General features: G+C 75.0%; 203 protein-coding genes, 4 tRNA genes, 1 other RNA gene, 1 pseudogene and 1 riboswitch (2 of these 210 running past the window's edge). Of the genes and pseudogenes, 94 read left to right on the forward strand and 115 right to left on the reverse strand.

The annotated features are described in order from the left end of the window. A protein-coding gene (locus GY42_RS19325) for a zinc ribbon domain-containing protein (protein ID WP_160309394.1) crosses the window boundary here: on the forward strand, positions 1 to 2,613 show its 3' portion. The gene continues 1,923 nt to the left of window position 1, outside the view; the window shows 2,613 of its 4,536 coding nt (coding positions 1,924-4,536); its start codon lies beyond the left edge, outside the window; its stop codon occupies positions 2,611 to 2,613. A 133-nt stretch (positions 2,614 to 2,746) separates the two neighbouring features. On the opposite strand, the gene dop is transcribed toward GY42_RS19325, so the two are convergent. The 4 genes from dop to GY42_RS05150 all read right to left on the reverse strand — a co-directional run bounded on the left by dop (position 2,747) and on the right by GY42_RS05150 (position 8,461). Continuing rightward, positions 2,747 to 4,357, reverse strand: a complete 1,611-nt coding sequence (gene dop / locus GY42_RS05135; protein WP_046530570.1) for a depupylase/deamidase Dop — start codon at positions 4,355 to 4,357, stop codon at positions 2,747 to 2,749. Positions 4,358 to 4,444: 87 nt separating this feature from the next. Beyond that, on the reverse strand, positions 4,445 to 6,079 hold the full coding sequence (gene arc, locus GY42_RS05140) for a proteasome ATPase (RefSeq protein WP_046528515.1): 1,635 nt from the start codon (positions 6,077 to 6,079) through the stop codon (positions 4,445 to 4,447). Positions 6,080 to 6,233: 154 nt separating this feature from the next. Beyond that, a complete protein-coding gene (locus tag GY42_RS05145; RefSeq protein WP_082131358.1) occupies positions 6,234 to 7,307 on the reverse strand; it encodes a tRNA (adenine-N1)-methyltransferase in 1,074 nt (357 codons plus the stop codon). Between the two features lie 23 nt (positions 7,308 to 7,330). Further along, positions 7,331 to 8,461: a site-2 protease family protein gene (locus GY42_RS05150; RefSeq protein ID WP_046528516.1), complete on the reverse strand. Its 1,131-nt coding sequence runs from the start codon at positions 8,459 to 8,461 to the stop codon at positions 7,331 to 7,333. Between the two features lie 200 nt (positions 8,462 to 8,661). Here GY42_RS05150 and GY42_RS05155 point away from each other — a divergent pair, with 200 nt between their 5' ends. The 3 genes from GY42_RS05155 to GY42_RS05170 all read left to right on the forward strand — a co-directional run bounded on the left by GY42_RS05155 (position 8,662) and on the right by GY42_RS05170 (position 11,117). Beyond that, the gene (locus GY42_RS05155; RefSeq protein ID WP_046530572.1) at positions 8,662 to 9,519 is read left to right on the forward strand and encodes a RecB family exonuclease; all 858 of its coding nucleotides are present in this window, start codon (positions 8,662 to 8,664) and stop codon (positions 9,517 to 9,519) included. A 279-nt stretch (positions 9,520 to 9,798) separates the two neighbouring features. After that, positions 9,799 to 10,374 carry an ECF RNA polymerase sigma factor SigK gene (sigK, locus tag GY42_RS05165; RefSeq protein WP_046528518.1) on the forward strand — a complete coding sequence of 192 codons (576 nt, stop codon included), beginning with the start codon at positions 9,799 to 9,801 and terminating at the stop codon, positions 10,372 to 10,374. Further along, the gene (locus tag GY42_RS05170; RefSeq protein WP_052748214.1) at positions 10,371 to 11,117 is read left to right on the forward strand and encodes an anti-sigma factor; all 747 of its coding nucleotides are present in this window, start codon (positions 10,371 to 10,373) and stop codon (positions 11,115 to 11,117) included. The genes sigK and GY42_RS05170 overlap by 4 nt, the downstream gene beginning before the upstream one ends. A 19-nt stretch (positions 11,118 to 11,136) precedes the next feature. Here GY42_RS05170 and GY42_RS05175 read toward each other — a convergent pair whose 3' ends face one another. Beyond that, positions 11,137 to 11,778 carry an HAD family hydrolase gene (locus tag GY42_RS05175; protein WP_046530574.1) on the reverse strand — a complete coding sequence of 214 codons (642 nt, stop codon included), beginning with the start codon at positions 11,776 to 11,778 and terminating at the stop codon, positions 11,137 to 11,139. Positions 11,779 to 12,050: 272 nt separating this feature from the next. Here GY42_RS05175 and GY42_RS05180 point away from each other — a divergent pair, with 272 nt between their 5' ends. After that, the gene (locus GY42_RS05180) at positions 12,051 to 12,908 is read left to right on the forward strand and encodes a PAC2 family protein (RefSeq protein WP_046528519.1); all 858 of its coding nucleotides are present in this window, start codon (positions 12,051 to 12,053) and stop codon (positions 12,906 to 12,908) included. A gap of 34 nt (positions 12,909 to 12,942) precedes the next feature. Here the strand turns inward: GY42_RS05180 and mshC are convergent, their stop codons facing one another. Then, positions 12,943 to 14,187 carry a cysteine--1-D-myo-inosityl 2-amino-2-deoxy-alpha-D-glucopyranoside ligase gene (gene mshC / locus GY42_RS05185; protein ID WP_046528520.1) on the reverse strand — a complete coding sequence of 415 codons (1,245 nt, stop codon included), beginning with the start codon at positions 14,185 to 14,187 and terminating at the stop codon, positions 12,943 to 12,945. Positions 14,188 to 14,241: 54 nt separating this feature from the next. Here mshC and GY42_RS05190 point away from each other — a divergent pair, with 54 nt between their 5' ends. Further along, positions 14,242 to 15,309 carry a CorA family divalent cation transporter gene (locus tag GY42_RS05190; RefSeq protein WP_052748215.1) on the forward strand — a complete coding sequence of 356 codons (1,068 nt, stop codon included), beginning with the start codon at positions 14,242 to 14,244 and terminating at the stop codon, positions 15,307 to 15,309. Positions 15,310 to 15,327: 18 nt separating this feature from the next. On the opposite strand, the gene GY42_RS05195 is transcribed toward GY42_RS05190, so the two are convergent. After that, positions 15,328 to 16,230, reverse strand: a complete 903-nt coding sequence (locus GY42_RS05195) for an undecaprenyl-diphosphate phosphatase (RefSeq protein ID WP_046528521.1) — start codon at positions 16,228 to 16,230, stop codon at positions 15,328 to 15,330. 78 nt (positions 16,231 to 16,308) lie between these two features. Here GY42_RS05195 and GY42_RS05200 point away from each other — a divergent pair, with 78 nt between their 5' ends. Then, a complete protein-coding gene (locus tag GY42_RS05200) occupies positions 16,309 to 17,274 on the forward strand; it encodes an aldo/keto reductase (RefSeq protein WP_046528522.1) in 966 nt (321 codons plus the stop codon). A 120-nt stretch (positions 17,275 to 17,394) separates the two neighbouring features. On the opposite strand, the gene GY42_RS05205 is transcribed toward GY42_RS05200, so the two are convergent. Further along, positions 17,395 to 17,706, reverse strand: coding sequence for a hypothetical protein (locus GY42_RS05205; protein ID WP_046528523.1), 312 nt, complete (start codon positions 17,704 to 17,706; stop codon positions 17,395 to 17,397). A gap of 113 nt (positions 17,707 to 17,819) precedes the next feature. Between GY42_RS05205 and GY42_RS05210 the strand changes: the two genes are divergently transcribed. Next, positions 17,820 to 18,056: a DUF5703 family protein gene (locus tag GY42_RS05210; protein ID WP_046528524.1), complete on the forward strand. Its 237-nt coding sequence runs from the start codon at positions 17,820 to 17,822 to the stop codon at positions 18,054 to 18,056. A 61-nt stretch (positions 18,057 to 18,117) separates the two neighbouring features. On the opposite strand, the gene GY42_RS05215 is transcribed toward GY42_RS05210, so the two are convergent. The 3 genes from GY42_RS05215 to ald all read right to left on the reverse strand — a co-directional run bounded on the left by GY42_RS05215 (position 18,118) and on the right by ald (position 22,764). Beyond that, positions 18,118 to 19,449 carry a M20/M25/M40 family metallo-hydrolase gene (locus GY42_RS05215; protein ID WP_046528525.1) on the reverse strand — a complete coding sequence of 444 codons (1,332 nt, stop codon included), beginning with the start codon at positions 19,447 to 19,449 and terminating at the stop codon, positions 18,118 to 18,120. Continuing rightward, on the reverse strand, positions 19,446 to 21,533 hold the full coding sequence (locus GY42_RS05220) for a M3 family metallopeptidase (protein WP_046528526.1): 2,088 nt from the start codon (positions 21,531 to 21,533) through the stop codon (positions 19,446 to 19,448). Before GY42_RS05220 ends, GY42_RS05215 begins: the two co-directional genes overlap by 4 nt. Positions 21,534 to 21,630: 97 nt before the next feature. Next, a complete protein-coding gene (gene ald / locus GY42_RS05225) occupies positions 21,631 to 22,764 on the reverse strand; it encodes an alanine dehydrogenase (protein ID WP_046528527.1) in 1,134 nt (377 codons plus the stop codon). Positions 22,765 to 22,921: 157 nt separating this feature from the next. On the opposite strand from ald, the gene GY42_RS05230 reads away from it, so the two are divergent. From GY42_RS05230 to GY42_RS05255, 6 genes are all read left to right on the forward strand, one after another. Next, positions 22,922 to 23,437 (forward strand): Lrp/AsnC family transcriptional regulator, encoded by a 516-nt coding sequence (locus GY42_RS05230; RefSeq protein WP_052748216.1) that lies wholly within the window; start codon positions 22,922 to 22,924, stop codon positions 23,435 to 23,437. 2 nt (positions 23,438 to 23,439) lie between these two features. Further along, positions 23,440 to 24,216 carry a fructosamine kinase family protein gene (locus tag GY42_RS05235; protein WP_046530576.1) on the forward strand — a complete coding sequence of 259 codons (777 nt, stop codon included), beginning with the start codon at positions 23,440 to 23,442 and terminating at the stop codon, positions 24,214 to 24,216. Positions 24,217 to 24,320: 104 nt separating this feature from the next. After that, positions 24,321 to 25,154: a matrixin family metalloprotease gene (locus GY42_RS05240; RefSeq protein WP_052748217.1), complete on the forward strand. Its 834-nt coding sequence runs from the start codon at positions 24,321 to 24,323 to the stop codon at positions 25,152 to 25,154. A 158-nt stretch (positions 25,155 to 25,312) separates the two neighbouring features. Then, a complete protein-coding gene (locus tag GY42_RS05245) occupies positions 25,313 to 25,954 on the forward strand; it encodes an alpha/beta fold hydrolase (protein WP_046528529.1) in 642 nt (213 codons plus the stop codon). 112 nt (positions 25,955 to 26,066) lie between these two features. Next, positions 26,067 to 26,696, forward strand: a complete 630-nt coding sequence (locus GY42_RS05250) for a ClpP family protease (RefSeq protein ID WP_046528530.1) — start codon at positions 26,067 to 26,069, stop codon at positions 26,694 to 26,696. Continuing rightward, positions 26,693 to 27,286, forward strand: a complete 594-nt coding sequence (locus GY42_RS05255) for a ClpP family protease (RefSeq protein ID WP_046528531.1) — start codon at positions 26,693 to 26,695, stop codon at positions 27,284 to 27,286. Before GY42_RS05250 ends, GY42_RS05255 begins: the two co-directional genes overlap by 4 nt. An 89-nt stretch (positions 27,287 to 27,375) precedes the next feature. On the opposite strand, the gene GY42_RS18080 is transcribed toward GY42_RS05255, so the two are convergent. The 3 genes from GY42_RS18080 to GY42_RS05270 all read right to left on the reverse strand — a co-directional run bounded on the left by GY42_RS18080 (position 27,376) and on the right by GY42_RS05270 (position 30,851). Next, a complete protein-coding gene (locus tag GY42_RS18080; protein WP_052748218.1) occupies positions 27,376 to 27,978 on the reverse strand; it encodes a helix-turn-helix domain-containing protein in 603 nt (200 codons plus the stop codon). A 125-nt stretch (positions 27,979 to 28,103) separates the two neighbouring features. Next, a complete protein-coding gene (gene dinB / locus GY42_RS05265; RefSeq protein WP_046528532.1) occupies positions 28,104 to 29,360 on the reverse strand; it encodes a DNA polymerase IV in 1,257 nt (418 codons plus the stop codon). A 171-nt stretch (positions 29,361 to 29,531) separates the two neighbouring features. Then, positions 29,532 to 30,851 (reverse strand): AI-2E family transporter, encoded by a 1,320-nt coding sequence (locus GY42_RS05270; RefSeq protein WP_082131361.1) that lies wholly within the window; start codon positions 30,849 to 30,851, stop codon positions 29,532 to 29,534. Between the two features lie 180 nt (positions 30,852 to 31,031). Between GY42_RS05270 and GY42_RS05275 the strand changes: the two genes are divergently transcribed. Further along, positions 31,032 to 31,114, forward strand: a tRNA-Leu gene (locus tag GY42_RS05275). Positions 31,115 to 31,222: 108 nt separating this feature from the next. Here GY42_RS05275 and GY42_RS05280 read toward each other — a convergent pair. Next, positions 31,223 to 31,591, reverse strand: a complete 369-nt coding sequence (locus GY42_RS05280) for a DUF2200 domain-containing protein (RefSeq protein WP_046528533.1) — start codon at positions 31,589 to 31,591, stop codon at positions 31,223 to 31,225. An 85-nt stretch (positions 31,592 to 31,676) separates the two neighbouring features. On the opposite strand from GY42_RS05280, the gene GY42_RS05285 reads away from it, so the two are divergent. From GY42_RS05285 to GY42_RS05300, 4 genes are read left to right on the forward strand one after another with little or no spacing between them, the layout of a single operon-like run. Beyond that, positions 31,677 to 33,149 carry a DUF3375 domain-containing protein gene (locus tag GY42_RS05285; RefSeq protein ID WP_046528534.1) on the forward strand — a complete coding sequence of 491 codons (1,473 nt, stop codon included), beginning with the start codon at positions 31,677 to 31,679 and terminating at the stop codon, positions 33,147 to 33,149. Then, on the forward strand, positions 33,142 to 34,128 hold the full coding sequence (locus GY42_RS05290) for a DUF4194 domain-containing protein (RefSeq protein ID WP_082131362.1): 987 nt from the start codon (positions 33,142 to 33,144) through the stop codon (positions 34,126 to 34,128). The genes GY42_RS05285 and GY42_RS05290 overlap by 8 nt, the downstream gene beginning before the upstream one ends. Next, positions 34,125 to 37,502, forward strand: a complete 3,378-nt coding sequence (locus GY42_RS05295; protein WP_046528535.1) for an ATP-binding protein — start codon at positions 34,125 to 34,127, stop codon at positions 37,500 to 37,502. Before GY42_RS05290 ends, GY42_RS05295 begins: the two co-directional genes overlap by 4 nt. Next, complete coding sequence (locus tag GY42_RS05300) at positions 37,499 to 37,849, forward strand: MazG nucleotide pyrophosphohydrolase domain-containing protein (RefSeq protein ID WP_236686717.1); 351 nt, start codon at positions 37,499 to 37,501, stop codon at positions 37,847 to 37,849. Before GY42_RS05295 ends, GY42_RS05300 begins: the two co-directional genes overlap by 4 nt. Before the next feature lie 40 nt (positions 37,850 to 37,889). Here the strand turns inward: GY42_RS05300 and GY42_RS19330 are convergent, their stop codons facing one another. Further along, complete coding sequence (locus GY42_RS19330; RefSeq protein ID WP_046528536.1) at positions 37,890 to 38,768, reverse strand: CPBP family intramembrane glutamic endopeptidase; 879 nt, start codon at positions 38,766 to 38,768, stop codon at positions 37,890 to 37,892. A gap of 595 nt (positions 38,769 to 39,363) precedes the next feature. Here GY42_RS19330 and GY42_RS05310 point away from each other — a divergent pair. The 4 genes from GY42_RS05310 to GY42_RS18940 all read left to right on the forward strand — a co-directional run bounded on the left by GY42_RS05310 (position 39,364) and on the right by GY42_RS18940 (position 45,518). Then, complete coding sequence (locus tag GY42_RS05310; RefSeq protein WP_052748219.1) at positions 39,364 to 39,801, forward strand: hypothetical protein; 438 nt, start codon at positions 39,364 to 39,366, stop codon at positions 39,799 to 39,801. A 4-nt stretch (positions 39,802 to 39,805) separates the two neighbouring features. Next, entirely contained in the window at positions 39,806 to 40,237 is a 432-nt protein-coding gene (locus GY42_RS05315; RefSeq protein WP_046528537.1) for a hypothetical protein, read from the forward strand. After that, a complete protein-coding gene (locus GY42_RS05320) occupies positions 40,234 to 43,023 on the forward strand; it encodes a lanthionine synthetase LanC family protein (RefSeq protein ID WP_046528538.1) in 2,790 nt (929 codons plus the stop codon). The genes GY42_RS05315 and GY42_RS05320 overlap by 4 nt, the downstream gene beginning before the upstream one ends. Positions 43,024 to 44,819: 1,796 nt before the next feature. Then, positions 44,820 to 45,518 (forward strand): hypothetical protein, encoded by a 699-nt coding sequence (locus GY42_RS18940; protein WP_152667217.1) that lies wholly within the window; start codon positions 44,820 to 44,822, stop codon positions 45,516 to 45,518. A 377-nt stretch (positions 45,519 to 45,895) separates the two neighbouring features. Here the strand turns inward: GY42_RS18940 and dnaE are convergent, their stop codons facing one another. The 3 genes from dnaE to GY42_RS18085 are packed head-to-tail and all read right to left on the reverse strand — an operon-like array spanning position 45,896 to position 52,333. Then, a complete protein-coding gene (gene dnaE / locus GY42_RS05325) occupies positions 45,896 to 49,447 on the reverse strand; it encodes a DNA polymerase III subunit alpha (protein WP_236686719.1) in 3,552 nt (1,183 codons plus the stop codon). Then, a complete protein-coding gene (locus tag GY42_RS05330) occupies positions 49,440 to 51,257 on the reverse strand; it encodes a DNA polymerase Y family protein (protein ID WP_046528539.1) in 1,818 nt (605 codons plus the stop codon). The genes dnaE and GY42_RS05330 overlap by 8 nt, the downstream gene beginning before the upstream one ends. Next, a complete protein-coding gene (locus tag GY42_RS18085; protein WP_052748220.1) occupies positions 51,254 to 52,333 on the reverse strand; it encodes a hypothetical protein in 1,080 nt (359 codons plus the stop codon). The genes GY42_RS05330 and GY42_RS18085 overlap by 4 nt, the downstream gene beginning before the upstream one ends. Positions 52,334 to 52,606: 273 nt before the next feature. Here GY42_RS18085 and GY42_RS05340 point away from each other — a divergent pair, with 273 nt between their 5' ends. The 3 genes from GY42_RS05340 (at position 52,607) to GY42_RS05350 (ending at position 55,401) form a co-directional block, all read left to right on the forward strand. Next, positions 52,607 to 53,035 (forward strand): ArsR/SmtB family transcription factor, encoded by a 429-nt coding sequence (locus tag GY42_RS05340; RefSeq protein ID WP_046528540.1) that lies wholly within the window; start codon positions 52,607 to 52,609, stop codon positions 53,033 to 53,035. 3 nt (positions 53,036 to 53,038) lie between these two features. Further along, positions 53,039 to 54,766 (forward strand): SulP family inorganic anion transporter, encoded by a 1,728-nt coding sequence (locus GY42_RS05345; protein ID WP_046528541.1) that lies wholly within the window; start codon positions 53,039 to 53,041, stop codon positions 54,764 to 54,766. A gap of 77 nt (positions 54,767 to 54,843) precedes the next feature. Further along, complete coding sequence (locus GY42_RS05350) at positions 54,844 to 55,401, forward strand: YbaK/EbsC family protein (RefSeq protein ID WP_046528542.1); 558 nt, start codon at positions 54,844 to 54,846, stop codon at positions 55,399 to 55,401. A 21-nt stretch (positions 55,402 to 55,422) separates the two neighbouring features. Here GY42_RS05350 and GY42_RS05355 read toward each other — a convergent pair whose 3' ends face one another. The 12 genes from GY42_RS05355 to GY42_RS05410 all read right to left on the reverse strand — a co-directional run bounded on the left by GY42_RS05355 (position 55,423) and on the right by GY42_RS05410 (position 71,469). Beyond that, complete coding sequence (locus GY42_RS05355) at positions 55,423 to 56,262, reverse strand: TrmH family RNA methyltransferase (protein WP_046528543.1); 840 nt, start codon at positions 56,260 to 56,262, stop codon at positions 55,423 to 55,425. Between the two features lie 75 nt (positions 56,263 to 56,337). After that, on the reverse strand, positions 56,338 to 57,630 hold the full coding sequence (locus GY42_RS05360) for an MFS transporter (protein WP_046528544.1): 1,293 nt from the start codon (positions 57,628 to 57,630) through the stop codon (positions 56,338 to 56,340). Between the two features lie 107 nt (positions 57,631 to 57,737). After that, a complete protein-coding gene (locus tag GY42_RS05365; protein ID WP_082131363.1) occupies positions 57,738 to 59,060 on the reverse strand; it encodes an endo-1,4-beta-xylanase in 1,323 nt (440 codons plus the stop codon). 52 nt (positions 59,061 to 59,112) lie between these two features. Beyond that, positions 59,113 to 60,543, reverse strand: a complete 1,431-nt coding sequence (locus GY42_RS05370) for an SLC13 family permease (RefSeq protein ID WP_152667219.1) — start codon at positions 60,541 to 60,543, stop codon at positions 59,113 to 59,115. A 350-nt stretch (positions 60,544 to 60,893) separates the two neighbouring features. Further along, on the reverse strand, positions 60,894 to 62,885 hold the full coding sequence (locus GY42_RS05375) for an ABC transporter ATP-binding protein (protein WP_046528546.1): 1,992 nt from the start codon (positions 62,883 to 62,885) through the stop codon (positions 60,894 to 60,896). Then, the gene (locus GY42_RS05380) at positions 62,882 to 64,627 is read right to left on the reverse strand and encodes an ABC transporter ATP-binding protein (protein WP_046528547.1); all 1,746 of its coding nucleotides are present in this window, start codon (positions 64,625 to 64,627) and stop codon (positions 62,882 to 62,884) included. The genes GY42_RS05375 and GY42_RS05380 overlap by 4 nt, the downstream gene beginning before the upstream one ends. Beyond that, positions 64,576 to 65,337 carry a TetR/AcrR family transcriptional regulator gene (locus tag GY42_RS05385; protein WP_152667220.1) on the reverse strand — a complete coding sequence of 254 codons (762 nt, stop codon included), beginning with the start codon at positions 65,335 to 65,337 and terminating at the stop codon, positions 64,576 to 64,578. Before GY42_RS05385 ends, GY42_RS05380 begins: the two co-directional genes overlap by 52 nt. 41 nt (positions 65,338 to 65,378) lie before the next feature. After that, complete coding sequence (locus tag GY42_RS05390) at positions 65,379 to 66,734, reverse strand: SPFH domain-containing protein (RefSeq protein WP_201775255.1); 1,356 nt, start codon at positions 66,732 to 66,734, stop codon at positions 65,379 to 65,381. Between the two features lie 84 nt (positions 66,735 to 66,818). Further along, complete coding sequence (locus GY42_RS05395; protein WP_046528548.1) at positions 66,819 to 67,289, reverse strand: NfeD family protein; 471 nt, start codon at positions 67,287 to 67,289, stop codon at positions 66,819 to 66,821. Between the two features lie 75 nt (positions 67,290 to 67,364). Continuing rightward, positions 67,365 to 68,162: an ABC transporter ATP-binding protein gene (locus tag GY42_RS05400; protein WP_046530588.1), complete on the reverse strand. Its 798-nt coding sequence runs from the start codon at positions 68,160 to 68,162 to the stop codon at positions 67,365 to 67,367. Between the two features lie 70 nt (positions 68,163 to 68,232). After that, positions 68,233 to 69,258 carry a GNAT family N-acetyltransferase gene (locus GY42_RS05405; RefSeq protein WP_046528549.1) on the reverse strand — a complete coding sequence of 342 codons (1,026 nt, stop codon included), beginning with the start codon at positions 69,256 to 69,258 and terminating at the stop codon, positions 68,233 to 68,235. A 69-nt stretch (positions 69,259 to 69,327) separates the two neighbouring features. Beyond that, complete coding sequence (locus GY42_RS05410; protein WP_046528550.1) at positions 69,328 to 71,469, reverse strand: DNA gyrase/topoisomerase IV subunit B; 2,142 nt, start codon at positions 71,467 to 71,469, stop codon at positions 69,328 to 69,330. Between the two features lie 174 nt (positions 71,470 to 71,643). Here GY42_RS05410 and GY42_RS05415 point away from each other — a divergent pair, with 174 nt between their 5' ends. Further along, entirely contained in the window at positions 71,644 to 71,907 is a 264-nt protein-coding gene (locus GY42_RS05415) for a DUF7455 domain-containing protein (protein WP_046528551.1), read from the forward strand. Between the two features lie 96 nt (positions 71,908 to 72,003). Further along, a complete protein-coding gene (locus GY42_RS05420) occupies positions 72,004 to 72,786 on the forward strand; it encodes a response regulator transcription factor (RefSeq protein ID WP_046528552.1) in 783 nt (260 codons plus the stop codon). On the opposite strand, the gene GY42_RS18090 is transcribed toward GY42_RS05420, so the two are convergent. Then, positions 72,727 to 73,128 carry a hypothetical protein gene (locus tag GY42_RS18090; protein ID WP_052748223.1) on the reverse strand — a complete coding sequence of 134 codons (402 nt, stop codon included), beginning with the start codon at positions 73,126 to 73,128 and terminating at the stop codon, positions 72,727 to 72,729. The two genes, GY42_RS05420 and GY42_RS18090, sit on opposite strands and share 60 nt — an antisense overlap. Next, on the reverse strand, positions 73,125 to 74,585 hold the full coding sequence (locus GY42_RS05430) for a glycosyltransferase family 2 protein (protein ID WP_046528553.1): 1,461 nt from the start codon (positions 74,583 to 74,585) through the stop codon (positions 73,125 to 73,127). The genes GY42_RS18090 and GY42_RS05430 overlap by 4 nt, the downstream gene beginning before the upstream one ends. Positions 74,586 to 74,763: 178 nt before the next feature. On the opposite strand from GY42_RS05430, the gene GY42_RS05435 reads away from it, so the two are divergent. Continuing rightward, positions 74,764 to 75,363, forward strand: a complete 600-nt coding sequence (locus GY42_RS05435) for a hypothetical protein (RefSeq protein WP_160309395.1) — start codon at positions 74,764 to 74,766, stop codon at positions 75,361 to 75,363. An 87-nt stretch (positions 75,364 to 75,450) separates the two neighbouring features. On the opposite strand, the gene GY42_RS05440 is transcribed toward GY42_RS05435, so the two are convergent. From GY42_RS05440 to GY42_RS05450, 3 genes are all read right to left on the reverse strand, one after another. After that, positions 75,451 to 76,995 carry an RNA polymerase sigma factor gene (locus GY42_RS05440; protein WP_046528555.1) on the reverse strand — a complete coding sequence of 515 codons (1,545 nt, stop codon included), beginning with the start codon at positions 76,993 to 76,995 and terminating at the stop codon, positions 75,451 to 75,453. Positions 76,996 to 77,226: 231 nt separating this feature from the next. Further along, positions 77,227 to 77,619, reverse strand: a complete 393-nt coding sequence (locus GY42_RS05445) for a universal stress protein (RefSeq protein WP_046528556.1) — start codon at positions 77,617 to 77,619, stop codon at positions 77,227 to 77,229. A 132-nt stretch (positions 77,620 to 77,751) separates the two neighbouring features. Continuing rightward, the gene (locus GY42_RS05450) at positions 77,752 to 78,852 is read right to left on the reverse strand and encodes a DUF4192 domain-containing protein (RefSeq protein ID WP_046528557.1); all 1,101 of its coding nucleotides are present in this window, start codon (positions 78,850 to 78,852) and stop codon (positions 77,752 to 77,754) included. 128 nt (positions 78,853 to 78,980) lie between these two features. Here GY42_RS05450 and GY42_RS05455 point away from each other — a divergent pair, with 128 nt between their 5' ends. Continuing rightward, positions 78,981 to 79,484 carry a hypothetical protein gene (locus GY42_RS05455; RefSeq protein ID WP_046530590.1) on the forward strand — a complete coding sequence of 168 codons (504 nt, stop codon included), beginning with the start codon at positions 78,981 to 78,983 and terminating at the stop codon, positions 79,482 to 79,484. Positions 79,485 to 79,512: 28 nt separating this feature from the next. Next, a complete protein-coding gene (locus GY42_RS05460; RefSeq protein WP_046528558.1) occupies positions 79,513 to 80,631 on the forward strand; it encodes a polyprenyl synthetase family protein in 1,119 nt (372 codons plus the stop codon). Positions 80,632 to 80,686: 55 nt separating this feature from the next. Here GY42_RS05460 and GY42_RS05465 read toward each other — a convergent pair whose 3' ends face one another. Next, a complete protein-coding gene (locus tag GY42_RS05465) occupies positions 80,687 to 81,097 on the reverse strand; it encodes an Rv2175c family DNA-binding protein (RefSeq protein WP_046528559.1) in 411 nt (136 codons plus the stop codon). A 188-nt stretch (positions 81,098 to 81,285) separates the two neighbouring features. Here GY42_RS05465 and GY42_RS05470 point away from each other — a divergent pair, with 188 nt between their 5' ends. Continuing rightward, positions 81,286 to 82,638 carry a LysM peptidoglycan-binding domain-containing protein gene (locus tag GY42_RS05470; protein ID WP_052748225.1) on the forward strand — a complete coding sequence of 451 codons (1,353 nt, stop codon included), beginning with the start codon at positions 81,286 to 81,288 and terminating at the stop codon, positions 82,636 to 82,638. A gap of 50 nt (positions 82,639 to 82,688) precedes the next feature. Beyond that, a complete protein-coding gene (gene pknB, locus GY42_RS05475; RefSeq protein ID WP_046528560.1) occupies positions 82,689 to 84,671 on the forward strand; it encodes a Stk1 family PASTA domain-containing Ser/Thr kinase in 1,983 nt (660 codons plus the stop codon). Positions 84,672 to 84,834: 163 nt separating this feature from the next. On the opposite strand, the gene GY42_RS05480 is transcribed toward pknB, so the two are convergent. The 3 genes from GY42_RS05480 to GY42_RS05490 all read right to left on the reverse strand — a co-directional run bounded on the left by GY42_RS05480 (position 84,835) and on the right by GY42_RS05490 (position 88,398). Continuing rightward, positions 84,835 to 86,187, reverse strand: coding sequence for a class II 3-deoxy-7-phosphoheptulonate synthase (locus GY42_RS05480; protein ID WP_046528561.1), 1,353 nt, complete (start codon positions 86,185 to 86,187; stop codon positions 84,835 to 84,837). After that, on the reverse strand, positions 86,187 to 87,404 hold the full coding sequence (locus GY42_RS05485; protein WP_046528562.1) for a pyrophosphate--fructose-6-phosphate 1-phosphotransferase: 1,218 nt from the start codon (positions 87,402 to 87,404) through the stop codon (positions 86,187 to 86,189). The genes GY42_RS05480 and GY42_RS05485 overlap by 1 nt, the downstream gene beginning before the upstream one ends. Positions 87,405 to 87,600: 196 nt before the next feature. Then, on the reverse strand, positions 87,601 to 88,398 hold the full coding sequence (locus GY42_RS05490; protein ID WP_046528563.1) for a lysophospholipid acyltransferase family protein: 798 nt from the start codon (positions 88,396 to 88,398) through the stop codon (positions 87,601 to 87,603). 73 nt (positions 88,399 to 88,471) lie between these two features. Here GY42_RS05490 and GY42_RS18095 point away from each other — a divergent pair, with 73 nt between their 5' ends. Beyond that, the gene (locus GY42_RS18095) at positions 88,472 to 89,065 is read left to right on the forward strand and encodes a hypothetical protein (RefSeq protein WP_052748226.1); all 594 of its coding nucleotides are present in this window, start codon (positions 88,472 to 88,474) and stop codon (positions 89,063 to 89,065) included. A gap of 28 nt (positions 89,066 to 89,093) precedes the next feature. Here GY42_RS18095 and GY42_RS05500 read toward each other — a convergent pair whose 3' ends face one another. Then, positions 89,094 to 90,041, reverse strand: coding sequence for an ROK family glucokinase (locus tag GY42_RS05500; protein ID WP_046528564.1), 948 nt, complete (start codon positions 90,039 to 90,041; stop codon positions 89,094 to 89,096). 234 nt (positions 90,042 to 90,275) lie between these two features. On the opposite strand from GY42_RS05500, the gene GY42_RS05505 reads away from it, so the two are divergent. The 3 genes from GY42_RS05505 (at position 90,276) to GY42_RS05515 (ending at position 94,345) form a co-directional block, all read left to right on the forward strand. Then, positions 90,276 to 92,084 carry an AMP-dependent synthetase/ligase gene (locus tag GY42_RS05505; RefSeq protein ID WP_046528565.1) on the forward strand — a complete coding sequence of 603 codons (1,809 nt, stop codon included), beginning with the start codon at positions 90,276 to 90,278 and terminating at the stop codon, positions 92,082 to 92,084. Positions 92,085 to 92,231: 147 nt separating this feature from the next. Further along, positions 92,232 to 94,055 (forward strand): DEDD exonuclease domain-containing protein, encoded by a 1,824-nt coding sequence (locus GY42_RS05510; protein ID WP_046530593.1) that lies wholly within the window; start codon positions 92,232 to 92,234, stop codon positions 94,053 to 94,055. An 8-nt stretch (positions 94,056 to 94,063) separates the two neighbouring features. Then, entirely contained in the window at positions 94,064 to 94,345 is a 282-nt protein-coding gene (locus GY42_RS05515; protein ID WP_046528566.1) for an Lrp/AsnC family transcriptional regulator, read from the forward strand. 59 nt (positions 94,346 to 94,404) lie between these two features. Here the strand turns inward: GY42_RS05515 and trpD are convergent, their stop codons facing one another. Then, positions 94,405 to 95,454: an anthranilate phosphoribosyltransferase gene (trpD, locus tag GY42_RS05520; RefSeq protein WP_046528567.1), complete on the reverse strand. Its 1,050-nt coding sequence runs from the start codon at positions 95,452 to 95,454 to the stop codon at positions 94,405 to 94,407. Further along, positions 95,451 to 95,867: a response regulator gene (locus GY42_RS05525; protein WP_046528568.1), complete on the reverse strand. Its 417-nt coding sequence runs from the start codon at positions 95,865 to 95,867 to the stop codon at positions 95,451 to 95,453. Before GY42_RS05525 ends, trpD begins: the two co-directional genes overlap by 4 nt. Before the next feature lie 183 nt (positions 95,868 to 96,050). Between GY42_RS05525 and ctaE the strand changes: the two genes are divergently transcribed. From ctaE to GY42_RS05550, 5 genes are all read left to right on the forward strand, one after another. Continuing rightward, the gene (gene ctaE, locus GY42_RS05530) at positions 96,051 to 96,698 is read left to right on the forward strand and encodes an aa3-type cytochrome oxidase subunit III (RefSeq protein ID WP_046528569.1); all 648 of its coding nucleotides are present in this window, start codon (positions 96,051 to 96,053) and stop codon (positions 96,696 to 96,698) included. A gap of 72 nt (positions 96,699 to 96,770) precedes the next feature. Next, a complete protein-coding gene (qcrC, locus tag GY42_RS05535) occupies positions 96,771 to 97,556 on the forward strand; it encodes a cytochrome bc1 complex diheme cytochrome c subunit (protein WP_046528570.1) in 786 nt (261 codons plus the stop codon). After that, positions 97,553 to 98,611, forward strand: a complete 1,059-nt coding sequence (gene qcrA, locus GY42_RS05540; protein ID WP_052748227.1) for a cytochrome bc1 complex Rieske iron-sulfur subunit — start codon at positions 97,553 to 97,555, stop codon at positions 98,609 to 98,611. The genes qcrC and qcrA overlap by 4 nt, the downstream gene beginning before the upstream one ends. Beyond that, entirely contained in the window at positions 98,608 to 100,362 is a 1,755-nt protein-coding gene (qcrB, locus tag GY42_RS05545; protein WP_046528571.1) for a cytochrome bc1 complex cytochrome b subunit, read from the forward strand. The genes qcrA and qcrB overlap by 4 nt, the downstream gene beginning before the upstream one ends. A gap of 122 nt (positions 100,363 to 100,484) precedes the next feature. Beyond that, entirely contained in the window at positions 100,485 to 101,114 is a 630-nt protein-coding gene (locus GY42_RS05550) for a superoxide dismutase (RefSeq protein WP_046528572.1), read from the forward strand. Positions 101,115 to 101,193: 79 nt separating this feature from the next. Here GY42_RS05550 and GY42_RS19335 read toward each other — a convergent pair whose 3' ends face one another. The 4 genes from GY42_RS19335 to ctaC form a co-directional block, all read right to left on the reverse strand. Further along, positions 101,194 to 101,946 carry a VOC family protein gene (locus GY42_RS19335; protein WP_160309396.1) on the reverse strand — a complete coding sequence of 251 codons (753 nt, stop codon included), beginning with the start codon at positions 101,944 to 101,946 and terminating at the stop codon, positions 101,194 to 101,196. Positions 101,947 to 102,107: 161 nt separating this feature from the next. After that, entirely contained in the window at positions 102,108 to 102,506 is a 399-nt protein-coding gene (locus GY42_RS05560; protein ID WP_046528573.1) for a cytochrome c oxidase subunit 4, read from the reverse strand. Beyond that, positions 102,503 to 104,326, reverse strand: coding sequence for an aa3-type cytochrome oxidase subunit I (ctaD, locus tag GY42_RS05565; protein WP_046528574.1), 1,824 nt, complete (start codon positions 104,324 to 104,326; stop codon positions 102,503 to 102,505). Before ctaD ends, GY42_RS05560 begins: the two co-directional genes overlap by 4 nt. Further along, complete coding sequence (ctaC, locus tag GY42_RS05570; protein WP_046528575.1) at positions 104,326 to 105,195, reverse strand: aa3-type cytochrome oxidase subunit II; 870 nt, start codon at positions 105,193 to 105,195, stop codon at positions 104,326 to 104,328. The genes ctaD and ctaC overlap by 1 nt, the downstream gene beginning before the upstream one ends. 207 nt (positions 105,196 to 105,402) lie before the next feature. On the opposite strand from ctaC, the gene GY42_RS05575 reads away from it, so the two are divergent. Then, the gene (locus GY42_RS05575) at positions 105,403 to 106,551 is read left to right on the forward strand and encodes an aminotransferase class V-fold PLP-dependent enzyme (protein ID WP_442856786.1); all 1,149 of its coding nucleotides are present in this window, start codon (positions 105,403 to 105,405) and stop codon (positions 106,549 to 106,551) included. Between the two features lie 106 nt (positions 106,552 to 106,657). On the opposite strand, the gene erpA is transcribed toward GY42_RS05575, so the two are convergent. Both erpA and GY42_RS05585 read right to left on the reverse strand, forming a co-directional pair. Then, a complete protein-coding gene (erpA, locus tag GY42_RS05580) occupies positions 106,658 to 107,008 on the reverse strand; it encodes an iron-sulfur cluster insertion protein ErpA (protein ID WP_046528576.1) in 351 nt (116 codons plus the stop codon). A gap of 129 nt (positions 107,009 to 107,137) precedes the next feature. Continuing rightward, the gene (locus tag GY42_RS05585; protein WP_046528577.1) at positions 107,138 to 108,349 is read right to left on the reverse strand and encodes a glycerate kinase family protein; all 1,212 of its coding nucleotides are present in this window, start codon (positions 108,347 to 108,349) and stop codon (positions 107,138 to 107,140) included. An 85-nt stretch (positions 108,350 to 108,434) separates the two neighbouring features. Between GY42_RS05585 and nadA the strand changes: the two genes are divergently transcribed. From nadA to GY42_RS05600, 3 genes are all read left to right on the forward strand, one after another. Continuing rightward, complete coding sequence (gene nadA, locus GY42_RS05590; RefSeq protein ID WP_046530597.1) at positions 108,435 to 109,631, forward strand: quinolinate synthase NadA; 1,197 nt, start codon at positions 108,435 to 108,437, stop codon at positions 109,629 to 109,631. Positions 109,632 to 109,678: 47 nt separating this feature from the next. Continuing rightward, positions 109,679 to 110,278, forward strand: coding sequence for a DJ-1/PfpI family protein (locus GY42_RS05595; RefSeq protein WP_046528578.1), 600 nt, complete (start codon positions 109,679 to 109,681; stop codon positions 110,276 to 110,278). A 63-nt stretch (positions 110,279 to 110,341) separates the two neighbouring features. Continuing rightward, positions 110,342 to 110,860 (forward strand): acyl-CoA thioesterase, encoded by a 519-nt coding sequence (locus GY42_RS05600; RefSeq protein ID WP_046528579.1) that lies wholly within the window; start codon positions 110,342 to 110,344, stop codon positions 110,858 to 110,860. 27 nt (positions 110,861 to 110,887) lie between these two features. Here GY42_RS05600 and GY42_RS05605 read toward each other — a convergent pair. Further along, a pseudogene (locus GY42_RS05605) lies at positions 110,888 to 112,281 on the reverse strand (dipeptidase). A 32-nt stretch (positions 112,282 to 112,313) separates the two neighbouring features. Between GY42_RS05605 and GY42_RS05610 the strand changes: the two are divergent. Then, complete coding sequence (locus GY42_RS05610; RefSeq protein ID WP_046528580.1) at positions 112,314 to 112,916, forward strand: DUF3043 domain-containing protein; 603 nt, start codon at positions 112,314 to 112,316, stop codon at positions 112,914 to 112,916. Between the two features lie 58 nt (positions 112,917 to 112,974). Here GY42_RS05610 and GY42_RS18100 read toward each other — a convergent pair whose 3' ends face one another. The 3 genes from GY42_RS18100 to GY42_RS20000 are packed head-to-tail and all read right to left on the reverse strand — an operon-like array spanning position 112,975 to position 114,535. Then, the gene (locus tag GY42_RS18100; protein WP_052748228.1) at positions 112,975 to 113,721 is read right to left on the reverse strand and encodes a hypothetical protein; all 747 of its coding nucleotides are present in this window, start codon (positions 113,719 to 113,721) and stop codon (positions 112,975 to 112,977) included. 41 nt (positions 113,722 to 113,762) lie between these two features. Then, a complete protein-coding gene (gene yczE, locus GY42_RS05620) occupies positions 113,763 to 114,404 on the reverse strand; it encodes a membrane protein YczE (protein WP_046528581.1) in 642 nt (213 codons plus the stop codon). Next, positions 114,401 to 114,535 (reverse strand): hypothetical protein, encoded by a 135-nt coding sequence (locus GY42_RS20000; protein WP_269082301.1) that lies wholly within the window; start codon positions 114,533 to 114,535, stop codon positions 114,401 to 114,403. Before GY42_RS20000 ends, yczE begins: the two co-directional genes overlap by 4 nt. A 61-nt stretch (positions 114,536 to 114,596) precedes the next feature. Here GY42_RS20000 and yczR point away from each other — a divergent pair, with 61 nt between their 5' ends. Continuing rightward, a complete protein-coding gene (gene yczR, locus GY42_RS05625) occupies positions 114,597 to 116,045 on the forward strand; it encodes a MocR-like transcription factor YczR (protein WP_236686720.1) in 1,449 nt (482 codons plus the stop codon). A 27-nt stretch (positions 116,046 to 116,072) separates the two neighbouring features. Here yczR and GY42_RS05630 read toward each other — a convergent pair whose 3' ends face one another. Genes GY42_RS05630 through GY42_RS05645 form a run of 4 tightly spaced genes read right to left on the reverse strand, consistent with a single transcriptional unit; the run spans position 116,073 to position 118,148 of the window. Beyond that, complete coding sequence (locus tag GY42_RS05630) at positions 116,073 to 116,288, reverse strand: hypothetical protein (protein ID WP_046528582.1); 216 nt, start codon at positions 116,286 to 116,288, stop codon at positions 116,073 to 116,075. Beyond that, on the reverse strand, positions 116,285 to 117,337 hold the full coding sequence (locus GY42_RS05635) for a quinone-dependent dihydroorotate dehydrogenase (protein WP_046530600.1): 1,053 nt from the start codon (positions 117,335 to 117,337) through the stop codon (positions 116,285 to 116,287). Before GY42_RS05635 ends, GY42_RS05630 begins: the two co-directional genes overlap by 4 nt. Positions 117,338 to 117,342: 5 nt before the next feature. Beyond that, complete coding sequence (locus tag GY42_RS05640; protein ID WP_082131367.1) at positions 117,343 to 117,792, reverse strand: hypothetical protein; 450 nt, start codon at positions 117,790 to 117,792, stop codon at positions 117,343 to 117,345. Then, complete coding sequence (locus GY42_RS05645; protein ID WP_046528583.1) at positions 117,789 to 118,148, reverse strand: hypothetical protein; 360 nt, start codon at positions 118,146 to 118,148, stop codon at positions 117,789 to 117,791. Before GY42_RS05645 ends, GY42_RS05640 begins: the two co-directional genes overlap by 4 nt. Before the next feature lie 145 nt (positions 118,149 to 118,293). Here GY42_RS05645 and GY42_RS05650 point away from each other — a divergent pair, with 145 nt between their 5' ends. Beyond that, positions 118,294 to 119,775 carry a leucyl aminopeptidase gene (locus tag GY42_RS05650; protein ID WP_046530602.1) on the forward strand — a complete coding sequence of 494 codons (1,482 nt, stop codon included), beginning with the start codon at positions 118,294 to 118,296 and terminating at the stop codon, positions 119,773 to 119,775. 46 nt (positions 119,776 to 119,821) lie between these two features. Here the strand turns inward: GY42_RS05650 and GY42_RS05655 are convergent, their stop codons facing one another. Further along, positions 119,822 to 120,169: a hypothetical protein gene (locus tag GY42_RS05655; RefSeq protein ID WP_046528584.1), complete on the reverse strand. Its 348-nt coding sequence runs from the start codon at positions 120,167 to 120,169 to the stop codon at positions 119,822 to 119,824. A 198-nt stretch (positions 120,170 to 120,367) separates the two neighbouring features. Here GY42_RS05655 and lpdA point away from each other — a divergent pair, with 198 nt between their 5' ends. The 3 genes from lpdA (at position 120,368) to GY42_RS05670 (ending at position 124,640) form a co-directional block, all read left to right on the forward strand. Then, positions 120,368 to 121,750, forward strand: a complete 1,383-nt coding sequence (lpdA, locus tag GY42_RS05660) for a dihydrolipoyl dehydrogenase (RefSeq protein WP_046528585.1) — start codon at positions 120,368 to 120,370, stop codon at positions 121,748 to 121,750. A gap of 27 nt (positions 121,751 to 121,777) precedes the next feature. After that, positions 121,778 to 123,586: a 2-oxoglutarate dehydrogenase, E2 component, dihydrolipoamide succinyltransferase gene (gene sucB / locus GY42_RS05665; RefSeq protein WP_046528586.1), complete on the forward strand. Its 1,809-nt coding sequence runs from the start codon at positions 121,778 to 121,780 to the stop codon at positions 123,584 to 123,586. 136 nt (positions 123,587 to 123,722) lie between these two features. Next, positions 123,723 to 124,640, forward strand: a complete 918-nt coding sequence (locus tag GY42_RS05670) for a TIGR01777 family oxidoreductase (RefSeq protein WP_046528587.1) — start codon at positions 123,723 to 123,725, stop codon at positions 124,638 to 124,640. On the opposite strand, the gene GY42_RS05675 is transcribed toward GY42_RS05670, so the two are convergent. The 3 genes from GY42_RS05675 to GY42_RS05685 form a co-directional block, all read right to left on the reverse strand. Beyond that, complete coding sequence (locus GY42_RS05675) at positions 124,612 to 126,018, reverse strand: hypothetical protein (protein WP_152667221.1); 1,407 nt, start codon at positions 126,016 to 126,018, stop codon at positions 124,612 to 124,614. The two genes, GY42_RS05670 and GY42_RS05675, sit on opposite strands and share 29 nt — an antisense overlap. Before the next feature lie 80 nt (positions 126,019 to 126,098). After that, the gene (locus GY42_RS05680) at positions 126,099 to 127,145 is read right to left on the reverse strand and encodes a Gfo/Idh/MocA family protein (protein ID WP_046530603.1); all 1,047 of its coding nucleotides are present in this window, start codon (positions 127,143 to 127,145) and stop codon (positions 126,099 to 126,101) included. A gap of 10 nt (positions 127,146 to 127,155) precedes the next feature. Further along, positions 127,156 to 129,468, reverse strand: a complete 2,313-nt coding sequence (locus tag GY42_RS05685) for an MMPL family transporter (RefSeq protein WP_236686721.1) — start codon at positions 129,466 to 129,468, stop codon at positions 127,156 to 127,158. Between the two features lie 48 nt (positions 129,469 to 129,516). Here GY42_RS05685 and GY42_RS05690 point away from each other — a divergent pair, with 48 nt between their 5' ends. Next, positions 129,517 to 130,014 (forward strand): MarR family winged helix-turn-helix transcriptional regulator, encoded by a 498-nt coding sequence (locus GY42_RS05690; protein ID WP_152667222.1) that lies wholly within the window; start codon positions 129,517 to 129,519, stop codon positions 130,012 to 130,014. A 5-nt stretch (positions 130,015 to 130,019) separates the two neighbouring features. Then, a complete protein-coding gene (lipB, locus tag GY42_RS05695) occupies positions 130,020 to 130,703 on the forward strand; it encodes a lipoyl(octanoyl) transferase LipB (protein WP_046528590.1) in 684 nt (227 codons plus the stop codon). 24 nt (positions 130,704 to 130,727) lie between these two features. Here lipB and GY42_RS05700 read toward each other — a convergent pair whose 3' ends face one another. Beyond that, complete coding sequence (locus tag GY42_RS05700) at positions 130,728 to 131,231, reverse strand: flavodoxin domain-containing protein (RefSeq protein ID WP_052748229.1); 504 nt, start codon at positions 131,229 to 131,231, stop codon at positions 130,728 to 130,730. 165 nt (positions 131,232 to 131,396) lie between these two features. Here GY42_RS05700 and lipA point away from each other — a divergent pair, with 165 nt between their 5' ends. Both lipA and GY42_RS05710 read left to right on the forward strand, forming a co-directional pair. Next, complete coding sequence (gene lipA, locus GY42_RS05705; protein ID WP_046528591.1) at positions 131,397 to 132,410, forward strand: lipoyl synthase; 1,014 nt, start codon at positions 131,397 to 131,399, stop codon at positions 132,408 to 132,410. 29 nt (positions 132,411 to 132,439) lie between these two features. Next, positions 132,440 to 133,165, forward strand: coding sequence for a DUF4191 domain-containing protein (locus GY42_RS05710; protein WP_046528592.1), 726 nt, complete (start codon positions 132,440 to 132,442; stop codon positions 133,163 to 133,165). An 18-nt stretch (positions 133,166 to 133,183) separates the two neighbouring features. On the opposite strand, the gene GY42_RS05715 is transcribed toward GY42_RS05710, so the two are convergent. Next, the gene (locus GY42_RS05715; RefSeq protein ID WP_046528593.1) at positions 133,184 to 133,678 is read right to left on the reverse strand and encodes an RDD family protein; all 495 of its coding nucleotides are present in this window, start codon (positions 133,676 to 133,678) and stop codon (positions 133,184 to 133,186) included. Between the two features lie 177 nt (positions 133,679 to 133,855). On the opposite strand from GY42_RS05715, the gene glnA reads away from it, so the two are divergent. Beyond that, a complete protein-coding gene (gene glnA / locus GY42_RS05720; RefSeq protein ID WP_046528594.1) occupies positions 133,856 to 135,280 on the forward strand; it encodes a type I glutamate--ammonia ligase in 1,425 nt (474 codons plus the stop codon). 110 nt (positions 135,281 to 135,390) lie between these two features. On the opposite strand, the gene GY42_RS05725 is transcribed toward glnA, so the two are convergent. The 3 genes from GY42_RS05725 to GY42_RS05735 form a co-directional block, all read right to left on the reverse strand. Beyond that, on the reverse strand, positions 135,391 to 136,995 hold the full coding sequence (locus GY42_RS05725; protein ID WP_046528595.1) for a methyl-accepting chemotaxis protein: 1,605 nt from the start codon (positions 136,993 to 136,995) through the stop codon (positions 135,391 to 135,393). Positions 136,996 to 137,142: 147 nt separating this feature from the next. Further along, positions 137,143 to 140,184 (reverse strand): bifunctional [glutamine synthetase] adenylyltransferase/[glutamine synthetase]-adenylyl-L-tyrosine phosphorylase, encoded by a 3,042-nt coding sequence (locus GY42_RS05730; protein WP_046528596.1) that lies wholly within the window; start codon positions 140,182 to 140,184, stop codon positions 137,143 to 137,145. 2 nt (positions 140,185 to 140,186) lie between these two features. Continuing rightward, on the reverse strand, positions 140,187 to 141,524 hold the full coding sequence (locus GY42_RS05735; protein WP_046528597.1) for a glutamine synthetase family protein: 1,338 nt from the start codon (positions 141,522 to 141,524) through the stop codon (positions 140,187 to 140,189). 163 nt (positions 141,525 to 141,687) lie between these two features. Between GY42_RS05735 and panB the strand changes: the two genes are divergently transcribed. Then, positions 141,688 to 142,509: a 3-methyl-2-oxobutanoate hydroxymethyltransferase gene (gene panB / locus GY42_RS05740; protein WP_046528598.1), complete on the forward strand. Its 822-nt coding sequence runs from the start codon at positions 141,688 to 141,690 to the stop codon at positions 142,507 to 142,509. Between the two features lie 30 nt (positions 142,510 to 142,539). Here panB and GY42_RS05745 read toward each other — a convergent pair whose 3' ends face one another. Continuing rightward, positions 142,540 to 142,722, reverse strand: a complete 183-nt coding sequence (locus GY42_RS05745; protein WP_046528599.1) for a hypothetical protein — start codon at positions 142,720 to 142,722, stop codon at positions 142,540 to 142,542. 58 nt (positions 142,723 to 142,780) lie between these two features. Between GY42_RS05745 and map the strand changes: the two genes are divergently transcribed. The 5 genes from map (at position 142,781) to GY42_RS05770 (ending at position 146,949) form a co-directional block, all read left to right on the forward strand. Beyond that, entirely contained in the window at positions 142,781 to 143,650 is an 870-nt protein-coding gene (map, locus tag GY42_RS05750) for a type I methionyl aminopeptidase (RefSeq protein ID WP_046528600.1), read from the forward strand. After that, positions 143,647 to 144,441 (forward strand): polyphosphate--glucose phosphotransferase, encoded by a 795-nt coding sequence (ppgK, locus tag GY42_RS05755; protein ID WP_046528601.1) that lies wholly within the window; start codon positions 143,647 to 143,649, stop codon positions 144,439 to 144,441. The genes map and ppgK overlap by 4 nt, the downstream gene beginning before the upstream one ends. A 1-nt stretch (position 144,442) precedes the next feature. Next, positions 144,443 to 144,748: a DUF6191 domain-containing protein gene (locus GY42_RS05760; RefSeq protein WP_046528602.1), complete on the forward strand. Its 306-nt coding sequence runs from the start codon at positions 144,443 to 144,445 to the stop codon at positions 144,746 to 144,748. Between the two features lie 74 nt (positions 144,749 to 144,822). Next, positions 144,823 to 145,914, forward strand: coding sequence for a fatty acid desaturase family protein (locus tag GY42_RS05765; RefSeq protein WP_046528603.1), 1,092 nt, complete (start codon positions 144,823 to 144,825; stop codon positions 145,912 to 145,914). 111 nt (positions 145,915 to 146,025) lie between these two features. Then, positions 146,026 to 146,949 carry a DUF817 domain-containing protein gene (locus GY42_RS05770; RefSeq protein ID WP_420888431.1) on the forward strand — a complete coding sequence of 308 codons (924 nt, stop codon included), beginning with the start codon at positions 146,026 to 146,028 and terminating at the stop codon, positions 146,947 to 146,949. A 12-nt stretch (positions 146,950 to 146,961) separates the two neighbouring features. On the opposite strand, the gene GY42_RS05775 is transcribed toward GY42_RS05770, so the two are convergent. The 4 genes from GY42_RS05775 to GY42_RS05785 all read right to left on the reverse strand — a co-directional run bounded on the left by GY42_RS05775 (position 146,962) and on the right by GY42_RS05785 (position 148,876). Further along, on the reverse strand, positions 146,962 to 147,558 hold the full coding sequence (locus GY42_RS05775; protein ID WP_046528604.1) for a PilZ domain-containing protein: 597 nt from the start codon (positions 147,556 to 147,558) through the stop codon (positions 146,962 to 146,964). 120 nt (positions 147,559 to 147,678) lie between these two features. Beyond that, positions 147,679 to 147,960, reverse strand: coding sequence for a hypothetical protein (locus GY42_RS05780; protein WP_143320427.1), 282 nt, complete (start codon positions 147,958 to 147,960; stop codon positions 147,679 to 147,681). A 125-nt stretch (positions 147,961 to 148,085) separates the two neighbouring features. Continuing rightward, positions 148,086 to 148,468, reverse strand: an RNA gene (gene rnpB / locus GY42_RS18500) — RNase P RNA component class A. Positions 148,469 to 148,492: 24 nt separating this feature from the next. Beyond that, complete coding sequence (locus GY42_RS05785) at positions 148,493 to 148,876, reverse strand: tautomerase family protein (protein WP_046528606.1); 384 nt, start codon at positions 148,874 to 148,876, stop codon at positions 148,493 to 148,495. A gap of 52 nt (positions 148,877 to 148,928) precedes the next feature. On the opposite strand from GY42_RS05785, the gene GY42_RS05790 reads away from it, so the two are divergent. Further along, entirely contained in the window at positions 148,929 to 149,711 is a 783-nt protein-coding gene (locus GY42_RS05790) for a YaaA family protein (RefSeq protein ID WP_046528607.1), read from the forward strand. A 144-nt stretch (positions 149,712 to 149,855) separates the two neighbouring features. On the opposite strand, the gene GY42_RS18945 is transcribed toward GY42_RS05790, so the two are convergent. The 4 genes from GY42_RS18945 to GY42_RS05810 all read right to left on the reverse strand — a co-directional run bounded on the left by GY42_RS18945 (position 149,856) and on the right by GY42_RS05810 (position 153,734). After that, positions 149,856 to 150,659, reverse strand: a complete 804-nt coding sequence (locus GY42_RS18945) for a histidine phosphatase family protein (RefSeq protein WP_046528608.1) — start codon at positions 150,657 to 150,659, stop codon at positions 149,856 to 149,858. A 107-nt stretch (positions 150,660 to 150,766) separates the two neighbouring features. Then, positions 150,767 to 151,504 (reverse strand): zinc ribbon domain-containing protein, encoded by a 738-nt coding sequence (locus GY42_RS05800; RefSeq protein WP_046528609.1) that lies wholly within the window; start codon positions 151,502 to 151,504, stop codon positions 150,767 to 150,769. Further along, positions 151,501 to 152,688: a Nif3-like dinuclear metal center hexameric protein gene (locus GY42_RS05805; protein WP_046528610.1), complete on the reverse strand. Its 1,188-nt coding sequence runs from the start codon at positions 152,686 to 152,688 to the stop codon at positions 151,501 to 151,503. The genes GY42_RS05800 and GY42_RS05805 overlap by 4 nt, the downstream gene beginning before the upstream one ends. Next, positions 152,685 to 153,734 (reverse strand): zinc-dependent alcohol dehydrogenase family protein, encoded by a 1,050-nt coding sequence (locus tag GY42_RS05810; protein WP_046528611.1) that lies wholly within the window; start codon positions 153,732 to 153,734, stop codon positions 152,685 to 152,687. The genes GY42_RS05805 and GY42_RS05810 overlap by 4 nt, the downstream gene beginning before the upstream one ends. Before the next feature lie 88 nt (positions 153,735 to 153,822). On the opposite strand from GY42_RS05810, the gene GY42_RS05815 reads away from it, so the two are divergent. Then, positions 153,823 to 153,899: transfer RNA gene (locus GY42_RS05815), tRNA-Val, on the forward strand. Between the two features lie 66 nt (positions 153,900 to 153,965). Here the strand turns inward: GY42_RS05815 and GY42_RS05820 are convergent. Together GY42_RS05820 and GY42_RS05825 are read right to left on the reverse strand one after the other, a co-directional pair. Next, positions 153,966 to 154,433, reverse strand: a complete 468-nt coding sequence (locus tag GY42_RS05820) for a peroxiredoxin (RefSeq protein WP_046528612.1) — start codon at positions 154,431 to 154,433, stop codon at positions 153,966 to 153,968. Then, positions 154,430 to 154,852, reverse strand: coding sequence for a DUF3052 domain-containing protein (locus GY42_RS05825; RefSeq protein WP_046528613.1), 423 nt, complete (start codon positions 154,850 to 154,852; stop codon positions 154,430 to 154,432). The genes GY42_RS05820 and GY42_RS05825 overlap by 4 nt, the downstream gene beginning before the upstream one ends. A 298-nt stretch (positions 154,853 to 155,150) precedes the next feature. Between GY42_RS05825 and aceE the strand changes: the two genes are divergently transcribed. After that, positions 155,151 to 157,898 carry a pyruvate dehydrogenase (acetyl-transferring), homodimeric type gene (aceE, locus tag GY42_RS05830; protein ID WP_046528614.1) on the forward strand — a complete coding sequence of 916 codons (2,748 nt, stop codon included), beginning with the start codon at positions 155,151 to 155,153 and terminating at the stop codon, positions 157,896 to 157,898. A 106-nt stretch (positions 157,899 to 158,004) separates the two neighbouring features. Here the strand turns inward: aceE and GY42_RS05835 are convergent, their stop codons facing one another. Further along, on the reverse strand, positions 158,005 to 158,691 hold the full coding sequence (locus GY42_RS05835; RefSeq protein ID WP_046528615.1) for a hypothetical protein: 687 nt from the start codon (positions 158,689 to 158,691) through the stop codon (positions 158,005 to 158,007). Positions 158,692 to 158,807: 116 nt separating this feature from the next. On the opposite strand from GY42_RS05835, the gene GY42_RS05840 reads away from it, so the two are divergent. From GY42_RS05840 to GY42_RS05860, 5 genes are all read left to right on the forward strand, one after another. Continuing rightward, positions 158,808 to 160,061, forward strand: coding sequence for a PucR family transcriptional regulator (locus GY42_RS05840; protein ID WP_046530607.1), 1,254 nt, complete (start codon positions 158,808 to 158,810; stop codon positions 160,059 to 160,061). A 121-nt stretch (positions 160,062 to 160,182) separates the two neighbouring features. Further along, positions 160,183 to 161,154: an ACP S-malonyltransferase gene (locus tag GY42_RS05845; RefSeq protein WP_046528616.1), complete on the forward strand. Its 972-nt coding sequence runs from the start codon at positions 160,183 to 160,185 to the stop codon at positions 161,152 to 161,154. After that, positions 161,151 to 162,155: a beta-ketoacyl-ACP synthase III gene (locus tag GY42_RS05850; RefSeq protein ID WP_046528617.1), complete on the forward strand. Its 1,005-nt coding sequence runs from the start codon at positions 161,151 to 161,153 to the stop codon at positions 162,153 to 162,155. Before GY42_RS05845 ends, GY42_RS05850 begins: the two co-directional genes overlap by 4 nt. Before the next feature lie 81 nt (positions 162,156 to 162,236). Then, the gene (locus GY42_RS05855) at positions 162,237 to 162,485 is read left to right on the forward strand and encodes an acyl carrier protein (protein WP_046528618.1); all 249 of its coding nucleotides are present in this window, start codon (positions 162,237 to 162,239) and stop codon (positions 162,483 to 162,485) included. Positions 162,486 to 162,569: 84 nt separating this feature from the next. After that, positions 162,570 to 163,814, forward strand: a complete 1,245-nt coding sequence (locus tag GY42_RS05860) for a beta-ketoacyl-[acyl-carrier-protein] synthase family protein (protein ID WP_046528619.1) — start codon at positions 162,570 to 162,572, stop codon at positions 163,812 to 163,814. Positions 163,815 to 163,901: 87 nt separating this feature from the next. On the opposite strand, the gene GY42_RS05865 is transcribed toward GY42_RS05860, so the two are convergent. The 4 genes from GY42_RS05865 to GY42_RS05880 form a co-directional block, all read right to left on the reverse strand. Next, positions 163,902 to 164,402: a DUF3145 domain-containing protein gene (locus GY42_RS05865; protein ID WP_046528620.1), complete on the reverse strand. Its 501-nt coding sequence runs from the start codon at positions 164,400 to 164,402 to the stop codon at positions 163,902 to 163,904. Positions 164,403 to 164,545: 143 nt separating this feature from the next. Further along, entirely contained in the window at positions 164,546 to 165,034 is a 489-nt protein-coding gene (gene def, locus GY42_RS05870; RefSeq protein ID WP_046528621.1) for a peptide deformylase, read from the reverse strand. 156 nt (positions 165,035 to 165,190) lie between these two features. Continuing rightward, a complete protein-coding gene (locus GY42_RS05875) occupies positions 165,191 to 165,415 on the reverse strand; it encodes a BldC family transcriptional regulator (RefSeq protein WP_046528622.1) in 225 nt (74 codons plus the stop codon). A 19-nt stretch (positions 165,416 to 165,434) separates the two neighbouring features. Next, a riboswitch (cyclic di-GMP riboswitch) is annotated at positions 165,435 to 165,509 on the reverse strand. A gap of 81 nt (positions 165,510 to 165,590) precedes the next feature. Continuing rightward, on the reverse strand, positions 165,591 to 166,373 hold the full coding sequence (locus tag GY42_RS05880) for a DUF1206 domain-containing protein (RefSeq protein ID WP_046528623.1): 783 nt from the start codon (positions 166,371 to 166,373) through the stop codon (positions 165,591 to 165,593). Positions 166,374 to 166,515: 142 nt separating this feature from the next. Here GY42_RS05880 and GY42_RS05885 point away from each other — a divergent pair. The 6 genes from GY42_RS05885 to GY42_RS05915 all read left to right on the forward strand — a co-directional run bounded on the left by GY42_RS05885 (position 166,516) and on the right by GY42_RS05915 (position 171,310). After that, positions 166,516 to 166,589 (forward strand) — tRNA-Ile (locus GY42_RS05885). A gap of 117 nt (positions 166,590 to 166,706) precedes the next feature. Then, positions 166,707 to 166,898 (forward strand): hypothetical protein, encoded by a 192-nt coding sequence (locus tag GY42_RS05890; protein ID WP_152667223.1) that lies wholly within the window; start codon positions 166,707 to 166,709, stop codon positions 166,896 to 166,898. A gap of 364 nt (positions 166,899 to 167,262) precedes the next feature. Further along, positions 167,263 to 169,647, forward strand: a complete 2,385-nt coding sequence (locus GY42_RS05900) for a protease PrsW (protein WP_046528626.1) — start codon at positions 167,263 to 167,265, stop codon at positions 169,645 to 169,647. Continuing rightward, positions 169,647 to 170,081: a hypothetical protein gene (locus GY42_RS05905; RefSeq protein ID WP_046528627.1), complete on the forward strand. Its 435-nt coding sequence runs from the start codon at positions 169,647 to 169,649 to the stop codon at positions 170,079 to 170,081. The genes GY42_RS05900 and GY42_RS05905 overlap by 1 nt, the downstream gene beginning before the upstream one ends. A gap of 174 nt (positions 170,082 to 170,255) precedes the next feature. Next, positions 170,256 to 170,612, forward strand: coding sequence for a hypothetical protein (locus tag GY42_RS19340; RefSeq protein WP_160309397.1), 357 nt, complete (start codon positions 170,256 to 170,258; stop codon positions 170,610 to 170,612). Further along, positions 170,597 to 171,310 carry a tyrosine-type recombinase/integrase gene (locus GY42_RS05915; protein WP_160309398.1) on the forward strand — a complete coding sequence of 238 codons (714 nt, stop codon included), beginning with the start codon at positions 170,597 to 170,599 and terminating at the stop codon, positions 171,308 to 171,310. Before GY42_RS19340 ends, GY42_RS05915 begins: the two co-directional genes overlap by 16 nt. On the opposite strand, the gene GY42_RS05920 is transcribed toward GY42_RS05915, so the two are convergent. After that, complete coding sequence (locus tag GY42_RS05920) at positions 171,267 to 172,487, reverse strand: MFS transporter (protein ID WP_152667224.1); 1,221 nt, start codon at positions 172,485 to 172,487, stop codon at positions 171,267 to 171,269. The two genes, GY42_RS05915 and GY42_RS05920, sit on opposite strands and share 44 nt — an antisense overlap. An 80-nt stretch (positions 172,488 to 172,567) precedes the next feature. On the opposite strand from GY42_RS05920, the gene GY42_RS05925 reads away from it, so the two are divergent. The 5 genes from GY42_RS05925 (at position 172,568) to GY42_RS05945 (ending at position 175,278) form a co-directional block, all read left to right on the forward strand. After that, positions 172,568 to 173,026, forward strand: coding sequence for a winged helix-turn-helix transcriptional regulator (locus tag GY42_RS05925; RefSeq protein ID WP_046528630.1), 459 nt, complete (start codon positions 172,568 to 172,570; stop codon positions 173,024 to 173,026). Between the two features lie 68 nt (positions 173,027 to 173,094). Beyond that, a complete protein-coding gene (locus GY42_RS05930) occupies positions 173,095 to 173,799 on the forward strand; it encodes a phosphatase PAP2 family protein (RefSeq protein WP_046528631.1) in 705 nt (234 codons plus the stop codon). After that, positions 173,796 to 174,548 (forward strand): phosphatase PAP2 family protein, encoded by a 753-nt coding sequence (locus tag GY42_RS05935; protein WP_082131369.1) that lies wholly within the window; start codon positions 173,796 to 173,798, stop codon positions 174,546 to 174,548. Before GY42_RS05930 ends, GY42_RS05935 begins: the two co-directional genes overlap by 4 nt. A gap of 55 nt (positions 174,549 to 174,603) precedes the next feature. Then, a complete protein-coding gene (locus tag GY42_RS05940) occupies positions 174,604 to 175,116 on the forward strand; it encodes a hypothetical protein (RefSeq protein WP_052748230.1) in 513 nt (170 codons plus the stop codon). Positions 175,117 to 175,205: 89 nt separating this feature from the next. Then, positions 175,206 to 175,278, forward strand: a tRNA-Asn gene (locus GY42_RS05945). A 24-nt stretch (positions 175,279 to 175,302) separates the two neighbouring features. Here the strand turns inward: GY42_RS05945 and GY42_RS05950 are convergent. Next, complete coding sequence (locus GY42_RS05950; protein ID WP_201775256.1) at positions 175,303 to 175,875, reverse strand: metallophosphoesterase family protein; 573 nt, start codon at positions 175,873 to 175,875, stop codon at positions 175,303 to 175,305. Positions 175,876 to 176,106: 231 nt separating this feature from the next. Between GY42_RS05950 and GY42_RS05955 the strand changes: the two genes are divergently transcribed. Together GY42_RS05955 and GY42_RS05960 are read left to right on the forward strand one after the other, a co-directional pair. Next, positions 176,107 to 176,529, forward strand: coding sequence for a phage holin family protein (locus tag GY42_RS05955; RefSeq protein ID WP_046528632.1), 423 nt, complete (start codon positions 176,107 to 176,109; stop codon positions 176,527 to 176,529). Positions 176,530 to 176,891: 362 nt separating this feature from the next. After that, positions 176,892 to 177,686 (forward strand): transglutaminase-like domain-containing protein, encoded by a 795-nt coding sequence (locus GY42_RS05960; protein ID WP_046528633.1) that lies wholly within the window; start codon positions 176,892 to 176,894, stop codon positions 177,684 to 177,686. A gap of 45 nt (positions 177,687 to 177,731) precedes the next feature. On the opposite strand, the gene dnaG is transcribed toward GY42_RS05960, so the two are convergent. Further along, complete coding sequence (gene dnaG, locus GY42_RS05965; RefSeq protein WP_046528634.1) at positions 177,732 to 179,687, reverse strand: DNA primase; 1,956 nt, start codon at positions 179,685 to 179,687, stop codon at positions 177,732 to 177,734. A 129-nt stretch (positions 179,688 to 179,816) separates the two neighbouring features. Between dnaG and GY42_RS05970 the strand changes: the two genes are divergently transcribed. Beyond that, positions 179,817 to 180,158 carry a YciI family protein gene (locus GY42_RS05970; RefSeq protein WP_046528635.1) on the forward strand — a complete coding sequence of 114 codons (342 nt, stop codon included), beginning with the start codon at positions 179,817 to 179,819 and terminating at the stop codon, positions 180,156 to 180,158. A gap of 25 nt (positions 180,159 to 180,183) precedes the next feature. Here the strand turns inward: GY42_RS05970 and GY42_RS05975 are convergent, their stop codons facing one another. The 4 genes from GY42_RS05975 to GY42_RS05990 all read right to left on the reverse strand — a co-directional run bounded on the left by GY42_RS05975 (position 180,184) and on the right by GY42_RS05990 (position 185,484). Beyond that, on the reverse strand, positions 180,184 to 181,473 hold the full coding sequence (locus GY42_RS05975; RefSeq protein WP_046528636.1) for a deoxyguanosinetriphosphate triphosphohydrolase: 1,290 nt from the start codon (positions 181,471 to 181,473) through the stop codon (positions 180,184 to 180,186). 123 nt (positions 181,474 to 181,596) lie between these two features. Then, positions 181,597 to 182,505, reverse strand: a complete 909-nt coding sequence (locus tag GY42_RS05980) for a sugar ABC transporter permease (protein WP_046528637.1) — start codon at positions 182,503 to 182,505, stop codon at positions 181,597 to 181,599. Continuing rightward, complete coding sequence (locus GY42_RS05985) at positions 182,505 to 184,139, reverse strand: ABC transporter permease subunit (protein WP_046528638.1); 1,635 nt, start codon at positions 184,137 to 184,139, stop codon at positions 182,505 to 182,507. The genes GY42_RS05980 and GY42_RS05985 overlap by 1 nt, the downstream gene beginning before the upstream one ends. A 109-nt stretch (positions 184,140 to 184,248) precedes the next feature. Further along, positions 184,249 to 185,484, reverse strand: a complete 1,236-nt coding sequence (locus GY42_RS05990; protein ID WP_046528639.1) for a sugar ABC transporter substrate-binding protein — start codon at positions 185,482 to 185,484, stop codon at positions 184,249 to 184,251. A 171-nt stretch (positions 185,485 to 185,655) separates the two neighbouring features. On the opposite strand from GY42_RS05990, the gene GY42_RS05995 reads away from it, so the two are divergent. Continuing rightward, complete coding sequence (locus GY42_RS05995; protein ID WP_046528640.1) at positions 185,656 to 186,735, forward strand: LacI family DNA-binding transcriptional regulator; 1,080 nt, start codon at positions 185,656 to 185,658, stop codon at positions 186,733 to 186,735. Positions 186,736 to 186,832: 97 nt separating this feature from the next. Continuing rightward, positions 186,833 to 188,548 carry a glycoside hydrolase family 13 protein gene (locus tag GY42_RS06000; RefSeq protein ID WP_046528641.1) on the forward strand — a complete coding sequence of 572 codons (1,716 nt, stop codon included), beginning with the start codon at positions 186,833 to 186,835 and terminating at the stop codon, positions 188,546 to 188,548. Between the two features lie 57 nt (positions 188,549 to 188,605). Here GY42_RS06000 and GY42_RS06005 read toward each other — a convergent pair whose 3' ends face one another. After that, positions 188,606 to 189,703 carry a carboxylate-amine ligase gene (locus GY42_RS06005; protein ID WP_046528642.1) on the reverse strand — a complete coding sequence of 366 codons (1,098 nt, stop codon included), beginning with the start codon at positions 189,701 to 189,703 and terminating at the stop codon, positions 188,606 to 188,608. A gap of 62 nt (positions 189,704 to 189,765) precedes the next feature. Here GY42_RS06005 and GY42_RS06010 point away from each other — a divergent pair, with 62 nt between their 5' ends. After that, on the forward strand, positions 189,766 to 190,434 hold the full coding sequence (locus GY42_RS06010) for a class I SAM-dependent methyltransferase (protein ID WP_046528643.1): 669 nt from the start codon (positions 189,766 to 189,768) through the stop codon (positions 190,432 to 190,434). Between the two features lie 46 nt (positions 190,435 to 190,480). Here GY42_RS06010 and dusB read toward each other — a convergent pair whose 3' ends face one another. Further along, positions 190,481 to 191,674, reverse strand: a complete 1,194-nt coding sequence (gene dusB, locus GY42_RS06015) for a tRNA dihydrouridine synthase DusB (RefSeq protein WP_046528644.1) — start codon at positions 191,672 to 191,674, stop codon at positions 190,481 to 190,483. A 90-nt stretch (positions 191,675 to 191,764) separates the two neighbouring features. On the opposite strand from dusB, the gene GY42_RS06020 reads away from it, so the two are divergent. Then, positions 191,765 to 192,427, forward strand: coding sequence for a hypothetical protein (locus GY42_RS06020; protein WP_046528645.1), 663 nt, complete (start codon positions 191,765 to 191,767; stop codon positions 192,425 to 192,427). Positions 192,428 to 192,494: 67 nt separating this feature from the next. Here GY42_RS06020 and GY42_RS06025 read toward each other — a convergent pair whose 3' ends face one another. Then, positions 192,495 to 193,349, reverse strand: a complete 855-nt coding sequence (locus tag GY42_RS06025) for a nucleotidyltransferase domain-containing protein (protein WP_236686723.1) — start codon at positions 193,347 to 193,349, stop codon at positions 192,495 to 192,497. Positions 193,350 to 193,353: 4 nt separating this feature from the next. Beyond that, on the reverse strand, positions 193,354 to 194,742 hold the full coding sequence (locus GY42_RS06030) for a glycine--tRNA ligase (RefSeq protein WP_046528646.1): 1,389 nt from the start codon (positions 194,740 to 194,742) through the stop codon (positions 193,354 to 193,356). 163 nt (positions 194,743 to 194,905) lie between these two features. Between GY42_RS06030 and GY42_RS06035 the strand changes: the two genes are divergently transcribed. Genes GY42_RS06035 through GY42_RS06050 form a run of 4 tightly spaced genes read left to right on the forward strand, consistent with a single transcriptional unit; the run spans position 194,906 to position 198,235 of the window. Further along, positions 194,906 to 195,886 (forward strand): metal ABC transporter substrate-binding protein, encoded by a 981-nt coding sequence (locus GY42_RS06035; RefSeq protein WP_046530613.1) that lies wholly within the window; start codon positions 194,906 to 194,908, stop codon positions 195,884 to 195,886. After that, positions 195,883 to 196,653, forward strand: a complete 771-nt coding sequence (locus GY42_RS06040; RefSeq protein ID WP_052748231.1) for a metal ABC transporter ATP-binding protein — start codon at positions 195,883 to 195,885, stop codon at positions 196,651 to 196,653. The genes GY42_RS06035 and GY42_RS06040 overlap by 4 nt, the downstream gene beginning before the upstream one ends. Before the next feature lie 41 nt (positions 196,654 to 196,694). Continuing rightward, positions 196,695 to 197,618 (forward strand): metal ABC transporter permease, encoded by a 924-nt coding sequence (locus GY42_RS06045; RefSeq protein WP_163275799.1) that lies wholly within the window; start codon positions 196,695 to 196,697, stop codon positions 197,616 to 197,618. Between the two features lie 32 nt (positions 197,619 to 197,650). Beyond that, positions 197,651 to 198,235 (forward strand): DedA family protein, encoded by a 585-nt coding sequence (locus tag GY42_RS06050; protein WP_236686724.1) that lies wholly within the window; start codon positions 197,651 to 197,653, stop codon positions 198,233 to 198,235. 22 nt (positions 198,236 to 198,257) lie between these two features. Here the strand turns inward: GY42_RS06050 and GY42_RS06055 are convergent, their stop codons facing one another. The 19 genes from GY42_RS06055 to GY42_RS06145 form a co-directional block, all read right to left on the reverse strand. Further along, on the reverse strand, positions 198,258 to 198,614 hold the full coding sequence (locus tag GY42_RS06055; protein ID WP_046528648.1) for a VOC family protein: 357 nt from the start codon (positions 198,612 to 198,614) through the stop codon (positions 198,258 to 198,260). A 34-nt stretch (positions 198,615 to 198,648) separates the two neighbouring features. After that, positions 198,649 to 199,434 (reverse strand): isoprenyl transferase, encoded by a 786-nt coding sequence (locus GY42_RS06060; RefSeq protein WP_046528649.1) that lies wholly within the window; start codon positions 199,432 to 199,434, stop codon positions 198,649 to 198,651. A gap of 48 nt (positions 199,435 to 199,482) precedes the next feature. Beyond that, positions 199,483 to 200,214 (reverse strand): DNA repair protein RecO, encoded by a 732-nt coding sequence (gene recO, locus GY42_RS06065; protein ID WP_046528650.1) that lies wholly within the window; start codon positions 200,212 to 200,214, stop codon positions 199,483 to 199,485. Between the two features lie 210 nt (positions 200,215 to 200,424). Then, the gene (leuA, locus tag GY42_RS06070) at positions 200,425 to 202,197 is read right to left on the reverse strand and encodes a 2-isopropylmalate synthase (RefSeq protein ID WP_046528651.1); all 1,773 of its coding nucleotides are present in this window, start codon (positions 202,195 to 202,197) and stop codon (positions 200,425 to 200,427) included. Positions 202,198 to 202,402: 205 nt separating this feature from the next. Beyond that, on the reverse strand, positions 202,403 to 203,878 hold the full coding sequence (locus GY42_RS06075) for an outer membrane protein assembly factor BamB family protein (protein ID WP_046528652.1): 1,476 nt from the start codon (positions 203,876 to 203,878) through the stop codon (positions 202,403 to 202,405). A gap of 78 nt (positions 203,879 to 203,956) precedes the next feature. Next, on the reverse strand, positions 203,957 to 204,475 hold the full coding sequence (locus GY42_RS18950; protein WP_052748232.1) for an FHA domain-containing protein: 519 nt from the start codon (positions 204,473 to 204,475) through the stop codon (positions 203,957 to 203,959). Next, entirely contained in the window at positions 204,388 to 205,185 is a 798-nt protein-coding gene (locus GY42_RS06085) for an RDD family protein (protein WP_046528653.1), read from the reverse strand. The genes GY42_RS18950 and GY42_RS06085 overlap by 88 nt, the downstream gene beginning before the upstream one ends. Further along, entirely contained in the window at positions 205,182 to 207,572 is a 2,391-nt protein-coding gene (locus GY42_RS06090; protein WP_082131373.1) for a transglutaminase family protein, read from the reverse strand. The genes GY42_RS06085 and GY42_RS06090 overlap by 4 nt, the downstream gene beginning before the upstream one ends. Further along, a complete protein-coding gene (locus GY42_RS06095; RefSeq protein ID WP_236686725.1) occupies positions 207,569 to 208,675 on the reverse strand; it encodes a DUF58 domain-containing protein in 1,107 nt (368 codons plus the stop codon). The genes GY42_RS06090 and GY42_RS06095 overlap by 4 nt, the downstream gene beginning before the upstream one ends. Before the next feature lie 46 nt (positions 208,676 to 208,721). Then, entirely contained in the window at positions 208,722 to 209,678 is a 957-nt protein-coding gene (locus tag GY42_RS06100) for an AAA family ATPase (protein WP_046528656.1), read from the reverse strand. Positions 209,679 to 209,733: 55 nt separating this feature from the next. Further along, entirely contained in the window at positions 209,734 to 215,877 is a 6,144-nt protein-coding gene (locus GY42_RS06105; RefSeq protein WP_052748525.1) for an Ig-like domain-containing protein, read from the reverse strand. Beyond that, positions 215,874 to 217,391, reverse strand: coding sequence for a serine/threonine-protein kinase (locus tag GY42_RS06110; RefSeq protein WP_046528657.1), 1,518 nt, complete (start codon positions 217,389 to 217,391; stop codon positions 215,874 to 215,876). Before GY42_RS06110 ends, GY42_RS06105 begins: the two co-directional genes overlap by 4 nt. Next, entirely contained in the window at positions 217,388 to 218,830 is a 1,443-nt protein-coding gene (locus GY42_RS18105; RefSeq protein ID WP_052748233.1) for an FHA domain-containing protein, read from the reverse strand. The genes GY42_RS06110 and GY42_RS18105 overlap by 4 nt, the downstream gene beginning before the upstream one ends. Then, entirely contained in the window at positions 218,827 to 219,672 is an 846-nt protein-coding gene (locus GY42_RS06120; protein WP_236686726.1) for a PP2C family protein-serine/threonine phosphatase, read from the reverse strand. The genes GY42_RS18105 and GY42_RS06120 overlap by 4 nt, the downstream gene beginning before the upstream one ends. Before the next feature lie 139 nt (positions 219,673 to 219,811). Further along, positions 219,812 to 221,440, reverse strand: a complete 1,629-nt coding sequence (locus GY42_RS06125) for an alpha/beta hydrolase family protein (protein ID WP_236686728.1) — start codon at positions 221,438 to 221,440, stop codon at positions 219,812 to 219,814. A gap of 18 nt (positions 221,441 to 221,458) precedes the next feature. Then, the gene (gene era / locus GY42_RS06130; RefSeq protein WP_046528659.1) at positions 221,459 to 222,379 is read right to left on the reverse strand and encodes a GTPase Era; all 921 of its coding nucleotides are present in this window, start codon (positions 222,377 to 222,379) and stop codon (positions 221,459 to 221,461) included. Further along, the gene (locus tag GY42_RS06135; protein WP_046528660.1) at positions 222,376 to 223,704 is read right to left on the reverse strand and encodes a hemolysin family protein; all 1,329 of its coding nucleotides are present in this window, start codon (positions 223,702 to 223,704) and stop codon (positions 222,376 to 222,378) included. The genes era and GY42_RS06135 overlap by 4 nt, the downstream gene beginning before the upstream one ends. After that, positions 223,701 to 224,153 (reverse strand): rRNA maturation RNase YbeY, encoded by a 453-nt coding sequence (ybeY, locus tag GY42_RS06140; RefSeq protein WP_046528661.1) that lies wholly within the window; start codon positions 224,151 to 224,153, stop codon positions 223,701 to 223,703. Before ybeY ends, GY42_RS06135 begins: the two co-directional genes overlap by 4 nt. After that, positions 224,150 to 225,151: a PhoH family protein gene (locus GY42_RS06145; protein ID WP_046528662.1), complete on the reverse strand. Its 1,002-nt coding sequence runs from the start codon at positions 225,149 to 225,151 to the stop codon at positions 224,150 to 224,152. The genes ybeY and GY42_RS06145 overlap by 4 nt, the downstream gene beginning before the upstream one ends. 209 nt (positions 225,152 to 225,360) lie before the next feature. Between GY42_RS06145 and ppdK the strand changes: the two genes are divergently transcribed. Continuing rightward, a complete protein-coding gene (gene ppdK, locus GY42_RS06150; RefSeq protein WP_046528663.1) occupies positions 225,361 to 228,081 on the forward strand; it encodes a pyruvate, phosphate dikinase in 2,721 nt (906 codons plus the stop codon). Positions 228,082 to 228,314: 233 nt separating this feature from the next. Here the strand turns inward: ppdK and GY42_RS06155 are convergent, their stop codons facing one another. From GY42_RS06155 to hrcA, 3 genes are all read right to left on the reverse strand, one after another. Then, positions 228,315 to 229,073, reverse strand: coding sequence for a 16S rRNA (uracil(1498)-N(3))-methyltransferase (locus GY42_RS06155; RefSeq protein ID WP_046528664.1), 759 nt, complete (start codon positions 229,071 to 229,073; stop codon positions 228,315 to 228,317). Next, on the reverse strand, positions 229,070 to 230,194 hold the full coding sequence (gene dnaJ, locus GY42_RS06160; RefSeq protein ID WP_046528665.1) for a molecular chaperone DnaJ: 1,125 nt from the start codon (positions 230,192 to 230,194) through the stop codon (positions 229,070 to 229,072). The genes GY42_RS06155 and dnaJ overlap by 4 nt, the downstream gene beginning before the upstream one ends. Positions 230,195 to 230,276: 82 nt before the next feature. Next, a protein-coding gene (hrcA, locus tag GY42_RS06165; RefSeq protein ID WP_046528666.1) for a heat-inducible transcriptional repressor HrcA crosses the window boundary here: on the reverse strand, positions 230,277 to 230,686 show its end. The gene runs 613 nt beyond the window's last position; 410 of the gene's 1,023 nt are visible here — the last part of the coding sequence; the start codon falls outside the window, past its right edge; it ends in the stop codon at positions 230,277 to 230,279.

Here is a 230,686-nt window from a genome sequence, read left to right on the forward strand (position 1 = left end):
GTCCTCGCGGTGCTGGCCCGTCGGTGGTCGCGCGCACCTGGCTCGGCCGGCTCGTCGACCCTGGTCGCGGCCACGCTGCTGCTCGTCGCCGGCACGTGCACCGGCGTCGCCGCCGCGACGGCCGCCGTCGTGGCAGCCGCCCTGACGGTCGCCCCGGTGGGTGCCGCGCTCCTCGCGCGCGCCGGGGCGCGGCGCACGGGGGCGGCGGAACGGGACTGCGCCCTGACGGGCGTCGCGCTCGCCGGCGCCGCGACGTGGGCCGCGGCGGCCCACCACGCCGCGACGACGCCCGGACCGGCGGCGCTCGCGGTCGCAGCACCCCTCGTGGCGGCCGCCACGTGCGCCGGGCTCGTGGTCGCGCTGCTCGCGGGCTCCCGGCGGTGGGGGTCGCCCCACGCGGTCGTCGGCTCCGCGGCGGTCGCCCCCGTGCTCGCGCTCGCGGTCCTCACCGTGCACCGGTCGGCGGGCGTGCCGCCCGTCGACGCGACCGCTCTCGCGGCCGTCGCGGTCGGCGGCCTGACCGCCGCCGCAGCGGTGCTGCTGGCCCGCACCGGCACGCCCGTCGCGCGGTACGCGGCCGAGGTGAGCGGGTGGCTCGTCGCAGCCGCGGGCGTGGGCGCCGCGGCCGCGACCGGCGCACCCGGGCCTGCACTGGTCGTCGCCGCCGCGTGCGCCGCCGCCTGGGCGCTCGCCCCCGGCCGCGCGCAGGCGTGGTGGCTCACGCTCGCGCTCGGCACCGGCGCCTGGTGGTCGCTGCTGGGCACGCGCGAGGTCGGCGTCGTCGAGCCGTACACGGCGGTCCCCGGTCTCGTCGTCGCGGCCGTCGCGGCGTGGCGCCTGGTGCGCGCACGCCCGCGCGCGTCGCGGCTGCTCGCCGCGGGGCTCGCGGTCGCGACGCTGCCCACGTCGGTGCTGCCGGGCGCGCTCGCCGTCGGCCCCGTGGTCGTCGACCGAGCCCCGCTCGCCGCCGCGCTCGCGGCCGCCGTGGTCGTCGCCGCGCTGCTGCTGCGCCGGCGCCCCGCGGCCGCCGAGCTGCTGGCCGGGCTCGGTGGGGCGCTCGTCGTCCTCGGACCCGTGGCCCGCGCCACGGCCGCCGCGGTCGGGCTGCCCGGGGCGGTCCCGGGTCCGGAGCTGCCCGACGGCACCGTGCTCGTCGAGGTCTGGACGTGGCCCGCGGCCGTCGCGCTCGCCGCGTGCGCGGTGCGCGCCCGCACCGCGGCGTCCCGGCGTGCCGTCGACACCGGGACCCCGTGGCTCCTGCTGACGGTCGGCGCGCTGCCGACGCTCGTGGCCGCACTCGCCGCACCGGCGGGCGGTGCGGCAGCCGTCCGCGTGACGGCGCTCGCCGCCGTCGCCGCGACCCTGGCCCTCCTGGGCGGCGCGACGGGACACCGGCTGCGCGCGCCCGGCGCGCGCGGCGCGGGTCACCCCGGGACGCCGCTCGCGCACCTCGGGCTCGCGCTGACGCTCGCGCTCGTCCCGGTCGCCACCGTCGTGCTCGTCGCGCACCACCCCGCACGCGCGGCCGCGCTGGGCGAGGCCGCGGACGTGCCGGCGACCCTCGCCGCGCTGCTGGTGCTCGCGACGGTCGCGCTCACGGCACGGCGCGCGGCAGCGCCGCGCCCGTGGCTCACGGTGGGGTCCGCGTTGCTCGTGCCCCTCGTGCTCGTCCGTGCCGGCGACGCGCGCCCCGTGCTCTGGGCGTGCGTGACCGCGACGCTGCTCGGGCTCGCGTGGCTCGCGGGCGGCCGCCGACGCTCCTCGGGCGGCCCGACCGACCGCGACGCGCGGCGCCCCCTCACGGCCGCGGCCGCCGGCGTCGCCCTCGCGGGCCCCTGGTGCGCCGGCGTCGCCGCCGCCGTCGCACCGGGCACCGCGACGCCGTGGCGCGTCGAGCTCGTCGCGGTCCTCACGGCGGTCGTCGTGGCGGTCGCCGCGCGTGCGTGGTCGCCCGTCTTGGACCGTCGCGTGACGCGCGCCGCGCTGACCGTGGTCCTCGCGCTGCCCGTCGTGCTGGCCGTCGACGCGACCGGGCTCGGGACGGTCCGTGCGCTCGCCCTGCTCGCCGGCGCGGCCGCGTTCGCGTGGTGGCGGCCGTTCCGGGGCGACGTCACGCTCGGCCTCGCGGTCGCGACCGCGACCGTGGTCGCCGTCGCGCTGCGCGGCGGACCCGAGCCCGTCGACCTCCCGTGGGCCGTCCTCGGGCTGCTCGCGTGCACGCTCGGCGCCCGGCACCTGCACGAGCAGCCTGCCGCCCGCTCGTGGTCGGCCCTCGGCGCGCCCGTCGCGCTCGCGGTCGGCGCGCCGCTCGCCGCGCTCTGGCTCACCGGCCCGGGGGCCGTGCGCCTGGCGGTCCTGCTGGCGCTGGCGCTGGCGGCGACGTCCGTCGGCGCCGCGCAGCGCTGGCAGGCACCGTTCGTGCTGGGTGTCGCCGCGACGCTCACGACCCTCGCGGTCGTGCTCAGCCCGCTCACGGTGCGCGCGCTGGCCGACGTCGACGGGTGGGTGCTCCTCGCCGTCGGCGGTGCGGTCGTGCTCGGGCTGGGCCTCACCTACGAACGACGCGTCCGGGAGGCGAAGGAGGCCGTGCGCTTCGTCGGCGACATGCGCTGACCGCGCGCACGGGGCACGGGGCCGCGCACGGTCCGCCCGGTGCGGGCGCACCGGCACGGTCCTCCCGAGCGTGCTGCCGCGGTCCGCACCGCCCCGCACGCCTGACCGGGCAGCGGGGGTCGGCGCCGCGTCGTCAACCGCCCAGGGCGGCCAGCAGCGCGCGGGCGTCGGGGCTGGTGTCCAGCAGGTCGCCCACGTGCGCCCGCGTCCCCCGCAGCGGGTCGCGCATGGGGACGCGCTGCAGCGCCCGCGCCCCGGGCACGTCGAACACCACCGAGTCCCAACTGGCCGCCGAGATCTGCGTGCCGTAGCGCGCGACCGCCTCGCCGCGGAAGTACGCACGCGTGTCCTGCGGGGCGTGCACCACGGCGTCCTGCACCTCCTCCGGCGTCACCAGCCGCTCGACGGCGTCCGCCGCCACCAGCCGGTGGTACAGCCCACGCTCGGGGCGCACGTCCGACCACTGCAGGTCGACGGCCGCCAGGCGCGGGTGGTCCCACGCGAGGTGGTCGCGCCGGCGCATGCCGTCGAGCAGCCGCAGCTTGGCGACCCACTCGACCTCCCGCGCGCACGACGCGGGCTCGTCGGCGAGCCGGTGCAGCAACGACTCCCACCGGTCCAGCACGTCGAGAGTCTGGGCGTCGGACGCGCCCTCCGTCCCGTCGAGCGCGGCGCGCACGGCGGCGACGTACTCGCCCTGCACCTCGAGCGCCGTCAGCCGTCGACCGTCCGCGAGCTCGAGGCGCTCGGTCAGCGTGAGGTCGTGGCTCACGGCGTGCACGGCGCCGACCGGGTCGCGCAGCGCGAGCCGGTCCACCGCCCGCACCGCACGGCACGCCGCGGGGACCCCCGCCTCGGCCTGCTCGACGAGCCACAGCACGAGCGCCGCCGTCCCGAGGCGCAGGTAGGTCGCGACCTCGAGCATGGTCGCGTCACCGATGATGACGTGCAGGCGCCGCCAGCGCGTCGGGTCGGCGTGCGGCTCGTCGCGCGTGTTGACGATCGGACGGCGCAGGGTCGTCTCGAGGCCGACCTCGGCCTCCATGTAGTCGGCGCGCTGGGACAGCTGGAAGCCCGGGTGCTCACCGCGCTGACCGAGCCCGACGCGCCCGGCACCCGTGAACACCTGGCGGGTCACGAGGAACGGCGTGAGCCGCGCGACGAGGTCGCCGAACGGCACCGCGCGGTCCACGAGGTAGTTCTCGTGCGTCCCGTACGTGGCGCCCTTGCCGTCGACGTTGTTCTTGTACAGCGACACGTCGGGCAGCGCCGGGTTGCTCGCGAGCATCCGGACCGAGTCGAGCATGACGAGCTCCCCCGCCCGGTCCCAGCGCACCGCGTCCAGGGGGTTCGTCACCTCGGGCGAGGAGTACTCGGGGTGGGCGTGGTCGACGTACAGGCGCGCGCCGTTGGTGAGGATGACGTTCGCGGCACCCGGGTCCTCGTACTCCTCGACGTCGGAGCGCGGGAGCTCCTGCGGCGCGTCGCCCGAGGGCGCGGGCACGGTCGGCGAGTCGGTGAGCAGCGACGGGTGCGCCGACGCGCGCTGCAGGTGGAACCCGCGGGCGTCGTGCAGCGGGTCCTCGTCGTCGTAGTCCCACCGCGCGCGCCCGCGGCCCGCCTCGCGCGCCGCGGCGTGGACGGCCACGACGTGGCTCGACAGCAGCATCGGGTTGGCCATGGGCCTGCCCGGCTGCAGGACGCCGTACTCGGTCTCGATCCCCATCACGCGGCGCACGGTCACGCCGACCACCCTAGGTGAGCACGCCGACGGCGGCGGGGGGCGTCCGCGGCCCGCGCACCGCCGCCGCGCGCGGCGGCGGTGCGACCGTCAGAGGTACTGGCCGGTGCTCGTGACGTTCTCGATGGTCCGCGACGCCTCGACGCCCTTCTTGCCCTGCACGATGGTCCGGATGAAGACGATGCGCTCGCCCTTCTTGCCGGAGATGCGCGCCCAGTCGTCGGGGTTCGTGGTGTTGGGCAGGTCCTCGTTCTCCTTGAACTCGTCGACGCACGCCGCGAGCAGGTGGTCCACCCGGATGCCGCGCTGACCGGTCGCCAGCAGGTCCTTGATCGCGGTCTTCTTGGCGCGGTCGACGACGTTCTGGATCATCGCGCCCGAGTTGAAGTCCTTGAAGTACAGGACCTCCTTGTCCCCGCTCGCGTACGTGACCTCGAGGAACCGGTTCTCGTCGGCCTCGGAGTACATGCGCTCGACGACGCGCGCGATCATCGCCTCGACGGCCGCGGCGGCCGACCCGCCGTGCTCGGCGAGGTCCTCGGCGTGGATCGGCAGCGCGGGCGTGAGGTACTTCGCGAAGATCTCGCGCGCACCCTCGGCGTCGGGGCGCTCGATCTTGATCTTCACGTCCAGGCGCCCGGGCCGCAGGATCGCGGGGTCGATCATGTCCTCGCGGTTCGACGCGCCGATGACGATGACGTTGTCGAGCCGCTCGACGCCGTCGATCTCGGCGAGCAGCTGCGGCACGATCGTCGTCTCGACGTCGCTCGACACGCCCGTGCCACGCGTGCGGAACAGCGACTCCATCTCGTCGAAGAACACCACGACGGGATGGCCCTGCGACGCCTTCTCGCGCGCGCGGGCGAAGATGAGACGGATGTGCCGCTCGGTCTCGCCGACGTACTTGTTGAGCAGCTCGGGGCCCTTGACGTTGAGGAAGTACGAGCGCGCGTCGGCCACGTCCTCGCCGCGGGCCGCGGCCGCGGTCGCGGCGAGCGAGTGCGCGACCGCCTTGGCGATGAGCGTCTTCCCGCAGCCCGGCGGGCCGTACAGCAGGACGCCCTTGGGCGGCTTGAGCCCGTGCTCGCGGAACAGCTCGGGGTGCAGGAACGGCAGCTCGACGGCGTCGCGGATCGCCTCGATCTGCGGGCCGAGGCCGCCGATGTCGCCGTAGTCGATGTCGGGGACCTCCTCGAGCACGAGGTCCTCGACCTCGGCGCGCGGGATCACCTCGAACACGAAGCCGCTGCGCGAGTCGATCGTGAGCGCGTCGCCCACGCGCACGCCCGCGTCCGCCACCTGCCCGGCGAACCGCACGACGCGCTCCTCGTCGCCTCGGCCGACCACGAGCGCGCGGCCCTCGCCGAGCATCTCCTTGACGGTGACGAGCTCGCCGACCTGCTCGTAGCCGCCGGCCTCGACGACCGTGAGGGCCTCGTTGAGCATGACCTCCTGCCCGGGGCGCAGGCGGTGCACGTCGAGCGTGGGGCTCGCGCCGACGTGCATCTTGCGCCCCGCGGAGACGATGTCGACCGTGCCGTCGTCACGCGCCCGCAGGAACGTCGCGTACGTGCCGGGCGGCTTGGCGAGGTCGTCGACCTGACGCTTGAGCTCGAGGATCTGCTCGCGCGCGGCCACGAGCGCCTCGCTCAGGCGCTCGTTCTTGGCGGCGAGGACCGTGAGCTCGCGTTGCAGGTCACGCCCGCCGGCAGCAGGTTCCGTCATGGTGATCGGCCTCCGTTCCGCGTCGCGGTGCGCCCTTCCTCCGGTCCACCGAGCACCACGCTGTGCCTGCTGGTCCGTCGACCCTAGCCGCCCGTGTCAACGGTGACGCCGCGACGACCCCGTGTCTCGCGACCGTCCCGAGGCGTGGACGCGCTCAGTCGTCCTCGGGCGGCGTGCCGTCCTCGCGCGCGGCGAGGTCGTCGGGCGCGACGTGCAGCTCACGGCGCACGCGGCGGATCTTCTTGGCCGACGTCTCGCGCTCGCCCATCGCCTCGGGCGACCACAGCTCGGCGTCCGGCGCGGGCGTGCCGTCGGGGGCCAGGGGGTACGAGCCCTTCGCGGGCCGGCGCTTGCGCTGCGGCGGCTGCACGCCGTCGGCCAGCCGACGCGTCGTCAGGAGGAACCCGGTGTGCCCGATCATGCGGTGCTGCGGGCGGACCGCGAGCCCCTCGAGGTGCCAGCCGCGCACCATCGACTCCCACGCCTCGGGCTCGGTGTACCGACCGTCGGCGCGCAGGTCCTCGGTGAGGCGCGACAGCTGGGTCGTCGTCGCGACGTAGCAGACCAGCACGCCGCCGGGTGCGAGCGCGGTGGCGACCGCGTCGAGGTTCTCCCACGGCGCGAGCATGTCGAGCACGACGCGGTCGACAGTGCCGGGTGCGGCGGCGTGCGGCAGCTCGTCGGCGAGGTCGCCCAGCCGCAGGTCCCACGCGGGGTGCTCGCCGCCGAAGAACTGCTCGACGTTGCCGCGCGCGATCGCCGCGAAGTCCTCACGCCGCTCGATCGACACGAGCCGGCCCGCGTCGCCGACGGCCCGCAGCAGCGACAGCGTGAGACCGCCCGACCCCACGCCCGCCTCGACGACCGTCGCGCCGGGGAACACGTCGCCCATCGTGACGATCTGGCCCGCGTCCTTCGGGTAGACGACCGCCGCACCGCGCGGCATGGACAGCACGTGGTCGGACAGCAGGGGCCGCAGCGCCAGGTACTCGATGCCCGACGTGTTCTGGACCACGACCCCCTGCGACGCACCGATGAGCTCGTCGTGGCGCAGGTAGCCGCGGTGCGTGTGGAACGTCGCCCCGGGCTGCAGCGTGATGGTGTGCAGGCGTCCGCGCGGGTCGGTCAGCTGGACGCGCTCGCCGACGCGGAACGGGCCGCGGCGCACGTCCGCCCCGGTCGGTGCGGCGGCGGGCACGCGGTCGTCCGCGGTCTGGTCGGTGGTCACGTGCGCCGAGTCTAGGGGCGGCGTCAGCCGCGCAGCGCCGCGACGACGTCCGCCGTGCGCACCAGCGCGACGACGCGACCCTCGACCAGGGCCGCGATCACGGGCCCGTGCCGCGACGCGTCGCTGAGCGCGCGCAGCAGCGCGTCGCCCTCGAGCGCGCCGTCGACGGTCGCGCCGACGGGCAGCGGCGTCGCGACCGCGACGACGTTCGTCGTCCCGGCCAGCTCGGCCGGCACGCGCGCGGCCGCGTCGGTGTCGACGTACGCCGCGGGGCGGCCGTCGGGTGCGAGCACGACGACCTCGGCGGCCTGCGCCGCGGCGGCGGTCGCCCGGGCGTGCGCGAGCGACGCCTGCGCGCCGACGACGACGGCGGGCCGCCCGACGGTCCGCAGCGTGAGCGTCTGCACGACCCTGCCGGTGCGTCCGCCCCGGATCGCCGCGGTCGCGCCGGACCACAGGAACGCGCCGATGAGCGCCGCCCACGCGACGGTCACGAGGTCGGGCGTCAGGCCGAGCACGAACGGGCGGCCCAGCACGACGAGCACGAGCCCGACCGCGACGGCACGACCGGCCCACCCCGCGACCACGGCGCCGCGGTGCCGGTCGCGCGTGACGGCCCACACGCCGGCCTCGAGCACGCGTCCGCCGTCGAGCGGCAGGCCCGGCACGAGGTTGAACAGCCCGACGAACCCGTTGGCCGCGGCGCCGGCCCACAGCAGGGTCTGCAGCAGCGACCCGGCGGGTGCGAGGTGGTTCGACACGAGCAGGAAGACGCCCGCGAGCGCGATGCTCGCGACGGGCCCGACGACCGCGACGAGCGCGCTCGTGCCGGGCGTGGCCGCGGCGCTGCGGAACGTGGTGTGCCCGCCCCACAGCGTGAGGACGAACGCGTCGGGCTGCTCGCCGCGGGCCTTGCCGACGAGCCCGTGCGCGAGCTCGTGCACCAGCACGGACGCGAAGAGCAGCACGACGAACGCGAACGCCACGACGTAGGGCAGCGCGCCGCCGCCGGTGGTCCAGGTGGCCGCGGCGGGCGCGAAGACGAACGTGAGGACGACGGCGGCGAGCGGCCAGCTGCGCGCGACGACGACGGGCGCGCCCGCGACGTGGCCGAGCAGCCAGCCGGCGGGGCGGTCCTGCCGGGGTGCGTTCACGCACGCCAGCCTACGGTCGTGGGCACGCCACGACCGTCGCCCGGCGCCCGCGGTCGCGACCGGTGCGACCCGTGCGGCAGGAGCGACCCGTGCGACCGGGCGCGGGACGTCCTGGCGGCGTTGTGGGCGGCGGCGCCTACCCTCGTCGCGTGAGCGTGGACACCGACCGCCCGACCGACCTCGCCGAGCCGCAGCACCCCGTGCCGACGGACGGCTCGGGCCCGGCTGCCGAGCCGCGCGTGCCGGGGCTGTCGCCGTCGCGCGCGAACGACTTCCTGCAGTGCCCGCTGCTGTTCCGGTTCCGCGTGGTCGACCGGCTGCCCGAGCCGGCGTCGCCCGCCGCCGCGCGGGGCACGCTCGTGCACGCCGTGCTGGAGCACCTGTTCGACCTGCCCGCGGCGGAGCGGACCCTGGAGGCCGCGAGCGCGACGCTCCCGGCGCGCTGGGACGCGCTGCTCGACGAGGAGCCGCGCTACCGCGAGCTGCACGCCGACGGCGCCGCCCGCGAGGAGTTCCTCGCGGGAGCACGACGCCTGCTGGAGACGTACTTCACGCTCGAGGACCCGACGCGCCTGGAGCCGCGGGCACGGGAGCTGCACGTGCGCCACGACCTCGAGGACGGGCCGCGGCTGCGCGGGGTCGTCGACCGGGTCGACGTCGCGCCGAACGGCTGGGTCCGCGTCGTCGACTACAAGACCGGTCGGTCGCCGCGCCCGGGCTTCGAGAGCTCGGCGCTGTTCCAGATGCGGTTCTACGCGTACGTCGTGTGGCGCACGCGCGGCGTGCTGCCCAAGCGGCTGCAGCTCGCGTACCTGGGCGACGGCGTGGTGGTGAGCCACGAGCCCACCGAGTCCGAGATGCACACGCTCGAGGCGCGCGTGCGGTCGATCTGGGCGGGCATCGAGGACACCGCGCGCAGCGGCGACTGGCGTCCGCGCACGTCGCGGCTGTGCGACTGGTGCTCGTTCCGCGACCGCTGCCCGTCGTTCGGGGGCACCCCGCCGCCCGTGCCGCCCGGTGCGGTCGAACGGGCGATCGGCGTCACACCCGTCTCCTGAACGCCCGCCCATCCGTCGGGCCGTCGGCTCCGAACCCTCCACGACAGGCGAGCGACGAGGAGCGACCCTAAGATGCCCGGCCCCCACCCGACGGACCTCCGCGACGGCGGTGCGGTGCGCACGCGCCGCGCCGGTGACGTGCGGCGTCCGTGCGCGTCGGTGCCGGGCGTGCACCGGCGCCGGGCGGCGCCCGCGCACCGGCCCGGTCCGCACCGCGCGCGCTGCGTCCGCCGCACGTCCGCCGCGCCGGGCCCGGCCGGGTGGGGCACACTGGCGCCCGTGCCTGCACCTTCCACCCCGCCACCCGCGGTCGGCTCGGTCGAGGAGCACCTCCTGCGCGTCGCGGGGGGCGACCAGGACGCGTTCGCGCACGTCTACGACACGCTGTCGCCGCTCGTGCACGGCACGGCCTTCGCGGTGCTGCGCGACCCGCACCACGCCGCCGAGGTGACCCAGGAGGTCATGGTCGAGGTGTGGCGCACCGCGGCGCGGTTCGAGCCGGCCAAGGGCTCCGCCCGCACGTGGGCCGCGACCCTCGCGCACCGGCGCGCGGTGGACCGCGTGCGCTCGGTGCAGGCGCAGCGCCGGCGCGACCAGGCGGCGCTGGACGCCGACGTGCCGCGCCCGTACGACGAGGTCGCCGAGGAGGCCGAGGGCAACCTCGAGGCGGCCCGCGTGCGGCACTGCCTCGGCGGCCTGACGGACACGCAGCGCACCGCGGTCGAGCTCGCCTACTACGGGGGCCTGAGCTACCGCGAGGTCGCGGCGCGCCTCGACGCCGCGCTGCCCACGGTCAAGAGCCGGATCCGCGACGGCCTGCTGCGGCTGCGCGACTGCCTGGGGGTGGTCGCGTGAGCGAGCGACCGACCGACGACGCGACGCGCGACCTGCTCGGCGCGTGGGCGCTCGACGCGGTCTCGGACGACGAGCGGGCAGCCGTCGAGGCGCTGCTCGCGCGCGACCCGGACGCCGCGCGCGAGGCCCGCGAGCTGCGGGCCGTCGCGGCGACGCTCGCCGCCGCGACCGCGCGGCCCGCGCCGGAGCACGTCCGGGCGGCGACGCTCGCGGCGGTCGCGGCGACCCCGCAGGTCGGCACCGGCGCTGCGGCCGCCGGTGCCGTCGACCTCGCGGCGGAGCGCGTGCGGCGACGGCGCGCCCCCGTGCGCACGGCCCTCGTCGCGGCCGTGGCCGCCGCGGTGCTCGCGGTGCCGGTGACGGTGGCGTGGCGGCAGGCCGACCGTGCCGCGGTGGCCGAGCAGCGGCTCGCGGCGGTCGAGCGCCTGCTCGGCGCACCCGACGCCCGGCTCGTCGCGGCCGACGTCGCGGGCGGCGGGCGCGCCGTGGCGGTCGTGACGGACGACGTCGCGCTCGTGACGGCGTCCGGCGTGAGCGACCCCGGGTCCGACCGTGTCTACCAGCTGTGGCTGCTGCGCGACGGCGCGGCGCTGCCGTCGAGCACGTCGCCCGTGACGGCGGGCGGCTTCGACGTCACCACCGCCGAGTTCCGGCCGGGCGACGCGCTGGCCGTGACCGTCGAGCCGCGGGGCGGGTCGACGGCCCCGACCACGGACCCCGTGGTGGTCCTCGAACCGGCCTGACGTCCGCGCGCGGCGCGCCTCAGACCGAGCGGCGCAGGTCGAGCGTCTCCCCCGCGGCCACGCGCTCGATCGTCGGCAGGTCGACGCGCGCGAGCGAGCCGACGCGCGAGACACCCGCGGGCGGGTCGATCGTCACGTGCGAGTCGACGGCGACGACGCGCGCACCGCTCGCGACCGCGGACGCGAGGCCCGTCGCGGAGTCCTCGAACGCGACGCACGCGCGCACGTCGACGCCCAGCAGCCGCGCCGCCGTGAGGTAGGGCTCGGGGTCGGGCTTCGGGCGCGTCACGTCGTCGCCCGCGACGACCACGTCGAACAGCCCGACGGTCTGCGCGAACGGTGCGGCCAGCACGCCGAACGACGAGGTCACGAGCGCCTGCGGCACACCGGCCGCGTGCAGCGCGCGCAGCAGCTCGAGCGCCCCGGGGCGCCACGGGACACCGGCCGCGACCGCGGCACCCACCGCGGTGTTGAGCTGGTGCGCGATCTGGTCGACCTCGAGCCGCACGCCGCGCGACTGCAGCAGCGCGGCCGACACCGACATCGAGCTGCCGACCATCGCGGCCGCGTCGGACGGCGTCCACACGCCGCCGTGCTCCTCGACGAGCGCGATCTCGGCCGCCATCCAGTGCGGCTCGGTGTCGATGAGCGTGCCGTCCATGTCCCACAGCACGGCGGCGGGCGACGCGCTGCGCTGGGGGGCGGACGGGCGGTGGGCGGGCGACGACAGCGTGCTCAGGACGGCCTCCGATGCCGGGACGGGTGGGTGCGGACCACGGGGGTCGTCCCCCATCATCCCCGCTCGCCGCACGTCCGCCACCGCCGTGCGGCCGGACGTGAGGCGCGCCACGTCCGGCCGCGCGGGGACGCCGCGCGCGCGCCGAACGGCACGGTCGCACGCCTCGTCGGCCGCCCCAGCCCTACGCTGGGACCGTGAGCGAGCACGCAGCACCCGACCTCCCGGCCCGCGAGACCGTCCTGCTCGCGGCCTTCGAGGGCTGGAACGACGCGGGCAGCGCCGCGACGGCCGCGCTCGAGCACCTGCACGACGTGTGGGGCGCCGAGCAGGTCGACGAGCTCGACCCCGAGGAGTACCACGACTTCCAGGTGAACCGTCCGGTGGTCGGCCCGGGGCCGGACGGCACGCGTGAGATCACGTGGCCGACGACCGCCGTGGCCGTCGCGACCACGCCGCGCTCGGGCCGGCAGGTCGTGCTGGTGCACGGCATCGAGCCGTCGATGCGCTGGCGCCGGTACTGCAGCGAGCTCCTCGACATCGCCGCGGGCCTCGGCGTGCGCACGATCGTCACGGTCGGCGCGCTGCTCGCGGACGTGCCGCACACGCGTCCGATCCCCGTGAACGCGACGAGCGAGGACGAGGAGGTCCGCGAGCTGCTGGGTCTCGAGCCCAACACGTACGAGGGCCCGACGGGCATCGTCGGCGTGCTGCAGCACGAGGCCGGCGTGCGGGGCCTGCAGGCGCTGTCGCTGTGGGCGGCGGTGCCGCACTACGTGGCCGCTCCCCCGTCGCCCAAGGCGACGCTCGCGATCCTGCACCGCCTCGAGGGCCTGCTGGGCGAGCCCGTGCCGCTCGGCGACCTGCCGGACGACGCCGAGGCCTGGCAGCACGGCGTCGACGAGCTCGCGGGCGACGACTCGGAGATCGGCGAGTACGTGCGCCAGCTCGAGGAGGCCAAGGACACCGCGGAGCTGCCCGAGGCGAGCGGCGAGGCGATCGCGCAGGAGTTCGAGCGCTACCTGCGGCGGCGCGACAAGGGCACGGGGGGCTGAGCCCGGCGGGTGCCGTCGCGGCCGGCGGCCGGTCCTAGAGCCGGACGCCCAGCAGCGCGTCGACGGTGCGCGCGACGACGCCCGGTGCGCCCTCGTGCGTGGGCCCCTGCCCCGCGAGCGCCTCGGCGGCCCACGCGTCGACCACGGCGATCGCGCGCGGCGTGTCGAGGTCGTCGGCCACGGCGGCGCGCACGCCCGCGAGCACGGGCGTCGCGTCGGGGCCGCCGTTGCCCGACATCGCCCGGCGCCACGTCGCGAGCCGCTCGCGCGCCTGCGCGAGGCCGGCGTCCGTCCACTCCCAGTCGTCGCGGTACCGGTGCGCGAGCACCGCGAGCCGCACGGCCATCGGCTCGACGCCGTCGGCGAGCAGCCGCGACACGAGCACGAGGTTGCCGCGCGACTTGCTCATCTTGTGGCCCTCGTAGCCGACCATGCCGCCGTGCGCGTGCACGCGGGCCGCCTGCCCGTCCTCGAGCAGGCGCAGGTGCGACGCGCTGCACTCGTGGTGCGGGAACACCAGGTCGGAGCCGCCGCCCTGCACGTCGTACGGCACGCCGAGCCCGTCAGCGGCGATGACGGCGCACTCGACGTGCCAGCCGGGCCGGCCGCGCCCCACACCCGGGGCGTCCCACGCCGGCTCGCCCGCGCGCTCGGCGCGCCACAGCAGCGGGTCGAGCGGGGACCGCTTGCCGGGGCGGTCGGGGTCGCCGCCGCGCTCGGCGCTCAGCGCGAGCATGGTGGCCTCGTCGAGGCGCGCGACCGTGCCGAACGCGGGGTCGGCCGCGAGGTCGGCGTAGACGTCGTCGCCGCCGTCCGGGGCGGGCACGCGGTAGGCCGCCCCGCGGTCGAGCAGCGTGCGCACGGCGGCGGCGACGCGGTCGACGGACTCGACGACGCCGCGGTACACGTCGGGCGGCACGACGCCCAGCGCGGTCATGTCCGCGGCGAACAGGGCGGTCTGGTCCGCCGCGAGGTCGCGCCAGTCCACGCCCGTCGCGGTCGCGCGCTCGAGCAGCGGGTCGTCGACGTCCGTGACGTTCGACGCGTAGGTGACCTCCTGGCCCGCGTCGCGCCAGGCGCGCCCGAGCACGTCGAACGCGACGTACGTCGCGGCGTGGCCCATGTGGGTCGCGTCGTAGGGCGTGATCCCGCACACGTACAGGCGCGCGGTCGGACCGGGGGCCGCGACGACGACCTCGCCGGTCGACGTGTCGAGCAGGCGGACCGGCTCACCGGTCCCCGGCAGCCGCGGGATCTGAGGGGCGGGCCAGGTCAGCACGTCGGGAAGCCTAACCGCCGTGCCGGGGAGCGGCGGACGCACAATGGGCGGGTGATGGAGCACGGTGCGGCCCGCGGGGTCGACGACGAGGCCGACGACGGGACGCCGCGCGCGGCGCCGACCCGACCCGTGCGGGTCCGCGGGCGCGCGTGGGTCGAGCGCACGGGGACGTGGCTCCGTGTCGAGCCCGACGGCGACGGCATGCTCGACCTGGCCGCGCTGCCGACCGACGTGCGGACCACGTGGGTCGTCACCGACGACGAGGCGGGGCTGCTCACGGCCACGCGCGCGCTGGCCCCCGACGACCGCACGGTGCACCTGCTGGGGCGGCACCTGCACCGCGAGGGGCGGCCGCGCGCCAAGGTCGTGCGCGGCCACGACGACGCGATCGTGCTGACCGCGCCCACGGTGTCGTTCGTCGACCGCACGGCCGACGTGCACACCGGCTGGATCACGGGCGTCGTGCACCCGGGGCTCGTGCTCATGACGGAGCAGGGCGACGCGGGCGTGCTGGCCGCCGCGGCCGAGCGGCTCGAGGACGACCTGCCGGACCCCGACGACTGCGAGCACGCGGTGCTCGCGACCGTGCTGCTGACGCTCACGCAGGCCGCGGGGGACGTCGAGGCGGAGATCGGCGACGCGGTCGCGCGCGTCGAGCGCACGGTGTTCTCGCAGCACGCGCACCGCGACGTGCTGGCCGACCTGTACGACCTCAAGCGCGAGATCGCGGAGGCGCGGCGCGCGCTCGGCCCGGTCGCGACCGCGCTGCCCGAGCTCGTGGGCGCCGCCGAGGCGCACGCACGGCGTCCCGAGTGGCTGCGGCGCGTGGAGGCGGCGGTGGACCGCATCGACCGGCACCTGGACGCGCACGACGCGCTGCTGGGCGACATGCTCGCGGTGCACCTCGCGCAGGTGTCGGTCCAGCAGAACGAGGACATGCGCAAGATCTCGGCGTGGGCCGCGATGATCACGGTGCCCACGCTGGTCGCCGGCATCTACGGCATGAACTTCCGCCACATGCCCGAGCTGGGGTGGACGTTCGGGTACCCGCTGGTGCTGCTGGCGATGGCCGGGGCGTGCGTCGCGCTGTGGCGCGCCTTCCGCCGCTCCGGGTGGCTGTGACGCGGTGGCCGTGACGCGTCAGACGCTCGTCAGCTCGGAGACCGGCTCGAGCACGCCCGTGAGCAGCAGCAGCACGACGAGCGCCGCGAGCCCCAGGCGGTAGTACACGAACGGCTTGTAGCTGAACGTCGACACGATCTTGAGGAACGCGATGATCACGACGTACCCGACGACGAACGCGACGAGCGTGGCGACGAGGGTCGCGCCGGCACCGGGCGTGCCCGCGGTGCCGAAGTCGCCGAGGCTCTTCACGAGCTGGAACAGGCCGGACCCGAAGACGGCGGGGATCGCGAGCAGGAACGAGTAGCGCGCCGCCGCCTCCCGCGTGTAGCCCATGAGCAGGCCGCCCGTGATCGTGCCGCCCGAGCGCGAGACGCCGGGCACGAGCGCGAGCGCCTGCCAGAACCCGAACGCGAGCGCGTGCCGGGGCGTCAGCTCGTCGAGCGCGCGCCGCTTCTCCCCCACCTTGTCCGCCCAGCCGAGCACGAGCGCGAACACCGCGAGCGTCAGCGCGACCAGCCACAGGTTGCGGAACGGCCGCTCGATCGCGTCCTGGAACGCCAGGCCCAGCACGACGATCGGCAGCGTGCCGAGCGTGATGAACCACGCCATGAGCGCGTCGTGGTCGACCGGTCCGCCCGCGGGCATGCCGAGCCGCGAGCGCCAGTCCGTGCCGTGGGCGCCGCGCACGGCCGCCCACCACGCCAGGACGATCCGCTTGATGTCGCGGCGGAAGTACAGCAGCACCGCGGTCTCGGTGCCGAGCTGCGTGATCGCGGTGAACGCCGCGCCGGGGTCGCCGGACCCGACCAGCTCCCCCACGATCCGCAGGTGCGCGCTCGAGGACACCGGCAGGAACTCGGTGAGCCCCTGGACCAGCCCGAGCAGGATCGACTCACCCGTACCGATGCCCGTCGTCACGAGGCGCAACGATAGCGCCGCGACCCCGCGGCACGTCACGGGTGGGACGCACGGCCCGCGCGGCTAGGGTGGCGCCCCATGGAGCACCGTCGTCTGGGCCGCACCGGTCTGCGCGTGTCGTCGCTGGCCCTGGGCACGCTGACGTGGAGCCGCGACACCGACGACCACGAGGCCACCGACCAGCTGCGCGACTTCACGGAGGCGGGCGGGACGCTCGTCGACACGTCCGCCGCGTACGCCGACGGCGGCGCCGAGGAGCTGCTCGGCACGCTGCTGGGCGACGTGGTGGACCGCGACGACGTCGTGATCTGCACCAAGGCCGGCGTGCGCCGCACCGCCACGGGCGGCGTGGTCGACGCGTCGCGCGGCGCGCTGCTCGACTCGCTCGACGCGTCGCTGCGACGGCTGCGCACCGACCGCGTCGACCTGTGGCTCGCGACGCCCGACCCCCGCACGCCGCTCGAGGAGACCGTCTCGGCGCTGCGTCACGCGGTGCAGGCGGGCAAGGCGCGCTACGTCGGGCTGTCCAACCACGCGGGCTGGCAGGTGGCACGCGCCGCGACGCTGCTCGAGCCGGACCCGGGGCTCGCGGCCGTCGAGGCCGAGTACTCGCTGCTGCAGCGCGGCGTCGAGCGCGAGGTGCTGCCGGCGTGCGCCGCGCTCGGCGCGGGCCTGGTCGCGTGGTCGCCGCTGGGCCGCGGCGTGCTCACCGGCAAGTACCGCCGCACCATCCCGTCGGACTCGCGCGCCGCGTCGGCGCACCTGGCCGGGTTCGTGCAGCCGTACCTCACGGCGGACGCCGCGGGCGTGGTCGACGCGGTCGTCACCGCGGCCGCGGGGCTCGAGCGTTCGCCGCTCGAGGTCGCGCTCGCGTGGGTGACGTCGCGGCCGGGCGTCGCGTCCGCCGTGGTCGGCGCACGCACCGCCGCGCAGCTGCGCGGCGCGCTCGCGGTCGAGGACCTGCGCCTGCCGCCGGAGATCACGGTCGCGCTGGACGAGATCACGGCGCCGCCCGCGGGCTACCCGGAGCGCCCCGGGCGCTGACCGCACGTCGCGCGACCCCCGGGCGCGGAGCTCACCCGGCCGGGCGCTCACCTCGCCGGGAGCCGGCCCCGGGCGCTGACCGCACGTCGCGCGACGCGCGGGGTCCCGGCGGGCGCGGCGTCAGGCCCGCGCGTGCGCCGGGTCGTCGTCGAGGTCGAGCTCGTCGTCCTCGTCGTCGTCGTCCTCGTCCTCGAGGTCGTCGTCGTCCTCGTCGAGGTCGTCCTCGTCGTCCTCCTCGGCCAGGTAGAACGGCGTCGCCTCGCCGTGCACCGTGCCGAGCGCGTCGTCGTAGACCTCGAACGCGTCGGCGAGCACGTCGTACGCGTCGTCGACGGCGGGGTCGTCGTCGTCGTGCTTGGCGGCGACGGCGGCGTAGTGCGCCTCGAGGGCGGCCACCAGACGGTCGAGGGCGGCACGCGGGTCCACGGTCATGGCACGACCGTAGCGCCGCGCGGGGCACAATGGCACCGCATCTGCACCGACGGGGCGGCCACCGCGACGGCTGGTCGTGCCGTCGTCACGACGCGACGGGACGAGGTGGGGCGATGACGGCACGCAGGCGCAGCGACTGGGCGACGCAGGGCGGGCAGTGGGAGTACCGCATGCTGACGATCCCGCGCAGCACGTCGCGCAACGACGCCCGGCGCATGCTCACCGACGAGGCCGAGTACGGCCGGTGGGAGCTCGCCCGCACACGCCTGTACGCGGGCGGCGAGCGGCGCGTGTGGCTGCGGCGCAAGATCATCCGGGTGCGCTCGACGCTGCCCGAGACCGTCGGCTGACCTGCACCGACAGCCCCGGGGGTGCGCCGACGGCCCCGGGCCCGGGGCCGTCGGCGCCGGCTCAGCAGGTCGCGAGCAGCCGGTCCAGCACGCGCGTGCCGAACACGAGCGCGTCGGCGGGGACACGCTCGTCGACGCCGTGGAACATGCCCGCGAAGTCGAGGTCGGCGGGCAGGCGCAGCGGCGCGAAGCCGTAGCCCGTGATGCCCAGGCGGGACAGCGACTTGTTGTCCGTGCCGCCCGAGAGCATGTACGGCAGCACGGTGGCGCCCGGGTCCTCCGCGACGACCGCCGCGACCATCGCGTCGACCAACGCACCCTCGAAGGGCACCTCGAGCCCGGTGTCGCGGACGAGGTCCTCGGCGCGCACGTGCGGGCCGAGCAGCGTCGCGAGGGTCGCGTCGAACTCCTCGGAGCGCCCGGGCAGGAACCGGCCGTCGATCGACGCGGTCGCGCCGCCGGGGATCACGTTCTCCTTGTACCCGGCTGCGAGGCGCGTCGGGTTGGTGGTGTGCCGCAGCGTGGCGCCGACGAAGCGCGACGCCGGCCCGAGGGCGTCGACGAGCGCGTCGACGCCCTCCGGGTCCTCGGGGTCGAACGGCAGGCCCGTGAGGTCCGCGACGCCCTCGAGCAGCGCGCGCACGGTCGGAGTGAGCTCGAGCGGCCACGCGTGCTCGCCGATGCGCGCGACCGCCGCGGCGAGGTGCGTCACGGCGTTGTCGGTGTTGACCTGGCTGCCGTGGCCCGCACGCCCCTGCGCGACGAGCCGCAGCCACGCCAGGCCCTTCTCGGCGGTCTGCAGCAGGTAGACGCGCCGCCCGGCGACGTCGACCGAGAACCCGCCGACCTCGCTGACGGCCTCGGTCGCGCCCGCGAACAGCTCGGGCCGGTGCTCGACCGCCCAGTGCGCGCCGTACCGGCCGCCGGCCTCCTCGTCGGCGAACATCGCCAGCACGACGTCGCGCGCGGGCCTGCGCCCCTCGCGGACCATCTGCCGCACGACCGCCAGGACCATCGCGTCCATGTCCTTCATGTCGACGGCGCCGCGGCCCCACACCAGGCCGTCGCGCAGCTCGCCCGCGAACGGGTCGACCGACCAGTCCGGCGCGTGCGCCGGCACGACGTCGAGGTGCCCGTGCACCACCAGCGCGGGGCGCGACGCGTCGGCGCCCTCGAGGCGCACGACCACGTTCGCGCGGCCCGGTGCGCTCTCGAACAGCTCGGGCTCGAGGCCGACGTCCTGCAGCAGGCCGACGACGTACTCCGCGGCCGCGCGCTCCCCCGGGCCCGTGCCGTCGCCCGGGTTGGTGGTGTCGAAACGGATCAGCTCGCGGCACAGGTCGACGACCTCGTCCGCGGCGGTGGGCACGGCCCCCGGCGCAGCGGCGGTCACGCCGACGCCCCCGTCAGGCCGCGACGCGCGAGCAGCGGCGCGATGTCGGGCGCGCGGCCCCGCAGGTCGGCGAACGACCGCAGCGGGTCGATCGACCCGCCGCGCGCGAGCAGCCGGGTGCGGAACGTGTCGCCGTTCTCGCGGCGCAGGCCGCCGTTCTCGGCGAACCACTCGACGGTGTCGGCGTCGAGCACCTCGGACCAGATGTACGCGTAGTACCCGGCCGAGTAGCCCGACCCGAAGACGTGGTTGAAGTACGTCGTGCGGTACCGCGGCGGCACCGGCGCGTACGCCAGGCCGACGGCCTCGAGCGCGGCGGCCTCGAACGGCTCGACGTCGTCGACGTCCGTCGGCACCTGCTCGGGCGTCAGGCGGTACCACGCCTGGTCCAGCAGCGCAGCGGCCAGGTACTCGGTCGTCGCGAAGCCCTCGCCGTCCTGGCGCGCCGCGAGCAGCGTCTCGACCCACTCCTCCGGCATCGGCTCACCGGTCTCGTGGTGCACCGCGAACGACCGCAGCACCTGCGGGTCCCACGCCCACATCTCGTTGACCTGCGACGGGTACTCCACGAAGTCGCGCGGCACGTTCGTGCCCGACTGCGACGGGTACCGCACGTGCGACAGCAGCCCGTGCAGCGCGTGCCCGAACTCGTGGAACACCGTGATGACCTCGTCCCACGTGAGCAGCGTCGGCTGGCCCGGCGGCGGCTTCGGCACGTTGAGGTTGTTGACGACGACCGGCGCGTCGCCCAGCAGCGTGGACTGCTCGACGAACGAGTTCATCCACGCGCCGCCGCGCTTGGCGGGGCGCGTCCACCAGTCGCCGAGGAAGAGGCCGAGGCCGCTGCCGTCGGCGTCGAACACCTCGAACACGCGCACGTCGGGGTGGTAGCCGACGAGGTCGTGCCGCTCGGAGAACGTCAGCCCGTACAGCAGGTTCGCGGCGTGGAACACGCCGTCGGCGATGACGTGCTCGAGCTCGAGGTACGGCCGCAGCGCGGACTCGTCGAGCGAGCGGCGCTCCTGCCGGACGCGCTCGGCGTAGTACGCCCAGTCCCAGGGCTCGAGCGTCGCGCCCGGGTGGTCGGCCCGCAGCGCGGCCTCGAGCTCCGCGCCCTCGGCGCGCGCGTTCGCGACGGCCGCGGGTGCGAGCCGCGCGAGCATCTGCGCGACCGCGTCGGACGAGCCGGCGGTCGCGTCGGCCGCGACGTACGCGGCGTGGTGCTCGAAGCCCAGCAGACGCGCGCGCTCAGCCCGCAGCCGCACGAGCCCGAGCAGCGTCGCGCGCGTGTCGTGCTCGCCGCCCGCGCCGCGCGTGAGCGACGCGGCCATGACGCGCTCGCGCAGGCCGCGGTCGCGCAGCGACGACAGCACCGACTGCTGCGTGGGGAGCTGCAGCTCGAGCAGCCACGCGCCCTGGTGGCCGCGCGCGGTCGCGGCCTGCGCCGCGGCGTCGCGCGCGTCCTGCGGGAGCCCGTCGAGCTCGGCCTCGTCGGTCACGAGGACCGCGGCGGCGTTGGCCCCCGCGAGCAGCAGGCGCCCGAACGCCGCGTCGAGCGACGTGATCTCGGTGTTGATGGCGCGCAGGCGCTCCTGGTCGACCTCGGGCAGGCCGACGCCGGCGCGCGCGAACCGGCGACGCGTGCGGTCCAGCAGCCAGGCCGTGTCGGGCTCGAGCGCGGTGCCGTCGGCCTCGAGCCGGGCCGCGAGCGCCTCGACGCGCGCGTGCAGCCGCGCGTCGAGCCAGATCGCGTCGGCGTGCGCCGCGAGCTCGGGGGCGAGCTGCTCCTCGATCTCCTGCAGCCCGGGGGTGGACTCGGCGCCCGACTGCACGTAGAACGCCGACACCGCGCGCGTCAGCAGACGACCGGTGCGCTCGAGCGCCTCGAGCGTGTTCTCGACCGTCGGCTCCGTCGGGTCGCTGGCGATCGCCTCGACCTCGGCGAGCTGCTGGGCCATGCCGGCGCGCACGGCGGGCAGGTAGTGCTCCTCGCGCAGCACGCGGAAGTCCGGCAGGCCGTACGGCAGGTCGGACTCGCGGGCGAACGGGTTGGCGGGGTCGAGCGGCAGCGCGTCGGAGGTCATGGCCCCATCGTCACAGATCGCGGGCACGGTCCGGGGCGGTCGGGCGCCGCGCGTCGTGCGGCGCGCGCGGCCCCGGACCGGAGCCGTGGGGCGACGGTCAGCGCGCACCCGAGGCCGCGGCGGGCAGGACGTCGGCCGGCGGCGTCCACACGTACCCGTGCGCGTGCGCGACGGGCGCGTGCAGCAGCGCGCCGGCGTGCGTCGTCAGCCCGCCCGCGAGCGCGGCGTCGGCCGTGACGGCGGCGCGCCAGCCGCGGTCCGCGAGCGCCGCGAGGTACGGCAGGGTCGCGTTGGTGAGCGCGTGCGTCGAGGTGACGGGCACGGCGCCGGGCATGTTCGCGACGCAGTACAGCACGGAGCCGTGGACGCGGAACGTGGGGTCGTCGTGCGTCGTGGGGCGCGTGTCCTCGAAGCAGCCGCCCTGGTCGACCGCGACGTCGACGAGCACGGAACCGGCGCGCATGCGGGACACGAGGTCGTTGCTCACGAGACGCGGCGCACGGGCACCGGGGAGCAGGACCGCGCCGACCACGAGGTCCGCGTCGAGCAGCTCGCGCTCGATCGCCCAGGCGGACGACGCCACGGTCCGGACGCGTCCGCCGAACAGGTCGTCGAGCTCGCGCAGCCGCGGCACCGACAGGTCGAGGACCGTGACGTCGGCACGCATGCCGACGGCGATCTGCGCGGCGTGCGTGCCGACCACCCCGCCGCCGAGCACGACGACCTTGGCGCCGTCGACGCCGGGCACGCCGCCGAGCAGCACGCCCCTGCCGCCCTCGTTGCGCATGAGGTGGTACGCGCCGACCTGCGTCGCGAGGCGCCCGGCGACCTCGCTCATGGGCGCGAGGAGCGGCAGCGAGCCGTCGGGGAGCTGCACGGTCTCGTACGCGACGGCCGTGGTGCCGGCGGCGAGCAGCGCGTCGGTGCCGGCACGGTCGGCGGCCAGGTGCAGGTATGTGAACAGCGTGAGGTCGTCGCGCAGGTACCCGTACTCCGCCGCGACGGGCTCCTTGACCTTGCAGACGAGCTCCGCGGCCCACGCGTCGGCGGCGGTGGGGACGATGCGCGCCCCCGCGGCGGCGTAGTCGGCGTCGTCGATCGCGGAGCCGGCGCCGGCGCCGGTCTCGACGAGGACCTCGTGCCCGGCCGCGACGAGGTGCTGCGCACCGGCGGGCGTGAGGGCGACGCGGTACTCGCGGTTCTTGGTCTCGCGCGGGATGCCGACCTGCATGGGGCTGCTCCTGTCGGTGACGTCCCGCGGGCGGGACGGGCGGGTGGCGACGCGGGGGCGCCGCCGCTGGGGCGGGCGTGATCCCCGTCACGTTCGAGTGTGAAGTTCGTCTGTTGCCGACGCATGACGACGGGATGATCTTCGGTAACGTCGCCTCATGAGTGCCGAGGATTCGTCGGTGGTGCCCGGCGGCGCGCGTGAGCGCCGAACACCGTTCGGCGTCCTCGACGACCTCGACCGTGCGCTGCTGCGCGAACTCGAGCGCGACGGCCGCATCTCCAACAAGGACCTCGCCGCCCGCGTCGGCGTCGCCCCCTCGACGTGCCACGCGCGGGTCGCCGCGCTGCGGACCCGGGGCGTGCTGCGCGGGTTCCACGCGGACGTCGACCCCGACGCGGTCGGCCGCGGCCTGCAGGCGATCATCGCGGTGCGCCTGCAGGCCGCGGCCCGCGCGCGGCTCGGCGCGTTCGCGCGCACCCTGGCGGCCCGCCCCGAGGTGCGCGACGTGTACCTGCTCGGCGGCACCGAGGACGTCATGCTGCACGTGGCGGTGCACGACTCGCGCGCGCTGCGTGCGTTCGTCGTCGAGCACCTCAGCACGCGCCCCGAGGTCGCGCACACGCAGACGAGCCTGGTGTTCGAGCACCTCCACGCCCCCACGACGGCGGTGTGAGCGTGCCGCGCGCGGTCCACCGCAAGCAGCGCGCCGACGCGCCCGCCGGGTTCTTCGCGTGCGAGGCGGCGGGACTGCGGTGGCTCGCCGCCGCGGGCGGCGCACGCGTCGTCGAGGTGCTCGACGTCGGCGAGCACCACCTCGACCTCGTGCGCCTCGACCCGGTGGCGCCCACCGCCGCGGCCGCGCACGCGTTCGGCGCCGCCCTCGCGCGCACGCACGACGCCGGCGCGCGGGCGTTCGGCGCCCCGCCCGACGGCTGGTCGGGCGACGCGTGGTTCGGCCCGCTCGACCAGCCCCTCACGATGACGACCGGCGAGCACGCGACGTGGGGCGCGTTCCTCGCCACGGAGCGCCTGGACCCGGTCGCCGCGACGCTGCGCGACCGGGGGCTCACGACACGCGCGGACGACGCGGCGTTCGCGCGGCTCGCTGACGCGCTGCGCGACGGCCGCTGGGACGACGACGAACCGCCCGCGCGCGTGCACGGCGACCTGTGGCAGGGCAACCTCGTGTGGACCGCCGACGGGGCGACGCTCGTCGACCCCGCGGCGCACGGCGGCCACCGCGAGAGCGACCTCGCGATGCTCGCGCTGTTCGGGCTGCCGCACCTCGACGCCGTGCTCGACGGCTACCGCGGCGCGCACCCGTTGCGCCGCGGCTGGCAGCACCGCGTCGGGCTGCACCAGCTCTACCCCGTCGCGGTCCACGCCGTGCTGTTCGGCGGCGGGTACGTCGAGCACACCCGACGCCTGCTGCACGCCGCGGCGGAGCGTTGACCGTCCCGCCGCACCACCCGTCCGGTCCTGTCGCCGGGTCGACGCGCGTGCCACGCTCGGGCACGACCCCCGCCCCGGGGACGTCCGCGCCGGGAGGTCGCCAGGTGTCGTTCGGAGCCGTGCCGCCCACCGCGGACGAGATCCGGCGCGCCCTGGGCCCCGCGCCCGTGCGCCGGTCCCGCGTGCCGGCCCTGCTGACGACCGGCGCGCTGCTCGTCGCCGTCGCGCTCGGGATGTCCTGGTGGGCGCGCACGTACGGCCCGGCCGCGCGGCCGCCGGCCGGTGTCGAGGAGAGCCGCACGCCCCTCTCGGCTCCCCCGCTGGTCCCGGCCGACTCGGGCGCGTACGCGTTCCTGCAGACGCAGGACGACGGCTCGTCCCCCGTCGCGTGGAGCCCGTGCCGGCCGATCCACTGGGTGCTGCGCCCGTCCGGTGCGCCGGACGGCGGCGACGCGCTGCTCGCCGCCGCGTTCGCGGACGTCGCCGCCGCGACGGGCCTGACGTTCGTCGCCGACGGCCCGACCGACGAGGCCCCGGCCGACGAGCGCGACGTGTACCAGCCCGACCGGTACGGGCGGCGGTGGGCACCCGTGCTCGTCGCGTGGTCCGACCCCGGCGAGCACGCCGCGCTCGCCGGGACGGTGGCCGGCAGCGCGGGCGGCACGTCGGTCACCGCCGACGGGTACGCCGTGTACGTGAGCGGTCAGCTCGTGCTCGACGCCCCGCAGATCGCCGACCTGCTGACGTCGCCGAACGGCAGCGCGGTGGCGCGCGCGGTCGTCACGCACGAGCTGGCGCACGTCGTGGGCCTGGCGCACGTCGACGACCCCGGCCAGCTCATGCACCCGACCGCGGACGTCCGGCAGGTCGCGCTGGGACCGGGCGACCGCGAGGGGCTCGCCCTGCTCGGCGCGGGCCGGTGCGCCCCGCACCTGTGAGGCGCGCCCTGCGAGGACCCCCGCACCCTTCGACCCGCGCCCTGTGAGGACACCGTGCAGGAACCGTGACGCGCACCACCTTCCCAGGTTCGCCGCGTAGCCTCCCTCGCGGACACCGACCCCGACCTCCGCAGGAGCCCGTCATCGCCAGGCCCATCGTGCTCGTCCACGGCACCCGCACGTCGTCGGCGATCTGGTCCCCGCAGGTCGACGCGCTGCGCGCCTCCGGGCACCCGACCCTGGCGATCGACCTGCCCGGGCACGGCACGCGGACCGCCGAGCGCTTCACGCTGGAGGGTGCGCTGCGCGCGATCGACGACGCCGTGTCGAGCTGCGGCGAGCCGCCGCTGCTCGTCGGGCTCTCGCTCGGCGGGTACACCGCGCTCGCGTACGCGGGCCGGTACGAGCAGCGCATCGCGGGCGTCGTGCTTGCGGGCTGCTCGACCGAGATCCGGGGCAAGCCGGTCTCGCTGTACCGCCGGGGCGCGCACCACGTGACGCGCTGGTTCGGCCTCGGCCAGGGCACGTGGCACGTCGTGACCGACATGCTCACCGCGATGGCCGGGTACTCGCCGCTGCGCGACCTGCGCCGCCTGCTGCTGCCGGTGTGGCTCGTCAACGGGGCCCGCGACCCGCTGCGACTCGACGAGCGCCGCTACCTGCGGGCCCTGCCCGGCGCCCGGCTCACGGTCGTGCCGCGCGCCGGTCACGACGTGAACTCGCACGCCCCCGCCGCGTTCAACCGCGTCCTGCTGGACGCGCTGCGCGAGCTCACGCACCGCACGCCGCAGCCCGTCTGACGCACCCGCCGCCGGCCCCGTGGTGAGGGCGCGGCGACGACGCTGCCGACGGCGGATCCGCCCACGGCAGCGCCGACCCCCACGGCGTGCGCGGCGCGCGCAGGGTGGGGACATGACCACGCAGACCCGATCCAGCGCCTTCGACGACGAGCTGCTCGCGCGGCTCGCCCACGACCGCGTCCTCGTCCTGGGCACCGCGCTCGACGAGCACGTCGGCAACCGCCTGTGCCACCAGCTCGTGCTGCTCGCGACCGAGGACCCCACCGCGGACATCACGCTGTGGATCAGCTCGCCCGGCGGGTCCGTCGCGGCGATGCTCGCGATCCACGACGTCATGCGGCTCGTCCCCAACGACGTGCGCACCGTCGCGGTCGGCACGGCCGCGAGCGCGGGGCAGTTCCTGCTCTCGGCGGGCACGCCCGGCAAGCGGTTCGCGCTGCCCCACGCGCGCGTGCTGCTGCACCAGGGCTCCGCCGGGATCGGCGGCTCGGCCGTCGACGTCGAGCTGCAGGCCGACGAGCTGCGGCACACGCGCGACACCGTGCTCGGCCTGATCGCGGAGCACACCGGCCAGAGCGTCGAGCGCGTGCGTGAGGACTCGCTGCGCGACCGGTGGTTCACGGCGCAGGAGGCGCTCGCGTACGGGTTCGTCGACGCGGTCGCGGAGCGGCTCACGGACGTCCGGCCGTCGGGCACGCTGCGCGGCGTCGTCGGCATCGGCGGGACGGGGTTCGGCGCGTGAGCGGCTACCTGGTGCCGAACGTGCTGGAGCGGCACGGCGCAGTCGAGCGGTCCGTCGACGTGTTCAGCCGCCTGCTGTCCGAGCGGATCGTCTACCTCGGCACCGAGATCGACGACGGGGTCGCGAACGTGCTGGTCGCGCAGCTCATCCACCTCGAGGCCGAGTCGGCGGAGCAGCCGATCCGGCTGTACGTGAACTCGCCCGGCGGGTCGCCGTCGGCGATGCTCGCGGTGTACGACGCGATGCAGTACGTGCGCCCCGCGGTCGAGACGATCTGCGTCGGTCAGGCCGCGTCGACCGCGGCGGTGCTGCTGGCGGGCGGCGCGCCGGGGCGGCGCGCGGTCCTGGCGCACGGCCGCGTGGTGCTGCACCAGCCGTCGACGCGCGGCGAGGGCACGATCCCCGACCTCATCCTCGCGGCGGACGAGGTGGTGCGCGTGCGCGGCCAGCTCGAGGAGGTGCTCGCGCGGCACACCGGCAAGGACGTGGCGACGCTGCGCCGCGACACCGACCGTGACCTGGTGCTCACGGCCGAGCAGGCGGTCGCGTACGGCATCGCGGACCACGTGCTCGCGTCGCGCGACGCGTGAGGGCGTCAGCATCCGGGGCCGCCGGGGGTCCCGGACGCCGACGTGCGGCCTCGCCGCGGCGGGCGGCGCGTCAGGCGGCAAGCAGCGCGTCAGGCGGCAAGCAGCACCGCGGCGGCGGGCGCCGCCGGTCCGGCGCAGCCGAGCACGTCCACGGTGGGGCCGCCGGTGAGGACGACGTGCAGGTCCCGGAGCGACGCGTCCCCGGACGACGCGGCCCCCGACCGCGCGTCCCCGGAGGGCGCGGGGGCCGTGGCGTCGACGACGGCCCCGTGGAGCACGAGCGCGCCCGGCTGGACGTCCCTGCGGTCGTCGAGCGGCTGACGGTCGAACGCGCGGCCGGCGTCGTCGCGGGCGCCGTGCCCGCGGCCGTCGTGATCCCGCTCCGTCCTGCTCGGTGCACGGTCGCGCGCGGTGCGTGCGTCGGCGTCGAGCGCGGTGGCGATGCCGTGCGCGAGGTCGACGAGGGTCAGCCCGAGCGCGTCGGTCAGCGCGGCGAGCACCTCGGAGGACGGCTCCTTGCGTCCGCGCTCGACCTCGGACAGGTACTGGGGCGAGAGCCGCGCACGGGCGGCGACGTCGACGAGACGCAGCGCACGCTCCTCGCGGGCGGCCCGCAGGAGCGCGCCGATCGTGCGCCGCCACGACGACGGGTGGCGGTGCACGGGCGTGAGCGTCACGGCACGGGGCTCCATGGCCCGAACCTAGCGACGCCCGCCGCCGCGCGCGGGCCGATCCGCTGACGGCAGAACGCCGTCAGCGGGACGCCGGGGGCGACGCCTCGCCGCCGCGGTCGGCCGTCGTCCGCGGCGGCGGTGGATCACCGGTCCTTCTCGGCGAGCTCGCGGAACTCGTCCGGCACCGTGTGCAGGCGCGGCATCGCGGCGGGCAGGTAGCCGACGGCGTGGGCGCCGAACCGCGCGCGCACGGCGTCGACGGAGCGGTCGACGGCCCAGCGCGCCGCGCCGTGCTCGGACCCGGGGCGGCGCGGGTCGTCGGGGTGCAGCGCGAGCTCGAGCTGCAGCGCCTCCTGCTCGACGATGCCGGTGACCGACACCGCGAGCAGCGTGATCTCGACGTCGCGGCCGGGCTGGTCACGGATCGCCTGCCACGCGAGCTGCTCGGCGACCTCGGTGAGGGTGAGCGTCGTCGCGACCGGGCCCGGCAGGGTCAGCGAGCGCGTGACGGACCGCATGCCGGGGAACCGCACCCGGACGGTCACGGTGCGCCCGGCGCGGCCCTTCGCGCGCAGCCGCCCGGCGACCCGGTCCGCGAGGTGGCTGAGCACCTCGCGCACGAGCGCGGGCGTCGCGACCTGCCGCCCGAGCGCCGACTGCGCACCCACCGACCGCGCGCGTCCGACCCCCGCGACGCGGCGCGGGTCGTCGTTGTGCGCGAGGGCCGACATGCGTGCGCCGGTCGCGTGGCCGAGGATCCGCTCGACGGCGTCCGACGGGGTGCGCGCGAGCTCGCCGATGGTCGTGATGCCGCGCTCCGCGAGCCGCTCGCGCGCGACGGGCCCGACGCCCCACATGAGCCCGACGGGCAGCGGGTCGAGGAACGCGCGCTCACGCTCGGGCTCGACGACCACGAGGCCGTCGGGCTTGGCGACCTGCGACGCGATCTTGGCGAGGTGCTTGGTGCGCGCGACGCCCACCGAGATCGGCAGGCCGACCTCGGCGCGGACGCGGCGGCGCAGCAGCGCCGCGATCTGCGCGGGCGGCCCGAACAGGTGCGTCGAGCCGGAGACGTCGAGGAACGCCTCGTCGATCGAGATCCGCTCGACCGCCGGCGTGACGTCGCCGAGGATCTCCATGACGCGGTCGGCGAGCGGCTGGTACTCGCGGAACCGCCCGGGCACGAACCGCAGCGCCGGGCACAGCCGCGCAGCCCGCCACCCCTGCATGCCGCCCGCGACGCCGTAGGCCTTGGCCTCGTACGACGCGGCGAGCACCACACCGCCCTGCGCGCTGCCGCCGACGGCGATGGGGCGGCCGCGCAGCGTCGGGTCCAGCAGCTGCTCGACCGACGCGTAGAACGCGTCGAGGTCGGCGTGCAGGATCGTGGCCCCGGACATGACCCGATGCTAGTCGAACACCTGTTCGATCGACAACGCCCCGACGCACCCGCCCCCACCCCCGCCCACCTGCCGAGCGCGGGGTTCAGCCGGTCACGGGATGCGAGAAGCGGCCGAACCCCGCGGTCGACCGGTGCGACAAGGTCGAGGCCGAGGGGGTACCGGGCGGGGTCAGGTCGACGAGGCGGCGGGTCCGCCGTCGGGCGTCCGGGAGTCGGCGGGACCGGCGGGCGCCGGCTCGCCGTCGGCCTGCGTGGCGACGACCCGCTCGCCGCGAGAGTCGTTCGTGGAGTCGCCGCGGACGCCCTCGTCGCGCGCGTCGTCGGCGTCGTCCTCGCCCTCGTCCATCGGTGGGTCGAGCGTGCGCAGGTGCGAGTAGACCGCCCACGCCACGGCGACCAGCGGCACCGAGATCACGGCGCCGAGGATGCCCGCGGTGAGCGTGCCGGCGGTCACCGCGAGCGCGACGACCACGGGGTGCAGGGACACCTGCTTGCCCATGATGAGCGGCTGCAGCACGTGCCCCTCGAGCTGCCCGATCAGCGCGATCCCGACGCCCACGAAGACCGCCGACCACAGCCCGTTCGCGGCGAGCGCGACGATCATCGCGACGACCATGGCGGCCGGTGCGCCGATGAGCGGGATGAACGCGCCGATGAACACGAGCACCGCGAGCGGCGCGGCGAGCGGCACGCCCATGATCGTGAGCAGCGTGAACGCGAGGATCCCGTCGGTGAACGCGATGATCACGGTGCCGCGCGTGTAGCCGGAGAACGTGTACCAGCCGGCCGCTCCCGCGGTCATCCAGGTCTCGCGGTTGCGGGCGGGGAGCTGGTTGAGGAACCACGTCCACATCGACGACCCGCGCGCCAGGAAGAAGATCGTGCAGAAGATCGCGAGCGCGAGCGCGGTGAACCCGACGGCCACGGAGCCGGCGCTGGCCGCGGCCTGGCTCGCGAGGTCGCCCGCGTGCTCCTGGACCCACTTGAGCCCGTTGTCGATCCACTCGGCGATCTGCTCGTTCGTGATCGTGAACGGCAGCGAGCCGCTCTCGAGGTAGTCGGTGATCTGGTTGATGCCGGTCGCGAACTGCTTGCTGAGGTTGTCCCACTGCGTCGCGATCGAGTACCCGACGTACGTGAGCATGCCGAGGAAGAACAGGATCCCGGTGAGCAGCGACAGGGCCGTGGCCAGCCCGCGCGGCATCACCTTGTCCATGACGTCGACGAGCGGCCGCAGCACGGCCGTGAAGACGAGCGCGAGGAACACGGCGACGAACAGCAGCGTGACGCGCGACGTGGCGTAGAACACGACGACCACGGCCGCGAGCACCACGAGCAGGCGCCACGAGACCCCCGCCGAGCGGCGCAGCCACCGCGGGGCGGTCTCCTCGTGGCCCGTCACGGCCGCGTTGCGCCGCCCGCCCGCCACCTTGCGGGCCGCGGGACTGATGGCCCCGGCCGCCGAACGGGCCCCTGCCGCCTCGCCCATGCCCTGGACCTCCCGCCCGTCGTGAACGCCGTCACGTGCAGTCTGCCCCCGGCGGCGACCTGCGGCCCGACGACCCGCCCACGTGGCGCGGGCCTCACGCCCCCGTGCGAGGACCACCCCCGCACCGTGGTATGTTTTCTGCCGCGCCGAGGCGCCCGGAAGGGCACTCGACGACCACCTGTCCGGGTGGCGGAATGGCAGACGCGCTAGCTTGAGGTGCTAGTGCCCGCAAGGGCGTGGGGGTTCAAGTCCCCCTCCGGACACTCGTTGAGACAGCGACCTGAAGGCCCCTGCACCGCGGAGACGTGGAGCGGGGGCCTTCGTGGTTCCCGGGAGCGGCGCGCCACCGTTCGTCCCGGGTGTGCCGGCCGTCACGCCACGCCGGCGCTGCTCCCCCGCAGGATCGACGACATCTTCTTGCCGCGCGCGACCTCGTCGACGAGCTTGTCGAGGTACCGGATGCGCTGCATGAGCGGGTCCTCGACGTCCTCGACGCGGATCCCGCAGATCAGCCCGGTGATGAGCGACGCGTCGGGGTTCATGCGCGGCGCGGCGGCGAAGAACTCCTCGAACGTGACCTCGTCGGCGAGGGCCCGGGCCAGGCCGTCGGCGTCGTAGCCGGTGAGCCACGTGATGACGCGGTCGACGTCGGCCGCGTCGCGGCCCTTGCGCTCGACCTTCGCGACGTACAGCGGGTAGACGCTCGCGACGCTCGTGCCGAAGATGCGGTGACCGGCCATGGTGGTCCTCCCTCGTCGTGCACGATCGTACGGACGGTGGTGTCGTGTCCCGAGCACCCCCGCCACCCACCTACGCTGTCCCGCGATGATCTCTCGTGCCGAAGGGGCGTTCCTGGGTGCCGTCCGGGCGTTCCAGAACCCCATGCTGGACCTGCTCCACAAGCGGCACGCCCCGCTCGTCGTCGCGCTGCTCTCGCTCGTGTTCACGGCGGAGCGCCCGACCGTGCCCGTCGCCGACGCGCACACCGAGGTCGGCGACGCGCTCGACCAGCTGCGCGCGGCGGGGCACGGCGACGCGCTGCCGGTGGGCAGCGCGCGCGACCTGTGCCGGCAGTGGGCGGACGCGGGGTGGCTCGTGCGGCAGGTGCTCGACGACGACGTCGAGGTGTACCGGCTCTCGGCGCACGCCGTGGGCGCGCTCGAGGTCGCAGGCCGCGCGGGCGGGGCGCGGGCGCGCGTGTCGCAGTCGCGCGTGCGGACGCTGCTGGACGCGGTCGAGCGGCTCGCGGCCGACGCGGACCCGGACGTCATGGTGCGCATCGCGCGGCTCGACGCCGAGGTGAAGCGGCTGCAGGCGGAGATCGCGCGGCTCGAGCGCACGGGCGTGGTCGAGGAGGTCGACGACGACGAGCTGCTCGAGGAGGCCGAGAACGTCCTGCACCTCGTGCGCGAGCTGCCCGCGGACTTCGCGCGCGTCGCCGAGTCGATCAAGGCCATGCAGCGCGACGTCGTGACGGCGCTGCGGCAGGACGAGCGACCGACGGGCGACGTGCTGCGCGAGTACCTGCAGCGCGGCGAGCAGGTCATGGACGCGACGCCCGAGGGCCGCGCGTTCTCGGGCGCGCTGCGCCTGCTGGGCGACCCGCACCGGCTCGACGAGCTCGCGACGCAGCTCGACACCGTGCTGCGGCACCGGTTCGCGGCACGTCTGCCGTCGCGGCGGCGGGCTGAGCTGCGCGACGTCGTGCGGCGCATCGAGCAGGGGCTGGACCAGGTGTTCGCGGCGCAGCGCGAGGCGTCGTACGTCATCACCGCGCAGGTGCGCAACCACGACCCGCTGCGCGACCGGCAGGTCGACGACCTGCTGCGCGACGTCATGACGGGCCTGCAGGAGTGGCTGCCGGGCACGCGCCGCGCGCAGGGCGTCGCACCGTTGCGCCGCCTGCCGGTCGCCGACGTCGAGCACCTGCGGCAGACGCCCGGGGACCTGCGCCCCGCGCAGGCGCCCGACGCGCTGCCCGAGTGGGACGACGACGTGGCCGTGACGGACGCGGACGCGCGCGCGTGGGGCGGCCCGCACTACGCCGACCTCGACGCGCACCTGCGCGCGTTCGGCGCGGACTCCCCCGCGGTCGACCTCGCGGCGGCGTTCAGCGCGGCGCCGCCCGAGCTGCGGCGGCCGGTGGACCTGCTGGGCCTGCTGGAGCTCGCGCACCAGCGCGGCATGACGGAGAGCGACGAGCTGGCGTTCGTGGACGCGGTCCGGCCCGACGGCACGCGCCGCCGGTTCGCGTTCGGCGCGACGAGCACGAGGACGAGGGACGAGAGCGATGACTGACACCGACGTCGTCCGGGACGACGCCGACGGGGACACCGCGGACGGCGGCTTCATCGCGCCGGTCGCGATGGAGGACGACCCGGCCGAGCTGTTCGCGGGCGACACGGGCACGCTCGACGCCGACGTGCGGCGCGTGCTCGTGCGGCTGCTGCAGCGGCGGTTCCTGCTGGCGGAGCGGCACCGCGCGCAGTGGCGCACGCTGCTCGAGAACCAGCAGGTCATCGAGTCGCGCCTGCACGACCTGTTCGTGCACCTCGTCGTCGACCACGAGCGCGGCATCGCGTACAAGCGGCAGGTGCGCTCGGCCGAGCTCGACGTGCCGGTGCTGCTGCGCGACGAGCCGTACACGCGCGCCGAGACGCTCGTGCTCGTGCACCTGCGCACGGTGTTCCAGCGCGAGCGCGGCGCCGGTGAGACGTCGGCGCGCGTCGACGTCGAGGAGCTCGAGGCGACGGCGCTGACGTACTTCGACCCCGACGACACGAACGTCGCGGCGCACCAGCGCGAGATCCGCACCGCGATCGCGCGCCTGGTCAAGGACGGCGTGGTCGACGAGGAGTCCGAGGGCCGCTACCGCGTGACGCCGCTGGTCGAGGTCGTGCTGAGCAACGAGCGGCTCACCGAGCTGCGCGAGTGGCTGCGGGCGCGCGACGACGCGGGCGCCGCCGCAGTCACGGCGGCCGTCGCCGGAACGGACGACGACGCCCCCGACGACGCGACGGACGAGCCCACGGACGTGGAGCCGGACGACGAGCCGGACGACGACGCGGATCCTGCCGACGGTCGGACCGCGCCGGACGACGAGGACGACGAGGACGACGAGGACGGGCCCGGCCCGGGCGCGATCACGCTCGACGACGCCGTGCGCGACGACGAGGCGCACGACGACACGTCGTCGGACGACGCCGACGCGCCCACCGAGCCGGTGCGCCTGCGCGAGGACGAGGACGAGGACGAGGACGAGGAGACGGCACCGTGACGATGGTCGACTCGCTGTTCGGGCTGATCCCCGCGGCGTCGACGGGTCAGCAGTGGGTCGCGCTCGACCTGCAGCTCGTCAACTGGGGCGGGTACGACGGCTACCACCGCGTGCGGCTGGCCTCGACGGCGACGCTGCTGTCGGGCGGGTCCGGCTCGGGCAAGTCGACGCTCATGGACGCGTACATCGCGCTGCTGATGCCGCACACGACGCCGTTCAACGGCGCGTCCAACGGCGGCGTCGTGGGGCGTCCGCGCGGCAAGGACCAGCGCAACATCCTGTCCTACGCGCGCGGCAAGCTCGACGAGTCCCGCACCGAGGAGGGCACGCGCGAGCGCGTGCTGCGCGGTGACGGCAAGGACACGTGGTCGGCGATCGCGATGACGTGGGCCGACCAGTCGGGCACGCGGTTCACGGCCGTGCGCGCGTGGTACGTGCCGTCGGCGGCGCGCACGCTCGAGGACGTCGGCGCGGTCCGCGCGACGTGCGACGGGCCGTTCGACCTGCGCGACCTCGAGGCCGCCGCGGGTCAGCGGCTCGTGCGCACCGCGGTCGGCGCGGCGGGGCTCACGTGCTTCGACACCGACCGCGAGTTCACGTCGCGACTGCACTCGACGCTCGGCATCGGCGCCGCGGGCGACGGCGCCAAGGCCGTCGCGCTGCTGGGTCGCATCCAGGCCGGGCAGCAGATCACGACGGTCGACGCGCTGTACAAGGCGATGGTCCTCGAGGAGCCGGACACGTTCGCGACGGCCGACGCCGTCGTCGAGCAGTTCGACAAGCTCAGCGGCACGCGCGAGCAGATGATCACGGCACGCCAGCAGGTCAAGGCGCTCGAGCCGATCCGCGAGCACCGGGCCGCGATCGAGGAGGCCGCGGCACGCCTGCGCGTGGTCGACGCGGTCGGCGGGTTCGACGACGGCACGTCGCCCGCCGCGGTGTGGCGCCACGAGCGGCGGCTGGGGCTGCTGCGCGAGGTCGAGGCCGACCTGCAGGGGCGGCACCGCGAGGCGCAGCGGCTCGCGGCCGAGACGTCGGCGCGGATCGCGGCGGCACGCGCCGAGCTCGACGGCGTCAAGGAGACGCTGTGGGCGTCGGGCGGCGACCGGCTCGCGACCGCGCAGCGCGAGCTGCGGGGCGTCGCGGCACGGCTCGAGGAGGTCACGCGGGCCCGCGCACGGCTCGACGAGGTGCTGACGTCGACGCTCGGCGAGTCGGTCGCGTCGCTCGACGAGTTCACCGACCTCGTCGCCCGCGCGCGGCACGCGCTGGCCGACACCGACGCGAAGGCGAACGCGCGGCAGGCGCTGTTCGACGCGATGTCGGAGCGCAAGGAGGCCGCGGCCGACCTCGCGGTGCTGCGCCGCGACCACGGCGACGCGCGGCACCGGCACGACAACGTGCCGGGCGACCTGCACGCGACCCGGGCCGCGGTGGCCGAGGCCGCGGGCCTGACGCCCGAGGACCTGCCGTTCGTCGCCGAGCTGGTCGAGGTGCGCACCGAGCACGAGCCGTGGCGCGAGGCGTTCAACCTCGCGCTCGGCGGGTTCGCGACCCTCATGCTCATCGACGTCGCGCACCTGCAGTCGTTCCGCCGCGCGATCGACCAGGTCCGCACGGGGCGTCGTCTGCGGTTCGAGGGCGTGCCGACGGGGCTGCGCGACGACGTCGGCCTCGACGGGCGCACCATGCCGGGGCGGCTGGACTACCGGCAGAGCCCGTTCACGGGATGGCTCAAGGGTGAGCTCGCGTCGCGGTTCGCGTACGTGTGCGTCGACACGCCCGGCGAGCTCGCGCAGCACGAGAAGGCGCTGACGCGCGGCGGGCAGGTGTCCGAGGGGCGCCGCGGCGCGCACGGCGGGCAGGGCAAGCCGAACGTGCTGGGCTTCACCAACACGCGTCGGCTGGCGGACCTCGAGCGGCAGCTCGAGCGCGCCGAGGAGCGGCTGGCGGCCGCGACGGCGCGCGTCGACGAGGCCGAGGCCGCGTGGGACCGGCACGACTCGACGCTGCGCGCGTACACCGCGGTCGTCGAGCTCACGTGGGACCAGGTCGACGTCGAGGGCGTCACGGCCGAGCAGGCGCGCTGGGAGCGGGTCGTCGGCGAGGTCACGTCGGGCAACCCCGACGTCGTGCAGCTGCAGCGTCGTGCGTCCGAGCTGGAGGTGCTGATCCAGGACCTCACCGAGCAGCTGGGCCGCACCAAGGGCACGGCGACGAGCCTCGGCGAGCAGTGGTCGACGACCACGGACGCGGTCGACGCGGCGCAGGGCGCGCTCGACACCGCGCAGGACGCGGGCACGCAGCTCGACGCCGAGCAGCGCGCGTACCTCGAGCGCGTGCTCGGCGGCGCGGAGCCCGACCTGCCGCGCGCCGGTGAGCACGCGAGCGACCCGGCGGCGGCGCTCGCGACGTTCGACGCCGTGGTCGCGCGCGCGGCGGACCTGCTGCGCGCCGACCGGCAGTCCGCGCAGCAGACCGTCGCGGGCGGCCGCGACGCGCTGCGGCGCACGTTCGAGACGTTCGTCGAGCGCTGGCCCGACCCGAACCTCGGCACCGACCCGGACGCGTCGTACGGCGACTTCGAGCGGATCCTCGTCGAGCTCGAGACGCAGGGGCTGCACGAGCTCGAGGCGGAGTGGCGCGCGAGCCTGCTGCGCCTGTCGGGCAACGACCTCGCGGACCTGCACACGGCGCTGTCGCGGTCGGTGCGCGAGATCAAGGAGCGCATCCGGCCGGTCAACGACATCCTCGCGGACCTGCCGTTCGCGGACGACGACCACCGCCTGCGGATCGACGCGCGCGACACGCAGTCGACCGTGGTGGCGCGGTTCCGCAAGGAGCTGCGCGACCTGCGCGAGGTGCTCGCGACCGACGCGACCGACGCCGAGCGCGAGCGCCGCTACCACCGCATGGCCAAGGTCATCGACCGGATCCGGCGCACGTCCCCCGACTTCGTCGACCTCGTCGACGTGCGCCGGCACGTGCGGCTGTCCGCCGAGAAGGTCGACCTCGAGGGGCAGCACGTCGCGCTGTACGACCACATCGGCGAGAAGTCCGGCGGCGAGTCGCAGGAGCTCGTGGCGTTCATCGTGGGTGCGGCGCTGCGCTACCAGCTCGGCGACGCGGGTGCCGCGCGCCCCCGGTACGCGCCGGTGTTCCTCGACGAGGCCCTCATCAAGGCCGACGCGCGGTTCACGGGCCGCGCGATCGGTGCGTGGCGCGGGCTGGGGTTCCAGCTCATCATCGGTGCGCCGAACGACAAGTTCAGCGCGCTCGAGCCGCACGTCGACCTCAAGTACGTCGTGCTCAAGGACGCCGCGGGCCGCTCGCGGACCAAGGCCGTCGCGGGCGTCGCGGCGGACGCGTCGTGACCGCGCACGCCGGCACCGACGTCGCGGCCATGTCCGCGCGTGCCGTGGCGGTGCGCGAGCTGTTCGCGCGGCGCGCGGCCGACTCGTCCACGCGCCCGTGGACGACCGAGGAGATCATGCTCGGCTTCGTCGGCGACGTGGGCGACCTCGCCAAGCTCGTGCAGGGCAAGGAGGGCGTGCGCCCGCGCGCCGACCTCGACGCCGCGCTCGCGCACGAGCTCGCCGACTGCCTGTGGTCGGTGCTCGTGCTGGCCGACGCGTACGGCGTCGACCTGCCCGCGGCGTTCGACGCGACGATGGACGACCTGACGGCGCGGCTGTCGCCAAGCGTGGCGCCTGGCACCTGACGCGCGCGGGATCTGGTCACGTCGACGACGCGGGCCCTCGTCACTGGTCAGATCTGTGACCAGTTCCGAGGTCCGACGGCTCGCCCGTGACCAGATGGGGCGTCGTGCCTGGCGGGCGCCCGCCGAACGGGTTCCGTCCCCGGGCGGCGAGCACCGCGCACCCGGCGCCGACCGACACCGTCGCGGCTGCCGTCGCGAGCATCCACGTGACGGACTCGTCGCCGCCGGAGAAGCCGATCAGCAGCACGAGGTTGACCATCCAGTGCAGCACCGTCGCGAGGACCACACGCTGCCCGACCCCACGCCCCGCCGTGAGCGTGGCCAGCAGCAGCGAGAGGCCGACCGCCGCGACGACGAACAGGCCGTAGACCACCGGCCCGGCGGCCGCCACGTGCAGGTGCCCGAGGCCGAACAGCAGACCCGTGACGACGGCGGCGGGCACGAGCCGCAGCCGGGTCTCGAGGGCAGGCTGCACCACGCCGCGCCACCCCACCTCCTCGCCCGCGGCGCCCACGAGCTGGAGCACGAGCACGACCGCGAGCGGAGCGGGGAGCGTCGCGGGGTCGAGCACCGGCCAGCGGGAGCCGCTGAGGGCCGCGACGAGCAGCACGACTCCCCCGACGCCGGCCGCCGCGACCAGCGAGACGAGCGACGGCCGCGACCACCCACGGGCGGTGACGACCGGCGCCGGCACACGGCCCCGCCACAGGGCCCAGACGACCAGCGCACCGCACGCCGTCGCCAGCTGTGTCAGGACGATCACGGACGTCGGCCACCCGGTGGCGTCCTGCACGGCCACCAGCACCGGCGACGCGACCGCCGACACCACGACGAACACGAGCAGCACCGCCCAGACCGGGGCGGCGGCCGCGGTCGGTGTCGGTGCCGGTCCCGGACGGTCGCTGCGGACGTCGGTCATGGCCGGCCCCCTCCCCCTGCGCACGTGACGGCCGTCACGTGCTGCGCGCGCATCCTGCCACGTCGCGCCGCCCCACCACTGGCACTTCCGTGCCCCGATGTCATCGGGCCGACCACGACCGGGCAGCGGCGCTCGCGTTGGCCGCACGGCGGACGCACGGCGGACCCGCGGCGCGCGCTGGGCGCAGCGGTCGTGCTCCTCGCCGTCGCGCGACGCGTCACCGGGACCTCGTCGTGCGGGACGTCGCCTGGTGGAGTCTGCCGCCGCCCGAACGACAACTCGTCGCGCTCGAGCCGCACGTCGTCCTCGATCACGTCGTGCTCGAGGACGGTGCCCGCCGGTCGCGGACCAAGGCCGTCGCGGGCGCGCGGACGACGCGTCCTGACGGCCGGACCACGGCCGCGCGGGACGTTCCGCGGGCACTGTGCTCGAGGTGTCCGGCGGTGACCTGCGACGTCGCCGTCGAGCGGGTGAGATCGCGGGCGAAGGGCGTTTCATTCCGTTGCGCCCGGGAATCAGGCGAGCCTAGCGTGTGACGCAAGTCACAGTTCGGGGGCGCTGCGACCGGGTCATCCCAGCCCCCGAGGGGGCACGGATGGACCAGCAGAGCTTTGCCCGGATCGTCGATCGTGCGCAGAAGGACCCGGAGTACCTGAGAGCGCTCGTCTTCGCGCCCGAGACCCTGGTGCCGGACGTCAAGGATCACCTCACGCGACGCCAGCTCGGCGCCGCACTGTCCAAGAGCCCGGCCGAGGTCATCGCCCGGACGATCGGGATCGACCAGTACTGCGGCAACACCTGTACGTCGAGCTGCGACAACACCTGCGGCGGCAGCTGCGGCTTCACGACCAACCTCACGGACGAGGTGGCCGCACGGGTCACGTACTTCGCACGCGACCTCGAGCAGATCGCGGAGTGCGGGAACACCTGCACGTCCAGCTGCGACAACACCTGCGGCGACAGCTGCGGGTTCACCACGAACCTCACCGACTTCGGCAGCATCGCCGCGCGCGGCGGTCAGGCCTTCCGCTGAGACCGTGGACGCCGAGTCCTTCCGGCGACTCGTCGCCGAGGTCGAGCGCGACCCCGCCCTGCTCGCCGCCCTCCTGACCGGCGGCACGCAGGACGCCCGGCTCGTCGACCTGCTGCCCGAGGGGCGCCGCCGCGCCGCCGCGGGCGGTGCGGGCGCCGTCGTGCAGGCACGCCTCGCCCCGGTCCTCGACCGGCGCCGGCTGCTCCTCACGGCGGTCGGCGCGTCGTGCGACGGCAACGTGACGTGCTGCTGCACGTCCGGCACGTGCGGAGGGGTCACGTGCGGGGGCAGCACGTGCGACGTCACGTGCTCGGGCGACAGCTGCGGCAGCACGTGCGGCGACTCGTGCGGCACGACGACGAACCTGCAGTCCGTCGCCGAGCAGGTCACCCGGGGGGCACGCCCCGGGGGCCGCACCGGGGGCGGCTTCCGGTGACGGACGTCGTCACCACCCCCGGGGTCGGCACGCCGCGCACCCGCGCGGACGCCGGCCCCGGGGTCGTCGCCGCGCTCACGGCCGCGGGCCTGGACGTGCGGGTCGCGTGGCCGTGGGCGAAGGTCGGGCGCACGGACCGGCCGTCGGGGTGGAAGCTGCACCTCACGTGCGTGCCGACCCGGCTCGACCACCTGGTGCAGGTGCTGCTCGACGTCGTCGCACCCACGGGCGCGCCGTTCAAGGTCGCGCTCGACGCGACGGTCGTCGCGCTGCTCGACGAGGGCGGCCTCGGTGACAGCCAGGTCGGCAAGGCCGCCACCGTGTACCCCCGCACCGACGCCGAGCTCGGTGCGCTCGTCGCCGCGCTGCGCGAGGTCGACCTGCCCGGTCCGCACGTGCCCGACGACGTCTGGCTGGGTGGCCCGGTGCACGCGCGCTGGGGCACGTTCGACGGCGTCGTCACGCGCGACGTCCTGGGCCAGAGCGTCGTGCAGGTCCGCGCACCCGACGGGAGCCTCGTGCCCGACGCGTACGACCGCGACCTGACCCGGGCCCGCTTCGCCACGGCGTTCGCCGGGACGCCGCTGGCCGGTCTGCAGCAGGACCCGCCGCCCGACCCGAGCGGGGTCGTCGGCGGCAGGTACGCGGTGGTCGGGGAGCTGCGTCGCACCGCGTCGGGCACGCTGCTGCAGGCGTTCGACCTCGCCTCCCCCGTGCCGCGCGCGATCATCCTCAAGCACGGCCGCGCCGGCACGCTCGCCGACCTGCACGGGCGCGACGTGCTGGACCGGCTGCGCCACCAGCGGCGCATGCACGAGCTCACCGCCCCGCTCGGCGTCGCACCACGCTGCGACCCGCTCGTCGCCGTGCCGGGCGGCGCCGTGCTGCCGCTGGAGTTCCAGGCCGACGACAGCCTCGAGGCGCTCGTCGCGGCACGCGTCTCCGGCCGGTCGCTGGCGACGTGCGCGCCGGACGCCCGGGCGACGGTGCTCGACGCGTTGTCCGGGGCGGGACGCTGCCTGGCCACGCTGCACGCGCTGGGCGTCGTGCACCGCGACCTGTCCCCCTCGAACGTGCTGCTCGCGCACGGCCGGGCCGTGCTCTCGGACCTGGAGCTCGCGGCCGTGCTCGGCGACGGCACGCCCGTGCACGGCAAGGGGACGCCGGGGTTCATGGCTCCCGAGCAGCTGCAGGACGCCCCGCCCGACCCCGCGATGGACGTGCACGCGTTCGCCGCGCTGACGCTGTTCGCACTGCTCGGGGTCGACCCGCGGCGCCTGCCGCGGCCTGAGCAGTCCGACGGCTGGCGCTCGCTGCGCCGGCTCGTCCCGGGCGTGCCGGACGCGGCGTGGGCGGTGCTGCGGCGCGCGATGGACGTGGACCCCGCGCGGCGGCCGCCGCTGCACGCCGTGCGCGACGTCGTCGACGACCTGCCGCGCGCGGCGCCACCCGACGCCGGGGTCCCGCGGCCGGTGGCGGCGCGACCCGTCGGCGCTCGGCGGGCGGCGGCCGTGGGACCCGTCGACGCCGCACGGGCGCGGAGCGCGGCGCACCGCACGCCGACGGTCGGCGCGCGCCCGCCCGTCGGGCTCGTCGGTGCCGCGCTCGCGACGCTCGCCAGCCCGGCCGTGCTCGACCCGGACGGGCGGTGGATCTCGGCTCCCGTGCGTGCGGGGCAGGCGTCCGCCGCACCGGAGGTCCGGCGGAGCCTGAACCGCGGGGCGGCGGGGCCGCTGCTCGTCTGCGCCGGCCTCGCGGGGGCGACGAGCCTGCCGCGCGACCTCGTCGCGGTGTGCCGCACCAACGCGACGGCCCTCGCCACGGGCCGCGCGGAGCCCGACGCGGGCATGCCGGGCCTGCACTTCGGCGAGACGGGTGTGCTGCTCGCGCTGCACGCCGCGCGGCGCCGAGGGCTGGCGGCCTTCGGCGACGCCGACGTGCGCGACCTGTGGGACGCGGTGCTGGCCGACCCGGTGTGGTGGGACGTCACGCACGGCGCGGCGGGCGTCGCGGTGGGCCTGACCCGCCTCGCGCCGCTCGTCGACGACCCCGCCGCGCGGGCGCGCGCGCTGCGGCACCGGGACGCGCTCGTCGAGCGCCTCGTCGTGGCGCAGGAGCCCGACGGCTCGTGGGTGACGCCCGACGGCGTGCCCGGCATGTCGGGCGAGACGCTGACGGGGTACGCGCACGGCGTCGCGGGTGTCGGGCACGCGCTCGTGGTGCTCGCGCCGCACGTCGCCGACGCCGACCTCGCGCGGCGTGCCGTCGAGGCGGGCACACGGGCCGCGGCCTGGCTGCGCGACGGCGCCGGGCAGGCCGACGACGCACTGACGTGGCCGTACGGCGACCGGCACCCGGAGCACTGGCGGTGGTGGTGCCACGGCGCCCCCGGCATCTCCCGGCTGTTCGTGGCCCTCGCGGCGACGACCGGCGACCCCGAGCACGCCCGCACCGCACGGCGCTGCCTCGCGGGCGTCGACCCGGCGTTCGACCCCGCGAACCTCAGCCTGTGCCACGGCCTCGCCGGCGTCGCCGAGCTGCTGCTCGACGCGGGCGACACCCTCCACGACGACACGCTGCGCGACCGCGGCCGCGCGCTCGCCCGCACCGTCGCCCGCCGGCACCTGCGCGGCCGGCAGGACGTCTACTGGGTCGTCGAGGACCCCCAGGTCATCGGCGCCGACCTCATGGTCGGGCTCGCCGGGGTCGTGCACCTGCTCGCACGGGCAGGTGGTGTGCGGGGGCTGCCGCCGTGGGACGGGGTGGGGGCGACGGTCGGGACGTGAGGACGCGCTGGGCACCGGTGGGCGGGGTCGGCGCCGGTCGATCCGCCGCTCCGGCCGCGACCGCTTCGACGGCGGACCGACCGATTCAGGCTCATCGGTATCGGTAACCGAGAAGTCGCTGAGCCACCCCCTAACGTGCTTAAAGCACCTCCCAGCACTTCTCCTATCACCCTGTTTCGCTCGAGATCGCCCCACGCACAGCGGCCATACGCGCAACATCGGTCAGGATGTTCCAGCCCTCGGTACATTCCTAGCGCTCGGTTGGCCCGCTAACTCGTCGGCGCGATCCGTGCACAATGCGTGACCGAGTGTTGTACTCGGCGCGCATTCGTTCAAATTCTGTACGCCGGTCGCCCTGCGGCCGAATCATCTGCGCGAGATAAAGCGTGAGCCGAAACGACAGTTTCGGACTAATCTGCGGAGAAAGCAACTCGAGTCCCGAGCCTATTTTCACGATGGACCGACCGTGGCTCGGGATCTGCGGCACTGAGATTACGGTGTCCTGCAGCACCTGCATCGATCCCGGGTGCCCGGGCTACACAAGGACGGCATGCACGCCAACGCGCACTTGACCCTGGGTGAGGTTCGTGCCCGCTTACCTGATTCGTCGCGCGTGGGGCCAGGGGGACCTGAGCATCAAGCTGCTCGGTGACCTCGGCGTGGATGCTCGCGCGCAGGAGGAGGCGCGCCATGCGGCCGGGTACCTGTCGAAGTCGGTCGGCAAAGGCCTTCACCGACCTGGCGGCGCGGGTGCCGGAGATGCAACGGTACGACGCCGCTCAGGGGTTCAAGCCCGCAACGATGCCGGTGCGGGGCCGATCCCCCAATGGGTTTTGGCGCGGGTGTCGGAGGGCCAGGAACTGAGCCGGCGCGCTGCTGGCTCTCCTCGGACACCGATGACTGGGCCGCGCCGCCGGCTCGGTGGGTTCAATGGCGCCGGTGATCCTCGTGACCGTTCATCGCGAGGCGCTGGCTCGATGGGTGAAGCACTCCTGCACGGCGCAGAGTGTCCCGGTACGCGTGTCCGACCGTGCGGTGCTTGCCGGCGTAGACGTTCTGTTGGGACCCGGGGAGCGTCCGGACGCACGGCTTACCAGCGCCGAGCACAGGGCCGGTCGCCGCCGCGCCCCCACAACTGCCAGACCGGCTACACGCGCTCCGGGCCCGGCCCGCGCCTCCCGGGACCTGGCCTTGGTGACGACGGCTTGGTCGAGGAGCGCCTTGACGATGGCGACCTGCCGCAATGGGTTCAGGCCCCCCACGCCCCGCGTAGATCCTCGCCCCCAAGTAGTCCGCCGCCGCCTCCCGGTGCGTCATGTGAGCGAACGCTGCCCGGTTGACGTCCAGACGCCCTTGCGACGGGGCTGTGATGGTGACTTGCCAAGTTGTGCCAGCGGCTCACGGACCATCGTGGAAAGCAGCCAAAGGCAATGAGGAAGCGCCAGACTGCTTGACGGGCCGGCAAGTCGCGAGGATCGTGTCTCCCAAGGCCGACAACCGCCCCGACCACGGCGAAGTGACACATACGACCGCCGCCACGAAAGTCGATCCGAGTAGGCGCGTTGGGCCGGACCGGACGACTAACGAGCAGACCACCCGGTACGTGACAGCATCAGATATGCGAGGACACGGACATGCGATCAGAGATAACGAGAACACCACCCATCGCGGTGCGGCGTGCTCTGTGCAGCGAGGTCGGATTTCGATGCCCCATCAACGACTGCGGCAGCCCTTACCTCACGTTCCACCACTATCGACCAACCTGGCGAGTTCAGCGCCATCACAACCCCGAAGGCATGATCGCGTTATGCTCTGAGCACGCCGGAAAAGCCGACGGCAACTACTATCCTGACGAGTACCTCGACAGATTAAAATCCGAAGGAAGAGGCCGCTCCGAAGCGGTTCAAGGAACATTCGACTACCTGCGTCTCGACATGATTGCGAAGATCGGATCGAACGTCTACTACGACGTTGACACGCTCGTGGAAATTAACGGGGAGCCGGCGGTATATTTCGGTCGCGACGCCGCAGGATACCTCCTGCTTAATATCAACCTACCGGCGCCTGAGGGTGGCTCTCGGGCCAGACTGGAGAACAACGTTTGGACAGTCGACCCTGGGGCTGAACGTATCGACTGCCCACCTCGAGGGCGTCACATCAGGGTAGATTTCGAAGATGGAGATGGCTTCTATGTCGGATTTACGGAGTACCCCAACGCCGCAACCTACTCGGCGAAGAACCCCAGTGGACGTACACTAATTGATTCTCTGAGCTTTCCTGTCGTCGTCGCAGAATTCTGGGAGCGATCGGGGAGCCATCTTATCGAGTTCGGAAGAAATACAACGAGATTCCCTTCCTCGCGCGGCTCGATTGCAGGCTCCCTGTTCATTGGAGGCCCCGTAGGAATCTCCTATAATAGTCCACCATCTCCCGCCTTGCTCAGTAGTCTTAATCGAGCACTGGAGGACTTCAACGGGCGCAGCAGCTCGCTCTGAAGAATGCTCCCATCTTCGGAATAGAAGCACGCAAGAGTCGGTTATGTATGCCCGCGCGTGCGACTTATAGACTGCGGCACATCACGGTGATGCGAACTTTATTACGTGAGTTTTCGCCAAGAGGACAGCCCCTACAGGCACCTCCTCTATACCCTCCGAGAGGGCAAATCTTCGAGTTTTACTGTGCACCATCGCCACCCCGCTCCTAGCACGCGCGAGCAGTGCACGTCACGAAGCGCTCCATCTCGATCACGGGTGGCGTATCGGGCCCGCTTGCGCACCGCAGCGCCGTCGGCGTGCCGGTCGTCGCAACTCGTGCGCCGCCCAGTCTCGCAGCGCACCGCCACCGCGCCCGCCGACCCCGGGCGAAGGCGTCGTCACTGGAAGTCCCGCGACCGGCTCCGGACCTTCAACGACAGCGGGCTGAGGTGCTCGGCGACGAGGTTCGTCGCGCCGTCGGCCTTCTCCAGGCGTCCCCGCACGACCATCGCCTTGGCGGTGCGCGCGGTGCGGCGGAACCGTTGCCACAAGCCTGCGGAGCACACGACGTTGAGCAGGCCCGTCTCGTCCTCCAGGGACAGGAACGTCACGCCCTGCGCGGTGCCGGGGCGCTGGCGGTGCGTGACGACCCCCGCGACGGCGATGCGCCGCCCCTCCTCGGTGCGGAACACCTGCTCGACGCGCAGCACGCCCGCCTCGTCGAGCCCGTCGCGGACGAACTGCGTGGGGTACGAGTCGACCGACACGCCCGTGGCCCACACGTCGGCCGTCGCGACCTCGACGTCCGACAGCCCCGGCAGCGTCGGGGCCGTGACGCCCACAGCGACGCCGGGCAGCGTGTCGGGACCCTCCTGCGCGAGCGCACCCGCCGCCCACAGGCCCGAGCGCCGGTCGACGCCCATGCCCTCGAGCGCACCGGCCGTCGCGAGCGCCTCGAGCTGCGCGGTCGTGAGCTGCACGCGCTGCACCAGGTCGTGCAGGTCGACGAACGGGCCGCGCGCGGTGCGCTCGTCGACGAGCGCCCGCGCGACCGGTTCGCCGATCGTGCGGATCTGCGTGAGCCCCTGCCGCACCGCGAGCGACCGCGGCGCACCGCCCGCGGCGCCCGTGCGGACGCCCGGCTCGCGCACCGGCCCCGTGCCGCTGGGCATCGGGACGAGCGGCGGCTCGCCACCCGGCGGCGTGGGCCCGACGCGTTCGACGACCGCGAGCACGTCGGACGCCTGCACGTCGGGGCGCAGCACCTCGACGCCGTGGCGGCGCGCGTCGGCAGCGAGGGACTGCGGCGAGTAGAACCCCATGGGCTGCGCCGCGAGCAGACCCGCGTAGAACGCGGCGGGGTGGTGCACCTTGAGCCACGAGCTCGCGTACACGAGGAACGCGAACGAGTACGCGTGCGACTCGGGGAACCCGAAGTCCGCGAACGCCTTGAGCTTGTCGAAGATCTGCTCGCGCACGTCCGGCTCGATGCCGTTGCGCGCCATGCCCGCCATGAGGCGATCGCGCATCGCCTCCATGCGTTCCATCGACCGCTTCGAGCCCATCGCGCGGCGCAGCTGGTCGGCCTCGGCGGGCGTGAAGTCGGCGACGTCGATGGCCATCTGCATGAGCTGCTCCTGGAACAGCGGCACGCCCAGGGTCTTGCCGAGCGACTTCTCCAGCAGCGGATGCAGGTACGTGACCTTCTCGCGGCCCTTGGCGCGGTTGATGAACGGGTGCACCGACCCGCCCTGGATGGGCCCCGGCCGGATGAGCGCGACCTCCACGACGATGTCGTAGAACTTCTCGGGCCGCAGGCGCGGCAGCGTGCCCATCTGCGCGCGGGACTCCACCTGGAACACGCCGACCGTGTCGGCCGCCGACAGCAGCGCGTACACCGCCGGGTCCTCGTGCGGCAGGCCGTGCAGGTCGAGCGTCACGCCCTCGTGCTTGCGCACCTCGGTGAACGCGAGCCGCAGCGCCGTGAGCATGCCGAGCCCCAGCAGGTCGAACTTCACGAGCCCCGCGTCGGCGCAGTCCTCCTTGTCCCACTGCAGGACCGTGCGGCCCTCCATGCGCGCCCACTCCACGGGGCACACCTCGATGACCGGCCGGTCGCACATCACCATGCCGCCCGAGTGGATGCCCAGGTGCCGCGGCAGCCGCAGGAACCGCTCGGCCAGGTCGATGACGTGCTCCGGGATGTCCTCGGATTCCGCGGCCGACGGCGGCAGGTGCGTGGGCACGACGTCGTGGTTGTCGGCCGTCGGGCGGCCCGGGACCTCGTGCGACGGGCCGACCGGCCCCGAGCGCGTCAGGTGCCACCACGGGCTCGGCTTCTCCTGCCCGCGCAGGCTCCCCCACCGCTCGATCGACCCGCTCCACGCGTCCTGCTGCCCCACGTCGTACCCGAGGGCGCGCGCGGCGTCCCGCACAGCCGAGCGCGGACGGTAGGAGATGACGTTGGCGACCTGCGCGGCGTGCGCGCGGCCGTGCGTCGCGTAGACGTGCTGGATGACCTCCTCACGGCGCGCGGACTCGATGTCGACGTCGATGTCGGGCGGCCCGTCGCGCTCGGGCGCGAGGAACCGCTCGAACAGCAGCCCGTGCGCGACCGCGTCGACGGCGGTGACGCGCAGCACGTAGCAGACCGCCGAGTTCGCGGCCGAGCCGCGCCCCTGCGCGAGGATCCCGTTCCGCCGGCAGAAGTCGACCAGGTCGTACACGACGAGGAAGTACCCGGGGAACCCGAGGTCCTCGATGACGCGCAGCTCGTGCTCGAGCTGCGCGTACGCGCCGGGCACCCGCTCGGCGTCCGGCGGGCCGTACAGCTCGTGCGCGCCGCGGCGCACGAGCTCGCGCAGCCACGACGCCTCGGTGTGCCCGGGCGGCACCGGGTACGGCGGCAGGCGCGGCGCGACGAGCGACAGGTCGAACGCGCACTCCGCCGCGAGGTCCGCCGCGGCGGCCACTGCGCTCGGGTGCCGCCGGTGCAGGTGCAGCATCTCGACGGCCGAGCGCAGGTACCCGGTCGGCCCGCCGGGCAGCCAGCCGTCGAGGTCGTCGAGCGACGAGCGCGCGCGCACGGCCGCGAGCGCCTGCGCGAGGTCCGCGTCGCGCTCGGTCGCGACGTGCGCGTTGCCCGTCGCGACCAGCGGCAGACCCGCGGTCGCGGCCAGCTCGGCGAGCGCGTCGGCGCGGTCGGTGTCGTACGCGTCGCCGTGCATCGTCGTCTCGACGGCCACGTTGTCGCGCCCGAACAGTGCGACCAGCCGGTCGAGCTCGACGCGCGCTGCGTCGAGCCCGTCCGGTGCGACGCCGAGCACGCCCGACGGGTCGCCGCCCGCGAGCGCGCGCCGCACGGCACCCTTGCGGCAGCCCGTGAGCACGAGCCACTGCCCGGCGGCGGCCTCGGCGAGCTCCTCGAGCCGGTACTCGGCGGCGCCCTTGCGCCCGGTGCGCAGGTGCCCCTCGGCGATCGCGCGGGACAGCGCGCGGTACCCGTCGGGGCCGCGCGCGAGCACGAGCAGGTGCGACGCGCGCGGGTCGGGCACGCCCGTGGGGGCGTCGAGCACGGGCGGGCCGGGGGTCGGGCGCTTCTCGCGCGGGTGGCGGCGCGGGTCGGGTGCGGGCAGGTGCAGCTCGGCGCCGAACACCGTGGGCAGCCCCACGGACCGCGCGGCCTGCGCGAACCGCACGACGCCGTACAGCCCGTCGTGGTCGGTGAGCGCGAGCGCGGACAGGCCGAGGCGCGCGGCCTCGGCCGCCATCTCCTCGGGCTGGCTCGCGCCGTCGAGGAAGCTGAACGCCGAGTGCGCGTGCAGCTCGGCGTACCGCGGGGGCCACGCGGCACGGTCGGACGCCCCGCGAGCGGACGCGGTGCGGGCGGGCGCGGCGCCAGCAGGCGCGGTGCGGCGGTCGGGCCCGCCGGGCACGGGTCGCTCAGTCATACCCGGCCTCGCACGTCCAGGCGCCGTCGGCGTGCGTGAGCAGCACGGCTCCCCCGTCGTCGAACGCGACCTGCAGGTGCGCGCGCACGCGCGGCGGCGTGCCGGGGTGGGCCCACCAACGGTCGGTCAGGAGCCACGGCCCGGCCCAGCCGGTGACCACCCGCGCACCGGAGGCACGTGCGCCCGCTCCCCGACCCTCGCGTGCGCCCCGACCCTCGCGCGATCCCAGGCCGTCACGCGCAGCACCGGGCGCACGACGGCCCGCGGCGGGCTCGTCGGGTCGGGGCGCGAGGACCCGCACGGTCCCGAGCGGCGCGCTGAGCAGGCCGCGGGCGTCGACGCGCACGGGCTCGCCGCGCACGTCGCGGACGTCGACGCGCACGGGGTCGACCAGCACGGTCGCGGGCGCGGGGTCGGGCAGCCGCCCGGGCCACGGCCGGTCGACGGGCCGCGGCGGGTCGCTCTGCTCGCCCCACGGCCGCACGTGCACCTGGTCGCGCACGTCGCGTCCGCCCTGCAGGGTCGCGGTGAGCACGCCGGCCCCGCCGACGATGCTCTGCGCGCGCTCGAGCGCGCGGTGCGCACGCAGGTCACCGCCCGACGGCCCGCCCCACAGCTGCGTGGCCTCGGCCCCGGCGGGGGCGACGTCGAGCGCGGTGAGGGTGAGCCGCACGAGCGCGACGGGCGCGACGTCGTCGAGGTGGTCGACGTCGGCGGGGACGTCCCGCGCGTCCGCGCCGCCACGCCCCGGGGTGCGGCCGGCCGCGCGCTCCTGCTCGCGGACCTCGCGGCGCCGGTCGCGCGCGGTCGCGACGGCCGAGGCCGTGAGCCACCCGTCGAGCTGCCAGCGGATCCGGTCGGTGATGCGCGCGGCCGCGAGCGCGCCCCACCCGCCCAGGTCGGTGCGCCACGTGCGGACCAGCTCGGTGCCGTCGTCGGTGCGCGCCGCGACCTGCAGGCGCCCGCACGTGACGGACCGCGCGACGAGGTCGGCGTGCAGCTCCTCGGCGAGCCGGCGCCCCGCGAACGCCGCGGTGTCGACGCGGTCGACGGGCGGGTCGAGGTCGGCGCTCACCTCGAGGTCGGCCTCGGGGCGGCGCCGTGCGGGCGGCCGCTCGTCGAGCCCGCGCGCCAGGGTGTGCGCCCACGTGCCGCGGCGGCCGAAGCGTGCGTGCACGTCAGGGGCGGGCAGCGCCGCGAACGCACCGAGCGTGCGCAGCCCGAGGCGGTGCAGCAGGTCGACGAGCGCGGCGACCTCGACGGCCTGCTCGGGCCCGGTCGTGGCGTGCACGAGCTCGGTGACGCCGTGCGCCGCGAGGAACACGGCCGACGCGCCGGGCTCGACGACGGCCCCGCTGCGCGCCGCGAGCACGGCCGCGAGCAGCCCGTCGGCCGTCCCGACGCCGCACTCGTGCCCGGTGGCGCGCGCGACCGCGTCGACGATCCGCTCGGCGAGCGCCTCCTCCGACCCGTGGTACCGCGACGCCCCGCCCGCGGGCAGCAGCAGCAGACCGGGCCGCGCGACCTCGACGCCCGCGACGACGGTCTCGGTCGCGGCCGCGACGGGCTCGAACAGCCGCGCGTCGCGCGCGTCGTCGGCGGGCAGCAGCACGAGCTCGGGACACACGCCCTGCGCCTGGCGGCGGCGCATGCCGCGACGCACGCCGTCGGCGCGCGCGAGCGCGGACACGGCGGTGACGCGTCGGCCGTCGTGCACCGCGGACGGCACGTCGACGGGGACCTCGTCGGCCGTCATCGCCGCGACCACGGGCCAGTCGGGCACCCACACCACCGTCGTGCGCGTGCTCATCCGACCAGCCGCAGTCCGCCGGCCGCCGGGGTGCGGCGGCGCACGGGTCCGGCGGGCACGTGCTCACCGGGCGGCGCGAACGGCAGCACGACGTCGGCGGACGTGGGGACGGCCGCGCTGCCGCGGCCGGTGCGGCGGACCGTGAGCGCGCACGTGCGCAGCCGCCCGTCGCCCGCGCCGACGCCCGACCACCGGGCCGCGCCGGCCTCGAGCACGACGTGCGCACCGGGCCACGCGACGGTCGTCACGAGGGCGGCGCCGCGCTCGCGCGCGCGGGCGGACAGGCGGCGCCGGTCGGCGTCGGCGAGGGGCGCGTCGGGGCCGACGAGCACGACGTCGATGCCGTCGACGAGCGCCGCGAGCACGGTCGCGGCGTCGGGCCCGGGGTCCGGCACGAGTGCGAACCGCGCGAGGTCGACCCCGGCCTGGGCGGCGGCGAGCAGCCCGAGGCGCGGGTGCCCCACGGCGACCGCCCACGCACCCGACGCGCACGCGTGCGCGAGCACGCCGAGCGCGAGCGACGTCGAGCCGAGCACGGTGGTGGTCGCGCCGCGGCGCAGGCCGTCGGGCAGCAGGTCCGCGAGGGGCGGCGGCACGGGCAGCGGCGGGCGCTCGCTCGTGAGCAGCGACGTGCGGCGCGTCGGCGCGTCCTCAGTGAGCACGGTGGGCACGGCGGGCACTGCCGACGACTGCGTGGACACGGGCGCGCCGTCGGGCACCGGGCGGACGCCGGCCAGGTGCTCGGCCCGCTCGCGCAGCACGTCGTGCACGTCGCCCCGGGGCTCCGTGGCCGCGGGCGACGTGACGACGCGCGCGGTCGGCGCCGCGACGCGCGCGGGCAGGTCCGCGGCCGTCTCCCCCGCCGACGCGGGAGCGCCCGGGGCTGTCGGGTCCGGGGCCGTCGGGCGCGCGGCGGTCGAGCGCGCGGCCGCGCGCGCCGCGGGGGACGGCGTCGCGACGGTCTCGCCGACCGCGAGCTCCCCGGTCAGCACGCTGCGGGCACCCGTCCGCCGTTCGGCGGCCGCGAGCGCGGCACGCGCGCGTGCCACCCGCTCGAGGGTGCTCGTCCCCGTCACGCTGCTCCCACCCCTCGTCCCGCACCACCACCGACCGGCTCGCCCGCGGCGTCGGACGCGCGCCGCCGGCCCCCTGACGACGACGGGCGCCCGACCCGCGGATCGAACACGTGTTCGATGATGCCAGTACACGCTGACACCGCGGAGGTGTCAATCCGGCCGAGACCCCCGCCACGTGGAGGGGCCGGGTGAACCGTGGGAGGTCCCGGATCGCCACCCTCGGACAGCGGTACGGTTTGACGGATCCATCAACCCGTCATCCCGGAGCACCCCGTGCCGCTGCACGCCCTCGGCGTCGACCGCCCCCTCGCGGAGGTCAAGGCCGACCTGTTCAAGGCCCTCGCCCACCCCGTCCGCGTCCGCACGCTCGAGCTCCTGGTCGAGCGCGACCGCCAGGTCAGCGAGCTGCTCGCCGAGCTCGGCCTCGAGGCCTCGCACCTGTCCCAGCACCTCGCGGTGCTGCGCCGCGCGGGCGTCGTCACCGCGCGCCGCAGCGGCAACGCCGTGCACTACGCGCTCGCGCTGCCCGCGGTCGCCGACATGCTCGCCGCTGCCCGCGCCGTGCTCGTCGACGCCGCGACCCACCACCGCGACCTGCTCGACGGCGCCGCCGACGACGCCCCGGACGCCGCCGCACAGGCCGGCGCCCCCGCCGCGCAGACCGGCACCCCCGCCGGCCCCGCCCGCACCACGGAGGCCTGAGCCGTGACCGCGCCGACCTCCCCGGCGCCCGCCGCCCGCACGACGCCGCCCACCACCGTCGCGCGCCTGCGCGACCTGCTGCCGCGCCGCACCGACTACGCCGACCTGCCGCGATCGTGGCGTCAGGACCTGCTCGCGGGGCTCACGGTCGCGATCGTCGCGCTGCCGCTCGCGCTGGGGTTCGGCGTGTCCTCGGGCCTCGGTGCGGCCGCGGGCCTCGTGACCGCCGTCGTCGCGGGGGCCGTCGCGGCCGTGCTCGGCGGCTCGCACCTGCAGGTCAGCGGCCCGACGGGCGCGATGACGGTCGTGCTGCTGCCCGTTGTCGCGCGCCACGGCGCCGAGACGGTGCCGGTCGTCGCGATCATGGCCGGCGGGATCGTCGTGCTCGCGGCCGCGCTCGGCATCGGCCGGCTCGTCGCGTACATCCCGTGGCCCGTCGTCGAGGGCTTCACGTTCGGCATCGGCGTGGTCATCGCGCTGCAGCAGGTGCCGCTCGCGCTCGACACGCCGCGCGCCGAGGGCGAGAACGCGGGGCTCGTGGCGCTGCGCACGCTCGCCGACGTCGACTGGGGCCGGACCGTCGCCCCGCTCGCGCTCGTCGCGCTCGTCGTCGCCGTCATGGTCGTGCTGCCGCGTCTGCACCGTGGCGTGCCGGCCTCGCTCGTCGCGGTCGTCGCGGCCACGCTCGTCGCCGAGGTCGGTGGCCTGGACGTCGACCGCATCGGCGCGCTGCCCAACGGCCTGCCGGCACCGCACCTGCCGGTCGTGGACCTGGAGACCACGAGCGCGCTGTTCTCGTCGGCGCTGGCCGTCGCGGCGCTCGCGGCGCTCGAGTCGCTGCTGTCCGCGCGGGTCGCCGACGGCATGGCCGACGACATCGGGCGCACGCGGCCCAACCGCGAGCTGTTCGGGCAGGGCGTCGCCAACGTCGCGTCGGGCCTGTTCGGCGGCCTGCCCGCGACCGGTGCCATCGCGCGCACCGCCGTCAACGTCCGCTCGGGTGCGCGCACGCGCGTCGCGGCGCTCGTGCACGCAGGCGTGCTCACCGCGATCGTGTACCTCGCGGCGCCGCTCGTGGGTCGCGTGCCGCTGTCGGCGCTGGCCGCGGTGCTGCTCGTGACGGCCGCGCGCATGGTCGACCTGGGCACGGCGCGCGCGATCTGCCGGTCGGGCCGGGCGGGCGCGCTCGTGTTCGGCGTGACCCTCGCGGTGACCGTCGTGTTCGACCTCGTCATGGCCGTCGAGGTGGGCGTCGCGGTCGCCGCGGTGCTCGCGCTGCGCGCCGTGGCCCGCAGCAGCGGCCTGCACCGCGAGCCCCTGCCGGGCGCGTCGGAGGACGAGGTCACGGCCGACACCGAGCGCGCGCTGCTGCACGAGCACATCGCGGTGTACCGGATCGACGGCGCGCTGTTCTTCGCCGACGTGCGGCAGTTCCTCGACGAGCTCGCGCTCGTCACCGACGTGCGCGTCGTCGTGCTGCGCCTGGGCAACGTCCGGGTCCTCGACACGAGCGGCGCCAACGCGCTCGCCGAGATCGTCACCGACCTGCGCCGGCGCGGCGTCGTCGTGCTGCTCAAGGGCCTGCGCCCCGAGCACCGGCGGCTCGCGGAGAGCGTCGGTGTGCTGACGGCCGTCGGGCCCGCGCACCACGTGTTCGACGACCTCGACGCCGCGCTCGAGCACGCGCGGACGCACGTGCACCGCCCCCACGACGCGGACCGGGCCGCCTGAGCCGGCGGGGCCCGAACCGGCGGGCCGGAACCGAGCAGACCGACCCGGCGTCAGGCACGCCGGGTAGCCTGCCGCGCATGACCACCGCACTCGGGACCCTCACCTGGGAGCGGGCCGTCGACCGCCCCGACCTGCTGGCCGCGAGCACGCACGCCGCGATCAGCGGGTGGGCGGCAGTCGAGCCCGCCGTCGCCGACGCCGTCGTCGTCACGCCGATCGACCCGGACCTCGCCGACACCGCGGCCATGACCGAGGCGTACGACCTGCCGCTGGTCGCGTCGGTCAACTGCGTGCTCGTCGCGGGCCGACGCGAGGGCGTCGAGCGCACGGCCGCGTGCCTCGTGCGCGCGACCACGCGCGCCGACGTCAACAACGCCGTCAAGCGCCTGCTCGACGTCCGCAAGGCGTCGTTCCTGCCGATGGACCGCGCGACCGCCGAGTCCGGCATGGAGTACGGCGGCATCACGCCGCTGGGCCTGCCGGCGGGCTACCGCGTGCTCGCCGACGCGGCCGTGGGCGGCGACGACCTCGTGATCATCGGCAGCGGCGTGCGCCGCTCCAAGATCGCCCTGCCCGGGTCGCTGCTGCTGCGCGCACCGGGCGTCGAGGTCGTCGACGGGCTCGCGATCGGCTGACCCGGCCGCGAGCCGGCGGTCTCAGACGCGTGTCGCCCAGAACGCGACGGCCGCGGCCGCGGCGACGTTGAGCGAGTCGACCCCGCCCGCCATGGGGATGCGCACGGTCAGGTCCCCGGCCGCGACGGTCGCGGGCTTGAGCCCGTGCCCCTCGGCGCCCAGCACGAGCGCGAGCCGCTCGGGCGGGTCGGCCACGAGCTCGTCGAGCGTGATCGCGTCGTCCGACAGCGCGAGCGACGCCGTCACGAACCCCGCGTCGCGCAACGTCGCGACGCCCTCGGGCCACGGGTCGATGCGCGTCCACGGCACCTGGAACACCGTGCCCATCGACACGCGCACCGACCGCCGGTACAGCGGGTCGGCGCACCGCGGCGTCACGAGCACGGCGTCGACGCCCAGCGCGGCGGCCGACCGGAACGCGGCGCCGACGTTCGTGTGGTCGACGACGTCCTCGAGCACCGCGACGCGGCGGGCACCGGCACCGTCGCGCGCACCCGCCAGCACGTCGGCGACCGGGCGCAGCGCGGGCCGGTGCATCGCCGCGAGCGCACCGCGGTGCACGTGGAAGCCCGTGATCGCCTCGAGCACGGGCTCGTCGGCGAGGTAGACGGGGACGGCGTCGTCGCCCGGCAGGTCGGCGAGCACCGCCTCGAGCTCGGGCAGCCAGCGCGGCGCGATGAGCACCGACCGCGGCCGGTGCCCGGCGCGCAGCGCACGTGCGACGACGGTCGAGCTCTCGGCGATGTACAGGCCGTTCGCCGCCTCGACCCGCAGGCGCAGCGCGACGTCGGTGAGGCCGACGTAGTCGGTCAGTCGCGGGTCGTCGCGGTCGGTGACGGGCTGGACGTCGGCACGGGACACGCGGTCATCCTCCCAGGTCGGCGCGGTGCCGATCGTGCGCGTCGCCCGACGACGCGGACCCGCGCGGGGCCGTCGTCAGGCCGCGACCTGACGTCGCACGGCCCGCCCGCCGAGCACCGCGACGACCGCGCCGCCGACCGCGACGACCGGCACGAGCAGGAACGCGGTGTGCGTGCCGAACGCGTCGGCGAGCGCGCCGAGCAGGAACGGCGCGATGCCGATCGCGACGGCGCCCGCGAGCGTCGCGTGCGACTGCGCGCGGTCCCCGCGGCCGGGCGACGCGGCGAGCAGCAGCGAGATCGACAGCGGGTAGTGCGCGCCGTAGCCGAAGCCCGCGACGACCAGCCCCGCGAGCGCGACGGCCGGCACGGTCGCGGTCCACAGCACCGCCCACCCGACGATCGCGATGCCGAACGACGCCGCGAGCAGGTGCGCCGGGTGGATGCGCAGCGACAGCGGCCCGACCACGAAACGCATCGCCGACATGCCCGCGACCAGGCCGGCGGTGGTCGCGGTCGCGATGCCCGCGCCCGCGCCGGTCTGCGTGAGCACGAGGTCGGTGGCCCAGTAGGTCGTGGCGTTCTCGAGCGCGATGGCCGCGACGACCGCGACGAGGAACAGCGCGGCGGCGCCGACGGGCCGACGCCGGGCCGGGGGCACGACCGCCGGGAGGGTCGCGCCGTCGCCGGGCGCGGTGCCCTCGGGCACGACGTCGGCGACCGCGGGCGTCGTCGAGCCCGCCGGCGAGCCCGTCGCCGCGCCCGCGGCACGGCCGCGACGGCGCAGCCCCGGCAGCGAGTCGGAGACGGGCAGCCGCGCGACGAGCGTCGCCGCGACGACCGCGAGCAGGATCGTCACCGCGACGCCGGGCCGCCAGCCCCACCCGGCGGTGACGGCCGCGCCCACCGCGAGCGGCCCGACAAGCCCGACCGACGACCCGACGCCGTTGGCCTCGGTGATCGCGGCGGACGCCGCGGGTCCGGTGTGCTCGGCGAGCCCCACCTGCGTCGCGGCGATCATGACGTTGCCGCCGACGGCGGCGACGACCATCGCGGGCAGCGTCCACGCGAGCGTCGGCCCGAGCAGCAGCCCGGCGACCCCGACGGTGAGCAGCAGCGTCGCCGAGACGATCGCGCCGCGGCGTCCCAGGACCCGCACGGCACGCGGCGTCAGCGGCGCCGCGAGCAGACCGCCGACGGCCATCGCGGTGCCGTGCAGCCCGGCCTGCGCGGCGGTGATGTCGAGCTCGTCGGCGAGCAGCGGCACCGACGGGTTGAAGCTGTACAGCATCCAGCCCCACACGGTGAACGGTGCGTACAGGCCGACGGTGAGCCGGTCGCGGACGAGCCGCGGGCGTGCGGGGGGCATACGACGAGCATCGACCGCGCCGTGAGCCCGCTCGACGTCCGACGCGCGTGACGTGCGCCTCACCGCGCGCCGCGGCACGCCGCCCGTCGCACGCCTCCCGCGGTGCGTCACCGCACGGTCACGAGCGTCTCCGCGTCGTCGCCCTCCTCGACCGTGACGTCGTGCCACGCGCCACCTGCCTCGACCGCGTACCGCCCGGGCAAGCCCTGCACCTGCACGCGTCCGTCCGCGTCGGCGGTGACGGTCGTCGGCGCGAGCCACCACTCGCCGCGCACCAGGCCGCGCAGCGCGTCGTACGCGGGCTTCGGCGTGCCGTCCTCGGTGACCAGGCCGCCCGGGGCGTGCAGCCACATGCCGTGGTCGGACAGCCCCCAGTACGTCACGGCCTGCACGCGCGGGTCGGCGACGAGCGTGCGGTAGTGCGCGACGACGTCGTCGGCCTGCCGGTCGAGCCCGTCCGGCGTCGACGGCCAGCGCTCCACCCGGTGGTCGTTGAGGTCGACGATGTCGCGCGGCATGAGGTCGCCCGACAGGATCGTGGTCTCCGTGAGGTGGAGCGGCAGGCCGAACCGGCCGAACCGCTCGAGCACGTCGAGCGTCTTGTCCCGCCCCCACGCGCCCTTGTGCATGTGGGACTGCAGCCCGAGCGCGTCGATGCGGACGCCGGCGGCCAGGCACTCCTCGACCAGGTGCTCGTAGTCCGCCGACATGTCGAAGTCGTTGAGCAGCAGCGTCGCCGCGGGGTTCGCGGCACGCGCCTCGTCGAACGCGAGCTGCACCATCGGCACGCGGCCCTGCGTCGCCGCGACGCGCGTGACGGCGTTGGTGTCCTTGTCGAACACGGGCATGATCACGACCTCGTTGATCGCGTCCCACGTGTCGACGAGCCCGGCGAACTCCCCCGCGTCGCGGCGCACGCGCTCGCGCAGCAGGCGCAGCACCTCGTCGTCCGGCAGCGGCTCGAGCCACCGCGGCGCGACCGTGTGCCACACCAGGGGGTGCCCCTTGACCCGCGCGCCGCGCGACACGTAGTGCTCGGCGGCGGCGCGCAGCGCGGCCGTGCGCGTGCGGCCGCGCTCGGGCTCGAACGTGCCCCAGTAGAACGGCAGCGTCGCGGTGTCGAACACGTCGAACCACAGCGCGTCGAGCCGGTCGAGCAGCGCGTCCTCGCCCGGGGCGGGCGTGCGTCCCGACAGGCGGCGCCACGCGCGCTCGGTCTCGTCGAACCCGATGCAGCCGAACGCGATCGCGTGGCCGCGCTGCTCGACGCGCACGGACGCGCCGGCGAGCGGACGCCCGGCGGGGTCCACGAGCCGCACGGTGCGGCGGTGCGCGCGGTGCGCGAGCTCGGGGTCGCGGGTGACGGCGGCCCGCGCGACGGCGGCGGGTGCGACGGGGGTGGGCACGGACGGGGCGGGCACTGCGCTCATGCGACTCCTTCGTACGCGACGGGCGACGGCTCCGGCGCCCGTGCCCAGCCTGTCATGCCCCGATGCGCAGGACCCAGGTGGCGAGCGTCGTGACGGTGAGCGTGACGAGCAGGACGGACGCGACGCTCAGCGGCGCACCGGCACGCACCATGTCGGGCACGCGCACGTACCCCGAGGAGTAGGCGATCGCGTTGGGCGGGGTCGCCGCGGGCATCATGAACGTGCACCCGGCAGCGAGCGCGACCGGCACGGCGAGCAGCAGCGGGCCGTGACCCAGCGCGACGCCCACGGTGCTCATGATCGGCAGCAGCGTCGCGGCGGTCGCGGTGTTCGACATGAACTCGGTCATCGCGACGGTCAGCACGCACACCACGGCCACGACGACGAACGTCGGCAGCCCGCCGAGCCCGTGGGCACGCTCCCCGATCCACACCGACAGCCCGGACGCGGTGATCTGCGACGCGAGCGCGAGCCCGCCGCCGAACAGCAGCAGGATCCCCCACGGCAGGTCGCGCGTGTCCGACCAGTCGAGCAGGCGCCCGCCGCACGGCTCGCCCGACGGCAGCAGGAACAGCAGCACCGCGACGACGACGGCCACGACCTCGTCGGTCACGGGCGTGCCTCGCCAGATCAGCGGCAGCGCGATCCACGACGTCGCCGCGAGCGCGAACACCGCGACGACGCGTCGCTGCGGGTGCCCCATCGGACCGAGCCGGTCGAGCTCGGCACGCACCACCGAGTCGTCCTCGCACAGCGGTGCGGGGTCGAACCGGAACACGACGCGCGTGAGCACGAGCCACGCGAGCAGCAGGAACACGATCGACAGCGGCAGGCCCACCGCCATCCACTGCCCGAAGCCGATCTCGATGCCGTACGTCTCAGACATGTACCCGACGAGCAGCGCGTTGGGCGGGCTCGCGATCACCGTGCCGAACGAGCCGATGGTCGCGGCGTACGCGATGCCGAGCATGAGCGCGGCGGACAGCCGCCGGTCGACCTGGCCGCGCTCACGGCTCAGCAGCGTCAGCACCGACACGCCGATCGGCAGCATCATGACGGCCGTCGCGGTGTTCGACACCCACATGCTCAGCAGCGCCGTGGCGACCATCATGCCGAGCACGAGCCGGCGCGGCGCGGTGCCGACGAGGCGCACGACGCCGAGCGCGATGCGCAGGTGCACGTCCCAGCGCTGCAGCGCGATCGCGAGCACGAACCCGCCGAGGAACAGGAAGATCACCTTGTTCGCGTACGGCGCGGCGACGTCGGCGACGGGTGCGACGCCCGCGACGGGCAGCACGACGAGCGGCAGCAGCGCGGTGACGGCGAGCGGCAGGGCCTCGGTCATCCACCACACGCCCATGAGCACGAGCGTCGCAGCGGTGACGGCACCGGCGTGGTCGGGCATGCCCGCGGCCGCGGCCGGCATGTCGGGCATGACGACGGCGACGAGCACCGCGAGCGCGGGCCCGACGACGAGCCCCACGGTGGACCGGCTGGGGCGCCGCAGCCGCTCCGCCCGCGGGAGAGCTCTCCCGCGCCGGCGGTCGTCCGACGGGTGCGGGGGTGCGGCGGCGGTGGCGGAGCTGATGGGTCGACCTCTTCGTCACGGGGGCGGGCGTGTCGTCTCCCCCTCGACGCTAGGCGCGCGACCGTCTCGCCACGTGGGACCTTCGGGCGCGCCGGGCCTCGCGCACCCGCCGTGCCGCTGCCCGCCCCACGTCGACGCCGACGGACAGCACGACGGCTCGACGGACAGGGGCGTGCACCTGTCCGTCGAGCCGTGCGGCCGTCCGTCGCGGGGGCCGGGGCGCGCGGCCCCGCCCCCGCGGCGGGTCAGTCGACCGGGGCCGTGGCCGCGGCGAACTGGCTCTCGTAGAGCCGCGCGTACGCGCCGCCCGCCGTGAGCAGCTCGTCGTGCGAGCCCTTCTCGACGATCCGGCCGTGCTCCATCACGAGGATCACGTCGGCGTCGCGGATCGTCGACAGCCGGTGCGCGATCACGAACGAGGTACGCCCGGCGCGCAGCGCGTTCATGGCGTGCTGCACGAGCACCTCGGTGCGCGTGTCGACCGAGCTCGTGGCCTCGTCGAGGATGAGGATCGCCGGGTCCGCGAGGAACGCGCGCGCGATCGTCAGGAGCTGCTTCTCCCCCGCCGAGACCGTGCCGCCCTCGTCGTCGATCACCGTGTCGTAGCCGTCGGGCAGCGTGCGCACGAACCGGTCGACGTGGGTCGCGACGGCGGCCTCGACGATCTGCTCGTGCGTCGCGCCGTCCACGCCGTAGGCGATGTTCTCGGCGATCGTGCCCTCGTACAGCCAGGTGTCCTGCAGGACCATGCCCATCTGCGAACGCAGCGCGTCGCGCGTGAGCTCCCGCGTGTCCACGCCGTCGAGCGTGATCCGCCCCGAGTCGACCTCGTAGAACCGCATGATGAGGTTGACGAGCGTGGTCTTGCCCGCACCGGTGGGCCCGACGATCGCCACGGTCTGGCCGGGCTCGGCGACGACCGACAGGTCCTCGATGAGCGGCACGTCGGGCTCGTAGCGGAACGACACGTCCTCGAACGCGACGCGCCCGCGCACGGGCTGCGGCAGCGCGGCGGGCGCCGCCGGGTCGGGCGACTGCTCGTCGGCGTCGAGCAGCTCGAACACCCGCTCGGCCGACGCGACGCCCGACTGCAGCAGGTTCGCCATCGACGCGATCTGCGTGATCGGCTGCGTGAACTGCCGGCTGTACTGGATGAACGCCTGCACGTCGCCGAGCGTCATGGTCCCCGACGCGACCCGCAGACCGCCGACCACCGCGATGATCAGGTAGTTGATGTTCGACACGAAGCCGAGCGCGGGCTGGATGACGCCCGAGATGAACTGCGCCTTGAACGAGGACTGGTACAGCTGCTCGTTGCGCTCGGCGAACGTCTCGGCGGCCTGGCGCTGCCGCCCGAACACCGTCACGAGCGCGTGGCCCGTGAACATCTCCTCGATGTGCGCGTTGAGCTTGCCGGTCCACGCCCACTGCTGCACGAACTGCGGCTGCGAGCGCTTCGCGATCGCCGCGGCGATCGCGACCGACAGCGGCACGGTCACGAGCGCGACCACGGCGAGCAGCGGCGAGATCCAGAACATCATGCCGAGCACGCCCAGCACCGTGAGCACCGACGTGATGAGCTGCGACAGCGTCTGCTGCATGGTCTGCGCGACGTTGTCGATGTCGTTGGTCACGCGGGACAGCAGCTCGCCGCGCGGCTGCCGGTCGAAGTAGGACAGCGGGAGCCGCCCGAGCTTCTCCTCGACGTGCGTGCGCATGCGCTTGACCGTGTTCTGCACGGCGCGCGCCGTGAGCCGTCCCTGCAGCCAGCCGAGCAGGAACGCGGCGACGTACACCGCGAGCACGACGAGCAGGATCTCGCCGAGGCGCGTGAAGTCCACGCCCGACCCGACGGTCAGGGTCTGCATGCCGCTGACCATGTCGGCGATCGTGTCCTGCCCCGAGGCGCGCAGCGCCTCGACGGCCTGCGCCTGCGTCGTGCCGGCCGGCAGCACGCCGCCGAGCTGGCGCGACACGATGCCCTCGAACAGCACGTTGGTCGCGTTGCCGAGGAGCTTCGGGCCCGCGACGGCCGCGGCCACCGAGCCGACGCCGAGCACGAGGACGAGGACGAGCCGCACGCGCTCGGGCCGCAGCACCGTCAGCAGGCGTCGCAGCGAGCCGCGGAAGTCGAGCGACTTCTGGCCGGGCATGCCCATGCCGTGGCCCATCGGTCCGCCGCCGCGGGGGCCGCCCGGGGGCGGTCCGGCGGGACGCTTGTCGGTCGTGGCGCTCATGCCGCCTCCTGCGCGTTCAGCTGGGAGTACACGATCTCCTGGTAGGTCGCGTTGGACTCCAGGAGCTCGTCGTGGGTGCCGTCGCCGACCACGCGGCCCTCGTCGAGCACGAGGATCCGGTCGGCGTAGCGAATGGTCGCGACGCGCTGGGCGACCACGAGGACCGTGGCGTCGCGCGTCTCGGGCGCCAGGGCGGCACGCAGCGCGGCGTCCGTGGCGTAGTCGAGGGCCGAGAAAGAGTCGTCGAACAGGTAGATGCTCGGGCGCCGCACGAGCGCACGGGCGATCGCGAGGCGCTGGCGCTGACCGCCCGACAGGTTGGTCCCGCCCTGCGCGACGGGCGCGTCGAGGCCCTCCTCGAGCGCCTCGACGAAGTCGCGCGCCTGCGCGACCTCGAGCGCGTGCCACATCTCCTCGTCGCTCGCACCGGGCCGACCGAACTCGAGGTTCGACCGGATGGTGCCGGAGAACAGGTACGGCCGCTGCGGCACGAGGCCGATGCGGTCACCGAGCGCGATCGGGTCGGCGGTGCGCACGTCCACGCCGTCGACCAGCACCTGGCCGCCCGTGACGTCGTACAGCCGCGGCACGAGGTTGAGCAGCGTCGACTTGCCGGCGCCGGTCGAGCCGATGATCGCGGTGGTCCGCCCCGGCTCGGCCACGAACGACACGTCCTGCAGCACGGCGTGCTCGGCGCCCGGGTAGCGGAACTCGACGTCCCGCAGCTCGAGCAGGCCGGGCCGGGCCTCGGGACCGGTGGGGAACGGCGTCGCCTGCGTGGGCGGCACGACGGTGGTGTCGGTGTCGAGCACCTCGCCGATGCGGTCGGCCGAGACCATGGCGCGCGGCACCATGACGACCATCATCGAGCTCATGAGCACGGCCATGAGCACGAACATGATGTAGCTGAGGAACGCGATGAGCGACCCGATCTGCATCTCGCCGGCGTCCACCCGGTTCGCGCCGAACCACACGACCGACACGCTCGACACGTTCATGACGAGCATGACGACCGGGAACATGAGCGCCATCAGCAGGCCGGTGCTGAGCGAGGCGACGTACAGCGCGTCGTTCGCGACCTCGAACCGGGCCTCCTCGTGCCGCTCGCGGACGAACGCGCGGATGACACGCACGCCCGTGAGCTGCTCGCGCATGACACGGTTGATCGCGTCGATGCGCTTCTGCACGCGCCGGAACCACGGCACCATGCGCGACACGATGAGCCCGACGATGACGGCCAGCACGGGCACGATCACCAGCAGCAGACCGGACAGGCCCACGTCCTCGCGCAGCGACATGACGACGCCGCCGATGAGCATGAGCGGCGCCATGACGAGGAACACGAACGTCATGAAGACGACCATCTGCACCTGCTGCACGTCGTTGGTCGTGCGGGTGATGAGCGTCGGAGCGCCGAACTTGCCCATCTCCTGCTGCGAGAACGACTGCACCTGCGCGAACAGCCGTGCACGCACGTCACGGCCGAACGCCATGGCGGCGCGCGCGCCGAACCAGACGGCGGCGATCGCGGCGACGACCTGCACGAGGCTGACGCCGAGCATGACGCCGCCGAGGCTCCAGATGGCGTCGGTGTCGCCCTTGGCGACGCCGTCGTCGATGATGTCGGCGTTGAGGCTCGGCAGCCACAGCGTCGCGACGACCTGCACGAGCTGGAGCGCCAGGACGGCGATCACGGCTCCCCGGTACGGGCGCAGGTGCTCCCTGAGCAGTCGGATGAGCATGGGTCAGGACCCTTCCGTGAGGGTGGGGGCGTCCCCGGTGGGGGTGGGGGCGTGGGGGGTGTCGGGTCGGTGGGCGCGAGCATGCCGTCGAGCAGCAGGTCCACGATGACGCGTGGCTCGAACGAGCGCTCGAGATTTCCGCCGTGCAGCATGCCGACGCGTCCGGCGTGCAGGAGCATGCCGAGCACGAGCGCGTCGACGGCCTGGACGGCGTCGTCGAGCGGCAGCCGCAGACGGTCCGCGTCGGGCTCGAGCAGGCGACGCATCTGGGCGTGCACGGCCTCGAGGCCCTCGCGCTGACGGCGCGCCCACTCGGCGCCGGGGCCGTGCGGCAGCCCGTCGGGGCCACGGCCGAGCCGGTGCAGCACCGTCATCCACACGCGCACCTGGCCGACGCGCTGCTCCATGAGCTCGACGAGCCGCACGAGGCGGTCGCGCAGCGGCGCCGTGGCGTCGATCGCGGCGAGCGCGTCGAGCCCGGTGGTGGGGTCGGCCGCCGCGAAGGCGGCCTCGCGCACGAGCTGCTCCTTGTCGTCGAAGACGCGGAACAACGTGCCCTCGGCGACGCCGGCGGCGTCGGCGAGCTGCCGGGTCGTGACGTCCAGGCCACGTTCGAGGATCACGGGCTGGACGGCGTCGAGGATCGCGCGGCGGCGCTCCTCGGGGGGCAGCGGGGCGGCACGGCTCGGGCGCGGTACTGCGGGGCTCATGCGCAGCACGGTAAGTGAGTGAGCACTCACTCAGCAAGTCCTCAGGTCAGCGCCACCCGGACGGCACGACGCCGGCGCCCCCTCGGTGGGGGCGCCGGCGTCGTGGTCGGGCGGGAGCCGTGCGTGGCGTCAGGGCGCCGTCGGCGGCTGCTGCGTCCCGTGCTGCGGAGCGTCCTGCACGGGCTGCTGCGGGGCGGGCTGCTGCGGGGCGGGCTGCTGGGCGGCGTGCGGCGTCTCGCCACCCGCCGGCGCCGCGCCCGCACCGGGCACCGGGCGCTGCGGCGCCACGGGGCCCGCCCCGGGCGCTGACCGCGCTCGGCCGACGGGTCGAACGGCACACCCGACAGCGTCCCGGCGCTCGTCGCGTCCGCCGTCGCCGCGGCCGACTCGCGCCGCGCCTCCGCGAGCGCCTCGCTCGGGTCCGTCAGCGAGACCGGGGGCAGGTCGCCCTCCGCGATCGGCGACTGCCCCGCCGCGCGCGTCGGGTACTCGCCGTCCGACGGGCCGCCGCCCGCGAAGCCCTTCGACAGCCACCCCAGCGCGCCGCTGAGCTCGGCCGGCAGGAACCACATCTTGTTCGACGGGCTCGACGCGATCTTCGGCAGCGTCTGCAGGTACTGGTACGCCAGCAGCTTGGGGTCGGCGTCGCCGCGGTGCACCGCGTCGAACACCTGGAGGATCGCGCGCGCCTCACCCTCGGCCCGCAGGATCGCCGACTGGGCCTCACCCTCGGCCCGCAGGATCGCCGACTGCTTCTCGCCCTCGGCCGTGAGGATCGCGGACTGCTTGACGCCCTCGGCTGTGAGGATCGCGGCACGACGGTCGCGCTCGGCACGCATCTGCTGCTCCATCGAGCCCTGCACCGACGCGGGCGGGTCGATCGCCTTGAGCTCGACGCGGTTGACGCGGATGCCCCACTTCCCGGTCGCCTCGTCGAGGACGCCGCGCAGCTGGCCGTTGATCTGGTCACGGCTCGTCAGCGTCTGCTCGAGGTCCATCGAGCCGATGACGTTGCGCAGCGTCGTCACCGTGAGCTGCTCGATGCCGGTGATGTAGTTGGCGATCTCGTAGACCGCGTCCTTCGGCGACGTCACCTGGAAGTAGATGACCGTGTCGATGCTCACGACCAGGTTGTCCGACGTGATCACGGGCTGCGGCGGGAACGACACGACCTGCTCGCGCAGGTCGACGTTCGCGCGCACGCGGTCCACGAACGGGATCAGCAGGTGCAGACCGGCGTCGAGCGTCTTGTTGTACCGACCGAGCCGCTCGACGATGATCGCGACCGCCTGCGGCACGATCCGCACCGCGCGCACGAGCGCGACGATCACGAAGATCAGGACGAGCACGAGGACGACGATCAACGCGACCTGGCCCACGGGCGGGCTGTCGTTCATGGGACCTCCGCTAGGTTGCGCCGCCCGTACCGGGGCGACCACGGTGACCCGCGGCGCGGGTCGGTTGTCTGTCGGACGCGGGCGTCAGGCGGGTGCCGGGCCCGTGGCCGCGGGGCCGCCGGCGGTCGCCGGCAGCGGGCTCACCACGGCCGTCGCGCCGTCGATGCGCGTCACCGAGACCGCGGCACCCGCCGGGAGCGTGCCGCCGTCGGCGGTCCGCGCGCTCCACACCTCGCCCGCGAGCTTGACCCGGCCCGTCGTGCCGTCGACCGTCGAGACGACGACGGCCGGTCGCCCGACCAGCGCGGCCGCGTTGGTCTCGGGCAGGTCGACCCTGCCCTTGAGGTGCCGCAGGAGCCACGGCCGCAGCGTCAGCAGCAGCACCACCGCGGTGATGCCGGCGACGAGGATCTGCACGGCGAGCGGCGCCCCGAGCGCGTAGGCGGCCGCTCCGGCGAGCGCCCCGCCGGCGAACATGATGAGGACGAGGTCGAGAGAGAGCATCTCGAGGATGCCCAGCACGAGCCCGCCACCGACCCACCAGAGCCATCCCATGGCCGTCACCTCCGCTGGTCGTCCTGCGACGATCCTATGCGACCGCTTTGCGATCCCGTGGGTCGAAGGCGCAGTTCAGCGTGCGGCGCGGTCGGTCGCGTGCGCCGACCAGCGGCCGTCCTGCCGGTCGAGGCTCAGCGGCACGTCGAACGTGCCGGACAGGTTCTCGGCCGTGAGGACCTCGTCGATCGGCCCGGCCGCGAACACCCGGCCGGCGCGCAGCAGCAGCAGGTGCGTGAACCCCTGCGGGATCTCCTCGACGTGGTGCGTCACGAGCACGAGCGCGGGCGAGCGACGGTCCCGCGCGAGCTCGGCCAGCGCACCGACCAGCTCCTCGCGGCCACCGAGGTCGAGGCCGGCCGCGGGCTCGTCGAGCAGCAGCAGCTCCGGGTCGCTCATGAGCGCACGCGCGATCTGCACGCGCTTGCGCTCGCCCTCGGACAGCGTGCCGAACCAGCGGTCGCCGAGGTGCGCCACGCCGAACGCGGCGAGCAGGTCCGCGGCACGCGCCTCGTCGACCTCCTCGTAGGACTCGCGCCACCGACCGGTCACGCCGTACGCCGCCGTCAGCACGACGTCGCGCACCGTCTCGCCCGACGGGATCCGGTCGGCCAGCGCCGCGCTCGCGATGCCGATGCGCGGCCGCAGCTCGAACACGTCCGTCGCGCCCAGCCGCTGGCCCAGCAGCGACGCGGTGCCCGACGTCGGGTGCATGCGACCCGAGGCGACCTGCAGCAGCGTCGTCTTGCCGGCGCCGTTGCGCCCCAGCACGACCCACCGCTCGCCGTCCTGGACCCGCCACGACAGCCCCTCGAGGATCGTCGTCGCACCACGCCGGATCGTCACGTCCTGCAGGTCGAGCACGTCGGTCATGGGCACAGACCCTAACCGGACACCGCGCCGACGCGTGACGGACCTGCCGCGGGGGTGTGCAGGACCTACGTCACAGCTCGATCGAGAGCATCGTCGAGGAGTGCGCGACCTCGTAGCCGAGGTCCGCGTACAGCCCGTGCGCGCCCGACGGGTTCGCTGTGTCGACCTCGAGCTCGGCGTACCGCATGCCGTCCGCGGCGTACGCGCGCATCACCGCGGTGAGCAGCGCGACTGCGACCCGGCGGCCGCGCCACGCGCGCCGCACGCCCAGCAGCTCGGTGTACCCCGAGGGGTACCCGGCCGCCGGCCAGTCCTCCTCGTAGCGTCCCGAGACCGCGTACCCCACGACCTCACCGGCGTCGTCGAGCGCGACGAACGACCACGTCGGCGCGAACATCGCCTTCGAGCGCGCCCACTGCTCGGGCGTGCGGGGCTCGGAGCCCCAGTGGTCGGCGAAGACCTCGTTGTGGGCGACCCGCACGGCGTCGTCGAGCTCGGGCGCCCAGGGGACCACGCGCAGGCCGTCGACGTCCGGGACGTCGGGCAGCGCGACGTCGAGCGGGCGGCGCATGTGCGTGTAGTAGCGGATGGGCGTGAAGCCGGCCGCGCGGTACAGGCGCACGGCGTCGGGGGTCGCGTCGTCGACGAACGTCACGATGCGCGCGGGCAGCTCCTTGCCGGACGCCGCCAGCACCTGGCGCGCGCGGGCCTGCGCCCACGCGACGAGCGCGCGGCCGATCCCCCGCCCGCGCCACACCGGGTCGACCGCGCCCTCGACGAACGCACGCACGACGCGTCGGTCGCCCGGCGAGGTGTCCACGCGGGCCACCGCGCGGGGCGTCCCGGTGTCGTCGAGGCCGAGCAGCGTGTCGCGCGCGACGTCCCGCCAGTCGCCCTCGAGCTCCTGCGCGACCTCGGCGGCGGACGTGCGGTACGGCAGGCCGTCGGCCTCCTGACCGCGGACCATGAGCGCCGTGACGCCGTCGACGTCCGCCGGCGCCATGGCGCGCCACGTCAGACCGAGCTCGGCGGCGGGCAGCGGGACGTCCGTCGGCGGGGCGACGCGGACGGCGATCGGGGCGAGCGTGTCGGTCATGGGTCCAGCGTGACGCCCCCGCCGCCGAGCGACCAACAGGAAACCGGCGCGGACGCGCCTCGCCGCGGGTCAGGCGTCGATGCGCGACGAGTCGAGGACGTGCGCGTTGGCGACGATGAAGTCCTTGCGCGGCGCGACGTCGGAGCCCATCAGCAGCTCGAAGACCTTCTCGACCTGGGCGGCGGCCTGCTCGGCCTCACCGACGCGCACGCGGCGCAGCGTGCGGTGCCGCGGGTCCATGGTGGTCTCGGCGAGCTGGTCGGCGTCCATCTCCCCCAGGCCCTTGTACCGCTGGATGTCGTCCTTGTACCGGCGGCCCGAGCGGTCGAGCTTCTTGAGCGTCGCCGCGAGCTCGGCCTCGGAGTACGTGTAGACGTACTCGTTCTTGCGCGACCCCGCACCGATGACCTCGATGCGGTGCAGCGGCGGCACGGCCGCGTAGACGCGCCCCGCCTCGACGAGGGGCCGCATGTACCGGAAGAACAGCGTCAGCAGCAGCGTGCGGATGTGCGCGCCGTCGACGTCGGCGTCCGTCATCAGCACGATCTTGCCGTAGCGCGCGGCCTCGAGGTCGAACGTGCGCCCCGACCCGGCGCCGACCACCTGGATGATCGACGCGCACTCGGCGTTCTTCAGCATGTCGCCGACGGACGCCTTCTGGACGTTGAGGATCTTGCCGCGGATCGGCAGCAGCGCCTGGAAGTCGGAGCTGCGCGCGAGCTTCGCGGTGCCGAGCGCGCTGTCGCCCTCGACGATGAACAGCTCGCTGCGCTCGACGTCGTCGATGCGGCAGTCGGCGAGCTTCGCGGGAAGCGACGACGACTCGAGCGCGTTCTTGCGCCGCGAGATCTCCTTCTGCTTGCGCGCCGACACCCGCGCGCGCATCTCCCCCACGACCTTGTCGAGCAGCAGCGCCGAGTGCGCCTTGTGCTCGCGCTTCGACGACCCGAAGATCGCCGTCAGCTCCTGCTCGACGACCCGCGCGACGATCCCGCGCACGGGCCCGGTGCCGAGCACCTCCTTGGTCTGCCCCTCGAACTGCGGCTCGGCGAGGCGCACGGTGACGACGGCCGTCATGCCGGCGAGCACGTCCTCCTTCTCGATGCGCTCGCTCGCCGAGTCCTTCGCGGAGATCTTCAGCCGGCGCGCGTTCGCGGCGACCTGCGCGCGCAGCGTCTTGAGCAGCCCGGCCTCGAACCCGGCGACGTGCGTGCCGCCCTTGGGCGTCGCGATGATGTTGACGAACGAGCGCGCCTCGGTCGCGTAGCCCGTGCCCCAGCGCAGCGCGACGTCGACCTCGCAGGTGCGCGCGACCTCCTGGGGCGTCATGTGGCCGCGGTCGTCGAGCACGGGCACGGTCTCGGTGAACGTGCCCTCGCCCGTCAGGTGCCACACGTCCGTGACGGCCGCGTCGGGCGCGAGGTGGTCGACGAAGTCGACGACGCCGCCCGAGTGCAGGAACGTCTCCTCGTGCGGGCCGTCCTGCCCGGGCGTCCCGGGGATGCGGCGCTCGTCCCGCACGGTGATCGCGAGGCCGGGGACCAGGAAGCTGGTCTGCCGCGCGCGCGTCACGAGCTCGTCGTACGAGAACACGGCGGACTTCGGGAAGATCTGCCGGTCCGCCCAGTAGCGCACGCGCGTGCCCGTGCGCCCCTTGGCGACCTTGCCCACGACCGCGAGCTCGGAGCCCGAGACGAACGGCTCGAAGGGCGACTCGGGGCTCGCGCCGTCGCGGTCGTCGAAGACGCCCGGCTCGCCGCGGTGGAAGGTCATGCGGTACGTCTTGCCGCCGCGGTCGACCTCGACGTCGAGGCGCGAGGACAGCGCGTTGACCACGGACGCGCCGACGCCGTGCAGACCGCCCGACGCGCCGTACGAGCCGCCGCCGAACTTGCCGCCCGCGTGCAGCTTCGTGAACACGACCTCGACGCCCGTCAGGCCCGTCTTGGGCTCGACGTCGACGGGCACGCCACGACCGTTGTCGCGCACCTCGACCGACGAGTCGGCGTGCAGCACGATGTCGATGCGGTCGCCGTGCCCGGCGAGGGCCTCGTCGACCGAGTTGTCGATGATCTCCCACAGGCAGTGCATGAGCCCGCGGCTGTCGGTCGTGCCGATGTACATGCCGGGGCGCTTGCGCACCGCCTCGAGGCCCTCGAGCACCGACAGGTGCCGAGCGGTGTAGCCGGACGGGGAGGAGGTCGTCGTCACGGCGCCGATGGTAGTCGCGGGAACGGACACGCCCCGCGGCGCCATGCCGCGGGCACCCCGCACCGGGCGCTGCCGCGTGTCGTGCGTGTGACGGCGCGGTGCGCGCAGATCACGCTCACGTGACGCCGTGTCACGATCTTGTACGCAGACAGCGAACCGTCCCCTCCCGGTGGCATGGATCCCGGCGACGGGTGGTTGTATGGAGACGTGACAGGGACGACGATCGATTCCACGACCCCGCTGACGGCTGCCGACCGCTGCGACCGCTGTGGTGCCCAGGCGTACGTCCGCGTCGTGCTCCCCGTCGGCGAGCTGCTGTTCTGCGCGCACCACGCGCGCGAGCACGCACCGAAGTTCGCCGCGGTGGCCACGCACGTCCAGGACGAGACCGACCGCCTCCTCGCCGAGCACGGCGCCGGGGCGGGCGCGGCCCGCTGACGGCAGCCACCCGACCACGAGGGCCCCGGACCGCACGGTCCGGGGCCCTCGTCGTCCCACCCGACGCACCCGCTGTGACGTTGCTAACGTGCCGTCATGGCCGACCAGGGGGCGTCACGCACGGCCGTCGTCGTCGAGGACGACGACGACATCCGGCAGCTGCTCGTCACGGTGCTGCGCCAGGCCGGGTTCACCGTCCACGCGGCGGCGGACGGCGCCACGGCGGTCGAGGCCGTGCGACGCCACGACCCGCTCGTCACGACCGTCGACGTCAACCTGCCCGACATCGACGGCTACGAGGTCGTGCGACGCATCCGGGGCTTCAGCGACACGTACGTCGTCATGCTCACGGCGCTGCCCGACGAGATCGACGTGCTCATGGGGCTCGACGCGGGCGCCGACGACTACCAGGTCAAGCCGTTCCGGGCCCGGGAGCTCCGCGCCCGGATCGAGGCGCTGCTGCGCCGGCCCCGCACACGCCGCGCCGACGCCGGGAGCGCTCCCCCGCCGCCGCCCGAGCCGGGCGTCGACACCGGCGCGCCGGACGACCACCGGCGCGTCGAGCACGGCCCGCTCGTGGTCGACCTCGACGCGCACGCCGTCACCGTCGACGGCACCGAGGTCCATCTGACGCGCAGCGAGTTCGACCTGCTCACGACGCTCGCGGAGCGGACCGGTCGCGTCGTGCCCAAGGACGACCTGGTGCGGGCCCTGCGCGGCGAGGAGTACGACGCGGGCGTCTTCGTCAGCGACGCCGAGCGCCGCAGCCTCGAGGTCCACATGGTCAACCTGCGGCGCAAGCTCGGCGACGACGGCGGCTCACCGCGCTGGATCCAGACCGTCCGGGGCGTGGGCTACAAGTTCGTCGCACCGGCGTAGCAGCGCCACCAGGACCCGACCCGTGGCGTCGGCGGCGTCCCGCGCCGCCTCGACCGAACGGGCCGCGTCCTGGTCGCACCCCTGCGCCGCGACGTGCCGCTCGACCGCGTGGCACCGGTCGGCGAGCAGGTGGGCGCCGACCATCGCGCTGCCGACGTGGAGCGACCGCGCCGCGGTGCGGACGGCCACGGCGTCACCGGCGTGGAGCGCGCGCGTGAGCGCCAGGGTCCGCAGAGGCAGCAGCGCGAGGTAGGCCACGACGAGCGCACGGACCGCGTCGGGGCTCTCGGGCAGGTCGTCGGCCAGCTCGCGCCACCGCGCCGAGGTCAGCAAGCCGCTCACACCCGGTACCCGTACTGGGGCCGCACGAGGCGGGCCAGCATGAACACGCTCTGCGCGATCGTCACGACGGCCAGCAGCGGCCACCCCACCCACAGCAGGCTCGTGCGGGCGATCATCGGCAGCGACACCCACACCCAGGCGCACGCGGCGAAGCCGGCGACGGCGACGAGCAGCGGGCTGAGGTACGCCCAGCCGGCGCCGCGCTCGGCACGCGCCTGAGCCGCCCAGTTGTCCGTGCGCGAGCGCGTCGCGAACTTGGTCCACGCCCGCACGAAGTGGCCGATCCGGACCCACATGTACAGCTCGGCCGGCACGAGGGTCGCGGCGTAGAGCACGTCGCGCCACGTGCGGTCCTGCATGGACCGCGCGATCCGGACGTTGAGCGCGACGGCCAGCACCGGCGGGATCAGCCACAGCGGGCTGAACACGAACGCGTGGATGCTGAGCGACGCGGCCAGCAGCAGCAGGAAGAGGAGGCGGGTGCTCGCGTTGACGACCATCCCGAGGTTCTCCAGCCAGCGCAGCCGCAGGTTCGGGTGCAGCGGCTGACCGCGCGTGTCGCCGCGCTGCCCGGGCCACATGAGGTCGATCGCGCCGTAGTTCCACTTGACCTGCTGGCCGTCGAGCGCACGCAGCGTCGTCATGCCGCCGACCTCGGCGCGCGCGGTGGCGCTGATCTTGGTCGAGTAGCCGACGTTCTTGATCTGCAGGCTGAGCAGCGAGTCCTCGACCTCGGAGTCGCTCACCCACGGCGCGGCCTGGTGGTACTCCGCCATGACCTCGCGCAGCGCGCCCACCCGGAACAGGCTCGCCTGACCGCCGAGCACGGCCATGTTGCGGCCGCGGACCATGTTCTGCATGTTGAACGCCGCGAACTGCGCGCGCTGCCCGGTGAGCAGCAGCGTCGCGAGCGGGTTGCGGACGTTCCGGTTGTCGACCGTGTAGACCGCGGAGATCCCGCCGATGCGCGGGTCCGACAGGATCTCGGCCTCGAGCTCCGCGAGCGCGGTGCGCTCCATGACGGTGTCTCCGTCGACCCCGAGCAGCAGGTCCATGTCCTGCACGAGCTGGAAGCCGTAGTTGAGGGCGCCGACCTTCTTGTCGCGGTTGGTGCCGATGTCGTGCACGTACACCGTGGTCGTCTGCTCGCGTCCGCCGCGTCGCACCACGTGCTCGCCGGCGAGCTTGCCCGCGATCTTGAACGTCCGGTCGGTGGTGTTGTTGACGACCACGTGGATCGCGTCCGGGAGCCGGGTCTGCGCGAGCAGCCCGCGCAGCACGCGCTTGATCGTCCCGGCCTCGTTGTAGGCGGGGATGACGGCGCCGATGCGCGCGGTGGGCCGCGGCGCGGCGGCGACGAGCTCGTCGGCGCGGAACGCGTACCGCACGAGGTCCGTGCCGTGCTGCTCGCCCTGCTCGACGTCGTCAGCCGGGCGGGTCAGTGTCGTGGTCGTCATCGTTCGTCCTCCGTCGTCCTTCTCTCTCGACGTCCACGACGATGCCCCGTCCACCTCTGCGACCTCCTCGGGTCGCGCTAAGGTCGTCCAAGGATCTGCTGAGAGATCCGTGTGCGACGTCCGGGGGGCCACGTTGCGACGTACAGGGATGCGCAGGCGCGCGGGCGCGGGTGCGGTCGTGCTGACGACGGTGGTGCTGCTCGTCGGGTGCGGCACCCCGCCCTGGGAGCGGGCGGCGCCGTCCGGGACGGCGAGCGCGACGTCCGACGCCACGCCAACGGGCGACGCCACGTCCGAGCCGTCGTCGCCGTCGGCGGGAGCGGTCGCGACGGGGGACCTCGCGGGCGGCAACACGAGCCGCAGCCTCACCGCCGGCGCGGCGACGCTCGCGGTGGACTACTGGACCGACCTGGCCGCGGCGCAGTGGACCGCGGGTGCCACGAAGCCCGTCTCGCTGTCCGTGACGGCGTCCGAGCCGGGCGGCTCGGAGATCTACCTGCAGCGTCTGCGCGCGGTCCCGACCGCGCTGGACGCCTCGGGCGCGGCGCTCGAGAGCCCGGCAGCCTTCGAGGACGCGTCGTCGATCACACCGGGCTACCTCATGTCCGACCCGTACTCGTACTCGACGTCGTTCTCGATCGGCGCGGTGGACCCCGCGACCCGGTCGATCCGCCTGGACCTCACCTACGAGGTGCTGCAGCGCGCGCAGCCGGGATCGGGTGACTTCGCGAAGCAGACGGCGCACGACACGCTCACGCTGGGCGTCGCCGGCGGCTGACGCGTCCTCGAGACGCACGACGGCCGCCGCACCCGAGGGTGCGGCGGCCGTCGTGCCGTGCTGCCAGGCCCTGCCGGGGCCCGTGGCTCAGTCGAGGTAGTCGCGCAGGACCTGCGACCGCGACGGGTGCCGCAGCTTCGACATGGTCTTCGACTCGATCTGCCGGATGCGCTCACGCGTGACGCCGTAGACCTTGCCGATCTCGTCGAGCGTCTTCGGCTGGCCGTCGGTCAGGCCGAACCGCATCGACACGACGCCGGCCTCGCGCTCGGAGAGCGTGTCGAGGACCTGGTGCAGCTGCTCCTGCAAGAGCGTGAAGCTCACCGCGTCGGCGGGCACGACGGCCTCGGAGTCCTCGATGAGGTCACCGAACTCGCTGTCGCCGTCCTCGCCGAGCGGGGTGTGCAGCGAGATCGGCTCGCGGCCGTACTTCTGGACCTCGACGACCTTCTCGGGCGTCATGTCGAGCTCCTTGGCGAGCTCCTCGGGCGTGGGCTCGCGGCCCAGGTCCTGGAGCATCTGCCGCTGCACGCGCGCGAGCTTGTTGATGACCTCGACCATGTGCACCGGGATGCGGATGGTGCGGGCCTGGTCGGCCATGGCGCGCGTGATCGCCTGCCGGATCCACCAGGTGGCGTACGTCGAGAACTTGTAGCCCTTGGTGTAGTCGAACTTCTCGACCGCGCGGATCAGACCGAGGTTGCCCTCCTGGATGAGGTCCAGGAAGAGCATCCCGCGGCCCGTGTAGCGCTTGGCGAGGGACACCACGAGACGCAGGTTGGCCTCGAGCAGGTGGTTCTTGGCACGCCGGCCGTCCTGCGCGATCCACTCGAGCTCACGGCGCAGCTTCGGCTCGATGCTGTCGCGGATCTCCGACAGCTTCTCCTCCGCGAACAGGCCGGCCTCGATGCGCTTCGCGAGCTCGACCTCCTGCTCGGCGTTCAGCAGCGCGACCTTGCCGATCTGCTTGAGGTAGTCCTTGACCGGGTCGGCCGTGGCGCCCGCGGTGACGACCTGCTGCGCCGGGGCGTCGTCGTCGTCGGCGTCCGAGTAGACGAACCCGGTGTCCTCCGACTCGTCGCTCTTCGTGGTCGTGGTGGACGCGGCCTTCTTGGCGCCGTCGGCGTCGTCGTCGGTCGACTCGTCGCCGTCGGTGGCCTCGTCCGTCTCCTCGACGTCGGTGGCGTCGACGTCCTCGAGCTCGACCTCGTCGACCTCGACGTCCGCGTCGACCTCGTCCTCGTCGGGCGCCTCGGTGGCCTTCGACGCCTTGGCGGGGGCGGCCTTGGCCTTCGCGGGCGCGGCCTTGGTGGTCTTGGTGGCGGTGCGGGGCGCCTTGGCGGGCGCCGCGCCGTCGCCGAGGGACGCCTTGGCGGCGGGGCGTGACTTCGCGCTCGTGGCCGCGACCGCGCGGCCGGCGTTCCCGAGGTCGGCCACCTCGACGCCCGCCGTGCCGAGCCCGCGGACGACGGCCCGCAGCCGCTTGGGGCCCTCGACACCGGCGGCCTCGCACGCCGCACGCACCGAAGCGGTGTCGACGCTGCCGTTGGTCCGCCCACGCATGACCAACTCCTGCAGCGCAGGGTGCTGGAACTCGCGCGGAAGTGCGGGGTGGGGGGTCTGGGACGTCACGAACGACCTTTCGTCAGCGCGGCAACCGGATCCGGGGGGAGTCCGAAGAACCGGGAGACAGACGGATATTGTACCGACCCGCGGGGCATCGCCGCGCGCGACGACGAGCGCCGCCGCGCGGCGCACGTTCCTCAGGGGTCGTTACGTCACAACGTCGCGACGGCTCGCCGAATTCCCGCCCGCAGGAACCTGTCCGGAGCGTCCCGACCGGCTCGACCGGCCCGACCGACGTCAGCCGGCGGGCTTCACCGTCAGCACCGGGCACGGCGCGTCGAAGAGCACCCGCTGCGCGTTCGACCCCAGGATGAGCTTGCCGACGGGGCTGCGGCGCCGCAGGCCCAGCACCACGAGCTGCGCGTCGACCTCCTCCGCGGTCCCGATGAGGTCGTCGGCGACGTCGCCGCCCTCGAGCTGGCGCACGTCGTGCCGGACACCGAGCGCGTCGAGCTCGTCGCGGACCTGAGCCAGCGCGGCGGCCGTCTCCGCCCGACGCTCCTCGGGCTCGTCCGGACGGACGCTGAGCACCACCACCACCGGGAGGTCCCGGTGACGCGCCTCCTCGACGGCCGCGTCCAGCGCGGCGCGACCCTCCGGCGTCGCCAGGTACCCGACCACGATCCCCATCGACGATCCTCCTCCCGGACCCCAGCGGCCTCGGGCGTGACGCTACCGGAGCGCGGGACGTGCCACGACCGCGCGCACCGCAGCCGCCCCGCGTGACGTCAGCACGCCGTCCGCCCGGGAGGCTGCGCGGCGTCAGCGCGCCGCCCACCCGGGCGCGAGTCCCGCGTCGAGCGCACCCCGCAGCAGGTGGGCCAGCCGGTAGCCGGGGTCGTCGGTGACGGCCCGCTCGACCAGGACGCCCGCTCGCGCGCCGTCGCCGCGCCACCAGGCGAGGAGCGCCAGCAACGTGGTCGCGGGCGCCTGCGCCCGTCGACGCCCGTGGGCGACGACACCCTCGAGCGCACGCTCGGCGGCACGGACCGCGTCGTCCGGCGCGCGGCCCGTCGCGGGGTCGACGAGGCGTCCCACGGCGGCACGGACCGCGTCGTCCTCGTCGCCGCCGTCGCGCGCGACGGCACGCTCGGGGAGGTCACCCGTGCCCGGCAGCAGCGAGACGAGCACCGCGTCCCGGACGCGGCGGTCGACGAGACCCGCCTCGACACGCCCGAGCAGCGCGGGCGGCAGGTCCGGCGCAGCACCTGGTTCGGCGAGCCGCCGCCAGGCCACGACCTGCTCGAGGCGCCACCGCGCGAGCGCCTCGGGGCCAGCCGCGGCCGCCTGCGCGCGTGCCGCCGCCCGGCGACGGCGAGCGCGCGCGGCGGCGCGGCGCGCGGGCTCGGCCGCGGCGGCGACACGCCCCAGGTCGGAGCGCCGTGCCGCGACGACGGAGCCCGCGACGACCATCTCGGCGCCGGCGCGCGTCGAGCGCAGGTCGCCCAGGGGGTGGCCGCCGTCGGGGCAGCACGTGGTCCCGCAGTCGAGGCAGCGGAAGGTGCCCCCGCCGACCACCAGGACGTCCACGCCGCCGAACGGCACGTCGAAGGCCTCCGCCGCGTGCGCCGCCGCGTGCTCGGCGGGGTCGTCGCCCTCCCCCGCACCGGGCTCGCGGTACACGACCAGCACGACCCGCCGGGCACCGTCGCGGTCGAGGTGCGTCGCGAGCGACCGCGCGACCTGCGGACCGTGCCGCGCGTCGGCGAGGTCGGCGAGGTCGACCCGCGCCACGACGCCGAGCCGGCCGCGGGCCCGCAGGCTCACCACGACCGCGCTCGCGTGGGGCTCGAACCCGAGCAGGTGGGGCACGAGCGCGAGGAGCTCGCGCGGCTCGGTGAGGCGCAGGACGTCGGTTCGCATGCCCCCACCTCAGCTCTTCGCACGGGGCCGCCGCGGCGGCCCTGGAGCGAGCTGTGGGCGACACGCGGCGCCTGCGCGCTGTGGGCGGCTCGGGCCAGGCCTGCGCGGCCCCCGGCTACCCTGGCGCCGTGCAGCGCCCACCCGTCCTCGCCCTCGCCGCGCTGCTGTGCGCGGGGCTCGTCGCCTGCACCCCGACCCCGGCGCCGCCGCCGTCGACGAGCCCGACCGCGAGCGCGTCCCCGTCGCCCGACGAGACGCTGCTCGCGACCGACACGGACCACGCGAGCGCCGTGGGCACGCTCGCGCCCGACTTCCCCCGCGAGCTCGTGCCCGTCCCCGAGGGCGCCGAGGTCCTCGTCTCGGCCGCGGAGCCCACGGCCGACGGCCTGCTGCGGATCAGCCTCAACCTCCGCACCGAGCAGGACGCCGCGGCGCTGCTCGACGCCGTCCGGGGCCCGCTCGTCGCGGCGGGGTTCACCGAGTCGGCCCCGCCCGTGCCCGAGGCGGGGCTCGCCGCCCAGGCGACCTTCTCGCGCGCCGACGGCGACGAGCTGCTCGTCGTGGGCGTCCTCGACCGGGACGGCACGCGCACCATGACGCTCGGCGGCACCGTCGCCCGACCTGCCCCCTAGGCCCCGGCCCGCCCCCTAGGGTGGTGCCGTGCCCCCGGAGACGCTCGCCCTCGTGGACCGTGAGAACCTGCGCGCCGGTGTCGACGCCGCGCTCGCACGGCACGTCTCCCGCCTGAGCGGCACGGTGTCCGCGGTGAGCCCCGACGCCGCTCCCCTGGTCGACGCGGTCCAGCGCATGCTCGCGGGCGGCAAGCGTCTGCGCGCCGCCTTCTGCTACTGGTCCTGGCGCGCGCACGGCGGCCAGCCCGGCGGCGACGCCGAGCGGGCCGTCCTGCGCGCCGGTGCCGCGCTCGAGCTGTTCCAGGCGGCGGCGCTCTTCCACGACGACGTCATGGACGACTCGTCGACGCGCCGCGGCCTGCCGACCGCCCACCTCGTGTTCGCCGAGCGGCACGCGTCGCAGGGGTACCGCGGGGCGGCCCGTCGCTTCGGCGACGGAGCCGCGATCCTGCTCGGCGACCTGGCGCTCGTGGCCAGCGAGGAGGAGATGGCGGCCGCCCTGGCGACGGTCGAGCCGGGGGCGGCGCGCGCCGCCCGCGAGGTCTTCGACCTCATGCGCACCGAGGTCACCGTCGGTCAGTACCTCGACCTCCTGGCGCAGGCGATGCCGTGGGGTGACCCGTCCGCCGACGAGCGGCGCGCGCGCGACGTCGTGCGTGCCAAGTCCGCGCGCTACAGCGTCGAGCACCCGCTCACGCTCGGCGCGGCGCTCGCGGGAGCCGACGAGACGGCGCTGGCGGGCTGCCGCGAGGTGGGTCTGCCCCTGGGCGAGGCGTTCCAGCTGCGGGACGACCTGCTCGGGGTGCTCGGCGACCCCGGCACGACCGGCAAGCCGGCCGGGGACGACCTGCGCGAGGGCAAGCGCACCGTGCTCGTCGCGCGGGCCCTCGCGCGCGCGGACGCCGCCGGGGACCGGGCCGCGGTCGACGCGCTCACCCGCGGCGTCGGCGACCCGTCGCTCGACGAGCAGGGCGTCGCGCGGCTCACCGAGGTCCTCGTGGGCACCGGTGCGGTGGCCGAGGTCGAGCAGCTGATCGCGGACCTGACGGGCCGGGCGTTCGCCGCGATCGACGCCCGCGGGTGGCCGGAGCCGGCACGCGAGGCGCTCACGGCGCTGGCCCGCGCGGCCGTCGAGCGCTCCGCCTGACGGCGCCGGGGCGCGGCCGGACGGCGACGACGGCCGGGGCGGACCCCGCGTCGCGCTAGAGCAGCGCCTGCGCGACGCGCCGCACCTCGGTCTTGCGCCCCGCACGCAGGGCCGCGATCGGGCTCGTCCCGAGCGCCTCCTCGTGCCGGAAGAGCCACACGACGGCGTCCTCGTCGCTGAAGCCGTCGTCGGCGAGCACCGTCAGGGTGCCCTGGAGCGCGGCGAGGACGGTCCAGGGGCGGTCCTCGGAGGGCCGGTCCGGGGCCGCAGGGTTCGCGAGGTGCCCCGGGACCAGGAAGTCCGCAGGCACGCTCAGCACGCGCGGCGTGCCGCGGCGCACGCCCACGAGCTTGCGCTCCTGGATCAGACGCCGGACCTTGCCCGGGTCGACGCCGAGCCTCTCGGCGACGTCGGGGACGGTCAGCCAGCTGTCGACGAGCTGGTCGGGATCGGTGGTCGAACTCACCCGGTCAGCCTACGGGTCACGCGCAGATCGGCCGCCATCGGGCCCCCGGGGTTTCGCCGGGGCGCGTTGTCGTCTAGCGTCGACTTACGTCACACCTGTCACACCAGCACCATGCGTCACGGACGAGCACGGTCGCGACGGGGCGACGCACGTTCACCACCGCTCGACCGACCGCCTCTGGGGGGGCCATGTCCGCATCTACTCCGCGCACCGTCGTGCGCGCCGCGACCGGCACGGGCGCCACGCTCGCGCTCGCGACCGTCGCGCTCGCCGCCACCGGGACCGCCGGCCACGCCGCCGACTACACCGTGCGCGAGGGCGACACCCTCACCGCGATCGCCAAGCGGTCCGGCACCACGGCGGCGCGCATCGCGGCCGACAACGCGCTGGCCGACCCGTCCCGCATCCGCGCCGGCCAGGTCCTGCGTCTCGCCGGCCCCGCGACCGCACCGGCGGCCCCCGCGACCGCACCTACGGCGACGTCGTACACCGTCCGCGACGGGGACACGGTCTCCAGCATCGCGCAGCGCCACGGCACCACCGTCGCCGCCGTCGTCGCCGCCAACGGCCTCGACTCCCGCGCGTTCATCCGCGCCGGCCAGACCCTCACCGTCCCGGGAGCATCGGCCGCCGCCGCGCCCGCCCCGGCCTCGTCGCCGGGCACCGCGGCCGCCGGCTACACGGTCGTCGCGGGCGACACGGTCTCCAGCATCGCGCAGCGCCACGGCACCACCGTCGCCGCCGTCGTCGCCGCCAACGGCCTCGACTCCCGCGCGTTCATCCGCGCCGGCCAGACCCTCACGCTCCCGGGCGCCTCGCCGGCGTCGGCCCCCGCCGCGACCCCCGCGGCCGCGACGGGCGCCTCCTACACGGTGCGCACGGGCGACACCGTCGCCGCGATCGCCAAGCGCCACGGCACGACGGTCGCCGCCGTCGTCGCCGCCAACGGCCTCGACTCGCGCGCTTTCATCCGCGCCGGCCAGACCCTGACGATCCCCGGCGCCGCGACCGCCCCGGCGGCCGCCGCCACGAGCACCACCTCGAGCGGCACGCAGCTCGTCGGCAACACCTTCGCCGGGCGCACGTACGCGCCGCAGGTCGTCGGCGCAGCCAACGAGAACAAGGCCGCGCTGCTCGCGGCGGGCGTGCCGTCGCGCTCCGCGATGCAGGCGAAGGTCGTCGCGACCGCGCGCGCGATGGGCGTCGACCCCGCGCTCGCGCAGGCGATCGCGTTCCAGGAGTCGGGCTTCGACCAGACGGCCGTCTCACCCGCCAACGCGATCGGCACGATGCAGGTCATCCCGTCGTCCGGCGAGTGGGCGTCGCAGCTCGTCGGCCGACAGCTCAACCTGCTCGACCCCGACGACAACGTGACCGCCGGCGTGGCGATCCTGCGCTCGCTCGTGCGCACGCACGACGACCTGCCCCACGCGATCGCGTCGTACTACCAGGGCTCGAGCTCGGTGAAGCGCAACGGGATGTTCTCCGACACGCGCCGCTACGTCGCGAACGTCCAGACGCTCATGACCCGCTACTCCTGACCGGCCCGGGTTCCCCGTTTCCGGTGACGACCGACCGTAGACTGCCGCGCGTGGGAGCCACCGTCACCGATCCGCTCGTCGGCCGCCTGGTCGACGGGCGGTACGAGATCGTCTCGCGCATCGCGCGTGGCGGGATGGCGACCGTGTACCTCGCGGTCGACCGCCGTCTCGACCGCGAGGTCGCGCTGAAGGTGATGCACGCGCACCTCGCCGAGGGCGCGTCCGGCGGGGCGTTCGTGGCACGGTTCCGGCGTGAGGCGCGCAGCGCCGCACGCCTCACGCACCCGGGCATCGTCGGCGTCTACGACCAGGGCGTCGACGGCGAGACGAGCTACCTGACGATGGAGTACGTCGACGGGTCGACCCTGCGTCGCCGCGTCGCGGAGCAGGGTGCGCTGACCGTCGGCGAGGCGCTGCGCGTCACCGAGTGCGTGCTCGACGCGCTCGCCGCCGCGCACCGCGGCGGGCTCGTGCACCGTGACGTCAAGCCCGAGAACGTCCTCATCGCGTCCGACGAGCGCGTGCGCGTCGCCGACTTCGGCCTCGCGCGCGCCGTCACCGAGGTGACCTCCACGACGACGGGCACCGTGCTCGGGACGGTCGCGTACCTCGCCCCGGAGCTCGTCCAGCACGGTGCGAGCGACGCGCGCACCGACGTGTACGCCGTCGGCGTCATGCTGTTCGAGATGCTCGCCGGCCGGCAGCCGTTCACGGGCGAGACGCCCATCCAGGTCGCCTTCCAGCACGTCAACTCCGAGGTGCCGGCACCGTCGACGCTCGTGCCCTGGCTGCCCTCGGAGGTCGACGAGCTCGTCGCGGCGCTCGCCGCGCACGACCCCGCGGACCGGCCCACCGACGCGGGCGCCGCCCTGCAGCTCGTGCGACGCACCCGCGCTGCGCTCGACGACGACACGCTCGAGCGCCGGGCGGACGTGCGACCCAGCGTCGCCCTGCCGCTGGCGACCGACCCGGGAGAGGACGACACCGACGGACCCGAGCGCGAGGCCGCCGACGACGCCACCGTGGCGGTGCCCGTCGGCAACCACGAGCGCGGCCGCACCGTCGCGCTGCCCATCGGCCTCGGCGTGCTCGACGCGCCCGCCCCAGCGGCGCCGGCCGCGCGCCGTCGCCGCTGGCCGCTGCTCGCCGCCGTCGTCGGCCTGCTCGTGCTGCTCGGCGGCGGCACCTGGTGGTACCTCGAGGTCGGCCCCGGCGCGTACACGCAGGTGCCGCCCGTCGTCGGCGCGACCGCGGACGACGCGGTCGCCGAGCTGGACGCCGCGGGCCTCGAGCACGCGCGGTCCGACGCCTTCGACCCCGAGGTCCCCGCCGGCGCGGTCGTCTCGACCGACCCCGGCCCCGGCGAGCGGGTCCGCAAGGACGGCGTCGTGGCCTTCACGGTGTCGCGTGGTCCAGACCTGGTCGCCGTGCCGGACGGGGTGGTCGGCGCCATGCAGTCCGACGCGCAGGCCGCGCTCGAGGCCGCCGACCTCGTCGTCGACTACGGCCCGGCGGTGCACGACGACGACGCGCCGAAGGGCGCCGTGCTCAGCGCCGCCCTGCCGGACGGCGCGCCCGCCGAGCCGGGCGCCCAGGTCGAGCGCGGCGCGACGGTGGTCCTCGTGCTGTCGGACGGGCCCGCCCCGGTCTCGGTCACGTCGGTCGTCAACATCACCGTCGAGCAGGCGCAGGAGCAGCTGGCGCCCGACGCCCTGACGGTCGAGGTCGCCGAGGAGGTCTTCCACGACTCCGTCCCGGCCGGCCGGATCGTCGAGCAGTCCCCCGCGCCCGGTGCGACGGCGCACCGGGGGGACGTCGTGAAGGTCAAGGTCTCCAAGGGACCCGAGACCGTCGCGATGCCGAACCTCACCGGCAAGCAGTTCGACAAGGCGAAGGCCGAGCTCGAGGCGCTCGGCCTCACCGCGAAGCGCGAGAACGTGCTCGGCGGCCTGTTCGGCACGGTGCGCTCGCAGAGCGTGCCCACGGGCGACCAGGTGCGCAAGGGCACCGAGATCACACTGACCGTCGTCTGAGCAGCACGCTCCAGGTGCCCTGAGCGCCCGGTGCGCCCTGCCCGTACGCCGGTCGCGCCCCGCCTGCGCCGTCCCGGGGGGTCCCGTCGCCCCCGGGCGATGGACGAAGCCCCGCCCGCGACCGCGCGGGGCGGTCGGGGACGGGGCTTCGTCCGCGGCGTGGTCAGGCGCGGCGCAGCAGCTCCACGACCTGGAACGCCATCTCGAGCGACTGCTGGTGGTTCAGGCGCGGGTCGACCAGCGTCTCGTACCGGCGGGCCAGACCCTCGTCGTCGATCTCCTCGGTCCCGCCGAGCACCTCGGTCACGTCGTCACCGGTGAGCTCGACGTGCAGACCGCCCGGGACAGTGCCCAGCGCACGGTGCACCTCGAAGAAGCCGGCGACCTCGTCCATCACGTCACCGAACCGACGGGTCTTGTAGCCCGTCGCGGACGTGATGCCGTTGCCGTGCATCGGGTCGCAGACCCACGTCACGGGGCGACCGTCGGCGGTGACCTTCTCGACGAGCGCGGGCAGCAGGTCACGGACCTTGCCCGCACCCATGCGGGTGACGAACGTCAGACGTCCCGGCTCCCCCGTCGGGTTGAGCTTGTCGATGAGCGCGATCGCGTCGTCACCCGTCGACGTGGGCCCGAGCTTCACGCCCAGCGGGTTCTGCACGCGTGAGAAGAAGTCGACGTGCGCCGCGTCGAGCTGTCGCGTCCGCTCGCCGATCCACACGAAGTGCGCCGAGCAGTCGTACGGCAGACCGGTGCGCGAGTCGATGCGCGTGAGCGGACGCTCGTAGTCGAGCAGCAGCCCCTCGTGGGCCGAGAAGAAGTCGACCGTGCGCAGCGCCTCGAAGTCGGCCCCGCACGCCGCCATGAAGCGGATGGCGCGGTCGATCTCGGCGGCGATCTCCTCGTACCGCGAGTAGGCCGGGTTGGCCGTGAAGCCCCGGTTCCACTCGTGCACGCGCAGCAGGGACGCGAAGCCCCCCGTCGTGAACGCCCGGATGAGGTTCAGCGTCGAGGCGGACGTGTGGTACGCCTCGAGCAGCCGCTGCGGGTCCGGCGTGCGCGCCTCGGGCGTGAAGTCGAACCCGTTGATGATGTCGCCGCGGAACGCGGGCAGCGTGACGCCGTCGCGCTCCTCGACGTCCGACGACCGGGGCTTGGCGTACTGCCCCGCCATGCGGCCCATCTTCACGACCGGCAGGCTCGCGCCGTAGGTCAGGACGACCGCCATCTGGAGGATCGTCTTGATCTTGTTGCGGATGTTGTCGGCCGTCGCCTCGGCGAAGGTCTCGGCGCAGTCACCGCCCTGCAGCACGAACGCCTCGCCCCGCTGGGCGGCCGCGAGCTGCGCCCGCAGCGCGTCCGCCTCGCCGGCGAACACGAGCGGGGGCAGGGTCGCGAGCCGGTCCCGGACGCGACGCACCTGCGCCGCGTCCGGCCACTGCGGCTGCTGACCCGCGGGCAGCTGCTCCCACGCGTCGAGCCCCGCGACGACCTGCGGGTCCGGCTCGACGCTCATCAGTGGTTCGCCCGCACGAGCGGCTGGCCGATGTCGGCGAGGAGCTCGCCGAACCAGCCCTGCGTGACGTCGAACGCCTTGCCACCGGCGATGCGCGGGAACTCGATGGCGCGCAGGCGGTCGCCGTTCTCCTCGTCGTGGCCGATGACGCCGGACTCGCCGCGCAGCGCGCACTCGACGGCCAGGTCGGTCATCGACTTGATGAGGCGCAGGTCCTCGGCGTTCGCGGCAGCGGCGCGCGAGTAGTAGCCCGACTTCTGGACCATGACCTTCTCGGCGCCGAGCTTCTCCGCGAACTGCTTCGCGAACCACTGGCCCGGGTTGATCGTGTCGAGCTTGACGTGGCCGAACGGGTCGCGCTGCACGGTCTCGCCGGCGGCCTCGAGCTGCTCGACGATCTCGTGCATGCCGGCACCCTCCGACAGGAAGATGTTGACGTTGCCCTGCTCGTCCATGATCGTGCGGAGGCGCGCGGCCTCGGCGTCGATGTCGAGCGCGAGCTCGGGCAGGAAGACCGCGTGCACGTCCCAGCGCTCGCGCGACAGGCCGATGCCCGGGACCCACTCCTGCTGGTCGAGCCACTTGCGGTACTCGGACGCCGCGGCGGCCGTGAGCCAGCCGCAGTGCCGGCCCATGACCTCGTGCACGATGAGCATGCGCGGGCCCGAGCGGTGCTCGCCGATGATGTTCGCGGCGAAGCCGGCGGCCTCCTCGGCCGCGGTCCACGCGCCGAGCGACTGCCGGATCGGCACGACGTCGTTGTCGATCGTCTTGGGCAGGCCGACGACCGTGAGCTCGTAGTCGTTCTCGTGCAGGTACGCGGCCAGGTCGGCGGCCGTCGTGTTGGTGTCGTCGCCGCCGATGGTGTGCAGCACGTCGACGCCGTCGGCCTTGAGGCGCTCGGCGGCGACCTTCAGCGGGTCCTCGCCCTCGGCGACCAGGCCGCGCTTGACGCAGTCCGCGGCGTTGGTGAGCTTGACGCGCGAGTTGCCGATCGGCGAGCCGCCGAACCGGTGCAGGACGCCGGCCTTGGCGCGGACCTCGGGCGTGATCGTGACGCTCTCGCCCAGCAGCAGGCCGTGGTAGCCGTGCTGGTAGGCGATGATCTCGACGTCGGGGGCGATCTCCGTGTAGCGCTCGATGAGCCCGCCGACGGCGGACGACAGGCAGGGAGCGAAACCGCCGGCGGTCAGGAGGGCGACGCGACGGACCGACATGGGAAACACCTCTCGTTGGTCGAGCACTGACGGGCACGGGCGCACGGCGTGCACCCGGCCGGCGCCCAGCGTGGGGCCCGTGGAGCAGGCACGGCCGGGACCGAGGTCCTCCGGACGGGCCGCGCGGGCGTGCGGGACGGCGCGGGCGCACCGCGGGACGGCACGCGCACGGACCCGGCGCGCGTCCGGGTCCGGGTCATCCTACTGACGTCGGCGCCTCGTCCTCCGGCGGGACCGGAACCTGGACAGCGGGTGCGGGACGGCCGCCCGGCGCGGCCGGCAGACGCTCGGCCTCGGAGCCCGCGGCCGGGTGCCCGGTCGCGATGCGGGCCTTCTGCGTCGCGGCGTACACGTCGACGTACTCCTGGCCCGACAGGCTCATGATCGCGTACATGATCTCGTCGGTGACCGACCGCAGGATGAAGCGGTCGTTCTCCATGCCCCGGTACCGCGAGAAGTCGAGCGGCTCGCCGATGACGATGCCGATGCGCATGACCTTCGGGATGCGTCGTCCCATCGGCTGCGCGACGTCGGTGCCGACCATCGCGACCGGCACGACGGGCGCGCCGGACTCGAGCGCGAGGCGCGCGACGCCGGTCTTGCCGCGGTACAGCCGGCCGTCGGGGCTGCGCGTGCCCTCGGGGTAGATGCCGAACAGCCCGCCCTCCGAGAGACGGCGCAGCCCCGTGCGCAGCGCGGCCTCGCCGGCCTTGCCGCCGCCACGGTCCACGGGGATCGTGCCGACCCCGCGCATGAACCCCGCGGTCATGCGTCCCTTGAGACCGCGACCCGTGAAGTACTCCTGCTTGCCGATGAACACGATCTCCCGGTCGAGCGCGAGCGGCAGGAAGAACGAGTCGATGACGGCCAGGTGGTTGCTCGCCAGGATCGCACCGCCCTCGGCGGGCACGTGCTCGGCGCCGCGCACCCAGGGGCGGTACACCAGCCGCAGCAGCGGCCCGACGAACACCCGCTTCATCAACCAGTAGAACAACGTGTCTCCTCGCTCGCCGTCCGGCGCCGACCGCGGAAGGCCGGAACGTCGGGTCCGACTCTAGAGTGCTCCCATGGACGCACGTCCCGACGACGACGCCGGCGCCGACGACGCGGCCGCCGCGCAGCCCGCTGCGGACGGCGTCACCGGTCCCGGCGACGACCGCTCCCCCGCACCGCCGGACCCGGCCGCCGCACCGCCGCAGCCCACGGACGACGAGGTGTGGGCCTCCCTCGTCGCGCGGCTGAGCGACGTCGACGTGCCCGACGAGCCGCGGGGCGCGCGCGTCGTGCGGTCGGCGGCGCGCGACGAGCCGCGCGACGACCCGGACGCCGACGGCGCGCCCGCCCTGCCGCCCGAGCTCAGCGGCCGGGACTGGGACGGGACGTCGCAGTACGACGCGGCCGAGGCCGACGTCGACGACCTCGAGCACTTCGTCCCGCAGGACCCGGGACCGGTGCTCGGGGGCGATCCGCTGCTCACGCTGGCCTGGACGGCCGCCGCGGGCGTGCCGCTGTTCCTGCTCGTCGTGGTCGTGGCGTGGCGCGACGCGCCGCCGCTGCTCGTGCGCACGGCGGTCGGGCTGTTCGTCGCGGCCGTGGCCGTGCTGGTGTGGCGCATGCCGCACCGCCGCGACCCGTCGGACGACGACGGCGCCGTCGTCTGACCCGGTCGCGGGCGGTGCCGCCGCCCGCTCAGACCCGCGCCAGGTCCGCGGCGCCGACCATGCCGGCGTCGTTGCCCATGTCCGCGAGCACGATCGACGCCTCGGGGCGGTGCCCGCGGGCCGAGAGCTGCTCGGCGAACGCGTTGCGCGCGGGCGCGAGCACCAGGTCCCCGGCCGCGCTGACACCGCCGCCGATGACGAACATCTGCGGGTCGAGCAGGGCCGCGACGCTCGCGGCACCCTCGCCGACCCAGCGTCCGACCTCGCGCAGCAGCTCCACCGCGAGCTCGTCGCCCTCCTGGGCCGCGCGCGTCACGAGCGGACCGGTGATCTTGTCCGCGCGGCCGCCCGCGCGCTCGAGCAGACCCGCCGCACGGTCGGGCTGCGTGATCGCGACCGCCTGCGCGTCGCGCACCAGCGCCGAGCCGGACACGTACTGCTCCCAGCAGCCCTCGTGCCCGCAGCCGCAGTAGTGCCCGCCGGGCACGACGCGCATGTGACCGATCTCGGCCGCCACGCCCCACGCGCCGCGCACGAGCCGCCCGCCGATGACGATCGCCCCGCCCAGGCCCGTGCCGAGCGTCAGCGTGACCATGTCGTCGACGTCACGCGCGACGCCGAAGCGAAACTCGGCCCAGCCGGCCGCGTTCGCGTCGTTCTCCACGACGATGCGCACGTCGGGGTCGCCGATGAGCGCCGCGACCTTGTCGCGCAGCGGGTACTCGCGCCACGCGATGTTCGGCGCGAAGAGCACGCCCGAGCGGTCGGCCGCGACGAAGCCGGCGGCGGCGAGGCCGACGTCCTTGACCTCGTACGACGCGGACAGCTCGCGGTACACGTCCGCGATCGCGGCGTCGATGCTCGCGACGTCGTCCGGGTCGGTGTCGCGCCGGGTCTGGGCCAGGATCGTGCCCTCCTCGTCGACCACGCCCGCCGCGATCTTCGTCCCGCCGATGTCGACCCCGATGGCGTGCATGTCCCTGGTCCGCTCCTGCTTCTCACCCGTGCGCGTCGCTCGCGCAGCGCCCCCACGCTACTGGCACCCGGAGGGTGGCGGGAGCGCGCCCACACCGACCGGCCCCGCCGGGCCGGGCCGGAGGGCCGGGGCGGGTGCGCCGGCGCGCGACACCACCCGCACGGGGGCCGGTGACGAGGGACGGACGTCCCGTATCCTCGTGGCACACTTCGCCCCCCTGCCACTGGAGTCAGCATGGACGAGTCCCACAGCCCTCTCCTCGTCGAGGTCGACGCCTCCGAGAACCTCAACGACCTGCTGGCGGCCCGGGTGAGCTCCACGCCCGACAGGGTGGTCGTCGAGCGCTGGGCCGACGGCACGTGGAGCCCGCTGACGGCCCGCGAGTTCGACGCCGAGATCGTCGCGGCCGCCAAGGGGCTCGTGGCGCGCGGCGTCCGTCCGGGCGACCGCGTCGGCATCATGTCCCGCACGCGCTACGAGTGGTCGCTGCTCGACTGGGCCACCTGGGCCGTCGGTGCCGTGCCGGTGCCGCTGTACGAGACGTCGTCGGCCGAGCAGGTCGCCTGGATCCTCACCGACTCCGACGTGAGCCTGCTGGTCGTCGAGACGCCCGCGCACGCCGCCGTCGTCGCCGAGGTCGCCGACCAGGCCCCGTCGCTGCGCGAGGTGCTCGTGCTCGACGACGGCGCGGTGCGCGAGCTCGTCGCCGGGGGCCGCGAGGTGGACGACGCCGAGGTCGCCCGTCGTCGTTCGCTCGCCGTGCGCGACGACGTCGCCACGATCATCTACACGTCCGGCACGACCGGCCGCCCCAAGGGCGTCGAGCTCACGCACGGCAACTTCTCGGTGCTGACGACCAACGCGGTCGAGAAGCTCAACGTCGTCGTCCAGTCGCCGAACGCGCGCACGCTGCTGTTCATGCCGCTCGCGCACGTGTTCGCGCGGTTCGTGCACGTCCTGACGATCCCCGCGGGGGCGGTGCTGGGGCACTGGCCCGACACCAAGACGCTCGTGGAGGGCATCGGCTCGTTCCGCCCGACCTTCATCCTGTCGGTCCCGCGCGTCTTCGAGAAGGTCTACAACTCGGCCGAGCAGAAGGCCGCGGCGGGCGGCAAGGGCGGCATCTTCCAGCGCGCCGCGAAGACGTCGATCGTCTACTCGCGCGCGCTCGACACGCCCCGCGGGCCCAGCCCGTGGCTGCGGCTGCAGCACAAGGTCGCCGACGTCCTCGTGCTCTCGAAGCTCCGCAAGGTGCTCGGCGGCCAGGTCGAGTGGGCCATCTCGGGCGGCGCACCGCTCGGCGAGCGGCTGGGCCACTTCTACCGCGGCGCCGGGATCCGGGTGCTCGAGGGCTACGGCCTCACCGAGACGACCGCGCCGGCGACCGTCAACCTCCCCGAGCGCACGAAGATCGGCACGGTCGGGCCCGCGCTGCCGGGCACGGCGCTGCGCATCGCCGCCGACGGCGAGGTCGAGATCAAGGGCATCCAGGTGTTCCGCGGGTACCACGACAACCCGCAGGCCACCGCCGAGGCCATGACCGACGGCTGGTTCCGCACGGGCGACCTCGGCACGATCGACGACGAGGGCTTCCTGCGGATCACGGGCCGCAAGAAGGAGATCATCGTCACGGCCGGCGGCAAGAACGTCGCACCCAACGTGCTCGAGGACCGGCTGCGCGGGCACCCGCTCGTCAGCCAGGTCGTCGTGGTCGGCGACCAGCGACCCTTCATCGGCGCCCTCATCACGCTCGACCCCGAGGGCGTGCCCGGCTGGCTGACGGCGCACGGCAAGCCGGCCATGTCGCTCGAGGAGGCGGCGAAGGACCCGGACGTCCTCGCGTCGCTCGACCGCGCGGTCGAGCGGACCAACAAGGCGGTCTCGCGGGCCGAGTCGATCCGCAAGTACCGCATCCTCGACCGCGACCTCACGATCGCCGACGGCTACCTGACGCCCAAGCTGAGCGTCCGTCGCACGGAGGTCCTCAAGGACTTCGCGGCGGACGTCGACGCGCTCTACGCGGAGGAGCACCAGGAGCACTGACCCGCGCGGCCCCGGCCCCGGCGCTCACCCGGCGCCGGGGCCGGCGTGCGTCCGCGCCGCGCCTCCGCGCCGTGCGCCCACGTCCCGCGTCCCGTGCGCAGCGCGCCGCGCGGCGGCGTGTCGGACCCGGTCGGTACCGTCCCGGGCATGTCCACGACCCGACGGCTGCGTCCCGGCGTTCCCGTCGCGTCGGCCCCGCCGCCCGGCGCGCGGCCCGTGCAGCCCGGGCTCGACGAGCTCGGGACACCGCTGCAGGACGTGACGTTCGTCGTCGTCGACCTCGAGACGACGGGCGGTCGCGCCGGCGAGGACGCCATCACCGAGATCGGCGCCGTGAAGGTCCGCGGCGGCGAGGTCCTGGGCGAGTTCCAGACGCTCGTCGACCCGGGTGGACCCGTGCCCCCGTACATCCAGGTGCTCACGGGCATCACGACGTCCATGCTCGTCGGCGCCCCGACGATCGCCGAGGTGCTGCCGAGCTTCCTCGAGTTCGCGCGCGACAGCGTGCTCGTGGCCCACAACGCCCCGTTCGACGTGGGCTTCCTGCGCGCCGCCGCCGCGCGGCTGGAACGACCGTGGCCCGGGTTCCAGGTCGTCGACACCGTGCGGCTCGCACGGCGGGTCGTCCCGCGCGACGAGGCGCCGAACCACAAGCTCGGCACGCTCGCGGCGCTGTTCGGCGCCCAGGTCACGCCCAACCACCGGGCGCTGTCGGACGCGCGCGCGACCGTCGACGTGCTGCACGCGCTGCTCGGGCGTCTGGCGCCGTGGGGCATCACGCACCTCGAGGACCTCGCGACGGCGACCGACCCCGTGCCGGGCGACGTCCGCCGCCGACGCACGCTGGCCGACGGCCTGCCCGACGCCCCCGGCGTGTACCTGTTCCGCGGCCCGGGCGACGAGGTGCTCTACGTGGGTGTCTCGACGACGTCGCTGCGACGCCGCGTGCGCAGCTACTTCACGTCGGCCGAGAAGCGCGGCCGCATGACGGAGATGGTGCGGATCGCCGAACGCGTCGACCCGGTGGTCTGCGCGACGCCGCTCGAGGCGCGCGTGCGCGAGCTGCGCCTCATCGCCGAGCACGCGCCGCGGTACAACCGGCGCTCACGAGCCCCCGAGCGCATGCCGTGGGTCCGCCTCACGGACGAGCCGTTCCCGCGTCTGTCGGTCGTGCGCGACGTCCGGGCGGGCACCGCGCACATCGGGCCCTTCGCGTCGCGCGCGGTCGCCCAGCAGGCCGTGGACGCGCTGCACGCGACGTTCCCGGTGCGGCAGTGCACCGGGCGGCTCCCGGTCGTGCCCGCGCCCGGCGCGAGCGCGTGCGTCCTGGCCGAGGTCGGACGGTGCGGCGCGCCGTGCGTCGGGGGCCAGGACGCCGCGGCCTACCGGCCCGTGGCCGACGCCGTGCGGTCGGCGATGTCGGGCGACCCGCAGGACGTCGTGCGCACGCACGCGGCCCGCATCCGCACGCTCGTGGTGCAGGAGCGGTTCGAGGAGGCCGCCGGCGTGCGGGACCGGCTCACGGCGTACGTCCGGGGCGCCGCCCGTGCGCAGCGGCACGCGACCGCGGCACGCTGCCGCGAGCTCGTCGCGGCGCGCCGCACCGACGACGGCGGGTGGGAGCTCGTCCTGGTCCGCCACGGGCGTCTCGCGGGCACCGCTGTCGTCGACCGCGCGACCGACCCGCGACCGGCCGTCGCGAGCCTGCGCGCGGGCGGCGAGCACGTCCCGGCGCCCGTCGCCCCGGCGACGGCCGCGCACCCCGAGGAGACCGACCTGCTGCTCGCGTGGCTCGAGCAGCAGGGCGTGCGGCTCGTCGAGCTCGACGGCGAGTGGTCCTCCCCCGTGCGCTCCGCGCAGGCCGTGCGGGACGCCGCCACGGCCGTCGCGGTCGCGCTCGTCGCACCCCCCGCACCGCTCGTCGACGACACCCCGCCGGCGCCGGCGCCGGAGCGGCGGCACACGGCATGATGGCTGCCATGCTGACCGCCATCGTCCTCATCGACTGCGACGCCGCACGCATCCCCGAGGTCGCCGCCGCGACCGCCGAGATCGAGGGCGTGAGCGAGGTCTACTCCGTGACCGGCGAGGTCGACCTCATCGCGATGGTGCGGGTCCGGGAGCACGACAGCCTCGCCGACGTCATCGCGGACAAGGTGAGCAAGGTCGAGGGCGTCGTGCGCACCCAGACGTACATCGCGTTCCGCGCCTACTCGCGGCACGACCTCGAGGAGGCGTTCGCCCTCGGCCTGGAGGACTGAGCGCCTGGAGGACTGACGCCGGGGCACCTCCCGGCGTCCCGGGAGGTGCGGCGAACGGCTCAGGACGCCGCGGCCGCCCGCCACCGGGCGAGGACGTCGGCGGTCGCGCCGTCGTCGAGCGCCCGCTCGGCCAGCCCGGCGCCGGCGACGAGCCGCTCGACGAGCGACCCCTGCGCGGTGCCCGGGAGGGTGCCGTCCGCGACGAGCGCGGCGGCGGCGTTGAGGACCACGGTGTCCCGCACGGGCCCGTGCTCACCGGCCACGAGCGCGCGCACGACGTCGGCGTTCTGCGCGGCGGCGCCGCCGCGCAGCTGCTCGACCGTCACGGGCGGCACGCCGACGGCCGCCCACTCGACGACCTCCTCGCGCACGTCGCCGTCGCGCACCTCCCAGAACCGTGTGGCGCCGGTGGCGGCGACCTCGTCGAGCCCGTCGTGCTCGCCGCGGAAGACGAGCGCGGAGCGACCGCGCGCCGCCAGGACGCCGGCGATGAGGCCGGCCATGCGCGCGTCGGCGACGCCGATCGCGCTCGACTGGGGCTGCGCGGGGTTGGTCAGCGGACCCAGGAAGTTGAAGGCGGTCGCGATCCCGAGGTCGCGACGCGTCGCGCCGGCGTGCCGCATCGAGGGGTGGAACGCCCCCGCGAAGCAGAACGTGATCCGCACCTCCGACGCGAGCCGGGCGACCCGGTCGAGCGGCAGGTCGAGCCGGATCCCGAGGGCTTCGAGCACGTCGGCCGACCCCGTCGACGAGGACGCGGCACGGTTGCCGTGCTTGACCACCGTGAGGCCCGCGCCGGCCACGACGAGCGCGGCCATCGTCGAGATGTTCACGGTGTGCAGGCGGTCGCCGCCCGTGCCGACGATGTCGACCGAGCGCCCCGGGACCTCGAAGCGGTGCGCGTGCTCGAGCATCTGGTCGGCCAGGCCCGCGAGCTCGGCGACGGTCTCGCCCTTGGCGCGCAGCGCCACGAGGAACCCCGCGACCTGCGAGGGCGTCGCCTCGCCGCTCATGATGCGGTCCATCGCCCACGCGGCCTGCGCGGAGTCGAGGTCCTCGCCCCGCACGAGCGCGGTGAGCAGGTCGGGCCAGGTCGTCCCGAGCGTCATCGACCGGACGCGCCCGCGTGCACGAGGTCCGCGATCGCGGCGTGCAGCACGACCGGGTCGAACGGGCGGCTCACCACCGCGTCCGCGTTCGACCACGACGCGAGCCACGCGTCCTGCGGGCGCCCCGTCAGCACGACCACGGGCGGGCACGCGTAGACCTCGTCCTTGAGCTGGCGGCACAGCCCGAGCCCGCCGACCTTGTCGGCCTCGCCGTCGAGCACCAGCACGTCGAGCCCGCCGGCCTCGGTCGCCGCGATCGCGGCGTCGGCCGTGGCGACCTCGGTCCACTCGATGTCGGGCTCGCCGCGTCCGAGGCGACGCCCGACCGCGAGCCTGACCTGCTCACGTGCGTCGACGTCGTCGCTGTACAGCAGGATGCGCGGCCCGCGGGCCGCGGGGTCGGCGGTGCTCATGGTGCCCCTCACTCGTCGTCGACGTGCCAGGGGCATCTTGGCACGTCGACGACCTCGTCCGCCGCTCCCGCCGCCGGACGGGTCGCGGGAGCGCACCCGCAGGTCACGAGAAAGTGACGATGTGACATATCCCCGCGACCGAACGTGGGTCGAACGACCCATGCGCGGCGCTCGTCAGCCATAATGACGAGCGTGTCGACCGCAACGGCTGCCTCGCGCCCAGTCCCCCACGTGACCGTCAACCGGCCCAACCCGGTGACGGTCGGCACGATCGTGTGGCTCGCCAGCGAGCTCATGTTCTTCGCCGGCCTCTTCGCCATGTACTTCACGGTGCGTGCGGCGGTCCCCGAGGAGTGGGCCGTCCAGACGGAGAAGCTCAACCTCACGTTCGCGTTCGCCAACACCACGATCCTGGTGCTGTCGTCTGTGACGTGCCAGATGGGCGTGTGGGCCGCCGAGCGGCTGCAGCCCGTCCGCAGCGGGTCGATCGTGCAGTTCTGGCGCTGGGGCATGAACGAGTGGATGACCCTGACGTACGTCATGGGCGCGGTCTTCATCGGCGGCCAGATCTTCGAGTACGCCGAGCTCGTCGAGCACGGCCTGACGATCTCGTCGTCGCCGTACGGCTCGGTGTTCTACCTGGCGACCGGCTTCCACGGCCTCCACGTGGTCGGCGGCCTCATCGCCTTCCTCTTCCTGCTCGGCCGCTCGTTCGCCGCCAAGCGGTTCGGCCACCACGAGGAGACGACCGCGATCGTCACCTCGATCTACTGGCACTTCGTCGACGTCGTGTGGATCGCGCTCTTCGCCATCATCTACCTCGTCCGATGACGCCGGCGGCCGCTCGGCGGCCGCCACCCCGCCCCCTTCCGTACCCCCGACACGCGAGACGAGGACCGATCCGTGAAGGCACTCGCAGCCCGCAGGCACGACCGGCGTGCGCCGGTCGTGCTGCTCCTGCTGGCGCTGCTGCTCACCGGCGCGCTGTACGCCGTCCTGGCACCGACCTCCGCCGACGCCGCCCCCGCGGCGCCGACGGCGGACCAGGTCGAGACCGGTGAGAAGCTGTTCCAGGCCAACTGCGCGACCTGCCACGGGCCCGACGCCACCGGCACCGACGCCGTGCCGTCGCTGGTCGGCGTGGGCGCCGCGGCCGTCGACTTCCAGGTCGGCACGGGCCGCATGCCCATGCAGATGAACGGCCCGCAGGCGCAGGCGAAGCCCGCGCAGTTCGACGAGGAGCAGATCGCCGCCCTCGCCGCGTACGTCGCGTCGCTGGGCCCCGGGCCCGCGGTGCCCTCGGAGAAGCAGGTCGACCCCGCCCTCGGCGACCCCGCCAACGGCATGGCCCTGTTCCGCACCAACTGCGCGATGTGCCACAACGCCGTCGGCGCCGGCGGTGCGCTGTCGCAGGGCAAGTTCGCGCCGAACCTGTGGGAGACGTCGCCGACGCACCTCTACGAGGCCATGGCGACCGGCCCGCAGAACATGCCCGTCTTCAACGACGCGACGCTCACGCCGGACGAGAAGCGCGACATCATCGCGTACCTCGACCTGCAGGGCGACGAGGCACCCGGCGGCATCGGCCTCGGGAGCCTCGGCCCCGTCAGCGAGGGCCTGTGGGCCTGGGTCGTCGGCATGGGTCTGCTCATCGGAGCAGCAGTCTGGATCGGAGCGAGGTCCTCGTGAGCACCACCCACGACCACGGCCACGACGAGCTCGAGCCCCGCGACACCGCGGGCTCCGACCTCGCGCTGCGCCAGGGCGACGACGCGGTCGACAAGTTCGAGAACCCGGGCTTCGGCCCGCACCGCCCGCGCCGCTCGGACGTCGAGCCCGAGGCGAACAAGCGTGCCGAGCGCCAGGTCGTCGCGCTCTTCACGATCTCGATCCTCGGCACGATCGGCTTCGTCGCCGCGTACTTCGCGCTGCCCCCGGGCGAGACCATCGCCTCGATGCGCGTCTCCAACCTCGCGCTCGGGCTCGGGCTCGCGTTCGCGCTCCTCGGCATCGGGCTCGCGGCCGTCCACTGGGCGAAGTCGCTCATGAACGACCACGAGAAGGCCGAGGACCGCCACGCGCAGCGCAGCTCGGACCAGACCCGCGCCGAGGCCGTCGCCGCCCTCAAGGAGGGCGCGCAGGACTCCGCGATCGGACGGCGCGGCGTGCTCAAGGGCGCGCTCGTGTCCTCGCTCGCGCTGTTCCCGCTGACGATCGCCCTGCCGCTGATCGGCGAGGTCGGCGAGGACTGGAACGTCTCGAAGTTCAAGCGCACCATGTGGGCACGGAACAAGAAGCTCACGATCGACCCGACGGGTCGACCCATCAAGGCCTCGGACGTGACGATCGGCTCGGTCGTCCACGTGATCCCCGAGGGCCTGCACGAGACCGAGGCCCCGCTCGACGAGAAGGCCAAGGCCGTCGTCCTGCTGGTGCGGCTCGACCCGCGCGACATCAAGTCCGAGCAGGGCGAGGGCTGGTCGTACGACGGGATCGTCGCGTTCTCCAAGATCTGCACGCACGTCGGCTGCCCCGTGGCGCTCTACGAGCAGCACACGCACCACCTGCTGTGCCCGTGCCACCAGAGCACGTTCGACGTGGCCGACGGCGCCAAGGTCGTCTTCGGTCCCGCCAAGCGGCCGCTGCCCCAGCTGCCGATCACCGTCGACGACGAGGGCTACCTGGTGGCGCAGAGCGACTTCCACGAGCCCATCGGACCGAGCTTCTGGGAGCGGCTGCGATGAGCACCACCACCAGCGCACCGACCGGCGCCGGCAAGGCCGCCGCGAAGACCGCCGACTACCTCGACCAGCGCACCGGCATCGGGACCGCGGTCAAGGAGTTCGCGCGCAAGATCTTCCCCGACCACTGGTCGTTCCTGCTCGGGGAGATCGCGCTCTACAGCTTCGTCACGCTGCTCATCTCGGGCGTGTTCCTCACGATGTTCTTCGTGCCGAGCATGACCGAGGTGCACTACGACGGCCCGTGGCCCGCGATGCAGGGCGTCGAGATGTCGGAGGCGTACGCCTCGACGCTGCGCCTGTCGTTCGAGGTCACCGGCGGTCTGCTCATGCGGCAGATCCACCACTGGGCCGCGCTGATCTTCATGGCGGCGATCGTCACGCACATGATGCGCGTGTTCTTCACGGGCGCGTTCCGCAAGCCCCGCGAGCTCAACTGGGTCGTCGGCTTCGTGCTGCTGATCCTGGGCCTCGCCGCCGGCTTCTCGGGCTACTCGCTCCCCGACGACGTGCTCTCGGGCAACGGCCTGCGCATCACCGACGGCGTCGTGCGGTCGATCCCGATCCTGGGCAGCTACCTGTCGTACTTCATCTTCGGCGGCGAGTTCCCGGGGCACGACATCATCCCGCGCCTGTTCACCGTGCACATCCTGCTCGTGCCCGGTCTGATCCTCGCGCTCATCGGCCTGCACCTGTTCTTCGTCGTGCTGCACAAGCACACGCAGTACCCGGGCTCGGGCCGCACCAACGCGAACGTCGTGGGCTACCCGCTGTTCCCCGTGTACGTCGCGAAGGCCGGCGGCTACTTCTTCATCGTCTTCGGCGTCATCGCGCTCATGGGCGCGACCATGTCGATCAACCCGGTGTGGAACTACGGGCCGTACGACCCGTCCCCCGTGTCCGCGGGCGCACAACCCGACTGGTACATGCTCTTCCTCGAGGGGTCGCTGCGACTCATGCCGGGGCAGACGGAGTACGTGCTGTTCGGGCCCGACGGGTGGACCCTGTCGCTGAACGTCCTCATCCCGGCGGTCGTGGTCCCGGGCGTGCTGTTCACGCTGCTCGCCCTGTACCCGTTCGTCGAGTCGTTCGCGACCGGTGACAAGCGCGAGCACCACGTGCTCGACCGCCCCCGCAACCGGCCCTTCCGGACCGCGTTCGGCGTCTCGCTCCTCACGGCGTTCTTCATCCTGGTGCTCGCGGGGTCGAACGACCTCATCGCGACGCACTTCCACATGTCGATCAACGACATCACGTGGGTGTTCCGGTTCCTGCTGTTCCTCGGGCCGTGGGCGGCGTTCGCCGTCACCAAGCGGATCTGCCTGGGCCTGCAGCGCAAGGACCGCGAGCTGGTGCTGCACGGGCACGAGACCGGTCAGATCGTGCGGTTCGCGTCGGGCGAGTACATCGAGGTGCACAAGCCCCTCGACGCGCACGAGCGGTGGCTCCGCGTGCAGCACGACGCGATCCGCCCCGTCGAGATCGAGCCGGCCGAGGACTCGCGCGGCGTGCGCCGCAAGGGCTACCGGCTGGACCGCATGCGTCAGCGCCTGTCGCAGGTCTTCTACGAGGACCGCGTCGAGCCCGTGACGCCCGCGCAGCTGGCCGCGTCGCACTCGCACGGCGAGCACGACGCGCTCGGCTCCGACCAGGAGAAGGCGCCCGCCCAGCTGCTCGGCGAGTCCGCCCCCACGGGTGGCGGCCGCCGGCTGCGCTCGGAGGATGAGACGACCGCCGACGGGCGGAACAGCTGATCCTGGACGAGAGTTGACCTGAGCGACGACCGTTCGCGGTGTCCGGCCGACGTGGCCGGGCACCGCGACGGCGTTTCCGGGCGGGTGCGAGCACCCGCCACCCGACGCAGGAGAGGTAAGAGATGGCTGACTACACGCTCCCGGATCTGCCGTACGACTACGCGGCGCTCGAGCCGCACATCTCCGGCAGGATCATGGAGCTGCACCACGACAAGCACCACGCCGCGTACGTGACCGGCGCCAACACGGCGCTCGAGAAGCTCGCCGCGGCCCGTGAGTCGGGCGACTTCGCGGCGGTGAACCTGCACGAGAAGAACCTCGCGTTCAACCTCGGTGGGCACGTCAACCACTCGGTGTTCTGGCAGAACCTCTCCCCGGACGGTGGCGACAAGCCGACCGGCGAGCTCGCCGCCGCGATCGACGAGTTCTTCGGGTCGTTCGACGCGTTCCAGAAGCACTTCGCCGCGAACGCGGTCGGCATCCAGGGCTCCGGCTGGTCCATCCTCGGGTGGGACTCGGTGGGCCAGAAGCTCGCGATCTTCCAGCTGTACGACCAGCAGGGCAACATCCCCCTCGGCCTGACGCCGATCGTGGTCCTCGACATGTGGGAGCACGCGTTCTACCTCGACTACGTCAACGTCAAGGCGGACTACGTCAAGGCGTGGTGGAACATCGTGAGCTGGGCCGACGCCGAGAAGCGCTTCACGGCAGCCCGCTCGCAGACGTCCGGGCTGATCGTCCCCTCGCTCTGACGCGCTGACCGTCCCGACGGCCGCTCACCGGCGTGGTGGGCGGCCGTCGTGCTGTCCCGGCGCGGCTGGGTCGGGACAGTCAGGCCTCGGCCAGCGGCCGCACGCCGACGATCCAGGCGGGATCCAGCGGCCCCGCGCACCGCCATCGTCCCGTGGTCGCGCCCGCACGCTCTGCCGTTCCCTGCTCCCTGCGCCGCGTCGCGAGGCCGGCGTCGATCTCGACCGCGACGAGCGCCGTCGTCGCACCCGTGGCGGAACGCTCCCCTGCGGCGACCCGCTCCGCCACGGCGAGGAGGTCGTCCGCGTCGCAGACCGGGATCGTCTCCCCCGGGTCCGACGCGCCGGCCCTCGCCGGCCGCTCGTCGTGCGCGTCGACGTCGACGCGGGCGAGCAGCGCCTCGAGCGCTGCGGCGGGCATGACGTGCCAGACGCGCGCCGGGACCGGCGCCGCCGTCAGCGCCGAGCGCTGCGCCGCGCCCCACCCGCCCGCCTGGTCGACGACGAGGCACAGCTCGTTGCCCTCCGGGTCGCGCAGCACGACGTAGCCGTCGCCCCGCGCGTCGAGCTCGCGGTGACCCGTCGGCACGGCACCGAGGGCGCGGGCACGCGCGAGGGCCCACCGGACGTCCTGCGCCTCGACGTCGAGGTGCAGCCGGTTCTTGTGCGACTGCTTGCCCTCCGGGACCCGCTGGAAGGCGAGACGGACGCCGTCGGTGTCGAGCACGGCCCATCCGTCGTGCACGAGCGTCCACGGGGCGTCCAGCAGCGCGCCCCAGAACGCCGCGAGGCGTGACGGGTCCTGGCAGTCGACGACGAGCTCCTGGATGCGCACGGGGCGAGGCTAGCGAGACCGTCCGACATCGCACCGTCCGACATCGCACCGCACGCCGCGACGACCCCGCTGCGCCCGTGTGGGCGCGCGTCGGAGCAGACGCAGGAGGGGCGCACCACCGGTCCGGTGGTGCGCCCCTCCTGGCGGTCGAACGCTGCGCGTCAGTGCGCGTGCTGCCCGCGGGAGAACTCGAAGAGCCACCCCACGAGCCCGATCGCGGCGAGCGCGACGGCGGGCACCATCAGCCACCAGCCGACGGCGAGCGCGAGGAACGCGATCGAGGCCGCGAGGCCGACGACGAGGGGCCACCAGCTCCACGGGCTGAACGTGCCCTGGTTGCCGGCACCCTGCTCGATCTCGCCGAGCTCGTCGTCCTCGGGCCGCTGGCCGATGCGACGCGCCAGGAGCGCGAAGTAGCCGCCGATCATGCCGACCAGGCCGCCGGTCAGCGGGATGCTGACGGTCCCGACCGGCTCGCCGCCGCTCCAGAACCCGTAGATGAGCCCGACGGGGACGAAGAACAGGATCCCGTACAGGAAGAGCTGGGCCTCGATCTTCATCGGTCGTCCTCCTCACGGCGCCGGTCGACGTCCTCCTGGTCGTGCTCGAGCACCGTCGTGGACGACTGGTGCTCCTCGCCCGAGCCGTTCGCGATCCGCTCCTCGGCGAGCTCGCGCTCACCCGTGCGCTGCGGCGCCCAGTCGAGCGGGCCCGGGTCGTCGGGCTCGACGTGGTCGAGCGCGGCGACCTCGGGGTGGTGCAGGTCGAACGCGGGACGCTCCGAGCGGATGCGGGGCAGCGACGTGAAGTTGTGCCGCGGCGGCGGGCAGCTCGTCGCCCACTCGAGCGAGCCGCCGTAGCCCCACGGGTCGTCGACCGTGACCTTGGGCGCGTGGCGCCACGTCACGTAGACGTTCCAGAGGAAGGGCAGCGTCGAGGCCGCGAGGATCACCGAGCCGACGGTGGAGAGCTGGTTCATCCACGTGAAGCCGTCCGCCGGCGAGTAGTCCGCGTAGCGGCGCGGCATGCCGATGACGCCCAGCCAGTGCTGCACGAGGAACGTCATGTGGAAGCCCACGAACAGGACCCAGAAGTGGATCTTGCCCAGGCGCTCGTCGAGCATGCGACCGGTGAACTTGGGCCACCAGAAGTAGAAGCCCGCGAACATCGCGAACACGACCGTGCCGAACACCACGTAGTGGAAGTGGGCGACGACGAAGTACGTGTCGGACAGGTGGAAGTCGAGCGCCGGGCTGGACAGGATGACGCCCGTCAGGCCACCGAAGAGGAAGGTCACGAGGAAGCCGATGGTCCACAGCATCGGCGTCTCGAACGTGAGCTTGCCGCGCCACATCGTGCCGATCCAGTTGAAGAACTTCACACCGGTCGGCACCGCGATGAGCATCGTCATGAACGAGAAGAACGGCAGCAGCACCGCACCCGTGACGTACATGTGGTGCGCCCACACGGTGACGGACAGGGCCGCGATCGCGACCGTCGCGTAGACCAGCCCCTTGTAGCCGAAGATCGGCTTGCGGCTGAACACCGGCAGGATCTCAGTGACGATGCCGAAGAACGGCAGCGCGATGATGTAGACCTCGGGGTGCCCGAAGAACCAGAACAGGTGCTGCCAGAGCAGCGCACCGCCGTTGTCGGGGTTGAACACCTGGGCGCCGAGGCGCCGGTCGGCGCCGAGCGCGAACAGCGCGGCGGCCAGCGGCGGGAACGCCATGAGGACCAGCAGCGACGTCACCAGGATGTTCCAGGTGAAGATCGGCATCCGGAACATCGTCATGCCGGGGGCGCGCATCGTGACGACCGTGGTGATGAAGTTGACGGCACCCAGGATCGTGCCGAAGCCGGTGAGCGCGAGCCCGAAGACCCACAGGTCGCCGCCGAGCCCCGGCGAGTACATCTGGTTGGACAGCGGCGCGTAGGCGAACCACCCGAACGACGCGGCACCCTGCGGCGTGAGGAAGCCCGCCGCCGCGATGAGGCCGCCGAACAGGTACAGCCAGTACGCGAACATGTTGAGACGCGGGAACGCGACGTCGGGCGCACCGATCTGCAGCGGCAGGATGATGTTGGCGAAGCCCGCGAACAACGGCGTCGCGAACAGCAGCAGCATGATCGTGCCGTGCATCGTGAACGCCTGGTTGTACTGCTCCTTGGACTGGAACAGGTCCATGCCGGGCGCGAACAGCTCGGCGCGGATGAGCAGCGCCAGGATCCCGCCGATCGCGAACCACACGAACGACGTGATCAGGTACATGTACCCGATCGTCTTGTGGTCGGTGGAGGTGATCCACTTCACGACCGTCCGGCCGAGCGTCTGGCGACGCGGCGCCAGCCCCGGGATGACCTCGGTGTGGGCAGCCATCAGTCCTCGCCCTTCGCCACGTCGTTCAGGTCCTGCTGCCGGCTGTACTCGAGGCCGAGCGCTCCGGTCTGGCCGCGGTCGCGCAGCTCCTCCATGTGGGCGTCGTACTCCTCCTGCGAGACCACGGCGACGTTGAACAGCATCGACGAGTGCTCCTCGCCGCACAGCTCGGCGCACTTGCCGGCGTAGAAGCCCTCACGCGTCGGCGTGACCTGGAACGTGTTGGTCCGGCCCGGGATCATGTCGAGCTTGTAGAGGAACTCGGGGATCCAGAACGAGTGGATGACGTCGCGCGAGTCCAGCGTGAACTCCACGCGCTCGTTGACCGGCAGGTACAGCGTGACCTGGTCGCCGAGCACCGACGCGTCGGAACCGATGTCCTGCGCGTGCTGACCCGTCTCGTAGACGTCGTCGTCGAGGTAGTTGAAGTCCCAGCTCCACTGCTTGCCGATGACCTGGATGTTCACGTCCGGCTCGGCCGACGTGTCCGTCAGCGCGGTCGTGTCCCGGTTGGTGTAGTAGAAGAGCACCCCGACCATGATGATCGGCAGCAGGATGTACATGACCTCGAGCGGCACGTGGTAGCGCAGCTGGACCGGCAGCGTGTCGTCGTCCTTGCGCTTGCGGTACACCGCGACGCACCACAGGATCAGGCCCCACGTGATGGCGCCGACGATGAGGGCGGCGATCCACGACCCGACCCAGAGCGAGACGACACGACCGGTGTGGTCGGTGACCTCCTGGTCGGAGTGGCCGGGGAGCCAGCCTCGCTGGACCGCTTCGGAGCAGCCGCTGAGCACGAGCACGGCGGCCGTGGCCACCACGGCGGCGACGGTGCGCCGGGTGCGGCGGGGGGAAACCGGGTGCACGGGGGACCTTCCACTCGACGTCCCGCCGGGTGCCGCCCGCAGAGGGCGCACGCGGTCTGGGACCTTCGTCCTCGACCCGAGCAGCCTAGCGCGCCGTGGCGCCGCTCACGTGCCGTGTCGCGCGTTTGACGACGTGGTGTCAGCACCGTCACACCGCGTGCACGCCACGTGGAGGTCCTGCGCGCGCCCCGCGGCTACCGTGCACGCGTGACCACTCCCCCCGCCCCGCAGGTCCGCGCGGTGCTCGACGTCGCCGGGCACGCACCGCTGCGCGCCGCCGCCCGCACCGCGTTCGTCGAGGCGCTCGACCAGGGCTGGGCCGACCCGCGACGGCTGCACGCCGAGGGCCGTCGCGCACGGCTGCTGCTCGACGGCGCGCGCGAGGCGCTGGCCGCGGGGCTCGGCGCACGCACCGAGGAGGTCGACCTCGTCGCGTCGCACACGCTCGCGCTGCACAACGCGGTGCGCTCCGTCGCACGGGGCCGGCGGCGCGCGGGCGCCGACGTCGTCGTCGGCGCCGTCGAGCGCGCCGCCGTGCACCACGCCGCCGACTTCGTGACGTCCGGCGCCGGCGGCGCGGTCCGGACCGTCGACGTCGACGTGCACGGGCGCGTCGACGCCGACGCGTTCGTCGCGGCCGCCGCGGGGCCGGTCGCGCTCGCGGCGCTCCAGCACGCCAACGGCGAGGTCGGCACGCTCCAGCCCGTAGCCGCCGTCCACGAGCGGCTGCGCACCGCGGGCGTCCCGCTGCTGGTCGACGTCGGCGCGAGCGCGGGCCACGTCCCCGTGGGCGCGGCCGGGGACGTGCTGGTCGCCGACGCGGGCGACTGGGGCGGACCACCCCTCGGGGTCGTCGTGACGCGGCGCGGCGTGCGCCGCAGCCCGGACTGGCCGGACGACGACGACCGGTGGTCGCCCGGCGGCGTCGCCGTGCCGGCCGCGCTCGCCGCCGCCGTCGCGCTCCAGGAGGCGCAGGCCGGTGCGGCGGCCGCGGACGCGCACCGGCGCGCGCTCGTGGACCTCGTGCGCCGCCGCGTCGCCGCCGAGGTCCCGGACGTCCAGGTCGTCGGCGACCCCGTGGACCGGCTGCCGCACGTCGTGACGTTCTCGTGCCTGTACGTCGACGGCGAGGCGATCGTCGACCGGCTCGACCGCGCGGGCTTCGGCGTCGGCTCGGGCTCGGCCTGCACGTCGAGCGCGCTGGAGCCCAGCCACGTGCTGGTCGCGATGGGCGTGCTCACGCAGGGCAACGTGCGGCTCGCGCTCCCCCACGACGTCGACGCCGCGGCCGTGCACCGGTTCTGCGACGTCCTGCCGCGCGCCGTGGCCGACGTGCGGGCCGCGCTGGGCGCGTGATGGGCCCGGCGCACCGAGGGCGGCCGACGCCGCGGGGACGAGACGCCCGGGTACGCCGCGAGCCCGCACCCTCACGGGTACGGGCTCGCGGGTCGAGCGCTGCGGGTCAGCCGAACGAGCCGCCGCACGCGCAGGAGCTGCCCGCGTTCGGGTTGTCGATCGTGAAGCCCTGCTTCTCGATCGTGTCCGCGAAGTCGATCGTCGCGCCCTCGAGGTACGGGACGCTCATGCGGTCCACGACGACCTCGACGCCGTCGTAGTCGCGCGTCGCGTCCCCGTCGAGCAGGCGCTCGTCGAAGTACAGCTGGTAGATCAGGCCCGAGCAGCCGCCGGGCTGCACCGCGACGCGCAGGCGCAGGTCGTCGCGCCCCTCCTGCTCGAGCAGGCTGCGCACCTTGTCGGCCGCCACGTCGGTGAGCTGGACGCCGTGCGTCGCGGTCTGCGTGGTCTCGCTCATGTCACTCCCGGGTTCGCCAGAACGGTCCTCGTCGTCGCCAACACCGATGACCGGGCCGTTGTTCCCGACCAGCGTACGCCCCGTCGAGCTCGCGACGAGGGCCCCGCGGGGACGGCCCGCCGGGCCCGCTCAGGACCCGTGCGCGGGCGACCAGGTGCGCGCCACCCGCGCCGCGCGGGCGCGCAGCGACCCGACCGGGTCCGCGAGCGCGGCAGCGACGTCGCGCGGGTCGTCGGCGACCGCGTAGGCGGCCGTCACGCCCGCGGCCGACAGCTCGCGGCGCCCGACCTGGACCTCGCCCGACACGACGACCGTCGGGACCGCGAGCGGCAGCGCGCGCGCCGCGACCTCGGCGACGACCTTGCCGTGCAGGGACTGCCAGTCGGTGCGTCCCTCGCCCGTGACCACCAGGTCGTGGCGGGCGATGCGCCCGGGCAGGTCGACCGCGTCGGCGACGAGCGAGGCGCCCGGCAGCAGCCGCGCGCCGAGCAGCGCGAGCGCGAAGCCGACGCCGCCGGCGGCACCCGCGCCGGGCAGGCCGGTGAGCCGGGCGGCGCGCACGTCGGGGCCGCCGCCGAGCAGGTCGGCCCCCGGGCCCGTGCGCACCGGACCCAGCGCGGTGGTCGCGGCGTGCGCGAACGCGCCGAGGGCGCGCTCGAGCGCCTGCGCCTGCTCGGGCGTCGCGCCCTTCTGCTGCGAGAAGCCCGCCGACGCGCCCTGCAGGCCGAGCAGCGGGACGTCGACGTCGACGGCCGCGAGCAGGTCGACGTCACGCAGCGCGGCGCGCAGGTCGGGCAGCCACGCGAGGTCGTCGGCGGTGACCTCGCCCAGACCGCCGCCGCCCGCGGCGAGCAGCGCGGCGACGCGCTCGGCCACCGCGCCGGGCGGCAGCAGCGCGGTCGCGAGCCCGAGCAGCAGACCGGCGCCCGCGTCGTTGGTCGCCGAGCCCCCCAGGCCCACGACCACGCGGCGCGCGCCGCGCAGCGCCGCGGCGACGAGCTCCCCCGCACCGCGGCTCGTGGTGCGCGTGGGGTCGCGGCGGTCGTCGGGCACGAGGTCGAGGCCGAGCGCGTGCGCGGACTCGACGTGCACGGTCGTCCCCGCGCGCAGCAGCGCGGCCGGCACCGGGGCGCCGAGCGGTGACGTGACGGTGACCGGCTCGACGTCGCCGCCCAGGCTCGCGTGCAGCGTCGCGACGAACCCGGGGCCGCCGTCGGCGAGCGGGCAGACGTCCACGACGTCGTGCGGCGCCCCCGCGCGCCAGCCGTCGCGCAGCGCGTCAGCGGCCTGCGCCGGGGTCAGTCGGGTGCCGAAGCCGTCGGGAGCCATGAGGACGCGCACGCGACGATCGTGGCACGCCGGTGCGGCCGTCCCGGCACGCGCGACGTGCACGGGCGGCCGGCGGGCGCTGTGGGATCATGCCGCCGTGACGACGACCACAAGCACGTTCACCGAGCCCGCACCGTCCGCGCTGCTGCTGCTGGGCCGCGGGGTGGACCTGGCGTCCGAGCGCGGCGTCGAGTGCGTCGGCGCTCTCCCGGCCCCGGGCGACCCGGCGCTGGTCGAGCGCGCCCGCGCGGCGCGCGCCGCGCTGGGCGACCGGGCGTTCGTGCTGGGCCACCACTACCAGCGCGACGAGGTCATCGCGTTCGCGGACGTCACGGGCGACTCGTTCAAGCTCGCGCGCGAGGCGGCCGCGCGACCCGACGCGGAGTTCGTCGTCTTCTGCGGCGTGCACTTCATGGCCGAGTCGGCCGACATCCTCACGTCGGACGCGCAGCAGGTCGTGCTGCCCGACCTGGCCGCGGGGTGCTCGATGGCCGACATGGCCGCGATCGACCAGGTCGAGGACGCGTGGGACGTGCTCGTCGACGCGGGCGTCGCCGAGGACACCGTCCCCGTGACCTACATGAACTCGACGGCGGCCATCAAGGCGTTCACCGGCCGGCACGGCGGCACGGTCTGCACGTCGTCCAACGCGCACGTCGCGCTGCGGTGGGCGTTCGACCGCGTCGGCGGCGTCGACGGGCACGGCAAGGTCCTGTTCATGCCGGACCAGCACCTGGGCCGCAACACCGCGGTGCAGGCGCTCGGGCTGTCGCTCGACGACTGCGTCGTGTTCGACCCCCGCAGGCCGGGCGGCGGGCTCACGGCGCAGCAGCTGCGTGACGCGCGCATGATCCTGTGGCGCGGGCACTGCTCGGTGCACGGCCGGTTCTCGGCGCGCAACGTCGCCGACATCCGTGCGGCGGTGCCGGACGTGACCGTGCTCGTGCACCCCGAGTGCAAGCACGAGGTCGTCACGGCCGCCGACATGGTCGGTTCGACCGAGTACATCATCAAGGCTCTCGACGCGGCCGAGCCCGGGTCGTCGTGGGCGATCGGCACCGAGCTCAACCTGGTGCGGCGCCTCGCGCAGCAGCACCCGGAGCTCACCGTGCACTACCTCGACTCGACGGTGTGCTTCTGCTCGACCATGAACCGCATCGACCTGCCGCACCTCGTGTGGGCGCTCGAGGAGCTCGTCGCCGGGCGGGTGCCGAACCGCATCGTCGTCGACCCGGACGACGCGCACTGGGCGCGCGTCGCTCTCGACCAGATGCTCGCGCTGCCCGGCCACTGACCCACCACGCAGCACGCCCGAGCCACCCGACCGACCAGGAGGACGCCGTGACCGCACCCCGACCGCCGCGCGTCGGCATCCTGCTGTTCGACGGCGTGGAGGAGCTCGACGCCGTCGGGCCGTGGGAGGTGCTCGCGCAGTGGGCGAAGCACGGTGCGCTCGGCGCCGAGGTGCTGACGTTCTCGCTCGACGGCGCCCCCGTGCGCTGCGCGAAGGGCATGGAGATCACGCCCACCACCCGCGCGTCCGACGTCGGCCCGCTCGACGCCCTGGTGCACCCCGGCGGCCCGGACGCGCGGCGGCTCATGACGGACGACGCGCACCTCGCGTGGCTGCGGTCCGCCGCGGCGGCGACACCGCTGGTCGCGAGCGTGTGCACGGGTGCGCTCGTGCTCGCCGCCGCGGGCCTGCTGACCGGGCGGCCCGCGACGACGCACCACGGCGCGCTCGGCGAGCTCGCCGCCGCCGACCCGACCGTCGACGTGCGCAGCGGCGTGCGGTTCGTCGACGACGGCGACGTCGTGACCTCGGCGGGCGTCACGGCCGGCATCGACCTCGCGCTGCACCTCGTCGCCCGGCTCGACTCCCCTGCCGCCGCGGACGGCGTCCGGTGGGGCATCGAGCACGTCGTCCCCGCACCCGCCTGAGGGATCCTCGGCCGGCCGCACGACCGACGCGCGCCGGTCGGTAGGGTCCTGCGCGTGTCACGGATGATCCAGCTGCTGCTCGCCACGACCCGCCCCCGCCGCGCGGTGCCGGGCATGGACCTGCTCGACGACTCGGTGACGCACCTGCGGGTGCGCCCCGGCGACCTCGACCTGTACCGGCACGTCAACAACGGCGTGTACCTGCAGTACATGGACGTGGCGCGGTCGAACCTCCTCGCCGACCTGGGCGCGTTCGGGCGTCTGGCCCGGCGCGGCTGGTACCCCGTGGTCGCGGCGTCGACGGTGAAGTACCGCCGCTCGCTGACGCTCGGGCAGCGGTTCACCGTGACGACGCGCGTCATGGGCTGGGACGAGCGCGTCGTCTACCTCGAGCAGGTCATGGACCGCGGTGAGCAGCACGTCGCGCGCGGCTGGGTCGCCGGGCGGTTCCTGTCACGTGCGGGCGACCGGATCGCGCCCGTCGAGGTCGTCGAGCTGATCGACGGCGCGCCGCGCGAGAGCCCCGCGCTGCCCTCCGACGTCGCGGCCTGGGCCCGCGCGGTGGACGTCGCCCACCGCTGAGCCCGGGCCACGACGCGGCGCCGTCGGTCAGCCGCGCGGCGCCAGGACCTCGAGCAGCAGCGCCTCGGCGAGCACGACCCGCTCGAGCTCGCCGAGGTGCACCGACTCGTCGGCGCCGTGCGCGCGCGAGTCGGGGTCCTCGACGCCCGTGACGAGGATCGCGGCGTCCGGGTAGACGTCCAGCAGGTCGCTGATGAACGGGATCGAGCCGCCGATGCCGATGTCGACGGGCGGCGTGCCCCACGACGCGCCCATCGCCCAGCGCGCGGCGCGCATGCCCGCGGAGTCGCGCGGCGCCTGGAACGGACGACCCTCCTCGCCGTCGCGGAACGACACGCGCGCACCGAACGGCGCGTGCGCGAGCAGGTGCTCCTGCAGCGCGGCCGTCGCGGCGGCCGGGTCCTGGCCGGGAGCCACGCGCACCGACAGCTTCACCGACGCGCGCGGCGTGACGACGTTGTACGCGCCGGCGACGGGCGGCGCGTCGAAGCCGATGACGGCGATCGCGGGGCGCGTCCACAGGCGTGCCGTGAGGGGGCCCGTGCCGGCGAGCCGGACGCCGGGCAGCACGCTCGCGTCGGCGCGCAGGTCGTCCTCGTCGTAGTCGACCTCGGGGTCGTCGGCGTGCACGAGCCCCGCGACGGCGACGTCGCCCGCGTCGTCGTGCAGCGTGGCGACCAGACGCGACATCAGCGTGACGGCGTCCAGCACGGGCCCACCGAACATGCCGGAGTGCACCGCGTGGTCGAGCACCTCGAGGTCGACCACGAGGTCGACGAGGCCGCGCAGCGACGTCGTCAGCCCCGGGACGCCGACCTTCCAGTTCGACGAGTCCGCGACCACGATCACGTCGGCCGCCAGGAGCTCGCGGTGCGCGTGCAGGAAGTCGACGAACGTCGGCGACCCGACCTCCTCCTCGCCCTCGACGAACACCGTCACCCCGACGCCCAGCTCGTCGCCGAGCGCGCGCAGCGCGCCCACGTGCGCGACGACGCCCGCCTTGTCGTCGGCGGCGCCGCGGCCGAACAGCCGGTCGCCGCGCTGCGTCGGCTCGAACGGCGGCGTCGACCAGTGCGCCTCGTCGCCGGGGGGCTGCACGTCGTGGTGCGCGTAGAGCAGGACCGTGGGGGCACCGGCGGGGCGGGGCGGCGCGCGACGACGGCGGGGGCACCCGCGGTGCCGTCCGCGCCCGTCACGCGCAGCACGTCGACCTGCGGCATGCCCGCGTCGCGCAGCAGCTGCGCGACCGCGGCGGCCGAGGCCTCGACGTGCGCGCGGTCGAACGCCTCGTTCGACACGCTGGGGATGCGCACGAGCGCCTCGAGGTCGGCGCGCACGTCGGCGAACTGGGACGCGACGCGCGCCCGCAGGGCGGCGACGCGCTCGTCGGAGGGGGTGGGGACGGCGTCGGTGGTGGTCACGCCCCACGACGCTACTCGACTACCCTGGCGTCGTGTTCGGACGCAAGCAGGACCCCCCGCCGACCGTCGACGCCCCCGTCGTCGAGGAGCCGCCGAAGCCCGGGACCACGGGCAAGGGCCGGCCGACGCCGTCGCGCAAGGAGGCCGAGGCGCGCAACAAGCGCCCCCTCGTGCCCGCCGACCGGCGCGCCGCCGCGAAGGACGCGCGCGCGAAGCAGCGCGTGCAGCGCGAGCTCGAGTACCAGGCGATGCGCACGGGCGACGAGCGGCACATGCCGCTGCGCGACAAGGGCCCGGTGCGCCGGTACGTGCGCGACTACGTCGACGCGCGCTGGAACCTCGGCGAGCTGTTCCTGCCGATCGCGGCGGTGATGCTGGTCATCCAGTTCGCGACGGCGCGCAGCGCCTCGGTCGTGGCGTTCGCCTCGCTCCTGCTGCTGTACGTCTACATCATGGCCTCGCTCGCCGACGCCTGGCTCATGTGGCGGGGGCTCAGGAAGCGGCTCGTGGCGAAGTTCGGGGAGTCGGGCCTGCCTCCGCGCGGGCTGGCGATGTACGCGGTGCTGCGCGCGTTCCAGGTGCGCCCGTCGCGCCTGCCGAAGCCGCAGGTCAAGCACGGGCAGCGCCCGTCCTGACGTCGCCGCGCGGGTCCGGAGGACGCGGCACCCGCGCGGCCCGGTGGCGGTCGGCGCCTCAGGCCCCGCAGGCGCGTACGACCTGCAGCAGCACGAACCCGACGACGAGGAACGGCAGGACCCGCCGGTAGGTGCCGCCGGGCGCCTGCTGCTGGGGCCGCGGACGCTGCGGCGTCGACGCGGCCGGGCCGCTGACGGGCACCCACCGGTTGTCGGGCGTGAGCACGTGGCCGTTGACGACCTCGCCGACCCGGTAGGTGCGGCGCGGGGCGCCGCCCCCGGAGGTCGTCCGGGGCTGGGCAGAGGCCTGCTGCTGCGCCGCACGCTGAACCGCGGCACGCTCGGCCGCGGCACGGTCCGCGGCGGCCTGCTGCTCGGCGGCGCGCTGCTGCGCCGACGCGCGCTCGGCAGCCGCGCGACGCTCGGCCGCGGCCCGTTCGCTCGCCGCCCGCTGCTCGGCGGCCCGACGTGCGGCGCGCTCGGCCGCCGTGGCGTCGCCCCCGGGGGACGCGGCGGGACGTGACGTGCGGCCCCGGGTCCCGGTGGCGGCACGGTCGCGCACGCGGTCGGCGAGCGGCACCCACTCCCCCTCAGGGGTCAGCACGTGCTCGTCGACGACGTCGCCGGCGACGTACGGCGCGACCGGCGTGCGTCGCAGCGGGACCCACCGCAGGTCGGCGGTCAGCATGTGCCCGTCGACGACGTCCCCCAGGCGGTAGGGCGACCCCGCGGTGGGCGACACGCGGACCCACTCGCCCGACGCCGTGAGCTCGAAGCCGTCCACCACCGTGCCGACCGTGTGCATGTCCCTGGGTCCTCCTCGCCGCGTGCGCTGCCTGCGGCAGGCTACCGCCGCGCGGGGACGGTCAGACGCGGAAGCAGCACGTGCACGAGCGGGCCGATGGCCAGGGCGTACGCGAGCGTCCCGAGCCCGACGGTGCCGCCGAGGGCCCAGCCGGCGGCGACCACGACGACCTCGATGCCGCCGCGGACGAGGCGCACGGGCGCGCCGGTGCGCGCCACGAGCCCGGTCATCAGGCCGTCGCGCGGGCCCGGTCCCAGGCGTGCGCCGACGTAGAGCGCCGTCGCGAGGCCGTTGAGCGCGATGCCGAGCACCAGCAGCAGGACACGCGCCGCGAGCGGCAGCGGGTCGGGCAGCAGGGCCGCGAGCGCGAGGAACGGGTCGACGAGCACACCGATGACGAGCACGTTGGCGACCGTCCCGGGACCGGGGCGCTGCCGCAGCGGCACCCAGCACGCGAGCACGACGAGCGACACCACGACCGTCACGGTGCCGAACGTCCAGCCGGTGACGCGCGTGAGGCCCTGCGAGAGCACGTCCCACGGCATGGCGCCGAGGTGGGCGCGCAGGAGGAGCGTGATGGACGCGGCGTAGAGCACGAGCCCGACGAGGAGCTGCGCCGTGCGCCGCCCGACCGCGTCGCGCCGCGCACCGGCGACGGTCGCGGCGTCGGCGGGCGCGCTCACGCGAGGCTCCCGGGCTCGACGTCGGTGCGGGGCGGCGGACTGTGGCCGAGGCCGTCGGCCCGGACCGTGCGCACCAGCGCGACGGCCCCACCGACCGCGACCGCGGCGAGGAGAACGAGGAACACCCACATGGCCCCAGGATCGACGACCGTTGGCATTGCCTGCCATGGCCACTTCGCGCATAGTGGCCTCGTGGCGATCACCATCGACCGACGGATCAACGGCCAGCGCCTGCGGGTGCTGCTCGGCGCGTGGCACCGCCCCGGCCCCGCCTACCAGGCGCTGGCCGACGCGCTGCGCGCCCTGACCCGTTCGGGCGCGCTCCCGCTCGGCACACGCCTGCCCGGCGAGCGCGAGACCGCCGACGCGCTCGGCGTCTCCCGCACCACGGCGACCGCCGCCTACGACCTGCTGCGCGACGAGGGGTTCCTCGTGAGCCGGCGCGGTTCGGGCACGGTCACGACCCTGCCCCCCGGCAGCGGCGACCGCGCGCCGTCGAGCCTCGGCACGGTCGACGGCACGCTCGTCGACCTCACGGCCGCCGCCCCCGCCGCACCGCCGCGGCTCGCGACGGCGTGCGCCGCCGCCCTCGACCAGCTGCCCCGGCACCTCGCCGGCGCCGGCTACGCCCCCCTGGGCCTGCCGGCGCTGCGCGCCGCGGTCGCCGAGCGCTACACGCGCCGCGGCGTGCCGACGACCCCGGACCAGGTGCTCGTGACGACGGGGGCGCAGCAGGCGATCCACCTGCTCACGGGCGCGCTCGCGGGCACGGGCGACCGGGTCGTCGTCGAGCACCCGACGTACCCGCACGCCGTCGACGCGGTGCGGGCCGCCGGTGCCCGCCCCGTACCGGTGCCCGTGACGTCGGCCGGCACCGACCTCGACCTGCTCGAGGCGACCGTCCGGCAGACCGCACCACGGCTGGCGTACCTCGTGCCGGACCACCACAACCCGACGGGCACGTCGCTCACGACCGAGGGCCGTGCGCGCGTCCGCGAGCTCGCACGCCGCACGCGTACCGTCGTCGTGGGCGACGAGACCCTCACGGACCTCACGATCGACGGACCGCAGCCGTCACCGTTCGCGGGCGACGGCCTGGCCGACCGCTACGTCGTGAGCGTCGGCTCCGCGTCGAAGTCGTTCTGGGGCGGTCTGCGCGTCGGCTGGGTGCGCGCCCACCCCGACCTCGTGGGCGCGCTCGCGCAGCGCCGCGCTCACGTCGACATCGCGACCTCGGTGCTCGACCAGCTCGTCACGGCCGAGCTCCTCGCGTGCGCCGACGAGGTCCTCGTGCAGCGCCGCGCCGTGCTGCGCGAGCAGCGCGACGCCCTGCTCGCGACGCTCGCGCACGACCTGCCCCAGTGGCACGTGCCGGTGCCGGCCGGCGGGCTGTCCACGTGGGTCGACCTGGGCCGGCCCGTCGCGACGGCGCTGTCGGCGCTCGCGCACGGCCACGGCGTGCGGATCGCGCCCGGGACGGCGTTCGGCGTGGACGGCACGTTCGACGACCACCTGCGCGTGCCGTTCTCGCAGCCCGTCGAGGCGCTGCGGCGCGCCGTGGACGGGCTGACGGCGGCGTGGTCGGTGCTCGCGGGCACGCCGTCCGACCGCGTGGGGGTCGCCCAGCCCGCGCTGGTCTGAGCGGCCGGCGCGCCGCCGGCGACGGACTCAGACCGTCGGCAGCTCGATCTCGGGCGGCAGGTCGCGCCCGTCGTGCTGGAGCACGGCGTGCCGCACCCCCTGGCCCGCGAGCGCGCGCCAGTGCTCGCCGAGCCACTGCTCGGCGTCGAACCGCACGAGGAACACCGGGCTGCCGGGCCGGTCGACGGCCTCGCCGTCGTCGCCCACGAGCCGCCACTGCCACCGGGGCCGCACGACCGTCACCGGACCTCCCGTGCCGTGGCGTCCGAGGCGAGCGCACGCGCGACGCGCGCCGCGTAGAACGGCCCCTCGTAGATGAACGCCGTGTACGCCTGCACGAGCGTCGCGCCGACGGCGAGGTACTCGCGCGCGTCGGCCGCGCCGCTGACGCCGCCCACGCCCACGAGCACCGCGTCGGGGCCGAGGCGCGTCCGCAGGCGTGCGACGACGTCGAGGCCGCGCGCGAGCACGGGCGGTCCCGACAGGCCACCGGGTCCGAGGTCGTGCGCGATCGTCGTGTTGACGGCGACCACGCCGTCGAGCCCGAGCTCGGCGACCAGGTCGGCGACGGCGTCGACGTCGTCGTCGCTCAGGTCGGGCGCGATCTTGACGAGCACGGGCACCGCGGGCCGCGCGGCGCGCGTCGTCGCCTCGTCGGCGGCGACCCGCACGGCCTCCAGGACGGGCCGCAGCGCGTCGACCGCCTGCAGGTCGCGCAGGCCCGGCGTGTTCGGCGACGACACGTTCACGACGAGGTAGTCGGCGTACGGCGCGAGCCGCTCCGCGCTCGTCGCGTAGTCGGCGGCGGCGTCCTCGACGGGCGTCGCCTTGGTCTTGCCGATGTTGACGCCGACGACCAGCGCACGGCCGTGGGGCGTCGCGCGCAGCCGCCGCAGCCGCTCGGCGACGGCCGCGGACCCCTGGTTGTTGAAGCCCATGCGGTTGCGCAGCGCGCGCTGCGGCAGGACCCGCCACAGCCGGGGCTTGTCGTTGCCGGGCTGCGGGTGCGCGGTCACCGTGCCGACCTCGACGAACGCGAAGCCGAGCATCGCGAGCCCCTCGACCGCACGGGCGTCCTTGTCGAACCCCGCCGCGAGCCCGAAGCGGCCCGGGAACGTCCGACCCCAGACGCGCACCGCTCCCGCCCCGCCGCGCGGCACGCGCAGCACGCGCGAGACCACGGCACGCAGCACGGGCACGCGGCCGACCGCGCCGATCAGCGCGAACGCCACCTCGTGCGCGCGCTCGGGGTCCATGCGGCGGAAGACGAGGTCGAACAGCAGCCGGTACACGCGGGTCACCCTACGGCGGGCGGCCCGGCGGACGCCGGGACGTCCGTGCGGCCCGTGCGGCGCAGCCACCACAGCCCGACGAACGGCAGCACGAGCGGCACGTACCCGTACCCGGCGCCGAAGCGCGACCAGACGGTCTCGTCGGGGAAGTCGCCGACGTCGACGATCGACAGCAGCCCCACGACCAGCACGCCGACGAGCTCGAACGCGACGGTCGCCCACGCGAGCCGGCGGCGGTCGGCCGCGAGCGCGAGCGTCGCGACCACGTAGACGACGCCCGCGACGAGCGACAGCACGTACGCCACCGGTGCCTCGTCGAGCTTGGTGGTCACCTGGTAGAGGCCGCGCGCGGTCGCGGCGAGCGCGAGCACGCCGTACACGGCGACGAGCAGCCGGCCGGCGCCCGACCCCGTGGGGCGGTGCGCCGGTGCGGCGGGTGCGGGCGGTCGGGTCACGCGGTCCCCCAGATCTGCAGCAGCCGGAGCTCGAGGAAGGCGACGGTGAGCGCGGCGACGAGCAGCACGACCGAGCTCCAGCGGGTGCGCTCGGCGAACGCCCACGCGGCCGCGACGGGCAGGATCACGAGCTGGGTGACGACGTAGCCCCACAGCAGCACGCCGTCGACGTCCTGCGAGCCGGTGGCCTGGACGACCCCGAGCACGACCGCCTGGAGCACGAGGACGCCCTCGACCACGGCGGCGCCCCAGAGCTGGCGCAGGACGACCGCGCGGTCGGCGACGACGAACCACGTCGCCCAGCCGGCCAGCGCGAGGCAGAGCACCGCCACGACGACGGCGAGGGGGATCACCACGGGGCGACAACCTACCGGGCGGGGACCCGCCCGGCCCCGTGACGTCCGTCGCCGCGGCGCGGTGGCGGCCGGGTCGCGCGCCTCGGCGACGCACGGTCGCCGCCGGTCCCCCGGCGGGCCCGCGCGGCGCGGCTACCATCGACGCGTGATCTCGCTGACCTCCACCGACCCCGCCCGGCTCGACGTCGAGGCGGTCGTCGTCGCCGTCCGCCCGCAGGGCACGTCCGTCATCCCCGTCGACGCCGACTGGCTGCCCGCGGAGCTCGCGCGGCAGATCACGCAGGACGGGACGCGCCTGGGCGTCACCGGTGCGGCCGACGAGGTGCGCCGGCTGCCGGGGACGGGGCTGACGGCCGCGACGCTCGTGCTCACCGGCCTGGGCGACGCGACCGTGGACGCCGCGACCCCCGAGGGCGCCGAGGCGCTGCGCCGCGCGGCCGGAGCCGCGACCCGTGAGCTCGCGGGCCTCGCGTCGGTGGCGCTCGCGCTGCCGACGCCCGACGCCGCCGCGGTCGGGGCGGTCGCCGAGGGTGCGCTGCTGGGCGCGTACGGCTTCGCCCGCTACCACGAGCAGGACGCGCCGGTCGCGCGCGTCGAGGTCGTCACGCCCCGCGTGCGGGACAAGGCCGCCAAGGCCGCGCTCGCGCGCGCCGAGGTGCTCGCCGCCGCGGTCCACGCGACGCGCGACCTCGTGAACACGGCACCCAACGACCTGTACCCCGCGGCGTTCGCCGACGCCGCCAAGGCCGCCGTCAAGGCGTCCGGCGCCAAGGGCCTCAAGGTCACGGTGCTCGACGAGAAGGCGCTCCTCGCGGGCGGGTACGGCGGGATCATGGGCGTCGGCCAGGGCTCGGCGCGCCCGCCGCGCCTGGTGAAGGTCGCCTACGCGCCGTCGCGCGCGACGGGCCACGTCGCGCTCGTCGGCAAGGGCATCACGTTCGACTCGGGCGGCATCTCGATCAAGCCGGCGGCCGGCATGGAGGCCATGAAGTCCGACATGGCGGGTGCGGCAGCCGTGCTGCACACGGTCGTCGCGGCCGCGCAGCTCGGGCTCCCCGTGGCCGTCACCGGCTGGCTGTGCCTGGCCGAGAACATGCCGTCGGGCACCGCGCAGCGCCCGTCGGACGTCATCACGATCCGCGGCGGCAAGACGGTCGAGGTGCTCAACACCGACGCCGAGGGCCGGCTCGTCATGGCCGACGGCCTGGTCGCGGCCGTCGAGGAGAAGCCCGACCTGGTCGTCGACATCGCGACCCTCACCGGCGCGCAGATGGTCGCGCTGGGCCACCGCGTCTCGGCGGTCATGGGCACCGACGCGGCGCGCGCCGAGCTGGTCGACGCGGCGCACGGCGCGGGCGAGCAGTTCTGGCCGATGCCGCTGCCGGCGGACCTGCGCGCGGGCCTGAAGTCGAAGGTCGCGGACCTGGCGAACATCGGCGACCGGTTCGGCGGCATGCTGACCGCCGGCATCTTCCTGCAGGAGTTCGTCGGGTCGACGCCGTGGGCGCACCTCGACGTGGCCGGCCCCGCGTTCAACGAGCGGTCGGCCTTCGGCTACACGCCCGTCGGCGGCACGGGTGTCGGCGTCCGGACGCTGCTGCGGCTGCTGGAGCAGCGCGCGTCCTGACGGACGTCGCCGCACACACTCGTCGGCGGCGCGGCGGCCGGGCGCGTCAGGCGCGCTCGGCCGCGCGACGCCGGCGCTCGACGCGCTGGCGCGCGTTCCAGTCCCGCACGCGCTGCGGGTAGCCCGTGCGCTGCACGTCGTACACGGGGATCTGGAGCTCGCGCGCGAGCGCGGCCGCGGCCCGGTCGTCCGGGACCTTGCGTCGCGTCCACTCGCCGTCGGTCGCGACGAGCATGAGCGTCGTGGGCGTGACGTTGGTGCGCGGCTCGACGTACGCCTCGACACCGACGCGCGTGGTCACGAAGTCCCGCAGGTAGGCGAGCGTCTCGGCGCGCGCCTCGCGTCCCGCGGGCGCGTCCGTGGGCTGAGGTCGACGACGGGAGAACAGACCCATCCCGCGAGGGTACCGACGAGACCTGGACGTCCGCTGGACGTCCGCGGGGGCCCGGAGCGGCGCGGCACACGCCTCGCGCAGGACATGGGACGACTGTCGCGGGACTCACACCGCCGGACGTGCTAGTCGGTTCGTCGCGACGGGGACGGGATGACAAGATGGGGCGGCAGCCCATCCCGACCTGCGAGGAGTGCGCACGTGGCCGACAACGGCACCGCTTTCGACATCGTCGTCCTGGGCGGAGGTAGCGGCGGCTACGCGGCCGCGCTGCGCGCCGCCGAGCTCGGCAAGACCGTGGCCCTCGTCGAGGCCGACAAGGTGGGCGGCACGTGCCTCCACCGCGGGTGCATCCCGACCAAGGCCCTGCTGCACGCGGCCGAGCTCGCCGACAACGCCCGCGAGGGTGCGCACTTCGGTGTGCACACGACGCTCGAGCGCGTCGACATGGGCGGCGTGAACCAGTACAAGGACAACGTGATCGGCCGCCTCTACAAGGGGCTCCAGGGGCTCATCAAGTCCCGCAAGATCGAGGTCGTCGAGGGCTGGGGCACGCTCACCGGCCCGCACACGGTCCAGGTCGGCGACCGCACGCTCACGGGTGAGCACATCGTGCTCGGCACCGGGTCGTACGCCCGCTCGCTGCCCGGGCTGGAGATCGGCGGCCGGGTCATCACGTCCGACCAGGCGCTCACGCTCGACTGGATCCCGCGCTCGGCGATCATCCTCGGCGGCGGCGTCATCGGCTCCGAGTTCGCGAGCGTCTGGAAGTCGTTCGGCACGGACGTCACGATCGTCGAGGCGCTCCCCCACCTCGTGCCCAACGAGGACGAGGCGATCTCCAAGGCCTTCGAGCGCGCGTTCCGCAAGCGCGGCATCGGCTTCAACCTGGGTGTCCGGTTCCAGGGCGTCACGCAGGACGACAACGGCGTGCACGTCACGCTCGAGGACGGCAAGACGTTCGACGCCGACGTCCTGCTCGTCGCGGTCGGCCGCGGCCCCAGCACGTCGGGCCTGGGCTACGAGGAGCAGGGCCTCACGCTCGACCGCGGCTTCGTCATCACGAACGAGCGCCTGCACACGGGCGTCGCCAACATCTACGCCGTCGGCGACATCGTCCCCGGCCTGCAGCTCGCGCACCGCGGGTTCCAGCAGGGCATCTTCGTCGCCGAGGAGATCGCGGGCCTCAACCCCCCGACGATCGACGAGTCCGGCATCCCGCGCGTGACGTACTCCGACCCCGAGGTCGGGTCGGTCGGCGTCACGGAGAAGCGCGCCAAGGAGCTGTACGGCGACGAGAACGTCGAGGTCCTCGAGTACAACCTCGGCGGCAACGGCAAGAGCCAGATCCTCGCGACGCAGGGCTTCATCAAGCTCGTCCGCAAGAAGGACGGGCCGGTCGTCGGCGTGCACATGATCGGTGCGCGCGTCGGCGAGCTCATCGGCGAGGGCCAGCTCATCGTCAACTGGGAGGCGTACCCCGAGGACGTGGCCCAGCTGGTCCACGCCCACCCCACGCAGAACGAGGCGCTCGGCGAGGCCTTCCTGGCGCTCGCCGGCAAGCCGCTGCACGCCCACAACTGACCTGGATCGAAGGAGACACGAGCGGTCATGTCCGAGAACGTGCAGCTTCCCGCGCTCGGTGAGTCGGTCACCGAGGGCACCGTCACCCGTTGGCTCAAGCAGGTCGGCGACCGTGTCGAGGTCGACGAGCCCCTGCTCGAGATCTCGACCGACAAGGTCGACACCGAGATCCCCTCGCCCGTCGCAGGCGTGCTCGAGAAGATCCTCGTCGAGGAGGACGAGACGGTCGAGGTCGGCGCGACCCTGGCCGTGATCGGCTCGGGCGAGGGCGGCGACTCCGCCGGGGACGCCCCCGAGCAGGAGCCCGCGCAGGCCGAGGCGCCCGCGCAGCAGGCGCCCGCCGAGGAGCCGGCGGCCGAGCAGTCGGCCCAGCAGGCCCCCGAGCAGCACGAGGACGCCCCGGCCCCGGCCGAGGCCTCGGCGCCGTCGGGCGACGGCCAGGAGGTGACGCTGCCCGCGCTGGGCGAGTCCGTCACCGAGGGCACCGTCACGCGCTGGCTCAAGGCCGTGGGCGACCAGGTCGAGGTCGACGAGCCCCTGCTCGAGATCTCGACCGACAAGGTCGACACCGAGATCCCCTCGCCCGTCGCGGGCACGCTCCAGGAGATCAAGGTCGGCGAGGACGAGACCGTCGAGGTCGGCGCCGTGCTGGCGATCGTCGGCTCGGGTGCCGCGGCGCCCGCCGCGCAGGCCCCGGCCGCGCCCGAGAAGCCCGCCGAGAAGCCCGCCGCGCAGCAGGAGCCCGCACCGCAGGCGTCCTCGCAGCCCGCCGGGTACGAGGCACCCGCGCCCGAGACCGAGTCGGCGCAGTCCGCCGGCACGACGCCGGCCGCGCAGGAGGCCGCCCGGCAGCAGCCGACGGCTCCGGCGGCGCCCGCCGCGCCGGCCGCCGCCGGGTCGTACCTCACGCCGCTGGTCCGCAAGCTCGCGGCCGAGAAGGGCGTCGACGTCAGCACGCTGACCGGCACCGGCGTGGGCGGGCGCATCCGCAAGGAGGACGTGCTCGAGGCCGCCGCCAAGGCCGAGGAGGCCCGCAAGGCCGCCGAGGCGCCGCCCGCCGCCGCCCCGGCCGCCGCCCCCGCGGCGTCGAAGCCGGCGGCACCCCCGGCCGTGTCGCCGCTGCGCGGCACGACCGAGAAGGCGAGCCGGCTGCGTCAGATCATCGCCGAGCGCATGGTCGAGGCCCTGCACACGCAGGCGCAGCTCACCACCGTGGTCGAGGTCGACGTCACGAAGATCGCGAAGCTCCGGGCGCGCGCCAAGGACGACTTCAAGGCGCGCGAGGGCGTCAACCTCACGTTCCTGCCGTTCTTCGTCCAGGCCGCCGTCGAGGCCCTCAAGACGTACCCGAAGATCAACGGGGTGCTCGAGGACAAGACGATCACGTACCACGGCCAGGAGAACGTCGGCATCGCGGTCGACACCGAGCGCGGCCTGCTCGTGCCGGTCATCCGCGACGCGGGCGACCTCAACCTCGCCGGCATCGCCCGCAAGATCAACGACCTCGCGGGTCGCACCCGGTCCAACAAGGTCACGCCGGACGAGCTGTCGGGTGCGACCTTCACGGTCACCAACACCGGCTCGGGCGGTGCGATCATCGACACGCCGATCGTTCCCGGCGGCACGTCGGCGATCCTCGGCACGGGCACGATCGTCAAGCGTCCCGTGGTCGTCAAGGGCCCCGACGGCGAGGAGGTCATCGCCATCCGGTCGATGTGCTACCTGTGCCTGTCGTACGACCACCGGCTGGTCGACGGCGCGGACGCGTCGCGCTACCTCATGGCGGTCAAGAACCGCCTCGAGGAGGGCGCGTTCGAGTCCGAGGTCGGTCTCTGACACGACGCACCACCGCGAGGGCCGTCCACCGTCCGGTGGGCGGCCCTCGCCGCGTCCGGGACCCCGCAGGCGCTCGCCCGCCCGGCCGCGTCACGGTCGCCGCGCCGCGCGCCCCGCGCGTCACTAGGGTGGCGGCATGCGCGTGCTGGTCGCCGGGTCGTCCGGCCTCGTGGGGACGGCCCTGGTCCGCCATCTGACCGAGGCCGGGCACGACGTCGTGCGCCTGGTCCGGCGCGCACCGCGCGCGCCCGGCGAGGCCGGCTGGGACCCCGACGCCGGGCGCGTCGACGTGGCGGCGGTGCGCGCGGCCGACGCGGTCGTGGACCTCGCGGGCGTCAACGTCGCGTCGCGGCCCCTCACGGCGGCACGCAAGCGCGCCGTCGTGGACTCGCGCGTGCGGACCGCCGGACTGCTGTCGCGCACGCTCGCCGGGCTCGCGGGCGACGACGCGACGCCGGCACCGCGCGTGCTGCTGCAGGCCTCGGGCATCGGCGCGTACGGCGACCGCGGCGACACGGTGCTCACCGAGACCGAGCCGCTCGGCGACACGTTCTTCGCGGGCGTCGTCCGCCGCTGGGAGGCCGCGACGGCCCCCGCGCGGGACGCCGACGTGCGTGTCGCGCTGCTGCGCACCGGCATCGTCCTGAGCCCCCACGGTGGCGCGGCCGCACCGCTGCTGCTCCCCCTGCGTGCCGGTGTCGCGACGCGGCTGGGCTCGGGGCGGCAGTTCTGGAGCTGGATCAGCCTGCTGGACGAGGTGCGCGCGATCGAGCACCTGCTCACCGCCGACGTGCACGGACCGGCGAACCTCGTGGCCTCGGCGGACCGGCACGCGGAGCTGCTCGCGGCACTGCGCCGTGCCTGGGGTGCGCACCTCACCGTCCCGGTGCCCGCTGCGGCGCTCCGGCTCGCGCTGCGGGACTTCTCCTCCGAGGTGCTCGGCTCGGTGCGCGCGGACCCGGCAGCCCTGCGCGCGAGCGGCTTCGTGGCCCGGCACACGACGCCGCACGACGTCGCCCGCTGGCTCAGGACGGCGCGCCGCCCGGCTCCCTGACGTCGAGCACGCGCCACCGGCCGTCCGCCCACCGGAGCACCAGCTCCACGATGCGCGACGGGACGGCGGGCACGTCGGCGCGCTCGCCCCGGGGCGTCACGCGCACGTGCGGGCCGAGGCCGGACGTCACGTCGACGGTCGCGTCCCCGTCGGGCGTGCGTCCCGTGGCGGCGACGGCCGCCACGTCGGCGACCAGTCCCTCGCTGCGGGCGCCCGCGAGCGCCGCGACGACCGCGGCGTCCGCGGCGGCCGCCGGCGAGCCGGGCACGGACAGGTCGGCGAGCGCGGCCGCGTCGGCCGCCGCGAGCGCGTCGGCCCGCAGCCGCGTCAGCGCGGCGGCCGCGGCCGCGGGGTCCTCGGGGTCCCGCACCGCCTCGAAGCCGCGGTCGTCCTTCGCCGTCGTGGCGCGGGTGCCGTCGGCGACGCCCGACGACCGCGGCGGGACCGTGGCGGCGGCGGCGGGGGCGGCGTCGTCACCCGTGACGGCGTGCACGCCCCAGGCGCCGCCGCCCAGCAGCGCCACGACCACCGCCACGACCGCGCCGACCGTGCCCGGGCGACGCCGGCGCACCGGTCGGGCGCGCCGCGACCGCCGCGCGGGCACCGGGTCCCCCGCGGCCTCGCGCGGCGCGGACGTGCGGCCGTGCGCGAGCGCGACCTGCGCACCGGCGAGCACGTCCGGGTCGGGCACGAGGACGGGCTCGGCATCCGCGCACGCGAAGGCGGCGTCGACGACGTCGCCCGCCGCGGCGTTCGTGCGCAGCAGACGCTCGAGCGCGTCGCGCAGCCGCAGCGTGCCGTCGAGCCCCGCGGCGAGGTGCGCGTCGAGGGGCGCCATGAGCCCCAGCAGCGTCGCGAGGAGCCGGTGCACGTCACCGGTCGGGCTGCCGTCGCCGCGCAGCGCGCCGCGCAGGTCGACCAGGACGGGCATGCCGCCCGGCCGCACGACCACCCGGTCGGCGCCGACCGCCCCGTGCGCGAGGCCGGCGGCGTGCAGCGCCGCGAGCGCCTGCGCGACCGGCACCGCGAGCGTCACGACCTCGCCGTCCGCGAGCGGCGGGCGCGCCGCCCGGACGGCGGCGACGGTGGGGCCGGGCACGTGCTCGCAGACCACCGCGACGCGACCCGGTGCGAGCGGCTCGACCGCGTGGACGCGCGCGAGGTGCGGGTGGTCGAGCGCCAGGAGCGCCGCGGCGCGCGTCGCGAGGGTCGCGTCCGCGGGTGCGTCGAGGACCTGGACCTCGAGCCAGCGCTCGTCCGCGTCGTCGAGGGGCCGCGCGATCCACCAGGACCCGTCGGTGCCGACCGGGGACGCGGGCCGCGCACCGAGCGCGTGCAGCAGCCGGAGGACGTCGTCGGGGGGCGGGACCGTGGGCACGGCCGTCATCCAACACGCGGTGCCTGGCAGCGCGTGCGCGTCGTCCACAGGCCCCGGCACGGCGGCGGGCGCGCGGCGGGTCAGCCCAGGAGCTGCGGCACCCCGGTCTCGGCGGCGACGCGCGCGGCGTCGAGCACGCGCGCGGTGGCCACGGCGTCGGCGGGGTCGACGGGCACGGGGCCGTCGGCGCGCAGCCACGCCTGGACCGCGCGGTACACGTCCTCGTGGCCGCCGGGCGCGCGAGGCACGGGGGTGCGCTCGGCGCCGCGCACCAGCCAGCCCTCGTGCGCCGGCTCGTCGGGGCCGCGCTGCGCGTCGAGCGCGTCGTCGAGCACGGCGAACGGCGTCGGCTCGCCCTCGAAGCTCGTCACGAGGTACGCACCGCGCTCCCCCAGCACGCGGGTGCGCGGCCCGGGCGCGCCGACGAGCCCGCCGGCCCACAGGTGGGACACGACGTGGTGGCCGTCGGCGTCCGCCGCGTGCTCGAGCGCGAGGAACACGTCGTCGAGCGCGGGCGTCGTCAGCGCGCGCAGCTCGGCGTGCACGCGGCGCACGGGGCCGAACAGCTGCACCGCCGAGTCGACGAGGTGCGCGCCGAGGTCGAGCAGCAGGCCGCCCGCGACCGCGTCCTGCTCCTTCCAGCGGTGCTGCGGCTCGGGGCGGTACCGCTCCCAGCGCCGTTCGAACCGGTGCACGCGACCGAGCTCGCCGGCGTCGAGCAGCGCGCGCAGCGTGAGCTGCTCGGGGTCCCAGCGACGGTTCTGGAACACCGTGAGCCGCCCGCCGCGCTCCTGCGCGAGCCGCACGAGCGCCGCGGCCTGCACGCGCGTGGTGGCCAGCGGCTTGTCGACCAGCACCGCGACGTCCGCGTCGAGCGCGGCGCGGACGTGCGCCGCGTGGTCGCCCGTCGGGCTCGCGACGACGACGAGGTCCAGCTCGTCGCGCAGCGCGAGGAGCGCCTCGACGTCGGGGACGACGTGCGCGCCGGGCCAGTCGGCCACGACCTGCTCGCCGCGGTTCCGCGTCACCACGGCCACGACGCGCTGGCCCGTCGCGCGCGCGAGGCGCGCGTGGATGCCGCGCCCCGCGCCGCCGTACCCGACCAGTCCGATGCGCAGCGGCTCCATGCCCGCCACTCTACGAGCGGTGCGCGGGCTCCTCGTCCGCCGCGGTCCGCGCGGTCGCCGCGTGGACGCCGTGCTCGGGACGTCGTGCGAGCGCCGACGGCCACCAGGTGCGCGCCCCGAGGTCGTGCACGAGCCCCGGCACCAGCAGGCTGCGCACGACGAACGTGTCGAGCAGCACGCCGAACGCGACGATGAACGCGAGCTGCGCCATGAACAGCAGCGGGATCACCGACAGCGCCGCGAACGTCGTGGCGAGCACGAGGCCGGCGGACGTGATGACGCCGCCCGTGACCGCGAGGCCGCGCACCACGCCGGCGCGGGTTCCGACCGCGGCGGACTCCTCCCGGACGCGCGTCATGAGGAAGATCGAGTAGTCGACGCCGAGCGCGACGAGGAACACGAACCCGTAGAGCGGGACGACGGGGTCCGCGTCGGGCAGGTCGAGCACGTGGTCGAACACGAGCGCCGAGACCCCGATCGCGGCCGCGAACGACAGCACGTTGGCCCCCATGAGCAGCAGCCCGGCGGCCACCGAGCGCAGCAGCAGCATGAGGATCAGCAGGATCACCGTGAGGACGACCGGGACGATGACCCGCAGGTCGCGCGCACCGGCGACCTGGGTGTCGAGCGTCTCGGCGGCGGGGCCGCCGACGAGCGCGTCGGGGGCGACCGTGACGACCGCGTCGCGCAGGTCGGCGACGGTGTCGACCGCCTCCTGGCTGTCGGACGGCGCCTCGGTGGCCACGTCGACGCGGACCCGGCCGTCGACGACGACGGGGTCGGCCGGGGCGGCACCGGGGCCGCCGGGGGCGGCGCCGGCGGGTGCGCCGGTGGAGCCCGTGTAGGGCGTGGCGGACGCGACGCCGTCGACGTCCTGCGCCGCGGCGACGACGGCGTCGAGCTCGTCCTGCGCGACGATCACGACCGCGGGCTGCACGGCTCCCGCGGGGAAGTGCTCGGCGAGCACCTCCTCGCCCGCGACCGAGTCGACGGGGGTGAGGAACACGTCGGTCTGGCTCGTGCCGGACGCGCGGAACGTCGGGACGAACGCGGCCGCGACCAGCAGCACGGCGGCGCTGACGAGCCACACGGGACGGGCGCGGCGCGCGACGAACCGCGCCCAGCGCGCCCACAGGCCGTTGCCGTCGGAGGGGTCGGCGGCGGCGGGCGGCACCGTGGCCGCGTGCTCGCCGTGCGTGGCGGCGGTGGTCGTCGCCGCGGCGGGCCGGGGCGCGCGGGGCCAGAACAGCGCGCGCGAACGACGACCGGCGACGAGGAGCATCGCGGGCAGGAACGTGAGCGCGGCGAGCAGGGCGGCGCCGATGCCGATCGCGGCCACGGGGCCGAGGCTGCGGTTGGACGCGAGGTCGGACAGCAGGAGGCACAGCAGCCCCGCGACGACGGTCCCCGCGCTGGCGGCGACGGGCTCGAGCGTCTGGCGCCACGCGACGCGCATCGCGTCCGCCGGGTGCTCGGCGTGCCGCAGCTCCTCGCGGTAGCGCGCGACGAGCAGGAGCGAGTAGTCGACGGCGGCGCCGACGACGAGGATCGACAGGATGCCCTGCGCCTGGCCGTTGAGGACGAGCACGCCCGCGTCGGCGAGCTCGTAGACCACCAGCCCGGCGAGCGCGAGCGCGAACACGGCCGTGAGGATGACGACGAACGGCAGGAACGGGGACCGGTAGACGACCACGAGGATGAGCAGGACCGCGCCGAGCGCGACGAGCAGGAGCAGGCCGTCGATGCCGGCGAACGCGGTGCCGAGGTCGGAGACGAAGCCGGCGGGTCCCGTGACCCACGCGTGCAGGCCGACGTCGCCGGCGGTGGTGGGGGTCGCGCCGAGGTCGTCCGCGAGCGCGGTCCGCAGGTCGCCGACGAGCAGGTTCGTGAGGGACTCGTCGTCGACGAGCTGCTCGGCGGCCTGTCCGTCGAGCGGGACTGGCACGAGGATCGCTGCGCCGTCCTGCGACGGCACCGGCACCACGGGTCCGGTGAGGTGGTCGGCCCACGTGCCGCCGTCGACGGGCAGGGCCGGGACCTGCTCGGCGAACCGCGCGACGGCCTGGAGCTGGGCGTCGGTGACGTCGGAGCCGTCCGCCGGGGCGAGCACGACGAGCGCGGGTAGGGTCTGCGTGTCGACGAAGTCGCGTGCGGCCTCGGCCGCGCGGGTGGACTGCGCCGACGACGGCAGGAACGCCGCCGCGTCGTTCGTCTGGACCTGGGAGAGGCGTCCTTGGGCCATGCCGCCCACGGAACCGAGACCGAGCCAGACGACGAGCACGACGGCGACGGCGACCGCGCGCGCCACGGGATTCCTCAGCATGCTGAGCATCATGACGCCGCGGCGACGCCTCGGCAACCTGGAGGACGAGTGAGCACGCAGCAGCCGCGGGGCCGGCCCGACCACTGGCCGGTCGGACGCCTGCTGTCGACGGCCGCGCGCCGCGTCGAGCGCGCGTGGGATGCGCACCTCGCTTCCTGGGACCTCAACCACGCGAGCCTGCCCGTGCTGGTGCACGTCTCCATGGCCCCCATGTCCCAGCGCGAGCTCGCCGACGCGTGCGGCGTGACCGAGCAGACCATGAGCCGCGTCGTGGCCCGGCTCGAGCGCACGGGGTACGTCACACGGCGCCGCCACGACGACGACCGACGCCGGCACGTCATCGCGATCACGCCCGACGGCGCCCGCGCGCTGGCCGCGTGCGCCGATCCCGGGCCCGCGCAGGAGAGCGTGCTCGGACACCTGGCGCCCGAGCGCCGAGCGCTGCTCGACGAGCTGCTGCGCGAGGTCGTGCGCCCCGAGGACCTCGACCCCGAGGGCGTCGCGGCCGCCGCCCGGCCGGGGACCGCCGACGAGGGCTTAGCCTGACGTCCATGCGCGTCGAACCGCTCGACCTCGGCACCCGTCTGCAGCCGTACGTGCCGACCTGGGACCTGCAGCGCGAGGTGCACGCGGCGGTCGCCGCGGGTGAGCGCGAGGACACCCTGCTGCTCGTCGAGCACGAGCCCGTGTACACGGCGGGCAAGCGCACGGCTCGCTCCGACCGCCCCGTCGACGGCACACCCGTCGTCGACGTCGACCGCGGCGGTCGCATCACGTGGCACGGCCCCGGGCAGCTGGTCGGCTACCCGATCGTGCGGCTCGCCGAGCCCGTGGACGTGGTCGCGTACGTCCGCGCGCTCGAGGACGCGCTCATGCGCACGTGCGCCGACGTGGGCGTCGCGACCGTGCGCGTCGAGGGTCGCAGCGGCGTGTGGCTCCCGGCCGACCCCGCGGACGCCTCCCCCGCACCCCGCCGCGAGCGCAAGGTCGCCGCGATCGGCGTGCGCGTGGCCCGCGGCGTCACGATGCACGGGTTCGCGCTGAACTGCACGGCGTCGCTCGACTGGTACTCGCGCATCGTGCCGTGCGGGATCGACGACGCCGACGTCACGACCCTGAGCGCCGAGGCCGAGCGCGAGGTCACGATCGCCGAGGTCACGCCGCTCGTCGTCGCCCACCTGCGCGACGCGCTCGCGCCGCTGCTGGCCGCGGGCGCGGCGGTCGCCGCGGGCTGAGACGGCGGTTCCGGCCCCGGGCCGCTACGCCTCCTGGCCCACGGTCCGCAGCTCGCGCGCGACGCCCTCCGCCCACGTGCGCACGACGTCGAGGTCCCGGAAGTCCCCCGCGTCCGCACGCGTGAGCGCGACGAGCGCGCGCTCGGAGATGTTCAGGCCGTCGCGGTCCAGCCGGCCGGCGAACGTCGCGACGTCGCGCGCCCCGACGGTCTCGGCGATCCGCGTCACGTCGTCCGGCACCGTCGCCGGCACCGGCGGGTCGCCGACGGGTCCCGACCAGAAGAGCCACACCGGGCGCTGCCGCAGCTGGCCGCCCTGCCGGTCCACGAGGTCGCGCAGGCCGAGCGCGAGCCGCCCGACGTACACCGCCGAGCCGAGCACGACCGCGTCGTACGGCTCGACGTGCTCGACCTCGTCCGGCTCGACCTCGTCGACGTCGTGCCCGGCCGACCTCAGGACCTCGGCGACCACGTCGCCCATCTCGCGCGTCGCGCCGTGCCGCGACGCGACCGTCACCAGGACGTGCACCGTGCCACCTCCTCGCCCGGTCGCTCGGCGACCACGGACCCCCCGCGGGTCGCGGACCGGTATCTGCCCAGCGTCCCTCCCGGTCGTCGCCCCCGCCCGGGACGGAGGTCCCCGTCACACCCGGACGACGGGCCGGGCGCCGACCGCGCGGGTTAGTCTGGCCGCGTGACGATCGCACCCGAGGGACGCCGCATGCTCCGGGTGGAGGCCCGCAACGCCGCCACGCCGATCGAGAAGAAGCCCGAGTGGATCCGCACGCGCGCGACCACCGGCCCCGAGTACAGCGAGCTCAAGGGCCTCGTGCGCCGCGAGGGCCTGCACACGGTCTGCGAGGAGGCGGGCTGCCCCAACATCTTCGAGTGCTGGGAGGACCGCGAGGCGACGTTCCTCATCGGCGGCGACCAGTGCACGCGCCGGTGCGACTTCTGCCAGATCGACACCGGCAAGCCGGCCGACTTCGACGCCGACGAGCCGCGGCGCGTCGCCGAGTCGGTGCAGGCCATGGGGCTGAAGTACTCGACCGTCACGGGCGTCGCGCGCGACGACCTGGCCGACGGCGGTGCGTGGCTCTACGCCGAGACCGTGCGGCAGATCCACGCGCTGAACCCGGGGACCGGCGTCGAGCTGCTGATCCCCGACTTCAACGCTGTGCCGGAGCTGCTCGACGTCGTCAACGAGTCGCGCCCCGAGGTGCTCGCGCACAACCTCGAGACCGTGCCGCGCATCTTCAAGCAGATCCGCCCGGGCTTCCGGTACGAGCGGTCGCTGTCGGTCATCACACGCGCCCGCGAGGCCGGCCTCGTCACCAAGTCCAACCTCATCCTCGGCATGGGCGAGACGACGCAGGAGGCCGCGGACGCGCTGCGCGACCTGCACGAGGCCGGGTGCGACCTCGTGACCATCACGCAGTACCTGCGCCCCTCGGTCCGGCACCACCCCGTCGACCGCTGGGTGCGGCCCGAGGAGTTCGTCGAGCTGTCGGCCGAGGCCGAGCGCCTCGGCTTCCTCGGCGTCATGTCCGGGCCGCTCGTGCGCTCGTCGTACCGCGCCGGACGGCTCTGGGGCCAGGCGATGCGCCGCCGCGGCCTGCCGATCCCCGACGCGCTCGCGCACCTCGGAGAGCCGACGACGTCGCGCCAGGAGGCGTCGTCGCTGCTGGCCCGCTCCACCGTCGGCTGACCTGCCGCGCCCCGGTAGACTCCCGACCCATGGCACGCGAGCGCTCCACGTCCCCCGACGCCCCCGCCAAGGGCGGCAAGGTCAAGAAGACCCGGTGGTACCACCAGGTCTGGCAGGCGTACCAGGTCACGCGGCAGACCGACCCGGCGGTGACGTGGATCATCCTCGCGGTCTTCGCCGGTGTCCTCGCGCTCGGCGTGCTCATCGGCGCGCTCACGGGCCACATCGTGTACCTGCTGGTCATCAGCATCCCGTTCGCGCTGCTCGGTGCGATGTTCGTGCTGGCGCGCCGCGCCGAGACCGCGGCCTACGCGCGCATCGACGGGCAGCCGGGCGCCTCCATGGCCGCGCTGAGCACGCTGCGTCGCGGCTGGACGTTCACGCAGGAGCCCGTCGCGGCCGACCCCCGCACGCAGGACCTCGTGTTCCGCGGCGTCGGGCGACCGGGCGTCGTGCTGATCGGGGAAGGCCCCGCGCACCGCATCGGCCGGCTCCTCGAGTCGGAGCGCAAGCGCACGGCGCGCGTCGTCTCCGGCGCGCCGATCCACCTGATCCAGGTCGGTGACGGCGAGGGCCAGGTGCCGCTGCGCAAGCTGCCCCGCACGGTCACGAAGCTCAAGGGCAACCTCACCAAGGCCGAGGTCGGTGAGGTGCTGCGCCGCGTGACCTCGCTCGGCGCGGTCAAGCTCCCGGTGCCGAAGGGCATCGACCCGATGCGCGCGCGCCCCGACCGCAAGGGCATGCGCGGCCGCTGACGTACGAGGCGTCCGCCGTCAGCGACGGACGAGCACCGTGCCGGCGGCACGGTCGTGCAGGCCGCGCCCGTCGCCGTCCCAGACGACCGCGGGGATCACGAGGCACACGAGCAGCGTCCGCACGGCCGCGGCGACGATCCCGGGCGGGCCGTCGACGGGCGCCGGCGGCGTGCGCAGCGACGTCTGCGCGAGCCGGCGCACCTGCAGACCGAGCAGCCGGTGGCCGAGCGTGTGCCCGAGCGTGGCGACGAGCACGAGGTTCTCGACGGCGAACACCGCGAGCGTCGCGAGCTCGTGCCCGCGGAACAGGAAGAGCCCGTCGTCCCGCACCGGCAGCAGCACCGCGGAGACGGCGAGGCACGCGACCCAGTCGATCGCGAGCGCCACCAGGCGCCGGCCGGGCCGCGCCAACGAGCCGCTGCCCGACGCGGGGAGCCCGAGCCTGCTGCCGCGGTCCCCGTCGGAGCCGGGTCCGCCCTCGAGCCACGAGCCCACCGAGTCACGCGTCGCCATGCCACCAGCGTACGTGCGCCCTGCACGTCGCCCGCCCGGTGCACGGGACGCGAGATCGTTACACGGGGGCCCAGCGCGTAACCTGCCGGAAACAACGGGGCCACGGCGGGGAAACCCCCCGCTCCTAGCCTCGTCAGCGCCCGGGTCGACCGGGCACCACCGACCGAGGAGCAGCGGATGTTCACGAAGCCAGAGGAAGTCCTGGCGTTCATCAAGAGCGAGGACGTCAAGTTCGTCGACGTGCGGTTCTGCGACCTGCCGGGTGTGATGCAGCACTTCAACGTGCCGGCCGCCTCGCTCGACGCGGACTTCTTCACGGACGGCCAGATGTTCGACGGCTCGTCGATCCGCGGCTTCCAGGCCATCCACGAGTCCGACATGAAGCTCGTGCCCGACGTCACGACCGCGTACGTCGACCCCTTCCGCGTCGAGAAGACGCTGAACATCAACTTCCACATCGTCGATCCGTACACCGACGAGCCCTACAGCCGCGACCCCCGCCAGGTCGCCGCGAAGGCCGAGGCGTACCTCAAGTCGACCGGCATCGCGGACACCGCGTTCTTCGCGCCCGAGGCCGAGTTCTACATCTTCGACGACATCCGCTTCGAGACGAAGCAGAACGCGTCGTACTACTACATCGACTCGATCGAGGCCGCGTGGAACACGGGCCGCGAGGAGGAGGGTGGCAACCTGGGGCACAAGACGCCCTACAAGGGTGGCTACTTCCCCGTCCCGCCGGTCGACCACTTCGCCGACCTGCGCGACCAGATCTCGCTGCAGCTCGACGCCCTCGGCCTGCAGGTCGAGCGCGCGCACCACGAGGTCGGCACCGCCGGCCAGGCGGAGATCAACTACCGCTTCGACACGCTGTCCAAGTCGGCCGACAAGGTGCAGCTGTTCAAGTACGTCGTGAAGAACGTCGCTCACGAGAACGGCCGCACGGCGACCTTCATGCCGAAGCCGCTGTTCGGCGACAACGGCTCGGGCATGCACGTGCACCAGTCCCTGTGGAAGGACGGCGAGCCGCTGTTCTTCGACGAGAAGGGCTACGGCGGCCTGTCGGACATCGCCCGCTGGTACATCGGCGGCCTGCTCAAGCACGCGCCGTCGCTGCTCGCGTTCACCAACCCCACGGTGAACTCGTACCACCGCCTGGTGCCGGGCTTCGAGGCGCCGGTCAACCTGGTCTACTCGGCCCGCAACCGCTCGGCGTGCATCCGCATCCCCGTCACGGGCTCGAACCCCAAGGCCAAGCGCGTCGAGTTCCGCGTGCCGGACCCGTCGTCGAACCCGTACCTCGCGTTCGCGGCCATGCTCATGGCCGGCCTGGACGGCATCCAGAACCGCATCGAGCCGCCGGAGCCGGTCGACAAGGACCTCTACGAGCTGCCCCCCGAGGAGCACGCGCTCATCCAGCAGGTCCCGGGCTCGCTCGCCGAGGTGCTCGACAACCTCGAGGCCGACCACGACTGGCTGACCGCCGGCAACGTGTTCACGCCGGACCTCATCCGCACGTGGATCGACTACAAGCGCTCGGCCGAGGTCGACCCGATCCGGCTGCGCCCGCACCCGCACGAGTTCGAGCTGTACTACGACGTCTGATCGTCAGGTGTCACGGCTGCTCCCGTGAGCGCCTGACCTGCAGGAAAGCACCCCCGTCGCCCTCGAGGCGACGGGGGTGCTCCGCTGTGCGCACCCGGTCCCGGTGGCGCTCAGTACCGGAAGTGCGACACACGGGCGCGCAGGTCCTCCGACGTGCGGGCCATCTCGCCGATCGCGGCACCCATCTGGTTGAGGGTCTCCGACGACGAGCTCGCCGCCGTGGCGACACCCGTGATGTTCGAGGCGATCTCCCCCGACCCCGCGGCCGCCTCGCCGACCGAGCGCGACATCTCGGTGGTCGTGGCGGTCTGCTCCTCGACCGCCGACGCGATCGTCAGCTGGTAGTCGTTGATCGACGCGATGATCTCGGCGATCTCGCCGATCGCACCGACGGCGCCGGACGTGTCGGTCTGGATGGCCTCGACGCGCCGCACGATGTCCTCGGTCGCCTTCGCCGTCTCCTGCGCGAGCTCCTTGACCTCGCCCGCCACGACCGCGAAGCCCTTGCCCGCCTCACCCGCGCGGGCCGCCTCGATCGTCGCGTTGAGCGCCAGCAGGTTCGTCTGCTCCGCGATCGACGTGATCACCTTGACGACGTTGCCGATCTCCTGCGACGACGTCCCCAGGCGCGAGACCTGCTCGTTGGTCGCCGCCGCCGCGTCGGTGGCCTGGCCCGCGACCTTGGCGGCCTGCGACGCGTTCTGCGCGATCTCGCGGATCGAGGCACCCATCTGCTCGGCGCCCGCCGCGACCGACTGCACGTTGCGCGACACCTGCTCGGCCGCGGCCGCCACGACACCCGCCTGGGCCGACGTCTCGTCCGATCCCGCGACGACCTGGGTCGACGCGGCGGCGAGCTCCTCGGCCGCCGACGCGACGGTGTGCGCGGACTCCGCGACGCCGGACACGACCTCGCGCAGGCTCGTCTGCGCGAGGTCCAGCGAGCGCGCCATGTCACCGAGCTCGTCGGTGCTGCGCACGTGCGCCGTGTGCGTGAGGTCGCCGTCCGCCATGGCCTCGAGCGCCGTGCGCACCTCCCCGGCGTCCAGCGCGAGCCGCCGCGCGACCCGCAGACCGACCACCACGACGACGGTCAGGCCGAGCAGCAGCACGCCCACCACGGTCGCCAGCGTGCGGTTGACGTTGGCGCCCGACGCGGTCGCGTCCGCGTCGGCGGCCGCAGCGACGGCCGCGTTCTCGGCGGCGATCGCGTCCGCACCGATCGTCGTCTGCGGCAGGATCGCCGCCCGGTAGAACGCCGCGGCCCCCGCGACGTCCCCGCCGTCGGCCATCGGGAACAGCTCGTCCTTCGCGAGGCCGACCATCTCGGTCCAGGCGCCCTCGAACGCCGCGAACGCGTCGGCGTCGGCGGCCTGGTCCTCGTACGCCGCGAGCTGCTCGGCGATCGTCGCGACGTAGCCGTCGAGCTGGTCGCGCAGGTCGCCGCGGACCTGCTCGGAGGCCGCCGGGTACTCGACCATGCGGGCCCGTCCGGCCTGGAACGCGCGCGCGAGGTCGCTGACCTGGCTGAGCTGGGCGACGTTCGCGCTGGTCCGCTCGACGTCGGCGCGCAGCTGCGTCAGACCCAGCGCGGCGGACACCACCACGACGACGCCGACGAGGCCCGCGGCCGCGAGCAGTCCGAGGACCTTCCCCGCGATGGACAGACGCCGACCGCGGCGACGGGTGTGCGGGGCGACGGAAGGGTACGACATGGGTCTCCTGACGGTGGGCCGCGACGGCGCGCGACAGCGACCGCACACGGAGGGGGTTCACCTCTCCATCGGTTGCCCCGGGCGAAGGGTGAGCGCTCGTGGGCCGCGACCTGCACGGACGCCGCCTCGCGTCGGGACCGGCCCGCGTCAGCCGTAGAAGACGCGCTCGACGACGGCCCGCGCGCGCCGCGCGCCGCGCAGGTACGTGTCCTCGAGCTCGGCGCCCGAGCCCGGGGGCATCCCCAGGACGCGGGACACGCCGGCGAGCGCGACCCGGTCGTGCGGCAGGACGTCGGCGTGCGCGCCCTCGGCACGGCCCGTCCACAGCACGTTCGCGTCCCGGATGCGCGACGCGAGCTCCCACGCCTCGCGCAGCACGGCCGCGTCGTCGGCGTCGAGCAGCCCGGCCTCGGTGGCGGCGGTGAGCGCGTCGAGCGTCGACGTCGTGCGCAGCGCGGGCACGGCGTGCGCGTGCTGCAGCTGCAGCAGCTGCGCGGTCCACTCGACGTCGCTGATGCCGCCGCGGCCGAGCTTGAGGTGGCGGGTCGGGTCGAGGCCGCGCGGCAGCCGTTCGGCCTCGACGCGCGCCTTGATGCGACGCACCTCGCGGACCGCGGCGGGGTCGAGCCCGCCCTCGGGGTAGCGCAGCGGGTCGACGAGCGCGACGAACCGCTCCCCCAGCGCGGTGTCCCCGGCGACCGGTCGGGCCCGCAGCAGCGCCTGGCTCTCCCAGGTCGCGGACCAGCGCGCGTAGTACTCGGCGTACGCGTCGAACGAGCGCGCGAGCGGTCCGTTGCGTCCCTCGGGGCGCAGGTCCGCGTCCACGCTCAGCGTGGGCTCCGGCCCGACCGACCCCAGCAGCTGCCGCAGCTGCGACGCGACCGCGACCGCGAACTGCTGCGCGGCCTGCGGGTCGGCGCCCGGCTCCGGGTCGTGCACGAACAGCACGTCGGCGTCGGACGAGTACCCCATCTCGCGGCCGCCCATGCGCCCCATCGCGACGACGAGCAGACGCGTCGGGCTCGCGTCGACCCCCGCGGCGGCGCGCGCCTCCGCCTCGGCGACACGCAGTGTGCCCGCGAGGACGGCGTCGGCCGCGTTCGTGAGGCTGTGCGACGCGCGCACGCCCGTCGTGCCGCCGAGCACGTCGGCGACGGCGGTCCGGGCGAGCTCGCGACGGCGCAACGCCCGCAACGCCGTCACGGCGGGCACCGGTTCGCTCGCCCGCCGCAGCACGGCGTCGGCCTCCGCGACGAGCCGCTCGGCGGACCGCGGCGCGAGCTCGGCGTCGTCGTCGAGCCACGTCACGGAGTTCGGCGAGCGCGACAGCGCGTCGGCCGCGTACCGCGAGGTCGACAGGACCTGCGCGAGACGCTGCCCCGCGGTGCCGGAGTCGCGCAGGAGCTTGAGGTACCAGTGGGTCGAGCCGAGCTGCTCGGACAGCCGCCGGAACGCGAGCAGACCGGCGTCGGGGTCGGCGCCCTCGGCGAACCAGCCGAGCATGACCGGCAGGAGCTGCCGCTGGATCGCCGCCCGCCGCGAGACGCCCTCCGAGAGCGCGGCGATGTGCCGGACCGCACCCGCCGGGTCGCGGTAGCCGATGGCCGCGAGGCGCGCGCGCTGCGCCTCGGGCGCCAGGCTCGCCTCCTCGGTCGACAGCCGCGCCGTCGCCGGCAGCAGGGGTCGGTAGAACAGCTCCTCGTGCAGGCGCCGCACCTCGCGGCGCGTGGTGCGCCACCGCTCCAGCAGCCCCTCGGGGCCCTCGATGCGCATCCGCATGGTCCGGGAGAGCCGCCGCAGGTCGGGCTCCGACGTCGGCACCAGGTGCGTGCGCTGCAGGCGGTGCAGCTGGATCCGGTGCTCCATCATGCGCATCCAGCGGTAGCAGACCGCGAGCTGCGCGGCGTGCTCACGCCCGACGTACCCGCCCGCCGCGAGCGCCGCGAGCGCCGTGAGCGTCGACGGGCTGCGGATCGACTCATCGGCGCGCCCGTGCACGAGCTGCAGCAGCTGCACCGTGAACTCGACGTCGCGCAGGCCCCCCGCACCGAGCTTGAGCTGCCGGTCCGCCTCCGCGCGCGGGATGTGCGCCTCGACGCGGCGCCGCATGGCCTGCGCGTCCTCGACGAAGTTGTCGCGCTGCACCGCCGCCCACACGAACGGGTTGACCGTGTCGACGTACGCGCGGCCCAGGTCGGCGTCCCCCGCAAGCGGCCGCGCCTTGAGCAGGGCCTGGAACTCCCACGTCCTGGCCCACCGCTCGTAGTACGCGCGGTGGCTCGCGAGCGTCCGCACGAGCGGGCCGTCCTTGCCCTCGGGGCGCAGCGCGGCGTCCACCGGCCACAGCGCGGGCTCGCCCGCGGGCGCCGAGCACGCGCGCGCGAGGCCCGCCGCGAGCCGCGCCCCGGCCACGAGCGCCTCGTCCTCGGGCGTGCCGTCGACCGGCTCGGCGACGTACACGACGTCGACGTCCGACACGTAGTTGAGCTCGCGCCCTCCGGCCTTGCCCATGCCGATGACCGCGAGCCGCACGCCGCGTCCCTCGTCGTCGAGGTCGGCGCGCGCGAGCGCGAGCGCCGCCTCGAGGGCCGCGGCCGCGAGGTCCGCGAGCGCGGCGGCGACACCGGGCAGCCGGGTCAGGGGGTCCTCGGCGGTGAGGTCGGTCGCGGCGATGCGCAGCAGCCGCGTGCGGTAGGCGCGCCGCATCGCGTCGACGCCCGGCGTGCCGGCCAGTCCGGCGACGGGCACGTCCGCGTCGGGGTCGGCGTCCACGGCGCGCAGCAGCTCGGCGCGCACGTCGGCGGCGGCGACGCCCGTGCCCGGCGTCGGGTCGGCGACCGCGAGCAGGTTCGCGGGGTGCGCCGCGAGCGCGTTCCCGAGCGCCGACGACGCACCCGCCACGGCCAGCAGGCGGGCGCGCGCGGGGCCGTCGTCGGCGAGCACGTCGTGCAGCAGCGCCGTGAGGCGGTCGTCGCGCTGGACCGCGCCCGCGAGCTTGGCGACCGCGAGCAGCGCCTCGTCGGGGTCCCCGACCTCCGCGAGCGCGGCGACCACGTGCTCGACGACCTCGGCGTCGACGGCCGCGAGCGCGGGGTCGCCCAGGAGCCGTTCGGCCCGGGGCACGTCGGCCACGCCGACACGCGTCAGCCGCGTCGGGAGCGACGAGCCGCGGCCCGGCGTCGTGGCCACGGTCAGACGAGCGGCAGGAACCGCTGCAGCTCGTACGGCGTGACCTGCGCGCGGTACTCGGCCCACTCCTGGCGCTTGTTGCGCAGGAAGTAGTCGAAGACGTGCTCGCCGAGGGTCTCGGCGACCAGCTCCGAGCGCTCCATGACGGCGATCGCCGCCTCGAGCGACGTCGGCAGCGGCTCGATGCCGAGCGCCTTGCGCTCGGCGTCGGTGAGCTCCCACACGTCGTCGTCGGCACCCTCGGGCAGCTCGTAGCCCTCCTCGATGCCCTTGAGCCCCGCCGCGAGCAGCACCGCGAACGCGAGGTACGGGTTCGTCGCCGAGTCCACCGCGCGGTACTCGACGCGGCTCGAGTTGCCCTTGCCGGGCTTGTACATCGGCACGCGCACGAGCGCCGAGCGGTTGTTGTGGCCCCAGCAGATGAACGAGGGCGCCTCGGCGCCGCCCCACAGCCGCTTGTAGGAGTTGACGAACTGGTTGGTCACGGCCGTGATCTCGGCCGCGTGCGTGAGCATGCCCGCGATGAACGAGCGCGCGACCTTCGACAGCTCGAGCGGCGCACCCGGCTCGTGGAACGCGTTGCGGTCGCCCTCGAACAGCGACACGTGCGTGTGCATGCCCGACCCCGGCTGGTCGGCCAGCGGCTTGGGCATGAACGACGCGAACACGCCCTGCTCGAGCGCGACCTCCTTGACGACCGTGCGGAACGTCATGATGTTGTCGGCCGTGGTGAGCGCGTCGGCGTACCGCAGGTCGATCTCGTTCTGACCCGGACCGGCCTCGTGGTGCGAGAACTCGACCGAGATGCCCATGGACTCGAGCATCGTGATCGCGGCGCGGCGGAAGTCGTGCGCGGTGCCGCGCGGCACGTGGTCGAAGTAGCCGCCCTGGTCGACCGGGACGAGCGGCCGCGACGGGTCCGCGGGCGCGTCGAACAGGTAGAACTCGACCTCGGGGTGCGTGTAGAACGTGAACCCGCGGTCGCTCGCGCGGTTCAGCGCACGCTTGAGCACGTAGCGCGAGTCCGCGAGCGACGGCTCGCCGTCGGGCGTCAGCAGGTCGCAGAACATGCGCGCGGTGCCGTGCCGCTCGCCGCGCCACGGCAGGATCTGGAACGTCGACGGGTCGGGCTTGGCGATCATGTCGGCCTCGTACACGCGCGTGAGGCCCTCGATCGAGCTGCCGTCGAAGCCGATGCCCTCGCTGAACGCCTGCTCGAGCTCGGCGGGCGCGACGGCGACCGACTTGAGCATGCCCAGCACGTCCGTGAACCACAGACGGATGAAGCGGATGTCCCGCTCCTCGACGGTCCGGAGGACGAACTCCTGCTGCCTGTCCATGCGTACATCCTGCCTGATGACCCGGCCCCGCAGGGCGTGCGTCCACCGCGCGGCGCGTCCGGGCCCGACCGGGGCTCCGCGCACGTGCCGGGACGCGTGCCGGCGGCGGCGCGGGTGCCCGTGCCCGGGCGTCCCGCGAGGTGCCTCGGGCTAGGCTCGCGCCATGTCGACGAGCGACGCCCCGACCCCCCGCCGAGTCCGCGTGCACCACCTGCAGGCCGCGAAGGACCGCGGCGAGCGCCTGACGATGCTCACCGCGTACGACGCGGTCACCGCGCGCCTGTTCGACGAGGCCGGCATCGACATGCTGCTCGTCGGCGACTCCATCGGGAACACGATGCACGGCTACGCGACCACGCTGCCCGTCACGCTCGACGAGATCGTCGTCGCCGCGCGCGCCGTCGCGGGTGCCGCGCGGCGCGCGTTCGTCGTGGCCGACCTGCCGTTCGGCACGTACGAGGCCGGGCCGGAGCAGGCCCTCGCGAGCGCGGTGCGGGTCATGAAGGAGACCGGCGTCTCGGCCGTGAAGATCGAGGGCGGGCAGCGGTCGGTCCCGCAGATCCGCGCGCTCACGGCGGCGGGCGTCCCGGTCGTCGCGCACCTCGGGTACACGCCGCAGTCCGAGCACGCGCTGGGCGGCCCGCGCGTGCAGGGCCGCGGTCAGGCGGCCGAGCAGATCAGCGACGACGCGGTCGCGGTCACCGAGGCGGGTGCCGTCGCGGTCGTGCTCGAGATGGTGCCCGCGCCGGTCGCGGCGCGCATCACCGAGGTCGTGCGGATCCCGACGATCGGGATCGGCGCCGGCGCGGAGTGCGACGGGCAGGTGCTGGTGTGGGTCGACATGGCCGGCATGGGCGACTGGTCGCCGCGCTTCGCCAAGCGGTTCGGCGAGGTCGGGCAGGCGCTCACGGCGGCGGCCCGGGCCTTCGCCGACGAGGTGCGCGAGGGCGCGTTCCCCACGGCGGAGCACTCCTTCGACGCGTGAGCCGCCCCGCCGGGGCGGCCGAGGGCGCCGTCAGGCGTTCTCCTCGGCCTCGCGGCGGTCCTCCTCGTCCCACGCCTTGGTGCGCTCGCGCGCGGTCTCGAGCGCGCGCGCGGCCTCCTCGCGCGTGGCGTACGGGCCCATGCGGTGCGACCAGTCGCTGCGCGGGCCCTCCTCGACCTCGTGCGTCCGGGTGTTGAAGTAGAACTCGGCCACCAGGGCACCTCCCGTCCCGGCGGGCCGGGCGGCACCGCCGCTACGTAGACTGCCAGTCATGCCGCCGGTCCACTCGCGCACCGCCCTCACCCCCGGCCGCGTCGGCCCTCGACGCGCGGTCCCGGCGCACATCCCACGTCCCGAGTACGTCGACAAGCCGATGCCGACGCCCTGGCGGGGCTCGGACGTGCTGGACGCGGACACCGTCGAGCGCGTGCGCGTCGCGGCGCGGCTCGCGGCGCAGGCGCTGCAGGAGGTCGGCCGGCACGTGGCCCCCGGGGTCACGACGGACGAGCTCGACGCGATCGGCCACGAGTTCCTCGTCGACCACGGCGCCTACCCCTCGACGCTCGGCTACCGCGGCTTCCCGAAGTCGCTGTGCACGTCGCTCAACGAGGTGATCTGCCACGGCATCCCCGACTCGACCGTGATCGAGGACGGCGACATCGTCAACGTCGACGTCACGGCGTACGTGGGCGGCGTGCACGGCGACACCAACGCGACGTTCCTCGCGGGCGACGTCGACGAGGACTCGCGCCTGCTCGTCGAGCGCACGCGCGAGGCGCTCGAGCGCGGCATCAAGGCCGTCCGCCCGGGCCGGGAGATCAACGTCATCGGCCGCGTCATCGAGAAGTACGCCGCGCGGTTCGGGTACGGCGTGGTGCGCGAGTTCACGGGCCACGGCGTGGGCCCCGCGTTCCACACGGGCCTCGTCGTGCCGCACTACGACGCCGCACCCGCGTACGACACCGTGATCCAGCCCGGGATGGTGTTCACGATCGAGCCCATGCTCGACCTGGGCACCGCGGACTGGGAGATGTGGGACGACGGCTGGACCGTCGTCACGGCCGACCGCAGCCGGTCGGCGCAGTTCGAGCACACCCTGCTGGTCACCGACACCGGGGCGGAGGTCCTGACGCTGCCATGAGCAAGGACGAGCACACGGGCAAGAAGCACGCGCACGACGACGAGGTGACGACGGCCTTCGGCGTCGACATCGGCGGGTCGGGCATCAAGGGCGCGCCGGTCGACCTGGGCACGGGCGAGTTCGCCGCCGACCGGGTGCGCATCCCGACGCCGCAGCCCGCGACGCCGCAGGCGGTCGCCGAGACCGTCGCCGAGGTCGTGGACTCGTTCTCGCTCGGCACGCACGTGCCCATCGGCGTGACGTTCCCGGCCGTCATCCGGCACGGCGTCGCGCAGTCCGCCGCGAACGTCGACGACTCGTGGATCGGCACCGACGTCGAGAAGACGATCGGCGCCGCCACGGGGCGGCGCGTCGTGGCCGTGAACGACGCCGACGCCGCCGGGTACGCCGAGGTCGTCTACGGCGCCGCCAAGGACGTCCCGGGCGTCGTGCTGGTCGTCACGCTCGGCACGGGCATCGGCTCGGCACTCGTCGTGGACGGCGTGCTCGTGCCCAACACCGAGCTCGGGCACCTCGAGATCGACGGCCACGACGCCGAGTCGCGCGCGTCCGACGCGGCGCGCGACCGCGAGGACCTCACGTTCGAGCAGTGGGCGACGCGGCTGCAGCGCTACTTCACCGTGGTCGAGAACCTGTTCTGGCCCGACCTCATCGTCGTGGGCGGCGGCGTCAGCAAGAAGCACGACCAGTTCCTGCCGCTGCTCGACCTGCGCACGCCGATCATGCCCGCGGGGCTGCGCAACGCGGCCGGCATCGTCGGGGCCGCGCACCTGGCCGCGAGGCGTCGCTGACGTGCCCGGCTGGGTCGTGGTCGTCGCGGCCGTGGTCGTCGCGCTCGTGGCGCTCGACCGGGCCGTGGCGCACGGGTGGTTCGACCGCTGGCGGGTGAGCGTCCGCTCGGGGCGGGACGCCGACGGCGGCGGCATCACGGGCGGCGGCGGGATGATGGGCGACTTCGTCGAGATCTTCCAGCCGAGCGTCACGCACCTCGTGGCCGAGCAGGAGCGGCAACGGCTCGACGTCGTGCGCGAGGGCGACGCGGCACCTCCACGAGATCGACCCGCCCCGGACGGAGACACGCAACCTACGGTCCCGTAGGGTGGGCGACATCCGGAAGACGAGCACCTGCTCACTCCACGGCTGGGAAGTCGACGTCGAGCCCTGGAGGTCATGTGGCTCCTGCACCCGTACCCACCGCTCCCACCCGCCCGCGACAGGCGGCCGCCACCGGCAGCTACCACGAGCTCCTGGCGGAGGTGCGTGAGGCCGGTCTGCTCGAGCGGACGCTCGGGTTCTACGCCTGGCTCGTCGCCGGCCTCACCGTCGCGCTCGCCGGCCTCGTGACCGCGTTCGTGCTGATCGGCCACTCGTGGTGGCAGCTCGCGGTCGCCGCCGGCCTGGGGATCGTGCTGACGCAGTTCGCGTTCGTCGCGCACGAGGCGTCGCACCGCCAGGTCATGCTGACGGGCCCCGCCAACGACCGGCTGGGGCGGATCCTCGCCAACGGCGTCGTCGGCATCAGCCACTCGTGGTGGATGACGAAGCACACGCGGCACCACGCCAACCCCAACCGGATCGGCAAGGACCCGGACATCGAGCGGGACACGATCTCGTTCCTCGAGCAGGACGCCGCGCAGCAGAGCGGGTTCATGGGCGCCCTGACGCGCCGCCAGGGCTGGCTGTTCTTCCCGCTGCTGACGCTCGAGGGCGTCAACCTGCACGTGCTCGCGATCCGCAGCCTCGTCGCGTCGCCGTCGACGCGCGCACGCAACCTCGAGCTCCTGACGATCGCCCTGCGGCTGAGCGTCTACGTCGCGCTGGTCGTGTGGGCGCTGCCGCTGGGCATGGCCGCCGCGTTCCTCGCCGTGCAGCTCGCGGTGTTCGGCGTCTACATGGGCGCGTCGTTCGCGCCGAACCACAAGGGCATGGCGGTCATCCCCGCCGAGAGCCGGCTCGACTTCCTGTCCAAGCAGGTCCTCACGTCGCGCAACATCCGCGGCGGCGCGTGGGTGACGACGCTCATGGGCGGCCTGGACGCGCAGATCGAGCACCACCTCTTCCCCAGCATGGCGCGGCCCCACCTCGCACGAGCGCGTCGCATCGTGCGGGAGCACTGCGCACGCGTCGGCATGCCGTACACCGAGACGTCGCTCGCGCGCTCCTACCTCCTGGTCGTGCAGTACCTCAACCGCGTGGGCCTCGCCGCGCGCGACCCGTTCGACTGCCCCATGGTGCAGCGGTTCCGCCCGCGCAGCTCGCGCTGACGACACCAGGCTGACGCCCGACGACGCGCGTCACAGGATCTGCACAGGTCCCGCCGCCGACCCGACGCCCGCCCGCACCCGCGGGCGGGCGTCGCGCGTTGAGATGGTCACGTGCTGCGCGACCTGCGACTCCACCTCCCCCGGCCCGGCGTGCGCGAGCTCACGGTCGTCGAGGAGCGCATCGACGCGTGGGCGCGCGACCGCCTGCAGCGCCTGCAGGGCCGACGCGCGCGGACGTGGCTCGTCGAGCTGACGGTCTTCACGCTCAAGCAGGGGTGGGCGTGCCTGTTCGGCGCCCTGCTGCTGGCGCTTCTTCTCGCGGCGCGGTTCTGGTACCCCGACGACGCGTGGCTCGCGCGGAACGACGCCCTGACGCTGGCGGCCCTCGGCCTGCAGGTCGGCATGCTCGCGACCCGGCTCGAGACGGTGCGCGAGATGCGCGTCGTGCTGCTGTTCCACGTCGTCGGCACCTTCATGGAGGTCTTCAAGACCGACGTCGGGTCGTGGTCGTACGCGACCGAGGGCGTGCTGCGCGTCGGCGCAGTGCCGCTGTTCTCGGGTTTCATGTACGGCGCGGTCGGCTCGTACCTCGTGCGCGTGTGCCGCATCTTCGAGCTGCGGTTCGACCGCTACCCGCGGCGCTGGGTGACGGCCGTCGTGGCGGCGGCGATCTACGCGAACTTCTTCACGCACCACTGGGTGGCCGACGCCCGCTGGGTGCTGGTCGGCGCGGTCGTGGTCGTCTTCGGCCCGTGCGTGATGCACTTCCGCGTGCACGCCGCGCGTCTGCGCATGCCGCTGCTGCTGGCGTTCACGCTCGTGGCGTCGTTCATCTGGCTCGCCGAGAACGTCGCGACGTTCGCCGGCGCGTGGCTCTACCCGTCGCAGGAGGCCGGGTGGCACCCGGTCGGCGGGGCGAAGCTCGGGTCCTGGTTCCTGCTGATGATCATCTCGGTCGTGCTCGTCACGTGGGTGCACCCGCCGCAGCGGCCCGACGACCCGGCGCCAGCCGGCGACGCGACCGGGGGCCCCTGACGGGTGCCGGGCTCAGTGCCGCGCGGCGCGCTCACGCGCCCACGCGCGGTGCAGGCTCAGCACCAGCCGGAAGAGCCGCTCGCGCGTGCGCTCGTCGAGCTCGAGGAGCTCGCAGCCGTACCGCCACTCGTGCTGCCCCTCCTCGACGCGCAGCACGCGGGCGACGAGGTCGACCGACTCGTCGCCGACGGGCATGGGGAAGCGCACGACGTCACCCCGGTGGAGCAGGCGCCGCGTCACGAACCGCACGCCCGACGCGCTGACGTCGACGACCGTGACCGGCAGGGCCTGCGTGCCGTCGGCGGTCTCCAGCTTGCCCAGCGCGCTCACACGGTAGAACGCGCGCGCCGCGGACCTGCGCTGGTTCGGCTCGCCGCGCTCGAGCACGACGACACGCACCTCACCGTCCGTCATGCCGCCCAGCAGCCCGACGTACGGGCAGCGACCGCGCACCGGGTCGAGCACCGTGACCGTCGCCGCGTCGCCGATCTCACGCCCCTCGGGGAGCTCGTCCACCTCGAGCACGAGCAGGTCGCCCTCGAAGGTCCGGACGTGGCCCTCGACCTCGCCGGTCTTCGTCCCGAGGCGGCACAGGGCCAGCTCGTGCACGTGACACCTCCTCGGGTTCGCGCCGGACGCGCCGCGGCGCGTCCACGATCAGGACATCCGCCCAGTTGTACTGGGCGGCCCCGTCGCCGCCAACCGCCGGCCGGGTGGTCACGGACAAGATCACCCGGCGCGGGGGTCGCTCCCCCGGGTGGGGCGTACGTCCTCGTCCGCGTCCGCCGACGCGGAGGGCCCGTCGCCGCCGTCACGCCGACGCCGGTGCGTCTGGCGGAACTGCTCGGCGATCTGCTGGGCCTGCGCGCTCACCAACCAGCGGTAGGAGTCGTGCAGGCGAGCGGTGCGTGCAGGGTCGAGCCCACGGTCGCAGGCCGACAGCCAGGCACGCTTCGCGGCGAGGATGTCCGCGTCGGTCACGTCCACACGAGGGTCGGTCTCGTCTGCCATATGTCCAGAATGAGCGTCTATGCCCGCAATGTGCGCGTCGTCCGGCAGCATTCACCCGCTGCACCAGGCTCCCGGGTGACGCTTTTCACCCGGTGCTGGGCCGCGCGGGTCACGGGCCCGAAGGGCGGATGAGTCAGCCGGTACGCCGGGTTCTGTCCCCCCGTCCGGTTGCCCGGGCGGGGGTGGCGACCATCCATCTACGACGTACGTTGCCGCACGCCTCCAGCGGCCTACCCGGGAGCTCGGGCGGGCAACCCTCGAACGCTCCCTGTCTGGCCTTGCTCCGGGTGGGGTTTGCCGAGCCGCACCGGTCACCCGGTGCGCTGGTGGTCTCTTGCACCACCGTTTCACCCTTACCGCGCCGGCCGAGGCCGACGTGGCGGTCTGTTCTCTGTGGCACTGTCCCGCGGGTCACCCCGGGTGGGCGTTACCCACCACCCTGCCCTGCGGAGCCCGGACGTTCCTCGGCGGGACCCGAGGGTCCCGACGCGGCCGCCTGGCTGACTCATCCGCGCCCGTCAGCCTACCCGGGTCAGACGTCGACGCGGTACGGCAGCGCGAGCTCGTCGCCGCTGCGCCCGCGGATGCCCCAGTGCGTGGGCGGGCTCTCGAGGACCACGACCTCGAGGTCGTCGGCGTCGAGCCCGAGCGCAGGGGCGACGTCGTCGAAGAACGCCGCGATCAGCGCGCGCACGGCCGCCGGGCTGCGCCCGCCGAAGGAGACCACCTCGACCACGAGGTAGGCGTCCGAGCGCGGCGCGACGAGGTCGTCGGCGTCCAGCAGGGAGAAGCGGTGGAACCGCTTGTCGGCGGGCAGCCCCCACGCGCCGGTGAGCGCGGCGTGCACGGCGTCGGACACCTCGGCACGCCGCGCGGCCCACACCGAGCGCCGCCCGTGGATCTTGACCTGCGCCACGTCACACCCCTGCGTCGTCGGACTCCCGGCGCGCACACCGTACCCTCGTGCGGTGCTCGTCCTGCTCCCGCCGTCCGAGGGCAAGACGCCCGCCCCCTCCGACGCCGCCCCGGTCGACCTGTCGACGCTCGCGCACCCCGCGCTGACGCCGGTCCGCGAGCGCGTGCTCGACGCGCTCGCCGCGGTCAGCGCCCGGCCCGACGCGTGCACCGTGCTGGGCGTCTCCCCCGGCCTCGCCGCCGAGGTGGCGCGCAACACGACGATCCGCACCGCTCCGGCCGCACGCGCGTCCCGGGTCTACACCGGCGTGCTGTACGGCGCGGCGGCCCTGGACACCCTGAGCCCGGCCGCACGCGCCCGCGCCGTCGCGAGCGTGCGCGTCGTCTCGGCGCTGTGGGGCGTGCTCACGGTGGACGACGCCGTACCCGCCTACCGGCTGTCGATGGGGACTGACCTGCCCGGCGTCGGCCCGCTCGCCGCCGCGTGGCGCGGGCCGCTGGGCGACGCGCTGGACGTCGAGGCCGACGGCGACCTCGTCGTGGACTGCCGCTCGGCGGCCTACCGGGCCGCGTGGACGCCGCCGGCGGGGGCCCGGTGGGTGGACGTGCGCGTGCTGCGGGAGGTCGACGGCCGCCGGTCGGTCGTGTCGCACCACGCCAAGCACACGCGCGGCGTGCTGACGCGCCACCTCGTGACCCGGCGCGGCCGCGCACCGCGCGACGCCGACGAGCTCGCGCACGCCGCCAGCGCGCTCGTGGGCGACGCGCTGCACGCGGTCGAGCTCGGGCCCGCGCCGCGACGCGGTGCGCGCACCCTCAGCCTCGTCGTGCTCTGACACCCGCGCGGGCCGCGTCGACGCGGCCCGCTCGCCGGTGCGACGTCCTGGGGCTGCGCGGCTCGGCGTACGCCCGCCACGTGCCCGCCGACCCCTGTGCGGCGTTCCGGCGGCCAGGCCGCCGGAACGCCGCACACGAGCGCCTCAGCCGCGCGCCCAGCCCTCGCTCGGCGCCCCCGCGACCGCGATCTCGTCGCGCCGGTCGGCGAACAGCCGGACGATGCTCACGGACGCGGGAGCCACGCGCAGCTGGCTCCAGGTGCCCGGATCCGACCCGAGGGTGACGCCGAGCGCCGCGCGGATCGCGACCGCGTGCGACACGACCACGACCGTGCGGTCCCCGCCGCCGGCGCGCAGCGCGTCGAGCCCGCGCCGCAGCCGCTCCCCCACGTCGGCGATCGACTCGCCGCCGGGCGGCCGCACGCGGCCCGACGTGTGCCACGGCTCGAGCTCGCCGGGCCACCGCTCCTCGATCTGCTCGGCCGTGAGCCCCTGCCACGCGCCGAAGTCGGCCTCCTGGAAGGCCGCGTCGGTGCGCACCGGCAGCCCGAGCCGCTCGGCGATCACCGCGGCGGTCTCCTGCGTGCGCACCATCGGGGACGCGACGACCTCGCTCGGGAAGGGGATGTCCCCCCACAGGTCGCGTCCGACGCGCTCGACGAGCGCCGCGGCGGACCGGGCCTGCGCACGGCCGTGCTCGTCGAGCGGCGGACCGGGCTCCGACGAGCCCGAGTACCCGCGGGACACCGTCATCGTCGTCTGGCCGTGCCGCACCAGCACGACCGTCGTCGGCTGCTCGTCGTCGAAACGCGGCGACGCGCCGGACGGCCGGGACGCCCGGCGCCGCGGCGCGGCCGAGGCGCCCGACCCGGTCGGGTCCGCCGGGTCGACCGCGAGCGGGTCGGAGGTCGGGTCGGGCGAGGCGTCGGCCGGCTGCGTCGGGGTCACCCCCGCAGTCTCTGCCGTGCGCGGTCGGGCGTCCAACCGGGGTCGGCGCGCCACCGCCCCCGCCCGGGCGCGGCCTCCCGCACCGGCGGGCCCGCGGTCCGCGGGCGTCAGCCCTCGGCACCCCGCACGAGGATCCGGCCGCACTCCTCGCAGCGCACGATCGCGTCCGCCGGGCGCGCGCGGATCGCCTCGAGGTCGAGCGGGTTGAGCTCGAGGCGGCAGCCCTCGCAGCGGCTGCCGCGCAGGGCCGCGGCCCCGCTGCCGCCGAGCTGGCCGCGCAGCCGCTCGTAGAGGGCCACGAGCCCGGCGTCGAGCCCGTCCGCGGTGCGGTCGCGCTGCGCACGCACGCGGTCGGCCTCGGCGTCGACCTGCGCCCAGCCGGCGTCGCGCTCGGCGACGACCTCGTCGCGCGCGGACACGAGCGCGGCGTGCGCCTGCTCGAGCTCGGCGAGCGCCGCCTCGTGGGCCTCGAGCCGCTCCATGACCTCGAGCTCGACGTCCTCGAGGTGCGACTGCCGGGCCGCGAGGCTCGCGAGCTCGCTCGTGAGCGCCTGCGCGTCCTTCGCCGACACCTGCCCCGCGTCGAGGCGCTGCTGGTCGCGCGTGGCGCGGTTGCGCACCTGGGCGACGTCGGCCTCGGCCTTCGCCAGCTCGGCGCGCAGGTCGGAGGCCGCCGTGCGCGACGTGACGAGCGCGGTGTCGAGGTCCGCGAGCTGGCCGTCGAGCTCGACGATCCGGGCGAGCGCCGGGAGCGACCGCCGCTGGTGCGCGAGCTGCGCGAGTCGGGTGTCGAGCTCCTGGACATCGAGGAGTCGTCGCTGGTCGGCTGCGGGGGCGGTGCTCACGGAGATCCTTCCGGCTGGGACGTCTGCCGCACGTGTCCCGTCCACGGGTCGGTGCGGCGCGTGCTGACGCGGGTCTCCACCGTAGTGCCCCCGGCTGCCAGGTCGGCGCGCAGGTCCACCGCGGCGCGCGGCAGCCACACCCACTCGGACGCCGCGTGCGCGAGGTCGACCAGCGCGGGCCGCGGCGGGCCCCCCGCCGACTCGAACGCGGCGCGTTCCTGCTGCTCGGACGCGGGGTGGTGACGCAGGTCCGCCGTGACGTACGCGTCGACGTCGGCGGCGCGCACGGCGTCGAACAGCGAGTCGCCCGACCCGCCGAGCACGGCGACGCGCCGCACGGGCATGTCCGGGTCGCCCGCCCAGCGCACGCCCTGCGCCGTGGCGGGCACGGCCGCGGCGACGTCGGCGGCGAACCGCGCGAGCGGCACGGGCTCCGGGAGCGTCCCGACGCGCCCGAGCCCCGTGTCACCGGGCAGCGCCGCGAGCTCGAGGACGTCGAACGCGGGCTCCTCGTACGGGTGCGCCGCGCGCATGGCGGCGACGACGCGCGCCCGCAGGCCGCGGGGCGCGACCATCTCGACGCGCACCTCGGGCAGCGTCTCGCGCCGCCCGACCGCGCCGATCGCGGGCGTCGCCCCCTCGAGCGGCGTGAACGTGCCCTGCCCTGTGGTGGTCCAGGCGCACCGCTCGTAGGCGCCGACGTGCCCGGCGCCGGCGGCGGCCATCGCGTCGACGAACGCGTCGGCGACGTCGACCGGCGCCATCACCACGTGCTTGTCGAGCGCGGGCGCGTCGGCGGCCACGAGCGGCACGGTGCCGACGAGGCCGAGGACGTCGGCGAGCGCCTCGGCGACACCGCCGTGCGCCGCGTCCGCGTTGGTGTGCGCCGTGTACAGGCCGCACCCCGCGCGGACCAGGCGGTGCACGAGCGCACCCTTGTACGTCGTGGCGGCGACCGAGTGCACGGGTCGCAGCAGCAGCGGGTGGTGGGTCACGAGCAGGTCGGCGCCCCACTCCTCGGCCTCGTCGACGACCGCCGCGACGGGGTCGACGGCGAACAGCACGCGCCGCACGGGCGCGGCGGGGTCGCCGACCGCGAGGCCGACGCGGTCCCACTGCTCGGCGGTGCGGGGCGGGTACCGGGTCTCCAGGGCGCGGACGACGTCCGCGAGCGTCGCGGTCACGGCAGCACGAGCGCCTTGGTGCACGTGCGCTCGTCCATCGCGCGGTACGCGTCCGCGACGTCGTCGAGCGCGAACGTCCCGTCGAACACCAGGCCCGGCTCGATGGTCCCCGCCCACACGTCGGGCAGCAGCCCCTCGATGTAGCCGCGCACGGGCGCGACGCCGCCGACCACGCCCTTGTTCGTGCCGAACATCAGCCCGACCGGCAGCTCGGGACCGCCCGCGGGGACGCCGACGAACCCGACCCGTCCGCCGGGCCGGACGGTCGCGAGCGCCTGCGCCATCGACTCCTTGGTGCCGACGCACTCGAGCACGCCGTCCGGGCCGACGCCGCCGAGCAGGTCGAGCACGGCGGCCGCGCCCTCGTCGCCGCGCTCGGCGACGACGTCGGTCGCGCCGAAGCGGCGCGCGAGCGCCTGGCGGGCGGGGTTGCGCGACATCGCGACGATCCGCTCAGCACCGAGCCGGCGCGCCGCGATGACGCCGCACAGCCCGACCGCGCCGTCGCCGACGACCGCGACGGTCGACCCGGCGCGCACACCCGCCGACAGCGCGGCGTGGTGCCCGGTCCCGAGCACGTCCGTGAGCGTGAGGACGTGCGGCAGCAGCGCGTCGTCCGGGTGCTCGGGCGTGACGACGAGCGTGCCGTCGGCCAGGGGCACGCGCACGTACTCGCCCTGCGCGCCGTCGGACGGCACGCCGTCGTGGTCGGGCGAGCCCCACCACGCGACCTGCTCGCACGAGGTGTGGACGCCGTTGCGGCAGTGCACGCACGTGTTGTCGCAGATCGAGAACGGCGCGACGACGAAGTCGCCGACGCGCACGCGACGCACGTCGGACCCGACCTCCTCGACCACGCCGACGAACTCGTGCCCGATCCGGTGCGGGCCGTCGGTGGGCCGCACGCCGCGGTAGCCCCACAGGTCGGAGCCGCACACGCACGTCGCGACGACGCGCACGACGGCATCGGTGGGACGGTGGACCTGCGGGTCCGGCACCTGCTCGACGCGCACGTCGCGGGGGCCGTGGATCACTGTCGCTCGCACACGGGAAGCCTACGGCGCGGGCCGCCCGCGGCGCCCGGCGGCGCGGGCGTCGGCGCTGCCCGCACGCCGGTAGGCTGACCGACCGCAGGGGCCTGTAGCTCAGTTGGTCAGAGCGCCGCGCTTACACCGCGGAGGTCGTCGGTTCGAGACCGGCCGGGCCCACCAGCACGCGCCACCGGGCCCGGGACCCGAGCGTCGCGCACGCGCCGCGTGATCGACGCCGCACGGGCGTCACAGCGCCGCGAGGGCCTCGCGGTAGGCCTCGAGGGGTCGCGCACGGCCACGCGGGTGCACGAGGCTCCAGCGCAGCACTCCGTCGGCGTCGACGAGGAACGAGCCGCGCAGCGCGTGCCCGGTCGACTCGTCGAGCACGCCGAAGGCACGCGCGGCCGCGCCGTGCGGCCAGAAGTCCGACAGCAGGTCGAACGGGTAGCCCTCACGCTCCGCCCAGGCGCGCAGCGTGAACATCGCGTCGCACGACACCGCGACGAGACGGGCGCCGGCGTCGTCGAACAGGCCGATCTCGTCGCGCAGCTCGCCGAGCTCGCCCGTGCAGGTGCACGAGAACGCGAAGGGGACGAAGACGAGCACGAGCGGCTCGCCGCGCAGCTCGGACAGCGCCACGGGCGTGCCGTGCGTGTCGGGCAGCGTGAGGTCGGGGACGGGCTCGCCGACGCGCAGGGTCTGCCCTGCGCTCACTTGCCGCGGCCGCGCGTCGCCAGACGCGTGGCCGACCAGTCGGGGCCGATGGCGAACGTCGTCATCGCGTGCAGGCCGGACGTGGTCGCGGCCTCCTCGATGTCGGAGTGCGACACGTGGCCCGGGCGCCCGGCCTTCGGCGAGAACACCCAGATGGGGCCCGAGTCGTCGAGGACCGTCATCGCGTCGACGAGGTAGTCGGTGAGGTCGCCGTCGTCGTCGCGGAACCAGATGATCGCGCCGTCCGTGACGTCGTCGTAGTCCTCGTCGACGAGCTCGCTGCCGGTGACGGCCTCGAGCGCCGCGCGCACGTCCCCGTCGACGTCGTCGTCGTAGCCGAGCTCCTGGATCGTCTGCCCGGAGCTGAAGCCGAGCCGAGCGACCGCCTGAGACACGGCGTCGTCCGCGGTGGGTGACACGTCGAGCGGTTCCCTTCTCCCGGGGCCGCTCACGTGACGCGGACCCACCTGTTGATGTCGGGACACGTTAGCCCACCGCACGCCCCGAGGCCCTGGGAAGCGGGCAGCGGGAACGCGTGTCACGGACGTCACGCCCTGATCAGGGCCCGCGGGTGTGACTTTCGGGCCTCGACGGACGGAGAATGGTGCGACCACCCGCCATCCCCCTGCCGACACGTGTCAGGGCGTCGGGTGCCGACACGGAGCGTGCCGAGGCGCCGACAGGCGCCGGGCGCGCACGAGACGCGAAGGAGCACCGGTGGCTTCCATCGACGAGACGGGCCCCCTGATCGGCGGTCTGCTCAGCCAGGTCCCGGACATCGACCCGGAGGAGACCGGTGAGTGGCTCGAGTCCCTCGACGGCCTGATCGGGGACAAGGGCGGCCCGCGCGCGCGGTACGTCCTCATGAGCCTGCTGCGGCACGCACGTGAGCGCAACGTCGCGATCCCGGCGTCGCTGAACACCCCGTACGTCAACACCATCGCGGTGCACAACGAGCCGTACTTCCCGGGCGACGAGGTCATCGAGCGCCGCTACCGCTCCTGGATCCGCTGGAACGCCGCCGTCATGGTGACGCGCGCGCAGCGTCCCGGCATCTCGGTCGGCGGCCACATCTCGTCGTACGCGTCGGTCGCGACGCTCACCGAGGTCGGCCTCAACCACTTCTTCCGCGGCAAGGACCACCCCGGCGGCGGCGACCAGGTGTACTTCCAGGGGCACGCCTCCCCCGGCGTGTACGCGCGTGGCCTGCTCGAGGGCCGCCTGACCGAGCACCAGCTCGACGGGTTCCGCCAGGAGCTGTCGCACCCCGGCGGCGGCCTGCCGTCGTACCCGCACCCGCGCCTCGCGCCCGACCTGTGGGAGTTCCCCACGGTGTCGATGGGCCTGGGCCCGTCGTCGGCGATCTACCAGGCGTGGACCAACCGCTACCTGCACAACCGCGGGATCAAGGACACGAGCCAGCAGGACGTCTGGGCGTTCCTCGGCGACGGCGAGATGGACGAGCCCGAGTCGCGCGGCATGCTGCAGCACGCCGCCCAGCAGGGCCTGGACAACCTCACGTTCGTCGTGAACTGCAACCTGCAGCGCCTCGACGGCCCGGTCCGCGGCAACGGCAAGATCATCCAGGAGCTCGAGGCGCAGTTCCGCGGCGCCGGCTGGAACGTCATCAAGGTCATCTGGGGCCGCGAGTGGGACACCCTGCTCAACGCCGACAAGGACCGCGCGCTCGTGCACCTCATGAACACGACGCCCGACGGCGACTTCCAGACGTTCCGCGCCGAGGACGGCGCGTTCATCCGCGAGCACTTCTTCGGGCGCGACCCGCGCACCAAGCAGCTCGTCGAGAAGATGACGGACGACGAGATCTGGGCGCTCAAGCGCGGCGGCCACGACTACCGCAAGCTCTACGCGGCGTACAAGGCCGCACGTGAGCACACCGGCCAGCCGACCGTCATCCTCGCGCACACCATCAAGGGCTACGGCCTGGGCTCGGGCTTCGCCGGGCGCAACGCCACGCACCAGATGAAGAAGCTCAAGATCGACGAGCTCAAGACGCTGCGCGACTCGCTGCACATCCCGATCACGGACGAGCAGCTCGAGGCCGACCCGTACCTGCCCCCGTACTACAACCCGGGGCCGGAGGACGAGGCGATCCAGTACATGCTCGAGCGTCGCCGTCAGCTCGGCGGCTTCGTGCCCGAGCGCCGCAGCACGCACACCAAGCTCACGCTGCCGGGCGACAAGGTCTACGAGACGCTCGCCAAGGGCTCGGGCACGCAGGAGGTCGCCACGACCATGGCGCTCGTGCGCCTGTTCAAGGACCTCGTGAAGGACAAGGAGTTCGGCCACCGCCTGGTGCCGATCATCCCCGACGAGGCGCGCACGTTCGGCCTGGACTCGATCTTCCCGAGCGCGAAGATCTTCAACACCAACGGCCAGAACTACATGGCCGTGGACCGCGAGCTCATGCTGAGCTACAAGGAGTCCGAGGCCGGGCAGATCATGCACACCGGCATCAACGAGGCCGGGTCCGCGTCCGCGTTCCAGGCGGTCGGCACGTCGTACGCCACGCACGGCGAGCCGCTGATCCCGTTCTACTTCTACTACTCGATGTTCGGGTTCCAGCGCACCGGCGACCAGTTCTGGGCCGCGGGCGACCAGATGGCGCGCGGGTTCCTCATCGGCGCGACCGCCGGCCGCACGACCCTGACGGGCGAGGGCCTGCAGCACGCCGACGGCCACTCGCCGCTGCTCGCAGGGACCATGTCGCACGTCGTGCACTACGACCCGGCCTACGGGTACGAGATCCGGCACATCGTGCGCGACGGCATCGAGCGGATGTTCGGCGAGAACGCGCAGGGCCGCGACCAGGACGTCATCTACTACCTGACGGTCTACAACGAGCCGATGGTGCAGCCGGCGGAGCCCGAGGGCGTCGACGTCGAGGGCATCCTCAAGGGCATCCACCTGGTGTCCCCGGCCGAGGGTGACGGGCCGCGCGCCCAGATCCTCGCGTCCGGCGTCGCCGTGCCGTGGGCGATCGAGGCGCAGCACCTGCTCGCCGAGGACTGGGGCGTGCGCGCCGCGGTCTGGTCGGTGACCAGCTGGAACGAGCTGCGCCGCGAGGCGCTCGCCGCCGAGCAGCACGCGTTCCTGCACCCGGGCGAGGAGCCCCGCACGCCGTACCTCACCGCCAAGCTGCAGGGCGCCGAGGGCCCGTTCGTCGCCACCACGGACTTCGACCACCTGGTCGCCGACCAGGTGCGCGCGTGGGTCCCCGGCCGGTACGCGACGCTCGGCGCCGACGGCTTCGGCTTCTCGGACACGCGGGCCGCCGCACGTCGTCACTTCAAGATCGACGGGCCGTCGACGGTCGTGCGCGTGCTGCAGCAGCTCGTGCTCGAGGGCAAGGTCGACCCGTCCCTGCCCGCGCAGGCCATCGAGCGCTACCGCCTGCACGACGTCACGGCCGGCACGTCCGGCAACACGGGCGGCGACGCCTGACGCGCGCCCCCCGCGCACGACGAGACCCCTGGCCGCAGCGGCCGGGGGTCTCGTCGTTCCTGGACCGTGACGCGGAGGCAGCCGCCGTGGCGGCGCCTGCCCGGCGTCAGGTGCCGGGGATGGACTGCTGGGCCTGCGCGACCTCGCGCGTCAGCTCCGCCTTGAGCGGAGCGACGGCCGAGGCGTCGGGGTAGAGGTCGAGCGACGCCAGGTGCTGCTTGGCCTCGAGGGGACGGTCGGCCAGCAGCGCGGCGTGCACGAGCGCGCGCGCGACCTCGGGGTCGTGCTCGCGGGGACGCCAGTGCCCGACGCCCAGGTTGAGCGCCTCGACGGGCTGCCCCGCCTCGGACAGCAGCGCGAGCGCCTGCGCGAGCGCGAGTCCGGACGGGTCGCGCTCGGCCGCGGTCGTGAGCCGCCGGATGGTGCCCTCGTGGTCGTCGCGGACCGAGAGCCGCGCGAGCTCCACGAGCGGGTACCAGGCGCGGGGGTTGCCGGCGAGCTCCTCCCCCAGGGCCCAGACCGCCAGATCGGCGGCGTGCTGCCGCTCGTGCTCGGCGTTCGGGGCCGTCAGCGGGTCGTCCTCCGGCACGGACTCGGCGGCGCGGCGGCGGACGATCTCGGCGAGCGCCTGGAAGGCCCGTTCGTTGTTGGGGTCGTCGCTCAGCATCGACCGCAGCGCGTCCTCGTGGAGGGTGTCCCCCCGGCGCGAGGCCGTCGTCGGGCGGCGCGCCCCGACCCGGGAGGCCGAGGAGGGTCGCCGCATGAGCTGGCGCAGGCGGGGCAGGAGAGCCATGGCGCGACCTTATCCGTTCTGCCCCGTCCGCACCCGTTCTGGGAGCGCCCCCGCCGTTCGACGACGCGCGACGGCTTTGTCGACTTCCCACAAGCCCGCCGCCTATGCTCGCGGCCATGGCGACGTCTCCGAGGACGCCGGCGGCGCGCACGCCCCGCCGTCGCGGCACCACCCCGCAGGCCGGCGCGGCGGCCCCCGTCCTCCCCCCGGCCGGGGCCGACCAGAGCGAGACGCAGCGCCGCGTGCGCGAGGGCGCGGGGCTGCTCGCCGCGGCCGCGATGCGCCGGCTCGACGCCGACCTCGAGTGGTACCGCGCGCTGCCCGCCGAGGACCGGTCGTGGGTCAACCTCGTCGCGCAGGCCGGCATCACGGCGTTCATCTCGTGGTACGCGGACCCGACGCGCCCGCCGCACGGCGTCGGCGAGATCTTCGCGGCCGCGCCGCCCGAGCTGACCCGGTCGATCTCGTTGCAGCACACGCTCCAGCTGGTCCGCGTCGTCGTGGACGTCGTCGAGACGCACTCCGACCGGCTCGCGGCGCCCGGCGCCGAGCGCGAGCTGCGCGAGGCGGTCATGCGGTACTCGCGCGAGGTCGCGTTCTCGGCCGCCGAGGTCTACGCGCGCGCCGCCGAGGTGCGCGGCGCGTGGGACGCGCGGCTCGAGGCGCTCGTGGTCGACGCGCTCGTGCGCGGCGACGGCGACGACTCGCTGCGCTCGCGCGTGTCGGCGCTCGGGTGGAGCGGACGCGGCTCGACGCTCGTCGTGGTCGGCACGGCCGCCGCGCACATGGACGAGGTGCGCTCGGCCGACCTGCGGCGCGCGACCCGCCGGTCGGCCGACGACGCGCTCGTCGGGATCATGGGCGACCGCCTGGTGGTGTTCCTCGGCGGCGAGGGCGACCTGCGCGCCGCCGCGATGTCGCTGCTGCCGCGGTTCGGGCCGGGACCCGTCGTCATCGGGCCGCTCGCGCCCGGGCTCGCCGAGGCGACCCGGTCGGCGCGCGCGGCCCTCGCCGGGCTCGCGGCCGCACCGGGCTGGGAGCAGGCGCCGCGGCCCGTGCTCGCCGACGACCTGCTGCCCGAGCGCGTGCTCGTCGGTGACGACGACGCACGACGTGCGCTCGTCGAACGGGCCTACACGCCGCTCGCCGCGAGCCAGGGCTCGCTGCTCGAGACGCTGTCGGCGTACCTCGGGGCCGGGCGCTCCCTGGAGGCCGCCGCGCGCACGTTGTACGTCCACCCCAACACGGTCCGCTACCGGCTCAAGCGCGTCGCGGACGTCACGGGGTGGGACCCGCTGGACGCGCGGGAGTCGTACGTGCTGCAGACGGCCCTGGCCGTCGGGCGGCTCGACGCCGCCGCGGCCCCCTGAGCCCCGCGCCCGCCGGAGGCGTGCCGCGACGCGGCCTTTGTACAGGTCCGACAAGCACGGGACCCGAGGTTGGTACGTGCCGTGACCGGGTGACGGCGCGCGCCCACGGCACAGTGGTCGGGTGCTCGTCGTCGCCTGCCCCGGCCAGGGGGCCCAGTCCCCCGGCATGCTCGTCCCGTGGACCGAGGTCGACGGCTTCGCCGACTCCCTCGCGCGTGCGAGCGACGTCGTCGGGGTCGACCTGCTGGCCCACGGCACCACGTCCGACGCCGAGACGATCCGTGACACCGCGGTGGCCCAGCCGCTGCTCGTCGCCACCGCGCTCGCGAGCCTGCGCGCGGTGCTCGGCACGGACGCCACGACCGACCTCGCACGGCTCGCGCCCGCGTCGTTCGACGTCGCCGCGGGCCACTCGGTCGGCGAGCTCGCGGCCGCCGCGGCCGCGGGCGTCCTGACCGACGACGACGCGCTGCGGCTCGTCGCGGTGCGCGGCGCCGCGATGGCGCGCGCGGCCGCCGCGACCCCGACGGGCATGAGCGCCGTGCTCGGCGGCGACCCCGACGAGGTGCTGGCGCGGCTCGAGGCGCTCGATCTCGTGCCCGCGAACGTGAACGGCGGCGGGCAGGTCGTCGCCGCGGGGGCGCTCGACGCGCTCGCCGCGCTCGGCACCGAGGCCCCGGCGCGTGCGCGCGTCGTGCCGCTGCAGGTCGCGGGCGCGTTCCACACCCGCTACATGGCACCGGCCGTCGACGAGCTCGCCGCGGCGGCCGCCGCGGTGACGCCGCGCGAGCCCGTGGTCACGCTGCTCGGCAACGCCGACGGCGCGGCCGTCACGAGCGGCGCGGACGCGCTGACCCGCATCGTCGGCCAGGTCGCGCGCCCCGTGCGCTGGGACCTGTGCCAGGCCACGCTGCTCGAGCTGGGCGTCACGGCGCTGCTCGAGGTCGCACCCGGTGGTGTCCTCACCGGGCTGGCGCGACGTACGCTGCCGGGCGTCGAGACGCTCGCGCTGAAGTCCCCCGCCGACCTCGACGCCGCGCGCGACCTCGTGCGTCGGCACGCCGGCACCACCGCACAGGAGAGCCAGTCGTGACCCGTCCGACCCTCACGCAGTCCACCGGCCCCGCGCACACGCGCATCCTCGGACTGGGCGGTGTGCGCGGCGAGCGCGTCGTGCCCAACGACGAGCTCGTGGGCCCCATCGACTCGTCCGACGAGTGGATCCGCCAGCGCACCGGCATCGTCACGCGTCGTCGCGCCGAGGCGGGCACCGACGTGCTCGACCTCGCCGAGGGTGCCGCGCGCGCCGCGCTCGAGAACGCCGGGCTCACGGGCGCCGACATCGACGCCGTGATCCTGTCGACCGTCACCTACTTCCACCAGACGCCCGCCGGCGCCGCGATCGTCGCGGACCGCATCGGCGCGACGCCCGCCGCGGCGTACGACATCTCGGCCGCGTGCGCGGGCTACTGCTACGGCATCGGCCAGGCCGACGCGCTCGTGCGCGCCGGCACGGCACGCAACGTGCTGGTGATCGGCGCCGAGAAGATGAGCGAGTTCGTCGACCCGACGGACCGCACGATCTCGTTCCTGCTCGGCGACGGGGCCGGAGCCGTCGTCGTCGGCGCGTCCGACACGCCCGGCATCGGCCCGACGATCTGGGGCTCCGACGGCGGGCAGGCGCAGGCGATCCGCCAGACGCACTCGTGGCTCGCGACGCGCGACGAGGGCGCCGGCTGGCCGACGCTGCGCCAGGAGGGCCAGTCGGTCTTCAAGTGGGCGGTGTGGCAGATGGCGCCCGTCGCGCAGAAGGCCATGGACGCCGCCGGGGTCGCCCCCGAGGACATCGAGGCGTTCATCCCGCACCAGGCGAACATGCGGATCATCGACCAGATGATCAAGCAGCTCAAGCTGCCCGACTCGGTCGTCGTGGGCCGCGACATCGCCGACACCGGCAACACGTCGGCCGCGTCGATCCCGCTCGCGGCCGAGCGGCTGCTGCGCGAGGGCCAGGTGCCCTCGGGCGCGCTGGCCCTGCAGATCGGCTTCGGCGCGGGCCTCGTCTACGCCGCGCAGGTCGTCGTCCTGCCCTGACCCGTGACCCGGGCGGACGGCGCACCGTGCGCCTGTACCGTTCAGCACGTCCCTGCACCACCTGACACGAGGAGACCCCCGATGGCGCACAGCGAGCAGGAGATCCTGGCCGGCCTGGCCGAGATCGTCAGCGAGGAGACCGGTCTGCCGACCGACGCCGTCCTGCCCGAGAAGTCCTTCACCGACGACCTCGACATCGACTCGCTGTCGATGATGACGATCGTCACGCTGGCGGAGGAGAAGTTCGAGGTCCGGATCCCCGACGACGAGGTCAAGAACCTCGCGACCGTCGGCGACGCCGTGAGCTTCATCGCGGGCGCCCAGGCCTGAGCCTGCGCGCCGCACCTGCGGCCACGGGCGGTGCGCCGGCACCCCTGCCGTGCGCACCGCCCGACCCACCCGAGGAGAACCCCCATGAGCACCGTCCCCGAGGTCGTCGTCACCGGCCTGGGCGCCACCACGCCGCTCGGCGGTGACGTCCCCAGCACGTGGCGCGCCGCGCTCGCCGGCGAGTCCGGCGCCCGCCCGTTCGACAACGACTGGGCCGAGCGCTACGAGATCGGCGTGTCGTTCGGCGCGACCATCAAGGTCACGCCCGACCAGGTGCTCACGCGCCCCGAGATCAAGCGCATGGACCCGTCCGCGCAGTACGCCGTGATCGCGGCGCGCGAGGCGTGGGCCGACGCGGGCGCCCCCGAGGTCGACGGCGAGCGCCTGGGCGCGGTCGTGTCGTCGGGCATCGGCGGCATCTGGACGACGCTCGACGCGTGGGACACCCTGCGCGAGAAGGGCGGCCGTCGCGTGCTGCCCATGACCGTGCCGATGCTCATGCCGAACTCCCCCGTCGCGTACGTCTCGCTCGAGCTCGGTGCACGAGCGGGTGCGCACGCGCTGGTCTCGGCGTGCGCGTCCGGCGCGGAGGCGATCGGCTACGGCGTCGAGATGATCCGCTCGGGCCGCGCCGACGTCGTCGTCGCCGGTGGCACCGAGGCCACCATCCACCCCATGCCGATCGCCGCGTTCGCGGCGTCGCGCACGCTGTCGTTGCGCAACGACGACCCGACCGGCGCCTCGCGGCCGTACGACGTCGACCGTGACGGCTTCGTCATCGGCGAGGGTGCGGGCGTGGTGGTGCTGGAGTCGGCCGCGCACGCGGCCGCCCGCGGTGCGCGCGTGTACGCGCGCATCGGCGGCGTCGGCCTGTCGGCCGACGGCTACCACATCACGTCCCCCGAGCCGTCGGGCGACGGCCAGGTCCGCGCGATGCGCGCGGCCCTCGCCGACTCGGGCGTCGCCGCGCGCGACGTCGTGCACGTCAACGCGCACGCGACGTCGACGGTCGTCGGCGACCTCATCGAGGCCCGGTCGATCCGCGGCGTCCTGGGCGACGACGCCGACCACGTGGCGCTCTCGGCCACCAAGTCGATGACGGGTCACCTGCTGGGCGGCGCCGGCGCGCTCGAGACGATCTTCACGGTGCTCGCCGTGCACGACCGGCAGGCGCCCCCGACGATCAACGTCGAGAACCCCGACCCCGAGCTCGTGCTCGACCTGGTGCGCGGCACGCCGCGCGCGCTGCCGGACGGCCCGATCGCGGCCGTCAACAACTCGTTCGGGTTCGGCGGTCACAACGTCGCGCTGGTGGTCACCTCCGCCTGACGCCGCATCGCCGCACGCTCACGTCGCCCCGTCCGCGCCCTGGCGCAGGCGGGGCGACGTGCTCCGGGTGGAACCTCGGCGGTGCGGTCAGCCCACGCGGTGCAGCCAGCGCACGGGCGCGCCCGCGCCCGCGTAGCGGAACGGCTCGAGCTCGTCGTCCCAGGCCTGCCCGAGCGCGAGGTCGAGCTCGGCCCGCAGCCGCTCCGGGTCGCCCGCGTGCTCGAGGGCCGCGCGGATGCGGTCCTCGGGGACGACGACGTTGCCGTGCACGTCCGTCTGGGCGTGGAAGATGCCGAGCTCGGGCGTGTGGCTCCAGCGGGAGCCGTCGACGCCGACGCTGGCCTCCTCGGTCACCTCGTACCGGAGGTGGGCCCAGCCGCGCAGCGCGGACGCGAGGCGCGCTCCCGTGCCGGGTGCGCCCTGCCAGGACAGCTCGGCGCGGTAGAAGCTCGGACCGGCCGGCTGCGCGGTCCAGTCCATGCTGACGCGCACTCCCAGCGCGTTGCCGGCCGCCCACTCGACGTGGGGGCACAGCGCACGCGGCGCGGAGTGCACGAAAAGGACACCGCGGGTGACGGCACCGGCCATGTTGTCCTCCCAGTGGGCTCGAGGGTCGCCTTCCCCAACGACCTCGTACCCCGACAGGAAGCGTCGACGGCACAGCACCACGCACGCGGCGTGCAGGCACAGGATGCCTCATGCGTCCGCGCAGGTCCAGCGGACGCGCGAGACTAGAGCTGCTCGCGGATCGCGCGCATCGCCTTCTTGCGCACGGACCGCTCGAGGCGGTCGAGGTAGAGCAGCCCGTCGAGGTGGTCCACCTCGTGCTGGAGGCACCGCGCCATGAGCTCGACGCCCTCGACCACGACCTCCTTGCCGTCGAGGTCGGTGCCGACGACGCGCGCGTACCAGGCGCGGTGCGTCGGGTACCACAGCCCCGGCACCGAGAGGCAGCCCTCGTCGCCGTCCTGGTACTCGTCCTCCGACAGCTCGACGATCACGGGGTTCAGCACGTAGCCGATCTCGTCGTCGATGTTCCACGAGAAGGCGCGCAGGCTCACGCCGATCTGGTTGGCCGCGAGCCCGGCGCGACCGTCCTGGTCCACCGTCTCGAGCAGGTCCTCGACGAGCGAGCGGACGCGGTCGTCGATCGTGGTGACGGGGTCGCACGGGGTGCGCAGGACGGGGTCGCCGACGGTGCGGATCTCACGCAGGGCCATGACCCGATCCTTTCACGTCGCGCGGGCACGAGGCGCCACGCAGCGGCTCTCGCGGCGCGGTGCGCACGAGGCGCTGGACACAGCACGACGCCGGTGGTGACCAGGTCACCACCGGCGTCGGGACGTGCGGTGCGTCGTCGTCGGACGACGCGGGGGTCACTCCCCGGCGCGCTGCTGCGGGACGCCCGTGAGGAGCTGACGCACCTCAGCCTCGTGGAAGCGGCGGTGCCCGCCCAGCGTGCGGACGGCGGAGAGCTTGCCGGCCTGCGCCCAGCGCGTCACCGTCTTGGGGTCGACGCGGAACAGGACCGCGACCTCACCCGGCGTGAGCAGCGCGCCCTGCGTGAGGGGGGCGTCGGTGGCAGGCGTCTGAACAGCCATGGGTGGTGCTCCTTCGTCGTTCGGTAGCTCGGCTGACCCCGTGGGCCCCGTGGCTTTGCGTCCCCACCTTGCGGCGGGTTTGCCGTTTGTCGCTGACGAAGGACGACTATGCCCGAAACTGGACAAGCGTGCAAGAACCGGAGCCCGCCGGATCTGTCCCGGAGCGGGTGAAACGTCACAGGCGGCCGAAGCGGGCCCTGACCGCGCAGTAACCACCGAACGCGACGAGCCCCAGCGCGACCAGGACCAGCAGCACCGGACCTGCCGGGGCCTCGCGCAGCGCCTGCAGCGCACCGTCGAGCCCGGACGCCTCGTCGGGGTTCGCGTGGAGCGCCGCCACGACGAACAGCACCCCGACGACGCCGAGCGCCACGCCCTTGGCCGCGTAGCCCACGACCCCCGCGGTCCGTGCCACGCGTCCGGTCGTGCCGCTCGGCAGCCGCTGCAGGTCGTCGAGGAACTTCTTCGCCAGACCCTTGTAGACGTGGTACCCGCCGACCACGACGACGGCGACGCCGACCGCGCCGACCAGCACACGCCCCGCGGGCGCCTGCATGAGCTGACCGGTCAGGCTCGTGGTCTGGCCGCTGCTCGAGGAACCGCCACCCTGCACCACCGAGAACGCCGTGCCCGCGAGCGCGAGGTACACGACGGCCTTCGCCCCGCACTTCACGCGGTCGGACGTCTCCCCCGCCGCCCCGCTCAGCGCCGCCGCGGCCTGCCACGCGCCCAGCGCGACGAACGCCACGACCGACACCCACAGCACGAGCGCCCCGAACGACGTCTGCGCGATCTGCTGGAACGCCCCCGACTGGTCGGCGCTGCCCTCGCCCGAGCCGAGCGCGAGCTGCAGCGCCAGCACCCCGACGAGGACGTGCACCAGACCGCTGGCCGCGTACCCCGCGCGCGCACCGACCTCCCACGCGTGCTGACCCGACCTCGCCGCGACCGTGGACATGCGACCTCCCTCGCTGCGGGCTCCCCCACCCGTGCCGGCCCGCGCCGGACGCCCGCGGCGATGCTCGCAGCGCGCGGCCCGCTCCGCGACCGGAACGCCACGAACCGGGCGCGCGCGCTCCCCTCGGTAGGCTGCCGCCCGCGGGCCAGTAGCTCAGTCGGTCAGAGCAGCGGACTCATAATCCGTCGGTCGTGGGTTCAAGCCCCACCTGGCCCACCGCGCTGACCTGCACGTTCGCACGCCGCCACCGGATTCGCGGGCGCCTCGTGCAGCAAAACGTGCAGCAGCGGAAGCCCCTCAGGTCGGTGAACCCACGCGCCGATGTCCCAGGTCATGAGCGACTCCCCGCGCACGAAGGCCGACCGGTCCATGCCCGTTCCGCTGGGCGTCGGCATCGCACTGGTGCTCGTTGGCGCACTCGTCGGACCCGGGCCGCTGCGCCTCGTCGGGTTCGTCGGCGGCGTGCTCGCGATCGCCTACGGCGTCGGTCAGTACCTGCGCCAGACGCGCGACCCCGAGGCCTGACGAACAACCTCAGGGGTGTGTGCGTCGTCGAACGGACCCTCTGCGCCGCGTAACGCGCTCGGTGGGCACCCAAGCGAGCCACGGGCCACGCCCGGGGACGTCCTGCCGAATGCACACCGCACCGCGCGCAGTCGCGAGGACGTGCACCTCGAGCACTCACGCGCGCCGTCCTAGAGCTCGACGTCCGCGAGCGCTGGTACCGGCGGGTCGACGACATGCTGGGGGCCGGCGGGCTCGCCGTGATTGACGGCCCAGCGGCAGCAGTCCGGGTGGCCGGGTGGGATGCGCACGAGGACCACGGTCGCGCCGGGGTGCGACAGGCACGCCAGCGCCCTCGTCGGGTGGAGTCCGCTGATCCGCATGGGTGGACCTGCGCCCGATCGCCAGGCAGGCGCATGACCAGCCGCTACGGTTCTCGGCGTCCGTTTTGCTCTGTTTGCAGGGGGTGCTGGTGACGACGTCGGTCGTCGACGACCGTCAGGTGGGCACTGCGCCACTGCGGGAGTGGTGGCAGGTCTGGGCGGAGCGGCGCGCGCAGTGGTGGGCGGAGCGACCCGTGCTGGCTCAACGGTGGACACGGGTGCGTGCGGTCGGGCTATGGGCCGCGTTGGCGTGGGCGGCCGGGTTGTTCGTGTTCGTCCCGGACGTGCGCCTGTCAATGCGCGCGTGGCTGGGGTGCGTGTGGGTAGTCGTGGCGTGGTGGGCCCTTGCGCGGACGAAGACGTTGACGTGGACCGGGTTCATGCGGTTCTTCGCCGCGTGCATTCCGTGGTCGGTCGCGATCGGCCTGATCTCGACGTGGCTCGCTAGCTCGGCGCTGAGCGCGACCGTGCGGGACGTCGGCCCCTCGATGGGGATCGCCTCGATCACCGAGGAGACCCTCAAGCTCGTACCTGTCGCGCTGGTCGCTATGCTCGCGCCGCGTCGAGCGTCGCGATTCGCCGCGGTCGACTGGCTGCTGCTCGGCCTGGCGTCCGGCACCGCCTTCCTCCTGGTCGAGGAGAGCCTGCGGCGCCTTACTCTGAGCATGGAGCCGCAGAGCCTCCTCGGTCGGCTGTTCGAGGCGATGCTTCCTCGTTCCGAGGGGCTCCCGCCGGACTGGACGACGTTCCGGCCGTGGCCTCCGCTGCCAACGGACTGGGCACAGGCTGGTCGCGGCTTCGGTGGACATGGCGTGGTCACCGCGATTGTCACCGGTCTCGTAGGTCTGGTGCTGGTCGCGGTTCGGCACGTTCGGGGCCGCTTGGACCGAGCAGCGCAGCTGGTGCGCACCGGTGCGGTGACGGTGCCGTTCGTGGCGCTGGTCGTCGCGATCGCCGACCACGCGGCGTACAACGGCGGCGGCGGGCTCAACGCCCCGGACGGAACGCCGCGGTGGTTGGATCCCGCCACGACGAACGTGCCATGGTGGATCCGCGCACCGTGGTCGCTGTTCGGCCATGGACACTTCCGCCCGACCGTGCTCGTCGTGCTGGCCGTCGTCCTGCTGCTGCTCGACGGCGCGCGCCTGGCGCGGGTGCCCGCCGCGACGCTCGACCCTCGCCCTCGACCCGGATGGATCGACCGCGTCACGGGCGCACTGGCCGCGACGACCCGGCGGTGGCCCGCTGCGCTGCGCGCACTGCCGGCACGGTGCGCGTTCGCCGTGCTAGGCACCGGATGGGTCCTGGCGCGTGACTGGCGCACCGCCCTGGCCGGGTTCGCACCCGAGCCCGGGCAACCGCACCTGGCGGCCGCTCGGCAGGGCGCCTCGCTCCTGGCCGGTCAACGCGCCGCTCGTGAGCTCGGGTACGCCGAGCTCGCCGGCCACGTCGACGTGCGCACCCGACGATGGGCCGCCGTGGCGGCGCTGCTCACGCTGCTGGCCGGGGCGTTGGTGCTCGCGCCGCTCACCGCGCAGGACCTCGAACGCACCTACGACCTGTTGGGCTGGCTGGCAGGGGTCATGGCCGCCGTCGCCTCGTGGTGGGACAGCCTGTCACCGGCCCAGAAGACAGCGATCGGCTTCGGTGTCGGAGCGCTGCTCGCCCTGACCCCGCTCGGGCTGGGCGGCGCCCTGTTCACCACGGGTGCCCTGACGTGGGCGATGGACAAGCGCGAGGGCATCGCGACCTTCGCCCAGGACCCAAGCACCGCCACACGCGACTACCTGACCACGACCCCACCGTCCCAGATGGCCATGGACGGCGTCGCGTTCGTGTTCACGTTCCTCCCGGCTGGCGCCGGAGCCGCCACAGGCACCGTGATGCGCCCCGCCCTGCGCGAGGCGGCCTGGGCGCTACGCCACCACCCCGGCGAGCTCCTCGACAGCATCGCCGCACGCATCCGCTGGCAGCTACGCCACGCCGACGAGGACATCGGCGCCGTCGTCGTCCAGTCCAAGCGCCTGCCAGGTGACCCGGCCTCTGTCGGCTGGGCCACCACACAGCAGTACCGGACGACCTTCGAGCGCGCCTACCCCGAACTGCCGATGCAGGATCTCGTGATCCACCACGCTGTCGAGCAGCAGGTCATGCGGCGATACCCCGGGCTCTTCGACAGGTACGAGCTCCACTCGATCGAGAACCTTCGCGGCATCCCCACCCACTTGAACCGCGACATCCACCTCGTCCGGATCCGTGAGCTCTGGGACGACTTCTACGACGCGTTCGCCGACGCTGGGCGCCCGCCCACCAAGGCGGAGGTGCTTGAGTACACGACGAAGATCGATGATCTTCTCGGTCACCACTTCATCCCGAGGGAGCGTTGATGCACTGGATCAAGCCAGAGGTTGCTGGCGGGCTCGGTGAGGGATCGGACTACGACGTCGCTCGTGAGCCCCAGCTCCTGGGCGACCTGTACTTCGAGTTCGCTGACTGGCTCGGAGACGACATCGTGTCGACGTCGGGGTTCTGGCTCGTCACCGACCGGCTCGCTGATGCCTTCCGAAGCGCTGGGCTGACCGGCTGGGAGTTGGGTGTCGTTCACGTCTCTCGGTCGGAGGAGCTCGCGCGGCGCAAGCCTGATCTCGAGCTGCCGAACTGGAACCGTCTGCTCCCCACCGGCACTGAAGGTGACGACATCCTCCTGGTCCGTCGGGTGTACCTGTGCGTCAGCGAGCGCGCTCTGCAGGTCCTCCGCGGTTTCTCGATCGAGCACGCACGCGTCCGCGACGTCTCTGCCATCCCACCGCCGATCGTGTAGCGCGCCGTGCACCCCGCCCCCCGCGGCGTCACGGCCCCGGACGCCCCGAGGTGCTGCCCTACCGCGAGCGCCCCGCCAGGCGACGCCGGGCATGACGCTGCGACAGCCACTGCCGGGAGCGTCGGACCGACCACACTCCGTTCGAGTGCGGATCGAACAGCTTGTGAGGGTTTCATGACGATCCTGAAGTTCGGCCCCGCCGCCGCATGGCCGCGCGACATCGTCCGCTCAAGCGCTCGCGCCCTCGTGCCGATGGCAGGACAGCAGGAGCACCGCGACGTGAAGGCCTGGGCCGCCTCGCTGCGCTCCGGAGGCCTGTCGCCCGGGAGCGTGCAGCGCACCGTGCACCTGCTCTCTGCGTCGCTCAACGCCGCCGTGGAGGCCGAGGTGCTGCCGGCCAATCCCGCCGCGCGCCTGCGCCTTCCGGCGCCCGCGCCGTCGGTCGAGCGCTACCTCACGCACGAGGAGCTCGGCTCGACGACGTCGTCGCGCACCTCGACGGCGTGTGGCGGCAGATGGCGATCCTGCTAGCCGGCACCGGCATGCGGTGGGGTGAGACCGCCGGGCTGCACCGGGGCCGCGTCGACGCCAAACGCGGCTTCATCGAGGTCGCCGAGGTCTCGTCCGACGCCGAGGGCGCGATGAAGCCGTTCCCGAAGGGCAAGTGCCCCCGGCAGGTCCCGATCGCTCCGTGGCTCGAGCTCGGCGCCCCGCGCCGCGGCGCGTGCACCCTCGGCGACGGGTACGACGTGTGCCGCGGTCCGCTCGTGCTCACGAGCGCATCCGGCACCGTGCTCGACCTCGACAACTTCCGGAAGCGGTGGACGGCCGCTTGCAGGGCCGCCGGCGTGGGGCGCGTGCGTGTGCACGACCTGCGGCACACCTACGCCTCGTGGCTGCTGCAGGCCGGGGTCCCGCTGGCCGAGGTCGGCCGGCTCCTGGGGCACCAGTCCCCGTCACCACCCAGCGGTACGCGCACCTCGCCGAGGTGCCGTCGACGGCCGTCCTGGCCGCGCTCGGGGACCGCGGGCGTGCAGCAAACGTGCAGCAGAGTGCTGCATCACAGGACACCACGACGCACCGCCGCGCTCATCTACGGATCGTCGGAAACGGCACTTGACCTGCACGAACACACCATCGGACATCACGACGCACCACAGGGCAACACCCCCTGTCGTGCTCTCATCATCCGTCGGTCGTGGGTTCAAGCCCCAACAGGCCCACCGTGACCGCATGCCCGCGCGACCGTCGCGCGGCGCGGAGCACCGGGACGCCCAGCGCCCAGGCCAGCAGGCCCAGCGCGGCGAACGCCGCGCCGAGGGCAGCCGTACCGGTCCAGCCCGCGACGGCGTGGGCCGCCGCGGTGGTGGTGGCGCCGAGTGCGGAGCCGAGCGAGTAGAAGACCATGTACGCGCCGACGACGGTCGCCGTCGCGTCGTCGCGGCCGTCGGTGAGGACGTGCTGGTTGCTGACGTGGACCACCTGGACCGCGAGGTCGAGCAGCACGACGCCGAGCGCGAGCAGGAGCAGCGAGCGCGGCAGCTCCGCGATGAGCACCCAGGAGGCGACCAGGAGCGCGAGGGCGACGCCCGTGGCGTGGTCGGCGCGCCCGCGGTCGGCCCAGCGGCCCGCGCGCGCCGCGCCGAGGGCACCCGCGAGACCAGCGACGCCGAACAGCCCGACGGCGGTCTCGCCGAGGTGCCAGGGCGCACCGGCGAGCGGGACGGCGAGCCCGCTCCAGAGCGTCCCGAACGACGCGAAGAGGAAGAACGCCACCGTGCCACGGCTGAGGAGGACCGGGTCGCGGAACGCGCCGGCCAGGCCGCGCAGCGCCGCGCCGTACCGCGGCGGGGGGTCTCGCGGGTCGGGCGGGAGCACGCGCGGCACCACCAGGGCCAGGACGAGGGACACGGCGGCGAGGACCACGTAGACGGCGCGCCAGCCCCACGCCTCGGCGACCAGGCCGGCGACCACGCGCGAGCCGAGGATCCCGACCACGACGCCGGACGTGACGGCGCCGATCGACCGCCCACGGTCGGTGGGCGAGGACACGCGAGCGACGTACGCGACGACGGTCTGGACCACGACGGCGAACAGGCCCGCGAGCGCGAGGCCCGCGAACGCCACCCACGCGGCCGGGGCGGCGGCGGCGAGGCCGAGCCCCGCGGCGAGCGCGAGCAGGTGCGCGGCGACGAGCCGCCGGCTGTCGAGCACGTCGCCGAGCGGGACGAGCAGGACGAGCCCGGCGAGGTAGCCGAGCTGCCCGGCCGCCACGACCCAGCCGACCTCGCCGGGGGCAAGCCCGAGGTCGTGACCCATCGGCGCGAGCACGGGCTGCCCGGCGTAGACCCCGGCGACCGCAACCCCGCAGGCCACCGCGAGCAGCGATCTCGTCCGTGCCGTCACCCTCGCACCTTCGGTAGCATTGTGAAACCAACGCACCGTAGGCCCGATCGGTTGCGGATCGCAACTTTGAAGGAGTGGTCATGCCCGCCCACGCTGCACCCCCCGTCTGGACGGACGCGACGTGCCCGGTGGCCCGCGCCGCCGACCTCGTCGGGGACCGCTGGAGCCTGCTGGTCGTCCGCGACGCGATGGACGGCGCACGGTCCTTCACGGAGCTCCAGCGCCGGACCGGCATCGCGCGCAACATCCTCAGCGACCGGCTCCGGCGGCTCTGCGCCTTCGGCGTCCTCGCGCAGGTCGACGCCCCCTCCGGCAGGCGTCAGGTGTACGAGCTCACGGTCGCCGGCAAGGACCTGTTCGGCGTCGTCGTCGCGCTCCGGCAGTGGGGCGAGCGGCACGCCTTCGCCGACGGGGAACCCCGCTCCACGCTGGTCGACGGCCACGGCGAGCCGGTGCCGCGGCTGATCCCGACCGACAGCCACGGGCAGGAGCTGACCTGCGACGACGCGCGCGTCGTGCACGTCCGGCCCCCCGCGTGACCACCGCGCCCGGACCTCCCGGCAGGTCTCGCCGCGCGCGCGGCACCACGCGCACCTAGCCTCTCGCCATGCGCGACGCCGGAGCCCCGTCCCGAGCGCTGCTGCGCGCGGTGCTGCTCGGCGCCGCGGTCGCGCTGCCCGTCGTCGCGCTGGCGGTCGTCGTGCGCGGCGGGTCCAACGACGTCGTGCGGTTCGACGAGTCGACGGTCGTCGCGGCCACGGACCTCACGCGCGCGTCGCCGTCGCTGCGCGCCGCGCTCGTGCTGTGGCAGGACGTCCTCGCACCGCGGTGGCTCAACCTCGTCGTCGTGCCGCTCGTGTGCGTGTGGGCGTGGCGGCGCCACGGTTTCGGCGCGCGCGCGGCGTGGGCCGGGGCCACGGTCGCCGCCGGGTGGGCGCTGCAGCTCGCCGCCAAGGGCCTCGTGCAACGCGCACGGCCCGTGATCGAGGACGCGGTCGCGCACGCGCCCGGGTCGAGCTTCCCGTCCGGCCACGCGGCCGGCACGACCATGGCGGCTCTCGCCCTCACCGTCCTGGCGTGGCCGGCGCTGCGGCGGCGCGGCCGCGTGACCGCCGTCGCGGTCACGACGCTCGCGATCGTCGGCGCGGCGGCGGACCGCGTCCTGCTGGGCGTGCACTACCCGTCCGACGTCGTCGCCGGGACGCTGCTGGGCGTCGCGGTCGTCGGCGCGTCGTACGTCGGGTTCCGCGGCCGCGGCACCCACGACCCGGACGCCGCACCGGTGTCCGCCGGCCGCCCGGAGGGCGCATGAGCAGGTTCTGGCACCGCTGGGAGACCGACACCCGCGCCCCGTCGGGCCGCGAGTGGCGGCGTGACGTGCTGCGGCGCGCGCTGCTGCCCACGGCCGTGCTGTGGTGCGTCGTGGTGGGGACCGGCTTCCTCCTCACCGGTCCGCTGCACGGGCTGCCCGCGGAGGCGGCCGTCAACCGGTGGTTCGTCGACGCGCGCACGCCCGCCCTCGACACCCTCACCACGTGGCTCTCCGCGATCGGCCAGACCGAACCGCTGATCGGCGCGTGCCTCGTCGGCATCGCGCTGACGTGGTGGCGCACGCGGCAGTGGTGGTACGCGACCGTGCTGGGGCTCGCGGTCGCGCTGCAGGCGGCGGTGTTCCTCAGCGCCGCGGCCGTGGTCGGCCGCGAGCGGCCCGACGTCGAGCACCTCGACCACGCGCCGCCGACGTCGAGCTTCCCGAGCGGGCACACCGGGGCCGCCGCCGCGTTCTACCTCACGCTCGCGCTCGTCGCGCAGCGCATCCGCCGCCCGGCGCTGCGGTGGACAGTCACGGTGCTGTGCGTGCTCGTGCCGTTCGCGGTCGGGACCGCGCGCGTCTACCGCGGCATGCACTCGGTGAGCGACGTGACCGTCGGGTTCCTCAACGGCGCGACCTGCGCCGTCATCGCGTGGGGCTACCTGCGGCGCTCGCCGCGGACGCCCGAGGAGGTCACGGACGCCCCCGGACCCGGCAGCAGCGTGCCGTCGCCCGCACCGGCCCGCTGAGCACCCCGGCACGTCGCGTGCCGGTGGCGCGGCACGCGCGGACTACCGTGGGGCCGTGGCCCTGTTCTCCCGACGCCGTCGCCTGCCCGACCCGCTGCGCCGCGCGCTCGACCTGCGCGCCGACGCGATCCTCGCGAGCGCACCCCTGACCGACGGACGCTGGGCGGTGACGGCGCGTCGCGCGCTGCACCTCGTGGGCGACGAGGGTGCGGTGCGCACGCCGTGGGCGGACGTCGACCGCGGGTCGCTCGACGCCGCGACGAGCACCCTCACGGTGCACTGGGTCAGCGGGGCGCGCACCGAGCTGCCGCTCGACCCCGAGACGGACGCGTGGGACTTCGCGCAGTCGTTCCGCGAGCGCGTGCAGCAGTCGGTGGTGCACGTCGAGCACGTCGAGGTCCCCGGCGCCCGCGGCCCCGTCCGCGTCGCGCTGCGGCGCGACGAGCACGGCGACCTGTTCACGCAGGTCATCGGCGACGGGACGGTCGACCTGGGCGACCCGGCGGTCGCACGGGTCGTCGCCGCGGCCGAGGCGCACGTGCGCGCCGAGGCGGGCCTCGCGCGCTGAGCCCGTGCGACGTGGCGCACGTCGCACCGACCGCGGGCGGGACGGTGTCCGAGGCACCCTCGCGGGCCTGCTAGGGTTTTCCCGCACGATCCCCCGTAGCTCAATTGGCAGAGCATTCGACTGTTAATCGAAGGGTTACTGGTTCGAGTCCAGTCGGGGGAGCATCCACGAGGCCTCCGGCCCGCGTCACCGCGGGTCGGGGGCCTTCGTTCTTCCCGAGCCGGGACGGCGCCGCGCCGGCGCGCGCAGCGGCAGCCGGTGCAGCACGACGTCCTCGACCGCGCCGTCGCGCAGCGTGAACGTCAGGTACGTGCACGCCGGCTGCCGGCGCCGGTCGGTGGGCGACCCGGGGTTGAGCAGGCGCGTCCCGCGCGGCGTCACGGAGTCCCACGGCACGTGGCTGTGCCCGAAGACGAGCAGGTCGAGGTCGGCGAACCGCTCGTCGCAACGGCGCTCGCGCCCGCCGGCCGCACCGGTCTCGTGGACGACCCCCACGCGGACGCCCGCGACGGTGGCCGTGGCGACCTCCGGGACGCGCGCGACGAGGCTGGCGGGGTCGTTGTTGCCGTGGCACGCGAGGAGCCGGGTCGCGCGGCGCTCGAACGCGTCGAGCAGGTCCTCGTCGACCCAGTCCCCCGCGTGCACCACGAGGTCCGCGTCGTCGACGGCGCGCCACACGGCAAGCGGCAGGTCGCGGGCCCGGGCCGGGACGTGCGTGTCCGCGACGGCCACGACCCGCACCGCGTCGGCGGCCGTCACCGCCGCCCACCGCGACGTCGCACGGGAGAGGCCGGGACGGCTGGGGCGACCGGGACGGCCGGGACGCGGGTGGTCATCCCCCGATGCTCGCGCGCCACGCCCGCCGTCGCACCCGCGCCACCCCACGGGCACGGGCACGGGCACGGGCACGGGCGCGGGCACGGGCACGGGCACGGGCACGGGCACGGGAGGACCCTCGCCGCGGCAGCACGCCGGGGCTACGGTGACCCCATGACCCGCCTGCTGCTGCGCGCCGTCGTGTTCCTGGGCTCGGCCGCGCTCGGACTGCTCGCGGCCGCGCTGCTGGTCGACGGCGTGCGCGTGACCGCGTCCGGGTTCGTCGTCACCGTGGTGGTGTTCGCGGTCGCGCAGTCGCTGCTGGCGCCGTTGGCCGTGCGCGCGACCACGCGGTACGCCCCCGCGCTGCTCGGCGGCGTCGGTGTCCTGTCGACGTTCGTCGCGCTGCTGCTCGCTCGGCTGCTCACGTCGGGGCTGCGCATCTCGGGGGTCGCGGCGTGGGTCCTCGCGACGCTCGTCGTGTGGGTCGTGACCGCGCTCGCGACGATCGTGCTGCCGCTCGTGCTGCGGCGCGAGGACCGGCCCGCGGACGGCCCTCCCGCCGCGACCGGACGACGGCGCGGCGGCCGCGCCTGACGCGACGCCGGCCCGTCCGCGCGACGGCGTGCGACCGGGCGGTCGCGGCACGCTCGAACACGCCCCTGACCTGCACGGACACCCGCGTCACCGACGGGGCTGGACGAACGTCCGCGCAGGCCTCACACTGACGACGTCCGTGCGCCGGACGCCGGGCTCCCGCCCCGTCGGCACGGGCCCTGCCGCGCCCCGCACCGCCGTTCCCCCTGCTTCTCCCCCGCTCCGCCCCGCGCGCCGTCGGACGCCCTCCGACGCCCGCCCGGGGACGTCGTGGACCCCGCACGCCCCACCCCGCTCGACCCCGCTCGTCTCCCCCGTCACCACCCGTCGTCCGGCCCGTCCTGGCCGGGGAAGGACCCGTCGTGCTGCGCTCCGTGGCCGCCCACCTCTCGCTCGACGTGCACGCACCGCTCGAGCTGCTGCTGTCCGTGGCCGTCGCGGAGGGGCCCTTCGACCGCACCGAGACGCTGCACGTGCGGTCCGACGACGCACCGCTCGACGTGCAGGAGATCAAGACGCCGCACGGCGGACGCGTGCACCGCGTGCTGGCGCCCGCCGGGCGCGTCGTCGTCGACTACCAGGCGACCGTCGTGGGGCGGTCCGTCACGACGCCCGTCGAGGACGTCGACCTGGTCGAGTACCGGCGCCCGAGCCGCTACGCCGAGTCCGACCGGCTGCTCGCGTTCGCGCGCGACCAGTTCCGCGGCCTGTCCGGCGCCGCGCTGCTCGACGCCGTGGTCGCGTGGGTGAACAACCACGTCACCTACCTGTCGGGGTCGAGCCTGCCGACCGACGGTGCGACCGACACGCTGCTCAAGCGTCGCGGCGTGTGCCGCGACTTCGCGCACCTCGTGGTCGCGCTGCTGCGCGCCTGCGACACGCCCGCGCGGCTCGCGGCCGTGTACGCGCCGGGCCTGCGGCCCATGGACTTCCACGCCGTCGCCGAGGCGTACGTCGAGGGCGCGTGGCACGTGGTCGACGCGACCCGGCTCGCGCCGCGCGGCTCGCTGCTGCGCATCGCGACCGGGCGCGACGCGACCGACACCGCGTTCCTGTCGTACTACGGCGGCAGCCTGCGGCTGCGTGCGCTCACGGTCACGGCCGTGAGCGACACGCGTGTCGAGGACGACGGCACGGGGCTCGTCACGCTGGGCTGAGCGCGGACGCCGCCGCGGGGGCGTCCGACGTGCGGGAGCCCCGGGTCAGGCGCTCTCGCGCAGCGACCGACGGCGCGCCTCGAGCTCGAGGAGCTCGCCGAGCAGCGCGCGCTGCTCCCCCGCGTCGGCCGCCGCGTCGAGCCGCTGCAGGCGGCCGCGCACGTCGGCGATCCGGCGCGTGTACCCGATGTCGACGAGCCGCATGACGACGCCGCGCACGTAGCCCGGCAACGACTCCGGGCGGTCCTCGGGCAGCGGGGCGACCGACATCTCGGTGAGCAGCGGGCGCACCGGCTCGGCGGCCTCCTCGAGCACCGCGCCGACCCACGCGGCCTCGCCGCCGCGTGCCACCAGGTCGGCGGCCGCGCTCACGCCGCCCGCCGCGCGGACGGCCTCGTGCACGGCGCGGTAGGCCGGTGCCGTGCACGCGTCGGGCGCGAGCGCGTCGAAGTCCGGCGGCACGAGCGTGGGGTGCTGCAGCACGACCTCGAGCGCCGTGCGCTCGACCTGCGCGACGGGGTCGCGGCGGTCGGGCGCGGTCATGCGCGCGACCGGCACGGGTGCGGGTGCCGCGTCGCCCGCGACCGGCCGCCGGGCGTCCCGCTCGGGCCCGGGCCGCGCACCCGGGCGTGCACCGCGCCGGGACGCGTCGGACACCGCACGCCGCACGGCCGCGACGTCGTCCATGCCCAGCCACCCGGCCAGCAGACGCTCGTACTCGGGCCGCAGCGCCGAGTCCCGGATGCCCGCGACCACGGGGGCCGCGGCACGCAGCGCCCCGACGCGCCCCTCGGCGGTCGTGAGGTCGTGCGCCGCGAGCGTCGAGCGGATGACGAACGCGAACAGCGGCTGCCGCGTGCTCACCAGCGCGCGCACCGCGTCCGGGCCGCGCGCCTGCCGCAGCTCGCACGGGTCCATGCCCGACGGCTCGACGGCCACGAACGTCTGCGCGCTGAACGCCTGGTCCTCGCCGAACGCGCGCAGCGCGGCCTTCTGACCGGCCGCGTCGCCGTCGAACGTGAACACGATCTCGCCGCCCACCGACGACCCGCCCGCGAGCTGCACGCCCCCGGCGCCGCCCGCGTCGCCCACGAGCCGCCGCACGATTCGCGAGTGGTCGGACCCGAACGCGGTGCCGCACGTCGCGACCGCGGTGGGCACGCCCGACAGGTGCATCGCCATGACGTCGGTGTAGCCCTCGACGACCACGACCTGCTTGGCCTTGGCGATCTCGCGCTTGGCCAGGTCGATGCCGTAGAGCACGTGCGACTTGCGGTAGAGCGGCGTCTCGGGGGTGTTGAGGTACTTCGGCCCGTTGTCCTCGTCGTACAGGCGCCGCGCGCCGAAGCCCACGGTGTCGCCGGTGACCTCGCGGATGGGCCACACCAGGCGCCCGCGGAACCGGTCGTACACGCCGCGCTGCCCCTGGCTCACGAGCCCGGACGCGGTGAGCTCGGCCTCGGTGAACCCGCGCCCGCGCAGGTGACGCAGCAGCGCGTCCCAGCCCTGCGGCGCGTACCCCACGCCGAACGTCTCGGCGGCCGTGCGGTCGAACCCGCGCTCCGACAGGAACGCGCGCGCGGCCGCGGCCTGCGGCGTCACGAGCTGCTCGCGGTAGAACTCCTCGGCGACGCGGTGCGCGTCGAGCAGCCGCCGACGACGACCGGGCTCCTCGCCGGGGCGCGTCGGGCCGCCGTCCTCGTAGCGCACCTGGAGGCCGACGCGCGACGCGAGGTACTCGACCGCGTCGGTGAACCCCAGCCCGTCGACGGCCTGGACGAACGCGATGACGTCGCCGCCCTCGCCGCACCCGAAGCAGTGGTAGCGCCCCACCTGGGGCCGCACGTGGAACGACGGCGTGCGCTCGTCGTGGAACGGGCACAGGCCCTTGAGGGAGCCGACGCCCGCGGGCCGCAGCGCGACGTGCGCGCCCACGACGTCCTCGATCCGGACGCGCTCGCGGACGGCCTCCACGTCCTCCCGCCGGATCCGTCCCGCCACGGGCGTGAGTCTAGGCGTCCGCGGGCGTGGTCGGATCGCGGCGACGGGCGGCCGGGTGTCGAATGTGGCGACCGTCGCTCGTCATGGCGGCGACCGGGCGGCACGCGCCCGCGGCACGAGGAGGACGACGTGGAGTACCTGCTGCTCATCTGCACCGACCCCGACGGCGAGGACGCCGCCCCCGGGGACCCGACCATCGAGGAGTGGGGCGCCGACGTCGACGCGCGCGGCGTGTGGCGGCACGGCGACCGGCTGCGCCCCGTGGAGGCCGCGACGACCGTGCGACGCCGCGGCGACCGCGTGGTGCTCACGGACGGCCCGTTCGCGGAGACCCGCGAGCAGATCGCGGGCTACGACGTGATCGACTGCGCGGACCTCGACGAGGCGCTCGCGGTCGCGGCGGCGCACCCGATGGCGCGCGCGGGACGCGTCGAGGTGCGCCCGGTGTGGCCGCTGGGCGCCGACGACTGAGCGCGCCGGACCGTCCGCCGCGGCGTCAGTGCCGCGGCGGACGGACCAGCCGGGAGTGCCACGCGACCGCCGACACGTCGGTGAGGGACGCGACCTGGTCGACGACGACGCGCAGGCGTGCGGCGTCGTCTCCGGCTGCGCGCCAGTCCGCCGCGAACGGCGCCTCGAGCGCGTCCGGGCCGCGGTCGGCCAGCACGGTCACCAGGTCGTGCAGCACGTCGCGCTGCCGCTGGTACAGCGGCTCGAGCTCGCGCGGCGCCATGACGTACGCGACCGCGAGGCCCTTGAGCACGAGGATCTCGGCGAGCGTCTCGTGCGGGACGACGAGCTCGGCGGCGTAGCGGGTCAGCGGGCCGTCGCCGTAGCGCGCGCGGGTCGCCTGCTGCGCGGCCTTCGCGAACCGTCCGATGAGCTGGCTGGTCGCGTCCTTGAGGACCGCGAGCGCGCGCCGCGACCCGTCGAAGCCCGGCTCCCAGAGCCGCGCCGCCACCAGGCGGTCCATCGCGGCCTCGAGCTCCGGCCCGGACACCTGCGCGCCGTACCAGGTGTCGACCGCGTCGAGCACGCGGGCACGCTCGTCGGGGCGCGTGAGCACGCCGAGGTCGACGCGGTCGCCGACGACCGCGTCCTCGACGTCGTGCACCGAGTACGAGATGTCGTCGGCGAGGTCCATGACCTGCGCCTCGAGGCACTTGCGCCCCTCGGGTGCGTCGGCCCGCAGCCACGCGAACACCGGCAGGTCGTCCTCGTAGACGCCGAACTTGTGCGTGGGACGCCCGCTCGCCGGGCTCACCGGGCCCTGCCCGTAGCGCCACGGGTACTTGACCGAGGCGTCGAGGCTCGCGCGCGTGAGGTTGAGGCCGACCGACGTGCCGTCGGGAGCGACGACCTTGGGCTCGAGGCGGGTCAGCAGGCGCAGGGTCTGGGCGTTGCCCTCGAAGCCGCCGATGCCGCGCGCGAGCTCGGCGAGCGCCCGCTCGCCGTTGTGGCCGAACGGCGGGTGGCCGAGGTCGTGCGCGAGGCACGCGGTGTCGACGACGTCGGGGTCGCACCCCAGCGCCTTGCCGATCTCGCGGCCGACCTGCGCGACCTCGAGCGTGTGCGTGAGGCGCGTGCGCACGAAGTCGTCCGTGGAGGGTCCGAGCACCTGGGTCTTGGCGCCGAGGCGGCGCAGCGCCGAGGAGTGCACGAGGCGCGCGCGGTCCCGCTCGAACGGCGTGCGCTCCCGCGACTTCTCCCCCTCGGCGAGCCAGCGGTCGCGGTCGGCGGCGCAGTAGCCGTCGAGGTCGCGGACGGTGGGGTCGAGGGCTGTCACGTGCCCAGGGTAGGCGTGGCGCCGCCGAGGACCGTCGCGAGGCCCGTCGCCGGCGCCGGTTCGGCCACGCCGCACGGCGTCCGCGTCGCCTCGTCGCCCCTGGCCGGGAGGGCGGGGGCGGGCTCAGCCCTTGACCGAGCCCGCCGTGAGCCCGCCCACGATGTACTTCTGCAGGAACAGGAAGAGCAGCAGCACCGGCAGCGCGGCGATCACCGCACCGGCCGCGAACAGCCCCCAGTTGGCCTCGAGCAGCGACGACACCCAGCCGTACAGCCCGACGGCCACGGTCCAGTTGCGCTCGGACTGCAGCACGAGCCGGGCGATGATGAACTCGCCGAACGTCGCGATGAACGACAGCAGCGCGACGACCGCGAGGATCGGCGTGACGAGCCGCAGGATGATCGTCCAGTAGGTCTGCGCGTGCGTCGCGCCGTCGATCTTCGCGGCCTCGTCGAGCTCGCGCGGGACGGTGTTGAAGAACCCGTACATGAGGAACGTGTTCACGCCGAGCGCGCCGCCCAGGTAGACGGCGATGAGCGCGAGCTTGCTGTTGAGGCCGAGCGACGGGACGACGTTGCCGAGGCCGATGAGCAGCAGGAAGATCGCGACGAACGCGAGCATCTGCGGGAACATCTGGATGATGAGCAGCGCCGTGAGGCCTGCGCGGCGCCCCGTGAACCGGAACCGCGAGAACGCGTAGGCGGCCGCGGCGCCCATGAGGACCGTGCCGACGCCGGTGGCGATCGCGATCTGCAGGGAGTTGCCGAGCCACGTCCAGAACATCGTGCCGCCGAGCGCCTCGTAGTTGGCGGGGCTGAGCGACGCGAACAGCCGGTTGGAGCCCGTGAGCGTGCCGCCGTCGGTGAGCGAGGCGGAGATGACGTAGACGATCGGGAACACCGCGTACACGACGGCGACGACGCCGACGAGGTGCCGCCACCCGAGCTCGGCGAACCAGCGGTGCGGACGCATCCGGGGGGCGGCGGCGCGGGCCGCGGCGGTGCGCGTGGGCGTGACGTGCGTCGTGGTCATCAGCTGATCTCCTCGAACTGCTTGGTGCGCTTGAAGGTGATCGCGGAGATCGTCGCGACGATGACGAAGATGACGATCGACAACGCGCTGGCCAGGCCGTAGTTCTTCGCGGCCGTGCCGTCGAGCCCGGAGACCGAGTAGACCATCGAGATGAGGATGTCGGTGTGGCCGAGCGGCACGGACGCGTCGGCGAACCGCGGCCCGCCGCCCGTGAGCATGTAGATGAGCGTGAAGTTGTTGAAGTTGAAGGCGAACGACGAGATGAGCAGCGGTGCGGTCGCGACCAGCAGCAGCGGCAGCGTGACCGAGCGCCACGTGCGCATCGCGCTCGCGCCGTCGACCTTGGCGGCCTCGAGCACGTCGGACGGCAGGGACTGCAGGGCCCCGGTGCAGATGAGGAACATGTACGGGAACCCGAGCCACAGGTTGACGCCGAGCACCGAGAGCTTGGCGAGCCACGGGTCGGTGAGCCACGGCACCGCGGCCCCGCCGAGCAGCACCTGGTTGACGAACCCGAAGGACCGGTTGAGCAGGCCGGACCACAGCAGCGCCGCGAGGAACCCCGGGATCGCGTACGGGAAGATCAGCAGCGTGCGGTAGATCTTGCGCCCGCGCAGCCGCGTGTCGTTGAAGGTGATCGCGAGGAACAGCCCCAGCAGGAACGTCGTGACGACGGACAGGATCGCGAACGCGAACGTCCACGCCAGGATGCGCAGGAACGGCCCCGCGTAGCGCTCGTCGCCGAACGCGGTGCGGAAGTTGTCGACGCCGACCATGACGCGCCAGCCGACGTTGAGCCGTTGCCCGTCGTCCGCCTGGAACCAGCCCTCGGACGTCGCGCGGTACACCGTGCCCGTGGCGACGTCGGTCATCGTGTCGGCCTCGGGGTCCCACGTGAGCGACGGCGTCGACACGAACCCGGTGCGCGCGTCCTGCGTGCGGATCGAGCCGTCGTTCGGGTCGTCGGAGACGGGCACGCGCAGCGCGGTGACCTCGGCCTGCCGCGCCAGGATCTCCTGGCGGCTCAGCACGGTCGCGTCGGGCACCTGCGTGACCCGGCCGTCCTCGACGGTCGCGCCGTCGGCCGCGGCGAGCGGCTGGTCGGCCGTGCCGACGAGCGCCTCGTCGTCCTCGACGACCGCGAAGCCCAGCTGGCCCCCGCGCTCGACGACGGTCAGCGGGTACGACGCGGAGCCCTCGACGCGGCGCTCGTTCTGGATGAGCAGCGCCTCGACGGCCTGCTCCTTGGTGGAGTTGTGGCCGTCGCCGTAGTTGGTGAACGCGACGAACCCCGTGTAGGCGACGACGTACACCTGGTAGACCAGCAGGAAGGCGAGCCCGGGCAGGATGTACTTCATCGGCAGCGAGCGCCGCGAGAAGTACACCCAGTCGGCGACCGCGACGAGCGCGACCATCGACACGAGGATGCCCATGCTGCCCTCGCGCCACGCCGCGAGGATCCCGAACACGCCGAGCGCGTTCACGACCGCCATGAGCGCGATCTTCACGAGCGTGCCGGGTCGGACGGGGCCGCGCCCGGGGCCGCGGCCCGCGCGGCGGTCGGTGGGGCCGGACGGACCCGGTGGTGTGACGGCGTCGCTCGTGCCGTCGACCGTGGGAGCCTGCGTGGACATCGCGCGCCTTCCGAGCGGTGGAGGTCGGCGCGTCGGTGCGCCGCAGAAGGTGGACCGGACCGCCCGGCCGCGCCGCGGGGGGATCCGCGGCGCGACCGGAGCGAGGGGGTCAGGAGCCGATGGCTCCCTGGATGTCGGCGATCATCTTGTCCCACGCCGCGACCGGGTCGGCCTGGCCGGAGATGATGTTCGCCTCGGTGACGCCCCAGAAGGCCCAGACGGAGCCCATCTCGGGGATCGAGGGCATCGGGACCGCGTCGGCGCCGACGGCCGCGAAGCCCGCGGTGATCGGGTCGGCGGACGCCTGCTCGGCGGCCGACTTGAGCGCCGGCGGGCGGTTGCCGGCCTCGTAGAGCGCGAGCTGCGCCTCGTCGGTCGCGATGTAGTTGACGAGGAAGTCGTTCGCCAGGAGCGCCTTGTCGCTCTGCGCCGAGACGTAGAACCCCTGGACGCCGACGAACGGCTGCGCGGCCTGCGGCCCGGCCGCGGGGACCGGGTCGATCGCGAGGTCGAGGTCCGCGAACTGCTCGAGCATCCACGGGCCGCCGACGATGAACGGCGACTCGCCGTTCTTGAACGCCTCGACCGCGATGTCGTACGTGATGTCGGTCGACAGCACGCCCGCCGCGCCCTGCGCCTGCAGCCACGTCGCGAACGCCTGCCCGGGCGCGCCGCCCATGGCGAGGTCGGCCGTGTACGAGCCGTCCGCGTTCTGCGCGAACACGGGTGCGCCGAACGACGTCTGCAGCGGGTAGTACGTGTACGGGTCGCCCTCGGTGCTCGTCTGGATGAGGAAGGGGTACTTGGTGCCGGCGGCCTGCCCGGCGGCCACGGCCTCGTCCCACGTGGCGGGCGCGGTCGGCGCCAGCGCGGTGTTCCGGATGAGGGCGATGTTCTCGATCGCGTAGGGCAGGCCGTACACCTGGCCGTCCTGCGTGAACGCCTGGATCGCGACGTCCTCGAAGTCGGCGGTCTTGTCGCCGAGCTCGATGGGGGCGACGACGCCGTTGGTGGTGAGCTCGCCCAGCCAGTCGTGCGCGCCGACGGTGATGTCGGGGCCCTCGCCGGTCGGGACCTGCGCGAGGAAGTCGGCGCGGATGTCCTCGAAGTTCTTGAGCACGAGCTCGACGTCGACGTCGTTCTCGTCCTCGAACGCCTTGGCGGCCTGCTCGACCGCGTCCTTGCGGGTCTCGTCGACCCAGACGACGAGGCCGTCGCCCGAGCCGCCGTCGGCCGTGCTGCCGGGCGTCGAGCCGCCCGAGGTGTCGTCGCTGGAACCGCCGCACGCCGTGAGCGTGAGTGCGAGGCCGAGCGCCACCGCTGCGGCCGGGATGCCTCGTCGCATCGTTCGTCTCCTGTAAGTCGTTCGACTCACCGACGCCGGTCGTGCCGCCGTCGGCCCATGACGTGAAGGTAGGTGCGTTGCACCCGTTGCTGCAAATCGTTACGGTAACTTTCAGGCAACGGTTTCACAGCGTGCTCCGCACGAGGAGCGGCACCAGGACGAGGAGGTCCGATGACCCCGACTACGCTGCCGTCTGTGCGCACACGACTGACCGACCTGGCCGAGCAGGCCGGGGTGAGCACCGCGACGGTGTCGCGCGTGCTCAACGGCAAGCCGGGCGTGTCCGCACAGGCGCGGCAGGCGGTGCTGACGGCGCTCGACATGCTCGGGTACGAGCGCCCCGAGAAGCTGCGGATGCGGTCCGCCGGGCTCGTCGGGCTCGTGGTCCCCGAGCTCACCAACCCGGTCTTCCCGGCGTTCGCGCAGATCATCGAGACCATGCTCAGCGACCGCGGCTACACGCCGCTGCTGTGCACGCAGTCCCCCGGCGGCACCACCGAGGACCAGTACGTCGAGCTGCTCATGGAGCACTCCGTCGACGGCATCGTCTTCGTGTCGGGCCTGCACGCCGACACCACGGCCAGCAAGGACCGGTACCACCGGCTGCGGGGCCGCGGCGTCCCGCTCGTGCTCGTCAACGGCTACGCCGAGGGCGTGGACGCCCCGGCCGTGTCGACCGACGACACCGCCGCGATGGACCAGGCGTTCCGCCACCTGTACTCCCTCGGCCACCGTGCGATCGGGCTCGCCGTCGGGCCCACGCGCTTCGTCCCCTCGCAGCGTAAGCGCGACGCGTTCGTCTCGCTCCTCGAGAAGCACCTCGGGACCGCCGACGCCGACGCGCACGTCGTCTCGACGCTGTTCACGGTCGAGGGCGGACAGGCCGCCGCGACCGAGCTGTTCGCGTCGGGACACACCGCGGTCGTCTGCGGCTCCGACCTCATGGCCCTCGGCGCCGTGCGCGCCGCCCGCCAGCTCGGCCTGCGCGTCCCCGAGGACGTGTCGGTCGTCGGGTTCGACGACTCGCCCCTCGTGGCGTTCACCGACCCGCCGCTGACGACCGTGCGCCAGCCCGTCGCCGCGATGGGCCACGCCGCGGTCTCGGCTCTCGTCGCCGAGATCACCGGCACGCGCGCCGCGCGCGCCGAGCTGCTGTTCCACCCCGAGCTCGTCGTGCGCGGCTCGACCGGCAGCGCACCCGCGGTGCCCGCGGACGCGCCCGTCGCCGCCGCGGTCCCCGCCGCGCGCTGACTGCGCGCGTCGTCCCCGCCCGACCCCCGGCGCCCCGCGCGCCCGGCGGCGCCCTCCGCGCCGTCCCCTGACCCCGCACCCTGCAGGAAGGCACCCCGTGACCCTCGCGTCCCCCTCGACCGAGCTCATCGCGCACCACCCCGACACCGGGACGCAGTGGTGGCGCACCGCCGTCATCTACCAGGTCTACCCGCGCTCGTTCGCGGACGCGTCGGGCGACGGCGTGGGTGACCTGCCCGGTGTCACGTCGCGTCTCGAGCACCTCGTCGACCTCGGCGTCGACGCGGTCTGGCTCTCGCCGTTCTACCGCTCGCCGCAGGCCGACGCCGGGTACGACGTCGCCGACTACCGCGACGTCGACCCGCTGTTCGGCACGCTCGCCGACGCCGACGCGCTCGTCGCGCGCGCGCACGAGCTCGGCCTGCGCGTCATCGTCGACCTCGTGCCGAACCACACGTCCGACGAGCACGTGTGGTTCCAGGCCGCGCTCGCCGCCGGACCGGGCTCGCGCGAGCGCGCCCGCTACCACTTCCGCGACGGCCGGGGCGAGCACGGCGAGCTGCCGCCCAACAACTGGGAGTCGATCTTCGGCGGCCCCGCGTGGACGCGCACGACGGACCCCGACGGCACGCCCGGCCAGTGGTACCTGCACCTGTTCGACAGCAAGCAGCCCGACCTCAACTGGGACGACACCGAGGTCCGCGAGGAGTTCGAGGACGTCCTGCGCTTCTGGCTCGACCGCGGCGTCGACGGGTTCCGTGTCGACGTCGCGCACGGCATGGTCAAGCAGCCGGGCCTGCCCGACTGGGACGGCCACGTCACGATGATCGAGGGCTCCGACGACGTCGACGGCGTCGACGCGGTCGACGGCTCGGGCAACCGCGGACCGATGTTCGACCAGGACGGCGTGCACGAGATCTACCGCGCGTGGCGTCGCGTGCTCGACACGTACGACGGCGACCGCGCCATGGTCACCGAGGCGTGGGTCGAGCCGCTGAGCCGCCTCGCGCGCTACGTGCGGCCCGACGAGGCGCACCAGTCCTTCAACTTCGCGTTCCTCGCGGCCGGCTGGCACGGCCCGTCGCTGCGCCGCGTCATCACGTCGTCGTACGCGGCCAACGACGCGGTCGGTGCACCGACCACGTGGGTGCTGTCGAACCACGACGTCGTGCGCCACGCGTCCCGCCTGGGGCTGCCGGACCCGACGCACCGCCCCAACGGCATCGGCCACGGCGACGAGCAGCCCGACGCCGCGCTCGGCCTGCGGCGCGCCCGCGCCGCGACGCTGCTCATGCTCGGCCTGCCCGGCTCGGCGTACGTCTACCAGGGCGAGGAGCTCGGGCTGCCCGAGCACACCGCGCTCGACGACGACCTGCGCCAGGACCCCGCGTTCTTCCGCACGGGCGGCGGCGAGCGCGGCCGCGACGGCTGCCGCGTGCCGCTGCCCTGGGAGGGCGACGCGCCCGGCCTGGGGTTCTCCCCCACCGGCGCCACGTGGCTGCCACAGCCCGCCGAGTGGGCCGAGCTCGCCGCCGACCGGCAGCGCCGCACCGACGGGTCGACGTACGAGCTGTACCGCTCGGCGCTGCGCACGCGCCGCACCGAGGACCTCGGCGCGGGCGGCCTGGAGTGGCTCGAGGGGCACGGCTCCGAGCACGTCCTGGCGTTCCGCAACCGCGACGTCGTGGTGGTCGCGAACCTCGACGACGAGGACGTCGCGCTGCCCGCGGACGCGCAGGTGCTGCTCGCGTCCGGCCCGCTCGACGGCGGCCTGCTCCCGCCCGGCACGACGGTCTGGCTGCGCGCGTCCTGACGCCGGCGCCACGCTCGACGACGGCCCGGTCGCCCCACGGCGGCCGGGCCGTCGGCGTCACGCCAGGGTCGCGGCGACCGCCTGCTCGACGACCGCGGGCAGGCCGCCGTCGTGCGCCCAGCCGCGCTGCTCGTCCGCACCCGTGCCGCGCTCCCACAGCCGGGCCAGCAGGTCCTGCACGGTCGTGAGGTCACCCGCGTCGACGAGCGCGGGTCGCACGTGGTCGAGCAGCGCGACGACCGCGTCACGCGCCGGCACCGGCGTCATCGACGGCGGCACCAGCAGGTCGCCCGCGAGACCCGAGCGCGCGGCCCGCCACGTCGCGGCCCGCAGCGGCTCGACCCGGTGCACGGCGGGGGGCACGCCGTCGGACGCCTCGCGCGCCGCCGTCTCGACCAGAGCGCGGCACAACGCGGCGACCAGCACCGCGTCGTCGGCGCGCAGGCACACGTCCGCGACGCGCAGCTCGACCGTCGGGTAGCGCTGCGACAGCCGGGCGTCGAAGTAGATCATGCCGGGGTCGAGCGCCACGCCGGAGGCCACCAGCCCGGCGACGGCCTCGTGGTACGCCGCGGCCGAGCCGAAGACCGCTGTCGGCCCGGCGGTCGGCCAGCGGTTCCACTGCTGCGCCCGGACCGACGCGTACCCCGAGTCCTCGCCGCGCCAGTACGGCGAGTTCGCGCTCAGCGCGAGCAGCGTCGGCAGCCACGGCCCGATGCGGTCCAGCACCGCGACGCCCTCGTCGTCGTCGGCGACCGCGACGTGCACGTGGCACCCGCTCGTGAGCTGCTCGCGGACCGTCAGCGCGTAGGCCTGCGCGATGGCCTCGTACCGCGCGCCGTGCGTCAGCGTCGTCGGGCCGGGCAGCGGCGACGTCGCGAGCGCGACGAGCCGCGCGTCGGCCGCGAGCGCGGCGTCGGACGCCCGGCGCCGGCCCGCCCGCACCTCGTCGGCCACGTCGGCCAGGTCGACGCGCGGCGGCGTCCCGGTCTCGAGCTGCTGCTCCTGCAGCTCGTGCTCGAGACCGCCGCCGGGCGTCGGGTCCTGCTCACCCCCCGAGCGCTCGAACGCGCGCACGGCCGCGTCGGCCACGCCCGTGGGCACGCCCTGCCCGTCGACCAGCAGGTACTCCTCCTCGACACCGATGCTCCGCACGCCGTGCAGTCTGCTGCCCCGCGGGCGGGTGCGCGCGCCGAGCCGCTGCGTAGGCTCTCCCGGTGCCCGCGACGACCGCCCCCGGACCGACCGACCCGGACGCGCACGCCGCGCGCGTTCGCACCGCCTACGACACGGTCGCGGACGCGTACGCGGCGCTCCTGCCGGGCACCGAGGCCGAGACGCCCCTCGACCTGGCGACCGTGGGGGCGTTCGCGGCGCTCGTCGGCGCGGCGGGCCCGGTCGCGGACGTGGGGTGCGGCGCGGGCCGCATGACCGCGCACCTCGCCGCGCTCGGGCTCGCGGCGCACGGCCTCGACCTGTCACGCGCGATGGTGGCCGCCGCGCGGCGGGCCCACCCGTCGCTGCCGTTCGCGGTCGGGTCGCTGGCCGCGCTGCCGTACGCCGACGTGTCGCAGACCGGCGTGCTGGCCTGGTACTCGCTGATCCACGTGCCGCCCGCGCAGCTGCCGGGCGTCGCCGCCGAGCTGCACCGCGTGCTCGCACCCGGCGGGCACCTGCTGGTCGGCGTCCAGGCGGGCGACGGACCGCGGCACCTGTCCCGCGCCTACGGGCACGACGTCGACCTGGACGCGTGGCTCTGGCAACCGGACGAGCTGGCCGGCGTGCTCACAGGCGCCGGGCTGGACGTGCGGGCGCGGGTCGTGCGCGAGCCCGAGGCGCACGAGCGGCACGCGCAGGCGTTCCTGCTCGCGCGCCGACCGGGCTGAGCGGCCGACGCGGCCCGCGGCACGGGGCCGGTGGTCGACGCCCGCGTCAGCCGCCCGAGACCGACAGCTCGGCCTCGTGCAGGTCGCGCCGGAACTCCTCCGACAGCTCGCGCGAGTCGAGCCACCCGTACGGCAGGATCGGACGCTTGGGCGACCCGGCGCGGCCGCGCGGGCCCTCGGCGGCCTCACCCGGGTACGGCTGGTCGAGGTCGAGCCCCGCGAGCCGGTCGTCGAGCTCGGCGAGCGACGACACGAGCCCGAGCTGGGCGCGCGTCTCGCCGCCCACCACGTAGCCCTTGAGGTACCAGGCCATGTGCTTGCGCATCTCGCGCAGCGCCTTGCCCTCGTCGCCGAAGGTGTCGACCATGAGCTCGGCGTGCCGACGGACGACCTGCGCGACCTCGCGCAGCCCGGGCCGCACGCGCACGTCGGACCCCGCGAACGCCGCCGCGAGGTCGGCGAACAGCCACGGTCGACCCTGGCAGCCGCGACCCACCACCACGCCGTCGCAGCGCGTGTGCGCGACCATCGCGAGCGCGTCCTCGGCCGACCAGATGTCGCCGTTGCCGAGCACCGGGATGTCGGTGACCGCCTCCTTGAGGGTGGCGATCGCGTCCCAGTCGGCCGTGCCCGAGTAGTAGTCGGCGGCGGTGCGCCCGTGCAGCGCGACGGCCGCGACGCCCGCGTCCTGCGCGACGAGCCCGGCCTCGACGTACGTGAGGTGGTCCTCGTCGATGCCCTTGCGCATCTTCACGGTCACTGGCACGCCGTGCGGGCGCGCCGCGTCGACGGCCGCGCGGACGATGGCCGCGAACAGGTCCCGCTTCCACGGGAGCACCGCGCCGCCGCCGCGGCGCGTCACCTTGGGCACGGGGCAGCCGAAGTTCAGGTCGACGTGGTCGGCGCGGTCCTCCTCGACCAGCAGCCGGACCGCCGCGCCGACCGTGGTCGGGTCGACGCCGTAGAGCTGCACCGAGCGCGGCACCTCGTCGGGCTCGAACGCGATGATCCGGAACGACTCGGGGCTGCGCTCGACGAGCGCGCGGCTCGTCAGCATCTCCGCGACGTACAGCCCGGCACCCGACTCGCGGCACAGCCGCCGGAACGCCGCGTTCGTGACGCCGGCCATCGGTGCGAGCACGACGGGCGTGTCGACCGTGATCGGCCCGATGCGCAGCGGCGGGAGCGCCGGGCTCGCACCGGTCACGGGCGTGGCGGGGACGGGGGTGGACGCGGGCACCCGCCCATTGTCCCCCACGGCCCCGCCGCGGCCCACGCCCGCACGCCGCAGCGGTTGTGACGGCCCGTACGGCGCGGCTAACGTCCCGGCGTGACCGACCTGCCCCCGCCCCCGCCCGGCGCGACGCGCATCGACTTCCGCGGGGGTGCGACGCCGCTGCTGACCGTGGGCGTCGCGCTGGCCGCGCTGCTCGCGGTGGGCTGCGGCGTCATGCTCGCCGGCCCGCTGACGTCGGAGAACGACGACCCGACCACGATCGCCGTGGCGCGGGTCGTGCTGATCTGCGGCGTGCTGCTGTTCGGTGCGGTGGCCCTGGGCGGGGTCGTGACGCTACGGAACCTGCGGCGCCCGGCCGGCCTGCTCGTCGACCACGACGGCCTGGACTGGTGGCAGGGCCACGACCGCGTACGGCTCGCGTCGTGGGACGAGGTCGGCGCGGTCGCGGTGTCCTACATGCGCAAGCCCGTCGCCCTGAGCGCGGGTGCCGCGATCGGCAACGCGCTGATCGGCATGCAGGGCTGGTCGCTCGAGATCTGGATGAGCGAGGCGACGCTCGGCGGCCGGTCGCGGCGGCTCCTGCACGTGCCGGCCGATCCCGCCCCCGTCGACGGGCTCCCGCCCGTGCGCTACCGGCTGTTCCTCGCACCGTCGCCCGACGTCGCGCGGGCGACCGCCGAGGCCGTCGCCGCGGCCGCACCGCAGCGCTGGATCGGCACCGTCGAGCGGCCGTGGAACCCGGTTCCCGGCAGCTGACGACGCCGTGGGGCATCCGCCCGCCGACCGGCGACGACACGCGGGTCCGCGCGCGGCGGCGCGCTCGTCAGCCGTCGGGCGCCCACCGCGCGAGCAGGTCGCGGAACCGGTCCGCGGCCTCGGCGCGGCGCGGCTCCTCGGGCGTGCCCCCCGCACCCCCGGCGAGCGCCGCCTCGGCGTCCGCGAACCGCGCCTCGACCCACGCGCGCAGCACGTCCGGCACGACGCCGTCGCCGAGCTCGCGCGTGACGGCCTTGGCCGCGACGAGGTCGTCGACGGCCGCGCGGACCTCGGCGGGCGGCGGCGCCTGGTCGAGCAGCTCGCCGAGGTTCATGGGTGGCGTGGGCGCGTCGCGCGCCGCGAGCCAGTGCAGGACGGCGGCGGGCCGGACCGCGTAGAACACCCGCTTGAGCGGCACGCGCGCGCCGTCGGCGGCGCCGCTGCGACGCCAGTGGTCCGTGCCGACGTTCAGGTGGTGACGCACCAGCCCGGCGCGGTCGCCGACCGCGTCGACGAGCGCCAGCAGCTCGTCGCGGAAGCCCGCCTCCCCGCCGTACACGAGCGGGGACCGCAGCCACTCGCCGACGGTGGCGTTGCCCTTGACCGCCAGCCGTACCGCCTTGAGCACGTCCCAGCCGCTGACGTCGAGGACCGCGTCGAGCGGCGTCTCGACCACGTCGCGCGCCGGCCACGGGTCCAGGTAGCGCGCGACCGGGCGGACGTACAGGAAGCGGCAGTCGTGGTCCGAGTCGGGCGACGGGAAGCCCCAGGCCCGGCTCCCGGACTCGACCGCCCAGGCGACGTGGACGCCCTCGGCCGCCGCGACGCCGGCCAGGCGCGCGTCGACCGCGGCCACGACCGCGGGGGCCAGGGACCCCGGCAGGTCGTGGCCGCGCGGCGCGACGCGCGGCGCGCCGGGCACGACGTCAGGCGCCGACGAGGCGCTGCGCGAGGTAGGCCGTGACCTGGTCGAGCGCGACCCGCTGCTGCGACATGTCGTCGCGGTGGCGGATCGTCACGGCCTGGTCCTCGAGCGTGTCGAAGTCGACCGTGATGCAGAACGGCGTGCCGATCTCGTCCTGCCGGCGGTACCGGCGGCCGATCGCGCCGGCGTCGTCGAAGTCGACGTTCCAGCTGCGCCGCAGCTCGGCGGCGAGGTCGCGCGCCTTGGGGCTGAGCGCCTCGTTGCGCGACAGCGGCAGCACGGCGGCCTTGACCGGCGCGAGGCGCGGGTCGAGCTTGAGCACCGTGCGCTTGTCGACGCCGCCCTTGGTGTTGGGGGCCTCGTCCTCGTGGTACGACTCCACGAGGAACGCCATGAGCGAGCGGGTGAGGCCCGCGGCCGGCTCGATGACGTACGGCACGTAGCGCTCGTTCTTGGCCTGGTCGAAGAACGACAGGTCCTGGCCCGAGTGCTCGCTGTGCGTGCCGAGGTCGAAGTCGGTGCGGTTGGCGATGCCCTCGAGCTCGCCCCACTCGCTGCCGGTGAAGCCGAACCGGTACTCGATGTCGACCGTGCGCTTGGAGTAGTGCGAGAGCTTCTCGGCGGGGTGCTCGTAGTGGCGCAGGTTCTCGCGGTCGATGCCGAGGTCGACGTACCAGTCGGTGCGGGTGTCGATCCAGTACTGGTGCCACGTCTCGTCGGTGCCGGGCTCGACGAAGAACTCCATCTCCATCTGCTCGAACTCGCGCGTGCGGAAGATGAAGTTGCCGGGCGTGATCTCGTTGCGGAACGACTTGCCGATCTGGCCGATGCCGAACGGCGGGCGCATGCGCGCCGAGGTGTAGACGTTCTTGAAGTTCACGAAGATGCCCTGCGCGGTCTCGGGGCGCAGGTAGTACAGGCCCGACTCGTCCTCGATCGGGCCGAGGTACGTCTTGAGCATCATGTTGAAGTCGCGGGGCTCGGTCCACTGGCCGCGCGTGCCGCAGTTGGGGCAGGCGATGTCGCCGAGGCCGTGCTCCGGCGCGCGGCCCTTCTTGGCCTCGTACTCCTCGACCAGGTGGTCCTCGCGGAACCGCTTGTGGCACGAGAGGCACTCGGTCAGCGGGTCGGTGAACACGCCGACGTGGCCCGAGGCCACCCAGACCTGCCGCGGCAGGATGACGGACGAATCCAGGCCGACGACGTCCTCGCGGCTCTGGACCATCGCGCGCCACCACTGGCGCTTGATGTTCTCCTTGAGCTCGACGCCCAGCGGTCCGTAGTCCCACGCGGAGCGGGTGCCGCCGTAGATCTCGCCGCTGGGGAACACGAATCCCCGGCGCTTGGCGAGGGAGACGACGGCGTCGAGACGGGACGGTGCGGCAGCCACGGTGGTTCTTCTCCTGGGTCGAGGAAGCCCGCGGCTGGGTGCCGCGGGGGACAACCGGGACAGGCTATCGGTCGCGCGTGCGGGACCTCCGGACCGGACCGGTCCGCGCGGCGGCGGGGAGACTGTTTTGACAACGGTTCTCGCCAACCTGAGAATGGGTCTCATGTCGAGCAGCACCCGCCGCACCCCCCTCCGCTCCCGCACCGCGACCCTCGCGGCCGCGCTCGCCGTCCCCGTGCTCGCCCTCGGGGCGTGCTCGACCGCCGCGGGCGGCGACGACGGGACCCTCAGCGTCCTCGCGTCGTTCTACCCGTTGCAGATGGTCGCCGAGCAGGTCGGCGGCGACCGCGTCGACGTCGGCTCGCTGACGCCGCCCGGCGCCGAGCCGCACGACGTCGAGCTCTCGCCCGCGCAGGTCGCGTCCGTCGCCGCCGCGCAGCTCGTCGTCTACCAGTCGGGCTTCCAGGCCGCCGTCGACGCCGCCGTGTCCGAGGCCGGTCCCGCGCACGTCGTCGACGCCGCCGAGGTCGCCGACCTCGAGACGACCGCGCAGGAGGGCCACTCGCACGAGCTCGGCGAGGACGACGAGCACGCCGACGAGCACGCCGACGACGCCCACGACCACGGCGGGCTCGACCCGCACTTCTGGCTCGACCCCACGCGCATGCCGACCGTGGCCGACGCCGTCGCCGACGCGCTGAGCGAGATCGACCCCGACGGCGCCGACACCTACCGCGCCAACGCCGCCGCCCTCGGCACGCGCTTCGGCGAGCTCGACGACGCGTACGCCGCCGGGCTGGCCACGTGCGAGCGCCGCACGGTCGTCACGACGCACGAGGCGTTCGGGTACCTCGCGCAGCGCTACGACCTCGAGCAGGTCGGCATCGCGGGCGTCGACCCCGAGACCGAGCCCTCGCCCGCGCGGCTGCGCGAGGTCGGCGACCTCGTCCGCGCCGAGGGCGTCACGACGATCTTCTTCGAGACGCTCGCGTCCCCGAAGGTCGCGCAGACCCTGGCGTCCGACCTCGGGGTCGAGACCGCCGTCCTCGACCCGATCGAGGGGCTGACGGACGACGCGCAGGACTACTTCTCGATCGCGCAGGCGAACCTCGAGGCCCTGCGCGTGGCATTGTCCTGCTCGTGAACGCGATCGACGCCACCGACGTCCACGTGACGCTCGGCGGCCAGCCCATCGTCCGCGGCGTCGACCTCGCGGTGCCCCCCGGCCAGGTCGTCGCCCTGCTCGGCGCCAACGGCTCCGGCAAGTCCACGCTCGTGCGCGCGCTGCTCGGCGTCGTGCCGCTCGCGTCCGGCGACGTCCGGCTCCTGGGCGAGCCGCTCGGCCGCGGCGTGCCGTGGCAGCGCGTCGGGTACGTGCCGCAGCGCATGGCCGCCGCGGGCGGCGTCCCGACCACCGCGCTCGAGGTCGTCGTGTCCGGCCTGCTGCACGGCCGTCGGCTGCGCCCCCCGCGCGACCGGCGTGCCCGCGCGACCGCGGCGCTCGCCGCGCTGGGCGTGGAGGACCTCGTGGACCGGCGCGTGCAGGAGATGTCCGGCGGGCAGCAGCAGCGCGTGCTCATCGCGCGCGCCCTGGTCCGCGAGCCCGCCCTGCTGGTGCTCGACGAGCCGACCACGGGCATCGACCTGCCGACGCAGGACACGTTCGTCACGGCGCTGTCGCGGCTGCGCGACGCCGGCACCACCGTCGTCGTGATCCTCCACGAGATCGGGCCCTTCGCGCCGCTCATCGACCGCGCCGTCGTCCTGCGGCACGGCCGCGTCGTGCACGACGGCCCGCCGCCGCCCGCCCGCGGCGAGCACGGTCACGCCGAGCACGACCACCTGCACCCGCACGCCGACCCCGAGCCGCCCGCCGACGGCCCCGACCTCACGCTGGAGGTGACCCCGTGAGCGCGTGGGACCAGGTGCTGACGCTGCTCGGCTCGCCGCTCATGCAGCGCGCGCTGATCGCCGCGGTGCTCGTCGGCGCCGCCGCACCCGTCGTCGGCACGTTCCTCGTGCAGCGCCGCATGGCGCTCATGGGCGACGGGATCGGGCACGTCGCGCTGACGGGCGTCGCGCTCGGGTGGCTCGTGGGCAGCTGGGCGGCCGTCTCCCCCGCCGACGCCCTCGCGGTGCCCGGCGCGGTCGTGGCGGCCGTCGTCGGGTCCGTCGTGATCGAGCTCGTGCGCGAGCGCGGCCGCACGAGCGGCGACCTCGCGCTCGCGATCATGTTCTACGGCGGCATCGCCGGCGGCGTGCTCCTCATCAAGGTCGCCGGCGGCACCAACGCCAACCTCATGAGCTACCTGTTCGGCTCGATCTCGACCGTCTCGACCGGTGACCTGTGGTGGACCGTCGCCCTGGCGGTCCTCGTGCTGGGCGTGGGCGTCGGCCTGCGCTGGACGCTGTTCGCGGTGAGCCACGACGAGGAGTTCGCGCGCGCCAGCGGGCTGCCGGTGCGCCTGGTGTCGATGCTCGTCGCGACGCTCGCCGCGCTCACCGTGACCATCGCGATGCGCGTGGTCGGGCTGCTGCTGGTGAGCGCGCTCATGATCGTGCCCGTCGCCGTCGCGCAGCTCTACGCGCGCTCGTTCGGCCGCACCATGGCCGTGGCCAGCGGGATCGGCGTCGCCGTGAGCGTCGTGGGGCTCGTCGTCACGTACTGGAACGACGTGCCGCCGGGCGCGACGATCGTGGTGCTCGCGATCGTCCTCTACGCGCTCTCGGCGCTGCTGCACCCCGTCCTCGCACGCCGGCGCACCGCGCACGACCCGCACCCCGACATGTCCGACGACGTGCTCGTGCCGGCCGTCGACGCGGCGTGCGCACCGGACGCCGGGCACGAGGCCCCCACGGCGCCCCGACGGCCGTGAGGCCGCGCCCGCGCGCGACGTAGGATCGAACGGTGACGCCGGCACAGGTCCTGCAGGGGTACGGCCTCGACGGGATGCCCGTCGCGGTCGCGCTGCTGTGCCTGTTCGTCATCGTCCTGGCCCGTTCCCACCTCACCTACTGGGCGGGACGCGGCGTCGCGCGTGGTGCGCGCTACGAGGGCGAGCACCGCCACGGGCCCGCCTGGTGGCGGCGCACCGTCGACCGCACGGCACGCCTGACGTCGACGCCCGCGGCCCGCCGCGGGGTCGCGCTCGTGCACCGCTGGGGCCCGGTGGCGGTGACCGTGGCCTACGTGACCGTCGGTGTGCAGACGGCGGTCTTCGCGGCGGCCGGCCTCGTGCGCATGCCCTACCTGCGCTTCACGCTCGCGTCGCTGCCCGGCGCGGTCGCGTGGGCGGTGATCTGGGGGACCGTCGGGATCGGCGCGGTCTGGGGCGCCCTGAACCTGGCCACCGGGTCGCCGTGGGGAGTCGTCGTCCTGGGAGCAGTCCTCGCCGCGGTCGCCGCGGGCGTGATCACCGCGGCGCGTCGACGCACGACGGCCCCCGCCGAGGCCGCCGCCGTCGACGAGCCGGCGTCCTCCGGCTCACGCTGACGCCCGCCGCGCCCGCACCGCGTCAGTCGGCGTGCGCCGCCGACACGCAGAACTGGTTGCCGTGCGGGTCGGCCAGGACCGTCCAGGTGAACCCGTCGGCCAGCCCGTGGTCGCCGACGCGGGTGGCACCGGCCGCGACGAGGTCCGCGACCGCGGCGGCCGGGTCCGGTGCCGCGAGGTCGAGGTGCACGCGGTTCTTGCCCGGTGCGACGTCGGCCACGCGCTGGAACCCCAGCGCCGGGAGCCCCGCGGGCGGCGCGAGGACGACGAACCCGTCGTCCTCGTGCACCACGGCGGCACCGGTCCGGTCGCGCCACCAGGCCGCCAGCTCGCGCGGGTCGGTCGTGTCGAAGGTGACCATGTTCAGCGTCAGGCTCATGGGGCGACCGTAGCGACCGGCACCGACAACCGGGTCAGGAGGTCGCCGGGGCGTCCACCGCTCCCCCGTAGCGCCGGTCGCGGCGCGCGTACGTCTCGACCGCGCGCCACAGGTGCCGCCGGTCGACGTCGGGCCACGGCTCGTCGAGGAACACCATCTCGGCGTACGCCGACTGCCAGAGCATGAAGTTCGAGATGCGCTGCTCGCCCGACGACCGCAGGAACAGGTCGACGTCGGGCAGGTCCGGCTCGTCGAGGAACCGCTGCACGGTCTTCTCGGTCACCCGCTCCGGGTTGAGCCGGCCGGCCGCGACCTCGCGTGCGATCTGCCGTGCGGCGTCGGCGATCTCGGCACGGCCGCCGTAGTTGACGCACATCGTCAGCGTGCAGGTCGTGTTGTCGACGGTGAGGCGCTCGGCCTCCTCGAGCTCGGCGACCACCGAGCGCCACAGGCGCGGCCGCCGCCCCGCCCAGCGCACCCGCACGCCCCACGAGTGCATGAGGTCGCGCCGCCGGCGCAGCACGTCGCGGTTGAAGCCCATGAGGAACCGCACCTCCTCGGGCGAGCGCGACCAGTTCTCGGTCGAGAACGCGTACGCAGACACGTGCTGCACGCCGATCTCGATGGCCCCGGCCACGACCTCGAGGAGCGACGCCTCGCCCGCGCGGTGCCCCTCGACGCGCGGCAGCCCGCGCGCGTTGGCCCACCGCCCGTTGCCGTCCATGACCACGGCGACGTGCCGCGGCACGAACTGCCGCGGGATCTGCGGCGGACGGGCGCCGGACGGGTGCGGGTAGGGCGGCACGATCTCGCGGGGCACGGACACATCGTGCCAGGCCGCCCGGTGCGCCGGGCCGCCCGGCGGGGATCAGACCCGCTCGACCATCGGCAGCGACCGCAGCCGCCGCTCGAGGTGGAACTGGCAGAACACCGCGACGAGCCCGTTGCCCTCCGCGCGGTGCCGCTCGGCGCTCGCGTCGGCGACCTCCCAGTCGCCCGAGAGCAGCGCCGCGAGCAACGTGAACGTCTCGGGCGCCGGTGCCGCCGCACCCGGGGGGCGGCACGCGCCGCACACCGCGCCGCCGACCGCGGGCGCGAACGCGTGGTGCGGACCCGGCGCGCCGCAGCGCGCGCAGTCGGTGAAGCTCGGCGCCCAGCCCGCGACCGCGAGCGCCCGCAGCAGGTAGGAGTCCAGCACGAGCCCCGGCGCGTGCGCGCGCGTCGCGAGCGCGCGCACGGCGCCGACCAGCAGGCGGTACTGCTGCACCGACGGCTCACGCTCGGCCTCGACGAGGCGCTCGGCCGTCTCGAGCATCGCCGTGCCCACGGTGTACAGCGCGTAGTCCTCGCTGACGTGGCGGCCGTACGGGCCCAGCGTCTCGACCTGCGTCACGACGTCGAGGTTGCGGCCCGTGCTGAGCTGCACGTCCACGTGCATGAACGGCTCGAGCCGCGAGCCGAACCGCGACGTCGTGCGACGCACGCCCTTGCCGACGGCGCGCACCTTGCCGTGCTCGCGCGTCAGGAGGGTGACGATGCGGTCGGCCTCCCCCAGCTTGTGGGTGCGCAGCACGATCGCCTCGTCGCGGTAGAGGCTCACGCGGTCATTGTCCCCCGTGCCGCCGACACGGACCGAACGCGGCGCGCGGGTGGGTGCGCCGGGGCCGGGCCGTGGGTCGGGGTCGCCGACGACGGGTCGGCGGCACGGGGGACGCGGGGCACGACGGACGGGGTCGCCGCCGCCACGCCCCGCGGGTCCGGCCCCGCGCGCTCGTGCGCGCGCCGGGACGGACGATCGGGGGACGGCGCGTCAGCGCTCGTGCCGGTTGACCGCGGAGACGATCGCCTTGAGCGACGCCGTCGTGATGGACGGGTCGATGCCGACGCCCCACAGGATGTCGTCGCCGATCGCGCACTCGACGTACGCGGCGGCGGTCGCGTCACCGCCGGCGGACAGCGCGTGCTCGGCGTAGTCGAGCACGGCCACGTCCGCGCCCACCTGGGCGAGCGCGGCGACGAACGCGGCGACCGGGCCGTTGCCGGTGCCGGTCAGGGTGCGCTCGACGCCGCGGTCCACGAGGTCGACCTCGAGCGTGTCCTGGCCGCCCTCGGTGCTGGTGACACGCGTGCCGCGCAGCGAGAACCGGCCCCACGGCGCGAGCGGACCGCCCGGCGTCACCGGCAGGTACTCGTCGTTGAAGATCGACCACAGGTCGTCGGCCGTGACCTCGGTGCCGTGCTGGTCGGTGTGCTGCTGCACGACCTGCGAGAACTCGATCTGCAGCCGGCGCGGCAGGTCGAGGTCCTTCTCGGACTTCAGCAGGTACGAGATGCCGCCCTTCCCGGACTGCGAGTTCACGCGGATGATCGCCTCGTACGACCGGCCGACGTCCTTGGGGTCGATCGGCAGGTACGGCACGGCCCACTCGGCGTCGGCGACGGGGACGCCCTGCGCGGCCGCGCGTACCTCCATCGCGTCCAGGCCCTTCTTGATCGCGTCCTGGTGCGAGCCCGAGAACGCCGTGAACACCAGGTCGCCGCCGTACGGGTGCCGCTCGTGCACCGGCATCTGGTTGCAGCGCTCCACGGTCCGCCGGATGCGGTCGATGTCGGAGAAGTCGAGCTGCGGGTCGATGCCCTGGCTGAACAGGTTCATGCCCAGCGTGACCAGGTCGACGTTGCCCGTGCGCTCGCCGTTGCCGAACAGGCAGCCCTCGATGCGGTCCGCACCGGCCAGGTACCCCAGCTCGGCCGCCGCGACCGCGGTGCCGCGGTCGTTGTGCGGGTGCAGCGACAGCACGACCGACTCGCGGTGGTGCAGGTGACGGCTCATCCACTCGATCGAGTCGGCGTAGACGTTGGGCGTCGCCATCTCGACCGTCGCGGGCAGGTTGATGATGACCGGGCGCTCGGGCGTCGGCTCCAGGACGTCGAGCACGGCGTTGCACACGCGGACGGCGTACTCGAGCTCGGTGCCCGTGTACGACTCGGGGCTGTACTCGTAGAACACCTCGGTGTCGGGGATCAGCTCCTCGTACTTGCGGCAGAACCGCGCGCCCGAGACGGCGATGTCGGCGATGCCGTCCTCGTCGGAGCGGAACACGACCTCGCGCTGCAGCGTCGACGTCGAGTTGTACAGGTGCACGATCGCCTGCTTGGCACCCGCGAGCGACTCGTACGTCCGCTCGATGAGGTGCTCGCGCGCCTGCGTCAGCACCTGGATGACGACGTCGTCGGGGATGCGCTGCTCCTCGATGAGCATGCGCACGAAGTCGTAGTCGGTCTGCGACGCCGACGGGAAGCCGACCTCGATCTCCTTGAACCCCATCGCGACCAGCAGCTCGAACATCTCGAGCTTGCGCGCCGGGCTCATCGGCTCGATCAGCGCCTGGTTGCCGTCGCGCAGGTCGACCGCGCACCACCGCGGCGCCTGCGTCATGCGCTTGTCGGGCCACGTGCGGTCCGGCAGCTCGACGCGGATCTGCTCGTGGAACGGGCGGTAGCGGTGCACCGGCATGCCGGACGGCTGCTGCGGGTTGCGCTGCGCGGCCGGGGCGGGCGTCACGGGGGTCTGGCTGCTCATCGGGGGTCCTTCGTCACGGTGCGGACGGTGTCGTCAGCCGGGCACGCCAGCACTCCGCGACGAGGAGCCGGCCTAGAGGGCCTCGTCGCGGCGACGAAGGAGCAGCGAGCGTGTACGCACGCGCCGACCATACCCCCGTGGGTGCCCACGGCCGCAACCCGTGGCCACGGGTCGGACGCGCCGACCGCGCGCACCGCCGCGGCGCTCACCCCAGGACGAGCGCCTCCGCACCCGTGAGCGCGACGAGCCGGCCGCCCACCGCGACGACCTGCTCGACGTCGGCGGGCAGCGCGACGTCCCAGGCCAGGACGCCGTCGTGCAGCCCCCGGGCCACCAGGTCGGTCGCGTCGCGGCCCGGCACGGCGACGATCGCGTGCAGGCCGTCGGTCACCGGGTCGGACAGCACCTCGCGCGGCTCGCGACGCTCCCACAGCTCGCGGCCGTCGCCGCCGTCGACGACCAGGACGGTCGCGTCGCGGGCGAGCACCACGACGCCGTCCACCGCCGCGACCGGCTCCGCGGGCGTCGTCAGCCGCCACCGCGGGGCACCGTCCTGCGCCGCGACGGCCTCGACCTGGTTGCCGGTGTCGACCAGCAGCCACCCGTCGAGCGACCCGTCCGTGACGACGCGCACCGGGAGCGCCGGCACCTCGCCGCGCACCGTGCCGTCCGCGGCGCGCAGCTCGGCCCCGACCGTCCAGACCCACAGGACGTACCCGCCGTCGGGCAGCCCGCGCGCGAGCATCTGCCGCCCGCGCCCGCCCGACCTGATGACGTCGCCGCTGCGCGCGTCGAGCACGGTGGGCGCGATGCCGGCCATCGTGACGACCCGCCGGTCGGCGACGAGCCGCGGCGGGACGCGCACCCCGGTGGGGTCCACGAGCGACTCCGGCGACGTCCACGACCAGCGCACCTCGCCGCTGGTGCCGGCCCGGCGCTCGACCGTCACCCGGCGGTCGGGCCGCGCCACCGCCACCACGAGGTCGTCGTCGACGCGCGTCACGCCGAGCGTCGGCCCCGCGGCCTCCCACTCCCCCAGCACCGCGCCGTCGGCCGGGTCGACCGCGACGACGCGCGTCGGCGGCGCGTACGGCGTCGTCACCTCGGCGCCGCCGTACAGCACGTCCGGCTCGGCCCACGCGCACAGCAGCACGTCCTGCTGCGCGTCGCCCGCCGCGCACGTGACCACGAGGCTCTCGAACCCGGCGCCGGGCTGCTCGACCAGCGGGAGCTCCCACCGCACGTCGCCGGTGGCCGGGTCGTGCGCGCGGGCGGTCCACGTGCCGTCGGCGACCGACAGCAGGACCAGCGCACCGCCCGCCGCGACGGCCGGCGCCGGGCCCTCGGCCGGTGCACGCCACCGCACGGCGGGGGCCTGCTCGACGGGCCGGACCATGCCCGGGACGCGCGCGATCCGGTCGGCGCGCTCGCGCGCGAACGCGTCGGCCTGCACCGTCGCGACGCCCGCCGACGACACCGCGAGGACCGCGACCCCGACGACCCACGGCCACCACCGGCGCCACGACGGGCCGCCGGCTCCCGCGGTCGAGCCGTCGTCGGGCCCGTCGTCACCCGGCCCGGGGTCTCCGTGGCGCGCGGACGTGCCCGACGCCGGACGGTCGTCGTCCTCGTCGACAAGCTCGACCGGTCGCATCCGCGCGCCCGGGCGCGTGCCGCCCATGCGCCGACCCTAGGCCACGGCCGTCACCGCCGGGAGGGGTTCCGGCCGACGACCCCCGGACGGCCCTCGTGCCGCGTGCTACGCGGGGTCCCCGGCCCCCCGGGCGGGCACCTGCACGACGCGCAACGACCGGTCGCCGAACGCGACGACGACGCCCTCGCGCAGGCGCACGGGATGGTCGACGCGGCACACGACCTGCCCGCCGTCGGGCAGCGTCACCACCGTCCCGTTGGTCGAGCCCCGGTCGACGACCCACGCCCCCGTCGCGTCGACCTCGAGCTGCAGGTGCGTCTTGGACACCGACCGTCCGGGGTCGACCACGCGCACGACCTGCACGGCGGGCGCGGGCGTGGGGTTGCGGCCGACGAGGGCCACGCGTTCGACGGTGAGGACCCGACCGTCGTCGAGCGTGACCCGCAGCCCGGACGCCGCCGCACGCGGCTCCGGCAGGACGTCCGTCCGCGGCGGCGCGGGGCGCGTCAGCTCGAGCTCGGGCGCGAGCCCGAAGGTCAGCGCGGGGTCCTCGGCGCGCACCACGGGGATCGCCCGGGTGTCGAGGTCGGGCGCCGAGCGCTGCTGGTGCAGCGGCGCGAGCACGAGGCCGTCGGTCGGCGGCCCGGCACGGTGCGCACCGACGACGGGCGTCGCGCCGGTGAAGGGCGGCGGCACGGCGGCCGCCGCGGGCGGCCGGAACGGCGCGTCGTCCACCGCCGGGCCGCTGGGGGCGGGGCCGCGGGTGCCGCGGGTCGCTGCGGGCCGCGCACCGGCACGGCGTGGGCGCCGCGCCCGGGGCGCGACCCGGCCGGCACGGCGACCGTCGCGACGCGCAGCACCTCGGCGCCCGCCGCACGGTCGTGCCAGCCGCGGCACCGGCCGGTGCGGTCGAACAGCGGCGACAGGAGCACGACGAGCTGCCCCACGCCGCACGCGAGCACGCCCGCCGCGACCACGAGCCCGCGGAGCAGCACGCGCCACGGGCCGAGCGGGCGGCGGCTGTGCGCGTCGACCGTGCGCACGCCCAGCAGCCGGCGACCGAGCGTCCAGCCGTGGCGGCCGTGCAGGAGCCACTGCGTCACCGTGACCGCGAGCGCCAGGACCGAGCCGAGCGCCAGCAGCGGCACGGGCAGCGCGGGCAGCGTCGTCGGGTCGTCGCGCAGCGCGAGGACGACGCGCAGCGACGCCACGACCACCAGCCCGCCGCCCAGCACGAGGACCAGCACCTGGTCGACCAGCGCCGCGACGAACCGCCGGCCCAGACCGGCGGGCCGGTCGTCGACGGCGAGGGCGGGTGCAGGTGCGGGGGTCATCGTCCACCTCGGCGGGGTCGGCCGGCGCGGCGGGGGCCGCGTCCGGGCACAGCGGTCGTGCGGGTCGCCCGGTCACGGTCGGCCCGTGCGGCGGCCGCGACGGCCCGGCGGGCGCGCAGCGACGCGAGCGACCCGTGCGCCCGCACGCGGCGACGCCACGGCAGCGTGCCCCGCAGGGCGCCCACCGTCGCGTCCACGTCCGCCCAGTACGCGTCGACCTCGGAACGGTCCGGCGTACCCGCGGCGAACACCGCACGGTCGGCGCGGCGTGCGAGCGCCTCCACGCGTGCCGCCACGGCGGGGTGGCCACCGACGATCGTCGTCGCCCACGCGCGGGCGGTCTCGCGACGGGTCGCGGCACCCGGCGGCGCACCGCCCATGTCGCGGGCCGTGTCGACGACCTCGTCCCACCCGCCCGCGACCCGACGCACCGGGTCGGCCGCGCGCCGTCGCCGGCGGCGGCGACGCGCCTTGAGCGCGACGACGACGAGCAGCGGGGACAGCAGCACCAGCACGCCGCCGAGGCCGACGCCCGCCCACGCGGCGATGCGCAGCCACCGGGCGAGGGCCGAGTCGTCCGCGGCCGGGTCCTCCGCCTGCGGCTGCTCGGTGTCGTCCTCGGGCGGCGTCACGCGGTCCGGCGGCAGCACGGGCGGCTGCACGACCTGCGGCTGCGGGTCGGTGTCCGTCTCCTCCTGCTCCTGGTCCGGCGTGCGCGACTGCGGGGGCGTCACGTCGAACGGCACCCAGCCGTGGCCCGCGAACGCGACCTCGACCCACGCCTGCACGTCGCGCCCGCGGATCTCGACAGCACCGTCGTCGTCGGTCGGCACCGCGACGTCGCCGTCGCCCTCCTCGTCGTCGCCCGAACCGGGCACGAACCCCAGCACGACGCGGGCCGGCAGACCCATCTCGCGGATCATGAGCGCGGCCGCCGACGCGTACTGCTCGCCGTCGCCGACCATCGTCTGGCCCGCCAGCAGGTCCGCGAGCCGCTTGGCGCCGTGCCCCGACAACGACGGGTGGTCGCCCGCGTCGGTGAGGCCGTGGCTGAAGAAGCCCTCGTCCGCCAGGTAGCTCGAGATGGCGCGCGCCACCTGCACCGGGGTCCCGGCGTCACGCGCGACGTCGGCGGCGGCGACCGCGACCGCCTGCGGGACGCCCTGCGACGCGGGCTGGACGACCGACGCGGCCCCCGCCCCGCCGATCGTGTCGTCGTCGGGGACGTCGGGCACGACCACGTCGAGCCGGTACGTCATGCCCTCGCGCACGCCGGACGTGACGACCGCGGCGCCGGTGGCGTCGTTGTACCGCAGGTCGTCCGTCGCGGGGCCGAGGTCCACCGAGGTCGCGAGGCCGACCGTCGGGAGCCACACGCCCTGCAGGTCGCCGACCGTGACCTCGACGCGGGCCCGCTCGCCGCGCGCGGCGACGTCGAGCCGGTCGCCGACGCGCCGGAACTCCCCCGACGCCTGCGCCGACCCGTCGCCCGCGACGTTGAAGACCACGCCGTCGTAGCGGTCGAACGTCGCGAGCCGCACGCGCGCGCCGTCGGGCAGGCCGTCGAGCGTCATGAGCACGGTGTCGTCGAGCTTGACGAGGCGACGGAACGACGCGAGCGGGCTCGGGTAGTCGCGCGGGTCGAACGGGGGCACGATCTCGTCGCGCACGACGACGCGCGGCTGGTCGGCCACGACGAGCGGACCGCCGAGCAGACCACCGGCCGCGGCGACCGCCGCGAGCGCACCGGTCGCGACGACGCGGCGCGGGCGCCAGCGCCCCGTCCGCCACGCCGCCCACGTGAGCACCAGCGCGACGAGGGCCGTGCCGGCCGCCGCCGGCGGCACCGGCGGCGTGCGCGTGCCGAGCACGATCGACCCGACGAGCACGAGCAGCGGGACGACACCCGCGAGCGCGGCGACGGCCGGGCGCCGCACGCGCAGCGACAGCGCGAGCGCCCCCGCCGTCCCCACGAGCGCCAGCAGGAACGCCGCGACGAGCAGCGTGCCGCCCGTGCCGACCGGCGGCTGGAGCGTCAGCACCTGCTTCCAGGTCGAGGCGGCGCCGCGCGCGAGCGCGAGGAACGTCGCGGGGGTCGGCAGCACGCCGCCGACCGTCGTCGTCGGGGCCGCGAGCGCGCCGCCCGCGAGCGCGTACGCGCCCACCAGCAGGGCGACGACCACGAGCGCCGACCAGCGGCGCGCCGCCGCCACCAGCGTGACGGCGGTGCCCAGCACGACCCCGCCGACGAGCGCCGGCAGCACCGCGGACACGCCGTACACGGGCACGAGCGGCGTCAGTGCGAGACCCGTCGCCGCGACGAGCGCGACGACGTCACGGACCGCGTCGACCGGCTCGCGCACGCCGACGCGCCGACCCGCGCTCATCCGACCACCCGCCGCAGCGCGCGGGGCAGGTCGGCGAGCGCGCCGACCGTGGCGAGGGTCAACGACCCCTGCGTGCGGACCGCGACGTCCTCGCCCAGCGCGCACCGCAGCACGACGGCACGCGTCCCGGCGGGCAGCGCCCGCGCGCCGAGGCGCAGGTCCGTGTCGCTCGGCGCGCCGCCGGTGACGAGGAACGCCACCGAGGCGTCCGGCGTCTCGCGCACCACGCGCCGCCCGAGCAGGACGACGCCCGCGCCCGCGCTCGACGACGCGAGCCGCGAGCAGTCGTCGAGCAGCAGCGGCGGCGTCGCGGTGCGCAGCCGGCCGGGGCCCGCGAGCACCTCGACGTCGCGCTCGTCACGGATCGCCTGCACCGCGACCGACGCGGCCACGGACACCGCGAGCTCGAGCTCGTCGGGGTCCCGGTAGTCGCCGGTCGCGTTGGCGAGCGCGACGACCGTGAGCGTGCGGCGCGTGTCCTCGAACTGCTTGACCATGAGCTTGCCGCGGCGTGCCGTGGTGCGCCAGTGGATGTAGCGCCGGTCGTCGCCCGCGACGTAGTCGCGCAGCGCGTGGAAGTTCAGGTCGGAGTCGGACAGGTCGCGCGTCGACTGGCCCTCGAGGTCGCGCAGCAGGCCCGCGTTCGCGCCGCCGAGCGCGACGACCTCGGGGTGCACGAACAGCTCGGACGGCTCGGTCCACCGCAGGCGGCGCTGCACGAGGCCCAGCGGGTCGCCGCGGCGCGACACGACGGGCCCCACGACGATGACCGCGCGCCGCTCCGTCGGCACCGCGAACAGGTCGTCGTGCACGGCGTCGGGCGCGAGGCCCGGGACCGACAGCTCGACGAGGCGGTCGCCGACGGGCAGGTCGACCTGCGAGGGCAGCGCGCGGCGACGGGCCGCGTTGCGCACCTCGACGCGCCCGACGGCGCGCTGGCCGATCCGCACGCGGTGGTCCGCGAGGTCGAGCACCACGCGGTACCGCGTGCGGCCGACCGTCATGAGGAGCCCGACGACGACGACCGCGAGGCCGGCGACCCCGAGCGACGCGAGCTCGCCCCACCCGAGCAGGCGCCCCGCCGCCAGGGCGAGGAGCGCCACGACGAGCACCCCCCAGCCGAGGGGTGCGACGCGCAGGCCCATGGCGTCAGGCCTGCCGGAGCGCGGGCGGCGCGACCTGCCCGAGCACGCGGCCCAGGACCTCGGTGGCGGTGACGCCCGCGAACTCGGCCTCGGAGTCGAGCACGAGGCGGTGCGCGAGCACGGGCTGCGCGAGCACCTTGACGTCGTCGGGCAGCACGTAGTCGCGCCCGTCGGCGGCCGCCCAGACCTTGGCGCACCGCACGAGCGCGAGCCCGCCGCGCACGCTCGCGCCCAGCGCGGTCTGCGCGTCGTCCCGGGTGGCCTCGAGGAGGCGCGCGACGTAGTCGAGGACGGCCTCGTCGACGTGCACCGTGAGCGCGAGGTCGGCCATCGTGCCGACGGCCTGCGTCGTGATGCGCGGGTGCAGCGCCGCGGTGCGGTCCTTGGCGCCGGCGAGGATCTCGACGGCCGACGCCCGGTCGGGGTACCCGAGCGACGTCTTGACGAGGAACCGGTCGAGCTGCGCCTCGGGCAGACGGTACGTGCCGGCCTGCTCGATGGGGTTCTGCGTCGCGATCACCATGAAGGGGCGCCCGACGGGGTGCGTGACGCCGTCGACCGTGACGTTGGCCTCCTCCATGACCTCGAGGAGCGCGGCCTGCGTCTTGGGCGACGCGCGGTTGATCTCGTCCGCGAGCACGACCGACGCGAAGATCGGGCCGGGGTGGAACTCGAACCGCTGCGACGACTGGTCGTAGATCGTCACGCCCGTGACGTCGGAGGGCAGGAGGTCCGGCGTGAACTGGATGCGGTGGTGCGAGCCCTGCACGGTCGCCGCGACCGCCTTCGCGAGGGACGTCTTGCCCGTGCCGGGCGCGTCCTCGAGCAGCACGTGCCCGTCCGCGAGCATCGCGGTCAGCACGAGCTTGACGGTCTCCTCCTTGCCCAGGAGCGCCTCCCCCACGTTGGCGACCAGCGCCTCGAACGTCTCGGCGAACCAGGTCGTCTGCTCGGGGGTCATCGTCGAAGGCTCCTGTGCGGTGCGGGGTGGGAGGGGGTCGTGCGGTGCGGCGACGTCATCCGCCACCACCGCCGCCGGGCGGGTCGGGCGTGGGCTCCGGGGCGGCCGGGACCGTCCAGGTCGCGGTGGACGCGGCGCTCGTGCCGGTGCCGTTGCGGGCCTGCACGGTGACCACGACGTCGGAGCCGGGCGGCGCGTTCGTGGGCACGTCGAACACGTCCTGCAGGCGGTCGGCCCCGAGCTCGCGCACGTCGTCGCGGCGACCCTGGACCTTCCAGGTCACGACGTACCGGTACTCGCTGCCGCCGTCCGCCGCGGGGGCGCTCCACGTGGCCGTCAGACGCGTGCCGTCCGCGACCACCTGGACGGGCCCGGGTGCCGACGGCGCCGAGCCCCACCGCCCCACGGAGGCGGTCCGCGAGCCGGCAGCGCTGCGCAGCTGCGTGCCGCTGACGGTCGTGCGCGCGGTGACCGTGACGGTGACGTCGGCACCCCAGATCGGGAAGTTCCACCCGTCGACGTTCACGTCGGCGGTCGTCCCCGTGGTCTCGCCGCTCGCCTCGCGGCCCTGGCTGCGGACCTGCCAGTCGTACGTCACCGCGGCGTCGCGCGCGTTGGCGTCCACCGCACCCCACGAGACGCGCAGCACGGTCGGCCGGCCGAAGCCGGCCGTCGCCGCGACGACGGGGTCGTTGACGCCCGGCGTGCCGGGCGGCTGCGACGCGTCGATCGACCCGCTCGTGACGGCGGGGCCCTCGCCCTGCGCGTTCACGGCCGAGACCGTGAACGTGTACGACTGTCCGCCCCGCAGGTCGCCGACGCGGGTCGAGGTGCCGCCCGGCACGTCGATCCGACGGCCGTCCGAGACGGCGACGACGTAGCGCTCGACGCGCGCGCCGTTGCCGTCGGCGGCGCCCCACGAGACGCGGGCCGCGCCCTCGCCGACGAGCGCCTCGGCCTGCGGGGTGCCCGGTGCGCCGGGCAGCCCGTACGTCAGGGCGGTCGCGGTCGCCGTCGCGCCCGGCCCGACCTTGTTCAGAGCGCGCAGCTCGAACGTGTAGGTCTCGCCGTTGCGGGCGTTCTGGAAGGCGAAGGACCTGTCGTCGGCACCGGGCGTGAACGTCCGGCCGTTGGTGCCGCGCACCACGAGCTCGTAGCCCTTGATCGCGTCGCCGTTCGCGGCCGTGTCGCCCCACGTGACGGTGATCTGGCCGCCGAGCGGCGTGTCGACGCGCGCCGCGCTCAGCCCCTGGGGGGCGCCGGGTGCCGCCGCGGGGATCTGCGGCGAGGACCACAGGCTCCACGCGCTGGGCTCGGGAGCCTTGTTGTGCGCCCGGACCCGGACCGTGTAGGCCGTGCCGTTCGCGAGGCCGTCGAAGCGCTGCTGCGTCGAGGACGTCGTGCGCGTCGCCGCGCCCGACGGCGGCGCCGGGCTGATCTCGACCGTGTAGCTCGTCACGGGCGACCCGTTCGAGACCGGCGCGTCCCACGTCGCGAGCACCGAGCGGTCGCCGTACTCGAGGGAGGGGGTGCCGGGCGTCTCGGGCACGGCGTCGGGCCGCGCGGGCGCGGACCGCGGCGACTCCTCGGACCAGCCGACGCGGTTCCTGGCCGCGACCGTGAACGTGTACTCGGTGTCGTTCGTCAGGCCGTCGATCGTGCACGTCGTGCTCGCGCACGACCGGACCACCGAGCCGGGCTGCGCGGTCACGCGGTACTCGGTGATCGGCTCGTTGCGGTTGTCGGGGGCCGTCCACGACAGCACCACGGTGCGGTCCCGGACCTCGCCGATCCGCGGCGGGACGGGTGCGTCGGGCACGCCGCTGACGCGCACCGAGATGCGGCCCTCGACCTCGCGCGAGGGGTCGCCGGTGACGTCGCGCACGCGGTAGCGCACGGTCATGTTGCCGATGAAGTCGCCGTTCGGCCGCACGGTCACGCTGCTCGACGACGCGGCGGCCGTCCCGGCGCCGGCGGTCTCGACGACCGCACCGACGACCGTCAGCGGCCCACGCTCGGCGAACGGGTTGGTGGACCCCTCGAGCACCTGCACGGTCGACTCGCGGCCCTGCACGGCGTCGTCGACGACGAAGTCGCGCACGGTCGCGGTCTTGCGCGAGCTCGCGATGACCTTGAGGTCGACGCCGACGTCCATGACGCCGCTGCGGCCGTACGTCAGCTGCAGGTCGAGCCGGCCGGTCGTGCCCTTGGGCGTCGTGGCGTCGGCCGCGACGCGCAGCTCCGACCCCTCGAGGGTCGCGCTGAACCCGGCGGGCACACCGGCCACGAGCCGGTAGCCGTAGCGCTCGCCGGTCGCCCCGGAGCCCTGCTCGGGGCCGACCGTCAGCGCGCGCAGGTCGAGCCGCGTGGCGGCCTCGCCGGGTGCGACCTCGAGGGTCGCGGGCTGGAACGTCGGCGGGTGGTCGTCCACCGCGAACACCGTGATCGGCAGCGTGAGCAGCGTCGTGCGGGCGGACGTGTCCGACGCGCCGGTCGCGTCGGTGACGGGGACCGAGATCGACGCCGGGCCCGCGTAGCCGTCGGCCGACGTGAACACGAGCGTGTGCGCGTCCTGCACGAGCTCGGCGCCGTTCGAGCGGGTCGCGGTCACCAGGGTCGGGTCGGCGATGCTGGGCTCGCGCCCGGGCGCGACCTGCACGTGCTCGGCCAGCGGGATGGTCAGCGTCTCGCCGCTCGCGACGCGCAGCTCGGGGGCGCGCGGCCGCAGCTGCGGCGGGAAGAACCCGAGCGCGGGCACCGTGATGAACGCGTACGCGTCGGCCTCGGGCGCCGTGCGGTTGACCAGGCGGTACGGCACGGTCTGCGCGTGGTCGACGAGCGTGACGACGACCTGGCCGTCGGGGGCCACCCGGGCGACGTCCCCGTGCGACGCGGGCACCGACACCTCGAGGTCGGACAGCGGGCCCGACGGGTTCTGCGCGACCGCGAGGACGTCGACCGACACCTCCGTCTTGCCGAGCGTGTCGATCGCGGGCACGAGCACGTCGCGCGCGACGGGCGGCTCGACGGGCGCGTCGTCGGTCACCGTGACGGTGAGCGTGCCGTAGTCGCTGCCGCCGACGTCGTTGCTGACGAGGTAGACGATCGGGACCACGCCCGGCGTCGACGGGGCCGTGACGACGATGCGCCGGCCCTGGACCTCGGCCTGGACGCCCTCGGGCACCTCGATCGACTCGAGGGTCAGCTCGCGCCCCGTGGAGTCGATGTCGTTGGCCAGCACGCGCACCTCGACGCGCTGACCGGGGCGCAGGGTCACGGCGTCGTCGACCGCGACGACGCCCGACCCCGTGGTCGGGCGCGGCGCGATGCCGACGCGGACGGTCGCGACGGCGCGCTGACCGACCCAGTCCTCGACCGCGTAGGTGAAGGTGTCGGTGCCGCGCGACCCCGGGAACGCCTCGTACTCGAGCCAGTCGGCCCCGACCTCGGACACGCGCCCCAGGGTCCCGGCCGACGCCTCCCCCAGCAGCGTCACGCCGTCGCCGTCGTCGTCGATGCCGACGAGCGGGATCGGGATGCGGACGGTGTCGCCCTCGAACACCCGCGCGACGACGTCGCGCGGGCGCGGCGGCGACTTCGTGTCGGCGTCGGACTCGTGTACCCGCACCGTGACGGTCGCCGCGGTGACGTTGCCCGCGGTGTCGGCGACGGCGAAGGTCGCACGGGCCGTCAGTGCACGGTTCGGGGCCTGGTACCGCAGCACGTCGCCCGAGACGAACAGCAGCCCGTCGCCCTCGGCCAGCGGCTCGGGCAGCTCGCGCAGCACCGTGAGCGCGTCGCCGTCCGGGTCGGACGCGCCCTCGAGCACCGGGATGGTGACGACGCCGCCCGCGCGGACGGTCGCCTCCACGTTCGGGACGAACGGCGGCTGCGACGACGCCGACGGCGGGATCGGCTGCACGACGATCTCCCCGCGGGCCGACGCGGTGCCGTTGGAGACCTCGTAGGTCAGCAGCACCGGACGGTCGGGCGTGCGGTCGGCGCGGATCTGCACGTACCGGCGGTCGAGGACCGCGACCTGCAGGCCCGAGTCCTCGGGCGTGGTCACGGACTGCAGGACGAGCACGTTGTCAGCCGGGTCCTCGTCGTTCGCCAGCGGGTCGATCGTCACGCTGCCGCCCGCGGGCAGCAGCGCGACGTCGCGCACCGCGATCGGCGGCTGCGCCTGCTCGGGCCACTCCCGCACGTCGATGCGCGCGAGGCCCGTCGCCTGCTGCGGGGCCGCGGTGACGACGAACGGCACGTAGTACGTGCCGGCGCGGGCGGCGCGGAAGCCGAACGTGCCGGCCGTGAGGTCGGGCGTGATGGTCGCGCCCACGGTGTCGGACACCGACGCGAGGCGCGCCGGCTCGGACGACGCCGACCGGACGGCGTCCAGCGGTCGCACGACGACCTCCTGGCCGACGTAGGTCACGGCGTGCACCGGGTCGATCCGCGGCGGCACCGACCCGGCGGCGCGCACGTCGACGACGACCTCGCCGTCGACCACGTGCGTGCCGTCCGACACCTGGACCTGCACGGTCGTGCGCCCGAGGCCGCCGCCGTCGGCGGTGTAGGTCAGCACGCCGTCCTGGCGGAACCGCACCGAGCCGACGGTCACGTCGGCGGTCGCACCGACCAGCAGCAGGTCGTCGCCGTCGGCGTCCTCGAAGTCCGCGAGCACGCCGTGCTGGATCTGCCCGCCCGTCTCGACCGTGAGGGACGACGTGCGCACCTGCACGGGCGCCTCGTCGCCGTCGCTCACCGTGAGCCGCACGGTCGCGGTCGCGGGCGCGTTGACGCCGCGGCCGTCGTTGACGACGTACTCGACCTCCGCGGACCCGGTCGCCCCCTCGAGCACGTGCACCTGCAGCGCACGGCCGCCGCGTACGGCCTCGACCGTGCCGAACTCGGCCGGCAGGGCCCCGACCTGCGAGATCACGAGGATCCCGCAGTCCGACGACGAGTCGTTGTCGATCACGGGCAGCACGCGCGACCGACCGGCGCGCACGCCGAACTCGTCGTCGACGGCCACCGGCGGCGCGGTCTGGTCCGTGCACTCGGTGACGGGCTCCTGCGTGACCTCGCCGGACTCGGAGTCGTCCTCGGAGTCCTGGGGCTCGTCCTCCGGGACGATGTCCTGCCAGTTGGGCACCCGCACCTGCGTGTCCTGCTGCGGCAGCCACACCCGCCCGGCGACGGTGTCGTTGAGCACCACGAGGCCGCGGTTCACGCGGAACGCGAGCCGGTCCCCCGACGTCATGCCCTCGAGGTCCTCGACCTGCGCGTCGCGTCCCTGGCACAGCACCAGGGACGACCCGATCGACGACGCCCAGGCCGCCTGCGCGCACTCGCCCACCCGGACCGGGGCGGCGGGCGTCCCCGAGCCCGTCGTGGGGTGCTCGCGCGGCGTGCCGCCGTCCAGCGGCACCTCCCACAGCGCGTCCCGGCTCGCGACCAGCACGGTGCTCGCGGCGGGCCCGGGCTGCTGCAGCACGAGTCCCTCGCCGTCGAGCGTGACCTCGCCCCGCGTCGTGCGGACCGTGCTGCCGGACAGCACGACGAGCTCGTCGCCCACGGCGGTGACCGCGTCCACCTCGAGCGGCCCGAGCGTGCCGGCGTCCTCCGGCGTGAGCGGCGTCGCCGCGGGGACACGCGTCACGGCGCCGTCCTCGGGCGCGACGCCCAGCACCGTCCCGCTGCGCGCCACGACCGCCGCGCCGCCCTCGCCGAGCTGCAGGTCGGGCGTGTCGGCGGTGAGGTCCAGCCCGTCGAGGGACACCAGGTCACGCACCCAGACGTCGCCCGCGTCGTCGACGAGGGCCGCGCGCCCCGCCGCCATCGAGACGTCCGCACCACCCGTCGCGACGCGCGTCGTGGTCGCGACGGCGGCCGGGTCGACGACCGACACCGTGGTCGGCTCGACGAGCAGCACCGCACCCTCGTCCTGGAGCACGTCGAACTCGCCGCTCTCGGTCACGAGACCGCCGTCGAGCTCCTCGACGGGCACGTTGTACCGCCCCAGGCTCAGCTGGCTCGTGGCCGTGAGCCACACGCCGCCGTCGTTGAGGTCGACGCGCGCGAGCGGGAAGCCGCGGTCGACGAGCGCGAGCGTGAGGACGATCGCGGGGACCGTGACGACCGCGGCCGCCGTGGTCATCGGCTTGCGCCGCCACGAGCGCGGGTGCCACCGGCTCACGGCACGCACCCCTGCGCGGGGCGCGCCGAGCTCGCGCGGTCCTCGCGCACGATCGACACCTGGATGCACACCTCGCCCGTCGCCCGGTCCGCGGGGACCGTGACGGTCGCGTCGTCGACCAGCTCGAGCGTCGGCTCGCCCGTCACCGTCAGCACCCCCCACAGGTACCTGTCCCCGCCCTGCGGGTCGGGATTCTGCCACGTGAACGTGACGGAGCCGTCCGCGGCGCGGGTGCCGGACAACGAGTGCGGCGCCGGGACCGGTGCCGCCACGGGCCCGGTGGCCGGGGGCGCGAGGGACTCCGACGGTGCGACCTGCCCGCCGCCGCCCCGGTCGCCGAGCGTCGCGTAGGCGATCGCGGCGCCGGCGGCGACCACGACGACCGCCGCGAGGGCGCCCGCGAGGCGCGTCCGGCGGCGCGGCGGCGCGTCGACCGGCACGCCCGTCGGCGCGGGCGCCGCGCTGGGCGCGGGCGGCACGAGCGTCGGGCGACCGACGACGACCGACCGCGCCCGGGTCGCGGCCTCCTCCTCGCCCCCGGTGGTCACGGCAGACGCGGGCAGCGCGATGCCGCGCAGGCGGGTGGCGTCGTCGTCGACCCCGTCCGCCGGCGCACCCGTCGCGGGGAGGGCGGCCGGTGGTACGTCGTCGGTCAGGTCGAGGGGTGTCACGGGCAGCCGCAGCGCCGCCTCGACCTCCTGCAGGGCGCGCGCGACCGCGACGGCCGACGGGAAGCGTCGCGACGGGTGCTTCGACATCGCACGCTCGAGCACGGTCTGCAGCTGCGGGGGCACGTCCTCGCGCCCGATCGCGGGCAGGGGCGAACGCTCGATGCGCGCGACGAGCTGCTGCGCGCTGTTGTTGCCCCCGGGCAGCTCGAACGGCGAGCGGCCCGCCAGCAGCGAGTAGATCGTCGCGGCGAGCGAGTACACGTCGGACCGCTCGTCGCCGTGCGGGCGCTCGGCCAGCAGCTCCGGCGGCGACCACGGGATCGACATGCCCATGGCCTGCGCCCCGGGGCCGGTCGTGGCGGCGATCCCGAAGTCGGTCAGCGCCGGCCACCCGAAGTCCGTGGTGAGGACGTTCGCGGGCTTGATGTCGCGGTGCAGGATGCCGGCACGGTGCGCCGTCTCGACCGCCGACGCGAGGCGCACGCCGATGCGCAGCACCTCGGCCACGGACATGCGCTCGGCGCGGTACCGCTCCGCGAGGCCGGGGCGCGAGCAGTACTCCATGACGAGGTACGGGCGGCCGTCCGCGGCGATCGCCGCGTGGTGGATCGTGACGATCGACGGGTGGTGCGACAGCTGGGCCATGAGGTTGGCCTCGGTCTGGAACCGCGCGCGCACGTCGTCGTCGAGGCTGCCCGCGAGCAGCACCTTGACCGCGACGTCGCGGCTCGGCAGGTGCTGGTGGTACAGGAAGACGTCCGCGAAGCCACCGAGCCCGAGCACGCGGACGTGCTCGTAGCCCGGCAGGTCCGGCGGCGCGGACGCCTCGCGACGAGCTGTCACGCGCTGCGCTCCACGGTGAACGTCACGCCGTCGCCGAGGTCGACGACCTCGTCCGTGCCGATGACGCTCGGCTCGCCCGGGTGCAGGCGACGCACGCCCTGGCCCGGGCGCGACACGTGGACGCCGTTCGTCGAGTCGAGGTCGGTGACCACGACGTGCTCGCCCTCGGTGCGCACCTCCGCGTGCGTGCGGGAGATGTCCTGGTTGGGGCTCGGCACGGTCACGAGGCGCGGCAGCTCGCGGTTGGTCACGCGGGCGACCTGCGGCGCGCGGCCGAGCAGCACGGCGCGGTCGAGCGCGACGACCAGCCCCGTGGACAGCACGAGGCGCGCGGGCAGCGGCGCGGGCTCGGGCGCGGGGAACGGCCCGGGCACGGCGTCCTGGCTCCACGTGGGGAGCCGGTCGCGCAGCCGCGCGAGGTCGCTCGACAGGATCGTCATCCCGTCGTGGTCGTCGGCGGCCTCGTCGTCGGGCGCGACGGTCGCGACCGGTGCGACGGCGGCGGCGACGGCGGCCGGGACGTCCGCGGGCGCCGCGGCGGCGGGCTGCGGCTCGGGGTCGGGCGAGGGCCGCGAGGCCGTGCCGACCTGCCACCACGGGGCCTCCTCGGGCGTGGCGGTCGCCGCCGGCGACGGGTCCGCGACCGGCTCGGGCTCGACCTCGGCGGCCGTGGGCCACGCGATCCCCCCGGACCAGGCGTCGTCCTCGCGCGCGGGCGCGGCGACGGGCTCCGGCGCGGCGACGGGCTCCGGCGCCACGACGGGCACGGCCGGCGCGACGTGCTCGGTCGGGGCGACGGGCACGGCCGGGGCGACGGGCTCGGTCGGGGCGACGGGCTCGACGACAGGCTCGACGACGACGGGCTCGACCGCCGGCGCGGGCTCCGCCGCAGCGGCGGGCGCCGGGGCCGCGACGGGCGCCGACGGCGCCTGCTCGACGACCGGCTGCTCGTGCGTCAGCGGGGCGGCGTCGGCCGCGGGCTGCTCGGCGTGCACCTGCCCGGTGCGCAGCCCCGCGGCGCGCACCACGCCACCGACCAGCGGCCACCACGAGGCCGCCGGCTCCTGCGCGGCACCGGTGACGAGCACGAGACCGCGCACACCCAGGGCACGGTGCTCGGTCCACACGGCACCGTCGCCGGCGGCGACCTCCTGGACCTCGTCGGCCCCGTGCAGCCGCAGCAGCACGGGCCCGCGCAGCACGGCGTGCACGGCACCGTCGGCGTCGGTGCGCACGACCGCGAACCGCGGCAGCGACGCGAAGCCGTCGGCGGCGACCACGCCGAGCGCGCCGAGCACGTCGCCGTCGCCGCGCGCGACGCGCCACAGCCCGTCGACCACGTGCGCGGGCGCGTCCGGCTCGACGAGCGCGAGGAAGCCCGCACCGGTGACGGCGGTCCACTGCCCGTCCTGGTACTCGTGGTGGGGCGTCTCGGTCATGCGGGGTCCTCCTGGGCGTGGTCGGGCGTGGTCGTCCGGGGCTGCGGGGCGGTGTCGGCGGGCGCCGTGGACGACGTCCGCGGGACGGTCGCGCCGTTGAGCATCTCGTCCCACAGGTGCGGCCCCAGGTCGGGGGCCGACCGCGGAGCCGTGACGTGCGTCTGCTCGGCGGGCGTCGCGGCCGTCGCGACGTCGACGACGACCGCGCTGACGTTGTCGCGTCCGCCGCGCTCGAGCGCGTGCTGCACGAGCTGCGCGGCCGCGTCCTGGGGGTCGCTGACCGCGGCGACGACGCGTGCGATGTCGTCGTCGCCGAGCTCGCGCGTGAGCCCGTCGGTGCAGATCAGCAGGCGGTCGGTGACGCCCGCGGGCAGCAGCCAGTAGTCGGGCTCGGGCGGCTCGCCGGTGCCGAGCGCGCGCGTGAGCACGTGCCGCTCCGGGTGGCGCCGCGCGCCGTCGGGCGTGATCTCGCCCGCGTCGATGAGCTCCTGCACGACCGAGTGGTCGACGCTGACCTGCTCGAGCTCGCCGTCGGCCCAGCGGTACACGCGCGAGTCCCCGACGTTGAAGACCAGCCAGTACCAGCCGCCGTCGTGCTGCGTGACCGCGACCCCCGCGACGGTCGTGCCGCCGCGCCGCCCGCCGGTGAACTCGGTGCGGATCCGGGCCGACGTGCGGTCGAAGCACGCGTGCACGTCGTCGGACGTCGCGGACTGCTGGCCGGCCAGCTGCGCGAACTCCTCGACGGCGATCCGGCTCGCGAGGTCACCCGCGTCGTGGCCGCCCATGCCGTCGGCGACGAGGAACACCGGCGGGTACGCCAGCAGGGCGTCCTCGTTCACCTCGCGGACGCGTCCCCGATCCGTCGCCGAACCCCACGACGTGCGCACTGCACCACCCCGTCCTCGCCTGCCAGAGTCATCGGCGCACATGGTGCCTCACCTGAGCGGTGCGGTTCACGTGCGTCCGTCCAGTTCACCCTCAGATGCCCAGCTGGTACACGCCCCAGTACGCGAGCACCACGAGCAGCACCGCCGAGCCCGTCAGCACCCCCCACGTCGCGAGGGTCCGCACCACGCCGGGCGCCACGGCGGCGCCCGCGTGGTGCACGTCGTGCACGCGCCGAGCCAGCAGCACGGCCGCGAGCACGGCCACGACGCCGAGCAGACGCACCGCGACCCACCCGCCCTGCACGACCCACGCGTTGCGCTCGTAGTCCATCGCGAGCCGTGCGATGGCCACGAGGTACCAGATGAGCGCGAGCACGGTCACGACGCTCGCCGCGGCGAGCGCGGTCAGCCGCACGGCGACCCCGCGGCCGAACCGGCGCGGCGCGTGGGACGCGTCACGCGACGGCGACCGCCGCCGCGTGGTGCGCTGCACGACCCGTGTGGTCGCAACCGCGGCGCCCGCGAGCAGCATGAGGGCCGGCGCGCCGACGACGAGGCCGAGCAGGACGTCGCCGTCGCGCAGCCACCGCGGCTGCGGCACGGGCCCGGCGACGTACGGCTGGAACGGCTGCGCGCCCGCGACGTGCGGCTCGGCGTCGCGCGTCCCGGGCAGCCCGAGGACCCAGCCGGACAGGTCGCGCAGGAACGCCGGCACGACCTGCCCGCCCACGCGGATGCCGTGGTCGGCCTCGGCGTAGTAGCGGATCGTCACGTCCTCGTTGCCGGCGGCGGCGACGTCGTCGCGCACCTGCAGGGCGCCCTGCACGATCGGCATCGACGCGTCACCCGTGCCGTAGACGACCAGCACGGGCTGCGTCATGCGCCGTTGCCACGGCTCGACGTCGAAGTCGACGTACTCGAACCCGCCGCCGGGCATGGTCATGCCGACCGCGCGCGGGATCGCCCGGAACACCGCGTCCGGCACGCCCGTGTTGCGCAGGTACGCGTCGACCGCGAACGCGGCCTGCTGCCGCGGCGGCACGACCGGCGACGACACGAGGACCACGCCCTCGATCGCCGGGTCCTCGACGGCCATGACGGGCGCGATCCAGCCGCCCTCGCTCTCGGCGTACACGCTGACGCGGTCCGGGTCGACCTCGGGCCGGTCCCGCAGCAGGTCGACCGAGCGCAGGTAGTCCTGGGCCATCGCGACGTAGTCGCGGTGGCGGGTCGTGTACGTGTCGAGGCGCTTGTCCGGCACCATCGCGACGACGCCGTGCTCCGCGAGGCTGCGCGCCTGGGCGACGAACGCCTGCGCGAACTTCCCCGTGCCGGCACCGTGCACGAACACCACGCCCGGCAGCGGGCCCGGCGCCCCCACGGGGACGCTGATCCGCGCCTGGACGCTCGCACCGTCGAGCGGCACGGTCACGACGACCTCGCGGACGTCGTACGTGCGCAGCGACGGCGCGCCGCCGATCGCGGTGCGTGCCGTCTCGACCTCGATCACGCGCTCGAGCGGCTCGGGCGTCCAGCGCGGGCCGAGGACGGCCCCGAGCACGGCGAGCAGCACGACGCCCAGCGCGACGCCCGCAACGACGCGGTACAGGTTCTCGGGGCGCCCGGCGGGCGCGCCGGGGTCGCGCCGGCGCACCACACGACGCCAGGTCGACATGGTGGCGGCCGGCTCGGGTGCGCCGTCCTCCTGGGGTCCGGTCACCGCGGGAGCCACGTCACCTCAGAAGCCCAGCCTGCCGAGCTGCTTGGGGTCGCGCTGCCAGTCCTTGGCGACCTTGACGTGCAGGTCGAGGAAGACGCGCGCGCCGAGCAGCGCCTCGATCTGCGTGCGGGCGCGCGTGCCCACGTCGCGCAGGCGCGCGCCGGCGCGGCCGATGACGATGGCCTTCTGGCTGTCGCGCTCGACGTAGAGGTTGACGCGGACGTCGAGCAGCTGACGGCCGTCGGCGCCCGGGGGCTGCTCGCGCGGCACGATCTCCTCGACGACGACCGCGAGCGAGTGCGGGAGCTCGTCGCGCACGCCCTCGAGGGCGGCCTCGCGCACGAGCTCGGCGACCATGACCTGCTCGGGCTCGTCGGTCAGCTCGCCCTCGGGGTAGAGCGCCGGCCCCTCGGGCAGGTGCCCCACGAGCACGTCCGCGACGACGTCCACCTGGTAGCCGTCCTGCGCGGACACGGGCACGACGTCCGCCCACTCGCCGAGCTGGTCGACCGCGACCAGCTGCTCGGCGAGACGCGCGCGCGGGACCTTGTCGGCCTTGGTGACGACCGCGACGACGGGCACGCCGGGGCGCCCCGGGGTCGCGAGCCGCGCGAGCTGCTCGGCGATGTAACGGTCGCCGGGGCCGATCTTCTCGTCGGCGGGCAGGCAGAACCCGACGACGTCGACCTCGGTGAGCGTGTCGCGCACGAGGTCGTTGAGGCGCTCGCCCAGCAGCGTGCGCGGACGGTGCAGCCCGGGGGTGTCGACGAGCACGAGCTGCGCGTCGTCGCGGTGGACGATCCCCCGCACGACGTGCCGCGTGGTCTGCGGGCGCCCCGACGTGATGGCGACCTTCTGCCCCACGAGCGCGTTGGTCAGCGTGGACTTGCCCGCGTTGGGGCGTCCCACGAAGCACGCGAAGCCGGACCGGTGCGTCACCGCCCCACCTCCGTCCCGTGGTCCGCGGCCGCGGGCACGCCGCGGCCGGGCGTGGCGTCGTGCGCCGCGCCGTCGTCCGCCGCGCGGTGCACCAGCACGGTCGCGAGCCGCTTGCGGCGCCCCTCGACGCGCTCGGCCTCGAGCCGCAGGCCGTGGATCTCGCCCACCGACCCCGGGAGCGGCACCTTGCCCAGCGCCTTGGCGAGCAGTCCCGCTGCCGTGTCCACGTCCTCGTCCTCCACCTCGATGCCGAACAGTTCCCCCAGCTCGTCGCGCCCCAGGCGCGCCGGGACACGGTAGCCGCCGTCGGGCAGCTCCTCGACACCCGGTGCGCTCGTGTCGTGCTCGTCGGTGAGCTCGCCGACGATCTCCTCGAGCGCGTCCTCGATCGTCACGAGGCCCGCGATGCCGCCGTACTCGTCGACGACGAGCGCGATGTGGCTCGACCCGTCGCGCAGCTCGCGGAGCAGCTCGTCGACCGGCTTGGACTCCGGGACGTAGACGGGCGGGCGCACGAGCGACGACGCGGGCGCGTCGAGCGGGTCGTCGCCGGGCGTGGCGCCGCGGGCGGGGATCCGGCGCACCACGTCCTTGAGGTACAGCACGCCGAGCATGTCGTCGACCGAGTCGCCGACGACGGGCACGCGCGAGAACCCGGAGCGCAGCAGCAGGGCGAGCACCTTGTGCAGCGGCGTGTCGGCGTGCGCGGTGATCATGTCGGTGCGCGGCACCATGACCTCGCGCGTGAGCGTGTCGCCCAGCTCGAGGACCGAGCGGAACATGTCGCGCTCGTCGTCCTCGAAGCCGTCGGACTCGCTCACGCGGTCGACCATGTCGCGCAGCTCGGTGTCGTCGACGCCCGCGGCGGCGACGGTCGGGTCGGCCCGCCGCCCCACGCCGCCCGCGACGGCCGTGACGACGAGCAGCAGGCGCGACAGCGCGGCGAGCACGCCGACGGGGTGCCGCCGGCCCATGCTGCGCGGGCTGACGCGCACGAGCAGGAACGCCACGACCGCGCACGCGGCGATCGCCAGCAGGGCGGTCGCCCACCAGGACAGCGAGCCGGCGCTGATCGCGAGCGTGAGGCACACCGTCGCGGTCATCTCGCCCAGCAGCCGCACGAACGACGCGGCCTGCGCGACCCGCGCGGGGTCGTCCACGAGCCGCCGCACGCGCTCCGCGGCGCCGGGCCGCTCGGCCTCGAGCTCGGCGACGCGCGAGCGCGTGACCCGCAGCACCGCGACCTCGCCGGCCGAGAGCGCGGCGGCCAGCACGATGCCCGCGACCGCGACGGCCACGAGGCCGGCGACGGGGACCCCGGTCATCGCCCGGCCAGGAACGTCAGCAGCAGCTGCCGCTGCAGCGCGAACATCTCCTTCTCCTCGTCGGGCTCGACGTGGTCGTACCCCAGCAGGTGCAGGATGCCGTGCGTCGTGAGCAGCAGCATCTCCTCGGCCGTCGAGTGCCCGGCGGTGCGCGCCTGGGTCGCGGCGACCTCGGGGCACAGCACGACGTCGCCCAGCACGCCGGGCCCCGCGGGCTCGCCCTCGCGCCCGGGCCGCAGCTCGTCCATGGGGAACGACAGGACGTCGGTCGGGCCGGGCTCGTCCATCCACCGCACGTGCAGGTCCGTCATGGTGGCCGTGTCGACCAGCCGCACGAACAGGTCGGCCTGCGGGTGCACGTGCATCGCGTCCATGACGTACCGGCCGAGCGCGGCGAACTCCGCCTCGTCGACCTCGACGCCCGACTCGTTGCTCACCTCGACGCTCATGCCCCGTCCCACCTCGCGTACGCGTCGATGATCTCTCCCACCAACCGGTGCCGGACCACGTCCTTCGACGTCAGCCGGCAGAACTCGACGTCCTCGACACCCGCGAGGACCTTCTCGACGACCCGCAGCCCCGACGTGGTCGCGCTCGGCAGGTCGACCTGGGTGACGTCCCCCGTCACGACGACCTTGGACCCGAAGCCCAGGCGCGTGAGGAACATCTTCATCTGCTCGACCGACGTGTTCTGCGCCTCGTCGAGGATGATGAACGCGTCGTTCAGCGTGCGCCCGCGCATGTACGCGAGCGGCGCGACCTCGATCGTGCCGGCCTCCATGAGCCGCGGGATCGACTCGGGGTCGACCATGTCGTGCAGCGCGTCGTACAGCGGCCGCAGGTACGGGTCGATCTTCTCGGACAGCGACCCGGGCAGGAACCCGAGACGTTCGCCGGCCTCGACCGCGGGGCGCGTCAGCACGATGCGGTTGACCCTGCGCGCCTGCAGCGCCTGCACGGCCTTGGCCATCGCGAGGTACGTCTTGCCGGTGCCCGCGGGCCCGATGCCGAACGTCACCGTGTTGCGCTCGATCGCGTCGACGTAGTCCTTCTGGCCCGCCGTCTTCGCGCGGATCGTGCGCCCGCGCGTCGACAGGATGTTGAAGGTCAGGACGTCGGCGGGGCGCGCGCCGGAGTCGGCCGTGAGCATCGTCACGGACCGCTGCACGACCTCGGGGCTCAGCGGCGTGCCCGCGGCGGCCATCTCGACGAGCTCGTCGACCAGGCGCGTGACGAGCGCGACGTCGCCCGCGGGCCCCGCGAGCGTGACCTCGTTGCCGCGCACGTGGACGTCGACGGTCGCGAAGCCGTCCTCGATGCTGCGCAGGACCTCGTCGCGCAGCCCGAGCAGCTCGACCATCGACACGTCCGGCGGGACGGTGATGCGGTGCTCGACGCGCGCGTGCCGCGGCTCGGGGACGCTGGCGGTGGGGGTGGGCTCGGCCATGTGCTCGGCGGCTGCCGTGCGCTCCTTCTCTCGTGGGTGGCCCGGCTGCTGCGGGCACGCCTCCATCCTACGGCGCAGGTCCCACGAGGGCCCGCGAGTTCCCGCCGTCGTGGGCCCTTCGTCCCCGGGCGTCCGGGTCGGGGCAGGAGAACACTGGCAGGAGGCCGTCGGGCAACGGAGCCCGACGGGTGCGACCCGGAGGAGGCACCGTGGCCCGCTACGTGAAGGACTTCAGCGAGGGCGACAAGGACCAGAAGGACCTGCTCGGCGGCAAGGGCGCGAACCTCGCCGAGATGACCCGGCTCGGCCTGCCGGTCCCACCGGGCTTCACGATCACGACCGAGGCGTGCCGCGCGTACCTGCGCACGGGCGAGGTGCCGCCCGAGCTGCGCGTCGAGGTGACGATGGCGGTCCGGCACCTCGAGGACGAGCTCGGGCGCCGGCTCGGGGACTTCCACGACCCGCTGCTGGTGTCGGTGCGCTCGGGCGCGAAGTTCTCGATGCCCGGCATGATGGAGACGGTCCTCAACGTCGGGCTGAACGACGCGTCCGTGCAGGGCCTGGCCGAGCTGTCGGGCGACGAGCGGTTCGCGTGGGACTCCTACCGCCGGCTGATCCAGATGTTCGGCCGCACGGTGCTCGGCATCGACGCCGACCTGTTCGCCGACGCGCTCGACAAGGCGAAGGCCGGGCGTGGCGTGACGGCCGACGTCGACCTCGATGCGCAGGACCTGCGCGCGCTCGTCGGCACGTACAAGCAGATCGTGCGCGACGAGTCGGGGCGCGAGTTCCCGCAGCACCCGCGCGAGCAGCTCGACATGGCGATCGTCGCGGTCCTGGACTCGTGGGGCACCGAGCGCGCGCGTCTCTACCGCCGCAAGGAGCGGATCCCCGACGACCTCGGCACGGCGGTCAACGTCTGCACGATGGTGTTCGGCAACCTGGGGCCGACGTCGGGCACGGGCGTGGCGTTCACGCGGGACCCCGCGACGGGCCGCACGGGCGACTACGGCGACTACCTGGTGAACGCGCAGGGCGAGGACGTGGTCGCCGGCATCCGCAACACGCTGTCGCTGGCCGACCTCGAGCAGGTCGACCCCGCGGCGTACACCGAGCTGCGCCAGGCGATGCGCCGCCTCGAGACGCACTACCGCGACCTGTGCGACATCGAGTTCACGATCGAGCGCGGCAAGCTGTGGATGCTGCAGACGCGCGTCGGCAAGCGCACGGCGCCGGCCGCGTTCCGGATCGCGTGCCAGCTGGTCGACGAGCACCTCATCACGATGGACGAGGCGCTCTCGCGCGTGTCGGGCGCGCAGCTCGCGCAGCTGCAGTTCCCGCAGTTCGCACCCGACCCCGACGGTGCGGCCGACCGCGTGCTGCTGACGCGCGCGATGCCCGCGTCGCCGGGCGCCGCGGTCGGCCGTGCGGTGTTCGACCCCGCGACCGCGCAGGAGTGGGCCGCGCGCGGCGAGGACGTCGTGCTCGTGCGGCGCGAGACCAACCCCGACGACCTGGGCGGCATGATCGCCGCGGTGGGCGTGCTGACGGCGCGCGGCGGCAAGACGTCGCACGCCGCGGTCGTGGCGCGCGGCATGGGGCGCACGTGCGTCGTCGGCGCGGAGGAGCTGGTCGTCGACCAGGCCGACCGCTCGCTCACCGCGCGCGGCCGCACGGTGCGCGAGGGCGACGTGCTCGCGATCGACGGGACGAGCGGCGAGGTGTTCCTGGGCGACGTGCCCGTCGTGCCCTCCCCCGTGCAGCGGTACCTCGAGGACGGTCTGGACGCCGCGCTCGAGGCGGCGCCCGACGACGAGACGCGCGACCTCGTGCGCGCCGTCGACCGGATCCTGCGGCACGCCGACACGACCCGGCGCCTGCACGTGCACGCCAACGCCGACACGGCGGAGGACGCCGCGCGGGCGCGCCGCCTGGGCGCGCAGGGCATCGGCCTGTGCCGCACCGAGCACATGTTCCTCGGCGAGCGGCGCGTGCTCGTCGAGCGGGTCGTGCTCGCGGCGGACGACACGCAGCGGCAGGCCGCGCTCGACGCGCTGCTGCCGCTGCAGCGCGCCGACTTCACGGACCTGCTGGAGGCGATGGACGGCCTGCCGACGACCATCCGCCTCATCGACCCGCCGCTGCACGAGTTCCTGCCGGACCTCACCGAGCTGTCCGTCAAGGTCGCGCTCGCGGCCGAGCGCGGCGAGGTCGACGACGGCGACGTGACCCTGCTCGCCGCGGTGCGGCGCATGCACGAGGCCAACCCGATGCTCGGCCTGCGCGGCGTACGGCTCGGGCTGGTGGTCCCCGGGCTGTTCGACCTGCAGATCCGCGCCGTGTGCGAGGCGGTCGCGGCACGGCTGGCCGCGGGCGGCGACCCGCACGCCGAGATCATGGTGCCGCTCGTGGGCTCGGTGCAGGAGCTGCGGCTCGTCCGCGAGCGCGCGCTGACCATCATGGCCGAGGTCGGCGCGGAGCGGGGCGTGCCGGTCGAGCTGCCCGTCGGCTGCATGATCGAGCTGCCGCGCGCGGCGCTCACGGCGGACCGCATCGCGACCCAGGCGGCGTTCTTCTCGTTCGGCACGAACGACCTCACGCAGACCACGTGGGGCTTCAGCCGCGACGACGTCGAGGGCGCGTTCTTCGCGCAGTACACCGCCAACGGCGTGCTGTCGGTGTCGCCGTTCGAGACGATCGACGTCAAGGGCGTCGGGCAGCTCGTCGAGACGGCGGTCCGGCTGGGCCGCGCGACGCGTCCCGACCTCACGCTCGGCGTGTGCGGCGAGCACGGCGGCGACCCCGAGTCGATCCGGTTCTTCGACGCCGTCGGCCTCGACTACGTGTCCTGCTCGCCGTTCCGGGTGCCGGTCGCGCGGCTCGAGGCGGGCCGCGCGGCGGTCGAGCACGAGGGCAGCGACTCGCGCTGACCGGCGCGACGGACGGGCTGGATCGCCCTCTCACCGCGAGAGAGCGATCCAGCCCACCCCCTCACCGCGAGAGCACGATCCAGCCCACCCCCTCACCGCGAGAGCACGATCCAGCCCACCCCCTCACCGCGAGAGCACGATCCAGCCCACCCCCTCACGGCGAGAGCGCGATCCAGCCCACCCCCTCACGGCGAGAGCGCGATCCAGCGATGCGTACCGCACCGGGGCGGGCGTCAGCCCCAGCGGCCGAGCCGGTCGGCGAGCATCGCGAGCGCGACCGGGCCCGCGGTCGACGTGCGCAGCACGTGCGGCCCGAGCCGGCAGGTCAGCGCGCCGGCCCCGGTGAGCGCGTCGAGCTCGCGGTCGCTGATGCCGCCCTCGGGGCCCACCACGACCAGCAGGTCGCCGGCGGCGGGCGGCGTGACCTCGTGCAGCGGTCGCGTCGCGCTCTCGTGGAGCACGACGACGACCCCGCCCGCGGCCACCACGTCGGCGACGTGCGCGACGAGCCCCTTGCCGTCGAGGGCCTGCTCGACGAGCGGCACGCACGCGCGGCGCGACTGCTTGGTGGCCGTGCGCACCGTCCCGATCCACCGTGCGCGGCTCTTCTGCGCGCGGTCGCCCCGCCAGATGACGACCGAGCGCTCGGCCTGCCACGGCACGACCACGTCGACGCCGACCTCGGTCGCCGCCTCGATCGCCATCTCGTCGCGGTCGCCCTTGGCGAGCGCCTGCACGAGCACGAGCCGCGGCGACGGCGCGGGCTCGCGCATGACGTCGTCGACGTCGATCCGCACGCCCTCGGGACCGGCGGCGCGCACGCGCCCGAGCAGCCGGACGCCCGCGCCGTCGACGACGTCGACGCGTTCGCCCGGCCCGCGGCGCTGCACGACGCCCGCGTGCCGCCCCTCGGTCCCGTCGAGCAGGAACTCCCCGCCCGCGACGACGTCGTTGAGCCGCCCGGCGTCGACGAGGAAGACCGGTGCGCTCACCGGCCCGTGAGCTTGTCGCGCAGCTTGGAGAACACGCCCGGGTGGGCGGCCGCGAGCCGCGCCTCGGGGCGCTCCTCGCCGCGCAGCGCGGCGAGCCGCCGCAGCAGCTCCGCCTGCTCGTCGTCGGCGGGCGTGGGCACCTGGACCTCGACGTGCACGTGCAGGTCGCCGCGGCCTCCCACGTGCAGGTGGCCGACGCCCAGCCCCTTGAGCGTGACGACCTGCCCGGGCTGGGTGCCGGGCCGCAGGTCGACCTCGCGCTCGCCGTCGAGCGTCTCCATGGTGAGCACCGTGCCGAGCGCCGCCGCCGTCATGGGGACCTGCAGGGTCGCGTGCAGGTCGTCGCCCTTGCGCACGAACGTCTCGTGCTTGCGCTCGCGCACCTCGAGGTAGACGTCGCCGGCAGGGCCGCCCGCGGGGCCGACCTCGCCCTGGCCCGTGAGCTTGATGCGCGTGCCGGTGTCGACGCCCGCCGGCACGTCGACGGACAGCGTGCGCCGCGAGCGCACGCGCCCCTCGCCCGCGCACTCGGTGCACGGCTCGGGGATGACCGTGCCGAACCCGTGGCACGCCGCGCACGGCTGCGTCGTCATGACCCGGCCGAGGAACGACTGCGCGACGCGCTGCACCGAGCCGCGCCCGCCGCAGACGTCGCACGTGCGGGGCGACGTGCCCGGGCGGCAGCACGTGCCGCCGCACGTGGGGCACAGCACCGCGGTGTCGACCTGGATCTCGCGGTGCACGCCGAACGCGGCCTCGGCGAGGTCGAGGTCGAGGCGCACGAGCGCGTCCTGGCCGCGCCGCGCGCGCGGCGCGGGACCGCGGGGCGCACCGCCGCCGGCGGCGCCGAAGAACGTCTCGAAGATGTCCTGGAACCCGAAGCCGCCGCCCATGCCGCCGCCAGGCGACGACGGGTCGGCGCCCATGTCGTACGCGCGCCGCTTGTCGGGGTTGCCGAGCACGTCGTACGCGCGCGACACGTCCTTGAACCGCTCCTCGGTGGCGGCGTCCGTCCCCGCGACGTCGGGGTGCAGCTCGCGTGCGAGCTTGCGGTACGCCTTCTTGATCTGCTCGGGCGTCGCGTCGCGCGCGACGCCCAGGATCTCGTAGTAGTCGGTCACGTGGCGTGGTGCTCGCTTCCTGCTCGTGCGTGGCGTGGACGGGCCTGCGCGGGGCGCCGGACGGCGCGTGCGCGGCGCGCCGTCAGCCCGCGAGGATCCGGGTCAGGTACCGGGCGACGGCACGCACCGCCGCCATGGTCTGGGGGTAGTCCATGCGCAGCGGGCCGACCGACCCGAGCACGGCGACCGACGACCCGTCGCCGCCGTAGCCGCTGGTGACGATGCTGGTCTCCGCGAGGCCCTCGTGCTGCGTCTCGCGCCCGATGCGCACCGCGACGCCCGAGGCGTCCTCGGCCATCTCCGACAGCAGCCGCAGCAGCACGACCTGCTCCTCGAGCGCCTCGAGGACCGGGCCGAGGGTGTGCGCGAAGTCGGCGCCAGCGCTGCGCGCGAGGTGCGAGGCGCCGGCGACGACCACGCGCTCCTCGCTCTCCTGCGCCAGGGTCTCGGAGACCACCGCGACGACGGCGCGCACGAGGTCGCCGCCCGCGG

Source organism: Cellulomonas sp. FA1 (genome assembly GCF_000986825.1).
GTDB lineage: Bacteria > Actinomycetota > Actinomycetes > Actinomycetales > Cellulomonadaceae > Cellulomonas > Cellulomonas iranensis.

Excerpts from the sequence above, each read along its gene's own strand:
- arc (WP_046528515.1), bottom strand. The coding sequence starts at position 6,079 with ATGACGGAACCTGCTGCCGGCGGGCGTGACCTGCAACGCGAGCTCACG.
- GY42_RS05175 (WP_046530574.1), bottom strand. The coding sequence starts at position 11,778 with ATGGACGGCACGCTCATCGACACCGAGCCGCACTGGATGGCGGCCGAG.
- GY42_RS05190 (WP_052748215.1), top strand. The coding sequence starts at position 14,242 with ATGGAGCACGGTGCGGCCCGCGGGGTCGACGACGAGGCCGACGACGGG.
- GY42_RS05200 (WP_046528522.1), top strand. The coding sequence starts at position 16,309 with ATGGAGCACCGTCGTCTGGGCCGCACCGGTCTGCGCGTGTCGTCGCTG.
- GY42_RS05205 (WP_046528523.1), bottom strand. The coding sequence starts at position 17,706 with ATGACCGTGGACCCGCGTGCCGCCCTCGACCGTCTGGTGGCCGCCCTC.
- GY42_RS05210 (WP_046528524.1), top strand. The coding sequence starts at position 17,820 with ATGACGGCACGCAGGCGCAGCGACTGGGCGACGCAGGGCGGGCAGTGG.
- GY42_RS05220 (WP_046528526.1), bottom strand. The coding sequence starts at position 21,533 with ATGACCTCCGACGCGCTGCCGCTCGACCCCGCCAACCCGTTCGCCCGC.
- ald (WP_046528527.1), bottom strand. The coding sequence starts at position 22,764 with ATGCAGGTCGGCATCCCGCGCGAGACCAAGAACCGCGAGTACCGCGTC.
- GY42_RS05230 (WP_052748216.1), top strand. The coding sequence starts at position 22,922 with ATGAGTGCCGAGGATTCGTCGGTGGTGCCCGGCGGCGCGCGTGAGCGC.
- GY42_RS05250 (WP_046528530.1), top strand. The coding sequence starts at position 26,067 with ATGACCACGCAGACCCGATCCAGCGCCTTCGACGACGAGCTGCTCGCG.
- GY42_RS18080 (WP_052748218.1), bottom strand. The coding sequence starts at position 27,978 with ATGGAGCCCCGTGCCGTGACGCTCACGCCCGTGCACCGCCACCCGTCG.
- dinB (WP_046528532.1), bottom strand. The coding sequence starts at position 29,360 with ATGTCCGGGGCCACGATCCTGCACGCCGACCTCGACGCGTTCTACGCG.
- GY42_RS05270 (WP_082131361.1), bottom strand. The coding sequence starts at position 30,851 with ATGGGCGAGGCGGCAGGGGCCCGTTCGGCGGCCGGGGCCATCAGTCCC.
- GY42_RS05280 (WP_046528533.1), bottom strand. The coding sequence starts at position 31,591 with ATGGCCGGTCACCGCATCTTCGGCACGAGCGTCGCGAGCGTCTACCCG.
- GY42_RS05285 (WP_046528534.1), top strand. The coding sequence starts at position 31,677 with ATGATCTCTCGTGCCGAAGGGGCGTTCCTGGGTGCCGTCCGGGCGTTC.
- GY42_RS05290 (WP_082131362.1), top strand. The coding sequence starts at position 33,142 with ATGACTGACACCGACGTCGTCCGGGACGACGCCGACGGGGACACCGCG.
- GY42_RS19330 (WP_046528536.1), bottom strand. The coding sequence starts at position 38,768 with ATGACCGACGTCCGCAGCGACCGTCCGGGACCGGCACCGACACCGACC.
- GY42_RS05310 (WP_052748219.1), top strand. The coding sequence starts at position 39,364 with ATGGACCAGCAGAGCTTTGCCCGGATCGTCGATCGTGCGCAGAAGGAC.
- GY42_RS18940 (WP_152667217.1), top strand. The coding sequence starts at position 44,820 with ATGATCGCGTTATGCTCTGAGCACGCCGGAAAAGCCGACGGCAACTAC.
- dnaE (WP_236686719.1), bottom strand. The coding sequence starts at position 49,447 with ATGACTGAGCGACCCGTGCCCGGCGGGCCCGACCGCCGCACCGCGCCT.
- GY42_RS05330 (WP_046528539.1), bottom strand. The coding sequence starts at position 51,257 with ATGAGCACGCGCACGACGGTGGTGTGGGTGCCCGACTGGCCCGTGGTC.
- GY42_RS05350 (WP_046528542.1), top strand. The coding sequence starts at position 54,844 with ATGACCACCGCACTCGGGACCCTCACCTGGGAGCGGGCCGTCGACCGC.
- GY42_RS05360 (WP_046528544.1), bottom strand. The coding sequence starts at position 57,630 with ATGCCCCCCGCACGCCCGCGGCTCGTCCGCGACCGGCTCACCGTCGGC.
- GY42_RS05365 (WP_082131363.1), bottom strand. The coding sequence starts at position 59,060 with ATGAGCGCAGTGCCCGCCCCGTCCGTGCCCACCCCCGTCGCACCCGCC.
- GY42_RS05375 (WP_046528546.1), bottom strand. The coding sequence starts at position 62,885 with ATGAGCGCCACGACCGACAAGCGTCCCGCCGGACCGCCCCCGGGCGGC.
- GY42_RS05380 (WP_046528547.1), bottom strand. The coding sequence starts at position 64,627 with ATGCTCATCCGACTGCTCAGGGAGCACCTGCGCCCGTACCGGGGAGCC.
- GY42_RS05385 (WP_152667220.1), bottom strand. The coding sequence starts at position 65,337 with ATGAGCCCCGCAGTACCGCGCCCGAGCCGTGCCGCCCCGCTGCCCCCC.
- GY42_RS05390 (WP_201775255.1), bottom strand. The coding sequence starts at position 66,734 with ATGAACGACAGCCCGCCCGTGGGCCAGGTCGCGTTGATCGTCGTCCTC.
- GY42_RS05395 (WP_046528548.1), bottom strand. The coding sequence starts at position 67,289 with ATGGGATGGCTCTGGTGGGTCGGTGGCGGGCTCGTGCTGGGCATCCTC.
- GY42_RS05400 (WP_046530588.1), bottom strand. The coding sequence starts at position 68,162 with ATGACCGACGTGCTCGACCTGCAGGACGTGACGATCCGGCGTGGTGCG.
- GY42_RS05405 (WP_046528549.1), bottom strand. The coding sequence starts at position 69,258 with ATGACCGACACGCTCGCCCCGATCGCCGTCCGCGTCGCCCCGCCGACG.
- GY42_RS05415 (WP_046528551.1), top strand. The coding sequence starts at position 71,644 with ATGGATCCCGGCGACGGGTGGTTGTATGGAGACGTGACAGGGACGACG.
- GY42_RS05420 (WP_046528552.1), top strand. The coding sequence starts at position 72,004 with ATGGCCGACCAGGGGGCGTCACGCACGGCCGTCGTCGTCGAGGACGAC.
- GY42_RS05430 (WP_046528553.1), bottom strand. The coding sequence starts at position 74,585 with ATGACGACCACGACACTGACCCGCCCGGCTGACGACGTCGAGCAGGGC.
- GY42_RS05445 (WP_046528556.1), bottom strand. The coding sequence starts at position 77,619 with ATGGGGATCGTGGTCGGGTACCTGGCGACGCCGGAGGGTCGCGCCGCG.
- GY42_RS05450 (WP_046528557.1), bottom strand. The coding sequence starts at position 78,852 with ATGCGAACCGACGTCCTGCGCCTCACCGAGCCGCGCGAGCTCCTCGCG.
- GY42_RS05470 (WP_052748225.1), top strand. The coding sequence starts at position 81,286 with ATGTCCGCATCTACTCCGCGCACCGTCGTGCGCGCCGCGACCGGCACG.
- GY42_RS05480 (WP_046528561.1), bottom strand. The coding sequence starts at position 86,187 with ATGAGCGTCGAGCCGGACCCGCAGGTCGTCGCGGGGCTCGACGCGTGG.
- GY42_RS05485 (WP_046528562.1), bottom strand. The coding sequence starts at position 87,404 with ATGTCGGTCCGTCGCGTCGCCCTCCTGACCGCCGGCGGTTTCGCTCCC.
- GY42_RS18095 (WP_052748226.1), top strand. The coding sequence starts at position 88,472 with ATGGACGCACGTCCCGACGACGACGCCGGCGCCGACGACGCGGCCGCC.
- GY42_RS05500 (WP_046528564.1), bottom strand. The coding sequence starts at position 90,041 with ATGCACGCCATCGGGGTCGACATCGGCGGGACGAAGATCGCGGCGGGC.
- GY42_RS05505 (WP_046528565.1), top strand. The coding sequence starts at position 90,276 with ATGGACGAGTCCCACAGCCCTCTCCTCGTCGAGGTCGACGCCTCCGAG.
- GY42_RS05510 (WP_046530593.1), top strand. The coding sequence starts at position 92,232 with ATGTCCACGACCCGACGGCTGCGTCCCGGCGTTCCCGTCGCGTCGGCC.
- GY42_RS05515 (WP_046528566.1), top strand. The coding sequence starts at position 94,064 with ATGCTGACCGCCATCGTCCTCATCGACTGCGACGCCGCACGCATCCCC.
- trpD (WP_046528567.1), bottom strand. The coding sequence starts at position 95,454 with ATGACGCTCGGGACGACCTGGCCCGACCTGCTCACCGCGCTCGTGCGG.
- GY42_RS05525 (WP_046528568.1), bottom strand. The coding sequence starts at position 95,867 with ATGAGCACCGCCGACCCCGCGGCCCGCGGGCCGCGCATCCTGCTGTAC.
- ctaE (WP_046528569.1), top strand. The coding sequence starts at position 96,051 with ATGACGAGCGTGTCGACCGCAACGGCTGCCTCGCGCCCAGTCCCCCAC.
- qcrB (WP_046528571.1), top strand. The coding sequence starts at position 98,608 with ATGAGCACCACCACCAGCGCACCGACCGGCGCCGGCAAGGCCGCCGCG.
- GY42_RS05550 (WP_046528572.1), top strand. The coding sequence starts at position 100,485 with ATGGCTGACTACACGCTCCCGGATCTGCCGTACGACTACGCGGCGCTC.
- GY42_RS05560 (WP_046528573.1), bottom strand. The coding sequence starts at position 102,506 with ATGAAGATCGAGGCCCAGCTCTTCCTGTACGGGATCCTGTTCTTCGTC.
- ctaD (WP_046528574.1), bottom strand. The coding sequence starts at position 104,326 with ATGGCTGCCCACACCGAGGTCATCCCGGGGCTGGCGCCGCGTCGCCAG.
- erpA (WP_046528576.1), bottom strand. The coding sequence starts at position 107,008 with ATGAGCGAGACCACGCAGACCGCGACGCACGGCGTCCAGCTCACCGAC.
- GY42_RS05600 (WP_046528579.1), top strand. The coding sequence starts at position 110,342 with ATGATCCAGCTGCTGCTCGCCACGACCCGCCCCCGCCGCGCGGTGCCG.
- GY42_RS18100 (WP_052748228.1), bottom strand. The coding sequence starts at position 113,721 with ATGCACACGGTCGGCACGGTGGTGGACGGCTTCGAGCTCACGGCGTCG.
- GY42_RS20000 (WP_269082301.1), bottom strand. The coding sequence starts at position 114,535 with ATGTGGGTGTTCCTCGTTCTCCTCGCCGCGGTCGCGGTCGGTGGGGCC.
- GY42_RS05655 (WP_046528584.1), bottom strand. The coding sequence starts at position 120,169 with ATGGGTCTGTTCTCCCGTCGTCGACCTCAGCCCACGGACGCGCCCGCG.
- sucB (WP_046528586.1), top strand. The coding sequence starts at position 121,778 with ATGTCCGAGAACGTGCAGCTTCCCGCGCTCGGTGAGTCGGTCACCGAG.
- GY42_RS05670 (WP_046528587.1), top strand. The coding sequence starts at position 123,723 with ATGCGCGTGCTGGTCGCCGGGTCGTCCGGCCTCGTGGGGACGGCCCTG.
- GY42_RS05680 (WP_046530603.1), bottom strand. The coding sequence starts at position 127,145 with ATGGAGCCGCTGCGCATCGGACTGGTCGGGTACGGCGGCGCGGGGCGC.
- GY42_RS05685 (WP_236686721.1), bottom strand. The coding sequence starts at position 129,468 with ATGCTGAGGAATCCCGTGGCGCGCGCGGTCGCCGTCGCCGTCGTGCTC.
- lipB (WP_046528590.1), top strand. The coding sequence starts at position 130,020 with ATGCGCGTCGAACCGCTCGACCTCGGCACCCGTCTGCAGCCGTACGTG.
- GY42_RS05710 (WP_046528592.1), top strand. The coding sequence starts at position 132,440 with ATGGCACGCGAGCGCTCCACGTCCCCCGACGCCCCCGCCAAGGGCGGC.
- GY42_RS05715 (WP_046528593.1), bottom strand. The coding sequence starts at position 133,678 with ATGGCGACGCGTGACTCGGTGGGCTCGTGGCTCGAGGGCGGACCCGGC.
- glnA (WP_046528594.1), top strand. The coding sequence starts at position 133,856 with ATGTTCACGAAGCCAGAGGAAGTCCTGGCGTTCATCAAGAGCGAGGAC.
- GY42_RS05725 (WP_046528595.1), bottom strand. The coding sequence starts at position 136,995 with ATGTCGTACCCTTCCGTCGCCCCGCACACCCGTCGCCGCGGTCGGCGT.
- GY42_RS05735 (WP_046528597.1), bottom strand. The coding sequence starts at position 141,524 with ATGGACAGGCAGCAGGAGTTCGTCCTCCGGACCGTCGAGGAGCGGGAC.
- panB (WP_046528598.1), top strand. The coding sequence starts at position 141,688 with ATGTCGACGAGCGACGCCCCGACCCCCCGCCGAGTCCGCGTGCACCAC.
- map (WP_046528600.1), top strand. The coding sequence starts at position 142,781 with ATGCCGCCGGTCCACTCGCGCACCGCCCTCACCCCCGGCCGCGTCGGC.
- ppgK (WP_046528601.1), top strand. The coding sequence starts at position 143,647 with ATGAGCAAGGACGAGCACACGGGCAAGAAGCACGCGCACGACGACGAG.
- GY42_RS05780 (WP_143320427.1), bottom strand. The coding sequence starts at position 147,960 with ATGGCAGACGAGACCGACCCTCGTGTGGACGTGACCGACGCGGACATC.
- GY42_RS05835 (WP_046528615.1), bottom strand. The coding sequence starts at position 158,691 with ATGGCTCTCCTGCCCCGCCTGCGCCAGCTCATGCGGCGACCCTCCTCG.
- GY42_RS05840 (WP_046530607.1), top strand. The coding sequence starts at position 158,808 with ATGGCGACGTCTCCGAGGACGCCGGCGGCGCGCACGCCCCGCCGTCGC.
- GY42_RS05855 (WP_046528618.1), top strand. The coding sequence starts at position 162,237 with ATGGCGCACAGCGAGCAGGAGATCCTGGCCGGCCTGGCCGAGATCGTC.
- GY42_RS05860 (WP_046528619.1), top strand. The coding sequence starts at position 162,570 with ATGAGCACCGTCCCCGAGGTCGTCGTCACCGGCCTGGGCGCCACCACG.
- GY42_RS05865 (WP_046528620.1), bottom strand. The coding sequence starts at position 164,402 with ATGGCCGGTGCCGTCACCCGCGGTGTCCTTTTCGTGCACTCCGCGCCG.
- def (WP_046528621.1), bottom strand. The coding sequence starts at position 165,034 with ATGGCCCTGCGTGAGATCCGCACCGTCGGCGACCCCGTCCTGCGCACC.
- GY42_RS05875 (WP_046528622.1), bottom strand. The coding sequence starts at position 165,415 with ATGGCTGTTCAGACGCCTGCCACCGACGCCCCCCTCACGCAGGGCGCG.
- GY42_RS05880 (WP_046528623.1), bottom strand. The coding sequence starts at position 166,373 with ATGTCCACGGTCGCGGCGAGGTCGGGTCAGCACGCGTGGGAGGTCGGT.
- GY42_RS05890 (WP_152667223.1), top strand. The coding sequence starts at position 166,707 with ATGAGCGACTCCCCGCGCACGAAGGCCGACCGGTCCATGCCCGTTCCG.
- GY42_RS05905 (WP_046528627.1), top strand. The coding sequence starts at position 169,647 with ATGCACTGGATCAAGCCAGAGGTTGCTGGCGGGCTCGGTGAGGGATCG.
- GY42_RS19340 (WP_160309397.1), top strand. The coding sequence starts at position 170,256 with ATGACGATCCTGAAGTTCGGCCCCGCCGCCGCATGGCCGCGCGACATC.
- GY42_RS05915 (WP_160309398.1), top strand. The coding sequence starts at position 170,597 with ATGGCGATCCTGCTAGCCGGCACCGGCATGCGGTGGGGTGAGACCGCC.
- GY42_RS05925 (WP_046528630.1), top strand. The coding sequence starts at position 172,568 with ATGCCCGCCCACGCTGCACCCCCCGTCTGGACGGACGCGACGTGCCCG.
- GY42_RS05930 (WP_046528631.1), top strand. The coding sequence starts at position 173,095 with ATGCGCGACGCCGGAGCCCCGTCCCGAGCGCTGCTGCGCGCGGTGCTG.
- GY42_RS05935 (WP_082131369.1), top strand. The coding sequence starts at position 173,796 with ATGAGCAGGTTCTGGCACCGCTGGGAGACCGACACCCGCGCCCCGTCG.
- GY42_RS05955 (WP_046528632.1), top strand. The coding sequence starts at position 176,107 with ATGACCCGCCTGCTGCTGCGCGCCGTCGTGTTCCTGGGCTCGGCCGCG.
- GY42_RS05980 (WP_046528637.1), bottom strand. The coding sequence starts at position 182,505 with ATGACCACGACGCACGTCACGCCCACGCGCACCGCCGCGGCCCGCGCC.
- GY42_RS05985 (WP_046528638.1), bottom strand. The coding sequence starts at position 184,139 with ATGTCCACGCAGGCTCCCACGGTCGACGGCACGAGCGACGCCGTCACA.
- GY42_RS05990 (WP_046528639.1), bottom strand. The coding sequence starts at position 185,484 with ATGCGACGAGGCATCCCGGCCGCAGCGGTGGCGCTCGGCCTCGCACTC.
- GY42_RS05995 (WP_046528640.1), top strand. The coding sequence starts at position 185,656 with ATGACCCCGACTACGCTGCCGTCTGTGCGCACACGACTGACCGACCTG.
- GY42_RS06035 (WP_046530613.1), top strand. The coding sequence starts at position 194,906 with ATGTCGAGCAGCACCCGCCGCACCCCCCTCCGCTCCCGCACCGCGACC.
- GY42_RS06045 (WP_163275799.1), top strand. The coding sequence starts at position 196,695 with ATGCAGCGCGCGCTGATCGCCGCGGTGCTCGTCGGCGCCGCCGCACCC.
- GY42_RS06055 (WP_046528648.1), bottom strand. The coding sequence starts at position 198,614 with ATGAGCCTGACGCTGAACATGGTCACCTTCGACACGACCGACCCGCGC.
- leuA (WP_046528651.1), bottom strand. The coding sequence starts at position 202,197 with ATGAGCAGCCAGACCCCCGTGACGCCCGCCCCGGCCGCGCAGCGCAAC.
- GY42_RS06075 (WP_046528652.1), bottom strand. The coding sequence starts at position 203,878 with ATGGGCGGCACGCGCCCGGGCGCGCGGATGCGACCGGTCGAGCTTGTC.
- GY42_RS06085 (WP_046528653.1), bottom strand. The coding sequence starts at position 205,185 with ATGACCCCCGCACCTGCACCCGCCCTCGCCGTCGACGACCGGCCCGCC.
- GY42_RS06090 (WP_082131373.1), bottom strand. The coding sequence starts at position 207,572 with ATGAGCGCGGGTCGGCGCGTCGGCGTGCGCGAGCCGGTCGACGCGGTC.
- GY42_RS06100 (WP_046528656.1), bottom strand. The coding sequence starts at position 209,678 with ATGACCCCCGAGCAGACGACCTGGTTCGCCGAGACGTTCGAGGCGCTG.
- GY42_RS18105 (WP_052748233.1), bottom strand. The coding sequence starts at position 218,830 with ATGACCGAGACGCCCCACCACGAGTACCAGGACGGGCAGTGGACCGCC.
- GY42_RS06135 (WP_046528660.1), bottom strand. The coding sequence starts at position 223,704 with ATGACCGGGGTCCCCGTCGCCGGCCTCGTGGCCGTCGCGGTCGCGGGC.
- ybeY (WP_046528661.1), bottom strand. The coding sequence starts at position 224,153 with ATGAGCGTCGAGGTGAGCAACGAGTCGGGCGTCGAGGTCGACGAGGCG.
- GY42_RS06145 (WP_046528662.1), bottom strand. The coding sequence starts at position 225,151 with ATGGCCGAGCCCACCCCCACCGCCAGCGTCCCCGAGCCGCGGCACGCG.